The organism is Paenibacillus sp. FSL H8-0457, assembly GCF_038051935.1.
In the GTDB taxonomy this organism is placed as follows: domain Bacteria; phylum Bacillota; class Bacilli; order Paenibacillales; family Paenibacillaceae; genus Paenibacillus_AQ; species Paenibacillus_AQ lautus_A.
On sequence record NZ_CP150293.1, the window covers coordinates 6,778,358 to 7,009,043 of the forward strand.

Sequence of the window (230,686 nt, forward strand, 5' to 3'; positions counted from 1 at the left end):
CGAACCGTTATTATTATGAAGGCAAGCATACGAGATGGCCGGGGCCCGAAGAGTTTTCGCCTGTACCGCACGGAGTCACCTTAACCGCTCAGCGGAATGAGCGTCCGCCCCGGACATTCGTGGAGCGGATATTTCCGAATGTGATCCACTGGAAGGACCTGAATGCGGGTGGGCATTTCATTGCCGCGGAACAACCCTCCTGGATTGCCGAGCAAATCACAGCCTTCTTCAAGCAGATTTGCGATACGCCGCAGGAGGCACTATAATTTTACGACTAACGAAACAAGGACATCCCCGCTCCGGTACCGAAATGATTAACTACCATTTCTCATGAATGCGGTGATCTCTTATGGACACTAAGATCCCGAACCGGATCCATATTATCGGCTCCGTCGGCAGCGGCAAGACAACGCTTGCCCGGAAGCTGTCCGCCCAGTTTAATCTCCCTTATTACGAGCTCGACAATGTCTTATGGGAGCGGGCCCAGCCGGACGATATCAGGAGGAGTGAGGCGGATCGGGACGCGCTATTGCTAAGCATCGTGAACACGAATGGCTGGATCATCGAGGGCGCTCATCTGAAATGGGTCAGCCCCAGCTTCCGCCATGCGGATCTCATCGTTTTTCTGAACCCGTCCTACTCCACCATAACCTACCGGATCATCACAAGGTTCATCAAGCAACGACTGCGACTTGAACAAGCGCACTATACTCCTACTTGGGACATGCTCAAAAAAATGTTCGATTGGAGCGCCTCCTATCAGCGGGAGGGCAGATATCAGATCCAGGACACGCTTGCGGATTATCCCGGCAAAGTGGTCGTCGTGAGGAGCCATGAACAACTCATGCAGGAGCTTAAGCAGCGGATGCCCTCCATAGAACACCAAGAAAGGACCTCCGGTTAACCGGAGGTCCTTCCCGCTTAGAAAATATCCATGCTGAGATACCGTTCTCCCGTATCCGGGGCAATGCAGACAACCCGCTTCCCTTCCCCCAGCCGCTTCGCTACGCGAAGGGCCGCGAATACCGATGCGCCGGAGGATGGGCCTACCAGTATTCCTTCCTTGCGGGCCAAATTCCGAGCGGTCTGCAATGCATCCTCGTCGGCGATCTGGATAATCTCGTCATATACGCTTGTATTCAGGATCTTTGGTACGAAGCCCGGGCTTGTGCCCACGAGCTTGTGCGGTCCCGGCTGTCCGCCGGAGAGCACAGGCGAGCCCTGCGGCTCGACCACCGCGATATGGAGGTTCGGCAAAGACTTCCTCAGCTCTTCCCCGGTTCCGGTTACGGTGCCGCCCGTTCCCGCCGTCGCCACGAAGGCGTCCAGCCGCCCTTCCATCTGTTCCATTATTTCCGGTGCTGTCGTCACCCTGTGAATGTCCGGGTTGGCCGCATTCTCGAACTGCTGCGGAATGAAGCTGCCCGGAATCTGCTCCCTAAGCTCGAGCGCCTTGGCAATCGAGCCCGGCATGCGTTCGCTGCTCGGTGTCAGCACGACCTCCGCACCGTAGGCCTTCAAGATATTAATCCGTTCCTTGGACATGTTGTCCGGCATAATCAAGATGGCCCGATAGCCCTTGGCGGCTGCAATCATCGCCAAGCCGATGCCGGTATTCCCGCTCGTCGGCTCGATAATGGTGCCCCCCGGTTGGAGCAGGCCCTGCTCCTCCGCGGTATGAATCAGATTGTAGGCCGCACGGTCCTTCACGCTGCCGGAAGGATTGAATCTCTCAAGCTTTACATAGACGTCGGCTGATCCTACTGGCACTAGCCGCCGAAGTTTCACCATTGGCGTCTGGCCGATCATATCAACCACACTATTATAGATCTCCATGATGTTGATCTTCTCCTTTTATATATGAAGTGAAGTCATTCTCCGTTATACCATATGACTCATAAAGACAATAAGCTTACTCGGATTATAACAAAAACGTTGATCGACGTACATTCGCAGATGACAGACCGCGGTTAGATGAAGTTTTTCTTGCGATATCAGGAAGAACATGAATTTATGGTATGCTGTTCATGGAACAAGATTTGATCGGGCTTTACTTTACCCTTTCCCTATTAAGGAGGCGCAACAAGCGTGAACATTCCGCTGATACTACCAGAAGACCAACCCGTCCTGCTGCTTGACCGGACCGATAATTTAGCGCATCAGGACGTGCTGTATCATTTTGCGCTGGACGAGCTTTTATGCAGGCTGACCGGAGAAGGCCGGCCCGCAATCTGCCATCTGTGGCGGCATCCGCGCGCCTTTGTCATGGGCGTGCGCGACAGCCGCCTGCCCCAGGCGCTGCAAGGGGAGGCCCACCTTCGTTACCTCGGCTATGACACCGCCGTTCGCCATTCGGGCGGTGCCGCGGTACCCTTGGACGCGGGCGTGGTGAACCTCTCCCTCATCCTCCCCTTTGCCTCCGCCGGACCGGCGCCTGATTTCCATCAGGACTTTGAAATTATGGTGGAGCTGATCCGGGAAGCCCTCCACGGTACGGGCCAAAACGTCGATACCGGCGAAATTGCCGGCGCTTTCTGCCCCGGTACGTTTGATCTCAGCATCGGCGGCCTCAAATTTTGCGGCATTGCACAGCGGCGGCAGCGGAGAGCCTTCATTATCCAGGCTTTTATCATTGCCGAAGGTTCGGGCAGCGAACGCGCCCGGCTGGTTCGTTCCTTCTATGATATCGCAGCTGAGGGAGCCGATCCCAAGCATTATCCTCTAGTAGAAGCTGACAGCACCGCGAGCCTCGAGGAACTGACCAACATCGGCATCGGCTTCGACGCGGTGCGTCAATTCACCGCAGCCGTTAAAGGGGTCATTCGAGGATGGCAGGCAGGCAAGGATTTTGCCGAAGCGGCTTCCAGGTTTACGATGCCTGGGGCCGAGGATATCCGCATTATGGCTGATCAGATGCGTCAGCGGTATAACCTTAATTAAACATAATAAAGAACCATATAAGCTGATTAATCAGTCTATATGGTTTATAACTCCGCTTGTATTGCAGTACTGCCGGAAGCACGCAACAGTTCTTGCAGTTCTTGCAGTTCTTGCAGTTCTTGCAGTTCTTGCAGTTCTTGCAGTTCTTGCAGTTCTTGCAGATATCCAAAGAGACGAATAAACAAACTAATGGACACTAGATCCGTTATTTCGAAAAAAAAGCAACTTTCCCCGTACTTCCGGACTCAGAATCCGCTATCTACTATAAATACCACGATTAACAGCCATATTCTATGTAATAACGGATCTGGTGTCCTCATTTAACCCCAAACCAACCAATCGAGACGTAATAGCGGAACCTCTGTCCTCAAATCATTACAACAGTCAACACGCTCATGCAGCGCCTGGTATTCCGCGGACAAACAAACCTCGCCCTATCGATACAATACGTCCATCAATCCATTCGCGTCCTTCGATTCATTCTATCCGTTCGACACAGTAGGTTAATCGTTACAAATCGGTCGGACGGTCGGTCGACCCACACAATCCATCAATTTAATCCATCAATTCACCCTAAAGCCCAAATAACTGAATCTGTTCATTTTGGCACCATCAACTGGTAGTTAGGCCAAGTTATTAAAGCTAGAATCGTGCACCATACCTAATTTACTTCATTTTTACATTTCCACCATTCACCGATGATATTCCCATAACATTTCCCCTATAAACTTGTCCTGATGGCAATTTATACATTAGGGGTGGATAAGCTTGAATAAAACGATGGATCGCAAAACGTTTCTGTCTTATCTGGGTACGGGCGCAACCGCATTGGCAGCCGCTTCCGCTGGCTTAGGCGTATTGGAAGGAAAGGCCTCCGCCATGTCCGGAACCGCAAATCATCTGTTCGGATTCAAAACGAATCGGGTCAGCGGCTACTTCGAGCCAATCGAACCAACCAAAGCAGACCAGCTCGTCCTGCCTAAAAATTTTAAATATGATGTCATTGCGGCATTCGACGACGTAATCAATCCGGCTGGCGAAAAATTCGGCTCCGGCTGCGATTACAACGCATTTTTCCCGCTCAAGGGCTCCAATGTCCGCGGCCTCCTGGTCAACAATCATGAGTATTCCACCATCTTCTCGATCGGACCTGTGAAGGACGGGAAAATGACGGCGGATCAAATCCATAAAAACCTGTATTACCAAGGCATGTCGGTCATTGAGGTATACCGCGACGAGAAGGGCGTATGGAAAATGGACACCACCTCCACCCATGCCCGCCGCATCAACGGCTTCAGCAAATTCGACATCACCGGTCCGGCCAAGGGCATCCCTGCCCTGAAAGGCGCCACGACGGCGACCGGCACGTTTGCCAACTGCTCCGGCGGCGTAACGCTGTGGAACACGGTTTTGTCCTGCGAAGAGAATTTCGAAGACACGGCTGCAGTCTCGAACCTGCCGGATACGCACTACGGCTGGGTCGTCGAGGTGGACCCGTTCGATAAATCCTTCTTGAAGAAGCACACCGCCCTCGGCAGATTCAATCATGAGAACACCGCCATGGGCCTTGCCGCAGACGGCCGGGTCGTTGTCTATATGGGCGACGACAAGAAGGATGCCTGCGTCTATAAATTCATCAGCAAGCACAAATACGATAAGAGCAAAGGGCGCGCCAACTCTGCGCTTCTGGAAGACGGAACCCTGTACGTTGCCAACCTGAAATCGGGTAAGTGGCAGCCGGTCACCCTTGAAGCCGTAGCCAAGGCCACTGCAGAAGATAAAGAGCTCCAGGCCAAATTCAAGTCCCAAGGCGATGTGGTGACTTACTGTCAGGAAGCTGCCCGTCTTGTCGGCGGAACGCCGACGGACCGTCCGGAAGACATCGAAATCTCGCCGTTCGACAACACCGTGTTTGTCTGCCATACGAACAACGACAATCACGGCAACATCCACGGTCATATCACGCGTATCTTTGAAGCGGGCAACGATCTGGCCGCCATGGAGTTCGACTTTGAGATCTTTGCTGCCGGCGGACGCCAATCCGGCTTCAGCTCGCCGGACAACCTGGCGTTCGACTCGAACGGCGACCTGTGGGTCGTGACGGACATCTCCAGCAGCAGCCAGAACAAAGGCGTTCATAAATCCTTTATGAACAACGGACTGTTCGTGATTCCAACCAGCGGGCCGGAACAAGGAGTTGCGCTGCAATTCGCTTCCGGACCGGTAGAGTCCGAGCTTACAGGTCCTTTCTTCACTCCCGACGAGCAGACGCTCTTCCTGTCCGTTCAACACCCGGGCGAGAATACGGAAGACCTCAGCAAACCAACCAGTACATGGCCTCACCGCTCCGGCGAAAAGATGGCACGCTGCGCGGTCGTGGCGATTAGCGGCTTCAAACTGGAATAATACCAATCGAAAGGAGCGAGGATCATGCCGTTTGGCAACATTGGAATCGGTGGTTTAATTCTTATTTTGATTATCGCACTCATCATATTCGGTCCCTCCAAGCTTCCAGAGCTCGGTCGCGCTTTCGGGCGAACCTTAAGCGAATTTAAGGGCGCAACCCGCGGCTTGATGAACGGAGACGACGAGAATGGGAAAAAAGACGATGCTCCGCAGACTGCTGCAGCGGTCGATAAGCAGCACAGCTAATCCGAACGACCAAAGCGCGATCGAACATCTGGAAGAAATGCGGAAGCGCCTGATCCGCACGTTGATTGCGTTTCTGGTCGCGATGGTGGCCGCCTTCATCTACGTCGAGAAGATCTATCACTGGCTGGTACGCGGGATGGACGAGCAGCTCGTTCTGCTCGGTCCCTCCGAAGTGATGTGGGTGTATATGATCATTGCAGGCGTGGTGGCCGTCACCGTCACGCTTCCCATTGCCGCTTACCAAATATGGCGGTTCGTGCAGCCGGCGCTGCCGGACGGAACCCACCGCTCCGCCATGCTGCTCATTCCCGTCATCAGCGTGTTATTCATTACCGGCATCTGCTTCGGATACTTCGTGCTGTTCCCGATGGTGCTGCAGTTCATGCAGCGCATGGCCGAAGGGGCCTTCCAAACGATGTATACCGCGCAAAAATACTTCACGTTCATGATTCATATGACCGTACCGTTCGGATTTCTGTTCGAAATGCCCGCCATCGTCGTTTTTCTGACGAAGCTCGGCATCGTGAATCCGCACCGGCTGGCCAAGATGCGCAAATCAGCCTACTTCCTGCTCTGCATCGTGGCCGTGACCATTACGCCGCCGGATATCATGTCCGATCTGATCGTGATCGTCCCGCTGTTCCTGCTGTACGAAATCAGCGTTTCGATCTCCAGATTCATCTATCGCAAGCAGCTGCAGCTCGCTCAAACGGAGGGCAGCGCAACCTAATTCCACGTCCGTTTCCCCCGAAGTTGGACGGAACCTTCAAGAACCCGTGACTAGACAGCCTAAGCAAGCAGGTTGTCGTGAACACGGGTTCTATTTTGTGTAAGATTATCTTACATAATTTTTTATCGAAATCTCATAAAATGATTGACACCTTCAAAAAAAACCATTAACTTTACTAATTAACAAAGAATCCAACACCACTTCGTCATTAAAATGTTATGAATCAGGAGGTGAAATGTTCTAAATCACTTAGAGATTGTCATATTCATGTTATTAATACTTACATTCTTGCAGTTCAGTTCCTTGATAGTCTCTAAGATCGCATGGGAGATGCGAAAAAACGACGAATGGGGGAAATGATGAATGATGAAAAAACAAACCAAGATATTCAAACGCGTGTTGTCCATGGCACTCCTGCTTGGATTGGCCATGAACAGCATAACCGCTGCGGCAGCTGAACGGTTTCCCTATGAGGAAATTACATTGAAGGAGCTTGAGAAGGGTTACGCGGAAGGAACGTTCAAAACCGAAGAGGTTGTGAAGGCCTACCTCGACCGGATCGGCATCTATGAATCCAATTACAATGCGTTTACCATGATGAATGCGGGCGCGCTTCAGGAAGCCCGCGAGGCTGACCGGCGCCGGGCGGCCGGCGAGAAGCTCGGCCCCCTTGCAGGTGTGCCGATTGTCATCAAGGAAGCCGTCGACGTCGCCGGCTTCCCGTCCACCTTCGGCTGGGGCCCGCTCAGCAAAGAGCTCGGCGGAATCGAGCTGATTCCGGAGAAGGACGCCCCCGTCGTTGCCCGCTTGAAGGCGGCCGGCGCCATTATACTGGGCAAGACCAATATCCCGGCATTCAGCTCCGACGGTACGCGCGCCAGCTCCAGCTGGGCCGGCGACACCTATAACGCCATCGACCGGAAGCTGGTCCCGGGCGCCAGCAGCTCCGGAACGGCGATGTCCATATCAGGCAACTTTGCCGTGCTCGGCATTGCCGAAGAAACCGGCGGATCGATCCAGAATCCGGCGGCTGCCCAAGCGCTGGTCGGCATCAAGCCAACCTTCGGATTGGTGCCGAATGCCGGGGTCGTGCCTCTCGCCGGAAGCACCAGAGACGTTGTCGGCCCGCATGCCCGTACGGTTCACGACGCCGCCGTCATGCTGGACGTCATCGCAGGCTACACGGCCGAGGATGCCAAGACCGTTGCATCGATCGGCAACATTCCCAAGAAAGGCTACACCTCCAAGCTGAATCCGTTGGCCCTCAAGAACAAACGCATCGGTCTCTATGGCCCGGGGTGGCTTGGCGAAGAGCTGACGGCGGAGACCCAGAAACTATATGACCGGGCCGTGAAGGAACTGGAGGGTCAGGGAGCCATCGTGGTTACCGATCCGTTCGCCGATTCGGAATTCGCCGAATTCGCCAAGTCGTCAGGCTCCATCGGCATTGAATCGATCGTGTACGATATGGAGCAGTATCTGAAGCGCCTGGGTCCGAATGCCGCCATTCAGTCGGTGGATGAACTGATCGTGAAGACGGGCGAGACCCCATCGGCGCTCGCCAGGTACCCGGAAGCCTTGAAAAATCCTGGCTCCGTCCCTGATCTCTCGAAATTCACGGAAATCAGAACGAAGTATCTCCATATTTTTAACGACGTGCTGGATCAACACAAGCTGGATGCACTCGTCTTCCCTCAGATGTATAAGGAAACGCCGCTGCTTCACAGCGAGGACAAAATCGCCGACACTACCGTTCCCGAGATCAACATCGCGGGCGTTCCTCTCGTCACGGTGCCGGCTGGATATTATAAGAGCGGTTCTCCGTTCTCCATCGCCTTTGTCGGCAAAATGTGGAGCGAAGCCGACTTGCTCGGCATGGCCTACGACTACGAGCAGGCAACGAAGCATCGCGTCGCCCCAACGCTTGTCGCCAAGCCTTAATACCTGCCTGATCAGCCTAGTCCAAATCAACCGGAGCCGCAGCGGCTCCGGTTTTTTCAAGCAACGTAGGCAATGATAAGACATGCGCGTCCATAGAAGCCCGGCAACGGCCTATAAGTACCCATTACCTTCGTTATTTACATTGCGATTTTGAAATTTTGCATGTCTCCAATTAATTTTAGTAATGATCCATTGATTTATTAGTCAAGTTCTCCTAGTATTTTCATTAGGAACATCCGGCGGCTAATCATGAAAGCCATAGCCTTGCCTTTATTTATGATAGCGCTATCAGACGGCGCAAAAGGTCAAACGTCTATCGACGTACCTTCGCAGATGATAGACTTATGCCCAGAGGAGATTTTCTTGCGATTATCGAATGGTTCAGCTCTGCTGTAAACTTATCATTCCATAATCTTAAAATACCGGGAGGTTGCAGATATGAAATGGAATCACTTCAAGTCCAAGCTTCTGCTTAAATACACACTGTCCTACATATCCATTTTCCTGATACCTCTTGTTATATTAACCATCATCATTTACCACAATGCCGTGGATACGCTCCGTTCCGAGATCGAGCAGACCAACGTCAATCAGCTGACCCAGGCCAAAACCGTCATCGATGAGCGCATGAAGGAACTGCAGGACATCGCGTTTCGAATTGCCTACGACGAGCAACTGACCCGCTATTGGACCCACCATCCGTACTACAGCCGGGAATCCATCGGGGCCTTGGTCAAATACAAAGCCACTAGCTCCATCATCGATGAACTGTTCCTCTTCTTCCGCGGAGATAACAGCATTTACTCGTCCCAGGGCTTCGAGAACCTAAACGTATTTACCGACCGCTACAAATTCAACAGCTGGAACGAAACGGAGATGGTCCGGGATTTAAACTCCGTCCAAATCCCGACCATGCGTCCGGCGGAACAAGTCGTGCAAGGGACCAAAACCCAGAATTCCATGCTGGCATACCTTGTGCCGATCGCACCCAACAATACGCCGGCTCACGGCACCGTCATGTATTTCATCCACGAATCGAATCTGACGGGATTGATCGACTCCATCCTCAGCGATTATCATGGGATGACTTATATTTTCGATAATTACGGACAAGTGCTGGCCGCCAATTACAAAGGCGAGACCATTACCGAGCAGGAGGTCAACGCGCTGTTCTCGCTTGAGCCGGGAACGCACAGCCTTTCGTTGAACCAAGAGCCCCATTCGGTTGTATCCGTCAAATCCGACACGGGCTGGACTTATGTCACCGCGATGCCAAGCAACCAATTTTTCGGCCGCATCGTGCATATCCGCACTTTTATCGTTCTGGTATTCTCCTTCGTGGTGATGATGGGCACCATTCTGGCGATCATGCTGGCTCGCAGGCAATACCATCCGATTTCGGATTTGATGGAGTTCATTCGCTTGAAGAATGATCCCGAACCGTCCACTCCCAGCAACGAGCTGGAATGGATCAAGAAGACGCTGCATGATTACAGCCAGCGCGTCGACCTTCAAGAGCCCTATGCCCGAAATCATATACTGCTCATGCTGCTGAAGCACGGCCATACCGGGGAATTCCCCGCCGAGTATACGGAGAAGCTGGGCATCCGCTTCAGCCGATCCCACTATTTTGTTGTGACCATGGGCTGGGAGTCGCATGCCCTTCCCATCGGCGACAATCCGGAACGGCGGCCTGTCATGCAGCTGATGAACGATGTGGAGCTGACCGCTTTTTCCGCCTATGCTTATGGCGTGGAGCTGCCGCAGCCCGATCAGCTGGCCCTCATCGTCGGATTCGATGCGGAAACCGGCCATGAAGCGAGCCTTAACGCACGCATGGAGCCCATCGCCCTGGCGCTGCAATCGATCGCGGCCGAGCACACGGGCGTATCTCCCGCGATCGGGGTAGGCAACCGCTACAGCTATCCGGAACAGCTGAATCAGTCCTTCATCGAGGCAACGACCGCGCTGGAAGCATCCATGCTGCATGGACAGGGGAGCAGCACCTTCTTTAACGCTCTTTCAGGCTCCGGTGCGCAGGATTCCTCCTTCTGGGTCCCTAAGGATGTGCTGCTGAAACTGGTACAAAGCTTGAAGCAGGGCAGCTACGACGTGGCGGTTCAGATGGTATCCACCGCATTGAATAACCTGAAGGCGGAAATGCCGTCCGTACCGCTGCTGCGCTGCATATGCTTTGATATCCTGAACACGATGCTGAAGACGGCTTCGGAGCTGGGCATCCATCATGTGGTTAATCAGCTGCCGCGCGTTACTTCCTATGACTCGCTGGAGGATTTGGAGAAGAAGCTGGCAGGCCTCGCCGCCGAAATCTGCGCCCATGTCGAGGCGAAGAGCGAGACGGAAGAAAGCTCCCTGATGGACGAAATCGTCGCTTACATCGATGGCAATTTCACGGATTATGACCTGAGTCTCGGCACGATTTCGTCCAAGTTCTCCATCTCCTCGTCGTATTTCAGCCGCTCCTTCAAAGAGAAGATCGGCATGAACTTTACGCAGTACATCTGGCAGAAGCGGATGGACGAGGTCATCCGGCAGCTGCTGCACACATCCGACCCGTTAAAAGATATCATTACGCGGGTCGGTTACCTGGATACACCGAACTTCATCCGCAAATTCAAGAAAGAGACGGGTTACACGCCGGGCCAATACCGCAAAATGCACAGTCCCAACGCCGCCGATTCCACGGACGATGACGACGATGAGTGCATCGGGTAACGGTTTCGCCGGATAAATGAAAACCTCCCTTGGGCCCTAGGGTCCAAGGGAGGTTTTCGTATGTTTTAAGGCGTTATCAGCCAGCCGTCGCGCAGCGGCGGCATCTTCTATTTCCCGGCCGGGATGCTCTGAAGTCCTTGATGCATGGCCGTCAGCAGGCGACGGGTCGGGTCGCATCCGTATTCCCAGAACATGATCCCGGCCAAGCCTTGCTCCTTCACGTATTGGCATTTGCACCGAATCGATTCCTCATCGTCATAAGAAATCAGGCTGGAGCCGTTAAACAGATACGGCGCACAAGCCTCCTCATCCCAATAACGGATGTAGCCGTTCTTGTTGATGTACTCGGCAGCCAGCTCCGCGAACGCCGGACCATAACCGCCCGTGCTGCCGGCCATTTGGTGAAGGCCGTTGTTCCGGTCCGGCACTTCATTCCATACGCGCGAATAAAATGCGGCACCGATGACAATCTTCTCCTTCGGAACGCCGGCTTGGACGAACAGGTTCACGGAAGCATCCGTGCTGATTCGGAACAGATCGCCGGTGGGCGTGTACAGATTCGTATGATGTCCGGTCAGGATCTGAAACCCGCCGCGCATGTCATAGGTCATCAACTGGACAAAATCCAGGTACTTCTGCACCTCCGCCATCTCCGTGCCGTCTACATAGTACTGGTCGGCCCCCGCAGCTATCGTAAGCAGGTAGTGACGCCCGTCTTGCGAGCCCTTGGCATCAAGAGCCTCCCGGATCGTCTTGAGCAGAAGGGTAAAATTCCGTTTATCGTCCGGACTTGACGCTATGCCGGCCTCCCCGTAGCAAGGATATTCCCAGTCCAGATCGATCCCGTCAAAAGGGTATTCCTCCAGCACCCGTATGGCGGATGCGGCCATGCGTTCCCTTCCCCCCTCAGTTGAGGCGGCTTCCGAGAAACCGCCTGCACTCCAGCCGCCAACGGACAGCAGCACCGTAAGATCGGGGTGATCCCGTTTGATGTTCCGGACAACCTCGCCATTCTTCAGATGCTCGGTCGTGATCTCATCGTTTTTGACATGGCCGAAGGCCACGTTCAGATGCGTCAATTTCGTCAAATCCTCATGCGTCATGTCGGGAAGAGCCGAATCGACGGCGTATCCCGCCGCAATGTACTTCGTCATTACACTTCACTCCGATCCATTCTAGGGTTGTGATATCGCGGCTGCAATTTGCAGCGCTTCTTTCCCGGTGCCGATCTTGTATCCCGAAGCCGCATAACGGATCTGGTCCTGGCCGTCCAGGACGAACAAATGAGGGTAACCGGCTTCATGCGCGGCAGGATCCGGGATGAAGCCCGATAAGGAAGCATAACCGGAATCCCGCAAGAATACCGTGCGTGCCGGCAGCTTGGGATAGCCGGCCGGATCAAAGGAAGCCGTCCATTCCGCATCTCCGATTGCCAGCACAATCGGCAATCCCAGCTTGTCGAGCGGCTCAGCCAACTCGCTCAGCTCGCGAAGCAGATGCTTGGTCGGCTCCCGCTCCGGTTCGATCCAGGCAGCGATGGCTCCCTCTGATCCCAACAGCCCCTTCAGAACGGCCCCGGTTCCATCCAGCCGGGTCAAAACGCCGCCCGTCTCGAGCTTGCCCAGCACGGGAATGTCGACCGCCGTTTCCCGATACGTCAGCGCTACCGCTACGGTATCATCCGCTCGCACGGTAAAGTACGTAAAGCGCACGCTTACCGTTCCGTCCTTCAGCCGGACGCCCGAAGTCAAGCGGTAAGAACCCGGCTCCACCTCATACGGCCCATCGTAAACATCGGTCATGCCATAAGGGTATACCAGCGTCTTGTACACGCCTTCTTCCAAGCGGGCGAAGGTAAAATTCTCGGCATAGGATGCGGCTGGCGCGTCCTTCGAAACCTCCGTATCCCTGAGGAGCTGCAGCATCCCCCAGCTCGATCCCTCCTGGTTCCGATGGGAAGCCAGACGGAATACGGCATCTTCCCAACCGCCATCACCTAGGTACTGCGGCTTCTGCTCGCTCGGATGCAGCCGGGCAGGAATTCCCAGACTGCGGCATACCGCCACGAACAGGATATCCAGCGACTGCTGGTCTCCCTTCATCAGGCTGTACGTGCCGGCCGGATTCCCCTTGCCCTTCAAGTTGGGAAGATCTTCATGATACGCATAGCCTTGCTCCAAATGACCGGCAAGCTTCGATGGACTTTCCCTGAACGCTTCTGCCTCCGCGGCCGTAAAGGCATGGTCGAATACGCGTCGATACGGAACCAGCATTTCATAAGAGACCCGCGGGCACAGGATGTACTTCACGAAGGTATCCTCATCCCACGATCCGCGCCGGGAGATCGCGCCCATCAGATGATCATCCAGCGTTTGCCGGAAGGTATCAATCAAATCCTTTTCGTTCAGCGACTCCAGCAGCCGCAGCGGCCACTCGCCATATTCGCCCGATCGCTCCTCCAGGAAAGCGGCGATTTCGCGGCTGTTGCCCCTGGCCTTTTGCAGAACGCCCCACACCCGTTCGGGTGGCAGCCCTAGCGTCTTGGCCACCGCGAATGCCTTTTCCTCGCTCAGGAATGTCCCCTCGTAGTCGGTCCGGATCTTTGACCCTTCCTCCAGACGGCGATTATGAGCCCGGATCATCTCTTCCGGCAGCGCCGACGCGGCATCTCCTTCTCCTTCGGGCGGAGGAACCATATCGAAATCCACGATTCCTGCCGGCTGTTCGGATGAAGCAAGCACTAGCTCAATACGTTCGTTATCGTGGGCCTTATATAAGATTTCGCTCCACTTGCCTTCGCTGACCGCGCGGATCAAGAGATCGCCATAACCCGTCTTAAAGGAGGCCACTCCCCGTTCATCCGTCCTGATCTCGGCAATGGGATAAAATTCGGCCATATTGTACAGCTCAAACCGCACGCTTGCACCGGATACGGGCTCTCCCTGCTCGTTCCTCACGATCACGTCAAGGGTGCGAGCCGGCGCATAGTTCTCCAGCAAATTGATTTCCGTAAATCCCTTCTCATTCAGGGTAATATCCTCCGGCCCCGGGTAATCAGCAAAAATTCGCGTATTGATCAGCATGGCCCTGCGCGCCGGCGGACTGAACCACCCTTGGTTCAACCGAGCTTCCGGTTCGCATGCCCCGATGTAATACCACTGGCCGTCCGCCCATGCTTCCACCCAGGCATGATTGCTGTCGCAATGGGCCCAGCGCGGCGTATACACCTGACGCGCGGGAATGCCGATGCTTCGCAGCGCGGCCACCGCCAGCGTAGACTCCTCGCCGCAGCGTCCGCGCGCATTCCGGATCATCGTCAGCGGCGAAATCGTTCGCAGATCGCTGCCGATGTAGGTGGCCTTCTCATGACACCAGTAATTGGTCTCCAGAATGGCGTCTGCCATCGATAACCGCGCCGTCCGTTCGGCCAGCTCGTTGTAAAGGATACCGCGGAAATCCTCAATATTTTCCGTATTGACCCGATATGGAAGCACAAAATGCAGGAACAGATGATCCGGCACACGCTCGCCCCAAGGCACGCGCTTACGGATGTCCAAGGCTTGGCGCACATGGTTTAAGAACAATGCACCATCGTAGTCGGCCAAGTCGTTCACCGGCATATAAGCAAACAAATATTTCAAAGCCCAAGTCTCTTCTTCCGTCAGTTCCTGCTCAAATACGTGAAACAGCTGATCCTTGCGGGCCTCCGCAAAAACGATTTTCTCCTGAAACTTCTGCTCGATCCGCTCCAGCGTTTGCGAATCCAGCGAGAACACCATGGTTTGGCTGGTCATCCTCCGCTCACTCCCTCCATAGCTTTCCGTCTTCCCGAATGCAGATCAGAGCCGTGCCGTCGGAAGAAGGCGCGCTCAGCTGGAACAGGCTGCGGGTCGTTTCAATCACGGGTTGGATGCTCCACGAATCCTCGCCCATGAGCTCCTTCATTTCCCGCGCAAATTCACCGTGGGCTTCATAGTGATTACGCTGCCGGTAATAGAGCCTGCGCAGCTCCCATTTGATCCGCTCGTCTTCCGGAAGCGTGAACGCTTGATGCCCCTCCTCGCCGTCGGCGAATACGACATAACCCCACAGCTCCGGGTAATGCATATTGATGATGCCCATGGGCGACCATACCCAGTTGTCCTCGGGGAAAGGCTTGCCTGTCTCCGGATTCACCACCTTGCGATACTCCCCATCTTGCACTTCGGTCTGCCATTCGACGCGCGAGAAGTTGACGCGCCAGAACTCGCCCGGCAACGGCGGGCGGCCGTCTTCGGCGCATTCCTTCAGACTGGCCCAAGGAATCGCCACCTCCACGCTCCATTTCCGGTTATCGGCGCCAGGTCGGTTCAGCTCCCCATCGATAAACACCGCCGTCTTGAGACCGCTGATATCCCAGCCGTTGACCGGCGGCCCGCCATCCCGGTACGGTTTCACCAGCAGCAGATCCCATACCGTATTCAGTGCATTGATCTCGAATTCGTAATATTGATGGCTGTCCCCGTCCGGATCAATGAATATTTCAAAGTCATTATCATAGAAAATAACCGAATCGCGTTCCGTCAAGGTCGCCCAAATCTGATCCTCGATCAGCTCGGCGACAAAATAAAAATAGTCGTCATCCCACAGCATTTTGACCCGGGTCCGTTTGGCCGGCTTCGGGCGAAGATCCCCTTCGATATCAACGAAATCGTCGGTCCATTCCGCCGCATCCCAAAAAGCCTTGTCCACGCGGCCGTCCAGCACGAGCGGCTGTCCCGCACGCCTGCATATGTAATGCTTGGGAGCATACTCTATCCTCGGCTCCGGCACTCCACTTCTGTTCATGTCATTCTCTCCGCTTCGTGAGGGAGGCTAAGCGCCTATCAAGCGTTTGTCTCCCCGTGATATGGTTAGTTATGGGTGACGACGGCTCCCGAGCCGCCATACATCTCCAGCTCTTCGTCAAACTCCAGCTTAAGGACCGTCACCTGCTCATGCGTATCTTCCGGCGTCATTTTGATCCACGTCGTCCCCGGGATGTTGAACCAAGGCACGCCTCCATGGATTTCATGTTCAAGCTCTTTGCCCGAGTGCAGCACGGTAATTTTCTTGATCGGATTGCACAGTCCCTTGATGCACACATTCTCCTTCGGGTCGTCATAGACAAATAAATACAATGTCTTTCGATCCTCGGAGATCGTGCTTCCTCCCAGATAATAGCGGGTCATAATGCCTTCGCCCGTTCCGAATACGGCCTCCTCATGAGTTCGGATCCAAGCTCCCAGCCCAAGCAGAATGTCCTCCTGCCTAGGATCGATGGTGCCGTCCTCGCGGGGACCGATATCCAAGAGCATATTGCCCCCCATGGAGATGCAGTCGCAGAACATCCGAATGATCTGGTTCAATGATTTGTATTTATGGTCTGTAGGCACGTAGCCCCATGAGGTGTTGATCGTGGTGCAGAATTCCCACGGTCCCTCCGGTCTCGTGATCGGAATGCCCTGCTCAGGCGTTTTATAATCGCCGTGGCCCTGAAGCCGCGAGTTGATGATGATATCCGGATTGAAGGATTGCAGATAATGCTTGAACTCCGGCAGATTCCACTGCTCGGCGCTGCGTTCCCAATCGCCGTCGAACCACAGCAGATCCACCTTCCCGTAATTCGTCAGGATTTCCCGCAGCTGATTGTTGTTGAACTCCAGGAATTTCTGCCACTTCTCCTGATCCTGAACGCCGTCCACGGGGCTGGTGTGCGGGTTGACGCCGCTGAGATCCTCCGGTACCCTGCCTCCTTCGAACACGCTCGGATAATCCGGATGCGACCAATCGATCAGAGAGAAATACATGCCCAGGTGAATCCCCTTCTCCCTGATCGCTTCCGCATACTCCCGCACGATGTCCCGATTGGCCGGCGTCCGCTTGACCACGTTGAGATCGCTGTACTGCGTATCCCACAGGGCAACGCCGTCATGGTGCTTCGTGGTCAGCACGGCATACCGGGCACCGGACTTCTCGATCAAGTCCGCCCATTTCTCCGCATTGAATTTCGACGCCGTAAAGCCGTCCAGCTGCTTCATGTACTCGTCGTACGTGATCCTCCCGTTATAGAAGGACCAGGATTCCGAGACCCCGTCCACGGCATAGATGCCGTAGTGAATGAAGATCCCCAGCTTGGCTTCTTCGAACCATTTCTGCATATCTGTCCACACCTCTTCTTGAAGTCGTTATAACATTAGAGAAATCGTTTATGCAGCCCGCCTCTTAACGAAACCGCAATACATGCGCGATCGGCGCCAGCCCCTGACGCTCCTGATCCGGAAGTCGGACCGCGACGCCATCGTCCGTGCGGCGATAATCCAGCGCCTCCTGACCCCCGACCAGATCTATGCGGCTGAACGCCGTCTGAATCGGAATGAACAGCTCCTCAGGAACGGCTTCTTGCTCATTTCGATACAGATAGATGGCGTAGGTCGTATCGCCTTTTTGGGTAAACTGGACCGCGCCGGAGGAATACGGCTCACAGACACGAGTCCCATAGATGGCCTCTCCGTAGACTTTCAGCCACTCTCCCATACCCTTCATTCGTGAAATGGCCGTCTCGGGCAGCCTTCCGTCCGGCTGCGGGCCCACATTGAGCGCTAGATTTCCGCCTTTGGCCACGATTTCGGCCAGCAGGTGAATAAGCTGGCGCACCGTTTTGTAACGATCCTCGTAGCGGAAGGAGAAGGAGGTTCCCATCGTGATGCAGCTCTCCCAAGGCACATGAAGGGCACGCTCAGGAAGGGTCTGCTCCGGCGTGATCAGATTCTCGTAAGGCCCGCCGACCGTGCGGTCCGCCGAAAGAAGCCAAGGCTGAATCTCACGCGCCTTCTCTACCACTTCGCCCAATCGGATATTCTGGTCCCGGTAATCGTTCACCCAGCCTGCATCCAGCCACAGCACATCGATGCGGCCGTAACGGGTCATCAGTTCCATGATCTGCTCATGGGTAAACTGGACGAACTGTTCCCACAGCCAAGGATATTTCTTCGGATCGTAGCTTGGGCCGCGAGAAGTGAAGCTCCCCGCTTCCATTCCCGGCGCCCAGTAGTATGGGGTATGCCAATCGGCCTTGGAGAAATAGGCGGAGATGCCGAGCCCCTTGGCACGGAAGGCATCGAACAGCTCCTTCGTGATATCGGCGTGTTTATGCCTATGGAACGGACATTCCGGTCCCGTAACGCGATAATCGGTCGTATGCGTATCCCACATGCAGAATCCGTCATGATGCTTGGTGGTAAAGTTCAAATATTTGAAGCCGTTATCGGCTGCCAGGTCAGCCCACAGATCAGGCTGAAAGCGAAGCGGGTTGAACGTCTTGTTCAAATCGAAATACTGCCGTTTAAGCTCCTCCGCATCGATGTCCCAGTCAATGCCGTCACGTGACCAGTCCGCGTCTTTATCGCTCAGCGCCCACGATTCAACAAGGCCCAGCTGGGAATACGGCCCCCAGTGCATCATCAGGCCCAGCTTCTGGTCCTTGAACCATTCCAATCGCTCCAGAAGCAGCGGATCCTCCGGCTTGACCCATTTGTCCTCACTGCTGAAATTGTGCACGCCCTGCTCCACTACCGCTTGCTCTTCCTCAACCAGCTTGTTCTCCGACATGGTGTACCTCCAATAGTCATTTGTGATAACGATATCTTTGAAGATCATTAGAAAGGGCTTTGCCTGCCCTTTAAAAACAATAGCCAACCCCCGGTCATGAAGCGACCGGGATACGTTGGCTCTTTGTTTTTCATATATGCATCTGATTATTGCTCAGCGTTCCAGCGATCATATGCGCCTTGGTAAAGCTCGACGAGACGGTCGCTGCCCATTTTCTTGACTTGCGCGACGTATTTATCCCAATTCTCAAGCGGCTCTTGGCCTGTTACGAATTTGGCTTCCATCTGTTTCACGTACGTTTCCAAATCGGACAACAGCGCAGTTGCTTCACTCTGCTCCTCATTCGTCAAGTAGACGTTAGGGAACGGCGATTTGCCGATCGGCACCAGTTTCTCTTGATTCTGCTGATCGATCCACTCATCGAATTCGGTGCGTAGACCTTTCGCAACATCCGGATCATTGACGCCAGGTGTCAAAATACCGTAGTTCGGCGTGATTTTGCCGCGATACTCCTCACGATCGCCGCCGCCCGGCACTGGGAGCCATTCTTTCACGCGGTTTGCCTCATCCTTGAATTTCCACAGGGTGCCTTCCGGTCCTTGGTTAAACAGCGTGGCGCCCTCATAGCTGTACAGGTAATCGATCCAGCGCATGGTCGCTTCCGGAGCCGGGTTGCTGCTCGAAATGGCGAATGTGCCTCTTGCCGACATACCAGGGTGCATGCCGTATACCGGAGAGTCGGCGATTTCACTCTTCACCGGCGTCATGAGCGGATGCTCGCTGCTAGGCTCGCCGCCGAGCGTGAAGTACGCATGGTAGTCGTTAAACAGAGCCAGCTGATTGTTTTCTCCCTTGGCTTTTTTCTGATCGCCTGTTTGCGAGAAGGTTTCATGATCCAGCAGTTCTTCCTTCCACAGACGGTTCATGAACGTCAGATAGCCTTTGTAGCCTTCTTCCTGATAAGGGTAGTGTACTTTCCCATCCTTGTCGGAATAGATTCCTTCGTTGTACATGCCCCAGAAGCCGAAGAAGTACATACGCAGGTCATCGAGCTTGACGGAAGTCAGCGGAATCTCGTCTTTCTTTCCGTTTCCGTTAGGATCTTCTTCCTTGACGCGTTTCAAGAATGTATATAATTCCTCAGTAGTCTTTGGCTCGGACACGTTTAGCGCTTTTAGGAACTTGCCGTTGTACCACATCGGGCCTCTGTACCATACGGCAGCCTTGTCAACGAACGGCAGGGCGTAGATATGTCCGTCCGGGGTCGTGAAGGATTTGCGGACATCCGGGTTTTCGTCAAAAATCTTTTTGATGTTCGGTGCATAGCCTTCGTCAATGTACTTCTCCAGCGGAATGAGGATACCTTGGCTGCCGTAAGTTACCTGCTCAGCCGGCTTCAGATCCGCAGCATAGAACATATCGGGCAAATCGCCGCTCGCAAACACCAGATTTTTCTTCGTTTCAAAGCTGTCAATCGGAGAAAGCTGGTATTCCAGCTTGATGCCTGACAATTTCTCCATCTCTTGTAGTACGGGCATCGTATTCCAATCGGCTACACCGGCATCCTGTGACATGACCGTCAGAGTGATCGGCTCATCCACAATCGGGAAACCTTCCTTCTTTACCCCTTCCGTGCTGGCTGTCCCGGACGGTGCTGTAGCAGCGCCATCTCCTTTAGGTGAACCACAGGCTGCAAGCATTGTTGCTGAGAGGGTGAGGCAGAGTAAAATAGATGATGCCTTGCGAAGCTTTTTCATGACAACAACTCCCCTTTTTTGGTGTGGATTGTATGGTTTAAGATCAGCCCTTAACGGAACCAATCATAACACCCTGCACAAAGTAACGCTGAAGGAACGGATAAACAGCAATAACCGGAAGTGTCGCAACGATAATGACCGCATATTTGACCAGTGCGGCAATTTCCGCTTTGGAATTCATCGCTGCTGCGGATGAGGCGTCAATCGCCCCTCCGCCCTGTGCCGCCATCTCCTGAAGCACCAGGATTTGACGCAGGAAGAGCTGCAGCGGATACTTCGCCGCATCGTTCAGATAAATCATGGCACTGAAGTAACTGTTCCAATGTCCGACGCCGTAGAAAAGTGCCATGACGGCAATAATCGGCATCGAGAGCGGCAATACGATTTTGACGAATAACCGGAAGTTCGTACAGCCGTCGATATGGGCCGCTTCCTGAAGCTCCTTCGGAATGGTCGATTGGAAGAACGTCCGGGACACAATTATATTCCATATGGACGCAGCTCCCGGCAGTATAAGAGCCCACATGCTGTTGACCATGCCAAGATCTTTAACGAGCAGGTAACTCGGAATCAGTCCCCCACCGAAAAACATCGTAACCAGGAACACCGCCATAAAAAATCCTCTGCCCACAAAATCCGAGCGACTGAGCGCATAGGCTGCTGGCAGCGTGACAATCAGATTCACGATCGTACCTATCACTGTATAAATAATCGTGTTCTTATAGCCAATCCAAATGTTGGCATTCTCGAACACCCTGGCATATCCATCAAAAGTTATCCCTTTCGGAATCAGCCACATTTCACCTGAGCTTACGTACTTCGGATCACTGATAGAGGCGCTGACAATGTACAGCAGCGGGTACAGTACGATGATCAGTGCAATCGTCAAATAGATGTAGTTGCATAGCAGGAATAATTTATCCCCCTTGCTTTCCCTTACCGTGGATGACATATGTTATTCCCCCTTCTACCACAGGCTGTTTTCGCTGGTGCGACGAGCGATTTGGTTCACCGCTATCAGCAGAATCGCATTAATGACCGAATTGAACAATCCGACAGCGGTAGAGAAGCTGTACTGTGCGTCAACCAGACCAGAGCGATAAACGAAAGTCGAGATGACATCGGAAGAGCTCATATTCAGCGGGTTCTGCAGGAGCAGGATTTTCTCGAATCCGACGCCCAAAATGCTGCCCATGTTCAGGATCAACAGGATGGTGATCGTAGGTACGATCGCCGGAATATTGATGTGCAGAATGCGCTTGAACCTGCTCGCACCGTCCACGACGGCTGCCTCGTGCAGCTGCGGATCGACACCCGATAATGCGGCCAGATAGATGATGGTACCCCAGCCCGCACTCTGCCATACGCCGGACAACACGTATACGGTCTTAAACCAGGCAGGGTCCGTCAAGAATTGCGGCGGCTGAAAGCCCAGCATTTCCACAAAATTTACGATCATGCCGGACGAAGGCGACAAGAAGGTAATGATCATACCGGACATAACAACGACTGAAATAAAATGCGGCGCATACGTGACGGTCTGTACCGTACGCTTGAAGAATGAATCCTTCACTTCATTGAAGGCCAATGCCAGAATGATGGGCAGCGGAAACCCTATGGCCAGCTCATACAAGCTGATGCTCAAGGTATTCCAGAGCAAGTCCCAGAAGTAATAAGAGTTAAAGAAGCGTTCGAAATGGTCGAATCCGACCCACGGACTTCCCGTTATTCCCAACGTCGGGATGAAGTTTTTGAAGGCGATTTGGATCCCGTACATCGGGCCATAATGGAAAATGACAAAATACAGAAATGCCGGAGCGATAAACAAATACAGCTCCCAGTTTCGAATCATCCTCCTCCATAATGTATTTTTTTTACGATTCGGAATCGTATTCACCGATAAGTTTGGCGACAGGGCGGACTTACCACTTTGCTGCATCGGTTTCTCCCTCCTTCTCTAATGAAAAATCCGGCCATTTTTTTCGGAAAAGCACCCCTGTTCAATGGATAAGAAAGAGCCTTCCTGACCACTCCTTAGCGTGCGGCTTTCGCCAGCCTCAGAATTGTTAACGCTTACATCCCAAGTGTATGGATCGCGGCATCATCCGTAAATATGTCATTTTCAATTGTCCGGTTGTAACGGCTCCATCCATTGGTATGACGGGCTTTTCACGTCCTTCCCAGTCTTGTCATTGTCGTTTTCGGGCAGGAAAACATGTGATTTTTGACCCCTCCCCCTACGATAAATTGTCATCTTCGTTAACGGGATGATCCTTGACAGATGTCATATCTGACCGTAAGTTGGAAAAATAAACCGTAAAAGCAAAACTGACATATTCTAAAAGAAATGAGGTATTACGCATGCAGCCATCAACCTGGATTTTAGCCGGCTACGCAGGGCGCAAAGTCTTATCCGAGATCACGGCCGAAGATGCCCGGCGGCTCACTCACTTGAACGTCGCTTTTGCCCATATCCAAGAAGACAAGATTACGTATACCGACACGAACACCATTCACGAGATCCAACGCTTGAAAGCCGTCAATCCCGAATTAACCATACTGTTGTCCGTTGGCGGCTGGGGCTCCGACGGATTCTCGAAAGCGGCAGCCACGTCCGAAGGTAGACAAAGCGTGTGCGAATCGGCGATCAAACTGCTGCAAGAGTTTCCCTTCGACGGCATTGACCTGGACTGGGAGTATCCATGCTACTCGATCGCCGGAACGGCGGCATCGCCAAACGACAAGGAGAACTTTACGCTGCTGCTGAAGGAGCTCCGGGAATCGCTGGATCAGTACGGGCGGGGCAAGACACACTATCTGTTGACCATCGCGGCCGGAGCCGATCAATATTATATCGACGGCACCGAAATCAATGACATCCACCCCTATCTCGACTTCATTCAGCTGATGACGTACGACATGCGCGGCGGATTCCAGACGCTGACGGGCCACCATACCAACCTGTACACCTCCACCGGCGATCTGTTCCGAATCAGCGTCGACGCATCCGTCCGTCTGTTTACCCTAGCCGGTGTGCCGCGCGAAAAAATCGTGATCGGGGCCGCATTCTACTCCAGGAAGTGGAACGATGTGCCGGACGTGAACAACGGATACCTCCAGGTCGCTCCCTCCCCCGGAGGTTACGGCCCGACCTATACCCAGCTCGCTGCCGAGTATTTTAGCAATCCTTCCTATAAGAGGTACTGGGACGACGAAGCCAAAGCGCCTTATTTATTCGACGGCAGCAGCTTCATCACATACGATGACGCCGAATCCCTGACCCATAAATGCAAATACATACAGGAGCAGGGGCTGGCCGGCATCATGTTCTGGGAATACAGCTGCGATGCGACGCACAGCCTGGTGGATGCCTTGTACAAAGCATTGCGTTCTTAAGCGGAACTGAGCTAGCACGAGCTGCAGCAGATTCACTCCCTTCATCATGTCTTAGAAAAGCTGATGATAGATGAGCTACACGTTAATTTATATAACATGCAGTTGACTTCATCTTCTTGCGCTGCAATGACTTGGCTTCATTCTATGGGTTCCTTCCGGATCCCGTAAATATGTCGTTTTTATCTATAACTATAGAGCACGAAAACCCTTATTTATACTGGGAAATTCATACTGCATATGTTGAATTTGCACCTCACATAAGCCTGCCGCCACACGGACAGTTTCAAAGTTTTGGACATTAAAAAAAAGCCGGTCCCCAATAGGGACCGGCTTTTTGGCTTATGCAAACCCAGGCATTTCTTGTCATTCGCGTTATGTTTATGTCACTAAATATAACCTATTTAGCTGTTGAACGGTCGTCATTCGTAACGTCACCGAAGAAGCGGATCGAGTACAGTGCACACAGTCCGACAATCGTATAGATGATGCGGGAGCCTACAGAGCTCTGCCCACCAAACAATGCAGCGACCAGGTCGTATTGAAACAGACCCACGAGCAGCCAGTTGATGCCTCCGATAATCAATAACAGCAATGCGATGGTATTAAATGTTCTCATCGTTTAACCCTCCTTACGCCCTTTTTTTCACGTCATTTCTTATATGGTTTATTCAATAGATTCTGGTAACTATTTTTAACCAACAATTGCATTTATAATCATGACCGGACAAAAAAACATCCCTAAGCGGGATGTCCTTGATACTCGATTCGAAATCGCCTTCTTCCCCTACACTTCCTTAGGAAACCCGCGCTGTTGGCGCAGAAGCTCCAGAAAGATCTCAACGGCCTTGGTGTGATAAGGCGTTTTCTGCGTAACCCATGAGAACTGGCGCGCCACCGGCTTGCCATCCGGTACCAGCATATGCAGCGTTCCAAGTCGAATCTCCTTGCGCACCGCCCACCTCGACAACAGCGTGACGCCAAGGCCTGCCTCCACGGATTCCTTGATCAGCTGGGTGCTTCCGAACTCCACGATATGCTTAGGATGAACATGATACCGGGAGAACATCCGCTCCGTTGCCTCGCGGGTGCCCGAACCGGCTTCCCTGACAATCCAGGTCTCATCCGCCAGCTCGGACAGCGGTACCTCCTGCAGATGGTCGTACCGCCCGTCACGGGGGACCATCACCACCATTTCATCCTCCGCGAAAGCCTCGATAAGCAGCTTCTCATCCTGATAGTCGCCCTCGACGATCCCGATATCCGCCTCATGTCGCAATATCATCTCCGCCACCTCCTTGGTGTTCCCGATCGTAATCGACGGGCGGATCAAGGGATAACGCTCCCTCATATAAGCGATCAAATGCGGCAGCATGTACTCCCCGAAGGTATAGCTGGAGCCGATGGACAGATGGCCGCTTGCCCGATGCATCAAATCGTCCACAAGGGCGTTCATGCGGGTGTACAGGCCCAAAATGTCCTTCGCATGATGGTATACGATCTCTCCCGCTTTCGTAAGCCGGACGTATTTATTGGTTCTCTCCAGCAGCTTGGTGCCAACGGAACGCTCCAACGCCTGGATATACTGGCTTACCGCCGGCTGTGTCATAAGCAGTTCCTCGGCCGCGCGGGTAAAATTCCCCTTATCTACGACGGCTACGAATACTTCCAGTGCTTGATCCACGCTTTTAGCCCCCTTCAATTCTAGATCCACAAATGGTTATGCGTTATATTACCATAATTAATTACTTATGATGATTATCATAATGATTTATTTTTCTTATTCTAAGCAATGGGATACGATGGGTTCAGACCAACCGAACGAATCGGAGGTTATGTCTTATGGCTGAACCCGCATATTCCAAATCTCAAGAGCATGTCCATCGTCTGGTTCGATGGACGCAGCATTCGCTGCCCGCCACTGCTGGCGGCGTAGCCTTTACCTTTGTCATCGCCCTTATCGGTTACGGATTAGCCAGCGTGCCGGGCCTTGGCTATCTTGGCCAGCTTGCCTGGGCAATTCTGATCGCCGCTGTATACCGGCAGCTGCGCGGTTACCCGGAGAGACTGCGCACCGGGATCCAATTCACGGCCAAGCGTCTGCTGCGCCTAGCGATCATTCTATATGGCTTAAAGCTGAATATCGGCGTCGTATTCCAGCAAGGCTTGGGGTTAATGCTGAGAGATGTCATCAGCGTCGTGTTTGCGATCGGGCTTACGCTGCTGATTGCCAAATGGCTGAAGGCCGATATGTCCCTGTCCCTTCTGCTCGGTATTGGAACCGGTGTATGCGGCGCGGCGGCCATCGCCGCCGTGTCCCCGATCGTGAAAGCCAAGGAAAAGGACACCGCGCTTGGAGCAGGTCTTATCGCCTTTCTTGGAACCGTCGTCGCGATCGGCTATACCCTCGTCCAGCCGCTGCTTCCCTTATCGGATACCCAATACGGCGTCTGGTCGGGCGTAAGTCTTCATGAGATCGCCCATGTAGCACTCGCAGCCGCTCCGGCAGGCGAAGATGCTCTTGCCATCAGTCTGCTTGCCAAGCTTGGCCGCGTATTTCTGCTCGTGCCGCTCAGCATCGTGCTAATGGTCTGGATGAAGCGGACCGGGCGTTTGCAGAGCCAAACGCGGATGGAGTTTCCCTGGTTTCTGCTTGGCTTCATCGCAGCGAGCTTGCTGGGAAGCTGGGAATTTACCGGACAACCGATCATTCCCCTGCCGGTCAAGGATACGATATCCCAGGCAGCCTCCTTCATCCTTGCCATGGCGATGGTGGGACTTGGCCTGAATGTCCACTTGAAGGACATACGCGGCGCCTGGCGGCCGCTGCTGGCCATGGCCATCACCACCGTGCTGCTGATCCTGCTGACTTATGCCATGGCATAAGCAATCAGGTGCCGGCCCAGTGCCCGAAACGAAAAGCCATTCCCTGCTCGCGGGGGATGGCTTTTTGGCGGTGAAAGCCTTCAATCCCTTTCCATCCTCCGGGCGATGGATTGAAGCCGTTTCTGGCCCCCGCCAACCTGAAGGGCCCCGTCTTTTTCTTTCCATTTTTGGGCAAAACTAAAAGGGCGGGATCTGCCCATTTCGGGGGGACGGTTTAGCTCCCCCGCTTTCTTGGGTATTTGAGCTTAGTATGCACTCATCATGCAGAGCGATCAGGATAGAGGAGATGGAAGTATGCAGCGAAATCATACGATTATGCAGTTCTTCGAATGGCATGTGGCCGCCGACGGATCGCATTGGAAGCGGCTCAAGAACGCAGCGCCGGAGCTGAGCAAGGCGGGGATCGACGCGGTTTGGATTCCTCCGGTGACAAAGGCATCGTCCGCCGAGGACAATGGTTACGGCGTTTACGACCTGTATGATCTGGGGGAATTCGATCAGAAGGGAACGGTTCGCACGAAGTACGGAACCAAGCAGGAATTGATCGATGCCATTGCGGCCTGCCAGAAGAACGGGATCGCGGTCTATGTGGATCTGGTGATGAACCATAAGGCGGGCGCCGATGAGACCGAACGTTTCCGGGTGGTGCAGGTCGACGAGATGGATCGGACCAAGGATATATCGAAGCCGTTCGAGATCGAGGGATGGACCAAATTCACGTTCCCCGGCCGGGGGGACCAATACTCTGCCTTCCAATGGAATTTCACTCATTTCAACGGGACCGATTACGACGAAATCAACAAACGTTCCGGCATTTACCGCATCGTCGGCGAGAATAAATCGTGGAGCGATAAGGTGGACCATGAATTCGGCAATTACGACTACCTGATGTTTGCCAACATTGATTACAGCCATCCGGATGTGCGCAAGGAAATGATTGCATGGGGGAAATGGCTGGTGGATACGCTGCAATGCAGCGGATTCCGGCTGGATGCGATCAAACACATCAATCATGATTTCATCAAAGAATTTGCGACCGCCATGAAAAAAAAGCGCGGCGATGATTTTTACATCGTGGGGGAGTTCTGGAACCCCGAGCTTCAGGACTGCCGGAATTTCCTGGATACGGTGGATTATAAAATCGATCTGTTCGACGTGTCTCTTCACTATAAACTCCAAGCAGCTTCGAAAGCCGGGCGTTCCTTCGATCTACGGACGATTTTCGACGATACGCTCGTGCAATCGCATCCGATGAATGCCGTCACGTTTGTGGACAATCACGACTCGCAGCCGCAGGAATCGCTGGAATCCTGGGTGGAGGATTGGTTCAAGCAGAGCGCTTATGCGTTGATCCTGCTGCGGAAGGACGGTTATCCTTCGGTCTTCTACGGCGATTATTACGGAATCGGCGGCGAGAACCCCATTCCCGGCAAACGGGAAGCGATTGATCCGCTGCTCTACGCCAGGGCGAATCGGGCGTACGGCGAGCAGGATGATTATTTTGACCACCCGAATACGATAGGCTGGGTCCGCCGCGGCATTCCGGAAATCGAATGTTCCGGCTGCGCGGTGGTCATCGCCAACGGCGAAGCCGGGGATAAGCGAATGTTTGTCGGCGAGCATCGCGCCGGAGAGGTATGGGTGGATCTGACCCGCACCCGGAAGGATCGCGTAACGATCGGCGAGGACGGCTTCGGGCTGTTCCCGGTGAACGGCGGCAGCGTGTCCGTATGGGCTCACCCGGATATCCCCGTAGAAGCGTGACAAACCGCATTCGGCATGGACATAAAAAGACCGGAAGAAATCGGCTTCGGCAGAAGCTTGCCTCCTTATGGGAAGCACCTGCATAAGCTTTCATTCTTCCGGTTTTTTTGCGTTAACATTCAGCCCTTGACCTGAAAACGGCGGCGCAGACCCTCGCCTAACAGGTTGAACGTGATGATCAGCAGCATCATGGCAAATGCCGGATAGACCACGAATTGGAACTTCCCAAGCCAGATGTCTGCCCGATGCTTGGACAGAATCGTTGCCCAGTTATAACCCGTCTCCACGAATTCCATGACGTAATAATTAACTTCCTTCCACTCATGACCAAGGAAGATGTTCACGATCGCAAGCTGGCCGAGCAGGAGCATGACCTTTCCCATATCCAAACAGAAGTTGACGATCACTTCGGGGAACATGACCGGGATATAGTAATTCTTCGTCAACGTCCTCGTGCGAAGACCTAAAGCGGTTCCGGCCTCCATATAGGGCTCGCTTGCCATCTTATGGGCCTGCTGCTGAATCGTGATGGCCACCCGCCCGGCTTCGACGCTAGCCAGAATCAGAATGGCCCAGCCCATCCGCTGCTGGGAGAAGAGAAAGAACGGAAGCGCAAGCAGCAGCGCGGATGCAAAGACCGGCGGCAAATAGGAGCACAACTGGTTCCAAAAGGTGATCAGCCGGTGGGTGAACCCCTTTTTCTTGCGGGCAATCAATCCCAGGGGCACCCCGATCGCATATCGGACAGCCGTAATCGCGAGCACCAGCAGGATCGTATCCTTGGCGGTCACAACCAGCTTGCTCAGGTTATCGACCCCTCGCTTGTCCGATCCAAGCCAATTCTTCGAGGAAGGCTTATAGGGCGGAAGGGTCAGCTTCTGCTTCCCGTCCTTCATGACCCATCTGGAGGGTTCCTTCTTCAAATCCTTATCAATGAAGGGCATATAAGGCCCCGCCAGCATAACGAAAACAAAGAAAGCAAGCAAAATACTGCCTATCCATAAAGGGAAATTCTTCAAGACGGCTCACCTCGTATCTTTATCGTGGATCAAAGTACTTGCGTGCCGAATGACTAATCCATTGGACGATCATGAACAGCACCATGAAGGAAAATGCGATATAAATAATGACACCCGGTTCATAATTGCCGCCGGTGCCGCTGAACGTATTGAAATCCAGTGCCAGAAACAATCTCCACGCCGCCCCTGGATAGTTGCGGTAATATTCCACCACGAGCAGGTTGGACAAGATGAAGACAAGCAGGCCCGGAAGATGGGTCAGGATGGTCGCGATGCCGTTGCGCAGCATATGTTTGTAGACAACCTTTCGGTCGCTGAGTCCTTTGGCTCTAGCCAGCAGTATGTACATCTTGCCTTCCTGTGCGAGCAGCGAGGCCGACGTGATTCGGGCAATGAAGAAAATCGGGTAAATCGAGACAAGCAGCGAAGGCAGCACGAAGGCCTCCCAGCCGTCAACCGCAAAATAACGGATGGCCGGAACATGCTTAATGAGCACCCACTGGGCGATCAGCATCAGGAAAAAATCCGGAATGGACTGGAACAGCCATGTCGTCCAGTGCCCCAGCGCGCTAAATTTGGTCTTGGACAATTTGTAGTCCAGGACTCCCTTCAGAATGCCGAACACGAATCCTATGAATAAAGCGGATACAATAACGAGCAGGCTTTTGCCGACGGCTCCGAAAGCGGCCGCTTCCGAAGACTGGCCGTTATATCGCGATTCCCCCAGCGTACCGTTCTGAATCGCCGCTGCAAAATAATCCCGGATATGCGTTACATACTCACCCAGATCAAAGGAATAATTTGTCACCCATAAATTGCTGTCCAGCGACAGATTCAGATCCCTTGGAACCAGGACGATGAGGACGATGAACATAAAAGCCAGCAGGCTGGTCACCGTCGTTTTGAGCATTTGCGTTTTTAATCTCATACCGTCCTCCCACACATGATTTCAGTAGTACCCCTCTTGGTTCGTTCGATAAAGCACTTATTCTACTACTATCATACATCTCCTAAATAAGTCCAGATGAAAATACAAAATTTTACTTTTGATACTTCCGCATCAGGTATTGAAATTCATATATGGCCATGTACCCGCTCGCATAAACCCTGGATGTCGCCGTATCAAATTGCAATCCGCAGTAAAAGGATATACTCTGAACTTAATACATCTCATTGGAGGAGGTTTCTACGGCGATGTCGATCTATGAATATGAAGTAAAAACGATACGCGGCGAATCCCAAACGCTGGAATCTTATAAAGGGGACGTCATGCTGATCGTCAATACGGCGACCAAATGCGGCTTTGCCCCTCAATTCGACGGTCTGGAGAAGCTGCACCAAACCTACCGCGACCAGGGATTGGCCGTTCTCGGCTTCCCCAGCAGCCAATTCATGAATCAAGAGCTGGAGGAGGATGCCGCGATCGAAGAGGCCTGCAAGCTTAATCACGGCGTCACCTTCCCGCTGTTTTCCAAGATCGATGTGAACGGCACGAACGCTCATCCGCTTTACAAATATCTGACCAGCGAAGCCCCCGGCGCACTGGGCATCAAAGCGATCAAATGGAACTTCACCAAATTTCTGGTGGACCGCAGCGGCAAGGTGATCAAGCGCTTTGCACCGACGGACACTCCGGAGAAGATGGAAGAGGATATCAAGAAGCTGTTGTAAACCGATGCAGGACAGGATCCATTCTCCGTTTGCTTGTCACCTAAAAAAGGGCTTGCCCGAGGTCCATCGACCTTGGGCAAGCCCTTTATGTTATGATGCTTGGCATCATCACGGGTATGATATGCAGCATTTTCCGGCTGTGCTTCCAATCTACTCTATCCGGATGGGCCGCCAGTACCCCATCCTTATACCGTGCGCGGCAGCTCGCGCACCCAGACGGCCATTTCATTCTCGCCGCGGTTGCCCCATAAATAATACGGAATGGCCTTCAATGATACGGGAAGCATCTTTTGGGGAGAAGAACGATACAGCTGCTCATCGCCCCAATCGTCAGACTTTTCACGCCACCCTTCCCCTTCAATGACAACCGCTCCGCCGAGTAGATTCGGATCAAATCGCGAACGAAGCTTCGGATCGCCCGCAAGCGATAGCGAGGATACAGGCACTCCATGATCGACGCTTTCCAGGCAGTATACGAGCGGCCCGCGCTGAATCGCGGCCTTGCCGGCATTCCCCCGTATATTCGGATTGGCTCTGACCTGATGGATCTCCATGGAGAATGCCAACTCCACGGTGTCTCCCGGCGCCCATACTCTCTTCACGCAGGCATAGCCGTCTTGAGTAATATCCTCCACGTTCATTTCTTGCCCGTTCACGCGCAAGCCGGCTTTGCCGCGCGACCAATCCGGAATGCGAAGCGCCACCGTCCACTCGACAGCCTGTTCAGGCTGAAGCGTAAACGTAACGTCCCCGTCCCAAGGCAGCGTGCTGTTCTGCATTACCTTCACAGGCACGTCCCCGAACCGCACCTCCGCTTCGCCGCCGATGTACAGATGGGCATACAGCGTATCGTCATTCATTGTATACACGTATTCGCCCAGCGATGACAGAAGCCTTGCCACGTTAGGCGGGCAGCAGGCGCAGGCGAACCACCCCGGCCGAACCGGCTTCACATGGGCCTTGCCCGGATTATGGCGGCAGGCCGCAGGCCATACCTCTAGCGGGTTTACATAGAAGAAATGCCGCCCGTCCTGAGCCATGCTGCCAATGACCGTGTTAAACAGCGCGCGCTCCATCACGTCCGCATACTCCGATTTGGGCGACAGCTGCAGCATGCGCTGGGCAAAAAAGATCAGCCCAATGGATGCGCAGGTTTCCGAGTAAACGGTATCGTTCGGCAGATCATAATCCGTCGTAAACGCCTCGCCGTGATGAGTGGACCCGATCCCTCCGGTAATGTACATCTGTTTATGGACCATGTTGCGCCACAAAGTATCGCAAGCCTCAAGCAGAGCCGGGTCCTTCGTTCTGGCGGCCAGATCCGCCATCGCCGTGTACATATATACGGCCCGGACCGAGTGCCCGACGGCCTCCTTCTGCTCCCTAACGGGCAGATGGCTCTGATGATAAGCCAAATGCGGGGCGTGCAGCACCGAGCGATAGAAGGATTTCTTCCCGCGCTGTTCCCACTCCTGAAGGAAGAAGTGGGGTTCCGTCCCGCGCTCATCGATAAAATATTGGCTCAGGCTCAAATATCTCGGCTCTTGAGTCACCTCATACAATTTCACCAGGGCCAGCTCAATCTCCTGATGGCCGTCAAACCCATGGATTTTCCCATCTTCGGGTCCAAAAACGGTATCGATATGATCCGCCAAGCGGCACACCACGTCCAGCAGTTTCCGCTTGCCCGTCGCCCTGTAGTGAGCAACTCCGGCTTCAATCATATGACCGGCGCAGTACAGCTCATGGCAGTCCGTCAGATTGGTCCAGCGTTTTTCCGGCTCCTTCACCGTAAAATACGTATTCAGATAGCCATCCGGCTGCTGGGCGTCGGCAACCAGATCAATCAGCTCATCCACCTGTTCTTCCAGCTTGGGATCCCGATGAGTGGCCAGCGAATAAGCCGCAGCCTCAAGCCATTTGGCGACATCGCTGTCCTGAAACACCATGCCCCCGTATTCACCCTCGTCCCTGCCGGCAGCGATGCGAAAATTGGATACGCCATGGCTCGGCTCAATGCCCGGAATTCGATCATGGAGGGCCTCGTATTGGTAGGGAATCACCACTTCCCTTACCAGTTCTATGTAACTCGACCAGAAGGGATCGGTCAGTTTCACTTGCTTAAGAGGCACGGCAGCTGAACGCGTAGTAAGAGTCATCATCTCGGATATACACTCCTTTTGGGGTTCGAATAGGATAAAGCCTCGACACTTCCCATTCTACGATCTATGATAGGATGAAAACGATAACAGAATCGACCTAATTTCTTATACGATTTCACACTTCCTTGGAGGTGTTACCATGTCGGAACAAAGCGTGCTTTCCTTCACCTCTCTGCCGCTGCCCTACTTCCTTGAATCCGGTAAAACGCACTACATGCCGGGCGAATCGCATCCGAACCGGAGAAACCTTGGCGTCTTCGACCTCATCCTCGTTCAACGCGGCTGCTTGTTTCTGGGCGAGGAGAACCTGCAGTGGGCACTACGTGCCGGGGATATGGCCGTATTGATGCCGGACGCGCACCACTACGCTGTGCAAGAGTGCCGGGAGGAAACCTCCTTTTATTGGCTGCATTTTCAATCGGCGGCAACGAGCACAACCGATCATGCGTCGATCTCACACAATATCAAGCTGCCCAGGCAAGGACATATCCCTTATCCGGAGCAAGCCTATCAGCTGTTCGATTCCTTGCACCTTCAGGCTACGGAGCCGAGATCTACGGCGTTTTGGCGCGAACAGACCCTGTTTATCGAGCTGCTGGAGCTGCTGGATCCGTCGCGGTCCGATCAGGAGCAATCGCGGGTACGCAAAGTCGCGGAGCAAGTGGAATCCTATATCAAAATGCATTACCGCGAGCCCATCAGCAACGCACGTTTATCGTCTGACCTGCATTTCCACTACAATTACCTGACGCGCTGCATGAAGGCCTCGCACGGCTTGACGCCAACGGAATACCTGCTGCAGTACCGCCTGGACCAGGCGAAGCGGCTGCTTCTGACCACCCAGTGGTCCATGGCCCGGATCGCGGAGCATGTGGGATTTCAATACCCGCCCTATTTCTCCCGCCGCTTCTCCGCCCGTTTCGGCCTGTCGCCGCTGCAATTCCGAAAGCAGTACACGGAATAAGCAGCATACGCAGCGGCATGGGATTTGCGGCTGCGCATTGCTATATTCTTCCGTTGGGCTGGCGGTGAGGGAGAGCACGGCTCTTGATCGAGAGCATCAAGCTGCGCAATGCCTTCCTTGCAGCGCAGCGCAAAAAGGGACAGGCCCCTTCCGGGCCCGTCCCTAGATTAATCAACTGCTAAAGGTTACGCTTCGCTTGGCAGATTAAGCTGCCAGGATACGCCGAACTTGTCCGCGATCCAGCCGAACTTTTGGCTGAATCCATAGTTGTCCAGCGGCATCATCGCACCTCCGCCATCGACCAAAGCACCGTACACCTTCTCGATCTCGGCTTCGGATTCGCAAGTCAGATAGATGGAGAAGGAAGGCGTGAACGTAAACTCATGCTTCACGTTGCTGTCGATGCACATGAACGTTTGTCCCTTCAACGAAAAGACCGCATGCATGACGCTTCCCTCGGCTCCCGGCTGATTGGGTCCATAACGGGTAATGCTGATGATTTCGGAATCCTCAATAATGGAAATGTAATGGTTCATAGCTTCTTCCGCGTTGCCCTGAAACATTAAAAACGGGGTCACACTCTTCATCGATAACACACGCTCCCTTATTCATCGGTTTAAGATGGGTAGTTTATCGTTCCTGTCTCTAACAGCTGCTTCAGCCCCTCAAACATATAACCCCAGCCATGCTCGGTTTGGTCATGGTATTCGGTCAGCGCTTTTTCAATATCCTCTGCGGTCCAGTCTTCCTCATGAGGGACAACGATCTCCTGGGAGAACGTCATTTCGCACCCCGCGTCTACGGCTTTGAACTCCACCGTAATGCGGTCCACGGTGTCGCTGAACTGGGGCATCTTGAAGGTGAGCACCAGCTTGCGCGGCCGGTCTATGACCAGATACTCTCCAATGGCCCGGTACTCCTTGCCTTCCCTCACGTCAACAATCTCCCAGCTTCCGCCCACGCGCGGATCGTTGCGGGCGATTTTGTTCGTTGTTTCCATCGTAAACAACCATTTCCTCATCATGTCGGGATTTAACCAGGCATCAAATACTCTTTCCGGTGCTGCCTCAAATTGGCGTTTCATGATCAGCGTGGTAGTGGAGGCGTTATCCAATGTTAATCATCCTTCTCTTATCAAAAGTGGTATTGCGTTTATTTCCCTACGTTACTCATCCTTGTCCAGGATGTTCAGCGGTATTCCTAAGGATTCTTCTAGTGCTCCTCCCTCTTCGCTTTGTTCAGCTCGCGTTCAAGCGCATCAAATTGCCGGTTCCAGAATCGTTCGTAGAATTGCAGCCATTCCATCGCTCTTGACATGACGTTCGGATTCAGACGACAGGTATGCGTCCGTCCATGGATGGACCGTTCGAGCAGGCCGGAGCGCTCCAGTACCTTGATATGCTTGGAGGCTGCCGCAAGCGACATGTCAAACGGTTCAGCCAGCTCAGATACCGTCCGTTCCTGCGATGCGATCATGCGCACCATCTCTCTTCGGGTCGGGTCAGCCAGAGCATGGAAGATGTGATCCAGTTGTTCTTCATTATTTTGTTCAACCATATGGTTAACTATAATGGGCAAATTTCATAAAGTCAACCATTCGGTTGAATATAGAACCAAAAAAGCCAAGCCCTTCGTTTAAAGAGCCTGACCATAGCCTTTCGAATAATGCGGCAGCAGCCCGCTTGGGCAGCGGATCAGGGGGACTGCCCATTTTGTTATCCGATAATCTCTTCCAGCAGCCGCTCGAGCTCTTCGTAACTCGCAACGGTATGCTGCGGCCGCTGCTCCGATTCCGGCCCGACGCTCCGGTGATTGAACCAAATTACATGCCAGCCCGCAGCCAGGGCTCCGACCACGTCATTGCGCCATGAGTCCCCGACGTAATAAGAGTTCTCCGGCTTCGTCCCGGTCTGCCTGTTCACATGGTGGAAGATCCGCGGATCGGGCTTGTCCCAGCCGACGGCACCGGATACGAATAGCCGATCCTCCGGTATCAGGCCGCCCAGCTTCATCGCCGCGATTTTGTTCATCTGATGTTCGGCCGGGCCATTGGTAATCAGGCCTACGACATGCCCGGCATCCGCCAGTTTCATCAGAAGCTCCCGGGCGCCCTCAAACATCGTGATGTTATACTGCAGGTCCAGATACGTCTGCTGTACCGCTTCGGCCTCCTCAAGAGTCAGTCGCACGCCGAATTCGGCCAACGCTAACTGGAACCGGCGTCTGCGCATATCCTCGACCGCATCCCCGTAAGCTGCCGTTCCGGCTCCTCCCAGCTCGACGGACAGCTTGTCGCTGTAATAGCGCATCCGATGGTAGGCGGCCTCATAAGGAAACGTCTCATCGGGACTGGCAATCTCCTGCACGGCCTCGCGAAAAGGCGCCAGATGGTCATACAATGTATCATCCACATCGAAGAAGATCCCCTTCGGTGCTGTTGGTGTCTTCATGTTCATCCCTCTTCCTCATTCGATTCCTCTATTGTACCCGCATCGGCACTACCCGGGTCAAGCCCGTCTGTTAATAAGTTCCTTTCCTATGATATGATGGCATTACAGCGGCAGAAAACGGCGATTGGAGCCTTCGTCCGTAATTGTGCAAGCCAAGAAAGCACCTTTTGTTATGCCTGATGCCTGATTCATGTACCCGGATAAGGAGATGAGTAACGATGACCAAGGATATGACCGAAGTGTGGAGCAAGGATTTTGTTCCCGAGGGAAACCGTGCCAGCAACGTGGATCGTTTTACCGGCTTTGAGGATACCTACGACCAGCATCGCCCCGAAGCCCCCCAGGAGGTTGTCGCCCTGCTGACAGGCTATTTGGAACGCAAGCCCTCTGTCGTCGTCGACTTGGGATGCGGAACGGGGCTTTCCTCCTTTGCATGGAAAGACGCTGCGGATCAAGTCATCGGGGTTGAGCCGAATGATGATATGCGCGGCAAAGCCGTCGCCAAATTGCAAACGCTGGAACAGGAAGCACGCAGCAGCGGCGCGGATATCGCCGACATCAAGTTCGTCTCGGGCTATTCCAACCAATTGGCGCTTAAGGATCAGTCCGCCGACATCATCACCTGTTCCCAATCCTTTCACTGGATGGACCCGGCCAGCACATTGAAGGAGGTCTCCCGCGTTCTGCGTGACGAAGGGATATTCGCGGTATATGATTGCGATTGGCCGCCGAGCCTGACCTGGAGAGTGGAGCAAGCCTATCATGGGCTGATTGAACGGGCAGAGGCCATCATCGACGACCATGTGGAGCCTCAGGAGCAGGCCTATAAAGGAAATAAGAACGAGCATCTGAAGCATATAAGGGAAAGCGGACTGTTCCGGTTCTCCAAAGAGATCGTGTTCCACCATATGGAGCCGTTCACCGCCGACCGGTATACCGGCCTCGCCGTCAGTCAAGGCGGCATCCAGACCGTATTCAAGCTGAAACCAAACGAATTGAACGACAACATCGCGCAGTTCCATGCGCTGGTCGAGGAGCATTTCCAGGGGCGGACGCTTCCCGTGATGCTCAGCTACCGCATGCGGCTTGGCATTAAATAAACAGAAGGGGCAGCCCAAGGTCTATCGACGCTTGGAACTGCCCTTTTGAACGTGAAGAACGAAGAATACGGGGCGGTAATCATCCACAAAAGATTGTGGAGGTAAAAGCCGCCCATGCTTGAGCAGCCATCACCTTCTCCACATCAACCCGCACAGCAATTCAAACAGATCCAGCACATGGCGCGGATTTTTGCCAGTCAGCTGCTTGATCCGGTTTAAGCGGTAGTTCAAGGTGTTCCGGTGAATGTTGAGTCTTTTGACCGTGCTGTTATGATCACCGTTCTCGGCAATGTAGACCTGAAGCGTCTCTATCAGATCCAGCTTGTCTCCGCCCTGCTCCAGCAACGGATACAGCGAGGCATGAGCATCATCCGAAATATGGGACAGGCCGATCAGAAACCTTAAATCCTTATAAAAATTCACCTTGCGATGGGGATCGATGTTCATTCCCAGCTCCAGGGCGGATACCGCCTGCTCCAGCGAGGTAGAAGCGAGTTCCTCCTGCTCCCCGATCCCCATGCGAAGGACTTCGTCCAGGTCGATCAGCCTGTCCAGAAGACTCCCGAATCTTAAGACATCCGTCATGAAAAATACGGTTTTGTCATTCTCCAAGTTCCAGCTTTGGGGGTACGCTTGCTGCAAATGGCGGAACGCCTTTTCGCCCATCGAGCTCTGCACTAACAGCACCCGGCATTTGCGTGTCAGGTCAAGCCCATAGGCTTCAGCACGCTCCATAAAAGGCTCATCATAAGGAGCCTTGCGATAGGATAGCTCATGATAGAACTTCTCCCGGTTTTGACGTTGGTTTAACATCGCCTTGTTCTGACGCTCCTGCTCGATCAATAACACAACGGTCACCTGGAGCAAATTGCTGAGCGGTCTCACCTCATCCGGATGACCTGTAATGCCAACAACGCCGATCACCTCATCATCCACCACAATGGGTTCGTTCACACCGGGCTTCATGCCGCCGCCGGCTTCATAAACCTCATAGATCCGTCCGGTTTGTATGGCTTTCTGTGCACCTGTGTGCAGCGTGCCGAGCCGCGCGGGGTCCCCGCTGCCCATAATGATTCCGTTCTCATCCATCACGTTAATGTTGTAAGGAATGACGCGCATCATTTCTCTTGCGATATTTTCCGCCAAAGGTCGTGATAGTTTCATGCATGATGCCCCTCCTAACATGCCTGTCATGTGTTACCAATATGATGACATTGTAGACTCCATAGGAAAAAAAATCTTTTCCTATAGTGTGCACATCCGGCTGCCGATCCATATCCCGCCCGCAGAGAAAAAAGAAGCCGCCCCCGGCAGGTCAGCTCCCTTGCATCCTCTTTAAGAAGTGTATGATTACTTGTTCAAAGAAGCCATGAGACGGACGATATTCTCGGATGTTCTCTCCACGTTCTGCACGCCGTTCTCCAGCGCCTCCGACAGCGTGGCAGCACCCGGCATGATGCCGAAAATCGCGTCCATTCCTTGATCATACAGCACATCGATCCCGTCACCAACCCGGCCGGCCAGAGCAACGACAGGCTTGCCATGCTTCTTCGCCACCCTCGCGACACCCAGCGGAGTTTTGCCATACTGCGTCTGGAAGTCCATCCCGCCTTCGCCGGTCCACACCATATCCGCCTGGCGCACTTTCTCTTCAAGTCCCGTATAGTCAACGACCATATCGATCCCTTTCTTCAGCGTCCCGTTCAGGAAGACCATCAGCCCGCCGCCAAGACCACCGGCCGCGCCGGCGCCTGGATAGTCTATGATATCCTTGCCCAGCTGCTGCTTCATTACCCCGGCGTAATTCCGGAGATTTCTGTCCAGCTGCTCGATCATCTCCGGCGTAGCGCCCTTCTGCGGTCCGAATACATGAGAGGCTCCCGTTTCGCCGCAGAGCGGGTTGGTCACGTCGCAGGCCACTTCGACCTCGACATCCTGAAGCCGCGGATCAAAGCTGCTTAAGTCCAAGCGCGCAAGACGACCCAGCTCCCCTCCGCCAAAAGCAAGCTCCTTCCCTTCCGCATCCAGCAGCTTGCCGCCGAGCGCCTGAACCACCCCGGCACCGCCGTCATTCGTCGCGCTGCCGCCGATCCCGATCAGCAGCCGGCTTACGCCGTGGTCAAGGCAAGCCTTGATCAGCTCGCCCGTCCCGTAGGTGGTGGTCACCAGCGGATTCCGCTGTGCGATCGGGACCAGATGAATTCCGCTGGCGCTGGCCATTTCCAGTACCCCGGTGCTGCCATCGCCTGAAATGCCGTAGGATGCCTCCACCTGATCGCCCAACGGACCCGTCACGGTGACGGTATGGACCGTACCGCCCGTAGCATCCACAAGGGATTGCATCGTACCTTCACCGCCGTCAGCCATGGGCACATGGATACACGTCACATTCGGGTTTCCCTTCTTGATGCCGCGTTCCATCGCTTCGCAGACTTCCTTTGCGGTCATGCTCTCTTTAAATGAATCGGGCGCGAGTACAATAACATAATCCTGCTTCATGGTTATCCCCTGCCTATCCTTATATTTTTCACTCCACAGTACGATCTCTTAAAATATAAATCCGTACAATATCGTAGCGACAATGGCCATGGTCAATCCGACAATGCTTTCGTAAGGAATCAGCTTCATCCGTTCTTTAATGCTCATCTTCACCGATTCCGCGGTGACGTGGAAGAAGTTTCCGTGCGGCAAATGGTCAATGACCGTTGCCCCGGTGTGGACCATAACGGCTGCGGCGAGCGGTGCCGTTCCCATGGACAGGATGGCTTCACCAAACGAACCTGCGGCCACAATGGACGCCGTCGATGTGGATGCGGTTGCCGCTCCCATCAGAATACCGGCGAGAGGCGCCAGGAACGTACCCGATACGCCCAAGACCTCAATGCCCTGCACCACAACGGCACTCAGATCGGATTTGGAGATAATTCCGGCAATGGCGCCGGCACCGATCAGGATAATCGCCGTACCCGTCATTTTATTCAGACCGGAGGTGGTATAGGCAATGATGTTCTTCGTCTGCCGCATGGCAATCAAACCGATGATGCCGGCAACCGGCAGAATGATCATGGAGTCAATCTTGATGGCCTGAAGAGCTTCGATGCCCAGTATGCTGCCCACCGGGTTCAGTGCGAGCAAGACAATGGCTACGACAGGGGCAACCATTGCCCGCCCGAAGCTCGGCTTGTCCTTCCTGCCCATTTCCTCCGTCACTTGATCGCTATCCGACACCATGACCCCTTTGTTCGTCAGCATCTTGGCCACGATGATCGTGACAATCAATCCGGCAACGGCCGGCAAAAAACCGTTAATCATGACTTGGGCAAGGTCGACGTCGAATCCCTTGGCTACAGCAATCGTATTCGGGTTCGGGGAGATGATGTTTCCCGCTTTGCCTCCCCCGACAAGCGCGAGCAGCAGGGCGGTTTTGGAAATGCCGATCTTCTTGCCGACGGACAAGGCAATCGGTGCCACGATAATAATGGCAACGGTAATGAATACCCCGACCGCCGTAATGATCATCGTTGCCAGAGCGATGGATAGAAGCGCTTTCTTCTCGCCCAGCTTGGCAACAATCGTCTCGGCAATGCGTTCGGCGGCCCCCGATTCGATCAAGATCCCGGCCAGCACGCCTGCGGCCAAGACCCGAACGACAGCCCCCATGACACTGTTAGTGCCCTCGATAATATACTGCACGGTCAGATCAATGGTAGCTCCGCCCAGCAGGCCTCCAATGACAGCGCCTCCAAACAAGGCATAGACCGGGTTCACCTTTCTAAAAATCAAGACAATAGCGATAATCAGTCCGACAACGGCTCCGCCCCAATGTATAACTGTCCCATCCATGTTGTGAATGCCTCCTTAAGCAATATAGCTTGTGAACAATGATGTAATCATGCCTTATGAAACTATGATTGCGCTTACAGGATACAGTATAACCGGAATGTCGCATTCAATCCTATTGACGCCATAACGGTATTTATTGTGCACATGCACAATGAATGGTACAGGGAAACTAGCGTGGCCCAAACTAAAATTCATATGTAATTAGCAGTTATCCCCATTCGCGGGAACGGTTTTCACCCGGCGCGACATGGGCAACGGCCTGCATATGCTCGAAATGGCCGCTCGAACCCCGTTTACGCGATAGCAGGGTGCCGACGATGCCGCCGGCAAACCCAATCGGAATGGAGACGATGCCCGGATGCTTAAGCGGGAAGATTGCTTCCGCTCGAATCCAGCCTGCCACTGGGTCCATTACATTGGGCCCGACAGCCATGAGCAGCAAAGAAGACGAGAGGCCGGCCGTAATGCTCGATAAGGCGCCTTGCGTATTAAATTTCCGCCAAAATAGCGTGAACAGCAGCACCGGCAGGTTAGCCGAGGCGGCAACCGCGAAAGCAAACGACACGAGGAACGCCACATTCAGCGTCTGTGCCCCGAGCGCTAGCACGATCGAAGCCGCGCCAACGACGATGGCCGAAAGCTTGGCCACCCTCATCTGCTGCGCCTCGGTCGCCCGTCCGCTGCGGAAGATGCTGCTGTAGACGTCATGGGCAAACGCCGAGGAGGCCGTGAGCACAAGCCCGGAGATCACGGCCAGTATCGTTGCGAAGGCAACGGCGGATACGAAGGCCATTAAGAATTCGCCGCCCAGCTCGCTTGCGAGCAGCGGGGCCGCCAGCTCTACCCGCTCGGACAATATGGACCAATCAACAAAGGCAGCCGCTCCAAAGCCAAGAAAAATCGTCATGGCGTAAAAAACGCCGATCGTAAACGTCGCCGTTCTGACCGAAGCACGGACCGTACGCGGGTCCCTTACCGTGTAAAAGCGCGCAATAATATGCGGCAGTCCCGCTGTCCCTAACACCAGCGCCATATTAAACGACAGCATGTCCAGCGGGTGGTCAAACATGTTGCCCGCCATTAGAAACCGCTCCTGTAATGGGGTCGCCCTCTTCATGGATTCGAATAAACCGAGCAGATCCCAATCGAACCTTGCCAGCACGATGAGGCTCACGATAAAGGTGCTGCTCACCAGCAAAATGGATTTGACGATCTGCACCCAGGAAGTCGCGAGCATGCCGCCAAACGTGACGTAGACGGTCATTAAGCCGCCGACCAGCACGATGGCGAGCGACGTCTCCAGCCCGAACAGCAAATGGACGAGCCACCCGGCGCCGACGAGCTGGGCGATCATATAGAAGATGGTGATCATCATGTTATTGACGGCGATGCATCCGCGCAGCCGTTTCTCGCCGAACCGGACCGCCACCGCATCCGCCATCGTATACCTGCCCAGGTTATGAAGGGGCTCGGCTACGATGTACTGCACGATCACATAGGAGGCAAGGAAGCCGATCGAATAGAAAAAGCCGTCGAAGCCGTACACCGCAATGGAGCCCGCGATGCCAAGGAAAGACGCCGCGCTCATATAGTCGCCGGAAATGGCTAGGCCGTTTTGCAGCCCGCTCAGGCGATTGCCCGCTGCATAGAAATCGTTCGTGCTTGTTGTTCGCTTGGCGGCATAATACGTAATCATTAACGTGCCGACCACAATCGCCAGAAAAAAAACGATGCCGGATATGTTCACTTGCCTGCCTCCTTCCGCCATGGCCCCAAAATGTTGTTGCTTTTTATTTTACGATAAAATGGCAAAAAAAGGGCGACTCCCTTCGCTGTTAACCAGCAGGGTACACCCTTTTTTCCATAAGAAGCCGTTGTTGGGTTACGCGCCCGTGTTCGCTTTAACCAGCACTTCGGCATACTTCGCCTCATCCTTGGAAGAGGAGAGCAGCGTGCCGACATAGGCTGCCAGGAAGCCAAGCGGAATGGAGACGATGCCCGGGTTGCTCATCGGGAAGATCGGATCGCCTACCAAAATCGCTTTGCCGGCCAGATCCCATATATTCGGGCTAAGGGCCACGAGAATCACCGTGCTGATCAAACCCGTCAGCATCCCTGTGACCGCGCCCGTCGTATTAAATCTCTTCCAGAACACGGTGAACAGAATGACCGGCAAATTCGCGCTGGCTGCAACGGCGAAGGCTAACGAGACCAGAAACGCCACGTTCATCTTCTGGGCGAACAACGCTAGCAGGATCGAGACGACGGATACGCCGATCGAAGCGTACCGTGCCATCTTCAGCTGCTCCTTCTCGGACGATTCGCCGCGGCGCACGATTTGGCCGTAGAAATCATGGGCGAAGGCCGATGCGGCGGACAGCACAAGCCCCGTCACCACCGCAAGGATCGTCGCGAAGGCAACCGCCGAGATGAGCGCGAACAGGAAGTCGCCGCCGATCGCTTTGGCCAGGAGCGGCGCTGCCATGTTGCCCGCTTTATCGACCTCGGTAATATCGGCCGCGCCTACGAAGGCGGCTGCCCCGAACCCCAGAAAGATCGTCATCACATAGAAGATGCCGATAATCCAGGTGGCGTACACCACGGAGCTGCGCGCCGTCTTCGCGTCCTTAACGGTAAAGAAGCGGGTCAAAATATGCGGCAGACCTGCCGTGCCGAGTACCAGGGCAAGGTTGAGGGACAGCGTCTCGAGCGGGATTTTGTATTTATTCCCCGGATTCAGGAAGGCCTCCTGCAGCGGGGTGGCCGTCTTCATATGGTGGAACATCTGGGTCAGGCTGAAATCGAATTTGGCGAATACGATCAGCGAGATGATGAACGTGCCGGCCATGAGCAGCACGGCTTTCGAGATTTGAACCCAGCTTGTCGCATGCATGCCCCCGAAGACAACATAGATGGTCATGAGCACGCCCACAATCAATACGGACGTGACATAGTCCAGCCCTAACAACAGCTTAATCAGCGCGCCCGCTCCAACCAGCTGCGCAATCATGTAGAAGATGGAGATGGAGATCGTATTCAGCGCAGCCACGCCCCGCACCTTCTTGTCGGAGAAACGGGCGGCAATCATGTCCGCCACCGTATACTTGCCGAGGTTCCGGAGCGGCTCGGCGACAAGGTACAGCACCACCAGGTAAGCCACGAGGAAGCCGATGCTGTAGAAGAAGCCGTCAAAGCCGACTAACGCGATCGAGCCTGCGATCCCGAGGAAGGAGGCCGCAGACATATAGTCGCCGGCAATGGCTGTCCCGTTCTGCCAGCCCTTGAGTCCTCCCCCTGCCGTATAGAAATCGCTCGTGTTGGTCGTTTTCTTGGCAGCGTAATACGTAATGATCAGCGTAAGCAGTACAATTCCGCAAAACAACGCAATAGCCATGTCGATTACGCCCCCATATCCTTTTTGATATCGTCTACCATTCGGTCAAACTGGGCCGCCTTGCGGGAGTAGAGAATGCACAGAACCCATGTCATGACGAATTGGGCGAAGGCAAATACCCATGCCCACGTGATCGGGCCGATCGCCGGGTGATTCAACACGTCGGTGTACGAAGTAAGGATCGGCAGCGCAAAATAAAACAGAAGAAAAAAGACGGTCATGGGAATAATGAACCGTTTCTTGCGGGAGAGCAGCGTTTTGAATTTTTCGGAATGCCATACTTCGGTATAGCTTTTTTCTTCCATTGCCTTTCCCTCCATTAACGATCAGGATCTATTGCGTCTTCCATCAATGAAAGCGCTTTAGAATGATTATATACGGGAGGATTGCCATCGACCACAGCTCCTGCGCGAAACGTCGGGCAGGGTGCGCGAAAGGGCGGATATGCCGCCCGAACCGGGAGGAAACCGCCATACTTGAGCGCTATTCTTTGTCCTTTTTCAAGCCTCCCTAAGCAACCGGAACAAATCCCGTGCAGCCTCCCGGGACAATGGAATCATCGACCGCTGCTCATCCTTCAGCACGATGTTGTAAGCCCCGTTCTGCCAAGGGGAGAGCTCCGCGATCCAGTTCACGTTAACCAGATAACTGCGATGAGGGCGAAAGAAGGAGTAACCCGCAAGCTTCTCCTCCAGCTCCTGCAAGGTGCTTTTGCTCGTAATCCGCTGGCCTTCCGCCGTCCATACGCGAATGACACGTTCCTCGCGCACCGCGTACAGGATCGCCTCGGGATCAACCAGCACATGTTTATCCCCGTCGTCGAACAGAAGTTTGCCGCGCATGCTGCGGGCGGCAGCCTCCGTGGATGGATAAGGAGCGGCCTGAATAGCATCGTGAGCCTCCTGTTTCGGGAAGGCATTCCCTTCCTGAATCCTGCTTCTAATTCGCTGCAGGGTTTCTTTCAACCGCATATGGCTATAAGGCTTCAGCAGGTAATCGATCGCGTTCAGGCCAAACGCTTCAACGGCATACTCGTCGTAGGCCGTCGTAAACACAATCAAGGGCGAGATCGGGGAGGCCTTCAGCATGCGCGCCGCCTGCAACCCTTCCAGCTCCGGCATATGAACGTCGAGAAAGACGACATCCGGCTGCCGCAAGGGGACAAGCTCCAGCAGCTCCCGTCCGTTCGCGGCATGCGGAAGCAGCTCGATATCGGGCTCCTGTTCCAGCAGGTAAGCCAGCTCCTCCCTTGCCAATCGTTCGTCTTCCGCTATCATCGTTTTAATTCGCTTCACGGTACCGGCTCCCTTCCGACAAGCTGCAGGGGATGCTGAAGGATATGCTGCAGCCGCCCTCTGCGAGATTCTCCACGATAAGTCTGGCCTCTTTGCCAAACATGCTGATTAAACGCTGATTGATATTGTAAATGCCGTTTCCCGTACCCTCGCTGCCGATGATCGGTTGATCGCCTAAGCTGTCCAGCACTTCCGGCGAAATGCCGATCCCGTTGTCCCGCAGTTGAACAACCGCCATATCACCGGCCCGGCTTAGGCTCAGCCGAATGACGCCTCCGCTCGCTTTGTCGCGCAGGCCGTGCTTAATGCTGTTCTCCACCAGCATTTGCAGCGTTGCCGGCGGAATCATAAGCTCGCCAAGCGCGGGATCGAGCTGGCACTCAAACGCGAACTGATCCTCGAACCGGATCTGTATAATGTCCAGATAGGCATTCAACAGCTCCATCTCCTCGCGAATGGTCGTTCTGCGGGACGCCATGACCTTGACGTTCAGGCGCATGAATGCCCCCAGCTGCATCGTGGCATGTCGTGCCAGCAGCGGATCGGTGCGAATCAACGAATGAATCGCGTTGAGGGTATTGAATAGAAAGTGCGGATTGATCTGCGCCTGCAGCAGCTTGAGTTCCGCCTCTTTCATTAAATGGCTCATCTTCTCGTGTGCGGTGGCCCCGAGCTGATAGGAAATCAGCTGTCCCAGCCCCTGGGCCATCACCAGCTCGACGCGCCGGATATCCTCCGGCCGCTTGAAGTAGAACTGAATGACGCCCACGACCTGGCCTGCCTCAATGATCGGGACAAGGATGGCGGCCCCGAGCGCCGGATGCCGGGGCTGGATCTCTTCCGCATTCTCGATGATCCGAAGCTCGCCTGTCGCGATGACGTTCTTGGTCAAGTCCGATTGGATCTCTTCTCCGGGATCAAGGGTACGGCTCCCGGCGCCGGCATGAGCCAGGAACCGCTCCGTATCCGTAATGGCGACGGCCGCTGTTTTCAGCTCTCGCAGCAGCAAGGCCGCCACGGCCTGAGCCGTACGGTACGTCAGCCCCTGCTTCAGATGCGGGAGCGCCGATTCCGCGATATGGAATGCCTTCTCCGTCTCATACGCGGCTGCCCGTTCCTCCTCGGTGAGCGCAACCCGCAGCATCGTCGTAAAGATTGCAATGGAGATGCTATTCGTCAGCACCATCGGCAGGCCGATCAGGTTGACCAGTTCCACTGCACGATCCGGCTCATCCGCACAGATCAAAATCATCCCCATGAGCAGGATCGGAGCGAACATGCCGACGAATAACGCTTTCGCCGGCGAGATGACCCGCTCCTGCGAGAAGAATCGGGCCACGCCTCCAGCCAGCGCTCCCGTTAATGGCACGGCGATTGCGCCTGCCAGCCCCGTGGCACCGCCGATATACAGGAGGTGGGCGCCCGCCAGGAGCCCGCCCCCGATGCCTACGCGGGGACCGCCGATCAGTCCGCCGATCACCACCCCGACCAGGGCAGAGTGGGCCAGGGCCTGCTCCGCGGTCAGTCGCATCAGCCAGAAGGAGGAACTGGACTCGCCGTTCTCCACGACAACGCCCGCATAGGTCCCGAGGATGCCGAAAAGCCCGAACAGGCCGGAATAGATGAACATCCGCATGCCGGACATCTCTTTGCGGTCCAGCAATTGGCGGAACAGCGGAATTCTCGTCAGTATAAAAGTCAGGATGAGCAGCATGCCCATCCGTTCGAACAAATGCAGCGTCAGCTCCTGCATGGACATCCCTCTTTTTTGATGGACTGCGAATCGAATCTTCACCTGACGTTCGGTAACGCTGTGGATACGGAAAGAACCCCTGTGAATACGGTTTCATTTTTGCAAGAAAGATTATATAGCATGTCGAGGATTTGGACAATAAAAAGGCATAACATGAAACTAATGTAAAAAAATTCATGTAAGTAAGGATATTCACGCCTTGGCGAGCGCGCAAAAAACCGCATCCCGCAAAATGCGTACATACGGCTGGTTCATCAATTCAATTACACACGCATAGGTGTCCCTCCCCCGGATACCAACGAGTCGGAGCATGGGCATTTCCCGTCGGATCGAAGCGCATGCTTCGCATATAAACGGGTTCGTTTCGGGTTGCCGGGGTCCGGATTTCAGGGTGCAGGATTACTGGTTTATCGGTTTATCGGTTTATCGGTTTATCGGGTGATCGACCATTTCCTTATGACCTGATTGGTCACCTCCGACAGCAGCAACCCCAGCGCGATGGCGCCTGAAATCATGAACGCTTGGGCCCCCAGCTGGACGGCCTGATCGAATTGATTCTGGGCCACATGGCGAAGGGCATTATAGGCGACACCGCCCGGTACGAGCGGAATAATCCCCGACACGCTGAACACGATGATGGGAGTCTTGTATTTTTTGGCGAAAAAATGACTGATCATCGTCACGCAAAAAGCCGCGACTACCGTGGCCGTTACCGGCTCAACTTTCATATCCTGAAGCATGATGTAGAGCAGCCAGCCCACCATGCCGGCAAACCCGCACTGCAGCAGTGCTTTTTTGGGTACGTTAAAGATGATCCCGAATGCCGCCGAAGCAACGAAACTCGTAATGAGCTGCTGTATATAAAAGGTTGCCACCATTATCCCTCCACCCTTCCCATCTCTTAGAATGACAAAGTAAACGCAATGCCCGCGCCGATGGCAAAGGACGTAACAAAAGCCTCCGCCCCTTTGGACAAGCCGGATATCAGATGCCCTGCCATCAGATCGCGAATGGCATTCGTGATCAGCAAGCCCGGTACCAGCGGCATCACGGAACTGATGATGATCGTATCCAGCTGATGGCCGAATCCGAATCTGACCATCCAAACGGAGGTTATGCCGATGACGAGCGCACCCGAGAATTCGGCGAAGAACCGGACGGGAATGACCCGATGCATGAATACGAAGCAGGAGAAGCCCAGGCCGCCCGCAACGGCCGCCGGTACGAAATCCGGCCAGATGCCGCGAAACATGATGAGAAAGCACCCGCTTGCGATCGCTGACAGTAGAATCAGCACCCATGTCGGATAAATGGCCTGCTCATGCTCGATTCGCTCCAGGGCCCGGTAAGCCTCTTCCATCGTCAGCTCGCCGAGGCTGACGCTCCGGGACACGCTGTTGACCTGATCGATCTTATGGAGATTGGTTGTCCGATCCGAAATACGAATAAGCCGCGTAATATGCTGCGGCTCCTCCACCGAGAAGATAATGCCCGTCGGGGTCATATAGCTGTGGCTGTTCTCCACGCCGAAAGCCGCGGCGATCCGCATCATCGTATCCTCGACCCGATAGGTCTCCGCGCCGCTCTGCAGCATGATTTTGCCTGCTAACAAGCAGACCTTGATAATGTCATGCTCTCGCTTCAACAAATCATTCAAATCGACAATCCTCCTGCTGAACACATTCCGATTCAGAATCTTTGCCTATATTATAGTATCATTTCCATGATAAAGCATAGGATATGCTTTAAAGCAGCGCTGCAGCAGCTTCCGTTCGTTTGATTCCATCTCATCGCCCTAAACAAGAAGCCTCCCGATGACCGGGAGGCTTCTCTCCTATTATTCTCGAAATCGGCTTAATAGGCGCCGCGGATGTGCATGGCTACCTGCTCCTGATAGAAAAGCGCAAGGCGTTCTTTCTCCTCCATGCTGAACGAAGGCACGTCCAGCGTGCCCAGGTTGTCTTCGATCTGGCGGACGTTGCGGAAGCCGGGAATCACGGCAGTGACCTCCGGGCAATCCAGAATCCAGCGCATGGATGCACGAGCCATGTCGCCTCGGCCCTCGGCAATCCAGGCGAGCTCTCTGGCGAGCTCGACACCTTTTTCAAATCGGAGGCCGGCAAAAGTCTCGCCTACGTTAAACTGCTCGCCGTTCGCGTTGAAATTCCGGTGATCCCCCTCGCTGAAGGTAGTGCTCTCCGTAAATTTTCCGGTTAGCAAACCGCTGGCGAGCGGCAAGCGCACCAATATGCCGACGCCCGACGCTTTGGCCTTCGGGAGCAGTTGGGCCAGCGGTTTTTGGCGGAACAGATTGAAAATCACCTGCAGGGACCTCACCCCCGGTGCCCCAAGACAGAACAATCCTTCCTCCACCGTTTCCACGCTGACGCCGTAATGTCGGATTTTCCCCTCGGCCTGCAGCTTGTCCAGCACTTCAAACACCCGTCCGTCCTTCAACACCTCGAAGGGAGGGCAGTGAACCTGATAAAGATCAATCCGCTCCCGCTGCAGCCTCTTCAGACTGCCCTCGCAATAACGGCGGATCGACGCCTCGGAATAGGTCTGAAGATCATGAATATCACCGGCGCGGCAAAACTTGGTGGCCACATGCACGGTATCTTCTTTCCCTTTGGTTGCGCGCGCGAGCAAATCCTCGGCATGCCCGTCTCCATAGACGTCGGCCGTATCGAAGAAGTTCACGCCCTCGCCGATGGCGCGGTCCAATCCCTTCAAGGCTTCCTGATCATCGGTCTGCCCCCATGAGCCTCCGATCGCCCATGTGCCGAAGCTGACCTCGCTAATGTGAAGCTCCGTATTTCCCAATTGTCTGTAATTCATCGACGTTATAGCCTCCTCATCCAACTGCCATACTAGTTCACACTACTAGACTAAACGTTAAATCGCTTTCATTCAATCCATATATCATATATCTATTTCATCGGGGATCGTTGACAAATGATTCCATCGTCTTTATAATTACAATCATCGAATAACCAACGTTGGATATTCAGTAATGGAATTCATCATTCTTCACACACATCCTAAGGAAGTGATCCTACATGACCAACCTCATCCTGCTTTCATTTCTTCGCCAGCGTCCGATGCACGGATATGAAATCCAGCAGCTCATTCAGGCAAGCCGTATGGACCTGTGGACGAATATCCTGTCCGGTTCGATCTATTACGCGCTGAACAAGATGGAAAGCGAGGGGTTGATTGCAGCCACTGCCGAAGAGCGAACCGGCGCGAGACTCCGCAAAATTTACAGCATCACGAATGAAGGTGAGAAGCTATTCCAGCAGATGATCCGCGAGACGTTGACGCTTCCTCCCCACACCGTCAAATCCGACTTTTCGCTCGGTTTGGTCTGGATCGAGGACATTCCTAAGGAGGAAGCGGTGGAATTGCTGGAGAAGAATCTCAAGCAAGTGGAGGAATCGCTGGCCCAGTGGCGTTCGGGTAAGGAAATCAAGGGCCAGTACGGCTTATCGAAGATTGCCCTTGCCACCTTCGATAATGCGATTTCGATCCTGGAACAGGACATCGCCTTTCTCCACAAGATCATTGCACTCGTTCAAGAATAAGCCTCAGCTTCAGCTGCGGCTTTCATTTTCGGCTAATATCCAACATTGGATATATAACATTGGTCAAATAAGGAGCGTGAAACGCAAAATGACGTCAACTACACTCATTCAAGCAAGGGGATTAAGAAAAACCTATGAGCAGCGGAGGGTCGTACATGATGTGACTCTAAACATACGGGAAGGCGAAGTGCTGGCGATCATCGGGCCGAACGGCGCGGGGAAGTCGACGACGCTGGATCTGGTGCTGGGTCTGCGCCGCCCCGATGCCGGCTCGGTCACCTACTGGACATCCGATCCTTCGCCGCATATCGGGCTTCAGCTGCAGTCCACTCCCTTCTTTCCCGGATTTACCGCCATAGAGAATCTGCGCATGTTCGCCGCCTTCTACGGCAAACGTCTCAGCGGCGCGGAGCTGATCCGGCACCTGGACCGCTGCGGACTTGCGGAGGCTGCCAGAACCGATGCGCTCAGACTCTCCGGGGGGCAGCAGAAACGGCTCGCCATTGCCATGACGCTGGTCCATGACCCCAAGCTGCTGTTCCTCGACGAGCCCACCGCTGCGCTGGACCCGCGGGCCCGCCGGGATATCCGGGAGCTGATCCGTTCACTGGCGGATATCGGCACCTCCATCGTGTTCACCTCGCATGACATGGAGGAGGTCCATAAGCTTGCCACCCGGTTGGTGCTTATCTGCGGTGGAAAGGTGAAGGCCTCCGGCACGCCGGATGAGCTGCTCAGTCGTTACGGCACGGACAGCCTGGAACAGCTGTATATCCAATTGACCGATGAACTCGAAAATGGAGAATGCAAGTAAAAAGAAACCTTAGGAGGAATCGATATGCGTATGATTATGGCAACGATGCTGCGGAGCATGTTCCGCGACACCCACACCCTGGTTTGGAACATCGTTTTTCCAATCGCCATACTGGTCGGATTGGGTCTTTATTTCCATGATGCGACCTACTCCCACCGACTCCTCGCAGGCGTGCTGACAACCAACATCCTGTTCGGGGCCACTATGGTCACCGCTTTTAACGTCATGGCCCAGCGCAACCGGGGCATCTACAAGCTGCTGCGGGCGACACCCTTTCGAACCGTCTCCTTCATTGCCGCAATGACAGGGGCACGAACCGTGCTGGCCCTGCTCGTCAGCGCCTGCGCGATTCTCATGAGCCTGCTTCTGCTTGGGGTGCAGTTGAGCCTCACGGGACTGGCGCTGATGCTGCTCGTACTGCTGATCGGCTCCGCGTGTTTTACCGCGCTCGGTTTTCTGGCTGCCAATCTGTCCAGGGACGAAGGCAATGTCAACATGATCTCGAACTTGATGAGCTTTCCGATGCTGCTGACCAGCGAAGCCTTCTACTCCTTGGAACATGCCCCATCATGGGTCGTCACCCTGGGGCAGCTGCAGCCGTTTCACCATCTGGTCGATGCCATGGCGATCGCTGTCCATCCGCAGGGAGATATCGCCGGCATATGGATGCCGCTCCTCATCCTGACCGGCTTTACGATCCTCATTCTCGGAGCGGCGGCGTGGACTTTCCGCTGGGACGCAGAGCAGCCTGTCAGCTGGAGGCAGGGATCCGCGAAGAAAGCGGCGTCGACGTAACGGCGTACAAAAATCCGGTTAACCCCTTGTATAAAAGACATCTCATGCGGTATACTGAACAACAATATAAGCATCAGGCCGATGATGAGCTTCCAACTCTGAGGCGTTCTCGTCAAGGGGATTCGATCTACACCCGATCAGCCGTCCCCCTAAGTTAACCGGACCCGCCCGTTATCGCGGAATCAAAGTGGATTGAACGCAGGCCGACATGTTCCCTGGTCAGGTTACGGTTCAATCAATTTGGGTGGCACCGCGAGCGCATAAGCGTCCCTCGTCCCATATGGACTAGGACGCTTTTTTATTTTTTAGGGCAAAGGAGCGCGGTGATTATGTTAGATATGAAATGGATCCGGGAGAGCACGGATCATCAGGAAGAATTGCAGCAGGTGGCTGACCGGAAAGGCATCGCCCTTTCGGTTGCCGAGCTTGTCCGGCTGGATGACCAGCGGCGTACGCTGCTGTTAGCCGTGGAAGCATTGCGTCAACAGCGTAATGCCATCTCGCAGGAGATCAGTGCCCTGGTGCGGCAAGGCAAACCGGATGAAGCGGAACGGCAAAAACAGCAGGTCAAAACCATCAACGAGGAACTAGACCAGCAGGAAACGTTATACCGGGAGGTTAACGAAGCTTATAGCGAGCTGCTTATACTCGTACCGAATATCGTGTCGCCGGACACGCCTGTGGGAGCCTCGGATGAGGACAACGTGGAGATCAGACGAGTAGGCGAGCTCCCCGTGTTTGATTATCAATTCAGGGACCATGTCACGCTCGGGGAACTGCACCGCATGGTCGACATTCCCCGCGGCGTCAAAACCGCTGGCACGCGCAGCTACTACCTGACAGGCATCGGCGCAATGCTCCATCGGGCCGTTCAGCAGCTGGCGGTGGATATGCTGGTCGCCAAGGGTTTCATCCTTATGGATGTACCGTTAACCGTAAGGACGGAGGCCATGCAGAATACCGCCTTCTTCCCGCTCGGTCAGGATCAGGCCTTTCAAATTACGGAGCAAGATAAATGGCTCGTCGGTACCTCGGAGGTGCCGTTGGTATCGTTCTACTGCGGGGAAATCGTCGATGTAGCGGAGCCGATTCGCCTGGCAGCAGCATCGCTTTGCTTCCGGAGCGAGATTGGCTCGGGCGGCCGGGACGTCCACGGCCTCTATCGGGTGCACCAGTTCGCGAAGGTGGAACAGGTCGTTCTCTGCGAAGCCAGCACGGAGGCCTCGGAGCAGCTTCTGCAAGAGATTACGGCCAATGCCGAGGAACTACTGCAGAAGCTCGAATTGCCTTACCGGGTCGTTGCCGTCTGTACCGGGGACATGTCGCAGAAAACATACAAACAATACGACATTGAGACATGGATGCCAAGCCGCGGAGCTTATGGGGAGACCCACTCGTCGTCGAATCTGCTCGACTTCCAGGCGCGCCGCTCGAACATCCGCTACCGGGACGCGGAAGGCAAGCTGCGCTACTGTCACACCCTGAACAATACGGCCGTGGCTTCGCCGCGAATTCTCATCCCGCTGCTGGAGAACCACCAGCAGCCCGACGGTTCGATCCTCATTCCGAAGGCGCTCAGGCCTTACATGAACGGGATGGAGCGGATTGAGCTGCCCAACGGAGCGGAATAAGGACACCATCAGCTTATTATCTAACGTTCAACAACGCAGCCATGTGATGGCTGCGTTGTTTGGTTTTTTCGAACTCATATTATGTGAGAAGCTGCATAGAAACTCCTTCATTAAAAATGCATGAATAGGGTTTGGCGATACTTAGACCAGCTTAAAAAGCATATACTATATGGATGAGCTGCATGCCGATTTCGAATCTGCAAGCTTTCGGCAAAGCTAGACCATTCGATCATCGCAAGAAAAATTTCCGCTAAACGCGGTCTGGCTTCTGTGAAAGTACATCGATGTACATTTTTCTTATGGATTAAGTAGGTATATAATGTTCGTTATATAGAGATACCATTTTTCGATAGATGGATTTCATGTCCGGCGTCCGTTCGACCGGGTGCCCGTCTCTATATAGAATACTTACCGTGCCGTGCACGAATAAGGAGGTCATTCCGTATGACAGAAGCAAATCTTGACCATACAGCGTCCAAAACGCTTCGCGATATCCCGATTTCCATCCTCGATCTGGCGCCGATTACAGCGGGCAGCACAGCTGCACAGTCGCTGCGGAATACGCTTGATCTGGCTCAGCATGCCGAGAAGTGGGGCTATAACCGCTACTGGCTTGCCGAACATCACAACATGCCGGGGATCGCCAGCTCGGCCACTTCGGTGGTCATAGGCCATGTGGCCGGAGGCACCAGCAAGATCCGCGTCGGATCCGGCGGCATTATGCTGCCGAACCATGCTCCGCTTGTCATTGCCGAGCAGTTCGGCACCCTCGAATCCTTGTATCCCGGCCGGATCGATCTAGGTCTTGGCCGTGCGCCGGGTTCAGATCAGCTGACCTCCCGGGCGCTCCGCCGCGGCCCGGGCAGCGACGGCCAGGACTTCCCGGACCGCCTCGGCGAGCTGCGGAATTACTTCCAGCCTACCTCCGGCTCGTCCATGCGCATCCGGGCGATTCCGGGGGAAGGCCTGCATGTTCCGATCTGGCTGCTCGGCTCCAGCGGTTTCAGTGCGCAGCTTGCGGGTCAGCTGGGGCTTCCGTTCTCTTTTGCTAGCCACTTTGCTCCGGACTATCTAATGGCTGCGCTCGATCTGTACCGGACCAGCTTCCGCCCTTCATCCGAGTTGAGCAAGCCGTATGCCATGATCGGCGTGAACGTGATCTGCGCCGACACGGATGAGGAAGCGCAGCGCCTGGCTACCTCGCCGTACCAGCAGTTCCTGAACATCATCCGGGGCCGCACCGGCCAGCTGAGTCCGCCGGTGGACAGCATGGATGATCTGTGGAACCTGCAGGAGCAGGCCATCGTGAAGCGCCAGCTCAGTTTTTCCGCCATCGGCAGTCCCGCAACCGTCCGCGCGCAGCTGGAGCAGTTCCAGCAGTCGACGGACGCGGACGAAATCATTGTCGCGGCCGCGATCTATGATCATCAAGCGCGCCTCCGTTCTTATGAGCTGCTGGCGGAAGTCGTCGGCATCAAATAAACGTCATGCCAAAAAGACCAGTCAAGCCCGGAATCCCGGTGCCTGACTGGTCTTGTTTTCAATCCGGATATTACAGCGTCAGCCCGCCATCAATCGTAACCAGCGAGCCTGTCATGTAGCTGGAGCCCGGGGAAGCCAGGAAGGCAACCACGTTTGCGATTTCGTCCGCCTCAGCCGGACGGCCCATCCGCATGTTGCCCACTTCCTCAGGCACGTAGCCGCCTTCCATGAAGGACTTGGCCACCGCTGCGGTCAGCGGCGTCTGAACGCCGCCCGGGCAGATGGCGTTCACGCGAATGCCCTGCTTCACGTATTCCAGCGCAGCTGCCTTGGTCAAGCCCACAACCGCGTGCTTGCTTGCCGAATATGCGGCGGCACTGTGTTCACTGCGGATGCCCGCCGTGGAAGCCGTGTTCACGATATGTCCGCTGCCCTGTTCCTTCATGACCTTCAAAACATACTTCATGCCAAGGAAAGCGCCCTTCACATTCACGGACATTTGACGGTCAAATTCGTTCTCGTCGATATCGTCCAGCATGGAGAACTTCTGCACGATACCTGCATTGTTGAAGAAGAAATCGATTCGGCCGTAAGCTTCAACCGCCTTGTTCACATAGTTCTGAACATCCTCGGTTTTTGTCACATCCGCCTGCACGAAGATTCCCTCTCCGCCTTGCTCCTTAATCAAGCGCAGCGTCTCTTCGCCGGTTTCCTTGTTGAAATCCACGAGCACAACCGCGGCACCGTTCTCAGCCAATTTCAGACTGGCGGCTCTGCCGATCCCGCTGGCCGCGCCGGTAATGACAGCAATCTGTTGGTTATCGGACATGAAACAACACTCCCCTTGATGAAAATAAATATAACGTCTGACTGAGCTTGTGTCCTTATGATTCAAAACATCGACAGCTTATGAACAAGCTGAATGAATGTCCGGCTTACTTCGCGAAATACCCACCGTCGATCGGCAGCTCGACGCCTGTAATATAAGAGGACTCGTCGGATGCCAGGAACAGCACGCCGCGCGCGATATCTTCCGCTTTGCCGAGTCTTGGCAACGGCGTCTGGGATTGGAACCACTGCATCATTTTTTCGTCCTTGAAGAGATCCACGGTCATTGGCGTTTCGATGTAGCCCGGGTGAACCGAGTTGCAGCGGATGTTATGCTTCGCAAAGTCAACGGCCGTGGCTTTGGTCAGCATGCGTACCGCGCCTTTGCTTGCCGTGTAAGGACCGGCGCCGCTTCCGCCCGTCAGGCCGGCAATGGAGGAGATGTTGACGATGGAACCGCCGCCGGCTTCGATCATGTGCGGAATGACATATTTTTGACCGAGGAATATGCTCGTGACGTTGATCGACATCGTCTTCTCCCAACCTTCGACCGTCAAATCCATGAACGGCGTTGCATTGGAGACACCGGCATTGTTGACCAGAATATCGATTTTGCCGAATTTTTGAACCGTCTCGTCCACGACGCGGACCCAATCTTCTTCGGAAGCAACGTTATGCTTGATTCCCAGCGCTTCGCCGCCGAGCGCTTCAATCTCAGCGACGACGTCTTTGATTTTGTCCTCCTGAAGGTCCGTAATCGCTACCTTGGCCCCCTCTTGCGCAAACAAAAGAGCGTCAGCTTTACCCATGCCTCCAGCCGCACCCGTAATAATCGCTACTTTATTGTCTAATCTCCCCATATAAATACCTCCTAATGTTAGTCGTTGGATTGGCTGTCCATATGGGACTGCCCGATCTTAAGCTGCAAATGCTCGATCATCTTCTCATACGAAGCGATCAAGACATCCATCTCCTGATCCGAGAAATCCGACCATAAGCCTTCATTCAATTCACGGTACTTCGCAATCATCCGGGCTTCCACCTCGCGTCCCTGCTCCGTGATCCTAAGATAGACTTGACGCCTGTCCTCGCTTGACGCTACCCGTTCAATATAACCCTTGCTCACCAGCTTGTTGCTCAAGTTGGTGACAGCCGACAGCGTAACATTCAGGGCATTGGCAAAATACGAGCTGGTCTGCTGCCCCTCATACGCCAAGGTCTGAAGCACGTAATACTGGGGGCCGGTCAAATCATTGTCCAGAATCTTGGCATAGTTCGCCACAAGCGTCATCATCTGACGGGCTACCATGTTAGATAAATGCTCCCGCTTATCCAGTTTCATCACCTCGATGCTTAACGAAGTCCCACACTTATATATTACGAAATTAAATAGTTAAAAGCTTTTAACAATTCAAATTGTATACCCTTTCACATCGCTCGTCAACCACGATAAAATGCCCGATTTGGTGGTTATTCCCACATTCACGCCCGATGAAAACCCGTCTATATATTAAAATGATTCAACTTGGCCGAGCTGGGCAAAGATGCTGCTGCACTGCCAATCTGCCAAATAAAAAAAGAGCACCCGCAGGTGCTCTTGAAAGTATATCCATCGTTGCTTCGGCGTAACCCTCTAAACTACACATGTTACCTTGAAGAATAAAGAAGATGTCATGGTGGCGCCGAGCTGGACTCCGACGGATGGGAAGAACTCCAGTGCCAGCCTCCACCAACAAAAAAAGCACCACCCTGAGGTGATGCCTTTCATTGTCCTTCGTTCATCCTGCCGTATCCATCCGCGCATCCAGCGTGGATTGGCGGAGATGATCCAGTGTCATGCGCTCAACGAAACGCGAGAACCTCTCTTTTTTCTTGCCGTGCTCCTGGTAGATGGCGATCAGCTTCAGGATGATCGGAGCCAGCCGATCCGGCGTCAGATCCGTATGGAGCTGCTTCGCCAGTAAAGCCTTCAAGCCTCTCGGCTCCCCGCCTACATAGATATCGTAGGTATTTCGCATCTTGATAACGGCAATATCCTTCAGCAGCGGCTCGCTGGTGCCGAGCGCGCAGCCTGCGTACCCGATCTTTAGCGGATTGGGTACGGGATGGTCGGCGATAGCTTCATCCAGCATCTTGGCAACATCCAGTCCCGAATCCTCCGCCCCCCGGCAAAAGTTGCAGGTAATCAGGCTCTTGGAGACGAAGCCGGCGGGATGTACCTCCAGTCCGGCGGCTTCCAGCTTCGCCTTGGCTTCCTCCACCCGCTCTTCATCCATCTCCACGTACAGCTGCTTGAAGGTTGTCATCTCGATGCGGGCATCATCGCCTACGATGGACCCCAATACGGCCAGCTGATCCGGGCGGAACAGCGTTCCGCCCACTTCAAAGCCGGGGGTCACAGCAAATTTTTGCATGGCCAAATGTCTACACTCCCATCAAGTCACCCTAATATCGTTTTCTTGCTTGGCTACCAACATACTCTATATAAAAGGCCTGCCTCCCGTTATACCTTCATCCGCTGCAGACGAAGGGCATTCAGCACGACCGATACGGAGCTAAGTGCCATGGCGGCCCCGGCCACCCAAGGCGCCAGAAGCCCAATGGCGGCAATCGGAATGCCGAGCGAGTTGTAGCCCAAGGCCCAGAACAGGTTCTGACGGATGTTGCTCATCGTCTTGCGGCTCATGTAAATGGCGTCCGGAATGCTGTTCAGGTCGCCCTTCATCAGCGTAACGTCGGCGGCTTCCATGGCCACATCCGTACCTGTGCCGATGGCCATGCCGATATCGGCAACCGCAAGGGCCGGCGCATCGTTAATGCCGTCGCCGACCATGGCGACCTTCTTGCCCTGCTGCTGGAGTTTCTTCACTTCATCCGCTTTGCCCTCCGGCAGTACCTCTGCAAGCACATGGTCAATGCCAACCTGTTTGGCAATGGCCTGAGCCGTGCGTTCGTTGTCGCCGGTAATCATGATCACTTCAATACCCATTTGCTTCAGCCTAGCAACGGCAGCCTTAGACGTCTCCTTGATGGTATCCGCTACGGCCACAAGACCGGCATATCGGCCGTCTACCGCGGTAAGCATAGCGGTCTTACCCTCAGTTTCCAGCTCCGACATTCTGGTTAGGACCGCATCGATCGGCACGTTATGCAGTGCCATCAGCTTGCGAGTACCGACCAGAACTTCGTGTCCTTCAACGCTGGCCTGGATGCCGTAGCCTGGAATCGCTTCAAAATGCTCAGCAGTCGGAAGCTTCGTTCCTTTCGCCTCAATCCCGGCCACGATCGCTTCGGCAAGCGGATGCTCGGAGCTCTTCTCGGCAGCTCCGACCAAACGCAGGAACAGCTCCTGATCGATGTTATCGACTTCCACATCGGTCAGTTCAGGCTTGCCTTTCGTGACCGTTCCTGTTTTGTCCAGAATAATCGCGTCGATTTTGTGCGTGGACTCCAGATGCTCCCCGCCCTTGAACAGAACGCCCAGCTCTGCGGCACGGCCCGAACCCGCCATGATCGAGGTCGGCGTAGCCAGACCCAGCGCGCACGGACAAGCAATAACCAGGATTGCAATGGCAATTTCTAACGATTGCGCGAAATTACCAGGCGTTACCCAGAAGTACCATACGAGGAAAGCAACAATCGCAATGCCGACCACGATCGGAACGAAAATGCCGGAGATGACATCGGCGACCCGCTGAATCGGGGCCTTAGAGCCCTGCGCTTCCTCAACCACCTTGATAATTTGGGCTAGAGCGGTCTCTTTGCCCACCTTCGTTGCTTCAAGCGTCAAGCGTCCGTTCTTGTTAATCGTGGCGCCGATGACGGCATCGCCCGCTTTTTTCTCAACCGGAATGCTCTCACCGGTCAGCATCGACTCGTCTACCGCCGAAGTGCCCTCCACGACTTTACCGTCCACCGGAATTTTCTCACCCGGCTTTACCAGTACGAAATCACCCACCAGGACCTGTTCCACCGGGATGGTCATCTCCTGACCGTCACGAACGACCAGCGCCGTTTTGGCTTGAAGACCCATCAGGGTTTTAATGGCCTCTGAGGTACGGCCTTTGGCCAGAGATTCGAACAGTTTCCCCATAATGACCAGCGTGATCAGCACCGCACTCGTTTCATAGTACATTTCAGGCCCATGGTGTGCGTTTGCTCCGGCAGCGGCCCAATCGATCGTTAAATACAGGCTGTAGAAATAGGCTGCCGAGGTACCGAGTGCGACCAGAACGTCCATATTGGCGCTTTTGTTGCGGAGAGCCTTATAAGCTCCCACATAGAACTGTTTCCCGATAAAAAACTGTACCGGCGTTGCCAGGATCAGCTGGAACCAAGGGTTCATGAACAGATCCGGCATCCAGATCCAGGAGGTGAAGGAGAAATGGCTTACCATGGCCCAGAGCAGCGGCAGCGACAGAATCGCCGACAGGAGCAGCTTCCGCTTTTGCTTGGTGATGGCCTCCTTGCGGTGACCTTCCTGATCAAGCGTCTCCTGTTTGGAAACCGCCTGATACCCGAGCTTCTCCACGCGCTGTTGAATATCGCTAAGGCTGACCTCGGCGGGATTGAATTCCACCCGGGCCGTCTCCAGTGCAAAATTGACGTTGGCCTGATTAACACCTGGCATCCGGCTAACCACTTTTTCGATTTTCGTAGCACAGGCCGCACAGTACATGCCAATCAGCTGAAGGTCCACCGTTTCCTTTGCTGTTCCGTAACCCAGCTTTTCGATTTTCTCTTCCATCTGCTGGACGGTAACCACATTCGGATCAAATGTAACCGACGCTTTTTCCAGCGCAAAATTCACATTCGCTTCCTGGACGCCCTCCATTTTGCTAAGACCCTTCTCAATCCGATTCGCACAGGCGGCACATGTCATACCCGTTAACTGCAGCGACGTTTTCTTCTGTTCCATTGTTGCTTCTGCTCCCATCTTCTCCTCACCCCTCTTCATCCTCGTGCCGTTTGGTTAAACTACGTTATATCCTTGTTCCTCGATAATTTCTTTAATTTGATCCAAATTGACTTTGCCTGTGTCATATTTCACGGAGACCGTGCCTGCCTTCAAATCCACGTGCCCCTCGATGTTCTCATTCTTTAAAGCTCCTTCAATGGAATTCACGCAATGCATGCAGGACATGCCTTCTACTTTGATTGTTACCTGTTCCATAATCAATCTCTCCTTTTGGTATTGGATTTATTAGGGCTCTGTAACAGCCAAGCCCGAATGAGTTATCAAACTCGTTGTTCTCATTTCTTGATGTTAGTATACCCCCCTACCCTATAATTAGTCAATGGGTTTTCTCATTTTTTTTGAAAAACATGGCCGCGCTATGATGAAACTGCATAACCGTGCGGTATTTCTCCACTTCAACAAACAATTACTGCCACCTTCCCAAGGTGGCAGCTCCATGGATATTCATCGTAATCGGATAGCCCCAGCAGGAAACTCCGTTACTTCATCAGTTTATTCATGGTGGTTAACAGCTCGGTAATGACCTCATCGTCGCCTTCCTGCAGGCGCTCCACCACGCAGCTCTTCATATGATGCTCCAGCAGCAATTTGCTGACGCCGTTCAAGGCCGACTGGATCGAGGAGATCTGGTTTAACACATCGTCACAGTACGTATCCCTCTCAATTAAGCCCTTCACGCCGCGGATCTGCCCTTCAATCCGGTTCAACCGGCTGATGAGATTGCTTTTCGTTTTGTCCGAATGATGGCTCTTCCGTTCACCGGTTACTGCGCATGCATCATGTACATGGTTCTCGGTTGTCATACCCATTCCCCCCTTGATCACGTTACTTCTTCTTATTCTAACCCTAGTATATCATATAGCCCCCCACCCTATAAAGCCCAGCTTATGGAATGAGATTGCGGAACATTTTGCCGTGGGGGCATGTCATCTACAGTATATGCTTGTACCCGCGATAATTTTCGGCCCATGAAAAAGGGTGCCTCATCAGGCCAGCAGCCTGATGGGGCACCCCCCTATATTTCCGCATACGGAAAAACCTGAGCTCCATTAATAAATCGTCCGCCCCTGCGCATCCGGCACGCCGGATTTGCGGTAAAAATACGTATTGATCACGTCCCGCCAGTGCTTGGCATGCTCGGCCTGGTCAGCTAACCGTTCGGTGACTTGGGTTAAACGCTCCAGATCGACCTTGCCTTCGAGCGATGTCCAGGCTTTCAGGAGCCCGGCCGCAGCTTCCGCACCTTCGAAGTGCGTGTCATAGATATGCTGAATCACCGTTTTGCCGGATTTCAGCACATGCGAGTACGGCACATGATGAAAGAACAGCAGCAGCTCGTCAGGGCAATCCTCCAGCGAATCATATCGGGCCGCATTCGGCTCGAAATACTGTGCGGTGTACCCCGTGCCCGTCGCCACCGTGCGGTCCACCCCAATACCGTCCCGATCCGCGAAATGGTAGGTGCCCCACCTTGAATATTCATAACCGTCCACATCCGGTCCGTAATGCGTATGCGGCGTAATCATCCAGCCCACCCCGAGCGGCGACGTGTAGCTTTCATAGATCGGCCACGATTGCATCAGCATGCCGCACACCACAGCGACCACCGTCTCATCATTGCCGAAGGTCAGCCTCGTCCATTCCTTCGCGATCCCTTCGGCGGACATATCCGGATTCCAGACCAGCCGGCCGAATCCATACAGATTCGCCTGTGCCAAGGTGTGACCCGTCCAATTCTCATCATTCCCGATGTTGGAAACGGCGGCGATCCCGCTGTATTTCATGCCGTGCAGCGAACCGTCCACGATCTTCTTAACCTCGGACCCCGTTCCGTTCGCGTAGGTATCGAAATTCAGCACCTCTTTCCACTGCGGCACCAAATAGCATACGTGGCGCTGCTGTCCGGTATATTCCTGGGCGATCTGGAACTCCAGCACCTGATTGGTCTCTTTCATGCTGCCGAACAGCGGGGATACCGGCTCCCGTACTTGGAAGTCCATCGGTCCGTTCTTGATCTGCAGCAGCACATTGTCCTTAAACCGTCCGTCCAGCGGGGTAAAATGATCATAGGCCGCCCGCGCGCGGTCCGTGCTGCGGTCCCGCCAATCCTGCATGCAGTTGTAGACGAAGCAGCGCCAGATGACAAGCCCGCCATGCGGTTCCAGCGCTTCGGCCAGCATATTGGCGCCATCGGCGTGGTCTCTGCCATAGGCGAACGGGCCCGGACGGTGCTCCGAATCCGCCTTGACCACAAAGCCGCCGAAGTCCGGTATATGATCGTAGATCTCATCCGCCGTATCCTTCCACCACTGCCGAACCTCTTCGTTCAGCGGGTCCGACGTGGGTACGCCGCCGATATGCAGCGGAGCGGCGAAGTTTATGCTCAGGTACAGCGTGATGCCATATTCCCGGAAGATATCCGCAATCTTTGCAATCGTCGGCAAATATTCCGCGGTAATGAACTTCGTCTCGATTTCATGCACATTGACGTTATTAATGGAGATGGCATTCAGGCCCACGGAAGCTAACAGACGGGCGTAGTCTCTTACGCGATCCAGATTTTCGGTGAACCGTCCGTTTTCGTAAAAAATCGAGTTGCCCGAGTACCCCCGTTCAACCGAGCCGTCGGCATTATCCCATTGATTTATCATCCGCACTCCGTTCACAGGCTGCTCGGTTATGTTCAGACCGGTCAACGGCTGGTGGGATGCCAGCAATCTCAATAAATGAAACACCCCGTATAACACGCCTTTCCCGGATCCGCCGGTCAGGATCAGCTTCTCCTGCTGCCCATGGCCTGTATGCTCCAGCCGAAAACCCTCTGCGCCCAGCCGGGCTTTCCCCGCTCCCATCAAATCTTCCCCAATCTCTTCCGTGCCCTCTTCGGCGTCTGCCGCATGAATACGCACCTCGAAATAGGATGAAGCCTTGGCCTCGGATGTGATGGACGGTACGATGCCGAGCATGGATCGACATGCATTCCTCAGTTCCTGGATCGCAGCGTTTGCCACCCGCGACTGCTGCAGATCCGCAACCACGGTGCCTAACAGTCGGCTGTAAGCGGCAGCAAGCTCCTCGTCCTTAATGGGCGCATACTGCAGCCACGCTTGATATAAAGTACTGTTCAACGTAATTTCCCCCTTCTTGGGCCAAGGTTAACGTTTCTCCCCAGCATCTCACTGTTTTCGACTCCTGCTTCCTTAAGGACTAACATGCAGACGCCGGTCACAAGGACCGGCTAGATGACAAGCTGATGGCGTCTTCTGCCGCCTATATTATCGCTGTCGTTATCTAAAATGATGGGTTCAACCCCTAAAATCCTTACACTTTGACCATACGCTCCACCAAGCGATGAAACGCCGGTTTCGGCTGATGCCGCTCATCGAACAGGAAAGGCCAATTCTTCCGCCCCCGTACCGGGAAATTGTCCAGCCAGGTGTAATCGTCGGCAGCACCCCAGAAGGTCACGGACGTAATATAATCCCGGTATTCCTTCAATATGCCGAACATCGCTTCATACCGCTTCGCTTGAGCCTCCAGCAGCTCCTCCGGCGCCTCGGTCAGATCCTTCCGCTTGTCGTCGAACCGGAACATCGACACATCGAGCTCCGTGAGTTGAAGCTGCAGGCCGAGCGACGCGTACTTCTCGATCGCCGCCCGGATATCGTCAAGATCCGGATCGTACAGATTCCAGTGGGCCTGCAAGCCAACGCCGTGAACAGGAGTTCCTTGATCCAGCAAAGACTTGATCAGCGTGTAGATTTTGTCCCGTTTATTCGGGTGGGACTCATTGTAATCGTTATAGAACAAGAGGGCCGACGGATCGGCTTCATGCGCATACTCGAATGCCTTGGAGATAAAGTCGGGGCCCGCAATGTCCAGCCATTTGGACGGACGAAGAAGTTCGGCGCCTTCATCGGCGATTACCTCATTCACGACGTCCCAGGCGTAAATATCGTCCTTGTACCGCTTCACGACCGTGTCGGTATGCGACTTTAGCCGTTCGTACAGCGTGTCTTTATCCACCAGGCCCCCGTTCTTGTCCTCGAACAGCCAGTCGGTCGTTTGGTTATGCCATACCAGCGTATGGCCGCGCATCTTCATGCCATGCTTCCGGGCGAAAGCGGCAAGCCGGTCCGCGTCCTCGAACGTGTACGTATCCTCCGCCGGGTGCACGCTGACAAACTTCATTTCATTTTCCGCCGTAATGCTGTTGAAATGGTACGCTAGCAATTCCTCCTGCGTTTCGATCGTCCTCGGGTTCGCGGCCGCTCCGATGAGAAAGTCATCCGCGAACATCTCCTTAAGCCTGGGTTCACTTCGCTGCGTGTTGGACATATCCAATCCCTCCTTAGAATTAAAGATAATAGCAAAATTGATCGTTGATGATCGTGATGCGGCGGCATCCGTTGGTCGACGGACATCCAGACATGCCGCGGACCACGCACCGTGCGACAGGGAGCAGTCGTACGGCGTACATCTTTAGCAACTCCCGCAGCTTAACCTTTCACCCCGCCAAGGGTCATCCCTTGCACGAAGTATTTTTGCAGGAACGGGTACACCAGAATGATCGGCACGCTGGCCACAATGGTCATCGTCGCCCGAATGGAGGTCGGCGTAACCTGATTCGCGCCGCTTTCCGAGCTTGCAAACTGGCTTGCATAATCGTTGCCCGAATTCAGCGAGGAGTTGGAATTCTGAAGTATCTTCATCAGCTCGTATTGCAGGGTGCTAAGCTCGCCGTACGAGGAGTTGTACAAGAACACGTCGAACCAGGAGTTCCACTGGGATACTGCCGTAAACAGCGATACCGTGGCAAGCACGGGCACGCACAGCGGAAGCACGATTTTCAGGAAGGTCGTGAATTCGCCGGCGCCGTCGATCCGGGCCGATTCCAGGATCCCCTCAGGCAATCCCTCGATGAACGAGCGGATGACGATGACGTTGAATACGCCGATCAGGCCCGGAATGATGTACACCGAGAAGGTGCCCAGCATGCCCAATTCGCGAATCAGCAGGAAATTCGGAATCAAACCGCCGCTGAAATACATGGTCAAAATGAAGGCGATCGACACGAATTTGCGCAGCACGTATTCCGGACGGCTGATCGTGTAGGCCACCATGGCACAGCAGAATACGGAAGTGATCGTACCGATCAGCGTACGCAGAACCGAGATGAAGGTAGCGTGGAATATCGTGGCTTCGTTAAATACATATTTATAATTCTCCCACGTGAAATCCCGCGGCCATAAATAAATGCCGCCTTTCACCGAATCCGTCGCATTGTTGAAGGAAACCGCGAGCGTATTGATGAACGGGTACAGCGTGACAATCATGAGACAGATCATGAAGACTATATTAAAGGTATCGAATAACCGGTCCGCGGGAGACTTAAACCGGGCATGGGCTCGCGGTGCATCTGAAATCTTCGCCATTTGAATCCTCCTGTACGTTTTCTGATAGAGAACGGTCCTCGCAAGCTTTCGCTTAGAACAATCGGTCTTCGCCCAGTCTCTTCGCGATATGGTTAGCCGTGAACAAGAGTATGAAGCTGACGACCGTCTTGAACATGCCGGCTGCAATCGAGAGCGAGAAGTTGCCCATCTGAATACCGTATTTCAGCACGAAAATATCCAGGTTCTCGGAATAATCCACGTTCATGCCGTTGCCAAGCAAGTATTGCGGTTCAAAACCGGATTCGAGCAGGTTGCCGATATTCATGATCAGCAGGATGATGAATACCGGCTTCAGACCCGGCAAGGTGATGTTCCAGATCCGTTGAAAGCGCCCGGCGCCATCGATTTCCGCCGCCTCGTACTGCGAGGGATCGATCATCGTCATGGCCGCCAAATATATAATGGTGTTCCAGCCGACATTCTTCCATACTTCCGAAACACCGAGTATTCCCCAGAAATATCCCCCTTCCCCAAGCCATAGGATCGGTTCCTTAATGATCCCGAACCACATGAGGAGTTCATTGATAATCCCGCCGTCTGCGGACAAGGCCGTCGAAATAATGCTCGCAGCCACAACCCAAGAGATGAAATGGGGCAAATAACTGATCGTCTGCACGACCCGTTTGAACATCAAATTACGCAGTTCATTAAGCAGAATCGCTAACACAATCGCCGTCACGAACCCTAAGACAAGGTTGATGAAGCTCATGGCGAGCGTGTTGCGCATGACCCGGAGGAAGTGTTCGTCCTGAAACAAGAAGGTAAAATGCTGCAGGCCTACCCATTCCTGATCGAATATCTTCTTCGCCGGTTTAAAATCCTGAAACGCGATGGTCCAGCCCCACAGCGGCATGTACTTAAAGACAAACAACCATATCAAAAAAGGAATCGACATGAAGACCAGCGCCTTCTGCTGCAGCAGCTTCCGGAAGAAGCTTTTTTCGCCTGAAGGCCGTCCATGATTCAAACCAGTATCGTTTTTTCGTTGTTTATTGAAGAAACCTTTCGATACCGCCGGCGTTTCACGTAGCGCCGTGGTCTCTGCAGGTCCAATCGGGTTCGCCTTATCCACGGTTTCTTCTCCTTCCTATCCAGCCCTGGTAGAGGAGGGACGGATCTGGGCCATTTCGGCGGTCCGCCCCTGTTCGCCTCTCCTTCATCTATTATTGTCCTTGGGCATTTGCGATTTTCTTGGCTACTTCCTCGGTGATCAGATCCTCGTATCCCTTCACGTCCAGCTTGCCGAACTCGCCCACGTATTCGTTCCAGATGCCGTCAAACTCGGCAGGGCTGGCAAGAACCAGTTTCGGGAAGTATTTACGCTGCAAATCGCTTTTCTTCTGCGTGAAGATTTGGGCCGGCGAGCCCTGATCGATCGGAATGCTCCAAGCCGGGTACCAAGGACGGTCGTCCGGTGCCGCAAACAATTGCGAGAAGGAATCGATGTCGTATGCTTCAAGCAATGTCTTGTCCGGTTCGGAGTAGGACATTTTGGCAACCTCAGGCTGGCGTCCCGCACCCACGGAATTACCGTCAGGAAGCGTAGATCCGTTGCCGTAACGAGGCCAGTTGTATTCAAAGTACTTGAAACCGAACGATTCGCGGAAGGCTTCCGTATTGGTCTGTGCAATCTGCTCTTCCGTACGGTAGAAGCGGCCGTTCTCATCGACGGAATACGTCTCGTCCTTGATGCCCCAGTTCGACAGAATCTGGTTCTCGTCCGTCAGCAGGTTGTTGAAATACTTCACAATGCGCTCCGGATCCTTCGCGCTGACGGAGATCCCGACGCCGCGGTTGTTCACAAAGGATGGCGGATCCAGATACTGATCCTTGGTATTCTCATCGTATACGATCGGCAGCGCCATGTATTCGAGATCGTCGTTACCCGATTTACTGGCTGTTTCGCGCAGATTGTTCATCGCTTGGCCTACCTGCCATCGATAATCGAAGAAGCCAAGCACCTTACCGGAAGTCAGTTTGGCAAGGTATTGATCATAGTTGTCCACGAAAGAGGATTTATCGAACAGGCCTTCCGCATTCAGCTTGTTCAGCTCCTGCAGGTACCGCTTCGTAATGTCGTCGTCCGCGTAATCATTCGCTACGTGAGTCTCCATGTCGATGATGATGCCGCCATCGTTCGGATAGCCGGCCAAGTGCATCGGGGCATTGGTCAAGGCAAAAAATTTATCCTGCGTCGTCAGCGCCAGATATCCGGTCAAGCCTTCCTCCGGATGTTTCTTCACATAGTCGCGAATCAGGGCCAGGTATTCGTCGAAGGTCTTGATTTTCGGATAACCCGCTTCCTTCAGGACGCGGCGTTGAATCCAGAATGCTCCTTGCTCGATATTCGGAGCCGACGTGTACTCTCCAACAACCGCGCTCAGCGGCAGGAAGTAGATGTTGCCGTCCTCGGCTTTCATCAGGTTGTAATAAGGCTCGTACACCCGCTTGATGTTAGGGCCGTACTTATCGATCAGGTCATTGAGCGGAATGAAGGCGCCCGCCCCGACCAGCTTATCGATTGAGCTCCCCGGCACAATCACATCGGGATAGTCGTTACTGGCAATGAAGGTTCCCACCTTGGTGTTCTCGTCTCCTACCAAATGCTCCATTTTAAAATTCACGCCGGTTTGGTCTTCGAAAATTTTACCGATGGTGGTTTCGTTCGTATTTTTGTCTTTACCGGCTGCCGCGTTGAAATAGGTGAAGGTGACCTTCTCTTCTTTCTTCTCGCCTTCGCCGCCGGCTGCCGGTGTATTATCCGCTGCCTCTTTACTGCCGCCGCATGCTGCCAGAAGCGATACCATCATAACCACGGTCAGACAGCTCAGCCAAAATTTCTTGTTCATGCTCTTGACCTACCCCTTTCGGTCTCGTTAATTTGTAAGCACTTTCATTATAAGAGAGCTCTGGGACGATTTTCACCCGTCAATCTTTAGGTGATACTTTGAAAACTATAGAACCGTATCCTTAGCCGTGAAAAATGGCAGCTCCGCAGCCAGCCTTCTCCCCTGCACTTCCGCCGACTAACGAACAAATCCTGCTAGGGTCACTCCGATTCGGAATGCCACAGCAGGATTTGCCGTCCTTATGTTTCAATGGGAATGGACAGTTTGACCCGTGTGCCCTGTCCAGGCGAGCTGTCCATTTCAAACCGGAACCGGCTGCCATAGTACAGCTTTAACCGGTAAATCACATTCTGAATGCCGATCCGCTCTCCCATCTCGTCCTCGGTCTCGAGATAACGGTAGATGCGTTCCACCTTCTCCGCGGGCATGCCTGCCCCGTTATCCTGAATGGTACAGATCAGGGATTGGCCCTCGCGCACAACCCGAACTTCAATTCGCCCCCCGTGCTTGAGCGGCTCGATGCCGTGAATGCAGGCATTCTCCACAAACGTGACGATGGCCATTTTCGGTATTTGCAGGTGACCCTCTTCGGCTGGAGCATGAACCGAATAATCGATTTTGTCGCCAAACCGGTATTTCTGGATTTCAAGGAAACAATGGATAAACTCCACTTCCTCCTTGAGCGTCACCATGTCTTTTTTCCAAACGAGCGAATTGCGGAAGATCTTCGCCATATTATGAATGATCCTTGCCGTCTCATCCTCATCCTTCATCAGGCTGCGCATGCGGATCGTCTCCAGGGCATTAAAGAGGAAGTGCGGATTAATCTGGCTCTGCAGCGCATTCAATTGCGCGTGCCGCCGCTGCAGCTCCAAATTCTTCTTCTGGATATCCGCCACGTACACGTCATTGATCAGGCTTTTGAGCTGCAAGGTCATCCGGTTGAATTCACCCGTCAGCTGACCGATCTCGTCACGTGCCTCAGCCTCTTGGATGGTGTCGTAATTCTGGTTCTTGACCTTCTTCATATGTTTGAGAATCCGTACAAGTCGTACGTTCAGGGAACGGCTGATCCAAACAATCACCAGGCTCGGAAGCAGAAAATTCAGGCAGGTCAGCACAATGACGAACCGCAAGGACTGATGCACGTCGCGCAGCACCACATCCTCCGGCGTCACCGCCATGATCGTCCAGGTGTTCAGATTGTTGGTCGTGAACGTATCGGTATGAAACTCCAAAAACCTGTCGCCATGCGCGATGCTGCTGTACGGTACAGCGCCCTGCGTGACATCGACCTTCGGGTCCGTAGTATATTCGATATTTCCTTCCCCGCTCAGCAGATACACTTTGCCCTGCACATTCAGGTTGCTCATGATCTGCCGGATCGAGGGCATCCGCATATCGATCTTGAGATACTTGGTGTGGTCATCCTGGGAGCTGAAATAATTCATGCTCCGGATGATGCTGAAGCTGTCCAATTGGCCGTTCTTGCCCGTACGCATCACGATCGGCTGGGTTACGTGCTTGCCCGCGACCGCCTTGTACCAAGCCTCTTCCTTCACCTGGCCATCGATATAATTGATGCCGCCGGAATACAGCAGGGTCGGATTGTCGACATACACCGTAATTTCGCTGACCGAATTGTATACGGCGCTGCCCGAATTCAATATGCGGCGGAGATAAGTATCATACGCCTCGATATAATCGGCTGGATGATCGTACACCGTTTCCACGATCTCGTTCAATTGAACGTCCGTGTAGAAGACCGACGAGATCTCCAGGGCGTCCTCGACTTCACGGCGGAACTCGTTCTTCATCTGTTCAAGCGCTACGGTAATATCCTGGATCCGCTGCTCCCTTACGCTGCCGGACGTCACATTGTAGAAGATGAGGTTGGTAATCAGGATCGGCAAAAAGACGGCCAGGAAATAAAGCAGCAGCATCTTGTCCCGCAGACGGACATTATTCAGGCTCGGCTTCATGCATTCGTCCCTTCGGACGCGGCCTCCTTCATCAAGCGGTTCCGGTACTCGCTTGGCGTCATCCGCTCAATCTTCTCGAATTGCGTCACGAAATAGTCCGGATTGCCGAAGCCGACCCGCTCCGCCACCTCATAGATGCGCAGATCCGTCTGGCGCAGCAAGCGCTTGGCTTCGTTCACGCGCAGCTGGAGCAAAAAATCATTAAAATACATGCCGTACGCTTTTTTGAACAGCTGACCCAGATAAACCGGGTTCATGTAAAACTTCCCGGCGATGCCCTTCAGACTGATATTCTCATGATAATGGGCCTCGATATAAGCCCGGATCTTCTGGATTCCGCCTTTGTGCTGTTCCTTGCGCAGCTGTCCGATATAGTTCGCGCTCTCAATCGCAAAATCCGTGAACAGCCGCTTCAGCCCCTGAAGCGACAAGTTGCGGTCATGCCACTCGGTCATCGGCTCGAGACTGGACAGCCGGCTCTGATCCCCGTCCATGCTGCTGAGCACACGGACCACGCCCAGCACGCATTGGTTGATCGCCGTCTTCACCGCTTCGGGAGCATACAGCTTCTCCTGGAAGGATTCGAACAGCGAACGAATCGTCTCCTCCAGCTTCTCGAAATGCAGCTCCTCGATCTGCTCCAGCAGCTGCTGGTAAAGACGCTCCTCCAGCCCGATGTATTGCAGATCATGCACCGCGGCTTCTTCATGGATCACGATGCCGCTCTCATCGTAGATGTACTTGTATAGGAGCGATTGCTTGGCCGTTTCGTAGGCATCCTGGACGAGGGACAGACGTGAAACCGGCCGGCCAAAATAGACGAAGATTCTTTCGTGCTTCGAATCGGCGAGCGATTGCTGAAGGCGCCTAGCAAATCCCCGCTGACACCCCTGGAACGATTGCAGGATGCTTCCCGGAACGATGATGCCGATCCGGTTGCGGTGCTCATGCAGATAGAAGGGCTGTTCTCCATTCGAGATCGCAAGAAGCGCCGATTCCACCCTGTCCTTGAAGTCGCCTCCGTCATTGTCGTTAGCCGAAGCCGGCGGATAGTCGTTCCGTTCGACAAAAACATAGAACAGACGGTCTTCCGGCCGGAGTTCAAGACGCCGCTCCCATTCCTGCAGCAGACTCTCATCCGCCTCCCCTATAATGAGCGATTCCATCAAGGCGCCCGACAATAGCTTCTCTTCCCGCGAGCGTGCCTCGCGGTCCGACTCCAGCCTTTCGCTGAGCCGGACCAGCGCCTGACTGAATTCCGTCTCGTCAATCGGTTTCAGAATGAAATCATGCACCCCGTAACGGACAGCCTGCTGGGCATAGTTGAAGTCATCGTATCCGCTTACAATAATGAAATACGGCTTCACGATATCGTCCGTGACGACGCGTTGGATCAGCTCGAGTCCATCCAGCACCGGCATGCGGATATCGGTGATGACCACATCCGGCCGAAGCCGTTCAATCAGTTCCAGCGCATCTTCCCCGTTATCCGCCTCATCCACAATGTGAAAGCCGCAGGCTTCCCAATCAATCAGCTTCAGAAGCCCTTTGCGCGTAAACACCTCGTCATCCACCAATATCGCCCGGTTCCCTTGCACGGTATGTCCCCCTCGCCTTTTCGCGCACATCTGCCTGTAACAGATCTTCTATCGGTTCATCAGCAAACGCTTTCATATAGTAAATCTATTGTTCATGCTCTGCACGCAATTGTCAATGAATTTGAAAATAACGCTCGGCATTGTGGTAGCAAATATCCTGGATGATAGCACCGATATATTCATAATCCGCGGGCAGTTCCCCTTCCTTGATCCAATCGCCGAACAGGCGGCACAGCACTCTCCGGAAATATTCATGCCGCGGGAACGACATAAAGCTCCTGGAATCGGTCAGCATGCCGACAAAGGTGCTGATCAGCCCCATGGAAGACAGCGCGGTGAGCTGCTTCAGCATCCCTTCCTTCTGATCGTGGAACCACCAAGCGGAACCGAGCTGAAGCTTGCCCTCGACGCCGGCCGACTGGAAATTCCCGATCGTGGTAGCGATCATTTCGTAATGCGAGGAATACAGGCTGTACACAATGGTTTTCGGCAGCTGATCGTTCCTGTCGAGCCTGCTCAGGAATCCGTTCAGGCTTTCCGCCAGATGGAAATCGAGAATCGAGTCATACCCGCTGTCCTTGCCGATCTTCGCGAACATGCGCGCATTATTGTTCCGAATCGCCCCAATGTGCAACTGCATGGTCCAGCCCTTGGCATGATACATTTCCCCCAGCTTGAGCAGGGTATGGGTGCGGTATTTCCGTTCCTCGAGCGGGGTTAAGCTGCCTCCGCCGATGGCTTTGCCGTAAATGTCCGCAACTTCTTTAACGTCGGCCTGTTCATAAGGAAAAGCGCCAAAGCCGTGATCCGACAGGCGGCAGCCATGGTCATGGAAATATTGGGTCCGATCCTGCAGGGCATCCAGCAATCCCTGATAGGTGTCCACGGCTATACCGGCCGTTGTTCCCAGCGTCCGTGCATAGGAGGGGAAGTCCGAGTTCGCGATATCCAGTACCCGGTCCGGCCGAAATGCAGGGGCCACGACGGTGGACAATTCCCCCTGATCCCGAATGGCCCGGTGAAACTCCAGCGAATCGACGGGATCATCCGTCGTGCAGGCCACGTTGACCTTGAATTTTTCCAAAATTCCGCCTGCCCGCAAGGCAGGAGCCTTCAGCTGCTCATTGCAAGCGTCCCAGATCTCCTTGGCATTCTCCGCAGTCAACCGCTCTTGAATCCCGAAATAGCGGGTCAACTCCAGATGGGTCCAGTGATAGAGCGGATTGCCGACCAATCGCGGAACGCATGCCGCCCAGGCCATAAACTTCGCTTCAGGACTGGCGCTGCCTGTAATCAGCTCTTCGTCGACGCCAAGCCAGCGCATTGCCCTCCATTTGTAATGGTCCCCCTCCAGCCATAGCTCCGTCAGGTTATCAAACTGCCGGTTGATGGCAATATCCTTCGGGTTCAGATGGTTGTGGTAATCGAATATCGGCATCCCTTCCGCATAATCATAATAAAGTTTCTTCGCGCTGTTGCTGTTCAGCAGCAGATTCTCCGTGTCCAAACGGCTCATGTGGTTCCCCTCCGATTCTTATTTCGATTTTCAGTTCCATACTACCATACAAGTATGGTAGTATGGAATACATTAGGAGGTGATGCAGTGGTAGAATCTTTGCGATTACAGCCAGGATCGGCCGGACATATCGTGTACTCCCGGCTGAAGCAGCAGATTGTCAGTCTCGAGCTGCCCCCGGGAACGGCTCTGTCCGAGAAGGAGGTTTCCCTTTCCTTCGAAGTCAGCCGGACGCCGGTGCGGGAAAGCTTCGTCCGCCTGGCCCAGGAGGACCTTGTGGTCGTGCTTCCCCAGCGCGGCACGCGCGTCTCGCTCATCGATTCGGAGCTGGTCGAGGAAGCGCGCTTCATGCGCGAGCAGCTGGAGAAGGCCGTCGTCCGGCTTGCCTGCGAAAGCTTCCCCGAAGAGAAATTCGCCGAGCTGGAGCGAAATCTGTCCGAGCAGCGCGAGAGCATCGAGAAGCATGACGGCAAGCACATGTTTGAGCTGGATGAGGCCTTCCACCGTATTCTGTTTGAAGGCTGCCGCAAGGTCGGCACATGGAACGTGCTGCAGCAGATGAACGCTCATCTGAACCGGAGCCGGATGTTATGGCTGTCTGCCGATCCGAATTGGACCAACCTGTACGAGCAGCATCGGGAGATCGCGGACGCGATTTCGCGTCATGACGCCGATCATGCCGAACGTGAAATGCAGCAGCATCTGAGCCTGATTATCTCCAATCTGGCCGTGCTGAAAGAGAAGCATCCCGATTATTTCAAATAAGCCGTTACCCGCAAAAGACCCTTATTCGTCACGGCTTCATCTTGGCGTTACACTCGTAACTGCAAAATTCCCAGCAGTGCGTTAACTCCTTAAACTTGTAAAGGACGGTGAAGAAATGCGCATGGTATTCAGATGGTTCGGCGAGGGCAACGATACGGTCTCGCTGGATCAGATTAGACAAATCCCCGGCGTGGAGGGCATCGTATGGGCACTTCACGATATTCCTGTCGGCGAGGAATGGCCGATGGAGCGAATTGAGGAAATTGCGGACCAGGCCAAAGCGTACGGGCTTCATATTGACGTCGTGGAAAGCGTGAATGTGCACGAAGACATCAAACTCGGCCTTCCTTCCCGGGATCAGTACATAGCCAACTACATCCGGACGATTGAGAAATTGGGCCAGGTCGGTGTCAAAGTCATCTGCTACAATTTCATGCCGGTCTTCGATTGGGCTAGAACCGATCTTCATAAACAGACCCCCGATGGTTCGACAGCCCTCTTCTTCGAGAAGGCCAAAATCCACGGCATCGATCCGATGGAGCTGGTTCAGACGATCAACCGGAACAGCGCGCTTACCATGCCGGGCTGGGAGCCGGAGCGTTTGGCGCATCTGACCTCCCTGTTCGAAGCGTACCGCGGCGTTACCGAGGAGGACTTGTGGAGCAACCTCGAATATTTCTTGAGCGCCGTCATCCCGGCTGCCGAGAAGAACGGCATCCGAATGGCCATTCACCCGGATGATCCGCCTTGGCCGATCTTCGGCCTGCCGCGGGTCATCACCAGCCAGGAAAATCTCCGGAGATTCCTGCAGCTGTATGATAGCCCGGCGAACAGCCTGACCCTGTGCAGCGGCTCGCTAGGCGCCAATCCTGACAATGACATCGTCTCCATGATCCATGAGTTCCACGACCGGATTCCGTTCGCGCATATCCGGAACGTACGCGTCTACGAGAACGGCGATTTCATCGAAACGTCCCATCGTACCGAGGACGGCACCGTCGATATTTCCGGCATTGTGCAGGCCTATCATGACAACGGTTTCACCGGATACGTAAGGCCCGATCACGGGCGGCATATCTGGGGCGAGCAGTGCCGTCCGGGTTACGGCCTGTATGACCGCGCCTTGGGCATTATGTATCTCTGGGGGCTGTGGGACGCTTACAGCCGGGAGCGCGCGGGAAGTCCAGCCGAGCTGAAGGAGGCCGTACAATGAGTGAGGTAAATATCCGTGCAGCAGGTACATCCGAAGCCGAATCAAGCGGAGCTTCTGTTGAATCCGCACCGCAAGCGACGCCATCCCTTCCCATTCATCCGTCATTAAACGGGAAGACGGTTGTCATTACGGGCGGCTCCGGCGTATTGTGCCGGGCGATGGCTCTTGAGCTGGGGCGGCAAAGTGCCAAGGTGGCCGTCTTGAACCGTACGGCCGAGAAAGGGCAGCAGGTGGCCGATGAAATTACGGCTGCCGGCGGTACGGCGATTGCCGTTCCCTGCGATGTAACGGATGTGGAAAGCGTTCGGCAAGCGGAAAAAGCTGTGCGCGAGTCTTTCGGACCCTGCGATATCCTGATTAACGGAGCCGGCGGCAATCGGAAAGACGCGAATACAACCAACGAGATTTTCCGTCCGGAAGATGTGGGGCAGTCCGATGTGACAACCTTCTTCGGGTTAAGCGTACCGGGCTTCCGCAGCGTATTCGATTTGAACTTCATCGGCACGCTGATACCGACGCAAGTCTTTGCGGAAGGGATGCTGGGACGTCCCGGGGCCGTCGTGCTGAATATCTCGTCCATGAGCGCACCCAGCCCGATGACCAAGGTTCCGGCTTACAGTGCAGCCAAAGCGGCCATCAACAACTTTACGCAGTGGCTGTCCGTACATCTCGCGGAATCCGGCATTCGCGTGAACGCGATTGCGCCGGGCTTCTTCCTGACCGAGCAGAACCGTAATTTGCTGACCCACAGCGACGGTTCATTAACCGAGCGGTCTCATAAAATCATCTCCCATACCCCCATGAGGCGGTTCGGCGTGCCGGAGGATCTGCTCGGCACCCTGCTCTGGCTCGTGGACGATCAGACCTCCGGCTTCGTTACGGGAACGGTCATTCCCGTGGACGGCGGCTTCATGGCATATTCAGGCGTATAACGGGTGGCAGCGCTGGCCGCGTGAATCGATCTGCGGCACCGATCTTCGGACCGCGGCATTCCGCTGCTGTCCGTCAGTCTTAGAGGTTAAGCCTGCAAGGAAAACATAAAAAACGAGCTTCAGCGCCATGCTGAGGCTCGTTTTTTTTCAAGTTTCCACTTTATGTTGCCCTGGATATCTTGTTACACCACGGCCTCCGGATTAAAAAAAGCCGGCAAGTATTTTTTGTTCGCCTCCAGCATTTCATCGAGCAGCTGCTTCGCTACGGTCACGGACGGCACCAGCGGATGATGCACCAGTGCCTGCAGCGCAATGCCGCGATCGCCGGTAATGGCAGCTTCGATCGTCAATTGTTCGTACACTTTCACCGCATGCATCAGTCCCTTCACATGGGAAGGAACCTTTTGCGGCGCCAGCGGTATTGGCCCTTGGCCCGTAACCACGCAGTTGATCTCGATGCTGGCATCCGCAGGCAGGAAGTCGTAGATATTGCCGTTGGAAACGTTCAGCGTCTGAATATCATGACGGTCATTATAAATGGACGTCATCAGGTTGACGGCCGCTTCGGAATAATAAGCGCCGCCGCGCTGCTCCAGCTGCTTCGGCTTCACGGCCAAATTCTCGTCCTTGTAGAGCTCGAACAGCTCCTCCTCTACCCGGCTGACCACGTCCGCCCGGGTTCCGTCCTTCTCCAGCGAGGCCTTCATGTCCGCGAACATCGTATCGGTCATGTAGAAATATTTAAGATAATAGGTCGGAATCGCCCCAAGCGAACGGATAAAATCCGCGTCCCAGCCGAAGGTCGGCACGTTCTTCGCCGTATACGATTTCCCGCCGTCCAGCAGCTCCGGCATTTTCTCTTCGCCGTTGACGATCGCCGACGTCACCCAGTGAAGATGATTGATCCCGACAAACTCGGCCAGAACGTCCCTCTCCGACACGCCGTACTCCGCCGCCAGGAACTTCTGAAAGTTAATCGGGGAGTTGCACAGACCGACGGATTTGACCTTGCTGTGCTTCGCAACCGCTTCGGTGACGATGCCTGCCGGATTCGTGAAGTTCAGCATCCACGCATTCGGTGCCAGCTCTTCGATATCGCGGCAAATGTCCAGAATCACCGGTACCGTGCGCAGCGCCTTCAGCATGCCTCCCGGGCCCGTCGTCTCCTGGCCGATGACGCCGTGTTTAATCGGAATATGCTCATCCTGCTTGCGTGCCGCCAGCAAGCCGACGCGCATCTGGGTCGTCACGAAATCGGCACCCGCAATCGCCTGCCTCCGATCCAGCGTCAGGTGAACCTCGATCGGCAGACCCGACTCCTTGACCATGCGTTTGGCCAAATTGCCCACGATCTCCAGCTTATGCTTACCTTCTTCAATATCAACGAACCATAGTTCGCGAATCGGCATCTGCTCATAATTGCGAATGAAACCTTCTACAATTTCCGGGGTATAGGAGGAACCTCCCCCGATGACCGCTATCTTCAATCCTGCTGCCACGTTAATCGCCTCCAAGGTATGATATCAATCCGTTTCGATCCGGATCTATTACGCTCTATTACAACGATATGCTGATCAGGCTGTGGTTGCCTGCTCAAACGTAAATGCTTTCAGTTTGGCCTCCGTCTCAACATCAACGGCATGACCGTCGGCATCCATCGCGCACAGCAGCGCGCCGGAAACCGGATCGGATGTCAGCCTTACGCAGGATGCATGGGGTGCCCGGACCGCAACGATCCGTTCGATTGCATCCGTCAGGATCGAGCTGTTCGGCCTGTTCAGCACGCTGCCGATGTAGACGATGTCGAAGGCTTCGTCCGCCATGTCCAGCCGCCGAATCAGCGTGCATACCGCATTGGCCAGCTCTTCGCCTTCGTTCTCGAGAATCCAGGTAGCCACCTCATCGCCCGCTTCAGCTGCCTGAAACAGCGTCTTCACCAGACTTGGCGGAACCTTTGTCCTGCCGTAGAGGACATCCTCGTACATCGGTTCGACGGATGTATATCCCATCTGCTCCAGAACGAGCGACGTCAACAAGGTTGCCGGTCCCCGCTCATCCCAGGCCCGAATAACCGCCCGGAAGGCAAGCGTAGCAAACCCCGATCCGCCAGCGTATCCATCCCCGTACAAGAAACCGAAGCCGCCATACTGCAGCTCTTCTCCCGCACGGTTACGGGCGGCGCTGTTGAAGCCCGTACCGCAGATCAATGCGGCGCCATACGGACGGCTCGTTCCCGCCCTCATCCCGATGATGGTATCGCATGCGATAGCATGTCTCGGATATCCTAGCGCCCCGATCATCGGGCGCAGGATCTCGTAATCGGCTTCCCGATCGGCTCCGGCCAGCCCGAAATAGGCATAACTGATATCTTCCTTGGCAGCTCCAGCCTCTTGAAGCGCCCGGTTGCAAGCCTCCTCAATGTTACGGGCCGCATGCTCACGGTGAATCTGGTGATTGCCGTTGCCGGACGCTCCCTTGCCAAGGATATTCCCTTGTTCATCGCAGATGACGGCGTGTGTTTTGCTGCCGCCGGCATCCACGCCCAGATACAAACTCATGGACTTCACTCCTACCCGCCTAACGGCGGCGTCATGTGGTGGTATATGTTTAAGATACCGCTTCCACAGGTTGCCATCTACTGTTATACGATCAAGGAGTGATACTATCTTACTGTTTCTTGGAACTCGTGGCGGAGGGGATCATGGGACTGCCTGCATAAGCGCGCTCCCGGATCTCGCTTGGCGAAGCCCCGACATGCTGCTTGAACAGACGATTGAAATTGGACAGATTCCGGAACCCGCAGGTTTCCGCGATCTCGATAATCTTCTGGTCCGTCGTCTCCAACAGGTGCACGGCATGGGTCAAGCGCAGCTGGATCAGATAATGATGCGGTGAGGTTCCGACCGCCTGCTGGAACAGGGCGCTGAACCGGGAAGGGCTCAGATGCGTTAAATCCGACAGCTCCTGCAGCGTCCAGCCGTAGTCCAGATGAAGCTCCATCGTGCGCAGGACTTCTTTTAACGCGTGCATCCCCCTGCCCTTGATCGGCCTGTGCTCCTGAGCCGGAGACGACAGATGGCGGTTCGCCAAGCTCAGGAAACGAATGAGATCCGAACGGATCAGGCTCATATAAGAGGTCCCCCGGGCTTTATACTCCTCCATCATGCGCCGAAGCAGCCGGGCCAGTTCATCGTGCACCGGAGATTGCCTGTCTACGTTTCCGAGCGAGCGGAAGGGAGCCATCAGGTCCGGATCGAACTTGAGATCGATGGACAGCAGGGAGGGCTCGAACATAATGACGTCCATGACCAGGTTCTCGGTCTCATACGCGCGATGCAGATCATTACTGTTGATGAATATGATATCCCCCTGCTGAAACGGGAGCTTCATCCCGTTGATCAGAATAAAACCGGTTCCGCCTTGAATATAGTTAAGCTCCAACGCATGATGCCAATGCAGGCGCTGGGCTCCGGCGAATATGCCGTGCGTGGTCGACGCGGTAAACGGAAAGGCAGCGTTCGAAAAATCTATGGCGTCCGGAACGACGCTTTGCGGACGATTCACTTCAATTGCACCTCCATGCCTCGTAAATAACGTGTCAACGATGTACTCACATCGTAACATGAGCGACTCTCTTAAGAAAAACATGGAGCGACGTTTACGCTCAGATGATTAAACCGCAAGCTGCGGCGAGATAGAAGGTAAACCACGGAAGCTTTATTCTTGCCCGTGAAAAAAAAAGGACCCGCCCCCAAGTATGCCTGGGGCGGATCCTTACAGGTGCATTAAGATAATGGAAGTTCAACCGTCCAGCCGAACGGATCCTCAACGGTTCCGAGCTGGATGCCCGTGATGGCATCATAAACGCGTTTGGAAAGCTCGCCGGTCGCTCCCTCGCCAATCACCAATTGCTCCTCCTGCCATTCCAGTGAACCGATCGGCGATATCACCGCTGCCGTGCCGGTGCCGAAAGCCTCGGTCAACAAGCCGCTGCGGTGAGCCTCCACGATTTCATCGATGGAAAGGGCCCGCTCTTCCACGGGGATGTTCCAATGCTGCAGCAGCTGGATGACGGAGTTCCGGGTAACCCCATCCAGGATGCTTCCGTTCAGCGCAGGCGTTATCACCTTATCGCCGATCTTGAAGAACACGTTCATGCTGCCGACTTCCTCGATATATTTGCGGTGCACCCCATCGAGCCACAGCACCTGCGAATATCCTTTTAGGGTGGCTTCATCCTGCGCTTTCAAACCTGCCGCATAGTTGCCGGCCGTCTTGGCATTGCCCACACCCCCGGCAACGGCACGCACGTATTTCGGCTCCACGTAGATGCTGACCGGATTGATGCCTTCCGCATAATACGAACCGACCACCGACAGGATGATCATGAACTTGTATTGCAGCGACGGCGCTACGCCGAGCACGGGCTCGGTTGCGATGACAAACGGACGGATATAGAGCGATGTGCCCGGCTCGGAAGGAATCCAGTCGCGATCCACGAGCACGAGCTGCTTGAGCGCTTCCATCACAAGCCCTTCGTCCAATGTCGGAATGCTCAGGCGCTGGTTGGACAGGTTCAGCCGCTGAATATTTTTGTTCGGACGGAACATGAGAATCCGCTGATCTTCCGTCAGGTAAGCCTTCAGGCCTTCGAATACGGTCTGGCCATAGTGAAATACTTTGGCGGCAGGGTCAAGTTCGATCGGTTGGTACGGGACGACGCGCGGGTCGTGCCAGCCTTTGCCGGCGTCATAGTCCAGAATAAACATATGATCCGTAAATACCGTGCCGAAAGCCTGTTTATGATGGCTCGGCTTCTCCTTCGGGGTGGTCGTTAATTCCACGGATATCGCGTAATTCATGTGCACACATCTCCTTATTTTGCAAACGTTATTAGTTGAATCATATCAATCGATGCCCTATATTAAAAATATCTGATTTATAGGGATACCATACCTTTAAGGTATGGAGAGGGGGTATGAAAAATGGACATTCGGCAGCTGCGATATTTCCTGACGATCGCCCAGGAAGGACAGATCACGCGTGCGGCTAAACAGCTTAACATGGAGCAGCCTCCATTAAGCCGTCAGCTGAAGCTGATGGAGGAAGAACTCGGCGTGCTGCTATTTGAACGCAGCGGCAAGCAGCTTCAGCTCACCCACGCAGGCGAGCTGCTGCAGAGCAGGGCCGCCTCCCTGCTGAACCAGTTCAATGAAACGCTGACCGAGGTGAAAGAGATCCACGCGGGAGTCCGCGGCATGCTCTCCATCGGTGCCGTCGTCTCCTGCATTTCGCTCCTGCCTCAGCGCATCCATATCTTCCGGCAGCAATATCCCGAGGTCACCTTCAAGATTCGGGAAGGCGACCACTCCCTGCTGGCCGATCAGCTCGACAAGCGGAATATCGAGCTCGCAGTGACCCGGCTTCCGTTCGAATCCAGCTTCGGGCCCGAGCGTTATGCCGTTCAGCCCCTGCCCTCCGACCCGTTCGTCGCGGTCATTCCAAGCAGCTGGGAGAGCATTGCCTCCCATTCGGAAATCTCGATGCGCGAGCTGGCGGAATATCCGTTCCTGTCCTTAAAAACCGATCAGACGATCGGGATGCATGAGCGGGTCATTCAAGAATTCAAACGCGGCGAACTTGAGCCGCGCGTCATATGCGAATGCTCCAGCGTTGCCATTATCGTCGCTTTGGTAGCCGAAGGCATTGGCGCCACCATTTTGCCCGAGTCGGTCATGTCCTCCTTCGCGATTCCCGACATCCGGACGCTGTCCATTACAAGCGCTGATTTCCAATCGGACGTGGGCATTGTTTGGCTCAGGGATCATGTCCTGTCCAATCGGGCCCGGCATTTTCTAGCTACCTTTATAGAATAACACTTGTTGAGGCCCCTCGTCTTCCCCAGCTTTGTCCAAGCCTTGCCGCATCGGGGCTTCGTTATCCATTGTGGACAAACTTGAGGTCGCTAATCGTCCCGCATCGGGTAAACCCGATATGTTGATACAGCCGGTTGGAGTCCGGGTTGGCCTGGTCGGCGTACAGCATGGGAACCAATCCTTCCTGCAGCAGGATAGATCCAAGGTCTGCAACCAATGCGCTGGCATACCCTTTTTTTCGTTCCTCCTTGGGCGTGTACACCGCGTTGATGCGGCCGTGTCTTGGCGACCGGTGCGCAATGTTGGCCATCGATACCGTGTGGCTGCCGGCCATCCATACATATAACCCGCCCTGCTGAATGAGTCGTTCGGCGGTCTCGACCTGGCTTGCCGCATTCGCTCGGACCCCATAAGCATCTTCCGAGAATCCGACCAGAAACCGGGCCACCTTCTGCGTATCTTCCACAGCGGCTCGTCTGATCCTCCCCTCTACGCCTAAAGGGCTCTTGACGGTGGGGGCATGGTAAGACTCCATCGTCATCTGATGACGGTAGGCTCCATGGCGCTCCTCTGCGTAGCAGCTGGCGAACTGCTCGGCCACGCCCGGTTCTCCCGTTACGCCCGGCAGGGCTGCTTCCCCCAGCTCGCTGACCAGTTCTCGAAGCAGAAACTGCCGCCGATCCATGGTAACGTCCCGGGATATCCATAACCAGGCGTTCCCGCGGGGCGACTGCGCATAGATCATGCGTCCGTCCGGCGATTTCAGGCCAATACGCTGCGGCGACCCGGCAATGAGATGGATCAGGTTGTACGATACCTCATCCCGAATAAATTCTTCCCGGCACAGCGCCTCGTCCTGTGGCATCAGCTTCGTTAACATGATTCATCCCTCTCTCTTCCCATGATCTTTCCCTGCCCGACCCAAGTGGTGGACCGATCGACGGCCCCGCCGCCTTTTGGCGTCTCCGGCATCCCAAAGCACAAAAAAGCCCCGTCCCCTGTAGGGACGGAGCCTTGTCTCCGCGTTACCACCCTGATTCGTGCCGGCTAGCCGGGCACGCACTCTTGTCATCATCCATCAATGATGCCCCATGGTAACGGCTGGGTAAACCCGGATACGCCTCAACATAAATCGGCGGATCTGCTCCGAGGTGATGGCCAATTCATCGCCGCTGACTGCTTCGCACCGCCCAGCAGTTCTCTGATTCAGCTTCCTTTGCGATCTTGGCGTCCTCATCCAAGCATTTTTCGAAAAATTTAACTCAGTTTATCCCGGCATCATCCGGCTGTCAAGCCCTATTCCAACTAGGATGCTTAAGTCCCCGTCTTATTTGTTATTAAAACGGAAGACCAGCATATCCCCCTTCTCCGGATGGACGCCATCATGTTCCGTATACCGTCCGCCCGTGTACGTGTTTAACGTTTTGCGCCAAAAAATCTGGGTGCTCATATTGCGCTCGGTCGGATTCGTCTGAAGCTCCCATGCGCCTTGGAACTGATCGAACACAAGCTCAGCCGCTCGTTGGGCTACACCTTGTCTTCGAAAAGTCCGAAGCACAAAAAAATCATTCAAGTAGTACTGGATATTCGGCGATGGAATGTATGGCGTGGTCGCCACCAGGGCCAACCCTGCCGCAATGCCATCTACGGATATCAGATAAGGAAAAAGAACCGACGGCTGCTCCCACCACACATCGAGCTGCTTGCTCTGCTCGCTTAAGGTCGGCACATCCTCTTTTTCAAATACACCGAACCGGTTAGGACGGACCCCCCATATCTCAGCAATGTCATGCAAGTACAGCGGATATATGTTATGCAGAATAAATGACTGTTCCTTCGGGCATAAACGTACCTCAATATTCACGGTCAATCCCTCCTTAATGAATGATGTATGTAAGTTTAGTATGTCTAGGATAACATATTTACTCTTCCAAGAGGTTTACAGGTATGTAAATTGCGTTACGAAATGGAGTAAAATACGTTAAACCTACTCCTTATTTCACCACGATTTCATTATATGTCCTACGGCTCATCCAAAATTATGTTGAATTCTGTTATTTATATCATGCAAAGAGCCAACCGAATGTATGCGTCGGTTGGCTCTTTAATTTCTGCGGAATCAGGGTGGATCGGATCGAGCACCTCGCCCCTCCCCGTCCTCTTAATTCGAACCAGCTTGCTCCGTCAAGCCCAGCGCATTCCGCGCCATCGTCATATATTCCTCCTGACCCGTAAGGAGCGCGAACTGGGCGATCAGCACGGGATAAGCCGCATGCTGCTCGACAATATGGTCGAACATGCGCGGCCATACCTTTCCTCCCGCTTGTTCATACCGATCCAACAGGACACGAAGATTATGCTCGCCGTATATGGCGTAATACAGCACGAAATCTTTGGCGGGACTGGCTACCTCCGACTCCGTCCAATCCAGCAGCCCGGTAACCCGCACCCGCTCATCAATCAGGATATGCGGCGGATGAAGATCTCCGTGGATCAGCGCGGAATGCGTTGGCCAGTAAGAATCGTCTCCCAGCCACTTCTGCCACCTCTCCCAGAGCGTTTCGGAAACGCCTAGGCGGGCCTTGATGTCGTCCATGTTTCGGGCAGTCTCCTCGCGAACTTCTTGGGGGCTTTTTACCCGCAGGCCTGCGGCTCGGGCTGCATCGTGGTCGATTCCGTGCAGGGCGACCAGTGCCTCAGCCAGGGAGTGAACGAACGGCTCACCCGGATTCTCGGCATCCATATTAAATGCATATCCTTCCATGCTGACGGAAGCGGCAGGCTGCCCGCCGAGCAACGGGTAGGCGATGAGCTCCGGCGTATATATGCGCCAATCCGGCACGTCGACCGGCAGATGGGACTGGATCAGCTTCAGGACTCGCGCCTCATTATCCGCCCTGTCCAGCACATCCGTTCTTCTCGGCTTCCGCAGGATCCACCTTGCCCCGGTCTTGGCCTCCTCCGCGAATCCAACGAGAAAGTCCATCCCGGATTCATTCATCTCAATGCCTTCGGGATTCAAATCCACCCCGTGCTTACCGGCTATCTCCAGCATCTCTTGGATCACTTGCGCATAATCGTCATTGGGCTTAGCTATTGTCATAAGGAATCCATCCCTTCCATATTTCATTGATATCGTAATAGGCCGTTATCACAACAAAAAAGCACAGGCAACGAGCTGCCTGTGCTGGGTAACCGAAACGGGACCTTACCGTCCACCGTTCCTGGAAATGCCTACTCGAATACACGTTCAAATACGGGAAGGTGAAAACACCTCTTATCCCGCACATGAAAAAACATGCACTCCTATAGACATATCATAAAAATGGGTTACGTAAAAATGACGGACCCATCCCGATTACCCTGCAACTGTGCAGGTCTCTTTAGCGCTATTTCATTAGCCGCGAAAAGATCTCAATCGGGAATAATCCAACATACGTAACCCTCCGTTCATCCTAAGTTGTGTATAACTTTACCAAAACCACGAAATCTTTGCAAGAACTTCTTGAGCAGTTTGCTGCCTTTATAAGGCGACGCATAACACGCAAGTTCACACGGGATGAGCAATGAAGCCCTCAATGGCGCTTTTCTAACCGCATCATCATGCCTTAGGCTTCTTCCTGCAAATGCTCCCTGCAAAAAGCCGTGAGTTCTTCCTCTTCCTCGGGCTCCATATCAAAATCCAGATACTGATCCGTTGTGCGCTCATAGAAATCGTATTTGACGATACGCGAAGCGTCCTCATCATCCAGGTAGATCACTCGCAGGTAGACGCCATGCTCCGAATAGAGCTCGTCATCCTCCGGCACGTCCAAATCGCATACAAACTCAAAGCGTTTGCCGGTCAGGATTCCAAACGGGTCCTTCACCAGCTCGACGCTGTATTCTTTGATCGTTAACATATTCCCACCCTTTCTATCACTCTGCTTATTATACACAAGAGAGCGCCCATCCCTACACTCTTTCTAATTGCTCAAAGGCTGCCTCTGCCGGAACCCGAGGCCGTTCCCCAATTTACGATTCTATCAGCGCATACCTTTAACGAGCTGCACCGAATTGACTTACGGTAAAAAAGAAGACCACCCAAGAAGAGCACATATTAGGAAGACAAAATGACCCTTGCAGGGGTCATTTTGCTGATTCGGGCTATAAAATATCCCTGAAGCCGATCACTTGCCGTCCTCTTGACCGGTCCGTTCCTTCCCCTTCGCGGTTGCGGCGAACGATCGGGTCATCGTCTTGATCAGCTCCGCTTTGCGGTAACGCAAGGCGGACCAATCCTCGTCGATGGCGATCTGCCGAACGGGCTCGTAGCCTTCGTCGGCAAGGATGCCCGTAACGCTCTCCCGACTGCAATCGGAGTTCTTGTACGTCTTGGACGTCTTCTTGGGGTAACACAGCCAGAGCAGGCCGTTATCCGCCACGGAGCCGGCTGCAATCTCGGCCAGCCGCCGTAATTCTTCATTGCTTGTCCCAAAGGCCTGCACGAAGTCGTAAGGTGCTTGCACAGGCTCCGTATGAACATCTCCCTGCAGGGAACTGATGACCTCTTGATAGGCCTGCGGTGCGTTAAGCATCAGAACCGGCTGGCCGAGGTCCTTGTACTGCAGCTTTTTGATGATTGAATGAATCTCCGGCATTTCTGCTCATTCCTCTCGCGATGGATTCGTATAGGCCACCTACCGGCCCCAATTTAAGAAGAGCATACCCATACGAATGGATACGCCCTTACTTCTCGGCAACCCATGGTGCGTTGGTAATGCCTCCAAGAGATGCCCGTTGTCTGCTTGTTACTGAGCCTTCTTGATCTGCTTGCTGCGCAGCTGTCCGCAGGCTGCGTCGATATCCGTGCCATGCTCCAGCCGCACGCTGCAGCTGATGCCCTGTTTCTTTAAGGTATCGTAAAATGCGGTGATCGATTCTTTGGTGCTGCGCTGGTACTGGCTGTGCTCATCCACCGGGTTGTACGGAATGAGGTTCACGTTCGCCAGATTGCGGCGCTCGCCCACGAGCTCGGCCAGCTCGAGCGCATGCTCCCGCTGATCGTTCACATCCTTCAGCAGAATGTACTCCAGCGTGATGCGGCGATTCGTTTTTTCCAAATAGTAATCAATCGCTGCCATCAGCTTCTCGATCGGAATCGCTTTGTTGATCTTCATGATGCGGGTCCGGATCTCGTCGTTCGGCGCATGCAGGGAAATGGCGAGGTTCACGCCCAGATCGCTGTCCGCGAACTCGACGATTTTGTTAGCCAGCCCGCTGGTCGATACCGTAATATGACGAGGGCCAATCGCAAGCCCTTTATGATCCTTGATCACGCGGATGAAATCCGACATGTTCTCATAATTGTCAAAAGGCTCCCCGATCCCCATTACGACGAGATGGCTGACCCGTTCGCTGCTGCCTCTCCGATCCAAGTGAAGCTGAACCTGCATGACCTGCTCCACGATTTCCGCTGCGGACAAATCCCGGCTCTTCTTCAGCAACCCGCTGGCACAGAAGCTGCAGCCGATATTGCACCCGACCTGTGTGGTCACGCACACCGACAATCCGAATTTATGCCGCATCAATACGGTCTCGATCAGGTTGCCGTCCACCAGCTTGAACAGAAACTTAACCGTGCCGTCCAGAGACTCCTGCTTGGTATGCTCCTCCAAGGTCAGGATCGTATAATGTTCCTCGAGCAGCTGCAGACATTCCGGATGCACATCCGTCATATCGGAAAAAGACGTTACCCGCTTCCGATACAGCCATTCCCACACCTGCGTTGCCCGAAATTTTTTATGTCCACGCTCGCCTAGCCAAGCCGTCAACTGATCTAATGTTAATCCATAAATGGATGGTTTGTTCATTGATTGGTCCTCTTTCTATTCATAGTCCACTCCTTATTGTCCCAAAATTCCGAGGGGAACACAAGGGGAGTTATAGGCAATTCACGCTTCTTTGACACAAAACGGGATTGACATATCCAGGAAATCCCTTTATTTTATTATTGACTGATTGAATCAATCATAATTTAGGAAGACGAAAAGAACTACAACTTCTCGTTTATACTTAAACGGCTCACCCCCGATCAGTCCGTCACCTTCGTCCAAGTCAGAAAATCAGATGGTATTTTTTTCGTTTATTATTGACTGACTAAATCAATCTACATTGGAGGTAATCAAATGAATTCCAAAGGAAAAGCGCTGATTCTTGGTGGAGGCATAGCCGGACTATTCACCGCCAACGTGTTATCGAGGCATTATGAGGAGGTGGTCATTGCTGATCGGGATGAATTTCCCGCAGGTCCGGAGAATCGAGCTGGTACGCCGCAGGCTTATCATCCCCACCGTTTTCTTGAACGCGGCAAAATGATCGTTGAACGATGGTTCCCTGGCATAACCGAGGAACTGCTTCAGCAGGGTGCTCACCCCCGAGCGCAAAAGTCCGTTAAAATGACCAACCGTTTCGGCACGCTGGAACTGCCCGATGAGCCTAATGCGGGATGCAGCCGATCCCTGCTGGAGTGGACCCTTCGCAGCAGAGTGGCCAAACTGCCAAACGTTACTCTCTTACCGAAACTGACGGCGCAACAATTGCTGTTTGACGCCGGCAAGAAGGCCGTTACCGGCGTTGTGTTCCGGGACAGGAACGTCAAGGAGCCGGCGCTCCTTCATATGAATGCGGATATCGTCGTGGATGCAAGCGGTCGCGGGTCCAAGCTGGCTGATTGGCTGCAGGACCTCGGTTATGCGATACCGGAGGCTGAACGGCTGCACATCTCTCTTGGCTACAGCACGCGGCATTATAAGGTGCCTGAGGAAATCCATGCGGCGTGGAGCACCATCGTGAACGAAGGAGACCCCGCCCTCGGCATCGGCACGGCCGTCTTCAATCCGATCGAGAATCAGCTTGCAGAGATCGTGCTGTATCGAGCGGGAGGGGCATCTTATCCGACAACCGAAAGCGATCTGTACAATCAGGAAGCCGAGAATCTATTCGGACCCGCCATCGGAAACTTGCTTGAGCAGTTGGAGCCTGTTTCGAGTCCGCGAGGCTACCGGATCGAAGAGTGCGTGAGACAGCATTTCGAGGAGATGGAGGACTGGCCCTCCGGTCTTCTAGTGCTTGGCGATGCCTTCTGCAGCTTCGATCCGATATTCGGCCAAGGCATGACGGTGGCGGCTATCCAGGCAGACACGCTGGACCGCTGCTTGCAGTCTAAGCAGGAAGGAGTCCAGCTTGAACAGGGATTCGAGCGTTCGGCACTTCAGGAGATTCAATCCGCCATAGAACCTGCATGGTGGCTTAGTGCAGCGGCCGATCTAAGATGGGCAGGCGTGAAATACGAAGGCCGCTTGTCCCCCCAAGGGTTTTCTTTTGCCCAGAGGCTGTTCGACATATGCCAGGAACTGGCTTACAGCCATCACGACATGGCCGTATTTGAGCAGTACATGATGGTCACCGGCCTGCTCGCTTCGCCTAATGATCTGTTTAATGCTAAAAGCATCACCGCCATCGTGAATGCGGATCGTTCCGGACAGGGCAACGCTTGGCTCCATCAAGCGCTGGAAGAGGCCGGCGTGCCGCTGGAGGAGCTATTGGAACAGATCATCCCCGCTTTCAATACGGAATTCCTGCCCTTAACCATGGGATTGCCCGAATAATTCAAATGCGTTATTGTGGATATCAGCAAGAGAATACCATGGTGAGGGATTGACAAGAAATGGCCCCGTTGAATGAAGAACAACTGCATCAAATACGCGACGAACGAAAAGAACAAATCATGCGAGCAGCCATCAAAGTATTCTCAAAAAGAGGTATTTTCGGAACCAAAATGAGCATGATCGCCGGCGAAGCCGGGGTCAGTCACGGCCTGCTTTATCATTACTTCAAATCCAAAGACGAGTTGTTCATTACGCTCGTACAATGGTCAATGGATGAGGCACGGCACGCGCTCTCCGACATCTATGACGTGCCCGGTACCCCTCTTGAGAAAATTACATTGCTGACCTCCATGATTCTTCAAGAGGACGATAATTCGCACTTCATGCTGATTCAGCAAGCACGCACCTCGGATGGCGTGCCGGAAGAGGCCAAACGGATTATCGAGAGCTATTCCATCCATGCCTTCGTGGATCAGCTCATGCCGCTGTTCGAAGCCGGACAGCAGGCAGGAGAGATCGCGGCTGGCGATCTGAGAGAACTGGCGGCCTGTTATTTATCCGTGCTGTCGGGATTAATGACGCTGAAGTCCCAGGAGGATCCGAGCTATACGCCTCCTAGAGCGGAGCTGCTGCTGCGCATGCTTACGAACGGACAGGGAAAATAACGCAAACAGACACACCTCTCATGAAATGGCCGGGTTCATAACCGCCATGTTCATAAGAGGTGTGTTTGTTACTGCCGTGCGTGTCGTGTATCAGTCAGACGTCCCGGGTTCATGCTTCTCCTGCTCCCGGATCTGCGAGCCGTCGCTCAGCGTGATCCAGGTGTCGAACTGCCGCTGTCCTTCATGCAGGCGAATGACCCTTGCCCCCCGGAGCATGCCTTCGCGGCCATATGTGCCATACCCGGTCGCTCTGCCGTAGCAGAGGCGGATGCCGTGCAGTTCGCCCCAATAATCATTGATGTGATCATGTCCTGCGAACGTGCCCATTACATCCCCTCGCTCGAGCATCGCCGCGAACAGCCCGGTATTCACCTCCGGACAACATACCCTCTCAAACTTGCTGCCATAACACGTCCTCCGCTCCCACACCTCGCGATACTCCGGCAGCGGGATATGGAAAAAAGCCAATGACGGCAGCGGGTTCCCCTGATGCTTGGCGCTGTATGCCCGGGACGCCATTTCATACCACTGGATCTGGTCGCGCCGGATCCAATCGTACCCCGGAACGGCAGGGTGTTCAGATTCTCTCCCTGAGTCGAAGAAGTACAAAACGGCCGCCGTCTCTTCTCCGTTACTTCCGTATAAAGGCAGCGTATAATTCCCTACGCCATGAATATCCGGCGAGCCGTGCTCTGCGCAATTATAAGCGTGCTGCATGGCGACATCCATCAGCTCTTCGCGCGTGATCTCGCCCTCCGTATCATGGTTCCCGAATACGAAGGCCCAGCGGATTCCGCGGGACTCCACCGCAGACACGGCATCCTTGAAGGCCTGCGCCGGATCCTGGCACTTTCTATAACCGGTGTCGGCTTCGCCGGAATAAATAAGATCGCCCGTAAACACCACCAGATCGGGCTGCTCCAGGTCGAGCACCGTCTCCATGCAGCGCCGGCTCATCAGATCCTCCGGCTCCCCATTCTTCCAATGAATATCTGTAAACTGCACGATCTTGAAGGTATGATCGTCTCCGAATCGAAGAATCGGCTTCATCGCACATTGCCTCCTTTTACTTGGACATGTGGTTTTCATGTTGGTTGTTGTGGTTTTATGTGTATATTAGAGGAGAAAACGCCCCAAAGTCAATGATTTTTGTTGACATTGTCAATTATCCATCCTAATATAGGATCGAATCCACAACTTCGGTCATCATCAGTCATATATCACATGGAGGCGAATGCATTTATGTCCGTAACCTATGAGGAGCGCAGAGGGAAGATTTTGAATCAATTGGAGCTTGAAGGCAAGGTGAAAGTCCACGCCTTGGCAGAGCAGCTGGAGGTATCCGCCGAAACGATCCGGAGGGATTTGGACCGGTTAGAGAAAGAAGGCCAACTGCGCAAGGTTTACGGCGGTGCCGTCAAATCGCGTTCCGGACATATCGAGCCGTCCTTCACCAGCCGTTCTCAGACATGCGCGGAAGAAAAAGCCGCGATCGGCAAACTCGCCGCCTCCCTTGTCAAGGATGGCGAAACCGTTCTGCTCGATAACGGGACGACCACGATTGAGGTCATGCGCTATCTTAAAGACCGGCCTGATGTCACGGTCATCACCCATTCGCTGCCTATATTGAACCTCGCGATGGAGATGTTTCAGGGGAGGATTATTTTTATCGGCGGAGATATGGATCGGACCAAGCAAGCGTCAACCGGACCTCTTACCGAAATGCTGCTGGAGCAGTTCAAGGTGAATAAAGCGTTTATCTCGGTTGGCGGGATCTCGTTAACCGATGGCATTACCGATTATGATCTGGACGAAGCTTATATCTCGCGAAAAATGCTTGCGCGTGCGGAGGAAGGCATCGTTCTGGCGGACCATACGAAGCTTGGGGTAACCACGTTCTCGAAGCTCGCCAAGCTGGATGATATCTCCATGGTCATCACGGATCAAGGATGTTCACGGGAATGGATGGATAATCTGTCCGCCCGCGGCATCGAAGTGCTCATAGGACAATAGCCGATGGAGCTGCTGTCACTGCTGCTGGTGCTGTCTTCCGGACTGACCCATGCCCTCTGGAATCTGTTTACGAAGCGAAGCATTCATAAATCGGTATTTCTGTGGTGCATCCACTCCGTCACGTTAGTCTTTCTGATGCCTTATTTTGTCGTGGAGATGTCGGGGCTGCGGCTGGAACTGCCCGTTTACGGTCTTATGCTGCTGTCCATGACCATTCAAGGCTGCTATATCACGCTGCTCTCCAAAGCCTATACCCATGGCGACATGTCTCAAGTGTATCCGTTCATGCGGGGGCTTGGCGCCATGTTGACTTCGCTGTGCAGCCTCGTGTTGTTTCATGAACAATTAAGCACGGCAGGCTATATGGGACTGAGTCTTATCATTTTTTCGCTGTTTGCTTTATCGGGTTTGAGACTCAGGGGCCAATCCAGCGTAAACCCCAAAGCCTTGTTATATGCTTGTCTGGTCGGGCTTTGCATTTCCGGATATACCTTGACCGACAAAGCCATTCTGGATGCAGGGGTCTCCCCCGTCTCGCTGATCCAGTTATCCAACATCAGTTACTTCGTCGCCCTGGTCGTTCCCGTGGCGCTGTCCAGGCAGCTGAAACGGGAATGGTCGGTGAACTGGCGCACGATTCTGCTGGGCTCCATCCTGGCACCGGGTTCATACTTGCTGTTCCTGTTTGCCATGCGGCTCACCCCGCTTGCCCACATTGCCCCGGTCCGTGAAATCAGCACGGTGTTCGGCACCGTTCTGGGCATCATCGTGCTGCGCGAACAGCAAGGCTGGCGGCGAATCGTCATGTCTGCGCTCATCACGATAGGCATCATCACGATTGCCCTATGGGGGTAGGAATCGTCTGCATGAATTCATGAAAATCAAAATGTTCATACCGAGGAGGATCTATCGATGGCTAACCGTGTCGTTATTCTTGGAATTGATGGAGCAGGCGGGTTCATTCAAAACGCGGACGCTCCGCATATTCACGCTCTGCTGAAGGCAGGAGCATACTCTTACGATGCTCAGACCGTATATCCGAGCATTAGTGCCGAATGTTGGGGCTCGTTGTTATACGGCGTAAAACCGGATCGACATGGTCTTGATAATGACCGGGCGATCCACGGAAGGATTCCGGAGGACTTCCCCTATGCCTCGCTGTTCAAGCTGGCTCGCCGGCAATGGCCGGATGCCCCCTTGTCTGCATTCAGCTGCTGGGCACCGATCAACACGGGAATCATTGAGAATACGATTAACGTTCATATGGAATCCAAACCGGACCCCGAGCTGGCGGAGGCCATCGTCGATTATATTCATCAACAGCCCGAGTTCAAGCTGATGTTCATTCAGCTGGATCACCCCGACGGCGCCGGCCACAAGCACGGATTCGCTACGGATCAGCAGCTGGAGCAAATTGCCGTAACCGATCAGTACGTAGGCATGATAGTCAAAGCACTCGAAGATCAGCAGCTGCTGGAAGACACCTGGATCCTTACGGTCACGGATCACGGCGGAGGAGGCGCACATCCTAACGATCACGGAAGTGATCACCCCATGGATATGACCATTACTTGGGGAATTACGGGCCCAGACGTAAAGCCCGGCCTTATCGAAGCACCGATCAGCATCATGGACACGACCGTCGTCATCGGTCACGTCCTGGGACTGCCCGCTCAGGCTTGCTGGGAGGGAAAAGTGCCCGAAGGCATACTCTAACTCCAAATAAAAAGCCGGCATTTACGCGCCGGCTTCTTCTGTACAAAGGGCATCTTCCGTTGTCTTGATGTCCGCAAACCATCTTAGCGTTGCATTCACGTGATCAATGATCTGCTGCGCCGTTAACGCCGAATTGTTCCAGGTGCTGTGGGCATCGGACACCAGCGTGACATCATAGCCCAAACTGGATGCTCTCCGGCAGGTGGTATCCACGCATAATTCGCTTTGCATGCCCGCAAGGATTACATGCTCGATGCCCTGCCTCTTCAATTCCTCCTCAAGCGTCGTATGGTAGAAGGAATCCGGTCTTGTCTTCTGAATGACGGTATCCGACATCGCAGGCGTGATCTCAGGATTAATCTTCCACGCCTCCGAACCTGCCTTCAACCCTTCGTCATTATGCTGGATGTAAATAACAGGAATGCCGCCGCTTCTCGCTTTTGCGATCAGCTGCTTGAGATTATGGAGCAATCGATCTCCTTCGTACACCGGATCATTTACTTGAAACATCTCATTCTGCACATCAATGACCAACAGCGCGCTCTTCTTCAACTATAACAACCTCCCGTACAGATCATAATCATCCCTTTCCATTATAGAACGTTTGTTCCCGACTTGTATATCAAAATTTGTGTCTCATTCTTAAGGAGGGAGTACCCTTCCACGCAAAAAAAGGAATCCGCTCTTAAGGGGACTCCTTATCATGGCTGATCGCCCATCCGGGTATCGCTATAAGAGCAGTGATGGTTCCTCTCCGCTACTCTTCTTCGACGCGAATCCGAGGGTTTGCCGACTTCTTCTTTAAGTTATACTGATGGAGCTTTCTCATGGTCTTGTAAAGCTGCTGTAATTCTTGGTCATCCAAAATATCAAACATGGAGGTTTGAAAATCCGACAGCAGCGGGATAATTTCTTCCAGCAAGGCTTGTCCCTTCTCGGTTAGCGAGATGTACTTCACCTTCCAATCCTGCTTGCGGACAATCAGGCCCAGCTTCTCCAGCCGTTTCACCATGTGGGAAACGCCGCCGCCGCTGATGGACAGGTATTCGGCCAGCTCCTGCTGAGATAGAGGTTGGTGGGCCATGACCTGGATCAGCACGTCGAATTGGGCAACGGTAATGCAGAAAGGCTGCAAAAACTCATTCGAGATGTGATTGCCGATCTGCTGAAACCGGGTGATCCGAATCCATGACAGCATGGCTAACCGGTTCTCCTGATGAAATCCCAATTGCTTCATTGATTCCATTGACCTCCTCTATCGTAATCACAGTCAATTTATCACTCAAATGATAAGCTGTCAAATCATGTACATAAAGCTGATACCAGCAAGCATCAAGGCTGCCAAGATGCAATATGCCAAGGGTCAGCATGATTACGGGAATAATAAATGTGCCGGATGCAGGTCCTCCGCTGAATACATACAGCTTATATTCGATATATCAAATATCCCTTATTTTTGATCAAAGGACATATCATTTAATCGATATTTCAGTGCTCATCTTCTCTATTTAGCGGCTCGGCGCACGTTTCATTCCGAAGTATAACCAGGGAGACTATCCTTATAATAACAACCATACTTTAATAACCCCGTCTGACACATATCGGGAATTCCCACTCCAGCCGCTCAACCATAACAACCGTATCATCTTATTCAAATACATCTTTAAACTTTGACATTCTTCCTGAAAAATGATATATCAAATTTAGCGAGGTGATCTCATATGGAACAAATTCCACTATATCAACATATCGTCAACGCTCTAACAGCCAAGATTGAATCCGGAGAGCTTCAGGCTGGAGACCAGCTTCCGACCGAAGCCGAGATTTCCAAGGAATATAAGGTCAGCCGGATTACATCGAAGAGAGCGCTGAACGAGCTGGAGAATGCCAAGCTGATTTACCGGATCCAGGGCAAAGGGAGCTTCGTAAGCGACGCTAAGGCTGATCACCGACCATTGAGCAAGACTGGCAAAGAGATTCTGCTGATTCTCCCGTTCGCCCATAATCCGGGACTCGGCGATTACGAGAAAGGCATCAATGAATATCTCGCAACGACCGACTATAGCTTGAACATTCAGTCCAACACGATTGTCGGGCAGCGCAAGCTGTTGGAGTCTGCGCTTCAAAGCGCCTATTCCGGATTGATCCTCTACCCGATCAGCAGCATCTCGGACCTTGGGATTCTGTATCAATATCACCTGGCAAAGTACCCGCTTGTGACGATGGACAAGTGCATTGAAGGCATCCCCTTCCTGTCGGTCGTCTCCGATAACTTTGGCGGCGGATACCAAGCCTCCAAACATCTGATCGAGAACAATCACAAAAAAATCGCCTTTATCTCCTCCTTGAAGGTAGAGAATTCCTCTTCCATCCGGGAGCGTTATTTCGGTTACTTGAAGGCTCTGTATGATTACAGCCTGATCGATTACAGCGTCAATGACTTGACCGACCGTTACTTAACCCATGACCACGACAACGGCAGAGAATACTATATTCAGTTTCTTCAGTCCGTCGTGAACCAAGGAATTACGGGGATTGTGGCAGAGAATGACCTCATTGCGATCGAGATCATTCAAATCGCCAAGGAGTTGGGCTTGTCCGTTCCGGACGATTTCTCCGTGGTCGGTTTTGACGACATTCATCTCGCGAGCTTCGTTGAACCCAAGCTGACCACCATATCGCAGGATTTTGGACAGATGGGATATCAGGCTGCACGGAACCTCATATCCCTCATAGAGCACCCTCTGGAACACCCTCTTGAGAATGTGGTGATTCCCGTTCGGCTCATGGAACGCCAGACCGTGAAGAAGTTATAATCCGCCTATTCCTCAATAACAAAGGAGACTTTTACATGTTGAACTATGTCGATACCAGACAGGGCACCAACAATCAATATACCTTTTCCAACGGGAATGCACTCCCTTACACGGGTGTGCCGTTCGGTATGAACCACTATGTCGTGCAGACCAAAAACGAAGGAAGCTGGTTCTTCAACCCCAATGACCGGATCTTCCAAGGCATTCGCTTGACGCACCAGCCGAGCCCGTGGATGGGCGACTTCGCCCACTTCCTGATGACTCCGATCGCAGACGACAAAATCAGGGGCTCCGTCTTCACCTGCCAAAGCTCCTATCGGCCGGAGGAAGCGATATTCAAGCCTCATTATCTCAAAGTGAAGCAGCAGCGCTACAACATCACCACGGAGCTGGTACCGAGCTGCTATGGCGCGTCGCTGCGCATCAAATACAATTCCGGGCAGCAGGCTGGCCTCGTGCTAAACATCCATAACCAAAGCGAATTTCGGGTGGATGCTGCCCAGCGCCGAATCACCGGCTATGTCAGCAACTTCGCAGACTGTCACGATAAAGGATTCCGCATGTACGTGGCCATGAGCTTCAGCAAGGACGTGGATCTCTCTGCGACCGGTTACTACGACGCCGAAGGCCAGTTCTTCCCGGAGGTCGCTTTCGTCAATGCGGACCAGCATGTCGTCATTCGCTTCAAAGACTGTGAAAGGGGCACGCTGGATGTTAAGCTGGCGACCTCTTTCATCAGCCAGGAGCAAGCGGAGCTTAATCTGACGCGCGAGCTCGGCACAACCTTGGACGAACAGAAAGAATTGGCGGCGGAAGCCTGGAATCATTACCTGAACAAAATCCGGGTCACTCACCCGAACGAGGAATATATGCGCACTTTCTATACCTGCCTTTACCGCATGTTCTTGTTCCCGCAGAAGTTCTATGAGCTCGATGCCGATATGGAGCCGGTTCATTACGACACAACGGCCCGATCCGTCAAGAAGGGCTTGCTCTATACCAATAACGGCTTCTGGGATACTTACAAGACCGTATATCCGCTCTATTCCATCATCGCGCCGAAGGAATATGAGGAAATGCTTGAAGGTTTCCTGAATTCTTACCGTGAGACCGGCTTCCTGCCAAAATGGCTGTCCCCGGATGAGCGCGGACTGATGCCGGGCACGCTTATTGACGCGGTCATCGCGGATGCGGCGGCTAAGGGACTCGCCCAGCATCTGCTGCCGGAACTGCTGGAGGCCATGCTGACCGCAGCCACCACGCAGAGCGGACAGAATTGTTATGGACGTCAAGGAACGCTGGACTACATCAAGTACGGTTACGTTCCGAGCAGCTATCATGAGAGCGTAAACCACACGCTGGATTACGCATACAGCGACTACTGCATCAGCCGCGTGGCCGATGTGTTGGGCCGGTCGGACATAGCCGCGCAGTACAGACAAAGCGCGCTCAACTATCAGAATATTTTTGATGCGGAGACCGGCTTCATGCGGGCCAAAGATCAGAACGGCCAGTTCCGTCCGAATTTCAACGACACGAGCTGGGGACTCGATTATGCCGAGGGAAGCGCTTGGCAAACCAGCTTTGCCGTATTCCAGGATTTCCAAGGCTTGATCGAAGCGTATGGTTCGAAAGAACGCTTTTTCGACAAAATTACCGAATTGTGCAACAAAGCGCCAGACTTCGACGTCCGGGGCTACGGCTTTGAAATTCATGAGATGAGCGAGATGGCCGCCATCGATTATGGCCAGCTGGCGATTTCCAACCAGCCGAGCTTCCATATTCCTTATCTGTTCAACTATGTAGGGCAGCCCGCATCATCCCAGGTGATCCTCAAACAGCTGATGTCGAACCTGTTCAACAGCGGCTTTGACGGCTTCCCGGGCGACGAGGATAACGGCAGCATGTCCGGCTGGTATGTGTTCAGCTCCATGGGCTTCTATCCGGTATGTCCGGGCAGCAATGAATATGTGCTCGGCATCCCGCTGTTCGACAGCGTGAGCATTGAGCTGCCAAACGGCAAACAGATGTTGATTCATACCGACAACAACAATCCGCAGTCCAATTTCGTGGCGAACGTGCAATTGGAGGGACAGGATTACACTAAACTGTACATTACGCATGAGGATATTCTGGCAGGCAAATCCCTCGATTTCCGTCTTGGATTGGCTCCAAGCTACCGTCATTACAGTGCGGAGGAACTGCCGTTCTCGATATCGAAGAAGTAAGAGCTTCAGCTTAACTCGCATCATAAGGGCATCCATCAGGTCAGCGGCCTGGGGGATGCCTTTTTTTTGCGTATCCAGTTTTCCAGCGCAATTCGTCATCATTGGAAGGCAGACCCGTGGGTCCCCTTCTCTAATATTGAAAATACAGGAATTTTCAAGATCGCCTCGGGTAACAATACACATGATTCGCATTATGACCCAATTGCTAAGAAACTGCGGGGTGATTATCGGTGTGGTCCGTCATTGCGTCTTATATTCCGAAGTGGACGATATTTTTCCAAGCCTTTCTGCTCTTTTTTGTCCCCGTCGTGATGCTGATGTTCTCCAAATGGTTTCACAAGTCAATCAACTCAAGCTTTTCCCTAAAGCCTAACATCCCCTCTTCACCCGTGAGGGAGGATAGCGTTTCGCCAGACGCTTCCCTAACGGGACTTTACGACACGGATATCACGTCGGTTTGCCAAGCGATCGGTGACAATGCGGACGTGGAAATCAGAGAATTTACGATACGGGGCACGCGAACGCGGGCGGTCGTCGTATATGTGGACGGATTGCTGGATAGCGACCTCATCGACACCCATCTTATAAGACCCCTGATGCTGGAGGGGGTTCCGGAAACGGAGCACGACAACTTTAATGATTCGAGCGATGCCATCAAAGCCTACATCAGCAGCCAGATGCTGCCGGTATGTGAGATTAAGCATGTTCGTCAATTATTGGACCTTGTACAAGCCGTTCTTGCAGGCACGCCCTGTTTATTGGTGGATGGAATGCAAGGAGCCTTTTTGGTGGGGTCGGCGAAGGGAAAAAGCCGAAACGTAGAAGAGCCTCTATCGGAAGCCCTTCTTCGAGGTCCCCGTATCGGATTTACCGAAAGATTGTCGGACAATACAGGCCTGCTTAGGCTTCATGGAAAAAATGAAAGTCTTCAGCTCACCCGATTCGAGGTCGGAAACCGGGTAAAAAAAGATCTGGTCGTCGCCTACATGAAGGACATCGCCGACCCCAATCTGGTGGATGAAGTCGTTACGCGCATCCGGAAAATCGAAATCGACGACCCGCTGGAATCGGGATACATCGAGCAATTGATTGAAGAAAACGTCATGAGTCCTTTTCAGCAAATCCAAAATACCGAGAGACCGGACAGGGTCATCGGCGCTTTGCTGGAGGGGCGGGTAGCCATCCTTCTTGACGGCACGCCCTACGCGTTAATCGTGCCGGTCACGTTCAGCATGCTGCTCCAATCGCCTGAAGACTATTACGAGAGATGGATCTCGGGCTCCTTTGTCCGCTTATTGCGCTTTCTCTCCGCCCTTCTGGCGTTGCTGGCACCCGCACTGTACATTTCGTTTATTTCGTTTAATCCCGGGCTGATACCCACCAAGCTGGCGTTGACTATTATCGGGACGAGGCAGGGCGTGCCCTTTCCCTCGATCATCGAAGCGCTCATCATGGAGATCGCCATTGAAATTTTGCGGGAGGCCGGGATCCGGCTTCCGAAACCCATTGGACCTGCGATGGGCATCGTGGGCGGTCTGATTATTGGCGATGCTGCCGTAAATGCCGGAATTGTCAGTCCGTTTCTCGTTATTGTCGTAGCTGTAACCGCGATCTCCTCCTTCACGATCCCGGTCTACAGTGCCGGCATTACACTGCGCGTCCTCCGGTTTACCGCGATGTTCTTTGCGGCAGTGCTCGGTTTGTTCGGCGTCGTGATGTTCTTCCTTTTGCTGTGCAGTCATCTGGTCAGATTGAAGAGCTTTGGCGTGCCTTACGCAAGCCCCATGGTGCCTTACGGTATCAACGACTTGAAGGATTTCCTCATCCGCTTCCCCTTGAAGGTGATGAAGAAACGCCCCCAACTGTTAAAACCGCAGGATCCCGATCGTCGAAACTAATCATTCCAAGCGAAATGAGGTGAGGACCATGAGCAGCTCCAGTTTACAGACCAAAGACCAAATTACCACTTCCCAGGCTGCCGTCATGATCATTAACTACATGCTGGGCGCCGGTATTCTCACACTCCCGAGAACGACGGTAGAGGCTGCCAAAACCCCGGATGTATGGATATCCATTCTAATCTCCGGCATGATCATCATGCTGGCCGGATTCATCGTCGTGACGCTATGCCGCAGATTTCAGGGAAAAACCTATTTTCAATTCGTGCCCGAAATCACTGGTAAATGGGTGGCCTTCCTGTTGAGCTTGCTGGTCATTGCTTATCTCATTACCATTTCTGCTTTTGAAATCCGGGTGATGGCGGAAGTTACGGGGCTCTACCTGCTTGAGGGCACACCCGTATGGATCATCGTGATGACGTTTATGTGGATCGGTCTGTATTTGACCACAGGAGGGATCAACTGCATCGCCAGAATGTACGAGATCATTTTGCCCATTACGCTGTTGTTCTTCATTATTGCAATTATGCTGAGCAGCAGCATATTCGACGTCAAAAATTTAAGGCCGGTGCTTGGCTCGGGCATCATGCCCGTGCTGAAAGGGATTAAACCCTCGCTGTTATCGTTCACCGGTTACGAGATCATGTTTGTTGCCATGGCGTTCATGAAGTCGCCCAAGAAAGGCACCAAGGCTATGCTCGTCGGTATTACGGTTCCCATGGTGATCTATTTGATCACCGTCATCATGGTCATTGGCGGGCTCTCCATTCACGGCGTACAGAAGAGAACCTGGCCCACGCTGGACTTAATGCGGAGTTTCGAGATGCAGGGCTTGATATTCGAGCGCTTTGAATCCCTGCTGCTTGTCATCTGGATCATGCAAATATTCTCGACCTTTACGGTCGCGCATTACGCAGCCTCGCTAGGGCTCTCCCAGCTGCTGAAGAAGAATATACGCCCCATCCTCTTCATCATGCTTCCGGTGATCTTCCTGATCGCCATGGTGCCGAAGGATGTGTCGGAGACGTTCAAGCTGGGAGATACCGTAGGTTATATGTCGATATATTTATTCGGAGGACTGCCGCTCATCCTATTATTGATCAGTAAGGCCCGCAAGAAAGGGAGGAAGCCGAAATGAACAGATATAAACGATGCGTGTCGATAGTAACGGCCAGCGTCCTGCTGCTGCTGACAACCGGATGCTGGAGCAGCAACGAGATCGAGGATGTCAGCGTCTATGTAGGTTTAGGACTGGATGCAGCGAATGAATCCCGATTCGAACGGGAGATCAACCAACAAGGGGCATCTTACCCCAAAAGGAAAGTGCTGACGGCGACGGTCCAGATCGTGCCCCCGATTACGAGCAAGAGCGAGAAACAAGGCGGATCCAGCTCGTCTTCCCCCAGCAAAGCCTATCTGAATGAACAATTAACGGGAGATTCCCTTATTCAGATCTTCCGCCAGTTTGCTCTGCGAAGAGACCGTCCGCTGATCGGCCATCATCTCAAGGTCATCGTCGTCTCAAGCGAACTCGCCAAACGGTACAGCCTGGAGCAGATTCTTGATTTTATTCTCCGCGATAATGATATCCGCCCCAGCTGCCTGGTAGTGGTGAGCCACCGGAGTGCACTTGAAGCGTTGAGCTCCACCGAACCCGGGGAGATCCCAGCTTTCTACTTGATGGGTCTTGTGGATAACCGCTATCGTTCCAACAAAATCCTTCCCCCGATGTCACTCATAAAGCTGGATAGCACCATGCAATCGGGAGAAAGCTTCCTGCTGCAAAATGTCGTTACCGCGCAAAGCGAGCATAAATTCTCGGGTGCCGCCGTATTCAAAGGCAATACCAAAAAATTCATCGGGGAACTGAGCCAGTATGATCTGGAAGGCTTATCCTGGATCATGGAGGACGTGAAGGGAGGGGCGCTGAAAACGTACGCGCATAAAACCGGACATACCGTTATTTATGAGCCCAAGAATTCCCACAGCACCATTATCCCCAAGGTTCAGGGAGACGAAATATCATTTCATATCAAGGTCCGTTCGGAAGGCAGATTAATTGAGGATTGGAGCTTTCCGGAGATTCCCACAACCGAGCAATATATGAGAGAGTTGGAACGACTGTTTGAAGAAGAAGCCCGTAAACAGATCGAACAGGTTCTGGATAAAATGCAGCATGTCTATCATGTAGACGTTGGGGGCTTTGCCGATCAGATCCGAATCAAATATCCAAAATTGTGGAAAAAAGTAGAGAAGGATTGGGATGAAACCTTTAGCCATATCCCAATTACGTATGAAGTCGACATGAAGATCACGGACTTCGGTTCCTCAACGGATTAAAGAGCGCTGACGCAATACCGTCAGCGCTCTTTTGCCTTGGCTTACACCAGAAACATTGCTACGACCGTGGTAACGGCAAGGCCCAGCAGCACCGGCTTCAGATTCCGTCTTGCCAGTTCGAACGGGCTGACCCCGCAGATGGCGGCGGCCGGAATCAGTGCCCACGGAATGAGCGTCCCGCCGCCTACCCAGATGGCGGCAACCTGGCCGAGCGCGGTCAGGGTAGCCGCCCCTGAGCCGATGGCCGTGGCAAACAACTGCGCGATCGAGCCGGCGAGCGATATGCCGGAGAAGCCCGAACCGTCCAGACCCGTAATGGCACCGGTGATCGTCAACGTCACCGAACCCACGGCGCCGTTCAGCGGTACTGCATTCGCAAGGGCAACCCCCAGGTCGTTCACGATCCCATGGGATGCTTCCGGAAGCACTTTGCCGAACAGATCGCTGAACGCAGCATCCCCCAGATAGAAGAAAGCCGCAATGGGAATGACGGGACCGAACACCTTAAATCCGAACATGAAGCCCTCAATCAAATACGAGGTGACCTTCTCCAAACCGCGGTTGCGATGAGCGACCAGCGCAATGACGCCGAGGATCAGGACGGCTGTTCCGCCTACCAGGGCCGTCGCATCTCCGCCTTGCAGCTTCAAGATGAACATGGCCGCGACGTCTGCCGCGAACAGGAGCAGGATCGCGATGGCCAGCCATTTTTTCATGCCGGGAGAAACGGCTGCAACGGTATCATCCTCATCGGTACGCGTGGTCAGCGCGTCTCCCGTGCTTTTGATGGAGACCAATCCATCCCTCCAGCTGCCATTGCGCTGATCTCTCTTCATCATCCAAAATGCCGCCACCGTCGTCACCAGCCCCATCACGATCACGAGCGGCACACTCGCGGCCATGACGCTGGCTACAGGCAATCCGGCTGCATCGGCAGTCAATTTAGGCGCGCCTTGAATGATATAATCTCCCGATAGCGCGATGCCGTGCCCGAACAGATTCATCGCCACGGCTGCTCCTAGGGCAGGCAAGCCGACCCGGATGGCAACGGGAAGCAGGACCGCCCCGATTAACGCTACCGCCGGTGACGGCCAGAAGAAAAAGGAGGTGACCATCATGATGATGCCGATGCCCCAGTAAGCCATAGCCGGAGTACGGAGAAAACGGGTTAGCGGGGCCACCATCGTCTCGTTGATCCCCGTCTTGATCAAGACCCGGCTCATCGCCACGATAATGGAAATAATCATGATCGTGCCCATCAGCTCTTTGGTCGCGTAGATAAATGAATTAAATACGCCGGAGACCGAGCCGCTCAGCGTCTCCGTTGCCAGAATGCCAAGCGCGAATATTCCGGTAATGCAAACCAGCGTCGTATCGCGCCGCCGGATCAACAGCGTCATGATCAATACGATAAACGCCAGGTAAACCCAGTGAATCGCGGTTAGATGAATTCCCATATGAAGCCACGCCCTTTCCCAGGCAGCAGGTTTTGTGTGACTACATCTTATGCATGGGCCTGGGCAAGGGTTCATGACCCGTACTTATCATACGCTTACGGATCTCCGAGAAGGGTGTGGTATAGTGAATGCAAGTCCCTGCTTTGGTTAAAGGAGTTGAAGACATGTATACCATTCTGATTGTGGAAGATGATGAACGGATCGCGGATAAACTAAGATCGGCGATTTCCAAATATGATTTCAACGTACGGATCATCGAAGATTTCAACCGCGTGATGGACATTTTTGCGGAGACGAAGCCGGATCTGGTTCTGCTGGACGTCAATCTGCCGAAATACGACGGATTCTACTGGTGCCGGCAAATCCGCACCCAATCCCACTGCCCGATCATCTTCATCTCGGCACGCGACAGCGGCATGGACCAGATCATGGCGCTCGAAAACGGGGCCGATGATTATATTACGAAGCCGTTTGACATGGAGCTTGTCCTGGCCAAAGTCCGCAGCCACCTGCGCCGCGCGGTCGGCGCCTATGCCTCCGGCCAGGAGGAGGAGCCTACCGTTGAAAGCGCCGGCCTCCTCCTGTATCCCGAGCGACTCCTCGTGACCTATGGAGACCGGTCGGCCGAGTTAACTCAGAAGGAAGCTGCCCTGCTGACGATGCTCATGGAAAAAGACGGCCGCGTGGTCAGCCGCGAACGGCTCCTGGACCTCATGTGGGAAGATCAGCACTTCATTGACGACAATACGTTGAATGTTTATATTACGAGGGTTCGCCGCAAGCTTCGTGAACTCGGAGCCGGGGATCTCATCGAAACCGTCCGGGGAGCAGGCTACCGGTTCATGACAGGCAAGGAGACCCTATGAAACTTTTTTTGAGGGAGCACCTCCCGCTCATGCTGTTTTTTGCCGTTCAAATGCTGCTTGTCCCCCTGCTGTACTGGCTTACCGGTGAAGGCAGACCCTTTACTGTCGTACTATACGGGGTACTGTTGAGCAGCGTCGTGCTGCTGGTCTATCTGGTGTACCGGTATCTCTCTCATCGCACGATGTATCAAGAGCTTTCCAGCCAGGAACTTTCGGAGGAGTTCTCCAATCCTCCTCTGGGCGATGCGCCGCTGCCGGAAGCGATCCACGAGCGGATCAGCCATTATGAACGCTTATACCGGGAACAGCTGCATCGGCATCAAAGCGGAACCGACCAGCATCTGGCCTTCGTCAACCGCTGGGTTCATCAGATGAAGACCCCGCTGTCGGTGATTCAATTAACGCTCGATGAAGTCGAAGAAGCACCCGCCGAACATATACGGGAAGAGCTTGAACGAATACGCAAAGGCCTCGAAATGGTGCTCTATACCGCACGCCTGGACCGGTTCGAGCAGGACTTCGCGGTAGAAGCCGTCGGACTCCGTGCCGAGGTCAGCGAATCCGTCGTGGAGAATCGAAAGTTATTCATTCGCAAAGGGATTACCCCGGTGTTTCGCATCGATGATCGGATCTCCGTCTACACGGATGCCAAATGGTTTCGATTTATGCTGGGTCAAATTCTGACGAACGCCGTGAACTACTCCGGCAGCCCCGGCAAGAAAATTCAATTCACTGCAGAAGAAGCAGGGAAACACATCAAACTTCGTATCCGCGATGAGGGGATCGGCATTGCACCGGAGGACATCAACCGGGTATTCCATCCCTACTTCACCGGTGAGCGCGGCCGGCAATATCATGAATCCACCGGCATGGGCCTGTATCTAGTCCGTGAAATCGCCCATAAGCTTGACCATTCCGTCGAACTGGAATCCACGCTCGGTGAGGGAACCACCGTTATCTTAACGCTGCGCACTGCAGCAATCCAAGGCACATCTTTTTCATAGGTGTGCCTTATTTTCATGGGGCGGTTAAGCTTAAACTTCATGCCGGCATCTCAGGATACGAACAGAATATGCGAACATAACCTTATGGCAGATGTAAGCTCCGTTTCACCTAAATCCATAGCAGGAGCATGTCGGTATGCGGTAGAGTTAGGCTACACTGAGAGGTTGTTCAAAAAAGTCGCCTTTTGATAAGAAAACCAATCGAGGCCAATCAAGGATGAGCGACCGCGATTCAAAGGTAGGTTTTCTTGCGATATAGAATTTCATCAGCTCTGCTGATAACGAATAAATTCTATATCTAACACGAAGGGAGTCAAGAAGTAACTCGGCATCGAATCTTGAATTCAGCCGGGCCTTCCGGTGCTCACGTACCCAAAACGTACGCTCCGCTCCTCACTCCCTAGTTTCATCCAACCTTCTCGGTGCTGAAAATCCGACTTTTTGAACTCGCACAATAACAAGGTTATAGAAAGGAGCCTATGGATTTATGGATATTCTTGAAGTAAAGGCTTTAAACAAAGTATATGCGGGCAAAGTGGCGACACAAGCTCTTACCGATATTCATCTCACCATCAAAGAAGGAGAATTCGTCGGCATCATGGGGCCATCCGGCAGCGGCAAAACCACCCTGCTGAACATGGTATCCACCATCGATCGCCCCAGCTCGGGCGAGGTCAAGATCGGGGGCAGCAATCCTTACGCCATGAAAAAAAGCGAGCTTGCCCATTTCCGCCGCAGACAGCTCGGCTTTGTGTTCCAGGATTTCAATCTGCTCGATACATTAACCGTCGCCGAGAATATCGTGCTCCCGCTTACGCTGGACCGCCGTCCGCTAAAGGACATGGAATCGCTGCTGCAGCAAACCGCTTCGCGGCTTGGTATCCGGGAAATTCTGAATAAACGCGTGTACGAAATTTCGGGGGGCCAAAGGCAGCGCACCGCGATTGCCCGGGCGATCATCGGCTCGCCCCTGTTACTGCTTGCGGATGAGCCTACGGGAGCGCTCGATTCCAACTCCTCTCGGATCGTGATGGAGTCGCTCTCCGAGATCAATGAGCGGGATCGTACCACGTTAATGCTGGTTACGCATGATCCCCTGGCCGCAAGCTATTGCAACCGCATCGTTTTTATTAAAGACGGCAAGCTTGCCGCCGAGATTCACCGCGGAGAGAACCGGCAGGCCTTTTTCCAAAAAATCATCGATACGCTATCGTTCTGGGGAGGGAATACAAGTGAGCTTTCCTCAATTCGCGTTTAATAACGTCCGGTGGAATGCTCGCCAATACTTCGCTTACCTGCTGAGCAGCTCATTCATGGTCATGATTTTCTTTACGTACGCGGTATTCATCTACCATCCGGCCATCGAGAATTCGCCCATGGGCGCGATGACGCGTACGGGAATGACGATTGCCACGGTGATCGTCTATGTGTTTGCCTTCTTGTTCGTTCTGTATTCGATCAGCGTATTCCTGAAGTCGAGAAATCGGGAATTCGGCATTCTGACGATTCTGGGAGCGGAAGCCAAACAGATCAATTGGCTGATTTTCCTGGAGAACATTCTGATTGGCGCCATTGCCATCGTAACGGGCATCGCCAGCGGAATGCTGTTATCCAAGGTGTTCCTGCTCATCAGCACCAAGGTGATCGATATGGACGAGCTGCCATTCTATTGGCCGGTCAAAGCGATGCTGCTGACCGCAGGTGCGTTCGCTGCGCTGTTTCTCGTCATTTCGCTCTTTACCTTGTTATTTATCCGGAAGAATCAAGTTCTGGAGCTTCTCAAAGGCACCAGCAAACCGAAAACCGAACCGAAAGCCAATCTGTTCCTGGCCCTCTTGGGCGTGGTGCTGCTTACCATCGGCTTTACCGTCCTTCGTGTCAAAGCGTTAGACCCTGCGGGATTGATAATCGCTGCGGCAACCGGAATTATGGGCACGTATTTCTTCTACTCCCAGCTATCCGTGTGGATTGTCCGCATGCTGCAGCGAAATCGCAGGACCACCTGGAAAGGAACAAACCTGCTGTGGATTTCCGAAATGAGTTACAAGATTAAGGATAATGCCCGCATGCTGTTTCTGGTCACGGTTGTGGTAGCGCTGGCTTCCATGAGCACCGGATTCGTACTGGCCATGCAGCAATCGATCAAATCGGTATATTTGGATAACCCGTACGCGCTTAGCTACAGCTACTATAACAATGACGACGAGACTAAGGTGCAGGACGAATTGGCCCTGATTGAAAATCGTCTGCAAATAGAAGGGCTGGAGTATAAACGGGCGGAGGTCGGAACCATCTACTATCGCTTGTCAGCGAATGGGGAGGACTCCTTACACATCATGCCGCAATCCCAATACGACCGTTTGGCTGCTATGTTGAATACCAAGCCGGCCGGGACACTCGGCGAGAATGAAGCCTTATTGGCGGAAACCCCGAATGCAGCGAAGAAGAGTAAAGGGAAGCTAACGGAAGCAGATATCGAACTATCCGGCCAACCCTACTCCTTCATCTTGGAGAACCGCACAGACCGGATTGCGGCTCTGGTATATAGCGGCAGGTTGCTGGTCGTTACGGACACCATGTTTGAAGAGCTGAAGGGCGGGAACAAAGCAAATAAAATCAGTGTGAATCATACGTATCCGTTTATTCTTCCCGATTCCCAAGGACTCCCCGAGAAGGATGATCCCGAAACCAAGCTCGGCCTTGAGCTGTCGGAGTGGAACGGAAGTGCAATCAGCGAAGGCTATATAGAATCCAGGGCGGAGAACTATTACGTCAATAAACAGGGATTTTCGTTATTCAGCTTTATCGGGGTGTTTGTCGCCCTGATCTTCTCGATCTCAACCGCAAGCTTCCTGTATTTCAAACTGCATACGGAGCTTTCGGCCGATCAGGCGATGTACCGTTCCCTGTCCAAGATCGGACTCAGCGCGAGAGAGATGAACATCTCCGCAACCATTCAGATTGCCGTGCTGTTCTTTATTCCCATCCTGGTTGCAGCCCTGCAGTCCTTGGTCGTGCTCGACCCGATTCTAGGCTACCTGGATGTCCCGAATGTAAACGGACCTGTAATGGCAGCATCATCGGCATTCTTAGTCGCCCAAATGATTTATTTCCTAATCGCCAGAGCCCGTTATATTAAATCCGTGAACAGGATGATGGTGTGATCATGCATGCAGGACAACACGACGCCGCGACTCGGTATGGCCCTTCCCTTGAAAAGACACGCTTGTACTCATTGGACCAATTCAGGGGATTTGCCCTCCTTGGACTGCCATTTGTCAACGTGTTGGGGCTCTGGCTCATCGCCACACCCGAAACGGCAGCTGATTATTGGCTCCAGCGAGGACTTAACTTTTTTGTGGAAGCCCGATTTTATACCATCTTCACGTTTCTGTTCGGACTTGGATTCTACATGTTTCTATCACGAAGCGCTACAATGGGCGGAAAGCCAAGACTTCGGCTGTATATTCGCCGGTTAGCGATTCTGGTGCTGATCGGCTTCATCCATCAGCAGTATCAATCGGGGGAAGCATTATTCTATTATGCGGTTGTTGGCCTGCTTGCGGTTCCTCTCTACTGGGCTCCGCGGAGGGTTAACCTTCTCATCGGATTGGCGGGGTTTGTTCTGGCGGCCGTTATGGGCGTCAAACTCCTCACCATCCCTTTCCTGATCGTATTAGGTCTAGCTGCTGGCCAATATCGATTACTTGAAGCGATCAACAAGGGATTAAGATTACGCTCGTTGCGCATGATTTGGATACCGTCTCTGTTAGGAACGATTTTGGCCATCGGTATCATGTGGTGGGTAGCGCCTTCCGGGCCGATGCCATCGTTTCTGTTCGAGGTAGCAGGCGAGTCGCCGTCACCAACCATGGAAGCCGCCTTCACTCTGGCACATATCGGGGTGGTGACAGGCCCTCTCGTATCCGTATTTTATCTGAGCTCTCTCTTAATGCTTGGACGTACCCGCGTAGGTGCGAAGATGCTGTATCCGTTACAGGCATACGGGCGCATGGCGCTTACCAACTACATTGGGCAAACCGTCTTTCTGGTAGGCATTCAGCGCTTCATGCTGAACACCACACCGACGACTTATGCCGTGTCCTCGCTCGTTTCCCTGGGGATTGTGATATTCCAGATCATAGCCAGCCAACTGTGGATGCGTTGGTTCCAATACGGACCTTTGGAATGGTTGTGGCGATGCGGTACCTATTGGACCCTCGTGCCGATTCGCAAACAAACAGGAGACCTATAGGTCCCCTGTTTTTTGGTTTGTCTTTGCCCGATGACGGAATCGATGATAATCCTTAATTTCGGAAGCAGCCGTGCTGCAAGGTTTTCCAAGTATTCCCCTCACGCTGCTGCCCAGCTTGATCCGCCATTCCTTCTACCTCATCCGCCGCTCTAAACGCCGTATTTCCTCCTCGATCACAATCATTCCTGCCTCGATCCGGGGTTTCTCCACCCCGATGATACATAACCGAATCCGGTCATTGCGCTGATTCTCCGGCAGCAGATGTCGATCCACGTTCGTAACCGAGATACCTCTCTGCAGCAAGCGATCCTGAAGTGCGGATGCCTTTACATACTGGGGCAGCCGGATGGTGATGAACACGCCGGAGGAGGGGCACGTATAGTGAATGCCGCTGCCGAAGACACGGGCACATATCTCGATGGCATAGCGCATCTTCTCCCGGTAATGCTCCCGGATGCGGGCTGCATGGCGATTGTACATGCCGCTCTTGATATAAAGTTCAAGCGCGCCTTGGGAGAGGATCGGCGACGATATGTCTGCGGCGTTTTTATGCCTAATAAATGGATCCAACAGCCGATCCGGAAGAAGGACGGCGCCCATTCGAATGCCTGGCAGGATCGTCTTCGAGAAGCTTTTGACATAGATGACATGGTCCGACTGATCCAGTGCGTACAACGGGTCCGCCTTCGAATCCTCCTCCAGGTCCGCCAGATAATCGTCCTCCACGATATAGACATCATACTGCCGGGCGAGATCCGCGATACGCCTCTTCTGCTCCAGCGAATACGAGGTGCCTAACGGGTTGAGGAATCGCGGCACCGTGTAGAACAGCTTGATCTGTCCGCTGCGAAAATAAGACTCCAGCACCTCCAGGTCGATACCATGCTCATCCCGATGGATGCCGATCACCGGACAGCCTGCAACGCGCGCCGCCGCCAAGAAACCGAAATACGTCGGCTGCTCCACCAGGGCCGCCCGTCCCTCCTCACCCGGGAAAGGCATGCGCGTCAGAATCGAGAAGGCCTGCTGAGCCCCGGTCACCACAGCGATTCGATCAGGTTTAGCAAACATTTGCTGCGCGTGAAAATACCTGCTCAGTTCGTTCCTTAACGAAAAGATCCCCTGTGGATCGGTGTAACCGAACAGTTCCTCCTTGTATAAGGAAATCGCCTTGCGCAGGCAGTGCTCCATCTCCTGAAACGGCAAAAAATCGCCCCGGGGCGTCGTTGAGGCGAAATCAATCGGCCCGCTTTCCGTCCGCGCAGAGGCTGGGCTCCTCCCCTCCACGAGATAGTAACCGCTCTTGGGCACCGGGTAGATGACATCATCGCGCTCCAAGGTCTGATACGCACGAACGACCGTATTGGGACTGCAGGAGAACATTTTGGCCAAGGCTCTGACCGATGGCAGCTTATGACCTGATCGGATATGCCCCCTCTCCACTTCGCGGATCATATGGGCAACAATTTGTTCGTGCTTCGTCTCCATCCCGCTTATCCCCCTGTATTGATACAGTTGCTCTAAATTGTCCTGTTCATTTCCGATTCGATGATTAAAATTAGCTTATTGCATGACATAGCGGAAGTAAAGACTTGGGAGAGGGGCTGACGGGGTTGCGATGAAAAGAGACCGGGGTTATGCATGGGTCATTCTCATATTTCTATGGATGCTAGGGTTTGCGGCGGCCATCAGCCGGTTTGTCATGTCTTATTACCAGCACGAAATGGCAAGGGATTTAAGCGTCGACCTCACCTTTATCAGCTTCACCTGGTCCGTTAACATTGCCGTTGCCGCCATCTGTTCTCCGCTCGGCGGATGGTTGACCGATCGATACGGTCCCAAAAAAATGATGCTCCTGAACGCCCTGTTTGGCGTGATGTCCATGCTGACCGTGCTTACGTTTCGTCATCCGGCGGGATTCTTCCTGGGGCTCGGGCTGCTCTCCGGCCTCTCCGGCATGGCTGCAAGTACAGGTTATGTCGTGGTCACAAGCTGGTTCAGCCGCCATAAAGCGAAGGCACTCATGATCATGACCAGCGCGAGCTCGCTCGGCCTGGCCATTCTGACGCCTCTATTTGTAAGCAACAGGGACTGGCTCGATTGGACAACGGCATTCACGTTCACCTTATGGATCACGCTTGTATCCATACCGCTCACCTTGCTTATCATGAAAGAACGAAAGCGCGAAGAGCACGAAGCCGACCCCTCCGCTGCTGAATTGCCCCCATCGGCTGGGAGGCCACGGATCCTCCCGATCGCCAAGGAGATGGTAACCAGCCGCACCGTACTTCTGGTGATCTTCGCTTTGTTCACATGCGGCTTCAGCATGGGAACGGTTGAAATGCACCTGATGGCCATCCATCGCCATCATCAGATCAGTTCGGTAATGTTCACGTCCTCACTGAGTATTCTCGGTTTGCTTGAGCTGACAGGCGGACTGCTGTTTGCCTTCCTCCTGGACCGGATGTCGAGGAGTTTGGCCTTGTCCTTCCTGTACGCATTTCGAATCGTGGCCTTTACGGTGCTGTATCTGCACTTCAGCGCCTCTCCGATCCTCTTCTCGGTCATCTTCGGAGCCAGCTATTTAGGCGCCATTCCGGGCGGTATTCTGGTAGCCGGCGAGGCCATGGGCCATCGCTCCGTTGGATTGCAGGCCGGAACGCTGCTTATTTTCCATCAGGCGGGCGCCGTTCTCGGCTCCTTCTCCGGCGGATTCCTGTATGACCTTACGAACAGCTACCAAGCGCTGATCGGGATCAACTTGATATTCAGCGCTCTGTCGGCTACGGGCTATTACCAGATTCATCGTGCGTCGAATCGAAGGCGTTCCGTTCCAGGTCAGCCTGGCGACGCCAGCTTAAAAAAATCACTATAGGCAGGTGTTTTTGATGAAAATGGCTTTCATTCTATTCCATGGCATGACGGCCCTGGACCTGATCGGCTTCACCGAAGTCATGACCCGGCTTGCCCGCATCCGTCCCGAAGCGGATATATCCTGGGATTATTGCGCGCTGAGCACGCAAATTACCGATGATCGCGGATTGGCGTATGTCGTATCCCGGGTCAAACCGGATCTTTCGGAATACGATCTGGTCTTCGTGCCTGGCGGCTTTACCACGAGGGAGCTGAGGTGCGACCCCGATGTGTTGACTTGGCTGCAGACCGCCCGGGAAGCCAAACATCTCGTATCCGTCTGCACCGGATCGTTGCTTCTGGGCGCGGCCGGCTTGCTGGAGGGCAAGCGGGCTACCACCAACGCTTCGGCTTACGAGCTGTTGACACCCTACTGCAAGGAAGTTGTTCAAGCACGCATTGTACAGGACGGCCGTCTCTTTACGGGCAGCGGAGTGTCATCGTCCATTGATCTCGGCTTATATGTGCTCGAGAGGCTAACCGATGCAGCGACGGCGGAACGGGTCCAGACGGATATGAGCTACCCCTATTACCGGACGGGAACCTCATCCGCCGTATATCATGCGAAGACAGGCATGTAAATCCGAATGCGGCGACCGGGGAACTTGCCCTATATTATGGAAGCCGCTCTCCCCCGCAAGGAGTCACGATTTCATTACGCATAAGCACGGAGCCGGTCATCAATCAGCCCGAGCAGCCAATCTCTTTCCCCGGGAACATCCTCTCTCAGCCTGGCCGCCGCTACGGGCAGCATCCACCGGTCGATATCCTCCAGCTTCGCACGGGATAATCGGCAGTACTCGTTCAGGTATACTTTATTCCACAGCATGCGGGCCATCCGAAGCGGAAGCACCAGGATGCCCGGCTGATCGTCCGGGTTAAACGGCGATTGGAACATGAGCGATGTCCTGGCGACGTCGCATAGCGGGTTACCCACATGGGCGTTGTTCCAGTCGATCGCCCGGCATCCGTTCTCCGCGACGATCACATTGTCCGGGTGAAAGTCGCCATGGCAGATGGAATCGCCTTCCGGAAATGAATCCAGCACCTTGCATATGGCCTGCGCTTTTTCTTGCAGGATGCCGCTTGCATCGAGAATGGCATGTTCCAGCTTTTCTTTTTGCGGCGGCAGCAGGCTGGTCGTGCAGCTGTGCGTCGCATGTTGGAGCTGCGCCATATCCCGGGCGCACTTCGTTAGCTGAAACGGTGCCGATTGAACCTGACGCAGCATCGAAGGGCCCGTAATCCGCTCATACACCAGCCCCGTACGTCCTTCAATATCCACCTTGTCAAAGACGGAAGGGGCGGGAACCCCCGCTTCCGCAACGATGCGGCCCATCTCCGCCTCATACGTCACCCATTCCGGGCGATACCCTTCATAATACAGCTTTAGTGCCTGAGACTCTCCCCATTCATAGACCTCTGCACTCCTGCCTTTTCCAATCAGCGCACCCTTCTTCAAAAGCTCATCCTCCACATCTTTAATCAGCTGGATTTTGATTTCGAACGCATCATCATCCGCTGAATCCAGCCTGGCTTCTGAATCCGGCAGTTATGAAACGCCGATATCTTCCATTCGCCGTTCACTTTGACCAGCACGTTGGTATTAATGGAGAAGCGGCTGGTGGGCGGCTTCTTATGGAATCTCAGCTGCACCGCTCCCGTAGCCTGGGCTATCGCAAGCTCCGGGGTCAGGAAACGCAGCTGCGTCGGGGTCGGTCCCGCTACCAGTTTGGAGTCGCGAAGCACCCCGTCCCACAGCTTCTGATGAACCTCATCGATCTCTTGGCGGCCCTTCAAGTGCTGCCCGCTAAACGTCACATAATCCGCATCAACCGTAAAGCATTCCGCATAAGCCCGGCCATTCCCTTCTCCCCACGCCTTGGACAGCGAATCGAATAACGTTTGGATCGCCTGGCGATCCTCGTGCGTTCCGTTCATCAGCCTTATCTCCTTTCTTGCTCTGAAGCGGGATCACGAATCTTCTTTGAACACATTGTACGATAATCCGGCCGAACTGAATTCCCGCCCCGGGATGAAAACAGACTCGGTCTTGGGACCGAGTTGTTCCTTCTGATCCGGCGAGTTGCGTTCTTTACGTAGGCAGGAGAGCGGGATATGATATCGTTATCCACGAGAGACCGAATCGTAAAGGAGGTAGCAAACGGTATGATGAAGATCAGCGTTTTTGCCAAGGTCAGCGGCATTTCCATCAAAGCATTGCGTTATTATGATGAGCTGGGCCTGTTAAGGCCGGCCCATGTTGATGAGCAAAGCGGATACCGTTACTATTCCGAGGAGCAGCTTCTGACCGTCAAGCGGATTGCCGCCTACAAGGAACAGGGGTTTACCTTGGAACAGCTCAAGGATTTTTTTGCAGAGGATATAGGAACCGATGCCGTAAAGAACAAACTTGCGGATAAAATGACGGAGCTTCGACATGCGATGCAGACCCTCCAGCTGCAGCTGGATGAGGTGAACAGCAGAATGTCGCGCTTGGAGCCATCGGAAGCCGGTGATCCGGCAGGCTTCATCCGTATCCGGGAAGTCCCATCCCAGCTCGCCGCATCGATTCGCGACCAAGTCCCCCGCAGCCAGCTATGTCTCTTGCTTGATGAGATTACGAAATATGCTTCCTCTTATGGAGAAGAGGAAGCTAGCCAGTTAACCATCCTTTGGCATGATCACGGCAGCGAGAATGCCGACATCGCCGACATCGAAGTCGCAATCCCCGTAACCAGGGACATACCTGTTAATGGCCGTGTTCGTGTGGACTACCTGCCGATACTTCAATCCGCCGCATCTCTTGTACATCGTTGTGATCCGTACGGTTATAGCTGTCCCGTTGCACCCGAGCTCAAAGCATGGATTTCGTCCCAAGGCCTCGTTCAATCGGATCGGGAGCCGATCCGCGAAATCTATCTCACCTCGGATAAAGATATCTATGGCAAGAAGCGCCCCGCGGAATTGCTTATTCCCTTACAAGGCAACGCGTTGTAACCCATCCATAGGCTGCCGGAGCAGGCTTCTGCCCAGCCTCCATCGCCTCCATCCGTACTTGCAGCAGCAGTAATCGCCATGTCTTTGTTGTTCATGAATAACTCTCGAAAAATTCTAAATCAACCTCTTGACTCTCCCCCTAACCGGAGAGTGTACAGTAGTTTTAAATCAAACAAGAGGAGTGGAGTTTCATGAAACGATTGGAAAACAAAGTTGCATTGGTTACAGGCGGAAGCCGAGGAATCGGTAAAGGAATCGCGCTTCGGTTGGCGGAAGAAGGGGCACTGGTCGTTGCTCATTACGGAAACCGCCGGGATGCTGCGGATGAGGTTGTGCAGACCATACAGGTTCAAGGCGGGCAAGCTATCGCCTTAGGTGCTGGGCTGGAATCGGTAGATGGAGCCAAGGGGCTTATTCATTCGCTGAAGGAGGAGCTGCTGCGTGTAACGGGGGACCAGCATTTTGATATTCTGGTGAATAACGCAGGCATCGGAACCTCAAAGACCTTTGAAGAGACGACCGAGGAGAGCTTCGACGAGCTGCTTGCCGTTAATGTAAAAGCACCGTTCTTCCTGGTCCAACAGGCTCTGCCGCTCCTGCGTGACGGCGGGCGTATCGTCAACATCTCCTCCGGTGTGACGCGTATCGCCTATCCGCATATTATGGCTTACAACATCACCAAGGGAGCCATCAATACGTTCACCTTGCACCTCGCCAAGCTGCTGGGTCCACGCGGGATCACGGTGAATGCGGTTCTTCCGGGCATCGTGGATACGGACGTGAATGCTGCATGGCTTCATACTCCGGAAGGGCAGCAGCATGCCGCAGAGATGTCCGCGCTTGGCCGAATCGGTCAGCCGTCGGATATTGCGGACGTCGTAGCGTTTCTGTCATCAAGTGACGGGCGCTGGGTCACGGGACAGATGGTCGATGCAACCGGCGGCTCTCATCTGTAACTATGAAAAGAGCTATCCTTGCTTGGCATTAACGCCAGAAAGGATAGCTCTTTTGCTGTATTCTACTGTTAATCGGATCCCCCAATATGCTCAATATCGCTCTTTTCCTATGTCTTCGGTTAATCGGCTTCAGCTATCCGCACAACCGACTTCCGCTCCGGGTTCCAGCGCCATAACGGATCCTTCCCCCTTACCTGCAAGCCTCCAACCCATTTATCGATCGTTGCGGCGCAGGCATAGTCGGTCTTACTGGCCAGCACCTCATGCCCCAAACTCGTCACTTGCAGCACCCGCTCTTGAAAATGGGGTACAGCCAGTTTGAAGTCAGGAAACAGTGCTGTACCATCGATAACCAGCAAGGAATCCGGCCCCTCAATCATCTTCGTCAGGTAATACCAGAATTCCAGGTCCCCCATTCCGAGTGTATGAAGCCGGTCACCTACTGTGCGGAATAACTCATAAGGCGTATGAATTCCGCCCGCTACAGCCTCTAACGTCGTCTGCTCGATGATCCCGAGGCCATGGCTCACAGAGGGCAGCCGTGCCAGATGGGCCTCGAACGCATCCCTCGCAAAAGGCAGTGCCGAGGAATCCATTTCCAGCATACGCTGATGTTTCTCCGGCAGGTCCGAGGTATAGGCTTCCCACAACATGCTGCCCAGCATAAGCTCTTCGTCTCCAATCGCATGCCATGTGCCCGATAAAGTCTCGAGCTGCTCTGTGCTAAGCTGCCCCAGCCCGCGAAAAAGCTCGATGCCCGGGTATGCGCCAATGCACAGCAGACTCAGCCTCGTATTCCCCAGTGACTGTTCCTTAAACCAATGCAGCAAGTAGGCCAGCATGGTCTGGTCAAACAGGTCATGCTCAAACCAGAGCACAACTTCGTCATATTTTCGAAAATCCTGGAGCTTCCTCTCCTGCGACTCGCAGGTCCCGATATATTCCTTCTGTGGAATCCCCAGCGTTTGCTCCAAATACTGAGCTCTTGTTCTCCGATGATCCGGCTCGTCCATCTTCGTATAAACCGGACCAAACGAATAAAGCTCCCTCCACACCAGGATATCTCCTTGAATGTTCCCTTGCTTCAGCTTATCCCCTACCGAATCCCCGTTAACGATATGCAGCATGCGTTTTCCTCCCTCATACAGATCGGTGAACACCGATACAAAGTCGGCTACGTGCAGCGTGTTCTTCAGCTTCCGCCGGGCATCAAAAAGTCGCTTCTTCAAAGCCGGCAAAGAAATGTCCAAATATTGCGAGATCTCACGCAGGTTGTAGCCTTGAAAATAATAGAGCTGGACCGCAATCCTCATGCCCGATGGCAAGTCCGCGATCGTGGCATGCAGCTGACCGATCAGCTCTCTCTTTTCCACGACCGACTCCAAGCTTCGCTGATCTCCCATCGGCAATTCTATCTCATGCAGCGGAAACGTCTGCAATTGCTTGCGGCGCAAGTCTCTGTAACACTGCCGTTCCACGATCACTTTGAACCATCCGGGGAAACGCCGGGGATCCTGCAGCTTATGCAGATTCGCAAAGGCCTCTGTAAAGGCCTCCTGCACGGCGTCCTCCGCCAAATGGGAATCCTGCAGCTTATCGTAGGCCACGGCCAGCGCCATGCCGGTAAAATGCCGGACCAAGCTTTCCTGAGCTTCGGCACTGCCCCTCCGGGCTTCCTCAATCCACTGGATCACGCTCACTTCACCTCCCTCTCGGTGTCTCTATCCCTTAAGTGCCGATCTAAATAAAAAAGGTTACCTCTCTTCAGGAAAAATGATCGTCTGCACCGGATGGATGATATATCGAAAATTCTCCATAGCCTTCGCCGGAGCCTCCGAAACACGGTTCCAATGATGGTAGAAACTGAACGGAAATTTGAACAGATGGCCGAAGTCCCAATCGATGACAGCCCCGTCGATACCCGCCCAGTACTCCGGCTGGTGCGGCAGCCAAGCCGATCTTGGAGCCCCAACGAGTGGCAGCCGATCCACCGGAGACACGATTCGGATCGGCTCTGCAGGATCCAGCTGGCTGCTGGCACGGAGCACCTTCACGATTTTGAGCAGACCCGGCAAGCCTCTGTGGAAATAATCATGATGGCCAAGATCGTACAAGATGTTTAAGGCATGCGAGTACGTCAGCATATGCCCCATCAAGTCATGATGGGCTTCTGCGCGGTAGATCACCGAATAAGAGGCCAGCTCGTTTAAAATTAAGGCCGACAGCTGATCGCCGTCCGTTATTTCCGATATCCCGTCAAGTTCATCCAGGGTCAACCGTTTGACCTCGGCAGCAGAATATCCGATCCAGGACCTTCCCGGAATCGTCTTCGTGAAAGAGGCTATTAATTCCGCGATATCGGCTGCTTCATGCCGTAGACCGCCTCCAAGCTCGTGGAGTGCAGCCAGGCTTATTGCGGCATAGATCACATTGTGCCCGACCCAGTGCAGCCCATCAATCGTATCGTCAAGGGCCGCAAGAATCCTTGATTCGGCACTTTTCACACTCAAGCTTTCCCCTGTCACCGTTCCCGACTGCAAATACTTGGCGATCATCCTTTGGTTCTCCGCCGTAACGGCCTCCTCGACCTTCCCGGGCAAATGGTTTGCCTTTACAAAAAAATAACCCGCGATCGCGGCCGCTCCGTAATGAGCCTGCCAAATATCCCCTGTTAGCATTCTGCACTGTGACAGTATGGATAATCCGTCCCCAAGAATCGCTCTGTCCTTATCGCTCATCCTGACCCCCCGATCCCTCTTGACATTCACCTAACATCTGTGTGATGATACTCATCAAATCATCTTGTTCTCTATTCACATTCGAACAGAGCTGCACAGATGAATTTAAGAACAACATACCACACGGCTATGAGAAGAAATAGTAGCTTATCTCTTGAGGTCCAAGCGAACCGGCGATTGGTGCGAGGCCCGGTACTCCGGAATAAGTGAATGGATCTTCTCGCTTCAACCCGAACCTCCGATCTCTGCCGGAGCAGTAGGCCTTGACGGCTCTCCACCGTTACTTTGGGAGATATGGCAGGGAAAATGGTGCGTTTCCCCATTTCCGCGTCATGCTAAAGAGCGACCGTACAGTCGAATTTGGGTGGTACCGCGAAAGTTACACTTCGTCCCATAGAGGGATGAGGTGTTTTTGTGTTGTTCGCAAACAAATTAGGAGGTGGTTATTATGCAACGATTATTGTCAGGCATCAAGCCGAGCGGAGATTTGAATATTGGCGGATATGGAGGTGCCCTCCGTCAATATGTGAAGCTGCAGCATGAGTATGAGTCCTATTTCTTCGTGCCGGATCTGCATGCGATCACGGTCTATCAGGATCCCATGGAGCTGCACCAGCGCACGCGCGACATTGCCGCGCTGTACATTGCGTCGGGCATTGACCCCGAGAAAGCGACGATCTTTCTGCAATCGCAGGTCCCCGCGCATGTAGAGCTCGGGTGGTTGCTGGAGACGCAGGCGCATTTTGGTGAATTAAAACGCATGACCCAATTCAAGGAGAAATCGGACGGAAAGGATACCGTAAGCTCCGCGTTGTTTACGTATCCGGTCCTGATGGCTGCCGATGTGCTGCTCTACCAGGCAACGCACGTGCCTGTCGGCGACGACCAGAAGCAGCATCTGGAGCTGACCCGCGATGTGGCCGAGCGCTTCAACAACCGGTATGGCCGCACGTTTGCGGTGCCTGAGCCGATCATTCAGGATATTGGCTCCCGCGTCATGGGGCTTGACGATCCGTCCAAGAAGATGAGCAAAAGCAACCCGAATAAGAACAGCTGCGTCCACATGATGGATACGCCGGAGGATATCCGCAAGAAGTTCTCCAGGGCCGTTACCGACTCCGATGGCCAGGTCCGGCATGACTGGGAGCAGAAGCCGGCGGTCAGCAATCTGATCGAGATTTATTCCGTATTCTCCGAGGAAGCCATCTCCGTCATCGAGAAACGGTATGAAGGCCAAGGATACGGTACGTTCAAGAAGGAATTAGCCGAAGTGGTCATCGAGAAACTTCAACCGATCCAGGAGAGGTTCCATGAAATCGTGAATTCCTCCGAGCTTGATCGCATTTTGATGGACGGAGCGCAGCGGGCTTCCGAAACCGCAGTCCCGACACTGCTTGCCGCCAAGAAAGCGATGGGATTGGTCACGTTCTGAAAGAACCGAGAGGGCGTCCCCTTAATTACTGATCCTTATCGGGAATCAGAACAAGGGACGCCCTGCTTATTTTTGTCGGCTGGCCTTTTTATGTTGTACATAAGCGTCTACACCGCTTTAGTCTGTCCTGCCTCACTATAACCCATGGTTCTTCTGATTCCCGACTTGTTTATTGAGATGCCTGCCATGTCGCTGTCGCCCCTTGACATCATCTCCCTATTGTAACCGTAATTGGAACGCTCGGTATCGACCACCAGGTCATATGAGACCGATGATATCCGTGTAATACTTCAAGAACACATTGTGGATGAGCACTCCCCCGACTGACAGGATCGGACCAGGAAGAGCCAGACGCCATTTCTCCCCTAGAGTCAGTCCGGTAGCAGTGAAGCGAAAGGCTTGCCGCAAGGCACTTCGCGCTTTACCTAACATTTACCATCCCCCGATCGTTCAACGTTTCAACCAGATCCTGTATCTTGAACTCATTGTAAACCATGGAGTAACTCCAGATGAAATAGCTTTGTTCATTTTTTCCAATAGATTTTTCGCCGGAATAACGGGTTTTAGACTAATGAAAAAAAAGGAGCCTTGCTGTTCAAGCAAGCCCCTGATCGCTTATAGCCGGTCATCCTATGTGCAGTACAAGGAGACCCTGCCATTAAATTTAAATATAGCTCTGCGTATCTCTATTTCTTGCGAACTTGTAGGTTGCAATCAGCGATAAGGCCAAGGCAAAAGCCAGCAGAATCGCCACGTTCAGAATCACGTCGGTCAGGCCGCTTCCCTGCTGAAGCTTGCCGAACGTATCGAGCAGCCAATACTGCGGCAGGAAATCGGCGATTCGCTGAATCGCTTCGGGCATCACGGAGAGCGGGAATACACACCCCGCCAGCAGCGATGTCGGCATGATCACCATCGTCTGGATTCCGTTAGCCATCATGGTGCTGTCCGAGAACGCGACAATGACCTGCGATAAACTAACCGCGACCAGAGCGAACAGCGACAGAATCAGAAACATCTGCCATAATGGAATGCCTGGCTCGATATGAAAGAACCGGGTCATGACGAACAAGGTGGCCGCAATCTGGATCATCATCAGAACGATGTTCACGATGGCATTCGAGAAGACGTAACTGCGGGCCGTAATAGGCGACGATAAGAGTCTATAGTACGTGCGGTTCTCGCGATCCCGGATCGTCAATGCCGATAGATTCACGGCGGAGAATAACATGAACACAACCAAGTAACCGATCGTCCGGTTGGTCATATCATGATTGGCCGATTGATCCGCAACCATAGTCGTGGACAATTGAAACGTAGAACTGCGGTAACCGCTGTATAATTCGTTAAACGCGGCGGCGTCGCCACCCGCCATAACCCCCATGGATGAAATATTCTGGACGTACGCGTTCAGATACGATTTGACATACCCCGTAACCTGAGCGCCCTTAATCGACTCGATCCGGACCGGCTCGGGTGTCCCCTGAATTACGCCTTTCGCAAACCCTTCGGGGAAGATCAGCACCGCATCCAGCTCACCCGACACAACCAAGTCATCCGCTTCCGATTCCCTAATGATCGATGCCTCGGTATGCTCCAATTGTGCAACAAAATCGATCGTATCTTGCGTGACCTTCTGTTCAATATCGTGATTCACGATGCCAAGGGTAACGGAGGTATCGCCGGAGCCCTTGTAGATTAAGGTGGATAGCAGAATGCCGACAATGGGAAGCGCAATAACGAGCAGCAGATTTTTATAATCCTTCAACGAGGTCAATATCGTCTTTCGAATGAGCCAGAGCATATCCTTCGACATTACAGCCCCTCCCTTCTTCGCATCGAAATCATGGCTACCGCCAGCAGCAGGATGGAAAAACCGATATTCAGCATCATCGCATGCATGGCTGCCGACCCACTGCCTGAATAAATGAGCTGCAGCAGAGCTTCATTGGACCAATGCAGGGGAGAATACGTTGCGGCCTCCCTCATGAATCCCGTTGTGCTTGCAACCGGCGTATATCCTCCGCCAAAAAACGCAGCCAGTTGAATAATGACCATGATGACAGCTCCGGCTGCATTTCCCTTCACCACGTAACTGATACCGAGCCCGAGGCTGAGCGCAAACAGGATCTCGGTGAACAACACCAGGAATACCATGATGGGGTTCTCCCCCCAATAGGCATTGAACATATATTTGCTGATCAGCACAACGATGATCACAAATACGGCATTGATTGCGAGCGTGCCCGTTATTTTTCCGGCAAAAATCTCGGCTTTCGTCACCGGTGAAGCCAATAGGCGCTGTGCGGTGTTTCGCTTTCGCTCACTATCGATGAGTCCGCCTGCCGTCAAGGCGCTGTACAGGATGATCATCGTGGTGACCGCAATCGAAAAATAATCAAGCGAACCCGGCTGCCTCGCTCCCTGAATGGAAGATTCCAGCACATAGCTCCCTCCATCATAAACAAGCAGCTTGCTCTCATATTCCGGATCGATCTTCGCGGCTTCCGCTGACAGCCGATACCGGTCGGCAAAGGCGGACAGCATCCCTTGCACAATCCCGTTCTCCATACTGTTGCGGCTGTTTCCATCATATCGGATGCCTTGGCCGTCTATTTCCACGTAACCGGTGTACCGGTTGTTTCTCACTTCCCGCCCTCCGTCCATGCCTTCCTCGATCTGCTCAAAGGCCATGCCCGATGAGCGCTCCGCCTCCTGCATGAATGCCTGCCATTGCTCCGTAAGCGCGGGTTCTGCTCCATTGTTATGGTATAGCACCCGAATGTCTGCAATCGTGGTACTGCCGTTAAAAGCATTCGAAAGCGCCGTCCCTAGGATCAGAATGAGCAGCACCGGGGTTGCCAGCATAAATACCAGCATCCGCGGCTCCCGGACGATCTTCATCTCCTTCAGCGCGATTCTCAGCACATTCATGTACTTCCACCTCCCTCTTCCTAAATCAGCTAATCCCGAAGGCTCCGGCCGGTCAGCGTCAGGAACACCGTTTCCAAATTCGGCTCGGACGCTTGAACGGAACGAATTTCAATGCCTTGCGCCATGAATTGCTGAATGATTTTATTCAGGTTATTGACCCCTGCGTCGGAGCTGATGTGCACGATATTCTCCTTCACTTCAACCGATTTGACGCCCGCGATCTCCTTCAACTTGTTCGCTTCAAGATGGGCGGCCGTTTGCACTTCGATCCCGATATCCTTCTGGTCCGTAATAATGGCCTTCAGCTGTGCCTGCGTGCCCTCCGCTATGACCTTGCCGTGGTCGATAATGGCAATCCGGGTGCAGAGCTCCTCCACTTCCTCCATATAATGGCTCGTGTACAGGATCGTGCTGCCCATCTCGTTCAGCTTCCTAACCGAGTTTAGGATATAGTTCCTCGATTGGGGATCGATGCCGACGGTCGGCTCATCCATGATGATCAGCTTCGGTCTGTGGGCAATCGCGCAAGCGATATTCAATCGTCTCTTCATGCCGCCGGAGAAGCTTTTCGGGTACATCTTATGTTTGTCGCTAAGTCCGACGAAGGTAAGCGCCTCTTCAGTCCTGCTCCTAAGCTCCGATCCTCTCAGTCCATACAATCCGGCAAAAAAATGAACATTCTCATAGGCGGTCAGATCCTCATAAATCGCAACCTCCTGCGGAACCATGCCGATCTGCTGCTTCGCGAACTTTCGATGCTTCGTCAGATTCTTGCCCAGGACATGAACCTCTCCCTTGGTCATGGGCATGAGCGATGATATGATATTGATGGTTGTGCTCTTGCCTGCTCCGTTCGCGCCCAGGAAGCCGAAAATCTCGCCTTCCCGTATGTTCAACGACAGCTGATCTACCGCTATGAAATCCCCAAACTTCTTCGTGAGCCCTTTGATCTCCAGCACGTTCATACGTTTTTCGCCTCCATATTCCATCCACGCATCAACCGGTGGACTTGATCTGCATTTATCGTACGAAAAAAGGATGCCCTTGCGATAGTGCACAAGTTCATCCTTACCCATGAGAATATTCATGTTGTTGACGATCCAAATCTTCACCCTTGTGGGGAATGTCTTGTTTGACCCGGTATCCCTAACCCGCCAAATGCGCTTACCAGCTTTAGCTATAAGGAATTAGAGTGGTCACCGAGAAACCGTTCGAGCCATCCACGATCACGGTTCCATTCACGACCGCGGCGCGTTCCTCCATGCCTATAATCCCAAGGCCCTTGATTACCTTCTGCATGCCCTTGCCGTTGTCGCTGACTTTGGCCTTGATCATGGTGCCCAGAACTTCGATATGTAACGAGACTGCCGTTGCATTCGCATACTTCATCGTATTGGTTAACGCTTCCTGGGTATTATCCTGAATGATTTTCCACTGAAGCGGCGTAATCACATCCATATTGCCCTCATGCGTTAGTACGGTCTTGATCGAGTGCTGGGCGGAGAACTCCTCCAGAAATAAACGCATTCGGTTGATGCCGAGCTGCTCCGTCGGAGGCTTTACGTTCTTTAGAACCAGCCTGATGCTCTCAATGCCTTCTTTGGAGATGGATATGGCATTTTGCAGCAGCTCGGCGGATTTGTCCGGATTCGATGTCATCAAGCGCTTGGCCGCTTCCATCTGAATCAACGCTCCCGTCATGGAATGCCCGATCTTGTCATGAATTTCCTGGGACAGCCGATTTCGCTCTTCCAGCTTGAACATATATTCAAACTGCCGGATGTACTCATTATTTTCGCTCAGTCGCTGGGTCAACCGATCGAGTTCGCGATGCATCTGCTCGTTCTGCTCCTGGTAGGATGCGGCTCGGTTAACAAAGGTTCTGAGCATCGTAAGATAACTATAGGATAGAACGGATGTAGAAACATAGGTCATAACAAACCCCTGAGGCACGATAAGCGCTGGAACCAGCAGGGGGATCAGGATCATCCAGCTCCTGCGAACGTAAAGCGACAACAGCTCGTACAGATTCACGGGAAGCAGCATGAACAGCAGCGGATGGATGTAGAACGAGGAAGCCGCGACAACAAGAACCGCAAGCAGCATGAGGTACGGCTGTATGCTTCGGCTCTTGAAAATATAGACGGATACATTCACGGACAGGTAGAGAAGAATGACAAGTATATACCATGGCGTCATCGCAAGATCAGAGGCATACGACTGGCTGATCACATACAGGAACAGCATGCTTTTGAACCCGATGACCCACAGTTCGGCATAGTTTCGGCGTTCGCTCACTTATTCACTTCTCCCGTCAGATAAAAAATCGCAATCTGGGTTCGATGCTCCAGACCTGTCTTGCTGAGAACCGAAGTGATGTGATTGGCAATCGTGCCTTCGGAAATAAACAGCTTCTTCGAGATTTCCTTGTTGGCCAGCCCTTTGGCGATGAGCGCCATAATATCCAGTTCCCTTTCGGTGAATAAGCTTCGGTCGAACTTGTCTGCCTTGTCTGTCTTATCAGGATTTCCGGGAGACAGCCCGGATTTGATTTTATCCAGCACGACGTCCTGCAGCACATGATGGCCGTGGTATACGGTTTTGATCGCATCTCGGATCCGTTCCGGGTCGTTATTCTTTAGCAGATAACCCTTGGCGCCATTCAGGATCGCATCGGTAATGTATTCATCGTCGTCGAAGGTCGTCAAGATCAGCGTCTTGGTCTTGGTACGCTCCGTGAGCTGTTTCGTGGCCTCAACGCCATTCAGGTTCGGCATCCGGACATCCATCAGCGCCACATCCACTTCGTGCGCTTCGCAATAGGCGACCGCTTCTTGTCCGTCTTCGACGGTCGCCACCACGTCGAACTCATCAAACGTCGCCAGAATGATCTTCATGCCTTCCCTGATAAATGAGTTATCGTCCGCAATGATCACTTTAATCTTCAATTTACGCTCACGCTCCCTTATTCAGGATTATACAGGCTGCCATCCTGAAGAACGATAGTATTTTATTCACTTGAATAAAGGGAGCAACGTCCCGATGCTGCGACTTTGGATGGTCCCGTCCACATGAACCGGTCGGCTTGAGCAAACTATAAAAAGCAGTGCAGGGATAAACCCCGCACTGCTTAGGCGCCAACCTATTCTATTAAGAAGCGGCCATCGATTTTCTTGGGTCTGAACGACTCCCTTTCTTGAATGTCGAGGCCAGCAGCAGAACAAGAAAACCTCCGGCTATGAACCACACTACCGCGGAATGCGAAGAAGATGGAGCGTATCCGTCAAAATACATCACATCCCGGAGAGCGGAAGCGGCAAAACGCAGCGGCGTCCAGGAGTACAGCCAATCCTGCGTCGCCTGCGGCAGAAACTCCGGCGCCATATTGAGAAGCGGCATCGAGAAGAACATCAGGAGCACCAAGATGCCCATGGCCGGGAGCCCGATCCAGTTCAACAAGGTCGACTGAAGAAGGAAAAATGCCGACCCGGCCAGCCACAGCATCAGCCATACGCTGCCTCCGTTCGCAAGCTCCATGCCATACCAGGAGGAAGCCATCCATACCAGAAAACCGGAGACCAGACCCGCCAGCAGCAAACCGGCAGCGCCTTGCAGCACAATCGCGATTCCCCTGCTGCTGCCGTCATTCACTGCTTTCTGCAGCGCCTGGAACAGGAACACGCTAAGGATCAGGCAGCCGATCCATAGAATCTGTATCAGCATTCCCGGCGCATTGCCGCTTGCGTGGTTCACACCTACAGGATGAACGACTTCCTCATGAACCTCGAACGGGATGAGCAGAGCCTGCGCGGTTGTGACCGGCAGCATATCCGTCTGCGAGCCGATCATGGTCAACGCCTGCTTGGAGAGCTCCGCTCCCGCCATCTTCATCGCTTGCCCCAGCATCTGTCTCACCGCAGTGGATGCCTGCGTGCTCATCCCCTCATTCGCCAGCACCTGCACCACAGCGGGCTTCGGAGCAGGCGACTGCAGCGACAAGATGCCGGCGCTTAAGTCCTCAGGCAGCACAAGGGCACCGTAATACTTCTGGCTGTCGAGTCCTTCCCGCGCTTCCGCTTCCGAATTCACGATCTCCCAATGAATGGGCAGCTGCGAGTTTGCCTGCAGCATTCCTTTCATCATGTCACCGACAGCGAGGGTTTCGCCGCTTGGTAACTCAACCGGCTGATCCAAGGCAACAAGCGCAACGGGAAGCGACTTCGGCTTCGCTCCCGCGATCGACCCCATCATGGCTACGCCGAAGATGGCCAGCACCAGAAGGACAACCAATGCGCCGATCCACAGCATTTTTTGTCTTAAGAACCCCATATCCACCACTCCTCGTTAATGAACAGACTGTTGATTAATGATCACAGCGTTAATTATAATGAAGGGAGTGATTTGTTCAATCATCAGCTTTCAGCGGAGTGTTCATTACTCATCAGTGTACGAGCCTTCTGTTGATTAAGTCTTCACATTCGTACTGGGGGGAATTCCTTGACAAAAAAGACGGATCGCCGGCAAATCCGGACCAACCAGCTGTTGCGGCAAACCCTGTTTGAACTTATGGAGGAGAAACGGATAGATGCCATTACCGTGACCGATATCGCCAATCGCGCCAATATCAACCGTGGTACCTTCTACCTGCATTATCGGGATGTGCCGGATATGCTGGATAAGATCAAAGAAGAGGTGCTTCAAAAGATTGAGAACATCGTGGTTCATATCGATCCCAGGGATTCCAGGGACTATGCGGAAAAGGGAGAGCCTTATCCGGCGTCAGAACAAATATTCGAGGAGCTCGTCCGGCACGCCGACTTCTTCAAGGCTATTGTCGGCCCGAATGGGGACATTTCCTTCGTTCGGCAATTCAGGGAGTTCATGAAGGAGCATATGTTTGCCAAGCATGCGTTCAGAATGCCCACAGGCGGGAATCAGATCATTCCGAGCGATTACCTGATCGCTTATATGATCTCCGCCAATATCGGCTTGGTCATACACTGGATCGAGTCCGGGATGAACAAGTCCGCAAGAGAGATGGGCATCATGATGACGCAGCTGATCAATTACGGCCCGTTGATAACTTCAGGGATTATCCAAAAACAATAAGGGCACGCAAAAAAAGAGAAGCGGAGGTTCCCTCGCTTCTCTTCTATCGTTACATGCAGTACACGCATGCCCTGTTCTAATTGATTAATTGCTTCACTAATTCGCGATTGCGCTCCTTGAATACCTCGTTATGCGAAGAGACCATCGCGTACTTCTTGGCATCCGGCTCAATGAACTGCTTCGCGCTGTTCACCGCGTTCGCGGCATCCTGGAAGGCGCCTGCAATCAGGTGCAGCTTCCCGTCAAAATGCAGGATGTCGCCGGCAGCATACAGTCCCGGTATGGAAGAATTACAGCTTGCGTTGCCCGCGATATAGTAGTCATCCACCCGGTGAATATCAAGGTTGCTGTTCTCCAGCAGCGACATATCCCGTTCATAGCCATGGTTAATGATGACCTCGTCTACCGCTAAATAGGAAACTTCCCCTGTCGCATTATTGGTCAATTCTACCCGCTCAATCACCTCATGATTATCCGAAGCAATGAGCTTCGTGATCGATGTATTAAGATGGCAGGTCGCCTTACTGTTCATCAGCTGCTCGACCTGGGCTTCATGGCCTGACAATTCGTCCTTGCGATAGGCCAGGTAGACCTTCTTCGCCACAGGCTCCAGCTCGTTCGCCCAATCTACGGCTGAATTCCCTCCGCCGGACACAATGACGGTTTTGCCCTTGAAATGCTGCAGGGACTTCACGGTGTAGTTCAGGTTCGACACTTCGAACCGCTCGGCTCCTTCAATCTCCAGCTTCTGCGGATTCAAGATGCCTCCGCCAACCGCCACGATGACCGTTTTGGACAGATGCACGCCGGAATTCGCCGTATGTAATTCGAACAGTCCTTCCTCATTGCGGGCGATCGATTCAACCTTCTCGTTTAACAGCACTTCGGGATTGAACGTCAGGCCTTGCTGAACCATTTGCTCGATCAGCTTCGCGCCTGGAATCGGCGTCAATCCGCCGACGTCCCATATCATTTTCTCCGGATATACGTGAACCTTTCCGCCAAGCATGGGCTGATATTCTATTATCTTGGTTTTCATGCCACGCAGTCCACTATAAAAAGCGGAATACAATCCCGCTGGTCCTCCGCCAATAACCGTTACATCAAATATCTCATTCCCACTCATGCGTTTCACTCCCGGTCTATAAATTAAAAGGCTGTTTGTGATCACCTTGTAACGTAAATGATTATCATTATCAATTAGTATACGTTGCCTTTACCCTTTTTACAATCAAACATTTAGAAAAAATTCATTTTGTCACAATTTCGCCTAGATATAGGCCTGTAGTATTCCACTGAACTATATATGGGTATTATTCGGCTGAAACATGAATATTATTTGAAGTTTCCATTAAGATATTTATTGACAACGGCGCGGCCTCACATTATATTTATGGATGAAATTGAGAATCATTATCGTTTGATAGCTAACTACTCTGGAGGTGAAATGATGATTCGCCTAAGTACAGATCGAATAAGCGTCGGTTATGGCGAGAATCTGATATTGAATCGTCTTAACGTAGATATTCCCGATAAAAGAATCACGACCATCATTGGGCCTAACGGCTGCGGCAAATCCACTCTTTTGAAGGCTGTTACCCGCATCATTCCTTATCAATCCGGGGCTGCCATTCTGGACGGGGAAGAAATCGCCAAGATGAACACCAAGCTTCTGGCGAAGAAGCTGGCCATTCTGCCCCAGACTCCGGAAGGTCCGGGCGGATTAACGGTGGGCGAACTCGTATCCTACGGGCGCTATCCCCATCAGCGCGGTTTTGGCCGCTTGACCAAGCAGGATATGGACGTCATCGACTGGGCACTCGAGGTTACCGGCACCCAGGATTATAAATACCGTTCGGTGGATGCCCTGTCCGGAGGACAGCGCCAGCGGGTATGGATTGCGATGGCACTCGCGCAGGAGACCGAAATGATCTTCCTCGACGAGCCGACCACGTATCTGGACATGGCGCATCAGCTGGAGATTCTGGAACTGCTCGAGAGGCTCAATATCGAACAAGAGCGGACCATCGTCATGGTTCTGCACGATTTGAACCAGGCTGCCCGATTCGCGGATTACATTATCGCAATGAAGGATGGAGATATCATTCAGGCCGGCGATCCGGAATCCGTCATTTCGCACGAAGTATTAAAGAAAGTATTCCATATCGACGCAGAGATCGGCCGCGATCCGCGCACGGCGAAGCCGATTTGCATCACTTACAATCTATTAAAAGGGGAAAAAGAGGACACACTCAAAACGGCGGAGCATAACGACAACTACGAAGAAACTGCTCACCCCGTTTATCGGACTGCTGTTCATTCTTAGCGTCTGCGGCAATCCCGGAACCATTACATATGAGTCCGAGAACGGCCCCGCTTGAGGTGCCCGCCAATTCGCCGCGCGTGAGATTGTGTTATCCTCCAACGCGGGCGATCTGCTTGCACTCGGGTCAACATGGATTTACGGATACTTTATGCCGAACTTCCAAAGCTCTCATTGCACGCCCGCGGGTGTGATGGGGGCTTTTTCGATTCTGTGTTATATGGGTTTGGCTATGGCTGCTGTCATATCCGGGCTCATTTTCATAAAAATAAAGAGGACACCGCATGAGTGCCCTCTTGAATCCAATTCTTCCGACTTTGCTGTACCTCGCGCTTGTCTCACTTCTTCCCACGGTTTGCTGCCTCTTCGAGACGGCGAAACCGTTTCAGATCGGCTTTGCGAATCGGAAGCGGCTCTCGGCTCAGCAGTTTCACTACCGCAACGATCATCAGAAGCAGCAGTACGGTGAACGGCAATGCCGCAATCAGCGAAGCGGTCTGTAAGGCTTCAAGGCCACCTGCATACAGCAGGACGCCGGCAATGGCTGCCATCAGCGTGCCCCACACGATTTTTGCCGTTTGGGGAGGGTTCAAGCTGCCATAAGTGGTCATGCTGGCTAATATATACGTTGCCGAATCCGCGGACGTTACCAGGAACGTCAGTATAAGTATAATCGCCAGCACGTTCATGACGGAAGCGAAAGGCAATTGGTTGAACAATTGGAACAGCGCCGACGTGACATCCGCGTTAACGGCTGCCGCTATCCCGGTGTTCTCGTGCAGGTCAAACCAGATGGCCGTTCCGCCGAACACGGCGATCCAGAGACAGGCAATGACCGGCGGTACAACCATCACGCCCACAATGAATTCGCGAACCGTTCTTCCCTTGGATACCCTCGCCACGAAGGCTCCCACATACGGCGACCAAGCAATGGCCCACGCCCAGTAGAATATCGTCCATTCCCGTACCCACGTGCCTTCCGCATAGGGTTGGAGCCTTAAACTGTACGAAACGAAATTCGTAATGTAGTCGCCAAGCGCTAATGTGAACGTCTCCAAGATGAATACGGAGGGTCCGCAGATAAACACAAACAATAAAAAGGCTAGCGCCATCCCGAGGTTCAGGTTGCTTAAGTATTTAATCCCCTTGTCCAATCCCGTCGTCGACGAGATCATGTAAGCTACAAAAATAATCCCCAGCATCAATAACTGCAGCCCTACGCCATTGTTAATTCCCATAATGGTATTCAACCCGCCGCTCATTTGCAGAACGCCAAGTCCGATCGAAGTAGCGATACCCATGACCGTTGCTATGACCGCCAGGATATCAATCACATTCTTGACGCTGCGCTTTGAACCGGTAACAGGCTCCAGCGCGGTAGACACCAGCCCATCCTTCTGCTTACGGAACTGCAGAAACGCAATCACAAGCCCGACTAGGGCAAACACGGACCATTGGCTTATCCCCCAGTGAAAAAAGGAATAGCCCATAGCCACGCGTGCCGCTTCGACGCCTTGTGCTTCGACGCCTCCGAAGGGCGTCTTAAAAAAGTGGCTCATGGGTTCGGCCACACCCCAAAACACCAGCCCGACGCCAAATCCTGCGGAGAACAGCATGCCGATCCAGGTAAAGAACGGGTACTCGGGCTTCTCCTTATCTCCGCCAAGGCGAATGGTGCCGTATTTGCTGGCCGCAACCCAGATCAGAAATATGATAATCGCAAAGATCGAGAGCATATAGAACCAGCCGAACGTATTCGTTGTAAATCTGTACAGATACCCTGCCACTTCACCAAAAGCCCCGGGCTTGACGGCCCCCAGAATAGCCAACACGGCAATAATGACAGCTGATACCGAAAACACGATATTCTTCAATAAATTCCCTTTCACAAGCTCCACCTCAGCAGATAAGTCATCGTTTTCCCATACAGTATTTGTATTTAAACCAGAATTGATGTACTTAATCGCTGAATGTGTGCTGCATCGGGTACTCATCTGATCAAAGCTATCATTATCGTTACTTCTCCTTAAAATCTTGTTGAGATCCGATATACTGCTGGCCCAAAATGACCATTTGCTCCAGTACCGCTTCAAACTGTCGGCCAAACTCCGTGATCGAATACTCTACCTTAGGAGGCAGCTCATGAAACACGGTCCGCTTCACAATGCCGTCCTCCTCCAACTCCCGTAATTGCAAGGTCAGCACGTGCCGCGATACTTCAGGAATTTTCCGGTGAAGCTCACCGAAACGGCGGGTTTCCTGAAACAGCTCATATAGAATTCGAGGCTTCCACTTTCCGCTAATCATGTGCAGGCCGACTTCAGCCGGACACCCGAAACTCTCATCCTGATAGGGCATTTTGCTATTCCTCAACTCCCTTGGTCATGAATTGATGACTAGGTCACATTATTCTGCGTACTTACCCTGGCTTTCTTTTTCAGATAGGCTATTGATTATCATCTTACAGAAAGAGGAGATACAATGAAACCATCAAATCCTTCAAAACCCGTATGGAAGCCGGAAGATATGAATGCAGCCTTTGCAGACGCTTATAATAGCGGGGATATCGATCAGCTGCTGGCACTGTATGAACCGAACAGCGTTCATGTCCACCGAAACGGAAGCCTGGAAATCGGAATCCATTCCTTCCGCCATACGTTGGAGGAGCTGCTGCGGCTCAAAGGTACGATGGTCTCCACCAATGTATATTGTATTCCGTTTGAAAATATCGCTATGCTGCGTGCTCGGTTCTCCCTGCAAACGACCGATCCGGATGGCCAACCGCTGGTGCTGCAAGGACATACCTCCGAGATCGTAAGACAACAGCCCGATGGAAGCTGGCTGTACATCGTGGACCATCCTTTCGGTTCGGATACATGAGAATGACCGTAAGATCCGTTATTTCGGTGGTACAAAAAAAGCAATCCGCCCTTGTCATGAACAAGCGGATTGCTTCTTGAGATTCATTGCATCATTCCTTGACGAATTCCTTCGTGCTGCGCACCGTATCGATCGGGCGAACCATGCTCTCGATCTGCTCGCGCTTCGACTCAAGGAATGGAGGCAGGGACAATTTTTCGCCCAGCGTTTCATACGGCTCATCCCCCATGAAGCCCGGACCGTCGGTGGCAAACTCGAACAGAATCTGCGGCGCGACGCGTGCGTACAGGGACTGGAAGAAATAGCGGTCGACAAAGCCCGACGTATGGAATTGGAAGTCGTCCAGACGCTTGATCCAGTGCTCCAGCACCGAACGGTCCTCTACCCGGAAGGCCGCGTGGTGAACGGTACCGAAGCCCTGCTGGGCCCGCGGGAGCACGACGTTGTACTCGACAACGACCTGCGCGCCATTGCCGCCCTCACCTACCTCAAACAGATGAAGCGAGCCTTCCTTGCCGATTTCCTTAAACTGAAGCACCTTCTCCATCACTTCTTTGAAATGATCGAAATTGGACACCCGCACAAAGACCGGGCCAAGTCCTGTAATCGCATGCTCCAAGGGAATCGGCCCCTTCTGCCAAGGCGTTCCCGAAGCCACGCCTTCATTGTTCTCGTCGGAGATGAGTTGATATTGCTGATCGTCGAAATCAACAAAAGCGAGTGTTTTTTTGCCGAATAACTCTTGAATGCCTTGATGTTTCACGTCCATCCGATCAAATCGCTTGACCCAATAGTCCAGCGCTGCATCGTTAGGAACACGGAACGAGGTTTTGTAGATCTCGTCCGTACCGTGTCTGCCCTTCGGAATACCCGGGAAGTCGAAGAAGGTCATATCCGTGCCTGCACTGCCCTTGTCATCCGCAAAGAACAGGTGGTAGGTCTGAATATCGTCCTGGTTAACCGTCTTCTTCACGAGCCGCATGCCCAGCACATAGGTGAAGAACTCGTAGTTCTTCTCAGCACTGCTCGTAATGGCTGTTACGTGGTGAATTCCTTTTAATCCGTTCATAGTTAAACGCCTCCGTCTCTTATATCTAAAGTGTGTGTCGAATCTGTTTCATTTATTATTTCGATTTAAAACATCTTTAATTTGAGATAATATTATCACGGCTTTCCTCTTCCGTCAAGCATCAACATTCGCAGCCATAACCAATAAAAAACAGCCGGACATCCGATCCGGCCGTTCTATTCATTTCGCCTTTCTCTCTACATGGACGCTATGAGCCTGTATTGGATAATCCAATGACGGGTAACAGCTCGATGCGTCGATGCGTCTCCTCATGATACAACCACCCATCCCGAACATGGTCCACAAACAAAATGCCGTTCAGGTGATCAATCTCATGCTGCATGCATCTGGCCAGATAATCCTCGCCCTTCAGGATTACCGTCTCGCCTTGCCGGTTCAATGTCTTCACCGTCACTTTGTCGGCTCTCTTTACGTATCCGTAGTAGCCCGGATAGGAGAGGCACGCTTCAGGGCCCATTTGTTCCCCGTCCATCTCCACGATTTCAGGATTAATCAGTTCGATCAGCCCTTCTCCGCAGTCCATGACAATAAGCCTTCGCAAAATGCCGATTTGCGGTGCGGCAAGGCCGGCGCGCCCATCGCTGTCGTACAGCGTCTCGACCATATCATCCAGTATCTTTAATACTCTGGCATTCACGGTATCGACCGGCCGGGCAATTTTGCGCAGGATGGGATCGCCGAATGGCACAATAGGTTTCACCGTCATTCTCTTAAGCCCCCTTAGTTTTGGAAGGAGGTGTATGCACCCATAAGTCACTTGGAGTACACTCTAAGGTTGTGCAAAGGGCATCTAACGTCTCTGCCTTCATCTGCCTGGGCTGGTTCGTCAGCAATGCGCTAATGGAAGCAGCCGACAGGCTGTAATCCGCCTTCTCTTTCATCAGCCGCGCCAAAGCCGCTCCCGACCATATCCCTCTCTCTGCCATCACGTTACGTAACATCCATTCGAGCAAAGGGTCACCCTCCCGTTCATCAAAATATTAGCTCACACCTAATTTTATTAGGTATTGCCTAATATCTCAAGCCCATTTCTATAGGGACTGACAAAAGTGGTTCTCCAGAGCTCGCGATGACCCTTCGCTGACAAATTTATTGGAAGAGACCCTTCTAGCATAATACTCGTTGATGAAGTTCTACAATTTCTCTACAGCTTGCAGCAGCCCGGATTAAGCAGGCTTGGATTCGTTCCGGGCCAGCCGTTTCTTAGCGTTCCCGGCTCTGCCTGCAAGGCTGGTCCCGATCACGCCGATAATCACGAGCACTGCCCCGATGACATGATAGTAAGCCAGCTGTTCATTCAGGAAGGCGACGCCTCCAAAAATCGTGACAACGGTAGCCAGATTGTTAAAGATGCCCATCCGGGACGCCTCGATCTGGGACAAGGCATAGTTGGACAGGAGCGATGTTCCCAGGGAGGACAAGACGCCGAGATAAAGAACCGACCACACGAAGGATGAGTGCATAAACGGGTCAAAATAATGGACCAGCGTCCCTTGCGCCGCATGCTGAGCAACGGACATCAGGTTAAACAGCACGAATCCGATCATCGACATGATGAAGGTGATATCCAGTACCGACTGCTTCTGCGTCATCTTGCGGGCCATCACGCTGTAAATGGCATTGGATAGCGCAGAGAGCAGAATCAGCACAATCCCGAGGGTGCTCGATTGCTCGAAGGACACGCCTTTCAACACAAAGATGGAGATGATCCCTGTCACCGACAGCACGGTAAACAGCTTTTGTGCCCAGCTGGAGCGCTCCTTTAAGAACAGCGACGCCAAGAGCAGCGTAAAGATCGGTACGGTAGCGTGAATAATCCCGGCCTCGGCCGAACTGGTATAGACTAATCCGAAGGTTTGCAGCGTAAAGAACAGGAACGGATAGAATATGGCCAGCGGCACGATGGTCAGCAGCCGCTTCAGGTCCATCGGGACCTTTCTGCGGGCAATGAGGAGCCCCAGCGATGCGGCTAAGAACGAAAGGGTAAACCGATGCGCCAGCGTATCCAGCGGGTTAGCATGGACCAGGGCCAGCTTTACGAACATAAACGAAAAACCAATGATGGCCGTATATCCCAAAGCGGCGGCATAGGCACGGCTTGTATGCGGTAGATTCATGATATGTGTATCTCCTTCATCTTCTCTTTTTTATGTCCAACCGGGAGGGCCGGAGCATTTGCTATTTATCTTACGGCACGAAGGACTTCGTTACGATTTGAAATAACGCTAACTGTACCGGTACAGTTAGCGCGATGAAGGAGGGTAACAACAAAAAGGCTGTTTCCCGTCATCCCCGGATGACGGGAAACAGCCCCGTTATATATACTTCAACTTGCATTCTTTCATAACAGCATCGGCATTGCCGACCGTTATCGATAAAAATTATCGTTAATCGCGTTCGACCGATATCCAGCCATCTCCCTCGAGATGAAGCGTTGCGCCGAGCGCTTCGGCCATAAACCGGAGCGGAACGTAGGTAGATCCGTTGCTATGAACGAATGGCGCTTCCGGCAGCGTCACGCTTTTACCGCCAACGCTGGCTATTTTGGAGCCTACGGTCACCACGATTTCTTCTCCCGTCAAATCATTGATGACTATAATTTTATTCGAGCCTTTGGTCCACTTCACTTCGGCATCCAGCTGATCTGCCAGGTAACGGAGCGGAACGAAGCTCTGATGGTTCTTCTTGATGGCGCCGTATCCAAAATCCTCGTTCGAGATATTCAAATACATCGACTTTTGCGTGATCTTCAGATCATCCTTCAGCACGTTGTAGATGAGGGAATCCTTCTCGAAGTTCCGCAGCACTTGACCCGGCGTCACGGAATCATTCAGGACATCGAGCACGCCTTTGGACGTATCGACCTTATTGGCTTTCACTGCGCCGCCGATATTCCAGACCTCACCTTCGGAATACACCTTGACGGCCTTCAATGGCAGGTCCTCGGATACCGGAAGCGCGACGGTCAGCTCCAGCGCATTCTTTCGCGTATTCAGCTGCTCGTCGAAATAGTAGTCCAATTTAAGGGTCGTATCCTTGCCGAAGACGGTTTCGGATCCCGGAAGCTCCTCCAATAATTGTTCCTTCTGCTCATCATAGTTCTCCGTGAATTCGGTCAGCGCGCCGTGCACGATCTCGTAAAGCGACGCAACGACCTCTTCCTTGGATTCCTGCGGCAGGAGTTCAACGTCTTCGCCGTATGCCTCGCCGATGCTGGTCATCATCGGATAAATGGCATCATAAGCATCACCGATTACCTGCTTCAAGCCGGCTTCGTCTTTAAGCAGACTTTCGGCAAAAGGCTTAACCATGTTCAAAATCTCTTCGCCCGTAAGCTCCATCTGAAGATGCGTCAGGTTCAAGCTCTCTCCGTTCACCTTCTCCTGGACCGGCTTCACCGAAACTTTGGACGGGTTCGGGAAATGCTTCAGCACAAGTCCTGCCGCCTTCTTCACGACATCTTGAATCGCCTGCTCATACTGGCTGGTGTCAGGCATTCCCGGAACGGTTGTATCCATCGACAGATAGAACGGCTGCTTCGCCCCGTCCAGTTGAATCGCCATTCCCTTGGCATCCATGGACAGATGAAGCGGAACCTTCTTGTCCGAATAATGAACGCTGCCTTGCATGGACACCGTATTGCTATCCTCCACGATGGCATGGTCAATATTTAAGGATAAGGAATTAATAAGATCAATCGCTTCTTTATCTTCAGACGATAGGGCCTTGTCCGCAGGCACCACCTCGAATCGAATACTTGCGCTGGATTCGCTGGATTTCACATCAAGACTGGTCAGCATCGCCTTGTTGATATCCAGTCCCCCGACGGCCTGACATCCTGTCATAACGACCAACACGGCTGCAATGAGTACGGTCAACCATTTGAACTTCTTATACATTTTGATATTCGTCCCCTCCCAGGTCATAGGCTCATTTCTATTATGGGAAGGGAGGAAATGTTTGTAAATAGGTATTTAAGCCTCGTCATGTATGCACATGGGAAGGCGCCTCAAGATAGCATTTATCGACTTTTTGCTATACACTGGGGAATGAAAATCATGACAGAACAGCGCACATTCATGAAGTGCGGCTTGAACAACCTATAAAGCGTGGTGAATCTCTTGTTTAAAATTATGCTGATCGAAGACGACGCGACACTGTTCCATGAAGTGCAGGAGCGCCTCTCGCAATGGTCGTATGACGTTTATGGCGTCCACGATTTCAGCGCCGTACTCCAGGAGTTCACGGCGATTCAGCCCGACCTGGTCATTATCGACATCCAGCTGCCGAAGTTTGACGGGTTCCATTGGTGCCGAATGATTCGTTCCCACTCCAACGTCCCGATTATATTCCTGTCTTCCCGGGATCATCCCACCGATATGGTGATGTCGATGCAGCTGGGTGCGGATGATTTCATTCAGAAGCCGTTTCACTTCGATGTCCTGATTGCCAAAATCCAGGCCACCCTGCGCCGGGTATACAATTACAACACCGAGCGGACCGAGCTGAGAACATGGCGGGGAGCCACTGTCGAATTCGGCAAAAATACGATAAGCAGCCCTCAGGGCACCGCTGAACTGACAAAGAATGAAATGTTCATTCTGAAGATCCTCATGGAGCGCAAGAACCAGATCGTCAGCCGGGAGGACCTGATCAAGAGCCTGTGGGACAACGAGCATTTTGTCAGCGATAATACGTTAACGGTCAACGTGAATCGTCTTCGCAAGAAGCTGGAGCCCTTGGGACTTGACCCTTACATCGAAACCAAGGTGGGACAAGGTTACATCGCTACGGAAGAGGCCCACGCATGATGATGGCCTATATCCGGGAACGGCTAAGCTGGATTCTGTTATTCGTGTTCTTGCAGGTGATGCTTCTGTTTATAGCCGCGATGGACGCCCAAATCCCGTTCCTGCCCATCCTCTATATCGTGTTTCTGTCGACGCTGTTCTTCCTGGTGTTTCTGTTCGTCAGATACAACCGGGAAACCAAGTTCTACAAAAGTCTCCAGGCATGGGACGACACCTACGACTTAGCCGCCATCAGCGAGCCGGAGCACCCCTTTGAGGCGATTGCCATGGACATGCTCTCCCTGCAGACCGAGCGTTTCAAGAAGGAATCCTCCATGCGCCTGATGGAGATGCAAGGGGAGAAGGACGAGCTGTTATCCTGGATTCATGAAGTGAAAACGCCGCTCACCACGATGCAATTGATGATCGAACGCATGGAAGACGAAACGTTGAAAGCGCAGCTCCAGTATGAATGGCTCCGCATTCACCTACTGCTTGACCAGCAGCTGCACCAGAAGCGCATCCCTTTTATTCAGAACGATCTGCTGATCGAGGTGTCCGCCCTTGAGCCGATCATCTTTCAGGAGATCCGCGGGCTCAAAACCTGGTGCATGCAAAAGGGCATCGGCTTTGACGTTTCCCTGCAGGCAGCGGAAGTGCTGAGCGACGCCAAATGGCTGGGCTTTATCATCCGCCAGCTGTTGACCAACGCGGTCAAATACAGCTCCGCTTCGGACATTAACATCGAGAGCGATCTCGTGGCCGAACATGTCAGACTCATCATTCGGGATGCCGGACGCGGCATTGATCCGAAGGACATGCCCCGGATTTTCGATAAAGGCTTCACGTCCACCACCTCGCATCAGGATCGTGCCGCAACCGGCATGGGGCTCTATCTGACGAAAAAAGTAGCCGAGGCCTTGATGATCCGGATCCAGGTAGAATCAAAGCCGGGCGTCGGCACAACCTTTACCTTGATCTTTCCGAAACGGAATGATTTCGTTAGCATTACCGGCATGTGACAACAATGTCACATGCTTTTGCGCTTTGTTCGGCGAATCGAAGGAAAAGGGCCCTCGACTCCTTTATGATAAGGACAGATAACAAAGGAGTGAGTGAAATTGGCAATTCTTGAAGCAAACCAAATTCATAAAAGCTACGGCAACAAATTCAATAAACAGGAAGTGCTGAAGGGCATCGACATCCGCGTGGACAAAGGCGAGTTCGTCAGCATCATGGGCGCTTCGGGCTCCGGGAAAACCACGCTGCTGAACGTGCTCTCCTCGATCGACAAAGTGAGCCTCGGCAGCATTAAAATCGAGGGCAAAGAGTTTACGGGCCTCAAGGAGAAGGAGCTGGCCGAGTTCCGCAAGCATCATCTCGGGTTTATTTTCCAAGAGTATAACTTGCTGGATACGCTGACCGTCAAAGAAAACGTCCTGCTGCCGCTCTCCATTAAGAAGGTATCCAAAAAAGAAGCCGATCAGAAATTCCAAAGAATCGCGACCGAGCTTGGCATCTACGAACTCAAGGATAAATATCCGAACCAAATCTCCGGGGGACAGAAGCAGCGGACCTCCGCGGCCCGTGCATTCATCCATGATCCGAGCATTATTTTTGCTGATGAGCCGACGGGTGCGCTGGACTCGAAGTCTGCATCCGATCTGTTGAACAAGCTGAGCGAATTAAATCAGAAGATCGACTCCACGATCATCATGGTTACCCATGACCCCGTAGCGGCCAGCTATTGCACCCGGGTGGTCTTCATTAAGGACGGTCAGATCTACACCCAGCTGAACAAGGGTGAGCAATCCCGGCAGGCCTTCTTCAACGACATCATCAAGACTCAAGGCGTGCTAGGCGGTGTTCAGAATGAACATTAATTATCTGATCTACCGGAATTTGAAGAAGAATATCAAGAACTATTATCTGTATGTATTTGCGCTGATCTTCAGCGTGGGTCTGTACTTCGCGTTTGTCACGCTGCAGTATGATCCCGCAATGGATGAAGCGAAGGGCTCCATAAAGGGAGCGGCTGCGCTTGGAGCCGCCTCCGTGCTGCTCGTGGCCATCGTGGCGATCTTCCTGCTGTATGCCAACACGATTTTCATCAAACGGCGCAGCAAGGAAATCGGACTGTTTCAGCTCATCGGACTGACCAAGGGCAAGATCTTCCGGATCCTCAGTGCGGAGAACCTGATTCTGTACTTCGGCTCCATGGTCATCGGCATCTTTGCCGGCTTCGCGGCTTCGCGCTTAATTCTGATGATCCTGTTCAAGGTGACCGGCGTAGACACCGAAGCAGCCCTCTCCTTCTCGACCGAGGCGCTCATCCAGACCGTGATTGTGTTTGCCGTCATCTATGTGCTGATCATGATCATGAATTATACGTTCATCAAAAGGCAGAGCATTCTATCCCTCTTCCGCGCGGTATCGACGACCGAGAACCAAATTAAGAAAATGTCCTTCGCCGAAATGCTGTTCGGCCTGCTCGGCATCGGACTCATACTTCTTGGCTACTATGTGTCGACCAAGCTGTTCAGCGGAGATTTCACCACCATGAACGAGCTGTTCATGGCCATGATCCTGATCCTGGGGGCGGTGATCATCGGGACTTATCTGTTCTATAAAGGGTCGGTCAGCTTTATATTCAACGCGATCCGGAAGAGCAAGGGCGGTTACTTGTCCCTGAATAATGTGCTGTCCCTGTCCTCCATCATGTTCCGCATGAAATCGAACGCGCTGCTGTTAACGATCATTACGACCGTGTCCGCACTCGCGATCGGACTGCTGTCTCTTAGTTATATTTCGTACTATTCCGCTGAGAAATCGGCCGAGCAGAGCGTGCCCAATCATTTTGCGGTAGCGGATCAGAAGGATTTTTCCACATTTATTCAGGCACTTACAGATGAAGATATCGAATTTAAGAAGACCCAACGGGACGTAATCCAGGTGAATGCGGACCTATCCGACATTATCGGGGCCAGCCTGGAGGTATCTGGGCAAGTGGATTCCGGTTCCATGATCATCCCGGTAATCAGTGATGCCAGCGTGAAGGACAAGGATGTTTCCCCCGGCGAGACGTTGTTCACGGGTTACAGTGACGCGATCCAGCAATTCATGGCGATTCAGACCACAGGGGAAATTGAACTCATAAGCCCTAAACAAAGCTTTAAGCAGAAGCTGATCGGCTTGGATAAGGAAGCATACGTATCCTATTATTATGCAAGCGGCGGGCTCCCAACGGCCATTGTGGATCAGACCATATTCGATAAGTTGGTTCAGGATTTGGATCCGAAGATCCAGAAGAAGACTAATGTCTATCACGGCATCGATATTGTGGATCCAAACGCTGTGGATCAGGCCAATAAGATCTTTAAGAGCCTCGGCCTTAGCGAGGGAACAGGGAACCTCTCTCAGACGGAAATGGTCTTCAACCAGAAGAGCAATATGGGCTTGATGATGTTCATCGTGGGATTCCTGGGACTTACCTTCCTGATTACTTCAGGATGCATCTTGTACTTTAAGCAGATGGACGAAGGTGAAGAGGAGAAGCCGAATTACACGATCCTTCGGAAACTGGGATTCACTCAAGGGAACCTGCTTGCGGGGATTCAATTCAAACAGCTGTTCAACTTCGGCATACCCCTGGTCGTCGGCTTGTCCCACAGTTACTTCGCCGTGAAATCCGGCTGGTTCTTCTTCGGAACCGAGCTGTGGCTGCCGATGGTTATGGTAATGCTCCTGTATACGGCGCTGTATTCCATATTCGGTTTGTTGTCGGTCATGTTCTATAAACGGGTAATCAAAGAAGCGTTGTAAACGAGGTGCATGGTTGGGCCCAGGGATGATTCGGGTACCATCCATGCATTTTTCATGTGCAGGCGTGAAAAACAGCGGATTACCATTCCAACGGGCTGCAGCTCTTCTGCAGCTTCCGGATATACACGATTTGACCGATATGATAAGCATTGTGCGTGGCCGCATTACTCACCAATTCCCACCACTTGGCCGGTTCCGGGAATCCGTTCACTTCCTGCTCAAGCTTGGCCGCTGACAACAGCTCCTGCCATTGCAGCAAAACCTCAAGCAGCCGATCCCTTAACTCGGCAAAAGTCGCGTTATCCGGGATGATGAAGCTATAGTGGTTGTCTCCAATAGAAGGAACGGCATCGACTTGCGATTCGCGGTAACGCGTCTGCCACGTTTCGTTCCAATACAGCAGATGCTGTATGATCTCCGCAATGCTGTGGCAGCCATTGGCCGGCGTCCAGAACGCTTCGTCCTCCGTCAGTTGCTCCACGGATTGCTGGAACGGGACGTACCAGCTGGGATCGTTCGCGTTCGCTAACAGCTGATTCAATAGAACATCATTTGCATGCGCCATGGGTCATTCACTCCTTCATGCGCCCGGTAATGGGCAGCATCACAAATCATGACTAATTTTACTATAGGATGACGCCCTGTGATTCGCAAAAAATGATTAAAATCATTCTTTCTCGGCTCGCCCCCAAGTAAAAAAGACTGCCTTGAAGGCAGTCTTTCATTAGTTTAAATCGTTGATGAATGCACGATCGCATGTCCGTCATTCCCGTCGTTTTCTTTTTTCCCAACCAGTATATGATACAGCACGATTCCCGCAGCTAGCAGGACCGCCATCGCGATATACATGCCCCGGAAACCGACAAGCGGAGTCAGGAAGCCGAGTATAAAGGGACCGAACCCGATGCCCACGTCCACGAAAATATAAAAGGTCGATGTCGCAAGCCCGATCCGGTGCGCCGGTGAACGCTTAATGGCCAGGGCCTGAGCACTGGACTGCGTCGTGCCGTAGCCCAGACCGACGAATACGGCCGAGAGCAGCAAGGTCAGGCCGTGGTGGGCTTGGCTGAGCAGAACCATCCCGATCGCAAACGATAGAATGGCCGGGTACATCACCACATTGGCCCCTCTCTGGTCAAACCAGCGACCCGTGAACGGTCTCGACAGAATGACCACAATAGCATAGACAATAAAGAAATAACTTGCCACTTGGGCCAGACTGATCTGCCCGGCAAAAATCATCAGGTACGTTAAAATGCTGGAATACCCGAACCCCATGACAAAGCTGACCAGCGAAATCGGCACCGCCTTCGGCTCAATAAAGTTGGATAGCTTCAACCCTTGCAGATCCTTCTTCTGCTCCGCGGTCAGTTTCAGTTTCGGTATGTTCATAAAGAAAGCCGACAGCAGCGAAAGCACTCCTAGCGCGGCGCACAGCGTAAAGTTAGCCATCATCGAAGCATGCTCGTTAATCATCAGGCCGATAAAAGGGCCAATTGCCGAAGCGATAATAATGCTCACGCCATAGTAACCTGTACCCTCGCCTCTTCTCGAATTCGGAATCAGGCTGGCCGCAATCGTGCCTGTTGCCGTTGAGGCAAGGGCGAAGGCGATACCGTGAAAGAAACGGACAACGAGCAGCACGCTCAAGCTGTTTACGACGAAGTACAAACCGATGAGAACGCTGAAGGCGATCAGACCGGTAAACAACAGTTTTTTGCGGCCGACCCGCTCGATGATGCTGCCTCCGACCAACCGTCCAATCAATGCGCCGACGACAAAAATGCTGGAAGCCAGGCCAGCCATTCCCGTCGATGCGTGAAACTCATTCTTTGCATATGAGGACATGATCACCACTAATAAGTAAAAACATAAAAAGAGCAGGAAATTGACGCCGAACACAATCAAAAAGTCCTTGCTCCACAATCGTTCTCGCGAGTCTGCTTGCTCCAAGTTAATCACCTTTTCTAATAATGTTGTCCCTGACCGTCTCCATCACCCGGATGACCGCCCTTTGATCCTCTTCAGAAACGCCTTCCATAATCTCCTGTTCATATTGGTCAAATATCTTGCGAATTTGCAGGAAGACGTCAGCTCCGGCCTTGGATAGCTGAATGCGCTTCTCCCGTTTATCCCGCACCGGGATTTGCTCCACATATTCCAGCTTAATCAGCGCGTTGACGGTTCGGGTGACGGTGGGCTTCTCCACGTACAGCATTCTGGACAGCTCCACCAGAGTCATCGACTGATAAAAATCCAGATAGTACATGATGGACCACTGGGCATAATACAGGTTGTAGTCTTCGAGCTTACGATTAAGCTCATTGACGAAAGGGCGATACAGCGTAAAGTATTTATGAAAAAAGTGTCTGTGGGCGTCCATTCGAGACCTCCGTTCAAATTAGTTACCTTGGGTAACTATTTATTGATTATAAAGAAGATCCTTCTGCTTGTCCATCCGGAATGATTTCCAACTCCAAGTTCGAACTGATGCGGACGGCATACCGACGCTTATTCTCCCTGTTTAGGAATGGCTCTATTCACGTTTCTGCCGCTTATATTACAAGTAGCGGTGGACAAAAAAAAATCGCCCTGGGGCGATGGAAGGTGGTGCTGCCATCTCAAGGGCGATTCGAACCAGGTATGCGATCTATGCGGCAATTTCAATTGGGTATCAAATCTGTTGTGAATTCTATCCAATATCACTGAACGAATCGGAAATCGGCCCGGATACATCAAGCAGTCTGCCCGTATAATCGCTCAGCAGGATACCGTCCGGGTCCAGCTCTTGCCGAACCGCGCGGAATGCTTCCCACATGGGATACAGCTCCTTCAATTGAGCAGCCTCGAGATGATGCATTTTTCCCCAATGCGGCCTGCCGCCGTACCGCAGGAAGATGTGCTCCATCGCACTGAAGTAATCTTCATACGGCATGCCTTTGTACATATGGATCGCAATATAGGCGGAATCCCGGTCGTAGGCGGGGCTTAACCAAATATCATCGCCCTTGGCATAACGGCATTCTACGGGGAAATGCACATGGTACTTGTTTCGCGACATTTCTTCACGCATCTCTTCAATGACCGCATTCATCGACTCGGCGGGAATGTTATACTCCATTTCGTTGAAACGAACGAGCCGCCGGGTCGCGAATAACCGGTGGCTGTAATTCACTTTGCGACCCAGCGGAACCTGCGACGCCGAGAGACGGCTCACATACGGGCTTGCTTTGGGCAGCTTGCGGCACAGCTCCGAGATCAGACCAAAGAAGGTGTTCTCCACCATCACGTCGCTGATATAATCCTTGATCCGATGCTCCCTCACCTCTTGGTCCGTCTTGTTCATCAGCTTGATCTGGCACGGCTCTGCGTAAGGGAACCAATAAAACTCGAAATGACGGTTCTCCTCCGCCAATCGCGCCTGCTGTTTCAAGCATTCGCCGAGCGGTATTCTCCGGCTTTCATATTCGATTTTGTAAGCCGGCTCAAGCCTCAACGTCACTTGCACGATAATGCCGAGCGTACCTAAGGATACCTGCAGCGCCTTGAACCAATCGGGGTGCGACTCCCCGCTGCACTCCAGCACCTCGCCCGTACCGGTGACCACCGTCATTCCGACAACCTGCGTGGATATATTCCCGAAGGCCCGGCCCGTACCATGCGTCCCTGTACTAATGGCGCCGGCAATGGACTGAACATCAATATCCCCCAGGTTCTCCTGTGCCAGCCCCTGCCGAAACAACAGCTCGCCCAACAGCTTCAGCTTCGTCCCTGCCCACACGGTGGCGGTTCGGGCTTCGACGTCGACATGGACCAGGCCCTGCATCCTGTCCAAGGAGATCAGGCAGTCCTCGGATGCCGCAATGGGGGTAAAAGAGTGCCCTGAACCGACCACTCGCAGCCGCCTGCCCTCCTGCCGGCACATCCGGACCACTTTTTCGACTTCCGCTATGGAGGCAGGATACAACACCGTTCTTGGATTGGCTCGTACCGATCCCGACCAATTCGACCACTGGACCTGCTTCATAGAAAACACTCCCCCATTCCGCGATAGGTTGCATATTCGCCTACGATGCGGCCTTGCGAGACCGCATACAGCACCTTGAACCGTTCGCACAGCTCGCCGGCCTTCGCATGGCGGAAGAACACCGGGTCTCCCAGGCCAAGCTCCACATGGGCAGGCAGACGCAGCGGTGTCTGCACTTCCCCGGCCCCTTCAAGCGGGAACAGCTTCAATCCCGAAGGCAAGTAAGGTTTCGCAAGTTTATCCTTGTCTGCCGTACCCGATGCCGTGTAGCCGCCTCCCATGCAGGTCACGATCCCTGCCTTCGGGATGCGAACCACCTCTACGGCATAGGCCGCTGCCGGCTTATAACGGAACGAGGCATAATGATCGAACAAACCCGGCGCATAGAAGCCTGACCCGGCCGTAATTTCGGTTACCCAAGCTTCCTCCCGGGAGCTGTCCAAACTTCCGGTTCCCCCTGCATTCACGAAGCGGAGCCGAAGGTCCATGGCGGCAAGCCGCTCCACGGCTTCTTTCCTCCGCTTGGCCGCTTCAACGATGGAGCGGCTTTTCAGCCACCGGACCATGGTATTCTTCATATGCTTACCGGCTGCGTTATCCCCAACGCCTGCTACCTGCGCCTCGTACCCCATGATGCCGTCCAGGCGGAGCCATGGAGAGCGGATAATCTGCTCCACTATCGGGTACATGCCCTCCCACGAATGGACGGGCGATCGCCATACACCGAAGTGCAGACCCGGATATTGGACCGACATATCCACATCGATGCATAGTGGAATCACGGTCCGCTGTTGTTTGGCGAACTGTTCGATGTGCTCGACATGCTCCACGCTGTCCACCATTAAGGTAATCCTGCGACCTTCGCCGACCAGATTCACGATGGAGCGAATGGCTTCCGGCTGCCACTGCGGATATCCCAGCAGCAGATCGTCAAAGCCCTGTTCCGCCAGAAATACGGCCTCCGCTGCCGTATAACACATGATTCCTTGAAAGATCGGGTTCGTACGAAGGATACGGTTCAACACGTCCACGGAGCGGATGGACTTGCTGGCCAGCCGCACTTTCTTACCCCCAGCCGCTTGTGCAATCGCTTCGGCATTGTCGTCCAGCATGTCCAGATCCACCAAGGCGAACGGCTTCGGAATCTCCGCGAAAATCTCTTTATAATACTCGTATGTCGACACCCCTACATCAACACCTTCCCGTTTCCCTCACGCCTATGCCACATGATATTCTCGAAGGTAGCGGATTATCCTTCCGCACACCACTATCCGCGCAAATAAAAAGAGCCCAGCCTTTGGTTGGCTGGACCCGAATCTTAATCGGCTAATTTGATGAGGGTTAGGGAAGCGCCGTTGCCTTGTGCAAGGGTTGCAGCACCTAATGCACCATACAATTGAAGACTAAGCGCATCTCCTGCATCCAATCGCTCTATAAACTGGGCGTGGTAATGTGACTTGTACTTAATTGGAGCTTCGTCACTCTGTATGATAGAGACACCGTTTCGAGTAATCCTTGAGCCCGCAAGCAAATCTGATGCTAAATTAATCGTATAAGAAATATAATATGTCCCTGTTTCATGAACCGTAAACAATGTTGAACTTCCATCTGCCATGATTCCTGCTACTTTCGGATTGTCCGGCAGCGGAACCGGGGTCCCGCCGAGCAGTACTGGAATAACGCCTCCCGACGTATTCCCTGCGTATGCATAAGTTCCTGTGGAGCTCCCTCCTGCAGGTCCAACAGGCCCCGCTGGACCTGCGGGGCCTTGGGGTCCCTGAGCTCCTTGTATCCCTTGCGGACCTTGTGGCCCTACCGGGCCGAGGTCGCCCTTATCGCCCTGGATTCCCTGAGGTCCGGGATCCCCTTGATCCCCCTTTTCACCCTGCGGACCTGCCGGGCCTTGTTCGCCTTGATCTCCTTTATCGCCTTTCGGACCCGGGGCTCCCGCAGGGCCTGGATCCCCCTTAGGTCCGGCTGGTCCAGCCGGACCTTGGGAGCCCGAAGATCCTGAAGACCCGGACTGACCTTGTGGACCCTGGGGCCCTTGAGGTCCTTGTGGTCCCTGCGGGCCTGTTTCGCCAGGGTCGCCTTTAGGACCTTGCGGGCCTGCCGGACCCGGCTGCCCCTGCTCCTGAGCTCCCCCGTCACTGCCGTACGCAATGCTAACCAGCTGCTTTTGTTGGTTCCACTGCACCTTGGCCCCAAACACTTCGGCCAAAAAACGAAGCGGAACCATCACTCTGTTATCCAGCAGCCTCGCGGGCTGGTCCAGCTTCACCTTAGTGAGTGCACTGCCTTTTTTCACGGTAGCTGACTCGTTGCCCATAACCAGCTCGGCAGAGGTATCGCCCCGAACGGCTGTGATCTTCTTGGCAGAAGCATCCCACCGAATGGAAAGGCCCAATATTTCGGTTACATGCTTAATGGGCACCAGCACTTTGCCTTTGACCATAACCGGGGCAACATCCAAAGGCTTGGTTATCCCGTTGACTTGCATCGTGATGCCTGCCGCTTGCGTGACGGGTGCGATCGCTAAACTCAGGGTGAGCAACATTGCTGCCGCAAAATACAGCCGTTTTTTCTTCAACACAATTACCTCCTTATCGATCTTGGAATAATTAATTTATCGGACGAACCTACTCGCGAGTTAATATAAATAATTACACGAGAATCATGATATTTCCTGTGTACGATCGCGGAATATTAAACATTTTTTGTTAATTTTAGCCTAAGCAAAAAAAGATGAGGAATGCCCCATCCTAAGTAAATCCATTTTCTATATCATGTTTGGAGACAGTTGGTCATTCGCTTGGATAACGCACCTACACACTCGCTACCGCATATAACCGCCCGAGCGCCGTCAGACGTTCCGCAATCGCGCGCTCGATCTGCTCATCCAGCGGCAATTGTTCCGAGGCGTACGGCGCGAGCTGCGGATGCTCGCCGATCATCACCGCGTGCAGCGCATGCCGGAACATCGAGATATCGTTGGCATCGTTGCCGAAGGCGATATACTCTCTCTCCTTCACGCCCAGCTGCTGGAGCCCGCTCCATTTATGGATCCCCTTTGGGCTAATATCCAGCACCCCTTCCCTCCGTGCGCGTGAACGACTACATCCAGCTGTCTCAGCCGCTCCTCCAGCTCTGCCATATGATCCGAGGTCAGCATCAATATTTTTACAATGGATTCAAGTTCCTGCAGCGGCACATTTCTGGCCAGTTTGTGCGGGTCCAAGTGAAGCCGGATCGGATGGTCCGCAGGACCCCTATAGGCATAGTCCCACTCCCCATCGATCAAGTAGCTCACGTTATGCGTGGTTAACAGCTGAAGAAGAACCGGAAGCACCTCGCCGTCAAAGCCGACCGTAGAGATCCGCGCTCCCCCTGCCGCCACCATCGAGCCGTTCCCCCCGACCATCGGGTAGTGATGAACACGCTCATGAAGGACGGGAAGCAAATCGCGAATCGGCCGGGCGGAAGCAAAAACAACCTCATGCCCCTGTGCTACCAGCTCCTCCAATGCCTTCAACAACGCGTCCGAAACCGGCTGACCTTTAAAACAGATCGTTCCGTCCAGATCGAATACGAATTTCATGTCCAGTTCCCCCTGTATCTTCTCATTGCTCTTATCATAGCAGTTGGTCGTATAATGAGAAGGACATTTGTCCAGATGAGAAGGGAGCGCAAAAGAAACCCGTGAAACGACTTCATGATGCACCATTGCTGAAAGCCAAGCTGGAGCAATTTCAATTCGGAAACATGCTGGATTTGGGCAAGCCTGCGCCCTTTACCTTGCAACAATACGAGCCCGGCGAGATCATTCTGCATGAGGGTTTTGCCATGCAGTCCCTGTTGTTCTTAGTGCAAGGGAAAATCAAGGTGACCTCCAGCATCGAAACCGGAAAGTCGCTGCTTCTGCGTTTTGGCCATCCCTTTTCCATCATCGGGGATATTGAATTGATTCGAGACGTTCCTGTCCAATCCCAGATTGAAGCCGTTAACGAATGCCTGTTCATCGGGCTGTCGTTTGATTATATCAGGCTGCATGAAATGACGAACGCCCGCTTTACCTCCACCTTGCTGGATCACCTGAGCTACAAACTCCAGACCTGCACGACCGCTTCACGCGTCAATCTGTTGGCTTCCGTGGAGAACCGGTTTGCCAGCTATCTGATGTCCACCATGTCGCCTGGATCGGATCCTTCCTTCGGGATGGAGTTGAAAACCGACCATATCGGGGAGATTGCCAGCTTGCTTGGCACCACGCACCGACATTTGAATAGGGTAATGTTTGCCTTCGCCCAAAAGGGGATCCTGGAACGAAACGGACAGACTATCCGCATTCTGGACTGGACCGCGCTGGAGACCGCCTCGAACGGCATCCGTTATGAGTAGATCACTAACCTGAATATTTTTTTCGCGGATTTTTGTAACGAATCGGCCATGACCCGGTCATATAGGCAAGGAGGTGAACAGGTGACGGATTTGCACCAGATCTACCATCAACACTTTCAAGACGTGTATCGGTTTCTGCTGTCGCTCAGCAGAGACGAGCATGTTGCGGAAGAACTCACGCAGGAGACGTTTTTCAAAGCGCTGAAGCATATCGATTCGTTTCAAGGCACATGCAAGCTGAGCGTGTGGCTATGCCAAATCGCTAAACATACATACTTCTCCTATCTTGATAAACAAAAGCGGTATGAGCCTGCCCCGCAGATCGACCACGGCAGCGGTCAGGATATCGCATTTCAAACCGTGGAAAGGGCTGAGGCTTTTCGCATCCATCAAATCCTGCACCGGATGGACGAGCCGTATAAAGAGGTGTTTACGCTGCGAGTGTTCGGGGAATTGTCTTTTGGCGAAATCAGCCGGCTGTTTGGAAAAACCGAGAGCTGGGCAAGAGTCACCTTCTTTCGAGCCAAGCAAAAAATCCAAAGCCTATACAAGGAGGGGAATCAATCGTGAGCCGAATATCGTGCGAGATTATTCAGGATTTGCTGCCTTTGCACCATGATGATGTATGCAGCGCAGACACCAAAACCTTGGTAGAAGAGCATCTGGCGGATTGCCCGGCTTGCCGGGAGGTGCTGAGCCATATGAGCTCCCCGATGTCGCTGCCCACCCAAACGATGGAGCAAAACAAGGATGAGGGAGCCGGCTTGCGGCAAGTTGCGGCCCAGTGGTCGCGCACCAAATGGATCTCGTTTACCAAAGGTCTATTGATCAGCTGCTTAGCAGTCGGTCTCTTGTTCCTGGCATATGCGGGCCTGTTCGAATGGAACATTACAAGCGTGCCGACCCGCGTGATGCAGGTATCCGATATCAGCCAGCTGAAGGATGGGCGCATTGCTTATCACGTGAAGATGACCGACGGCTATAATGTTAACCAAGCCAGCTACGATACGGATGAGGAAGGAAACTTCTATGTGACACCCAAGCGTCCCATCATCAAATCTAAAAAATTCGCGGATATGGGACTGTCCAATATGTACTATACGAACGATATTGAAGAGCGAAATGCCTACGAGAAGAGCTTTGGCGACGGCGTACAGATCAAGGCCCTCTACTTAGGGACGCCGGATGACCGGGTTCTGATCTGGGAACAAGGCATGGAGCTGCCGCCGGCAAGCGAGTCTGTCGAGATGCAGTTCAGTAGCGGCGAGTAAATTTTATTTTTAATAAAAAGACCATCGGATGCCCTAATGGCTTCCCATGGTCTTTTCTTGAACCTTAAACCGAGCCGGCCGGATGATTACGCAGAACCTTCCGCTCGATCCCGGCGTAGATCAAGCCGATTACCCCAAACAGAAAGACTGCGGTGCTGACATGTAGTTCATATTCCTGTATGAATCGATCATCATAGCTTTCGTAGAACAGCACTGTCCCGACCGCAGCCCACATCACGGCATACAGCAGGGCATACAGGATGAGTGAAGCTCTGACCCATCGAATCATGCCCATGAACCACGATAAAGGGAGCACGATCACCGGGTATAGAAGCGAGGATATGAGAATCGGAATGATCATCAGAACAAAACCCGCATTACGAAGGCCGAAATATTCCGTCGTCGTGATCTTGTATCCTTCGATATACTCCAAGCCTACGACAGCACCGGTAAACAGAAACATAAAGACGAACCACAACACAAAATATCTGGCCACCCGCAAGATGTACACCGCCCCGCCCGTTTATGTCATAGACGAACTCGTGCCGGAAAAAGTTACATGCGTCTTCATTTCATATCGTCAAAAAGTAAGTCTGCTTACTCCGCAGGCTCCCCAGCGGCTTCCCAGCGGTCGATTTCCTTGCGAACCCGAGGGGCGACTTCGGTTCCCAGCAGTTCGATGGCTCTCATGACTTCGTCGTGAGGCATCGTTCCCACAGGCACATGCAGCATAAAGCGGGTAATGCCCACATGCTTGCGCAGGTGAATGATCTTCTCGGCCACCGTCTCAGGATCCCCTACATACAGCGCACCTTCGAAGCTGCGGGCCGCATCGAATCTTGCCCGGTCATAGTACCCCCAGCCCCGCTCCCGTCCCAGCACGTTCATGCTGGCTTGGGTCGAAGGGAAGAACTTGTCCGCTGCCAGCTCGGTTTCTTCCGCAATGAATCCGTGGGAATGCGAGCCGATCGGCAGCTTTGACACATCATGCCCGGCATGAGCTGCCGCTTCTTTATACAGCTTGACCAGCGGCGCAAACTGCAGGGGACTGCCGCCGATAATCGCCAGCACCAGCGGGAGGCCGAGCAGGCCTGCGCGCACAACCGATTCCGAATTGCCCCCGCTTCCGATCCACACCGGCAGCGGATTCTGAACCGGACGCGGATAGACGCCCAAGTTATGGATCGCCGGGCGATGCTCGCCCTGCCAGGTGACTTTTTCCGACTCTCGGATTTTGAGCAGCAGCTCCAGCTTCTCCTCGAACAGCTCGTCATAATGACTCAGATCATAGCCGAATAACGGGAACGATTCGATGAACGAACCCCTGCCGGCCATAATCTCCGCGCGTCCGTTCGAAATCGCGTCCAAGGTGGCAAAATCCTGAAAGACCCGTACCGGATCCGCGGAAGACAGCACCGTCACCGCGCTGGTCAGCCGAATCCACTTCGTCTGCGACGCAGCCGCGGCAAGAACGACCGCAGGCGAAGACGCCGCATAATCCTTGCGATGATGCTCCCCTACGCCATACACATCCAATCCCACCTGATCGGCCAGGACGATTTCCTCAACCACCTCGCGCAGCCGCTGCGCATGGCTCATCACTTCGCCGGTCTTCACATCCGGCCACGTCTCCACGAACGAGCTAACCCCAATTTCCATTATGTTTTCCTCCTATTATCCTTTGCCGCGGTCAGAACCGCAGGCAAAGGTTATCGATGCTTTCCGCCTAGGGCAGTCCGTATCGTTAATCATCTTGCAATTATCTTTATATTGAACTTTTGGTTCGGATTTTTCAAGTTACAAGTTAACTGATAACGTGAAATCGGTGGATTCGATTCATATGGAATCCAAAAATGGCCGGGATCCATACGGATTCCGGCCATTCTTTTTGCCTTTTAACCATGCATTTGAAATGGGCTTATTGTTTCGATGCCAAGTATTCCTCCAAGCGATCCCAGGTTTGGGTAATGCCTTCTTCCATTCCCATATCCAATACCGTTTGGAGCGCTTCAGCGGATTCATATACCCCTCGATTGACCAGCTTGGTCTTTCCATCCACTTCCTCAAACGTCATCGTCACCGTGGTTGCGGGCATGCCCTCCGCAATATTGCCTTCCGCATCCGAGAAATAGTCGATGTAGACGATTTTCTCCGGCTCCTCAATTTCCTGGTAGACCGATTTCCCCCAGGATTCCATGCCGTAGAAATCCCCTTGATTCTGATCCATGCACTTCATGCAGTAATGCCATTGGCCGCCGGGACGGAAATCCATGTCGGATACGGTTACGTCCCATCCGCGAGGCCCCCACCACTGCTTCAGATGCTCTCCATCAGAGAACACCTTGAATACCAGCTCTCTTGGTGCATTAAATACGCGCTCCAGTACGATCACTTGACCTTCTACCCGTGTAATCATTTTGCTTGTCATTATATATTCCTCCTCGAATTAGATGGTGCTTACTCCTGTTTCTTCATATCCGATTGCAGCTTCTCCAAGTAATCATCCAAGTTGTCATACCGTTCGTTCCATATGCGGCGGTAATTATCGAGCCAACGGTCCAATTCCTGAAACGGCTCCGACCGCAGCATGTAATTCCGTCGGTTCGCATCCGCCCTTACCTCGACCAGTCCGGCATCCAGCAGCACCTTCAAATGCTTCGAGGCTTGAGGCTGCCGAATGTCGAGACGTTCGGCGATTTCCCCTACCGTAAGCGGTCCCTTCTGCAGGAGATTCACGATACGAAAACGGCTTGGTTCGGCTAGTGCGTTAAATGTGGTCAGTTCCATCTTGTCGTGATGACTGGTACAGACCCGCTGTTATAGCGTTTACGGTGATTGTCTGTTCTCTCTGTTCCCGTCACCATCATCACCTCTTTTTTCGGCTTCTTTTTTGCTGCCGTTCTTCTTGTTTCGAATATACCACAAAGGGAATATTCCTGTAAAGGAATATTTAGATTTTTTTTCAATTTATTTTTATCACAGCGCAAAAAAAGCAACAAACGCGGCTCCTTACCTGACCTCGCTTATTGCTCCTCTTCGCTTTACCGTTCGTATTCCTTATCGAAAGAACACCTTGTCCACATTGTATTTGGCCTTGAATTCATTAATGATATAGGTTTCATATATCTCTCTATGCACGGCGTCTTCAATGACGCAAACCTCGATGCTCGTCACCTCATTCCGATGCTCCTTGATCGGGGAGACGCTATCTTCAAAATGCTTCTTGATCCGCGGTCTCAGCTTTCTAGCTTTGCCAACGAACAGAAGCTCCTCCTTGCTGTTGTAGAACATGAAAATCCCGCCCCGGTCTCTCGGAATCAGGTGGAAATCCGTAAATCCGTAAATATGGCTCAGTTCCGGAGCATCCTGCTTGGTTATGGTGACGTCCGGCTTGGGGATGGTTATATCGATCACGACTAACGTTCACTTCCTCTATTCATGTATTGATCTAAATCGTATCACTGATCGGCTTATTTGCCCATGCAGAAAATTCCGCAGCCATTATCACCCCTCTCTGGGCGTTCGCATAGGATGGGACTATGTATGACTAATTCACGATGGGGGTCTTTTCCATATGAGCATTCAATATCCCGGACACCAGGAACAAACCTTATATCAAGCCGAACCCAGCATGAAGCACAACATCAAATCGGTTCGCGATCATATCCACCAACTATGCAAACGGCATGCGAATCAGCTAGTTCGCGTCGAAACGCTTGACGGCGATGTTTTCGAAGGGACTATTATGCATTGCGAAAAAGGGATTCTGTACTTGAGCATGCCCGGATACGGAAACCAGCGCGGCTTCGGTCCCAGTTACTATAACAATGTCATCCTGCCACTTGTCCTCTTCGAACTGCTTGTCATCACCTTGCTTTACATCTAGAAGAAGGGCTTACATTGTTACTCGGCAAGCCTCCCGCGCACTTCAAACCTAATAACCCGATTAAGGAGTGAATCCATTATGGCATTTATGCCGCCGCAAGGACCCCAGGGACCGATGCAAGGGCCCTCATCCCCGCCTCCAACATCTGTCCCCCAACAGCCTATGGCCAGTACCTTCGCAGTTGATCCAGGAGCGATTAGGGGCTGTTTGTTCAGAAATACCTATATTTGGCCGACACGTGGACCCGGCTTCTGGTTTTACCCGACTTTTGTTGGCCGAACCTCGGTTGCCGGCTTCCGATGGACGGGATGGATGTGGGTATATTCAGGGCTCGACTTAAGAAGTATCGAGTCGTTCACCTGTTTCTGATGCTATTATATCAAGAGGAATGGATCAATCCGCTCCCACAGGCCACCTCAATAGCGCCTGCTTACGGGAAGAGTGCCCACAAGGGCGCTCTTCAGCTCTTACGTGACGGACAAGCTCTCCTGTTCATGGAGAGTCTGCCTTAACAGGGTGCCCATGTTTCCCAAAAATAAAGTTCTTGATTATCAGCCAGCTACGTTAAATAATATGTAACAGTCCCTCTTTAAAACCCATAATGGAGATTGGGATTATATCTTTAACATACAGAGCAGAAAGGTTGACTTGAACACCATGGATATTTCGCAACACGCCACTGGGAAAAAAAGCGGCAAAGAACCCTTTCCCATCTCTATACTGTCTCTCACCGTGGGTGCATTTGCCATAGGCATGACGGAGTTTGTCATTATGGGGATTCTCCCCAATGTGGCCGATGATCTGAATGTCAGCATCGCGTCTGCCGGGCAGCTGATTACGATGTATGCCCTCGGGGTAGCCGTAGGAGCCCCTATTCTGACCGTCCTTACTAACCAAATTCCGCAGAAAAAGCTGTTACTGCTGCTCATGGGCCTGTTCATCCTGGGCAACGGCATCTCGGTCTTCGCTCCGAACTATGCCGTTCTGATGGGTGCACGGATGTTGACCGCGCTGACGCACGGGACCTTCTTTGGCGTGGGCGCTGTCATCGCATCCAATCTGGTGCGGCCGGACAAGCGTGCCGGAGCGGTGTCCATCATGATGGCAGGATTAACGATAGCCAATATCATCGGGGTTCCGATCGGTACCTTCATCGGCCAAACGATGGGCTGGCGCGCTTCATTCGGCGCGATTGCCATCATGGGCGTGTTGGCATTGATCGGCATCCTGATCTTCATACCGAAGATACGGCAGGAGCAAGCGACAAGCATCGTTCAGCAGATCACGGCCATCATTAGACCCCAGCTTCTTCTCTTCCTGCTGATTGGCGCGCTTGGCAATGCCGGCCTGTTCGCCGTCTTCACTTATATCGCGCCCCTGCTGATTGAGATCACGGGCTTTGCGGAACCCAGCGTCACCTGGATTCTGATCCTGTTCGGTATCGGCGTGACCGTCGGCAACATCGTGGGCGGCAGGCTGGCGGACTGGAAACTGCTCCCCTCCATCCTGGGCGTTTACTTTGCGACGGCCGTCATTCTGACCATCCTCACGGTGACCATCCATCACCCGGTCACGGCTGTGCTGACCATCGTGCTGTGGGGAGCCGCCTCTTTCGCCGTTATGCCGGGAATGCAGGTGCGCGTGATGAGTCTGGCCCAATCTGCTCCTGCACTGGCCTCCACAGCAACCCATTCCGCGGGCAATCTCGGAAATGCGGCGGGCGCTTTTATCGGGGGATTGGTCATTACGCATTTAAGCTTAACGGCCCTGCCTTGGGTGGGCGCCGGATTGGTAGGGCTCGCCTTCATTCTGGGAACAGCCTGCTATATGTATGAGCGCAAGGCCGTGATGGCTAATGCTTAAAGGGCTCCAACAGGCATGAAAAGCCGATCCCTTAACCGGGACGAGCATAAGAAAGGCGTAACCGGACATGTGGCACCCGGTTACGCCTTTTGCATCTATATATTCGTTGATCCATCGGCGATTACAGCGCCTTGATCTCCAGCAATTCGTACTTCACGATGCCCATCGGCGCTTCCACGTGGACTTTATCGCCTACCGCTTTGCCCATCAGCGCTTTGCCGAGCGGGCTTTCATAAGAAACTTTATTGTTCGACACGTCGGCTTCAGCCGGGCCGACCACCTGATATTCAAGCCTCTCCGAAAACTCGATGTCGTTCAGGACCACGTTCGAACCGACATTCACCGTAGTCGAGCTTATATCCTTAGCGTCGACGATCCGGGCGTTGTTAAGCGTTTTTTCCAGGATGATGATGCGCGTTTCCATAAATGCCTGGTCGTTCTTGGCCGAATGGTACTCGCTGTTCTCCTTCAAGTCACCATAGCTGATCGCGAGCTTGATCCGTTCCGCTAATTCTTTGCGTTTTACATACTTGAGATCGTCAAGTTCCTCCTGGAGTTTATCGTAGCCCTCCTGGGTCAAGATCAGTTCTTCTGCCATGCTCATCACATCCATTTTGTAGTTTCTTACTTCTAGTGTACTCTTTATTTCGAAAATAAGCGAAAATTTTCTGAAATATTATGGATGGAATATTTGGTATTTAATACCTAATGATAGTTTCAACCGATCAGCGCCAACGAAGCGAACACATTCTGAAGCATGTGGAACTGCCCGCTATGCATAAAGCCCCTGATATCTCCGCGAGGAGGATCAGGGGCTTATCATTATATTTCCAGTGATTATGCATTCGCTTCGAGCTCGGCCTTCAAGACCTCATACTGCTCCATTACTTCACCCATGATGGGATGCTCTCCGGCAATGCCGGTATATTGGGAAGCCGTGTCGCTTACGCCAATATCCCGAACGGAGGCTTGGAGCTCAACGCTTTCCGGATCTTCCGGAACATCGAACAGCAGGGCCGCCGCCATGGATTTCGCCAGGCTCTTATATGCGAGTCCGCTCTCGAAAGCCAGCATGGCCGGCGACACCAGGCGATCGCCCGGGGACAGCTTCCGGATTGGGGAGCGGCCAACGCGGGACACCTCGTCGGTCAGCGCGGGATTGCGGAACCGCTCCAGGATCGTGTCAATATATGCTTGGTGCTCGGAAGGATCGAAGGCGTGCTTGTGTATGAGCGCAGCTCCCGTTTCCTCGAGCACCGCGCGGACATGGCCTGCCACCGCCTCGTCCTTCATGGCGTCCTGGATCGTTTCATAGCCTTTCAGAAAGCCTACATACGCAGCCGAGCAGTGTCCGGTATTCACCGTGAACAGCTTGCGTTCAATGTACGGCTCCAGGCGGTCCACGTAGTGAATGCCTTCAACGGAGACATAATCCTCAAACATCTGCGAGCGATCCACAGCCCACTCATAGAACGGCTCCACCACGACTTTCAGACGGTCCTCATGCTGCTGCAGCGGCACGATCCGGTCTACGGCTGCATCCGGGAAAGCCACGAGCCGGTCAGCCTTACGCTTCGTCTCGTCATCAAGCTTCCCATAGACATGCTCTTTCAGCTGCGAGCTGCCGCCGATGGCGTTCTCGCATGCAATAATATGAAGCGGCGATGCCGAGTCCGTTTGCAGCCGAAGCTTCAGCCCCTCGGCAATGGTGCCGGCGATAAATTTCAAGATGTTGACGCCGACCGCCGTCGTGACGAGATCCGCTTCCGCTACCGCACGCGCGGCAGCTTCCGGTTCCGAGGCGCTATTGAGAGCGGTGATGCCTTTGACCACCGTGGTCTCCTGCCCTTCGCTGGCCAGGGTTACGGGATACTCCCCGCGCGCCTTCAGCTCTGATACCAGCTCTTCGTTTACGTCGACAAAACAAACCTCATAACCGGCCTGCGACAACAAGAGCCCTATAAAACCGCGTCCGATGTTGCCCGCTCCGAAATGGACTGCCTTCATGCGCCCATTCCTCCCTCGAAGATGGCCAGAATCTCCTCCTCGCTGGAAGCATTCATGACCTTCTCGATGCTCTCGTCATCCGTGAAAATCATGGCCACATTCGTCAGAATCTCCATATGGTCGCCGCCGGCAGCCGCGATGCCAATGACGATGAACGCCGGCTCGTCTCCGCCAAAATCCACGCCTTCCGGGAAGCGGACGATCGACAATCCCGTGGAGATGACCATGCCTTTCGCTTCTTTCGTGCCATGGGGAATCGCAAGTCCCCCGCCCATGTAAGTGGACGCAATTTCTTCGCGTTCCAGCATTTTATCCACGTAATCGGCCGATACATGGCCTGCCTGCACAAGCAGATTCCCGGCCATGCGGATGGCTTCGCTCTTGCTGTCAGCCTTTGCGTTCAGTACGACTTTATCTTTGGACAGTATGTTATTCATGTTAGTCTCCCTCTTTCTATGGTCTGTGATTGAAAAAATGCTGCAGCTCTTCCGCCAAATAGGATCGAATCTCTTCCTCGCCGCCCCGCTCCATCAGCTCGATCAGCTCGGAGCGAAGCAGCATGGCGCTGATTTCGCTGAGCACCTCCAGACTCTCCTTCGGAAGCTGCTTCGGTGCCAGCATCAGCAGAATGACGCCCGCCTGGGCCCCATCCTCAAGCGGCGCTTGATGCGCCAGCCTGAACAGGGACAGCGAAGGCCAGGTGATATAGCGGCTTCGCGTATGGAATAAAGCCAGCGTCGTGTCGGGAATAAGCTGGGTACCCATCCTTTCGCGTTCAAGCAGGCGCTCCTTCACCATCTCCGCATCACGGACAGCCCCTTGCTCATATACCTTAACCAAAGCCTCGTTCAAAGTGCCCTGCAAATCATTCTGAAGATTATCCAGATGGTAGACATGGAAGCCGTCCAGAAGCGATACGATTTCGTTCATCAGGGCGGCCTGCATGCGGAGCCGCTCGAAAGATGCAGCTTTACGATCTTCCTCGATTCGGCTGACGGCAGCCCTGCTGCTGGCCGGTTCGAAGGATGTGCTCTGGATGAATCGAAGCAGCGCCTCTTTATCATCCGCCGTCAGCAGCGGGCTTAGTCTTACATATCGATCCTTCGGCAGCGGCAGATCAATGGTCGATATGATGAGATCATATTGCTCCTTCGGGATCCGCGCCGCTTCATACCACGATACGTTGCCGAGCACCTCGATCTGCGGCATCTCCTTATTCAGCCTTGTCCCGAGAAGCCTTGAGGAGCTGAGTCCGCTGGAGCATACCAGGATGGCCTTCAGATGGTGTTCCGGCTGGTTCAGCCGTTCGCTCGATGCTCCGAAATGCATAACCAGAAACCCGATTTCTTCATCCGGGATGCTTAAATCCAGCTTCAGCTCGTCGACCGAGCGCCGGACGATCCCGAACAATTCCTCATAATCCTTCCGAATCGGACTGAGCAGCGGGTTTCGGATCCGGGTCCCTTCCCGAATCCGTTTCAGTGCAGCCCCGATGTGCTCCACCAGACCTGCCCGCAGCGTGCGGTCCTCCTGGAACGGAATGCCGGTGCGCCCCTGAACCCGTTCGATCAGGCGATGGGCGATCTCCACCATTTCCACGTCCGCATGAACCAGTTCGCTGACCTCGGACATGTTCTTCGCCGCCTCAAACAATTGGGCGATATAGATCATTTCAGATTCGCGGAAATTCATTTCCAGTGTCTCGCCGAGGCGACCCACAAAATCTCCCGCCTCCTCGACGGAAACAGGGGAAGGAGGGTACCCGGCGATATCGGCAGCTTCCATGCCCCGTCCCCGCTTGATCCTGTTTACGGAAACCGATAACGCGATCAGCGTCGAAGTGTAGGCACTCTCGCTAAGATCCTCCGTCCAATCCCAATTCATATCCCACAAGGTTTTCTCTACATCCAGCAAAGCCGGTTTATCGATCATGGACAGCAGCCGGGCCGTCACCGGTTCCCGCGTGTCGCTGTATCCGTCACCGACAAGATCGGAATAATCCAGATATTCCTCGGCGAGCCTGCCAATCGCCCTTCGCCTTACGCCTTCCGCGCCGTCGATTTCGATGCCGTAGCCCCGGCGCCGTATGAGTTTCAGGTTAAACCGCTTCATCCACGGCTCCAGTTCATCCAGATCATTGCTCACAGTCGGAACGGTAACCTTCAAACTATGGGCCAAAGCAAACAATTTGATAGGCTCATCCGCCTCAAGCAAAGCGCACAGCATGAGGATTTTGCGTTCTTCCACGGAATAATCGGCCGGCTTCCCCGCAAGCAGGGATCGTCGCAGCAGGGACAACCCCTCGGGCTTCTCTTCTTCCAGCCGGATGCCCGTTCCCGACTTTTTGAGAAGCACAACGCCCGTACCTTGCAGGTCCTTCTCGATCTCCTCCATTTCCCGGTGAACCGTCCTGACGCTGACCCCAACGTCAGCGGCTATTTCTGCAGCCGTCATGCCATCGGTCCTGCTCATGAGGAGCAGAAGGATTTGTCGCTGGCGGGCAGTAATGTGTCCCAGATCCATGGCTCCCTTCTTCATGAAATGGAGACAACGCCGGCGTAAATACGCCAGCGTGTCATATGGTTCAAGCTTATGTTAGTCTTTGAGTCGTTCCACCAGCTCGTCATATCTCGGACTCTTCAGGAAGTTGTCGATCGAGATATGCTCGGCATTCGGATTCTTGGCGATGGCCCGCTCGGTGAGAGTCTTCTGGGTAATGACGATATCCGCGTCATCCGGTATTTCGCTTACCGCCGAGTTCACAACGGTAATGTTGACGCCTGCTTGCTGAAGTTTCTTACGCAATACCGAGGCGCCCATCGCGCTGGAACCCATGCCGGCATCGCAAGCGAACACGATTTTGTTCACGTTGTCTTTGTCCAGATTAGCCACAGCCGCAGAAGCTGGGGCAACTTGGTCGTTCATGCCGCCGGTTTTCATTTCTTTCATCTTGGCGGATGCTTCTTCCAAATTCGGCTCTTCTTCTGTTTGTTTACCCGTTTTGAGCAGCAATGCCGCAATCACGAAGGAAACGACCGTTGCAGCAAGGACACCGGCCAGCACCGGAACCAGGCCGCCCTTAGGCGCCATGGCGAAATAAGCAAGGATACTGCCTGGCGACGCAGGTCCCACGAGTCCCGCTCCAAGAATCTGGAAGGTGAAGGTTCCGGCCACGCCGCCCGCAATAGCGGCCAGGATGAGGACCGGCTTCATCAAAATATAAGGGAAGTAGATCTCATGGATACCGCCCAGGAAGTGAATCACAACCGCCCCCGGCGCGGAGGATCTGGCAGAACCGCGTCCAAAGAACCAAAAGGCGAGAAGAATGCCCAGCCCGGGTCCCGGATTGGATTCCAGCATATACAGGACGGATTGGCCGATCCGAGCCGATTCCTCTGTAGCGAGAGGACTGAAAATCCCGTGGTTAATCGCATTGTTGAGGAATAATACCTTCGCCGGTTCAATGATAATGTTGACCAGCGGCAGAAGGTTGGCATCGACCAGTACGTCAACGCCGGCTGAAAGAACTTTGGTAATGCCCTGCACAAGGGGACCAATTCCGGTGTAGGCCAGCAGCGTCAGCGCACCGCCGATAATCCCCAGCGAGAAGTTGTTCACCAGCATCTCGAAGCCGGATTTGATTTTGCCGTCGATCAGCTTGTCGAACTGCTTTAATACCCATGCAGCCAGAGGGCCGACAATCATGGCGCCAAGGAACATCGGAATACTTGCACCGACGATAACGCCGACCGTGGCAACCGCACCGATAACCGCACCTCGTTTGCCGTGGATCATCTGTCCGCCCGTATAACCGATCAAGAGCGGAAGCAGATACTTGATCATCGGGTCAACCAGAGCTCCCAACTTCTCGTTCGGGAACCAGCCGGTCGGGATGAACAGAGCCGTAATCAGGCCCCAAGCGATAAACGCGCCGATATTCGGCATCACCATGCCGCTAAGGAGCCGGCCGAGCTGCTGAACCCTTACGCGAATGCCTTTGGAAGCGTTTGTATTTGTCTCGTTGGACATCGTACTGACCTCCTAGTCATATTTGAAAATAAAGCTGAATGTTGTAGTGTTGCTTTCATCTGACACCTCTATGTTAAGTCAGCCCGGCAAAAGGCTCAACGAAAGGAAAAGCGGGTTTCGTCAAGAATATTGTTGACAAATTTTAAATGGATCATGTCATCATTATGAAAATGCAGTCCTGACGCGGTTTCATTCGTAGAACAAGCCCGCTCCTTGATCCTGTATATTCCAAGTTTCAAGCCGAAGCGGCGTAATTTCACGGATTGCGTATACCCTCGTCATAAGTTCACAACATGCCTTCGGTAAACTAAAACCATCTCGGCTAACATCGGGAATCTAAAATTCAAGGTTACGGAGGTAAATTGCGAGATGAACATACAAAGAAGAAATAACAACGGCTTGCCGATGCTCTCAATCATACTTCTGGCATTGCTCGGCGTTCCCCGCGTCATTGCCCACGATTTGCAATGGGTCGATCCCCACGGGATCATCAATCGGCTGCTTGTCTTCATTCCCCCGATCGTCTGGATACTCTATGTACTCCGCAAGCGGCATCACGTTCAACACCCTTTTCTGCCCTTAATGGCCGTCGGAGCCGTCTATGGGCTGTTTCTTGGCATCACGCATCAGCTGTTATGGAATATGGCCTTCGAAACGCCGCCGGCTCTAGGGGGCAACCTGGCCGACCTCCCTGCAGCAGCCAACAGCTTTTTGACCAGAACCTTCGCCTTCATCAGCAGCATCGTGACCGGTACCGTCGTCGGCATCGTCTGCGGCATTGCTGCCACGGTGCTTCATCCGCTGGTGAAGGGGAAATTAAGAGGCTAGCATCCAAACCTATCATCTGCAGCTGCATAGAATAGATAGGAAATGATGCAGCGACAGCACGGTCATTTCCCACGTTGGCCATGAATGGAGGGAGCGTACACCATGAGAACAACGCAATCGGATCGAATGGAAAATCAAGTTTACTCCAACCGCGTCTTGAGATCGGAGTTTGACGGCAACTGGAGAACCGTGCTTTCGAAAAGCGGTTATGTCGTTTATATCGCTACTTCGAACCATGCCAAAGTCGAGGTGCTGCTGGCAGGCGGACTAACCAAGCTGCTGGTGTTTAGAAGAGGAGGAAAAGTTCTGGTTGGCGGGGGCGGAACAAGCCATTACAGCAAGCCTCACCGAGCGATCACGATAAATTAAGCCCATGCTTTACTCGACTCTTTGGAGATGGAAGAATCCTCAGTCCATTACAAAAAAAGAAACGTCAAGAATCTCTCGGCGTTTCTTTTTCTATGTAATGCTCTTTCTATACAAAATGAGAAAGTACGAACACGGCCGGCGAGTTCCAATAAATAGCCACCTCATTGGTGGAATAGCTCTCCATCACATCGGCAAAAGAGGCTGCGGGCGCCCTGCCGGCCAAGTGCTCACGCGCATAATCGTCGTGAAGCCCCTTGTTCGGACCGCCGGAGACGAGGCCCGGAACCGGCTCCTCCACGTCGTCGCCTTCGGAAGGACGGTGATGGGGATGCCGGATCGGCCTCGCCCCATATCCGGTAACATAACTTGTCCCCATCACGTTCGCCCCGAATACATAGTGCACATGCTCGTGCACATGCCGCTCAAAGTCCTCGGACCCCGACAGTCTTCCCGCCACCAACAGGAGCATCGCGTGGTTCATGACCAGCATATTGCTGCCCCAGATATATTGATCCGGCAGAAGCGAGAGGCCATAGCCGTCCCGATCGCTGACAGCAGCAAGCTCACCCGCACGCCGCAGCAGGCCCGCCATCAATTCTTGCGCCAGCTCGGGCTCTTCTTCCTGCTCCGACATCAGATAGGCAAACGTCCCGTAACCGCCCATGTCCGCCCATCCCAGCTCGTACTTTCCGAAAGAGTCCTGCATGGCTAAAGCTTGGAAAGCCTCATGATATGGCGTCTCCCCCGTTGTACGGTATAACTCTGCCGCTGCCCAGTACCGTTCGTCCGCATCCTGGCCGTCGCCATATTCGCCTGTAGCAATATCAGCCGGATTGCGGAAGCCCGGCTCGTCGGGATGCTCCTCCAGCCATGCCCAAGCCCGAACCGCTGCCTTCAGGCAGCTCGCGGCGAAGGCTTCATCATAGGGAGAATAGATCCGTGCCGACATGGCCATGATACCAGCAAAACAGCCGGTTGCCGTTGCCGAGATCGGCGACAAGTACAGCGGGGCCGTATCGTCCTCCGGCATGACGTCTCCCGCCGGAAACTGCCGCGTCGTGAGCTTATGGAACACGCCCCCCCGATTCCTCATCCTGCATGCGCTGCAGCCAGTCCAGCTCATACCGGCATTCATGCAGCACATCCGGCATGCGGCCGTCGCTTTCCGGCAGCGGCAGCGGCTGGGCAAACGCTTCGGGGTACAGCTCGAAGGCCAGCAGCAAGTCGGCGGCGGCTTTGGCGCCAGGCACGACGTACTTGCCATAATCCCCGGCATCATGCCATCCTCCGCAAGCATCCACCCGCCGCGATTCATGTCCATGAACGATGGCCTGCGTGAGATGGCAGGCTTCATGTTTCCAAGGCCCCGCATGCGGCTCATCCAAAGCCGTCCCGCACCGGAAATAATAAAACGCTTTCAATATTGCTCGGTGGGCATCCTCATATACATCGTCGGCAATGACAAAAGGTACCGACGACTGCCCAGCCTCCGTCTCGATTCGATAGGTACCGGGTGCTTCCCATGCCGTAAAATCCCCTCTGCTTACCGTCTGCCCGCTGGACGCATCCTCTATGGCAGGCGCCGTCTGCCCCTGCCATACGACCTCGCCGTTTCGCGCATTGACGATGCGAAACCGTCCGCCCTGACCGGCAATGACGGCAATCTTGGCGTCCCGGCCCCGATAACCTAGCTGGTTAACGGCAATGCCGTTTTGCTGCACGTGCTCCATATTCATCTGCTCTGCACATCCCCTTCGATTGTCGTTTCATTCGAAACTTCCATGCTATAACAGTTCGCTGGGGCCTGCCATTTCCCTCTCACCGCCATCGAATTTGTCCTGTTCATGCAAGCAAGCCCTTCCTGCATGGAGGAAGGGCCTGCCGTTTGTATGGTTCCTTAGATTTCATTGCGTTTTTGTTTTTGCGATCGTCATTCAGCCGTCGACTGCAAAATATAGCCTTTTCCCCGGATGCTCTCAATGGCCAAAATATCCCTCGTCTTCTTGCGGACCCGGTAGATCAGCGCATTCAGCTCCTCCGAGCTCACATCGGGCACTTCGTCCGTCCCGTAGCTTCGCTCGGGCCAAACGTATGCCTTGAGCTGCTCCTTGGACACGAACTGTCCTTGGTGATTGACGAGCAGCTCCATGCACTTGTACTCTTTTTCCGAAAAAACGTACACGTCCTCGCCGTATACCAGCTCCTGCTTGAAAGGATTCAGCTTAAGCCCGCCGGAGCCCTCAACCGCCGCCAGCTGCTTGATCAGCGGGGTAATGTCCATCGTCTCATCCATGCTGAGGATGGAGAAGGACAGCACGATCAGATCTCCTGCAAGCACGATGGTATCTCCATGCTGAAGGGGTATTTCATCATGGGGAGCCAGCCGTGCCTGATTAACGAAGGTGCCATGCTTGCTGTTCAGATCCTTGATGCTGAACTTCCCGTTTCGATGCAGCAGCGCCGCATGCCGCCGGGACACAAAAATATTGTCAAACGCGATATCCGGATCAAAATGCTGGCCCTTGCGGCCAAGCACCGTGATCGGTTTGGTCAAAGCTATAACGTCCCCGCGTTCGTAGGGATTTCCCCGCTCCACCATCAAAAAGGAGGATTTGTCCATCATGCTCCCTCCTGTTCCCATATACTCGCTCATTCGTATTTGTTAGTTCGTTATTATGCAATTGTTATGTTCCAGCCATTGAGTATGCGCCCAAAATCACTAAGATTGAATAAAGAAGGATATAAATAGAGAACTTCGTTTAGAGAAAGAGAAAAATATAAATCTACTATTGCATATTGTATACGATTTTGGGGGATTGGATCATGCGAAAACTAAAAAGATGGAAGAAAATCATACTGTTTTTTGTTGTGTTGCTCGTGTTTTTGTTCGTTAACAATTCATCCCTGTTCACCAAAGACCGTGACGGCGAGCCGCTTCTGCTGGCACATCGCGGGCTTGGGCAGACCTTCACGATGGAAGGCATTGAAGCCGACACGTGTACCGCCTCCCGCATCTATGTGCCGGAGCACGCTTACCTGGAGAACACCATTCCGTCCATGAAAGCCGCCTTCGAGGCAGGCGCCGATATTGTGGAGCTGGATATCAAACCGACCAAGGACGGCCAGTTCGCCGTGTTCCATGACTGGACGCTGGAATGCCGCACCAACGTGGAGGGCTCGGTCAAGGATTATACCATGGACGAGCTGAAAAACATAGACATCGGGTACGGCTACACGGCCGACCAGGGAGCGACGTATCCTTTTCGGGGAAAGGGAGTCGGGCTGATTCCGTCGTTAGGCGAGGTGTTGGAGGCGTTCCCGGACGGCGCGTTTCTGATCCATATCAAAAGCACGGACCCTGAAGAAGGAAAACAACTGGCCGATTATCTGTCCGGTCTGCCGGTGAAGCGTCTCAGCCAGCTGACCGTTTACGGGGATGACCAGCCGATCCGCACGTTAAAATCGCAGCTCCCCTCGCTGCGCGTCATGTCCATGGATACGCTCAAGAGCTGTCTCGTATCCTACGCCGGGGCCGGCTGGAGCGGCTACCTTCCATCGGTTTGCCGCAACACCCAGCTTCATATACCGGAGAAATATGCCCGTTATTTATGGGGATGGCCGGATAAATTCCTAAACCGGATGGACAGCATCAATACGCGGGTCATCCTCGTGGCCGGGGACGGCGGCTGGTCGGAGGGCTTTGACTCCGTAGCGGATTTGGAAAGGCTGCCGGACGACTACAGCGGCGGGATTTGGACGAACCGGGTCGACGTTATCGCCCCGGAGCTGACCATAAAGAAGACGGAATAAGTCGAAGCATCGCGTTCGTTTCAATTCATGAATATAGGCGGGTCGAAAGGCCGCATAAACCGGAAGATCCGCCCTCTAAAAAGCCCCCTCTCGCTTGCGGGGCTTTTTTTTATTTTCATAGGGTCAAAGGGCAAAGTTTTTAGGGTGTTTTTACCGATGACTATTAATAGGGTCTTTTATCCTAAATTCATGCTGCATTCATTGAAATATATAGGAGTTGATATTTTGGCCAGGGAAACAGAAAAAAAGGGAATGGCCTGGTTTAAGAATGCCCGCTCGAACCAGAACCAACCCGAGAAGAACAGTGCCGAACACCAGGAAATTGCCGTAACCGTCGAAGAAGAGCCGGCATATTCCGCGGAGCCTGAACTGCCCGCCGCGGAGAGCAGCAAGCATCTTTTCTCCAAGGACAACCAGGACAAAATCGGCCTCGACGTCATCGTTTCGATCGAGAACATGCTGAAGGAGCGGCAATTGCTGTCCTATAAGAACAAGGGCCTGGAGGATCAGCTATTTACCGCCAACGAGACGATCAACCGGTATAAGCACGAACAGATCAAGCGCGATCAGCTGGTCCAGGAGAAGAACAAGGAAATCCGCGAGCTCGAGAACGTGCTGACCAACAAACAGATGAGTTACGACCAGCTGTTGGAGGATTACAAGGAATACCAGCTGACATCGAACCTGGCGTACGAGAAGCTCTCCAACCAGCTGGAGACCGAAACCGCCAAGTACAACAAGCTCTACGAAGAGTCTAACAACACCCAATATCAGAGCATGCTCAAGATCAACGCGCTTGAAGAGAAGGTGCGCGAGCTGGAGATTGCAAACCAGAAGTATGCGGAGCAGTACCAGAACATTCTGGACGATAAAGCCAAATTGATGCAGACCATCAATGATTTTACCGAGAAGATGTCCTTCTCCTTCTCACCAAAAACATCGGCTCCCAACACACCATCGGAATAAGCATAATCACTGCATGAACATCTAGAGAAAGGAGGGCCGTCATGTCTGACTCCTATGGAAAAGTCATTGAGCTGCTGGCGATCGAGAGGGATACCGAGGCTTTTGCTCTGCGAATCAAGCTATCCTTATCGGAATCGGCGGAGCTGTTGTGGTTAACCGATCATGAAACCATAGCGAATATAGCGACCGTATCGGAATTTGACGGGGTTCACAAATACCGGTTATCTTTACATACAACATGGGATGCCATCCAACACAAATACATAGGCTCCATTACGCGTACATATCGTGACCATGGCGAGCGATTTTCATTTGCTTGCTCCGTTCACTTCAGGAACGAATTAGAGGCGATCAAGGCTATCCGGCATTTGGACGTTGTATCTACCCTGCCCTTCCTGTCTGCGCCTCCATCCGAACCGGGTCTGGCCGAAGAGGTACAGACCGATGGAAATCTAAACACCACGCACTCTGCAAGAAAGCGGCATCGGCTTCCGCTTAAGCTGGCAAGCGCAACCTTAATGAGCTTGATTTTTGTGGTATTGCTAAGTTCATTTAATTACTCGTACCCGAGTGACATCGGGCATGAAGCTGCGATAACCGCCGCAGCGGAGGTTGAAACGGTCATCCAATTGCTTGCCGAGAACCGGAATGCGATGATCGCCAAACCTGTAGCCGCCTCCGTGGAGAAGGAAGCGGATAGCAAACCGAGGAAGGAGATCAAGACTTCGGCTGCCGTTCCACAGCTGGAGCTTAAGGATTTCATCTCCTACAGCATCCCTAAAGGGTATGTCGCCCTTACGTTCGATGACGGGCCATCCAAGCACTCCATGGATATCATGAACGTCTTGAAGAAACACGAGGTTGGCGGGACGTTCTTCTTTGTCGGCACCAATGTGAAAAAACATCCGGACTACGTCAAGGCCATCCATGCCAACGGATACTCCGTCGGCAGCCACTCGATGACCCATAGCCAGATGCCAAGCCTTACTTATGAAGAACAAAAGGCGGAATTGACCCGCGCGGCCGATCTCATTGAGCATATTACCGATGAGAAGCTGGTGCTCTTCCGTCCGCCTTACGGTGCCTTTGATGACCGGACCGAGGCGTTAAGCCGCCAGCAAGGCAATAAAGTGGTGCTCTGGAACCGGGATCCCGAGGATTGGCTGACTCGCGACGAGGATAAAATCCTGGATTATGTCCAGCACATCGAAGCTTCCGGCTCCATTATTCTCCTCCATGAATCCCAGGCGGTCGTGGATGCGTTACCGAAGATCATTAAGAGCCTGCAGGATCAAGGACTAACCATCGTCAGTCTGCAATAATCGCTATACGCTTATACAAGAAAGGCTGTACCTTTGATGACTTGGAGCTTCCAACATCAGGTACAGCCTTTTTTAGGGAAGTATAACCGTTCCTACAGCCAGGGGGCTATTTCACCGCCGCCCAGTCTTCCTTAAAGGCTTTAACCTGTTGAATATCGAAATAGTATGGTCGAGGTGAACCTATGACAAACCGGATTTCAACGCGCAAGAAAGCCATTCTTGCGATCATCGTCGTTCTTGCCCTTGCCGGCATCGTCCTCATAGCCTGCTGGATCATCCAGAACAAGGAGAATCCTGATTTGACCGCAGCGTTCATTGAAGAGCATATGACAAACGATAACGGTACCATTGCCACCTATCTTAAACCCGCTGCTTCCGAGAATCCGGACATCGTTGCCGGTCGGGAAGCGTTATCCGAATCGCTCGGGCTTTGGATGCAGACTGCCGTGGTATCCGGCAATCGAGCCCGGTTCGACGACAGCGTCCAGCTTCTTACCACCTATTTTCTTAATCAGGAGCAAGAGCCTTATATCCAATGGAAGCTCAGACCGGACGGTCAATCCGAGGTCACAACCAATGCGCTGGGCGATGATCTGCGAATCCTCGATGCCCTGCTGAAGGCGTTCGATCGCTGGGGCGAGGAAGAATACCTTCAATTGGCAAAAAGGATCGGGTCTGCACTCCTTGCGATTCAAACCGAAGGTTACCTCGTCGATTATCATGATTTTGCACGGGATGAATCCGCCGCCGCGTTAAGCCTGGTCTACGTTGACTTATCAGCACTGCGCGAAATGCATGATAACGGAATCCTACCCTCCCAGGATTATAAACGATATCAAAACCTGCTCGCTCATATGCCTTCGGACGGCGTTTTCTATCCCAAAACCTATCACATCGGCTCCGGCCAATATGAGTACGACGCATCGGTCAATCTGATCGACCAATTGATCGTTGGCGTCCATCTCGCCGAGATGAATCATCCGCCGACAGATCTTATAGCGTTCCTGAAGGGAGAATTCCGCCAGCATCAGCGGCTGGCAGGCCGCTACACCCGTGAAAGCCGCAAACCGGACGCGGACTACGAGTCGCCTGCCGTTTACGGTCTGGCCATCATTCTGGCGCTGCAAACCAATGACCTCCCTTGGGCGCAGCAGCTGCATGAACGCATGCTCCAATTCCGGGATCAGGATCCCGCTTATCCGGGAGGATACGTGTTTGACGGGAATACGCATGCTTTTGATAACCTGTTTCCCTTGCTGGCCGAGACGCTGTTCGAGCAGTCCAAATGATGATCCTGCCATCTTCTTTGGCATGGCTACAAGCTTTCGATCAGCATATACACACCGGTAAAGATCAAAATGATATAGGTAAAGATCTGAAACACGCGCTGGTTGATGACGTTGAATAAACGCTGTCCGATAAACAGCCCGATGAATACCAGCGGCAGCGCGATTCCGCTCGATACCCAGACCGTCTTGGACGTTCCCGCCACGATCACCTGAATGATCAAACTCAGGGAGTAGATGAACAAATAGAAGGCCAGGGTCGTCCCTCTCAGTTTGGCCTTTTGCGTATCGGTGCCCGAAAAATATAACAGCAGGGGCGGACCCGGCATGCCGATGCTCGTCGTTAGAGAGCCTGAGAGTCCTCCCACAGCCAAATCCCTGCCGCGGCTTTGGTTTATTCTAAACTTCAGCATCAGCATGACGGTCAGGGCCAATATGATCAGACTGACGCCCAGCTTCAGATAGCCGATATCGATGAGCGAAAAAACAACGATGCCCAGAGGGAGACCTGCCGCGCTTCCGATCACCAATCGTTTAAGGATGCCGTAGTCGATGTCCTTGCGGATTTTGGCAACCAGGGCAGCCGATATGACAAGCGATAGAATCAGATTAATCTGAATGGCCTCGGCGGGCCGGAACAACAACAGCAGAAACGGCGTAGCCAGGATGGAGAACCCAAAACCGGTACTGGTCTGGAGAATCGACGCCACGAATATAATAACCGCAAATAGTATGATATCCACGCTGCACCTGCTTTCTTCACCTATTCGGGGAGCTCCTATACGAAGCAAGCCCATCCTGTCATTGTACCATAAGGCCATCACAAGACTGCTCCTCATTTGTTGTCGCAATAGGCTGCAAAAGCCCTGGTTAGACGAGAAAAACCCTCCTTGATGGAGGGTTTTTGCTGCTGCTATTCATGATGGAACCGTGCTAACACATCTTAACTCTTTTTAACGAATTCCGATTTCAATTTCATGGCCCCGAATCCTTCGATCTTGCAATCGATATCGTGGTCGCCGTCGACCAAACGTATATTTTTCACTTTCGTGCCTATTTTTAATACGGATGAGCTGCCTTTTACTTTAAGATCTTTGATTACCGTTACGGAATCGCCGTCAGCCAATACATTTCCGTTCGCGTCTTTAATGACCCTCGCATCTTCATCATGCTCCGCTTGGGACCCCGGGGTCCATTCATGAGCGCATTCGGGGCAAATCAGGAGGTTCCCATCCTCATACGTATATTCTGAATTACATTTCGGGCAATTCGGCAAAGTAGACATCGTTTCGTTTCTCCATTCGTTTTACAATAACTATACCCTATATTCGAAACAGATGTCCGCTAATACTTCCTTAAGCCTTACCCCGTAATGATCGACTTGGCCTTCTCCAGCGCGGAGATGACCTTATCGCACCACTCATCAAACTCTGCGTCCTCCCGCTGATGTTCCGGGTGGGCTAAAATATAGTCCACGGTCTGCTTGATCCCTTGATCGGCACGGATGGTTGCCACGAATTCAGGGACCAGCCGCTTCAGCTTGCTGTTATCGAACACCACCGTATTCGCTTTGTCTCCCAGTAACGACCCGCGGAAATCCTGCGTGCTGGTAGCATCCAGGAACTCGGAAGAGACATGCACCGCATTCAGCTGTACGCCAAGGGCATTCGCAATGATTTCATAAATTTGATTCCAGGTAAGCGACTCGTCAGAGGTAATATGCACCGACTCCCCGATGGCATGGATATTGCCCATCAGGCCGATGAAGCCTTTTGCAAAATCGCGGTTATGCGTCAGGGTCCACAGCGATGTCCCGTCTCCATGAATAAGGACCGGTTTATTCTCCAGCATGCGCTTCACGACCTGCCAGCTTCCCTGGCTGCCGTGCACGCCGAGCGGAATGGACCGCTCATCGTACGTATGGCTTGGCCTTACAATGGTCACCGGGAAGCCATGCTCCCGATACTGCTTCATCAGAAAATCTTCGCATGCTATTTTGTTTCGGGAATACGCCCAGTATGGATTGGATAAAGGCGTCCCTTCCGTAATGCGATAATCGGATAGGGGCGTTTGATAGGCTGAAGCCGAGCTGATAAAGATGAACTGTTTGGTTTTTCCTGCAAACAGGCGGTAATCCCTCTCCAAATGGGCGGGCTCGAATGCAATAAAGTCGGCCACAACATCAAAATCGAGATGCTCAATCAGTTTCGCTACTTGGTCTTCGTCATGAATATCGGCTTGCAAAATATGTGCGCCCTCGGGCAACGTGTCGTTTCGGTTCCCTCGATTGAGCAAGTATAACTCGCAACCTTGTTCCAGCAGCTGCTTCGTAATCGCCGTGCTGATCGTTCCGGTTCCTCCAATAAACAACGCTTTCATAAACTGCACCTCCGGTAGCAATAATGAGAAGACTGACTGCAACTTGACCTTCTATCCCTTACCATAGCATGGGCACGGGTGCATTACAATTTCCAAAAAGGGTTGAACCGCACAGGACTTTGAGCAGAGGGTGGAGCAGGAAGCATTATAGAGGTCGTGCGTGAACCGGCATGAGGCTAACGTGCTGTTTAGTAACGCGCAGAAAGACTCCCGTCTGCTTGCGGCAGGCGGGAGTCTTTTCGTTTCTAATAATGTAGCATGCTTAGGTTATTTCACCCACTTATGCAGCAGAGGCCCTTCCTCTCCAAAGACAGGATCCGTATCCGGAACAGGCACGCTTTGGATTTCGTTGATCGCCTGGGTCCGATCCGTCGGGTTCCGCTCCCTCATGTTCGGCGTATTCCCTTCGGGATAGGCGCCAATCACTTCGAAGTCGGGCGTACTGGTAAGCTTCATATGTGCAGTACCCGCCGGCAAGACGATCACGTCACCTGTAGCAAGCTCCAACCGCTCCCCTGCATCCCCGCCCACAAGGACGGTCGCGCTTCCGGACCGCACGCCCAGGACTTCGTGCGTATTGCTGTGATAATGATGGTAATCATATACGCCGCCTGACCAGCTGCCGCTCCAGCGATGCCGGTTAAAGGCTGCCTCCAACCCGCTCGGGTCATCCGCGAATACCCCATTGTACACAATGACGGGCAGGTCGGGATTGTTGGGAACCTCTCCATCATCATTCACGAAAAATGATCTGACATGTACTTCCACGGTCATCCGCTCCTTTCGACTCGTTGTTCACTCGTGTACCAGTACCCGGACCGAGCGTGTCTCAAACAATCTTCTTGCAAGAAAATTTCCATATAACCCGCCATAAATAGAAAGGAATCGACCCAGATTCTCCGTATTATATTCACTAGTTCTTTAGTCCGAAAAAAATGATTGCCAACCCAGAACCTGGAACTATATTATAGAATCACGAATCCAGCGAAAGAGCCGGATTACGGTATACATCAAAACAAGGGGGAACATGCTTGAAACACAAATTAATCGTAAAAGTGATGACCACAGCAGCATTGCTGAGTGCTTGCGCCTTCCCTGCGCACGCAGCTCCGACATCGCTTACGGACATCTCCAATTCTTATGCAAAGGATGCTATCCTGGAGCTTGTCGACAAAGGAATCATCAATGGGAAAGGCAATGGCACGTTTGATCCTACCGGTAAGATTTACAGGCAGGACTTCGCCATTATCTTGGCCAAGGCTTTGTCTCTGGACGTAACATCAGCGCCTCCGTCACCAACATTCAGCGACATACCGGCCACTCATTATTCTTACAAATTCGTGGAGGCTGCAGTCAAAGCCGGCCTAATCAAAGGCCAGGGCAATGGGGAATTCGGCTTAGGAGAGAACCTGTCACGACAGGATATGGCCGTCCTATTCATCCGGGCTCTCGGCGTAGATGCAAGCGGAAAGGCTGCCGAACTGGGTAAATTGAATTTCAGCGATGCAGCCTCAATCTCAAACTACGCGAAGGATGCCGTTGCTGCAGCCGTTGAACTAAAGCTGCTCAATGGCCAAACAGACGGCTCGTTTAATCCTGCTGGCAGTGCGGACAGGCAATCGGTAGCCTTAGTAGCAAGCCGCTTCCTAAAAGCCAAGGACGAGCTCCCTCAAATTCCCGATACGACACCGGAACCAGGCAATCCAACACTTCCTCCAGCCACTGAAAAGCCTGTGCCGCCACCTTCTACCAATAACAATTCTAGCGGCGGCGGTTCTACCGCTCCAAGCAATCCCGGCACGCCCAGCCAATCCGATACGACACCACCTACGGTGACCATGGTTTCAACCTCTCCGGTCATGGCTGATCTGCACGTTATCGTTAAAAGCACCGAATCAGGCATCGTGTATCTTGTTCCCGCTTCAAAGACAGCCACTACCAAAGCCCAACTGGAATCGTTGGTGGCCGAGAAGCTCGCTAACAAGGCAATCGTAGCCTCCGCCAATGCGGAAACCGCCATCACAACAACCCATTTGGCCTTGGGCGACTATAAAGTCTACGCAGTGGATTCTGCAGGCAACGTATCTGCGGCTACCTCCACGATCGTGCTGCAGGCACGGGTGATGGAACAGCCTACCCTTTATTTTTCCGATCAGCGCACCCTTGTATTTGCCTATAACGAGAACCTGAATCCTCAGTTTGTTCCTGCGGTTGAGGACTTTTCCGTTTATACCGAGGATGGAACTCTAAAATTCCCGAAGGCCATAGAACATGTACGCATCATAGAGAATAAAGTGGAGATCGTGCTTGCGGGGACGTTACCGCTCGGGAGATCCGTAAAAGCAGCTTTTAACCCTCTTGATTCCGGTGCTTCAGTCCGCAGCCTCACGGGAAAAATTTCTCCTGTTGTAGGTCCCGCATCCGTTACCTATTTGCCGGACAACGTAAAGGAAATGCTGGACGATCTGATTGCGGAAGCCATGACATTGATGGAGAGCGCCGAGATCGGAAACACGTTGGGCAAATATCCGCAAGAGGCGGTCGAAAGCCTTAACGGGGTGATTCAACTCGCATCATCCGCAGCTGAGAATCCGGATGCAACACCCCAGACTCTCGCAGAAGGTTATAACAGTCTGTCTTCCTTTATGGGAGTTTTCCGGAACCTTCAGGTTAAGCCGTTAACGATATCGCTTGCCCCAGACGCATCCTTTGTTCTTAATCCCAAAATACAAGGAACTCATACCATCGTATCTGATTATACAATCCTGGATGATACCTATAACAAAAGGAGCATCAAGAAACTGATCCAGGTCCATCGTGAAGGAAGCAACGCACAGATCGAGTATCAATACAACTACGGCAAACCAGAAATGAGTATACTTCAAGATTATGAAGTTGTCGGCCATATCGAGATCGAGTCTTCGGATCCATCCCTTATACAGGTATCGGGCGAGTCTCAAGACGGAATAAAGGTTAAACCGATCTTTGGCGCTCAGGAGAACTCCACAGCATCGCTTCGCTTTAAAGTCATCGAGAGCGGCAAGGAAACGGGCAGCGTTGAATTGCCTGTCACTTTCGACTTTACGCCGCCGACTGTGACCCAAGCCACCTATGACAGCAGTCAGGGAACATTCACCCTAATGTCAAATGAACTTGTCTACTCATATTATGAAACGGTTCCTTTGTCGATCCTTGTCGACTACTCAGGGAATAATGATTTTAGCAGCAACTCAATTGATATTTTCCCATTAATCCTTGGGGAGGATTTCATGTACAACATCATTAACGACAGAAGCGGAATAAACATATCCCTTACCCCTAAAAAAATAGCGAAACTGTCCACTCAGCTTCCAGGAGGATCGTTCCGACTAACCATCAATGGGATGAGCGATTTTGCAATGAATTGGCAGATGCGGATCGAATACGTTACTGCTCGATAATTGCCATGAAAACATCCATTGAGGTTCGCGCTTTCCAAGACGCATTGCCTTCAGAGTTCAGCTCGTTGGTCCCCCCTGAGCTGCGGGACTATCTGCGCGTACTACCGCCGAACTGCATCGCATTGGGAGCGATCGGCGGAGGCATGCCGCTTGGATTTACGATTGCAAAGCGGAACGGTACGGAATTGTCAGCCAACCTGCAAGCACTAGTCATAACCGAACCCTGCCGACGGCAGGGGATCGGGCGCCAGCTGTACGGCATGCTCGAATCGCTGCTGCGGCAGCAAGGGATATGTTGGATCAGGACCGAATACTTGGGGTCCAGCCATGTTGCTTCGTTGGAAGCTTCCTTTCTTCAGTCATGCGGATTTCCTGAGCCTGCACCCGGTATCCATGTATGGAACGGTTCCTTTGACATCCTGAAAGAACTGCCGTGGATCCAGTCTCTGAAGCTGCCCGGCGATTACCTCGCTATTCCGTTTCACGAGCTTACGGGCAAGGAACGAGTGGAGATTGCCAGAGGAAACGGCGACTGGTATCCGCCCATCCTGGATCTTTTTGCCGAAGAAGATCTGATCGACCGGCAGCGGAGCCTGGCATTGCGGTATCGGGACGCGATCATAGGCTGGATGATTCTGGAGCCGTTCCATGCACAAACCTTGCTCTTTAAAACGATGTTTGTGAGGCAGTCCCATCAACGAACAGGACGCGGAATTGCGCTTCTGGCCGAGGCTAGCCGGCGAATTGTACGTGAAGGGCAATACAAAGATTGGATATTCTTCGTCGAAGCGGACAATGCGGCCATGGTCCGATTCATGCAGCGGCGGATCTATCATCCGAATGTTCAGAAGGAGATACTATGGAGAACGGTCAAAGCACTTTGACCGTTCTCTTGTTGTATTCGGACATCCGCAGCCTGATATGCCGTCATACCCGCTGCTCTAACGCCTGTTTCAACCGATCCAGCTGTCGAATATGATGACGATAATGCATCTCAATGAGTAAAAACCACTCTTGGGCATTCAATCCTCCGAACCTCGGATGGGGGACGGTATGCTGCAGGGATGCCTCACCAAGCTTCGGTTCGGTTTCTTTCACCCGATGGAGGACGGCGTTCAAGCCTTGAATCAGCTGCTCCTTGTCTGCGGGCTGTTCCGCGTGTAGTGCGGAGACGGCGGAACCTGAATGCGGATGGGCGGGAAACTGCCCTGTTCGAATATCGCCGCTCCCACTTCCGTTTTTCCGGCCGGAGAAGCTGCCGCATCTCCATTCATGTTCAAGCACTGGTCGATGTTCCTCAGATGCATGTACAGCGCGGATTGAATCAAGTGCTGGTACATTTGCCCGATCGACCACTCGGCCTCCGCCGGCTTATATCTTAATTGCTCCACGCTGAATCCATCCAGTTCCTGTACATAAACCTTCACCGTCTCTTCAAAACGCTGCAATGCTTCCTTTGTATTCATATCAACAGCTCCTTCATCTTCTTTGTACCGAATATACAAAAACGCTACTGACAACGTCATGTCAGTAGCGTTTAAACATCTTCTCCGCTTCGTCGCGGATTCGGTCACGGAAGGATTGCGGCTCAAGCACAACGACATCCGATCCCCAGCCGAGCACCCAATGCTGGATCTCCTCCGGACGGCGGACGCGAAAGCTCACAAGCAGTCCTTCCTCGCATTCCTCTAAATTCTCCATATAATAGTTGCCGGCTTCCTTCACTCGATCCGCGATGCCATGACTTGCCAGAATCCGCACCAGCAGATTGCGGTCATCCGGTGGCCGATAATTCTCCAAATGAAAACCCGGCGGCATCTCAAAGCGCTCTTCAAGGATCGTCAGATCCTTCATGCGGGACAACCGAAAATGGCGAATGCCTTGCCGGAGGTCGCACCAGGCAATCAATGTCCATGAGCCTTGAAGAAAGGCCAGGCCATAAGGAGCCGCCGAGCGAAAGCTCTTTCGGTTGCCTTTGGAATCCGGCATGTTCTTCACGTAATGGAATTCTAGCTTCCGTTCCTCAAGTATGGCCCTACGAACCAATTCCAGATAATCCCTCTCTTCTCCTAAAGCTGCCTTGCTGCCGGGAGCAAGGAGCCGCATGATCTTTCGAACCCGGGCAGCGTCTGCGCGGACACGGTCCGGCAGAATGGACTCTATCTTCTTGCGGGAAGCCCTAGCCTTCTCGCCATATTCTGCGTCAAAGCGCTGCTCGACGAAATCCGTTCCTATGAGCAGCGCCACGGCTTCCTCTGCCGTGAACATGATGGGAGGCAGAAAGTACCCCTCCATTAACGAGTATCCTTGCCCGGGGGCTCCGATCACGGGTACGCCTGCTTCGCTAAGAGCCTGAATATCCCGGTAGATGGTCCGGACGCTCGTTTCGAATAGGGATGCCAAATCTTCGGCCCGCATAACCTTGCGCTGCTGCAGCTCAAGCAGGATGGCCAGTAATCGATCGGTCTTGTTCATTCTATGTTTACCTCCGAAAGGACTTAAACCTCTCCCCAGTACACCTTCGTCTCGTAGTCAAAAAACACGCAGCCATCTTGCTCATTCCGTTCATAGATGGTTTGAAGCTCCTTCATCATCGGCTCATAGTTCGGATGCCCGGGCAGGGGAGCATAAGATGACGAGTGAAGACGGCCGCATAGTCCATTATAATCGAATGTCTGCCGATTGAAGAATTTCGCCTCCTTCATATCTCCTGACCGGAAAAAGGCCGCCAGCGTTTCATGCCCAATATTCTTCTGGTCCACTTCTTTATAGTCGGTGCCATAGGTAAGGAGCAACTGCTCATATGCCTCCAAGAACGGCGTTCCCTCCGTGAGCCTGGAATTCCATATCAGGGCAACCTTCCCGCCCGGCCTCAGAATCCGCCGAAACTCCGCCTGGGCCGCATGACGGTCAAACCAGTGAAAAGCCTGGGCGCTCACGATATGATCCACCGATTGATCGGGCAGCCCCGTCATTTCGGCCGAACCGGAAACCATGCGGAAGCCGGGCTCGCCGCCAAGGTCCGACTCGGCGGCTTCCCGCATCGCCTGATTGGGCTCCACGGCGGTCACATGACTCCCCCGTTTCAGCAGCAGCTTCGTGAATATCCCCGTCCCTGCGCCAATATCGGCGATCTCGCCATCCAGTCCCACCGTGCCATACAGATAATCCATGACCTCCTGCGGATAACTCGGGCGATACTTCGTGTACGAATCCACGCGATTCGAAAACCGTTCCTTGCTGTTCATCCTAAACCACGCTCCCATCCAAGATATAAGCGAATCCTGACACAGACGGCCAATCGTTTCATTAGATGAAACTTAATTTCATTTGTATAGCTCAATTTTATAGCAAATGCTGTTTAATCTCCAGTACTTGCTGGTGGGCGGGGCTTCCGGCCTTCATCATCCACGAACTACAAAAAGCCCAGCCTCATCTGGATGCAGACTAAGCGGGCTTTTCCTTAGCTCGTGGTCATTCGGATGGAACAAGCTGACGCTGCCGACGCATGAAAATGTCTTGGCAACCGTCCCCCGTACAGCTTGGCCATGTCCGCCGGAATCCGGCAATGCCTTGTGAAGTTCAAGGCTCATACTCGCTCAGCCTCCCTTCATATATCAACTGCAGGCGCTCGCTTTGGCGAAAATCGTCCGGCGTCACCAAGGCAGGCAGCTTATCCCATAACCTTACTCCGGAACGCTGCAGAATCTCGGCCACGAATTGCGAACAGAAATAGGAATTGCTGAATTCGATCGGTTCCTTCAGGGCGATGCCCAGGACACCCAATATGTTATAGAAATACTTTTTATCCTTTCGAATAAAAGCCTGCAGGACCCGCTTCATCTTCGCGATGTCGCGTTCGGATACCTGCAGCTCATAGATCACGCAGGTCGTGTTGGGGTACTTGCTGAACGTTCCCGTCTTCAAATCTTCCTTTACAAACCCGCCGTTCAGGGGGTTGTTCGGATTCTTCCTCCCAAAACTATATAACTCCGACAGCTCCCGGTTAAAGGAGATCGAAGCATGATTATAAGGCGCTCTCGTATAGCCCTGAATGACTTTCGTAAAGAGCGTTCCGGTATTGGTAAGCAATATAAAGACCGATTGATCGTCTACCATTTACGAAATTTCCCCTTATCCGTATTGAATTATTCCTTCATAATAACATATGATTCTTTTAGTAGAACAAGAATCGTACCCCGTGACAAGTTGGTGATGACAGGCATATGGAAAGCTCGCTTTTAACCTTGATCCTTATATTCTCCGTCTTATCGGTCATCCAGCTCCTGTATTACGTGATGAGTAAGACGCAGCCGAATATCGACTATACCGAAGTAGGATTCCGCATCAAAACCTGGTGGGGCATGCTCGTTATCTTCTGTTTGGCGACCCTTTTGAATCCCGTCGTATCCCTGCTATCCCTTATGGTGCTGACCTTCTTTACGCTCAAAGAATATTTCTCGATGATCAAAACCCGGAAGGCCGACCGCCGTTTATTTCTGTGGGCTTATCTAACGATCCCCGTCCAATTCTACTGGATCTATATCGAATGGTACGGGATGTTCATCGTATTCATTCCAATCTATGTATTCCTGGTGCTGCCGCTTCCGCGGTTAATCAACAAAGGCACCGTCGGATTTATGCGCAGCGTCAGCTCGACCCAGTGGGGACTCATGCTCATGGTATTCGGTCTCAGCCACCTGGCTTATTTTCAATTTGCCACGCCCCAGTATGGAGCAGGGCTCGTGCTGTTTCTCGTCGTCTTAACGCAGTTGAACGATGTGGTGCACACTATAGCTTCCCTCTATTTTGGCAAACGACGAATCGTCCCGACATCGAACCCGAATCTGACCTGGGAAGGCTTTGCGTGCGCGTTTCTCGTCACCAGCGGATGCTCCTATCTTATCTATCCCTATCTGACGCCGCTTAGCCCGACCTTTGGGCTCTTATCCGGCATGCTGATCAGCCTCGCCGGCTTTTTCGGCAGCTTGACGGTTTCCGTGCTGAAGCGCGATTTATTAATCGGGGATGACGGACGTTTCGATGCTTTAAAGAAAAGCTACCTGAGCCGCGTGGATAGCCTGACCTATACCTCGCCGATCTTTTTTCATTTCATCCGTTACTTTTACGATTTTATGTAGTTTCGACTTTCACACAAAAAATAGGTTAACTAGGCTTAGAGGCCTGAACCTCTATAAGCCATAACCATGCGAGCTTAGGCTCAACTTGGTTATGGCTTTTTCATGGATAAAGAATGTATTAATGCGAATATCCCCGAAGCCTCAAATCGTCATAATGGGTAACCTGGTTTCGTCCGTTTTGCTTGGAGGCATAGAGGGCTTCGTCCGCTTTCTGCAGGAGCGTCGCTTCATTGTCGTCCGGATTGGCCGTGATGATGCCGATACTGATCGTCATGCTGCCCGTTTTCCAGCTGAAATCCTGGACTGCCCGCCGTAACCGCTCCGCGCCGGCCTTTGCCTTCTCCGCCTCCGTTTCCGGCAGGATCATGACAAACTCCTCTCCGCCATACCGGGCCACCGTCTCTCCTTCGAGGGCGTGGGTCTTCAGAATGGTTGCTACATCAAACAGAACCTCATCCCCATACCCATGTCCCCAAGTATCGTTCACGCGCTTAAAATGATCAATGTCGATGATGAACAACGAGAGCGGAATCCGGTTATGGTTATACTGCATCAGCTGCTCTTCCAGCCTCTCCTGAAAGAATCTTCGGTTCTTCAGTCCGGTCAGCTTGTCGGTATTCGACAGCTCCAACAGAACCGCGTTAATCTCCATGAGCTCCGTCTGCTTCCGTTCAATCTCGGCATGGATCTGCTGCAGCTCGGCCAATGCCTGGTCTTTTTCCCAATAAGCCTCTTCAATCTGCTTGTTGGCCATCCGAAGCTCCATTTCATAATCGATGCGTTTCCCCATCTGCACCAATACGCAGTCCAGCCGTTCCTGGCCCTCACGCTCAAATTTGCGTCCATTCAATATAAACGGCACCGATTCCCCCCGGCTGTTCTTGAGCCGGATAAACAGCTCCTCCACATGCCCGTCCAGATTGATATGCGGATAGAAGTAAGAGTGGAATATAAGCTTGTTCGCCGTCGACATCATAGCTTCAAAATGCTTCTGCACCACGTCTTCCAGCCGATACCCCATCATGTCGAGAAAGGTCTGGTTCACCTCCGCCACCATGCCTTCGTGGGTGATGGAGACATAGCCGCATGGCGCATAGTTCAATCGTTCATCCATTGCTTATCGATCGATCCTTTCCAAGTACATTCCCGCTAGCCCGTATACGCCGCTTCAGATTTCAGATAGTCATTTATCAACGCAATCGTCTCCTCGGGATGGCTGATATGCGGATAATGCCCCTTCGCCTCCATCAAGCGGAACGTGCTGTTATCCAGATGACTGTGCAAATACTCGCCTGCGGCAATAGGGACGATGCTGTCATCCGAGCATTGCAGGATCAGCGAGGGAATCGTGGCTTGGGATAACGCCTGCCGGCAGTCCGAGAAAAAGGTCACCTCGGCGAACTCCCTCGTAATCGCCGGATCCGCCGAAATAAAGCTGCGCTCCAGCTCTTGGGTCAGCTTCGGCATCTCCGGGTTCTTCATCGCGATCGGCGCCAGGAAGCTTGCCCATCCGGCAAAATTCATCTCCATCATATCCAGCAGCTCCGTCACATCGCTTTTATCAAATCCTCCGACGTACCCCTCATCATTCAGATATCGCGGAGACGGCCCGATCATGATCAATTGAGCGAAATACTCCGGACGTTCGATCGACGCCAGCATCCCGATCATGGAGCTGACCGAATGGCCTATAAAAATCACGTCCCGAAGCTCGAGCGCCTCCACAATGTCCAGCACATCCTGCACATAACCGCGAAGGCTGCCGTACCTCTCCGATGTATACCCCGATAAATCGGAACCACCCGAGCCTACGTAATCGAACAGCACGATACGATAAAACGGTTCGAAGGCAGGTAGAATATATTTCCACATGCTCTGGTCGCAGCCGAAGCCATGCGCCAGCATGAGCGTACGCTCCCCTGTCCCCCGCACCTTCACGTGATTCCGTGCAATAACCTCATTCATGACATAAACTCCTCTATGCTCTTCCTTCTTTCTCTCCATTCTAAGGGACCGTATGTAAATATCAAGTCATTTTGCCGAATGTTTGTCGATTTAAGACGAGTTGTACCGACGTTAGACGAAATGTTGAACGGGACTGCATGTGCATAGATGCTTAATCGCTTTAGCCGCCTAAAATATAGAAAGACGAACCTATGCAGAGACTGTTCCCGAAAAGCATCTATGTATTCGTTTTCTTGATCCATGAAGCGGTTTTACATTTGTAGGACGATTGAGATAGTTTATTACATAGGATGTCATTTGTATTTATATGGAATTAGAGGTTATAAATGTATGATTTTATCCCTCTATGCCCGATTTTACCCCTTGACATCGAACGGACAGAAAAAGCGCTCGCCTTATCCGCACCCCATAGAGCAGGCCCACGGCGCATCATACTGGTCTTCATCACAAAAAGACAGAGAAAGAGAGGAGTGAGGAGTTTGCAGTACTTTTTTTATGGATTAGCCGGCGTGTTTCTCGTGTTTCAGGCCCTCTACACGTTCATACCGCTGCTATGCAGCAAGGTGAAGAAGCTGAACCCCGATCTCGCCGAAAAATCAATCACGGTGCTCGTCCCCGCTTACAACGAAGAACTGACGATCCGAAATTGCATCGATGCCATGGCGGGCTTGCGCTACAGCAACTATGAGATCATGATCATCAACGACGGCTCCAAGGACGGAACCTTATCCGCCCTAGACGAGCTCTTGGATTTGGAGCCGAGTGCCAGGACGGCCGACAGCAAGCTGAACTATAAGCCAATAAAAGGATTCTATCGTTCCAATCGATACCGCCATATTTACGTTATCGATAAGATGAATGGCGGGAAAGCCGACTCGCTGAATGCGGGTATCGATTATGCCGTCTCCGACATCGTCATCACCCTGGATGCGGACAGCATGCCGGAAGCCGACTCGCTCAAGTATGTGAATCAATATTTTCACGATGACGATATCATTGCGCTTGGCGGTACGGTCAAAATCGTGCAGGGCGCCGTGCGGGACAAGAACGGTGCCGTCGTCGAAAAGTTTCGCGGAAAAGGGCTCATCAAAAGCCAGATCATCAATTATACGCACGGCTTCTACGTCCGCAAACTCACGCAATCGTATTTTAATTCGATCGTGGTGATTTCAGGCGCCTTTGGCGCCTTCTATAAAAACGTCCTCGTTCATGTCGACGGCTTCCGCAGCACGGTGGGCGAGGATATCGACATTACCCTGAAAATCCATGAATACATCAAGGCCCATCGGCTGAAGAAAAAACTCGTCTACGCCCCCGAAGCGGTATGTTACACCGAATGTCCGGAGAATCTTCAGAACTTCTATAAACAGCGCATTCGCTGGCAGAAGGCCTTCATTGACTGCATCCTGATCTATTGGTCCAGGCTGTCCCGGAAGTTCAGCGTCAGCGTGAGCCTGTTCTTTGCGATTGACGGATTTATGCTGGGGACGCTCTCGGCGTTTACCACGATATTTTATCTGGGGCAGACGCTGGTTGTGGGCGGGAACCTGTGGCATGCCATTATCTTTCTGCTGATGAGCATGGTGCTGAATGCCGCGCAGATCGTCATCTCCCTGTACTTATGCCGTAAATATGGCAGCACCTATGGGTTTAGCGATTACGTGAGGATGTTCCTGTTCAGCCAAGCGGAGCTGCTAACCTACCGGAATTTGCTGCTGTACATCAACATTGCGGGCACGTTCAAATATTTTGATAATGATGAGGGCTGGGGATTCGTGGAGCGCAAAGGCGTGGCCGCCATCAGCCAGAACATTGCCGCTGGATCGAACTAAATTATAGTGAAGGAGACTGCCGAAACCGCATGGTTCCCAATAAACGAATCGTCTATGTCGATATTCTAAGAATTCTATCTATCGTAGCCGTCATTATCCTGCACTACACGGCGGAGGTGCTGACCAGCACGAATGATTTCCACTCCTCCTCATGGTGGATCAGCAACGGATTCAATTCCATTTCCCGGTTCGCCGTCCCGGTTTTCTTCATGATCAGCGGAGCGATGATTCTGCGGACGAAGATCACCTCCTACCGTGAGTTCTATACGAAGCGCGTCGTCCCGCTGCTCATCCCCCTCCTGACCTGGTCGCTCATCTACGGCTTGTACAATCAATACTATCTGATGCGAAGCAAGCTGAGTGCGTACGAGTTCGTTATCGACTTCGGCTACCGGCTGCTGACCGACCGAAATTACGTCCATCTCTGGTTCCTGTACGCCATTATTGCCATCTATATGACGGTGCCGCTGATCAGCAAATTCATCCAATCGTGCAGCGAGAAGGATCTGCGGTATTATCTGCTGCTCTGGTTTATCGTCAGCATCGCCTATCGTTTCATCTCGGATGCCGTCTTCCGCGCAACCGATCAATACATCAACATTCCGATCATGAACATCCCGTTCTTCATGGGATTCCTGGGCTATTTCATTCTGGGGTACTATCTCTTCCATTTCGAGCTGACGCTTAAAGCCAAAAACATCCTGTACAACCTGGGCATCGTCTCGTTTTTTATCACGCCGGTTGCCACCTACTTCGTCTCGCTGCGCAGCGGCGTGCTGGATGAGATGTTCTATGGCAATTACTCGATCACCACGTTCTTGATGGCTGTCGGGTTGTTTATCTTCTTCAAGGAGAAGGAAGCCCGAATCAGCGATAAAGTGAATCATAAAGTCCAAAAATTGATCAGCTCACTCTCCCGGGCCAGCTTCAGCATCTACCTGATTCACCTGCTCGTTGAAATGATGTTATCCGGCCGAACCGAAATCGAGGCCACGTTCCTGGAAGCCTCCCTTAGTCTGATCGTGAATATCGCCATTATCTTCGCCATCAGCTATATCACCGTCAAGGTGTTAAACCTAAGCAAAACGGCAACCTACATTCTATTTGGCGGACGGGGTTAAATGACGATGAGAATAACGATATATACGAAAATATTCATTGTGGTGCTGCTTGCAGGCATGGGGCTCTATTTCTATCAGATCTCCGCGGCGGAGGACCGGAAAATCACGGCGGTCTACGTGGAGGCTTGGCAGGATTACCGAAACATCAAGCTATCGGAGAAAGGCGTGGACATTGCGTTTATCGCTTTTGCGAAGATCAAGGGAACGGAGCTCTACTTCCATGAAGACAGCACGACCAACAACCAGATCAAAGAAAACATCAAGCAGTTGAAGGCGGCGAATCCGAAGACCCAAATGGTGCTGGCCGTAGGCGGCTACGGAGCAGACGGCTTCTCCGACGCTTCGCTGGACGGCAACCGGTACCTCTTCACCGAGAGCATCATCAACCTGGTCAAGGAGCTGGACCTGGACGGCGTGGACATCGACTGGGAGTATCCGGCGTTCCATGCCTGGAACACGCAGAAGGCACGGCCGGAGGATACGAAGAATTTTACAAGTCTGATGAAGGAGCTGCGGGAGAAGCTGTACAGGCTGCCTCACAAGAACAAGAAGTATCTGCTGACCTTCGCTTCCGGAACGCAGGACTGGTACTTCCAGAACGTCGAGGTCAAAAAAGTGGAGAAATACGTGGATTTCATCAACGTCATGACCTACGACCTGACAGGCAAGTGGTCGGATACCACGGGCTTTAACTCCAATCTGTACGCGGACAGCCAGGGGAAATCCAAACACTCCATTGACGGCATCATCTCCATGTACCTGGACCACGACATCGACAGCAGGAAGCTGCTGCTCGGCATCCCTGCCTACTCGTACGGCTGGAAGAACGTGAAGGAAAACAAGGGGGCCAAGAACGGCCTCTTTGCTCCCGGAACGCCCATCGACATCGACAAGGTAAATCTCCATTATAAGCAGATCGAGAAAGCGTACCTGAACAAAAATGGCTTCAAGCGCTACTATGACAACAAAGCCAAGGCTGCCTACCTCTATGATGGCCATACCTTCATCAGTTACGAGGATCAGGAGGCCCTGAAGGAGAAGGTGAGCTACATCCAAAGCAAGAATCTCGCGGGCGCGATGGTCTGGCAGTATTCGCAGGATGCAGAGGATGGCATCGTGAACTACTTGAGTGAGCATTTGAACGAGCGTCAGCAAGACGCCAAACGGTAACATCGGTGACTGCCTTAAGCGGAGCTGCACCCCCGTCTTGAGAAGAGCGTAGGTCTGGTAGCAACCAACTCTATACGTGAAAAAAGCCGGTGATCCTCGCAGTCGTATGCGGATCATCGGCTTTTTATATGTAGGCAAGACTCCCGCGGTGCTTACCCGCGGCCGTATTGAGGGTAGGGCCTGCCGATTGACATCATTCTCGCCTGTTCAGAATTCCCAAATACTCGATCCATGGGCCCACGTCATGCCGGTAACGCTCGGCCAAGACCCGCACGATTTGAGACGTATGCGTTAAATCGTGAACCACCCACGTCGACAGCAGTTCTCTTAATTTCACCACGCCGAATGCCGGGTGCAGACCCGTCCGTTCGAAATCAGGCGCCGAATCCATCAGAACCTTCAGTTTAGCCAGATTTTGAGCACGGATAGCCTTGAACGCCTGCAGCTTTTGATCGATGGATTGCTCAGCCGCCTCGTTCAAGTGGGCGTAACGGTCAAAGGGCGGAAACGGCTTGCCTTCCCCTTCCTGCAGCATAAACTCCAGCCGCGGTATCCAGTTGGTCCGCTCAGCTTCGATAAGGTGCTCGATCACCTCCATGGCATTCCAGGTGCCTTCCCCTTCACTGCTCCTAAGCCATCCATCCGATAAACCGGATAACATGTGCTCCAAGGTGACGGGGGTTCGTTCCAGAATCTCAACGGCTTCCTTGATATCAAAATTCATGCTCCCTCAGCTCCTTTCCCTTCATCCCGTATAAATATCCAACAGGCTGTTTGCTACATTTTTTTCGAACCTTCTCGCTGGTTTAGCCTAATTATACTAAACAACTCTCCCCCATAAAAAATAGATATTGACTTGGTGTGAACACCAAGTTGTACGATAACGTTGCAACATGTTACGAGCTGCAGAAAAGAGGTGACCTATGGGAGAAACATTCTCCATCAAACAAGTGTCTGAACGAACCGGATTGACCGAGGATGCCATTCGCCATTACGAAAAAATCGGACTCCTCCCCTCTCCCAAAAGAAAGGATAACGGCCATCGTGTCTATCACATAGAGGATGCCGAAATTATGGAGTTGATCACATGCCTGAAGAAGACAGGAATGTCGCTGGAGGATATGAAAGCCTATGTGCATCTTCCCTTTAAGGAAAATATTCAATCCGTTCCGGAGCTGAATGCCATGCTCCAGAATTACCGTAAAAAAATTACCGGTCAGATTTCGGACCTGCAGCGCATTCTGCGGTTCATCGATGACAAGTTGAACCAAAATCAGTCCCTGCTGAATCCCGACAAGGCGGCCAGCAAAGAATCCGAAGTATAGGAGATTTACACATGACAGAGAAAAGAATGAATAACGTCGCCTTGATCACGGGCGCAAGCTCCGGCATTGGCTTGGAGCTAACCAAGCGATTGTTATCCGAGGGCTGGCAAGTCCTCGCTTTGATCCGTTCTGCCTTTCCAACGGATGATCTCGGATTCAAGATGCACTGCGATTGCGGCAGCTCAGAACGTACAAGGCTGATTTGTCGGATTTCACGGATCTCCAAGCCTCGCTGGATCAGATCAAGAAACACGAGGGTCATATTGACTTGCTGTTCAATAACGCAGGCGTCTCCTTCGGCGAATTATCCTTCTCCCAACAAGGGCGGGAGATGCATTTTGAAGTAAACTCCGTGGTCCCTTATATCATCTTAATGGAACTGAAAGAGCTTCTTGTGAAGGGCAGCTTAAAGACGGTAATCAATACGTCTTCCAATGCCTTGTTGTATCTCAAACGGTTCGATCACCATACATTGGCGTCCCCTGCCGGGTTCAAGAAACTGATTGGGCCTTATGCTGCGAGCAAATTAGCGTTATCGTTGTGGACTCAGGAGATCGCCACTTCCATGCAGGCAGATGGCATTACGATCCGAAGCGTCTGTCCGGGAGGGAATAAAACAACCATGACCAAAAACGCCGGGATGCCAAAATTTATGATTCCGATCCGCAACCTGTTCTTCTCCCATCCCAGTGAAGGAGCCTCACGCCTGTATGAAGCAGCGCTAGGCCGCTCCCGACAATCGACGGGAGTCTTTCTCAACAAGGGTAAAGCAACGCCTTTGAAATTCTCAGGTCAAGGCGCAGAGCTGCTTAGCATGATAGAACGAATCTATAAGCAGGAGTTTGCAGCCAAATCTTAGAACCCATGCAGCGGAGAGTTCGTGATGTTTTCAGCGTATCTCATGAAGGCTAGTTATCGAGCAGCCATTCCTCCATGAATCGCAGGGTGTTGCGCGCATGATAATCAGCCAAATTCGAAGCAAAGGCTTGATCCGGAAATCCACGGTGAAGCAGCTTCAAGCCGCCCGAGGTTAATGAGATATAGTGATGCAGACGGTAAAATAGCATCCGATTCGGATCAAGCCCGTTTTGTTGGAAATACCGATAATGCTTCCCGAATCGCAGCTCAAGAAATGTATGCTCATGCTCGATGTCGAAGAATTGCGCACCTTCAATATCAATGAGATAGGGCTCTAAACGGTCTGTGACCAGGACATGGTCGGGTCCCAACTCGCCGTGGATAAAGCCATATCGCTTGCGTGAATCTATCCTGGTTTCCAGCTCATCCAACACAGCGAGCAGCCTGTCGTGATTCTTCCGGATACTCTCGTTATGCAGGACGATGTAGGACAGCTGTTCCTTGGCATTTTCCAGCTGTACAAGGTGGCATCGCTCCGGTTGATTACAGCTTTGATCGGGCTTTCCGTAACTCTGTCTGTGGTTTGCATGCATGCGTTCGATCATGCTGCCTATCCGCTCCAGGACCTCATCCCGGACCCGTTGATCCGGGTCCTGAAAGTAAGCTTCTGCCTTCTGTCCTTCAATACATTCAACAAGAGCATAGTCAAACGGGTAACGGTCCTGTCCCGTGTGAAGATCATATAGAGCAGGCGTAGAAATACCATGATTCCTTAACCATCTGTTATTGGTTTCGAACGAATGGCCGCCAAAGGATCGTTCATGCACACTCTCGTTCGCTATTTCTTCTTGAAAATAATTCTTCGTCAAATCCCACACATACAGCACGCAGGCAAATCCATTGCTACAGTGAATTTTATAGACCACCTTTTGCGCTCCGCCATGCATCTTCGTTACATCCGCCACAGTATATCCGGTACCCAAAACCTTCCCGACATACTCCTGTACATCTGTTTCATCGAGGTGACAAGTCCAACTCATGAAACCACGCTCCGTTCCATTGTTTTTGCCGGCTCCCCCACTCTATGGCATTTCCGGGGAAAAATATAGACTATTTCTTTCGGCTCTGCTATGATGTTGAATTAGGTCTCGAATAAAACAGCAATACGATTTATAGCCCTTGGATGCTTGGTCCAGGGGCTTTTTTGATGTGTTTTATATATAAAAAAGACCAAGCAGGGGCATTCTTGCTTGGTCTACTTGAGGATCTCGGTTTTCACATCCGTTTCCTGTGATACACGATAATCAACGGATGGGGATCGTTATAATCAGGCGAACGACGGAGCCCCCATACTATCCATCTAACAATCTTCGGGACGTTCCACGGGGTGGCAATCCTTCCCTTACGTGCCGCAGAAGGTTCGGTAAGGACGGGAACGCTCGGGCACGATCGCATATCCCGCCTGTTCCGGGGAATGCGCGTATGGATTAGACAGAACGTTCAGCAGCTCTTTCATCACGCTGTAGTCCCCTTCGTTCTCCGCGGCTTCCAGCGCTTCCTCCACCCGATGGTTCCGCGGAATGACCGCAGGATTGCTGCTGCGCATCAGCTGATGGGATTGGTCCCTGGATTCCTGCTGACTGCCAAGTCTTGCTTGCCAGCGCTCGTACCAGGAAGCTAATTCCGGCGTGCCGTTTAGAGGCGTGTCCTCCAGCTTGTCAAACGTTAACGCAAGGAAGGTATTGGTATAGTCTGCCTGGTAATTTTTCATCATTTTGAGCAGGTCTTCGATCAGGGATTCGTCGTCCTCCTCTTCATGGAAGATCCCCAGCTTGGCTCTCATGCCTGCAAGCCACTGCTCGTGATACAGATCGTTGAAGGACCCAATCGCACCCTCGGCCAGCTTGACGGCTTGTTCCTCTTCCTCATGCAGCAGAGGCAACAGGGATTCGGCCAATCTTGCGAGATTCCAAGCCGCAATATACGGTTGGTTCACATAGGCATAGCGGCCTTGAGAGTCGATGGAGCTGAATACCGTATTCGGGTCAAAGGTATCCATGAAGGCACAAGGGCCATAATCTATCGTTTCGCCGCTGAGGGTCATATTATCGGTATTCATCACCCCGTGGATAAAACCGACAAGCTGCCATTTGGCGATCAAGGCCGCCTGACGCTTGATGACCTCCTGAAGCAAGACCAGATAACGGTTGGCACCGTCACCAAGGTCTGCCTTCGAGTAATGCCGCTGCAGGGTGTAGTCCGCCAAAGCCCGTAAATCTTCGGTTGTGCCCGCTCCCCTAACGTATTGAAACGTCCCCACTCTCACGTGACTTGCAGCCACGCGGGTCAGAATGGCGCCCGGCAGATCTCTTTCACGAGTGACAGGCTGACCCGTCGCCACAACCGCCAGGCTGCGGGTCGTCGGAATGCCCAGCGCATGCATGGCTTCGCTGATGATATACTCGCGCAGCATCGGACCCAGGGCAGCCCGGCCATCGCCTCCCCGGGAATACGGCGTCCGGCCCGAGCCCTTGAGCTGAATATCCAGGCGTTCCCCCTGCGGCGTGATTTGTTCGCCCAGCAGAATCGCACGGCCGTCGCCAAGCATCGTAAAATATCCGAATTGGTGCCCGGCATATGCCTGGGCGAGCGGCTCGGCCCCCTCAGGTATCTCGTTGCCAGCGAGCATTGCCGCTCCTTCCGGGCTTTTCAGAACATCGACGTCCAATCCCAACGACGCTGCCAGCGGTTCGTTTAGAACAATCAGCTCCGGCGAGCGCACAGGCGTGGGATCTTGCTTGGTAAAAAGATGCCGGCAATTTCGCGTAACTATTGTCGAAATTCCATCCTATATCGTTTAAAGCTTTCCGGTTGGTCATGGGATCTCCTTCTTCAAGCAGTTTGATGGTGACGTTATTCACTTATTATTTAAACACAAGTCGCTCTTTGTAGGGTTTACTGAAGGAAATTTATTATTCTGCTGGTTAATTGCTGCATTCATAAAAAAAATCGCCATCGAGAATCCCTCGACAGCGATATTTGGTTCATACGAATCCTTAGTCCCGATTCGCCAGCTTCGCCAACAACCGGATAATTTCGATATACAGCCAGACGAGTGTTACCAGCAAACCAAACGAGCCGTACCACTCCATATACTTAGGTGCGCCATGATGCGCGCCCTCTTCAATAAAGTTAAAATCCAGCACGAAATTCAGTGCGGCGATGATTATGATCACAACGGAAATTCCGATACCGATCGGTGTGCTGTCATGCAGGTAAGGTACCGTTACGCCGAACAGGCCGAGAACCATGCTAAACAGGTAGACAAGCGCAATGCCGATCGTTGCCGCGATAATCCCCTTTTTAAAGCCTGGCGTCGCCCGGATCAGACCTGTCTTATACGCGAGCAGCATGCCCAGGAATATGCACATCGTCAGTAAAGCCGCCTGCAAAGTAATGCCATAGTACAGATATTCGTAATGCGCGGATAATGCACCCAGGAAGAAGCCTTCCAGGATCGCATAGATCGGCGCCAGATACGGTGCTGCCTTCGGCACTAAGCTGATGATCAGCGCCAGGACAAAACCGCCGATCGCTCCGCCGATCATGAACGGGAATACCTCATACCCGTTAAAAAACATTACCCAAGAAATGACCGCTGCCCCGATCAGCAGCGCGAGCAGCATGAACGATTTGTTCACCGTTCCGCCAATCGTCATCGTTTCTTGATTGTTGTAATACCCACTCTTCTCGAAGGTATCTTCGTTGAGTGTCGGATTTCCACTGCGCCCTATCAAATAAATTGCCTCCCTAACTGTCTGTTTTATATCCATTTTAACATAGGTTGGAATATTTTAGGATGCGTAAAATATTGCATTACGGACGAATCCAACCGAACTAGAAACTAGCGGTGTGCAAAAAGAAAAAGCATCTCCTGCAGGGGATGCTTTCTTTGTTAGAAGCGAGATCATGGATCGTGAATTCGCCTTGCCTATCTTTTTACTCCAATCCACTAATGAAGGCCTCGAAGTTCGCGGCAAGACGGGTGATCTTGTAATCGCTGGCCTTGTCCACATGAATAACCTCCGGCTCCCCATCGTTCCCCGATGAACGGTAATCCAGCATCACGACCTCGGACGGGGACGGACAATCGCAGATCACCACGCCAATCTCAGGATACCCGCCGTTCTCGATCATAAAGCGGCTGCCCAGGCTTCCGCACAGGGATTTTTTCTTGTCTCGTCCGATTCCCAGAACACCTGTTATTTCAATAAAATCCTGTGCTCCACCCTCTATAGGGAATTTCCGGTTTCGGGGAATACCCCCGTTATGTATTTTCATGGCTTGAATATAAGATGCCGGCAGCTTGAAGACCAGCGTTTCCTCCACGGATTCGATCAGCTCGTCCGTAGGCGGAGCCGAGACGTATTTGTCAGCTTCCGGGGCGTCGTCATCCCAGAAATTCAGTACGTCAGGATCCGTATAAGACACGGCGGAACTGGACTTCTCTGCTGGCTTCGGAGCCGTTTTGTTCCGGATCCATTCCAGAAACTCCAGCGTATCCTCATCTCCAGGTTCTAAATGATCGGCCACTTCAAACGCTCTCCGAGCATCTTCGTAACGGTCCAAATAGTAATAAGCGAGCCCAATGCGGTAATGCCACAGCGGATCGTCCTTGCCCTCTTCCTGAATGGACAGAAATTGCTCAACCGCCTCTTCGTAACGTTCGAGATTGTTCAGCGCCCGGCCCAAATGGCTGATCAGCACATAATCCCGCTCTTCCTCCGGGATCTCCGTAATCGCATCTACGATCTCTTCAAATTCATCCTCTTCGTGCCACTCTTCCAGCTGCTCCAAAAGCTCCTCACTCATCGTTCATGCCTCCCACTCTAATCATCCTTTCTGAGATTATACCATTCCAGCATGGCCCTCTCCAGCATGGAAGCCAGAGAACTGATCGAGTATATGATAACAAGCAAGCATACCTGCGGTTTATTACGTTCAATGCAAATACAGAGGACCCCTTATCGGTGTCCTCTGTATTCGCCGCTAATCTTTATTTGGATTGACCTAACATGTTCATCAGAACGATTACGGCCTCTGCTCTCGTGGTTTGAGCTCTCGGATTAAATTCGCCTGCGCCTATTCCCTTAACAATACCAAGTTCCTTCAGCGCTTCAACAGAGCTTTTCGCCCAAGCAGGAATAGCCTTGTCATCTGAAAAAGAGGTTGTGGGGATGTCCTTGGTGGATAGCTCGAGCGCATTCGCAATCATTGCTGCCATCTCTGCGCGCGTCATTTTTGCATTTGGACGGAAAGATCCATCCTGATAGCCATGAATAATGCCCGCCTGCACAGCCTGCGAAACTGCCTTCTTGGCCCACTCCCCAATCCATGCTGTATCCGTGAATATCAACTCCGCTTCAGCATCGGTTGACTTCAGTGCATTCATCAGCATGACGGAAAATTCAGCGCGCGTCACGGTATTGCCCGGCTTAAACGTTTCATCGGGATATCCCGTTACGATACCCTCACGTATCGCTTCCTTAACGCTTGCTTCGGCCCAGTGCCCCGAAATATCGGTAAAGGCAATTTCCGCTGCCGGGTCTGTTGGTTTGTCTATAACGGGCATTCCTGTGGCTTTATTTACGACGAGCGCTGCATACTTCGTAAAGTGATTGACCTCTACGGATATATGATTCTCCTGTATCATGCCGCCCTCGACTTTCACCCATGCCCTCTTCATTTCATCAAAATAAAAGACGGCCGCCGTTTGATCGCTCTTTAAGCTTGCAGCGTCGTAAGCTAAAGTCAGTTTCACGGGTTTGCTAAAGTTCCCCGAGAAGTTTGTTAGAACGTCAAACACCGGGCTTGCCAAAACCTCGTTATTCTTCAAGAGAGCTTCGGTATTTCGTATTTTCTCAATCGATAATTTCAGTTCCTGAGGTGTGGCGCCTGCGGGAATGGAGATGATGATTTCTTTCCCCAGGCTAACCAACCCAGGTCTTCCTGTTGGCAGCGTGATTTTTCCATCGGATGAAGTAACTGTATTGTCGATGGGAGCCGTTGGCGTACGCGAACCGCCATCGGTGGATGCACCTCCCCCATTAGAAGAACCACCACCGGTAGAAGAACTATTCTCACGAGTCACAGTGATCGTATAGGTTCTCGTCGATTGATCGCTTGCCGTTACAACAATCACAATCGTATTGGATCCTACGTTCAGCAGTATATTGGAACTTGTTTGCCCGCTTATTACTAAATTACCGTTAACCGTCATCGTGGCACGACTATCGAGTGCAGTCGCGGTTACGGTCAGCGAGGAAACGGAATTAGGCACGCTTGACGTGTACACTTCTGTTCCAGAAGCAAAGACAGGGCTTAGTGTCCCGTTCGATAACGTCACACTGCTTAAATCCGCAGATGCCGGCACCGTGAACACTGAGTACGAATTGGATTCCGTCAAGCCTGCTCCCGCATTACCTGCGTAATCGGTCACCCCCGAGTTATCAAGCGTGATGGTATTCGTCGCCGAGTCTACATTGGAATTCGGCGTGAGCGTTGCTGTCCATGTCATGTTGTCAGTTGAACTAACGCTGCTTAACGCACCGTTTGCCACCGTCAGGTCCCCATTGGCGAAGCCACTAACCGCTTCCGAGAATGTAATGGTCACCAATGAAGTTTCCCCAATAGATAACGCCGTGTCCGCAACTACAATGGTAGCGGTCGGCCGCTGTGTATCGATCGCGTAATTGTTCGAATCGGAGGTACCCTTACCCGCTTTACCTGCTGCATTCTGTACGCCCGTATTGTCGAGCGTAATGATATTGGTTGCATCTGTGATGCCAGGGACTGGCGTCAACGTCGCCGCCCATGTGATCCCGCCATCGGACGTACTCAAACCGCTTAATGTGCCATTCGCTACTGTCAGGTCTGCTAGCGTAAAGCCTGTTACTGCTTCCGAGAACGTGATCGTTACCAATGAAGTTTCACCAATCGATAGCGTCGTATCGGCAACCACAATCGTGGCTGTCAGCTGTGTCGTATCAATCGCATAATTGTTGGAACTGGTGATACCAGTACCCGCATTGCCCGCCAAATCGGCCACACCCGTATTATCAAGCGTGATGATGTTGGTTGCATCTATGATGCCAGAAGTTGGCGTCAACGTCGCCGTCCATGTGATCCCACCATCGGACGAGCTCACGGCACTCAGCGTACCGTTTGCCACCGTCAGATCTGCATTCGTGAAGCCTATTACCGCTTCCGAGAATGTAATGGTCACCGTTGAAGTTTCGCCGATGGATAACGCCGTGTCGGCAACAACAATAGTAGCTATTGGCCTCCGTGTATCGATTGCGTAATTGTTAGAATCCGTGGTACCCGCTCCCGCATTACCTGCCGCATTCTGCACGCCCGTGTTATCCAGCGTAATGACATTGGTTGCATCTGTGATGCCGGTGTCTGGCGTTAACGTCACCGTATACGTGATATTGTCGGACGTGCTCAAACCGCTTAATGTGCCATTCGCTACTGTCAGGTCTGCTAGCGTAAAGCCTGTTACCGCTTCCGAGAACGTGATCGTTACCAATGAAGTTTCACCAATCGATAGCGTCGTATCGGCAACCACAATCGTGGCTGTCAGCTGTGTCGTATCAATCGCATAATTGTTGGAACTGGTGATACCAGTACCCGCATTGCCCGCCAAATCGGCCACACCCGTATTATCAAGCGTGATGATGTTGGTTGCATCTATGATGCCAGAAGTTGGCGTCAACGTCGCCGTCCATGTGATCCCACCATCGGACGAGCTCAAACCGCTTAATGTGCCATTCGCTACTGTCAGGTCTGCTAGCGTAAAGCCTGTTACCGCTTCCGAGAACGTGATCGTTACCAATGAAGTTTCACCAATCGATAGCGTCGTATCGGCAACCACGATCGTGGCCGTCGGAGACGATGCATAGACTACACCGGTCGGCTTAAGAAACAACAGCCCAGCTACAATAGATACGATTAGAGATAACAGCCCTATTTTCTTGACAATATGCATATGTGCCTCCCCTAATGAGTGGTGTCAAATTCCTTAACCTATCCAATTATGTACGTACCGTCGGAATTATCGCAGTTTACGCCATATTCCATATGATGTGAATTACTTTTATCGACAAATTCCAACCGCCTTCTATTGTATATCGTCCATTTCTTTCAAAATAGTGACTGCTGTCATGAAAATCGTCATTTTACATCCCCATATCATAAAAATGATAGCTCCTATCGTGTTAACCAAATACTCCGGCGCTTAGAAAAAACCAAAACACTGACATAAAGGCGTCAGTCATCACCACTCATAATAGCCATAAAACCAATCTTAAACGTCTTAGGAGGTAAATAAATGATGAACAGAAACCAAACATTGCGGGGATTTGCGACCATCAGTTACTGGGCAGATGATATGGAAGCGGCAAAGGCTTGGTATTCCGATCTGCTGGGTATGGGGCCATACTTCGAAAGGTCAGGTCCCGACGGGAAACTGGCTTACGCCGAATTTCGGATTGGAGACTACCAGCACGAGCTGGGTCTCATCGATCGCCGTTTTGCCCCTGAACAGCCAATGTCCGGCCCCGGCGGAGCGATCATGTACTGGCATGTCGATGATATAGAGGCCACCCTCGGCCGATTGAAATCCATGGGAGCCAAAGAATATGAACCGCTCACCCACCGTGGGGAAGGGTTCATCACGGCATCCGTCACCGATCCATTCGGCAACATACTTGGCATCATGTACAATGCTCATTACCTAGAAATACTGAATTCCGGAATGCAGGGGTAACCAAAAACATGCTTCTTCACTCTTCGATCCAGCAAAAAAGGAGCAGCCTAAGCTGCTCCTAATCATAACGGCATCCGCATGAACTTACACAACATAATCCGCCATAATATGCTCAATATCGAACGGGGTCACCCCATGTTCCACCGAGAAGATCGTTTCCGCCTGTTCCGCATGGTCTACGGACTCTCCTCTTGCCTTGGCATGCAGCATGAACAGATCGTACAGATCGGGCTTCCGCAGGGCTGTCATGGCTTTGCCCATCAAGACCATCCCCTTCTGATTCCCCTCTACATTGTTGTAGTAGTGTGGATGTCTGGTTAGGGACAGATCGGTCCAGATGACCGTACGCTCCACCAAATCCAGGATAACGGGAATAGCGATCTGCGTATCGGCGGCGACATCGATTTTATTAGCCACCGTCGAGGGCTCGAATATTTCACCGGAACCGGGTTTCTTTCGCATCATCCAGCCCACGAAGCACTCCGGCAGGTTGCAGTACGGTTGATTTGTATACGAATGAAGAGTCGCCACAATATATCGTCCGCCGTATTGGACGATGGTTGGAATATGCAGATCAATGAATTCGCATGCTCCTTGAGGAGCTGACACGATATCCCCGCTGTGCACGGCCCTGTAATGGGAGGACCGCAGATTCGTATAAGAAATATGCTCGACGTACTGCCAGTCGTGATCATACATGACGGCGGACAGGTCAATATCCACGCGGCCAGTAGGCTCCCCGTTCACGCGTCCTTCCTTCCACCAGCTGAAGAAACGGATGGTATCCCCTTCCGCCATCGGCACGCGGCTTCCCCGAACCAACGTATGCAGGGCTTTGCTTGCCGATCTATGCGAGAACGGCACATGATAATCCTTCAATCGCTTATCGACATAGGCCTTCCCCAAGGGCGGCAGCGAGGCGAACCGCTGGACCAGCGCCTGCTCGCATACCTGCACGATGTCTCGGCATGCCGCTTCATCGATCTCCGGAAGCGTGTGGGGTACGGCAAAGGCTTTAGCCACATTTCCTTTCGGGAAAAAGACGCGCAGCTCTTGAGGTTCGTGTCGGCGGGAAAAATGATTCTTCACTTGCAGCAAGACCGGCGTCGATACTTGATTCGCCACCTCGCCAAACGCCAAAACGACATACTCTGTATGTTCGGTGGATCGCAGCAACTTATCCAATCTGCGGGCAAACTCGCCCGGACGCTGCATCAATAAATCGATCAAATTCCAGACCTGGTCGTACTGAAATGCAAGCTCGACACTCCCGTTATAGGTGGTAAAGGGCTTTTGATTCCGCAAAATATCAAAGGCTTCCTCGCAGCGTTTATACCGGTGTTTATATTCGGAAGGATGGAGGATTTCGCCCAAACGAATCCAGCGGTCCTTAAATCTGAGCATATCCTCCGTTATCGGATGGCAGCGTTCCAGCAATCCCAGAAGCAGCCGTCTTTCGCGCCGCTTAAATTTGCGAAACCGCGTAGCCTCCGCAAGACTGACATCCCCGCCTGACCACGCCACCGCCAGACGAAAGACATCGGTTGCGGTTTTGAAATAACGCCCGATCCGCTCGACATTCCCCTTGTCATGCTTCATTAACGCAGCTGCCACGAATCCCGCATTCTCCTTGAACGGAATCTCGGGAGGGAGAATGACATCCAGTTCCTCGGGGTCGAGAAGCTCAATAACGGTCTCAATATCCTCTTTATCCGTTGGGGAGATGGAGCCTTTAGCTTGGATCAGCTGGCGTATCATGGCATAGAAATCCGCCTTGCTTCCCAGATCAATGGTTTTCAGGTTGACTTCATCCTGCAACGGAGGTCTCTCTTCATGCTCATATGCAGGCAAATCCCAAGTCAGATAATGATAGATGGCATTCAGGTACAGCTCCGCATCAGCCTCCTCCATCACCTGCATCGGGAACGCGGGATACATCGGCTCATATTTTACATGCGCGCCTACCATCACCCGTAAATCGTTAATCAGCGGTTGATAAAGCGCTTCGAACTGCTCTCTGGATAAGGCTCGCACGGCGTGCAGCAATGGATACGAGAACGTATACCCAAGGTGCTCGATATTCTTCACGGCCGTCGCCAGATAAGCTTTTGGGAGACGATCCGATTCATTCTCTGCATCAACCATCAATTTGTTCGCTCTACGTAAATAAATCGAGTTCATCATATTAAAGAGTCCAGGAAAGCCATATCCCTAATGTCATTGAAAGAATAATAGAAGGAAGGAATATGATAGCCTGGACGCCTCCTCTCTTGAATCAAACTCCCTCAGGAAAGCTGCGACCCTAGGTTCGCCAATTGAAATAGAAGGAAGGATCGCAATAGCCTGAAGGCCAAAGGTTCAAAGTCCATGACCTCAAATCTTTGATGAACCCATCATCCCATACCTTGCAGCCGGCCAACAGGGCGAAAGTATTACGACTTTGGAAAATGAGGAATGATTTCACTCTTATAGATGATAAAAAAAAGCGAAACGCCTGGACTTATCTTTTTTGCTAAAATAAACTTAAAATGGAAGCCGTGCGATTTTAGAATTCCGATTATGATTGGAAAGCGAGGTGCAGCCATTGACGACCCTTATTGTGATCATCGTCATTTTCTCACTGATCACGCCGTCCTTCTTCATCGCGAAATTCACCAAGGAATTACGGGCGTACAACAACCGAAACGTGCAGCGCAAGACGATTCTCGCGAGCGGTACGCCCGCTCAAGCACAGATCAACTCGATCCGGCAAACGAATGTGCAGGTTAACGATCAACCTGAAGTGTTGCTCGACCTAAGCGTCACGAAACCGGATGGCGGGACGATCCATACCGTCGTAAGGACCGTTATCCCGATCATAAGCATCCCAACGTTCCAACAAGGCAATATCATCGAAGTAAGGCATATGACCATAGATAATGAGTTGAAATTCGAGGTCGTAGGCGCCTATATACCTTGACCATGAATTCTCGATTACAGCTCTCCCTCAAGAAAACGGATGAGGTACGATTCAGGCTGCCCAAGGAACTCGGAAAAGCTGCATAGATCGGCGTACGTCTGATGCTCCACATCGTAACAACCAATCAGGCCCTTTTTCTTCCGATTCCATACGAGCTGCAGATCGGAGTAATTGTCAATGTCGGCTGACAAGCGCAAAAGCTTCTGGCGCCCGACTTTCATCTCGATTATATCGGTCAATGTGAAGAAGTCGATATACCCGATTTCGTATTCATTCTCCGGCAGCTTAAGCCGCAGCTGGTCTCCTGTCAGAAAACGGACCAATTCATCGGTCAATTTATACTTTTTCAGCGCATACTTCTTGTTCTCTAAGCTATGAAACTCGGCCGGCTCCAGCGATTTCAAGTAGTCGGCCAGGACGGTATCCTTATTGCCGACCGCAATCGTATACGGCCGTTCGCCGTCCTTTTCCGCCAACGTCACGTCAGCGCCGCGCTCAATCAGATGCTTGACCATGCGCTGATTCCCCATCCGCGTGGCCACGGTTAGCGGAGTCGCTTGATAAGGATGGACCATATCGGGCTGATTATAATTGATGTCCGCCCCATGATCGAGTAGATAATCGAGTGTCTTATAATCATGGTCCGACACGGCTTGGCGCAGCACCGCGCTGCCATGCAGCTTGAGATCCAATCCCAGCTCATGAATGAGCGGGATGTTTTTTTTATTGCCGTAATAGGCCTGTGCATATGCGCCTGACCCGGTTTGATTGAGTTTATCCAGCTCGGCGCCCTGTGCTGCGATATAACGAACGATATCTTCCTTGCCGTACCGCACCGCTCGCAAAAAAGCCGGATTATGATGGACATTCAGGTTAACGCCGTGCTCGACCAGCAGCTTCACAACATCCATGCGCTGTGAGATCAACGCCAGATCGAGCGGGCTTACCGTCGTGTATTTGCTTAGTACGATGCCATCCTCTATATCCCAGCCTGCGGTTATTGCCTCCTGCAAAGCCGGAATGTTCCCTTTGTAGATGTGCATCGCAATCTCCGGTAGTTCCTCAAATTTACCGATATCTTTCAGAACGATCATCGATTTTCCTCCCAGCGTAAATCCTGTGTACGTATGCTTCTTCCTTATTTCAATAATTGGAACGAATTTTCCTTTTTTCACATGATGTGTAAGGCAGGAATGCCTCCGGCAGGCGTTGAATATGGCATTCGAAGGACTCGACCAAAGCGTGGAGCAAAACCTCGAATATGAACGGAAGCGGCATCCGGAACGAGGAGAGGACCGGATCCGGGAGCGGCTTTATGATGACTTGAAATACGCGGAGGCCGATTATCCGTTTATGTACGAAACCATGCCGGAGCGGCTCGGGACATGGCTGGACATATATGCCTGCATCATGTTGGAGGAGCCCGGTTATCTCGATATCGAGCAGCGTTATCTGTTTGAGAAGAAGCTCTTCGACTCGCAGCTGTTCTTGATTGCCATCGATGTGATCCACCGCCTGCGGCACGATTTTCAGCGGCTCCATCGCACCGATGATTTCATCGCCTATGTCTCGGCGGCGGACGGCGTTGGGGGAGATTTTCTGACGACCAGTCAGCTGCTTCGACGATGTGTCAGTGAAGAGCAGCTGTACAAGGCCATGCCTTACGTCAAAGCGCAAAACGAAGCTTTTCAGGCGGCCATCAACGAGGTACAGCAGAAGCCCCTCCGGGAGCAGGTGAAACACTGGGTTACCGTCATTGAGCAGGGAGAATCCGGCAAGGGCAGCCCATACAGCTTCTGGAAAACCGACTATGAAGCGTACGAGCAGCTGATTGAGCTCGGCGAAACGGATGTCCCTTACATCGGGGAGCATTTGAATGACAAGCTTAAGGAAGATAACGCGGCTGATCTTGGAGACGGCAGTTCGAGATTTGGGACAGCTCTAGCCCTGCCGCTTGATACGCTCCTATCGCATGAACAGCTCCTTAGGCGCTTACAAAGGATATGGCGGGGCTTTTCCTGCTGCGATGTTATCGGGATGAACGTCTGCAGGCTCATGGCCATTCATGCGGAGATACATATATTCCACTTCTTCCAGCGGCATTTGCAGCGTTCGGCTGATTTCATAGAGGTCGATGTCTTGCGCCAGAAGCTCCCGTGCCTGATGGATTTTTCCATGCAGCCAACCGTGTTCGAGCATCCATTCTTTCACCCGGTCCAGCAGCTGTTTTTGGGTCTCCGCATCTGCGCGCTTTTTATATTTAGCAACGGACTCCGACAGATAGTCGTAGAGATAACTCCCCAGTGCCTCGCGCTGCTCGTGTTTGGACATCCGTTGGTACTGCTCATAACTTAAACTGATATCCAAGTCGAGGGTATGATCCCTGCTATCCAAACGTCTGGATGTTTTTCGGCCATAACTTTCCGGCAAAACGCGAAATACAACAAAGATATCGAACGGAAACTTCCAGGCGGCAGCCATTTCCTCTAACGGCAGCAGCTCGTCTCTTAATTGACCTACACACGTTCCGTGTGTATCCAGCGAAAAAGCCAGCTTCATCCCATGTCCCCCTTTAACTTAAACGCAGTTCCCCGCTTGAGAGTGCCGGTATGGATCCAACTGTTATGCTATTCTTTCGCACCCTTTCGACAGGAGCCATGCCTCTATAACGGCAAATGCCTGCCCTGCATCCTGTTCATAGAAGACGGCTACCTCTTGCTGATAAGCATAATTGAATCGTACATATCCGCCCAGTTCCCGGTAGAACAAGCTGCATGTATATTCGTTTTCCACGCATAGATCCGGCGGAAAGGACGCTTGACACATACCGGCCAGCTCGGGCAGCGAAGGTTGATCCTCCCTTGGCGGCAAACGCAAAAAGAGATGGCTCCGCGTACCCGTCCACGGTTCGTAATAGACGACTCCCTCTTGGCTGCTTCCATACACCTGACGGTATATTTCATCCAGCACCGCGGCGTACAGGCCTTCATCGTTCCGCTCTCGTGACTGCAGCAAGATTGCCTGTATATGGTCCGCATGTCGAGGCAGCCAGAGCAACTGAGCCGTCTGGGGATGCACCGCCAGAAAATCACCGTCCACCGTTGTCCCTATAGCGATACACTCCGCAATCTGCGGCTCCGTAATGGGACTGTCATCGTCATGCTCCCATAACCCGTACTCGGCAAAAGGCTGCAGCACCTCCCTATCCGGCTGCTGGACATTCATCCACCCGCGGTAAGTCCCTTCGCCGAATCGCTGCATAAACCGGACGTAGCCCGGCGGATAACCCCCCTCTTCCTCTCTTCCAAGCACTTGACTTTGGCCATCCGACAGCGGCCTCGGTCCCGATACGATGTACATGATCACTCCTCCTGTTTTCTTCTATTATTCCACAATTTTCAAGCCATGACGAGAACCCCATCCGACTTCTTCCGTTCGTTCTCCCTGCTTTTATGACACGTGTCATACGGATCTCTTTACAGGTGTGAATGTTGCGCCAGGGAGATCGTACCTACAATAAAAAGACAAGAGAACCTAGAAGAAAGAAGGAATGGAAGAATGGAACAACGAACGGGCAGAATTCGCCTGCTGGATATTTTGCGGGGCTTCGCGATCCTGGGAACGCTCGGGACGAATATTTGGATCTTCGCACATGCGGGGGATCTACGCTACATTACCACCTTTGATCACTCCGGCTGGTGGGGAGCGGACGATCTTCTCCGGATGATCGTCTTGTTTCTGGTAAACGGGAAGCTGCTCGGACTGCTGACGATCATGTTCGGGGTCGGTCTGGAAATGAAGTACCGGCAGGCCAAGCGCAAAGGAAAGCCGTGGCCTGGTGTTTATTTATGGGCCGTTCTGTTTTTAATCCTCGAAGGCCTGCTGCATTTTATATTAGTCATGGAGTATGACATCTTGATGAGTTACGGGATTACCGCCATCATTGCAGCCTTTATCGTAAAGGGCGGCGACCGGCTCATCGCCCGCACGATGAACATAATCGGCAGCGTCTTCGCTATTGCGATTCTGGCCCTCGCAGGACTGATGCTGGCGAGCGGCGCAAGCGTATCGCTGGGCAGTTTTGGCGATATCGTTGCTCTTTATCAAGAAGGAACTTGGATGGAGCAAGTCCAATATCGGCTGGCGAACTTCCTTCCGCTGCGAATGGAAGCCATCCTCGTGATTCCGACCAATGTGTTTCTGTTCCTGCTAGGGGTTCGCTTTATGCGCTCAGGCGTATTCGCCCCAGATGACAACGGCAAAAGGCTGCGAAAAAGGCTATTCAAGCTGGGTATATATGTCGGCGTGCCGCTCAACCTGCTCATATTCGTTCCCGGCGGCGCTTTCGATCTACCGGTGCGCTATTTATTCGCTCCACTTATGTCTATGGGGTATATAGCAATCATTGCGAGAATGATACAATATACGAAATGGGAATGGCTATGGTGCCGTCTGGAGAACGTCGGAAAAATGTCACTGAGCTGCTATGTGCTCCAGAACATCATCGCATCCACCATCTTTTACGGCTGGGGGTTGGGGCTTGCCGGCAAGCTGAATTCAGCGGCCACTATCGCCATCTGGCTGGTTATCTCCGCATTTCTGCTGGGCATGGCGTCCCTATGGCTCCGCCGCTTTAAGCTGGGGCCCATGGAGACCGCCCGCAAACAGGCGATAGGTTTCTTCGAATCAAGATAGCCGAAATTGGGGGCTCGATATGTTCTATAAGTTGTACCCGAGGGATCAGATCAAAAGTTATTTGCTCATCGATATCATACTGACCGTATTCTTATGCTACCAGGTGTTTCGTTCGGATACGGCGCTGGGACTGTGGGGCAGCCTTTTGCTGCTCCTGCTGTTCCTTGTTTCATTCTATGTCGCATTATGGCGTCGGGGCGGCTGGCTGCTGGCTGCCGTGCTGGCGGGCCTGTTCGCTGTAGGCGTACTCGGGGTGTATACGGGGCCGAGCACCCTGCTGTTCGGGATCATTTTTGCCGATTTGCTGGGCCGGTCCAAGTCCAAGGTACATATCGCCATCGGCTGTGCGGCCATTGCCCTATCATTCCTGCTCGTGTTCGTTTTCCGAAAGGAACCGCTGCTCGAAACGTCCAATGCCATTTACCTTCCGATCATGATCATACAGTCGGTATATCCGATCGTCATCTACATCAAGGAGAAAGCAAAAAGCCTGCAGGGGGAACTGGATGAAGCCAACGAGCAGATCGCAAAGTATATCCAGCAGGAGGAGCGGCAGCGAATCGCCAGGGATCTCCACGATACCTTGGGGCAGACCCTCATGATGATCAAAATGAAGAGCGAGCTGGCAACGAAATGGGTGGATAAGGATCCGAGCCAGGCCAAACGGGAGCTTAGCGAGATTCTGGATACCTCCAGAACCGCCCTCAAGCAGGTGAGGGAGCTGGTATCCGATATGAAGTTCATCTCGCTGGCAAGCGAGCTGGAGCATTCGGCCAAGCTGCTGCATACGGCAGGAATTGCGCTGAGCATCGAGAATCCGGAGAAGCCTCCACTGTTATCCAGCGTGGAAGAAACGATGCTGGCGCTCTGCGTCCGGGAAGCCATGACCAATATTATCAAGCATAGCAGGGCCGACCGGTGCACCGTCAAACTGGAAACGAAGGATCATGCCTTCGGGATCCATATCGCGGATGACGGCGTGGGTCTTGCGGGGAACGCCGGCGGAAACGGCCTTCCGTCGATCATGGAGCGGATGAAGACGCTGGGCGGGTCCTCCGCCATCGACCCGTTGCCTCAGGGGGGCACCAAGGTGTCCCTGAAACTCCCGCTTCGCCGGCATGAAAAGGAGGACGCATCATGATTCGAATCGTCATTGCAGAAGATCAGCAAATGCTTCGCGGCGCATTCGCCTCACTGCTCAATTTCGAAGACGACATCGAGGTGGTGGCCGAGGTGCCGGACGGGCAGCTCGCCTGGGACGCGATTCGGCAGCATCAGCCGGACGTGTGCCTGCTCGACATCGAGATGCCTCATATTAACGGCCTGGAATTGGCCGAGTCCATACGTCAAGCAGGCCTATCCTGCAAAATCGTGATCGTCACGACCTTCGCACGTCCCGGTTATTTGCAAAAAGCGATGGAGGCGCAGGTGGAGGGCTATCTGTTAAAGGACGAGCCCATCGATTTCTTGATTGAGGCCATCCGGCGGGTCATGAAGGGCGAGCGGGTCGTGAGCACCGACTTGGCGGCCGCGCTCTTCATGAAGGAGGAGAATCCGCTCAGCGAACGGGAAATCGAAATGCTCCGGTTAACCAAGGAAGGCATGACTACCGGCGACATCAGCAAAGCCTTGTTTCTGACAAGGGGAACCGTGCGCAACTACCTGTCCTCCGCCATCCAGAAGCTGGAGGCGGATTCCCGGCAGCAGGCCGTCACGATCGCGGAAGATAAAGGGTGGCTGTAAACTCCCCGGGATACATATGTAGGAGGTGAAGGAGATGAACGCTTTGACCCATACGACAGCCAGCGTGCCGTGGCAGCGGTTGACGACAGCCTATGGAAGAGGTACGGATATTCCTCGGCTATTGGAAACACGACAATATAAAGAATTGGCCAGCCTGATCGAGCACCAAGGCACCCTGTGGCAGACGACACCATGGGCCCTGCTTATGCTCCTGCGGGAGCTTGCCAAACAGAAACCGGAGCAGGTCTCTTCAGAGGAAATGGAATTATACTTATCCGTAGCTTCAGCCATAACCGTGGAATATATGGATTCGGCACAAACGGTTGAAACGATGGATAAGCTGCTGGACGAAAGATACTTATGGCCGGAAGACGACGAAGAAGACGATTTGCGATGGGAAGAAGAGGAACCCCCCGGTTATGAAGCGGAAATCTTCATCAGTTATTATTACTTCAGTTATGTGCTGCTGCAGGAAGCGGCTCCTGTATTCAAAGCAATTATGAACGGCAGCGATCAGCATGCCGACTCCATTTCGGAGCTGCTGGCACTGCTCGAGCCGAAAGATGCCGATATGTAGAAACATGCAGGTTTGGCAAAAAGCGCGAGCCTCCGGTACCGACACCGGAGAATCCTACATAGGACAGCACGGATTTAAACCTTTTTTAAACGAAACCATCCGCTCGTTTTAACCTTGATCCGTTATCATACAAATAATTGCGATAACAAGGAGCGAGCGTGCGTATGAGAGTTCTGGAAATGTTGTGGGTTGCAGCCTGCGTTGCGATGCTGATAATACTGTTGAGCCGTAACACAATAAATCGGAAGGCTGGCGCGATCGTCTGCATCGCTGGCGGTTTGCTGTTCGCCGTGCAGCTGCTGGTTGAGGGATACAGGTGGCAGATGATTCCGGCCTACATCGTCACCGCTTTGCTCTTTGTGTTGGTTCTGTTCAAACGCCGAACGGTCAAGAAACCGCTGCGGTACACGATATGGGGCCTTTCGGTCGTTTTGCTGGGCGGATCGGTTGCCTTATCGGCACTGCTGCCGGTTTTCCATTTACCGAAGCCCTCGGGCGAGTTCAGGGTGGGAACGGATACGCTCCATTTCGTTGATGCGGACCGGGAAGAAACGTTTACCGAACAAAAAGGCGACAAACGTGAGCTTATCGTTCAGGTATGGTATCCGGCCGCAGCGTCTGGCCATGACGCCGAGAAAGCTACGGTGTTTCCTAAGGATAAACGGCTCTTTCATACCTATATGCAAGCATATTCCGAATATCTGGGCCTTCCCGCGGCCGCGTTAGACTATTGGAAATACAGCCGGGCCAACGCTAACGGCCATGCCGATTTGCGGCTGGCGGAGAATCCGTATCCGGTGGTGCTGTTGTCGCACGGCATGGGGGTCGGCAGAATTTTGCATTCGTCCCAGGCTGAACATCTTGCCAGCCACGGCTATATCGTATTTGCCATCGATCATACGTACAGCACGGCCGCCACCGCATTTCCCGATGGGCGCGTAACCGGTTTTCTCACGGAACAATCCCAGGAGCGATTATTCGAGGACAGCCGCACTATTTTGAAGGTGTGGAATGAGGATATCGCCTTTGTCACGGATCAGTTGGAGAGGCTTCAATCAGGCGCCGTCGCCAGCAAGTTTAAAGGAGCCTTAGATCTGGACAACATCGGCATGATGGGCCATTCCTTCGGCGGGGCTGCAGCCTTTGAAGCCGTTTATTCCAACCCGCGGATCAAAGCCGGTGTGAATATGGACGGAACGTTATTCATAACGAAGGACCGGGACGACATGGAGAAACCGTTTATGTTCATGGAATCGGAGGATTTTATGAAGGTGAACGAACAGCAGGCGAAGTATCGCCAAACCCCGGCTACGGAAGCCGAGCTCCAAGCACTGGGGTTAACGCGAGAACAATTCGACATGATTCTGGCGAATCGGGAATTGGAACTGAAGCTAATGGATCGCTTATCTCAACAGGGACTAGGACGGACCGTTTATATCGAAGGCGCAGGACACTATAATTTCACCGATCTTCAGCTGTACTCTCCGCTTACCCGCCTGACCGGCATGACCGGAAGCATGAATGGATCAAGGGGAGCCGAAATCGTCAACCGCTACGTGCTGGAATTCTTTAATCAGCATTTGCGCGGAATGGAGAGTAAGCTTCTAACCGGCCCCTCGGAGGAATACCCGGAAGTGAAGTATCCGGACCGGGTGTTTCTGGAAGGCTAGATTGCCTTACGCTCTATACGTGCCTGATATGTCCTTCTAGTTGTTCATAACCAGCCCATATTTCTTAACGATCCACGAGTCAATCAGATCATTCACCGCTTGTTGACTTATGCGAACAGCCGGCTTCTGCTCTTGCATAGCGTTTGCGGCTTGTACCGAGAAACGAAGCGGCTTGGTCATTTTTTTCATGGATGCTGCCATTTCTTCGAAAAAAACATACGTCAACGGCCGGTGTCCCCGAATATCCTCATACAGATAATACTTTCCTCGTTCATCCTCTGCATCGATTCGAATTCCCTTTGGAAGGGAGAGCAAGATATAGGGTAATTCATCTTCTGCCCACTGTCCCCGGTAGGGGAATGAGACACCTTCATTTCTGACAAAGAATCCGGAGCTTTCATCCCCCTCAGCAATCGAAATAGAATAGACAAAGAAAGGGTGGTAATCGGGCCGTTCTTGCGCCGTAAAATACTGATAATAGGTACGATACGCCTCAGTCACCTGATCCAGATCATGCTGGGTCATGGCATGATTCGTACGGTGAAATTTGGCTTGTTTTTGCTCAAAACATGTCAACATTTGGTTGAATTCTTCCGGCGTTATTAGAAATTTCAGTTTATAAAATCCGCTGTTTTTCAATCTCTCCATTCATCTCACCGCCTGATATCGTTTTATCCCGAGGTTTAGATGCGTGCATGAAAAGTTACCCGGGTTCCTTCGCCTAACCTGCTCTGAATATGAAGCCCTGTTCCGAAATGCCGTTTTAATCGCTGGTCCGTATTGATCAATCCGACCCCGGACTGATGGTTTGCTGTTCTCTCTAGGATTCGCTGCAATTGAGCTTCTTCCATTCCGATCCCATCGTCCTGAACGGTTATCTCGGCATGCGCGGCATGGACGGAAATTCGAATATGTATGGTTCCCCCATAAGTGCGCTTCATGACGCCATGCCTTATCGCATTTTCGACCAAGGGCTGGATCGAAAGGAACGGAATTTGCAAGGCTCCGCAGTCGTCTACCTCCCAAACCACCTGCAGCCGCTCTTCAAACCGAACCTGCTCGATATAAAGATACGAGCGCACCAGACTCAGCTCCTCCTCGATCGGTACAAGTCCAGCCGTGTCTTGGAATCTGAATTTATATCTCAGAAAGTTGCTGAACTCCTCAAGCAGATTCCGCATCTTGTCCAAATCAACGTCGCTTAGGGCCGTCACCGCATTTAATGCATTGAATAAAAAATGAGGCTGGATTTGCGCTTGCAGCCATGCCGCTTCCAGTCGGAGTTGCTCCCGGACCGTTTGTTTAATCGTCGTTAAGGCCTCAATCCTCGACCTGATTTCCATGGCCTCCACCGGCTTGGTCACATAATCGTTGGCCCCCGCCAGAAACCCACTTTGGATGTCTTTCGGTTGGCTTCTTGCAGTAAGCAGCAGCACAGGGAGCTCCGTGAGCGTAAACCGCTCGCGAATCCTCCGCGTCAGCTCATACCCGGACATCTGCGGCATCATAATATCGGAGATGACCAAATCCCACTCCTTCGCATCCAGTACCGCCAACGCTTCTTTACCGCTTGTTGCCATCGTCACCTCGTATTCGTCAGGAGGCAGTATGGCTTCAAGCACCTGAAGGTTGACGGGATCGTCGTCAATGATGAGCAGGGTCGGCCGGTTACTTCTCCTTTCGGGTAAAGCTCCTTGTATCGCGGCTGGCGGGAAGATCTCCTCTTTTTGCAAACCGGCCCCAATGGTATCCTGCATCGGCATGGACGGCAATGTCGGCGGTCCGTTAGAGTTAGAATCACGCTGAACTTCCTCTGTTTCGAACCCTGCCAGCTTTAATGAAAACGTAAATCTCGAGCCCTCCCCTGGAACGGAGGCCACCTCAAGCGTACCCCGATGAAGCTCAATGAGCTGCTTGCTTATGCTTAGACCTAACCCAAATCCGCCTTCGATCATGGTCTCGCTGGCGCTCGCCTGCTCATACGGAAGGAACAAGCGCTTCAGCATGGTTTCGTCCATTCCGATCCCCGTATCGGCAATCGCGATATAGGCTCTGTCGTCCTCTGTAAAAGCTTGAATCGAAATATACCCTTCATTCGTGTATTTTACGGCATTATGCAGCAGATTGAACACGACTTGAATCATCCGGTTCTCGTCCGCCAAGACGGGAGGGAAATCCTCCGGGATCTGATTGACGATGCTGACCGACTTCACTTCCGCGTTAAATTGCAGCATATCCATCACCCCCGTCACGATGGGCTGGATCGATACGGCTTTTTTCTGCAGCCGCGGATTGCCATCCCGCAGACTCATGACGTCAATCAAATCGTTTAATATTAGTGTTAGACGACGTCCGACGGTCAGAATCGTTTCAAGCTCTTTCACACTCCTGTCCTGCAGCAAAGGCCGTTCCCGGTTCAACACGGATTGCGACATGTTAAGCATGCTGTGCAGCGGATTTTTGAATTCATGGGACGTGTTCGCCAGGAATTGATCCTTATGGTCATTCACTCTTTGCAAGGTTGCGGCAATCTCTTTCGTGTTCGCATGCATCTTGAAATAACCCTTAAACCATACAGCGGCCAAACATCCCATCGAAAGGATCAGGTCAAACGGATAATGGGCAACACTTAAGGCGCTTTCCCGCAAGAACAACGCCCACAGGAAATGATGGACCAACGCAACCATGGAAAAAAGCAGCAGCAAATGGTCTTTAATGCCCTTCATTATGGTTTTGGTGATTGCAATGATCGTGATGACGGCCGTTACGCAGCCGAGCAAAAAATAAACCGGGAAAAGCATGATCACCTGCGGCGGAGCCAAGAACAATGTAATGCCGGCAGTTCCTAAGATCGTGACGGCATAAACGGGATGAACCCTGTTCCAATAAGAGAGTTCGCGATGATTCGTGCATTCCAGCAACGCATAGCATCCAATCATAAAGGCGGCATTGGACAACCGAAAATCCCAATCGCTGCTGATGTATATGAATTGATGGAACAGCTTCTCATCCGTGCTCAATATGCTCGAAAGGGTTACGCAGAGGGTCAGCAAGGAAAAATACAGCAGCCTCTTTTCCCTATTCCCCAGTAAAAATAAAATGAGTGCATAAACGGAATGCATAAGAAAGATAACGGCTCCCAGCGTTTGCATCGAAACCGAGAGTTTCATTTCTTTGGCCACGGCTTCCTCTGAACCCAATTTAATGGACCTGGCTATGCCGCTGCTTCGGCTATCCACATAATTGGCCGCCTGAATTACTAATTCGATGACGCCGTTGCCGTCCGCCGTAAAGCTTGCAGAATACGGCAGGTTCTTCGCGGTATAGGCTTCCTTCGTGTCCGCCACCCGCCCGGATTCGGCAAGCAAACGGCCATTGACATATAATTCGGATGACGAACGTACGCTAGGCACGCGAATGCTATAATTCAGCTTCTCCTCGGGATTCACTAGAATACGCAGGCGATAGGAAGCAAATCCATATGGAGACGCTTTGCCATTACCATGCAGAGCTTGATTCCATCCCCCCGGAACCGCAATCAGCTTCGGCGGCTTCGGCCCGCCTGATGTATCCTGCCCGCTCCCATCCAGCAGCCACTGCATGGGATAAAACTCCCACTCTCCGTCAAGCAACAGAATGCCGCCTTCTTCGGCATCCCATTCGCGCAAATCGAGATACCCCTTCTTTATCGTCACCTGCTGTTGATCAGGGAACACTTCCACCCACAGCAGGCGCATGCTCGATAGAATCACTATGAGTAATCCTATTAACCATAAAATGTGGCTCTTTTTTATTTGGTGACTTGGTGGGCTCTTTGCCAAGAGATATTCCTCTCCTAATCCACTTTAACGTAAGCATAGCTCCATTATTTACAATTGCAAACCCAAATGAAAGAACAACCATTGATGACTACCATGCCATCAATGGTTGTTTGCGTTACTCTTATTTATCGGTCAGACCGGTCACTTTCAGCATTCTTGCCATCAATGCCGTCCTCAGCACGCGTCATTTGCGCAGCATCCATATAGTGTCCTACATCAGATTAACAACCCTATCTATACAAAATCTATACACGACGCGCTGGCTCAGGGCCTAAACGGCGATTCTATGACCGATCGGGGCGATATAAATAACCAAAAAAGAGTGTTCCCCAATTAAGGGAAACACTCTTTCTAGTCATCCGCATTATTTCAAGCCCAGCACTTCTACATCGTAAATCCGTGCAGCCGTGTCCCCGCCCTGTGTCGCCTTCTCGATCTGAAGACGCACGTACCGTGCGGAGGTAAGTTCGATGGCATGGCTGCTGATCCCTTGCGTGTTGTCCTTGACCGAGACGGCATCCTTCCACTCCTTTCCGTCCGAGCTTACTTGAATGGAGAAGGCCCGCGTGTTGAACGCGGCCGGCTCGCCTCCGGCTTCCGCGTGCTTGATCACGAATTCGCTGACCTTGTGCTCGGCTCCCAAGTCTATCGTCAACCAGTGCGGTCCGTCTCCGACGGCACACCATTTGGTGGCGACATTGCCGTCCACTGCAAATGGCGGCGCTTCCTTCTCGTTCACAAAGCTGGATGCGGACGCGCTTTTGCCTAGAGCAAGGTTGCCGACGCCGTTCTCGGCTTCCCGGGTTACCGTGATGAGCTTCTTCTGGATCCGATCCTCGCCAACGCTATTTTTAGCGGTAAGCGTGACCTCATACGTTCCTTCCTCGGGATAGGTCACTTTAGGATGCTGGTCCGTGCTGGACGCCGGCTGCCCGCCAGGGAAGCTCCAGCTCCAGGACTCCGTCACTTCCGAGGAAAGATCCGTGAATTGCACCGTTTCTCCCGGCGCAATCAGGGTTTTATCCGCCTTGAAGGCTGCCGTCGGCTTCGGATATTCCGGCCAGTCGAAGTTGGCGGATGCCGCTTTTCCTTGCTGGTAGTGGCGGTTTACCGGAATCACAACCATTTTGGTTGCCTCCTCCTTAAGCGAACGCTTCATTTCCGGTACATAATAAACGGTATTTCCCGTCATGCCCATCAGTTCGTACTTGCCGTCCGGATGGACGCGGTAAACCTGATAGTACAGAACGTCTTCATTCTGTTTCGGCGCTTCCCACGACAAGCGCGCATCCCCATATATTCCATCGCGGAAATCATTCTCGGTTACCTTCAAATCGTTCACCGCGTGCGGTTTCTTCGCCTTGTCGTTCACCTGCGTAACCGCCAGGCGGCCGATGTTGGCCCGATAATCCGCCTGATCCGCCGCGGACTCGAATTGAAGCGAGATTCCGGTGATCGTACGGCCTTTATACTTGTTCAGCTTGACGCTTCCCTGCTTCCAATCCTGATTCGCGCCCGTCGCGGTCCACTTGCCAGGCTCGAAAAATTCGTACCGATCCGGCGCATCGGAGAATGCCAAGCCGATCTTCACCTTGGCGTCCTTGGCATTGTCGGCATACACGAGCGATACTTCCGTGGTCTCTTCCACCGGGATATTCGCCTTGTACAGCTTGAGATGGGTGGAGGAGCCTTTGCTTACGGCACCCGCCACTTGAAGCGAGCTGCCGCCGTAATAGGACTTGCCGAAATCAAATCCCGGTTTCAGGGCCTCGCCTTTGCCGTTAGTCTCCGTGATCCATCGCCAGGTCGGCAAAATATCCTGCAGGCTCCGGTTGCTCCAATCGCGGCTTCGCATCACTTTGCCGTCCACCGCAAACAAATGGCCGTTGCCCGTATTGAAATGGGTGACGAATTCGGAGTCGGTCAGCACGGTTTTTGCAACGACATCATGGGCAATCCCTCTCCAGGCAAGCGGATCGGTCCCTTCGGGTTGTGACGTGTTCGCCGGATTCATTCCGGGTCCCACCCAGAAAATCTGCTCCTTATTCATGTACTCCTCATGGGTTTCGGAGCTGTTGTACGCCCAATCCGGACGGTAAATGCCCAGGGAGGTCGTGGCTTTCTTCCCGTCCGGGAACAGAACCGGCCAATTGAACCTGCCTTCGTAGCCCTTCGCCTCCACGTCGATGCCGGCATATAGATCATACGGACTGCGGCCAAGCTCCGCCGCTTTGGACGGGGAGTTCAAGAACGGAGTAATGTAATCGTATTGGCCGTTCTTCTCGTCTTTGAACTGCCATCGGAAATCGAGGAACATATTGTCGGAAACCCGCTGATTTCCCTGTTGGAAGAACATTTCGTTCTTATCCGTCAAAGCGCCCTGCCACTTCACCGGCCCCTCCTCGATCATGGAATCGTACCAGATCACTTCCATGCCGGGCGCTTGGTTCTGCTGCAGGTAAGTCAGAAACTCAGCCATCTTGGCCGCATCTTCCGGCGTTCCGCCCTGCGTTTCCTGATTGATGAACCAGCCGTCGAAGCCGTAGTACGTCGCTACCTCGATCAGCTTATCCGCAACCGGGAAAGAACCGTCCTCCCGCTGCTTTAACAGATCATGCAGCCACTGGATTTTGCCTCCGTGCTCGGTTTGCGGCAAGAAAACGGTTCCAAAAACAGGAACCCCATTCTTATGGGCCGCATCGATGACGTCGCTGCTTGGCGGAACGATTAATCCTTCGCCTGCGGAGCCGCCCCACATGACCAGCTTGTCGATGTACTGCCAATTGCTGAACGTATAGGTATGGAACTTCTCAGAGCCTTGCGAAGGAGCTCCGCTTGTGCTCGGATACATGGAAGCGATCGATAGCACCTTCACTTCTTCCTTGGCGTTGCCGTTTACTTTGCTTCCTTGGATGCGCTCATCCTCCAGCTTCACCGTTCCCCGGTTAAAACGGGCATCCTTGTCCTTGGACGGCGACCATTCCAGCAGCGTTTTCGGATACCAATACGACGAATGCGGCTGGGCCGCTTCGGCTTCTCCGGCAAAGCCCGTCAGGGATGCGGCAAGCAAAGCCGTGCTCATCCAGGCCGCCATTCTGCGCTTCCACTGGGTTCTTGCGTAATAATCCGGTTTGATTCGTTTCATGGGAAAACCTCCTATTATTCGAAGATCATTTCGCTTACGCACTTTGGAGCCTTCTTCGGTGAAGAAAGAAAGGACAGAGAGAAACGGCCGTAAGGAACAGCCGCTTCTACCCTTCATCCCCTTTACGGATTACTTGTTTTGAGCCTTCCACTCATCGAACTGCTTTTGAGCTTCGGCGATCACTTTGTCGATGCCGGCATCCTGGAACTTTTGTTTAGCTTTCGGCAGATATTCTTCAGGATCGACGGAGCCGGTGTACAGCGCCGGAATAAATTCCTTGGCTACGTTCGTGATGGCCGCGACCTCCGTTTTGACCGGAGCCGTGTCGAAATTAAAGCCGAACGTAGGCGCCACTACGGCAGAGGTGTTGAATTTCTCGAATGCTTCCCATTTGTCCTTCGGCTCGCCTTCGTGAAGGTACGTCAGGAACATGTTGCCGAGCGCGAAACCAGGCATCGCGTAGTTCTCCTGCATAGCAGGCATATCCTCGATATACGGCTCTTCAAGCTTCTTGTAGTGCGTTCCTTCCAAGCCGTATTGAATCATGTTCCGGAGTTTCACGTCCGTGTTCAGCAGGTTCAGGAACATCATCGCCCGCTCCGAATTTTTGGAGTAAGAAGAAATGGCCATCATCGAACCTGCTGCGGAGCTGGTGTAAATGACAGGATCATGCATCGGTCTGGTCACGATGTCATAGCCCGCGTTTCTGGACCAGCCAAGCTCTGCGTATGGCTGGGTAATTTCGCGGTCCACGAGCCATTTGCCGGTTTTGATGTTGTCGATGCCGTCCAGCGTTGCGATGTCCTCACGCACATAGCCCGCTTTATAGTATTTGCGCATGGTCTCAAGCGCCGATTTCAATTCAGGCGAATCCAGCAAATTCACGAATTTAAAGTCCTCGGTGTCCAGATACATGCCGATCGGAATTTCATCGCCGAGCGGGTAGTCAAACGGCATGTACGGTTTGAAGCCTTTCGGTACGGCAAGCGGCGTAATTTCCGCAGGCTCGTTCTCTTTAATCGTTTTGAGAAGCGGTTCCAGATCTTCAAGCGTGGTCACCTTGGAAATGTCCAGGTTGTACTTATCCAGATACTTTTTGTTGAAGCGCCATACAAACTGCTGTGCCAGTTCCTTGTTGGCCGGGATGCCATAGTTGACGCCGTTAACCTTCGTTCCTTCCAGGAAACGGGGATCCAGTACTTCCTTAATGCCCTTTCCGTACTGATCGAGCAGTTCGTTCAGCGGCTTAAACGCGCCTTTTGCCGCATTTGGAAGGTAATCGAACGCCCACGAGCTGGTGAAGGCGATGTCGTAATTCTCGCCGGAGCTCGTAATCACCTGCATCCGCTGGCTGTAATCGCCCCAGTCGATCATGCTGATTTCGATTGTTGCATTGATTTTTTCCGTCAAATATTTATTGATTTCCTCTTGAACCATAGGCAGGTCTTTCTGGTTTGGCCCGATCATGTACATTTTCAGTTTGACCGGATCCAGTTTGGAGGCATCAATGGTGCCGTCGCTTTGGACAGCCGCCTCTTCCTTCGCTGGTTCACTTGGCTTACTGCCGCCTTCCTTGCTGCCGCAGGCCGACAATACAACGGTCAGCAGAAGCACGAGAGCAAGGGACAGTAAAGAAATCTTCTTCTTAAACATGAGTTTTTCCCCCTGTGTCACTTAATGGTTATTGCTATATTGATACCGCTTACACACCCGAGACATGAAAGCCGGATTTCTCCGGCAGTGTGCGCTTGCGGGTTCAACCTTATGAAATTATCCTTTGACCGAGCCTACGGTCAGACCCTGGACAAAATACCGCTGGAAGAACGGATACGCCATGACGATCGGCAGCGTGGCCAATACGACCATCGCCATCCTTACCGTCTCCGTCGGCAGGCCGGCGGCCACATCGAACGAGCCGATATTCTGCGCATTCTTCGTCAGGAAGTCCATGTTCTTCTCGATCTGCATGAGCATGAACTGCAGCGGTGGCGTTGCCTGCGGATTGTTATAATACAGCAAGGCGTTAAACCAGTCGTTCCAGTAGCCCAATGAGCTGAACAAGCCGATGGTGGCGATCCCCGGCAGCGAGACCGGCAGGACGATACGGATAAAGGTCAGAAATTCGCCGGCGCCATCGATTTTGGCGGACTCGATAATTTCATCCGGAATCGTCGTTTGAAAAAAGGTCCTCATGACGATGATGGAGAACGCGCTCAAGGATAGCGGAAAGATCAGCGCCCAGATCGTGTTCTGCAGATGCAGGAACTGGGTCATCACGATATAACCCGGTACCATGCCGCCCGAGAACAACATGGTGAAGAACGCCAGAAAGCTGAAAAACCCTCTAAATTCAAAGTTTCGGCGGGACAAGGCATACGCATAGGTCGTAACCAGCGCCAGACTCACCAGCGTTCCCAGCACCGTGACCAGGAGCGTCAAGCCGAATGAGGACAGCAATTCGCTTCCCGTTTTGAAAATATACTCGTACGCGGCCGTGCTGAACTGGCTCGGCAGCAGCCTAAAGCCTTCCAGGACCAGCGTCTGTTCGTCCGTCAGGGAAATAATGATAACAAATAGGAACGGAAAGATACAGGAGAACGAGAAAAGCCCGATCACGATATTGAAAATCGTATTCCACAAAGGGGAGATGGCATTATAGTCTCTCTTCCTTGAACGCTTGGCCGACTGGCGGGCGGTTTGCGTTGATAGCTGCGACATTGAAGTTACACCTCCCTCGGATTAAAAAATAGCATGATCTTTTTCGATTTTTCGAACGATATAATTGGCAACCAGAATCAGAACCAGTCCGACAAACGATTGGTACAAGCCCGCTGCCGTGCTCATGCCGATGTCTCCCATGTTGATCAGCCCGCGGTAGACGAAGGTATCGATGACGTTCGTAACCGGGTACAGCGCGCCCGAATCCTTCGGAAGCTGGTAGAACAATCCGAAATCGGAACGGAAGATGCCGCCGATTGCCAGTATGGTCAGGATGATCATGAGCGGCTTCAACAGCGGAATGGTGATGTACCGCACCTGCTTCCACTTGCTGGCGCCGTCGATGACGGCCGCTTCATAATAAGACTTGTCGATCCCTGTGATAGCCGCAAGATAAATAACGCTGTTGTAGCCTACGCCTTTCCAGATGCCGACAAAAATGATGATGAAGGGCCAATACTTCGCTTCCGAATACCAGCTGATCGGCTCTCCTCCGAAATAGGTAATGATTTGGTTCAGCGTTCCTTTGTCCACGCTCAGAAAGGTGAACGCAAAATAACTGATGATGACCCACGACAAAAAATGCGGCAGAAACATGCCGGTCTGATATACCTTGGCCGTCCGCTTGTTGACAAGCTCGCTCAGCATGATCGCAAATCCGACCGCAATGACCAGGCCCAGAATGATAAAGGCGAGGTTATAAAGAATCGTATTTCTCGTAATGATATAGGCATCATTGGTCGTAAACAGATACTCGAAGTTTTTGAATCCTACCCATTCGCTGTTGAACACGCTGGCGAAGAAACCGTCCGGGCTGATGCGGAAATCCTTAAACGCGAGCACGGTACCGAACATGGGCAAGTATGCAAAGATCAGAAACCAAATGGTTCCGGGCAGTATCATCAGCAGCATGAACCGGTTGCGTATAACCTTTTTGATGAACCCCGACATGGGCACTCCTCCTCTTCCCTGTTAAATGCAAGCGATGCGACCGAAGCTTTAAAATCTCCCATGATCGTTGTCAATGCGGCTTTATCCAAGAGCCGGCCGTTATCTTCTCACTCGTCCTTTAACTACTTTCATTGTGCCAAGTAAGCGCTGCCGCCCTCAAGTTGAAAAATACTAGAACGGGATGGATAAATTAAAGAATCCTCCACAAACAACAAGAAAAACAGGCCAAAGCGGATTTGCCTTGAGCCTGTCACAAAGAGAAACGTTGTGTGTTAGATCCGATACATGGACCTCATCTCGGTTGGAGATACGCCCGTATATTTTTTGAACTGCCTGTAAAAGTACGAGCTGTCCGTGTAACCTACGCTGAAAGCGATATCCGCCGTCTTCTGATCGGTATGCAGCAGGAGCTGCGTCGCTTTCTCGATGCGGTACTGGTTCAAATAATCCGAAAAGCTTGCGCCGACCTCCTGCTGAAAGAGCTGCCCCAAATAATTCGGATGCATCTGCAGCCGCTGGCTCAGCGTCTTCAAGGATAGCTCTTCCGGATAATGGTGCTGCACCTGCTCGACAAGGAACGATACATGGAGGCTGTACCCCTGTTCCGCTTCCTGCAGGCGCTGGAGACTGCGCTCGACAATGCGCCATACATGGCTTCGGAGCCCCTGGAGCGTATTAATCCGGTGCATTGGCGTGAACACCTCGCTGTAGTCGGGGCTTTTCTCCACGTCCTTTGCCGCTATCATCAGTTGGACTGCCGCATTCATGCAGGCTCCCCTGGGTACCGTCTGCGCCCCGCTGCCGCCGTCAAGAACGGATTCGATGTAGGCCTGCAAGGACGAAACATCGCCTTCGATCAGCAGCTTCGCAAAAGCATCGGGGCGAACCGACGGCGAAGATGCTTGATCGGAATCCGGTTCCGCAGGCGGATGGTACAAGGTCTCTTCATCTCCTGCAATCAGGCAGGCGTTGAAATGGCCTTTCGCTAGCCTGTAGCTCTCCTGAATATCTTTAAAATCATGGACAGCCGCATGACCTTCGGCGCACCACATGCGCAAGCCGGTCAACTGCCGCAGCTGGGCCATGGCTCCTCGCATCCCCTCCCGCGCAGCATCCTTCCGCTCCTTCATCGAGGCCGTCAAAACAACGATGTCGTCATCCGCATCGGGAAAACAAATGACCTCATGATCTCCCCCAAGCTCCTCCGAAAGAGCTTGGCAGCATTCATCCGCCAGGCTGGTCAGGCGGAAGAGCTGGGATACCGAGCGCTCGTCGGATATGAGCCGCAGCACGTTAACCTGGTATGACGGATAATGCAGCGGAATGCCGAGAAGTTCGGCTCTTTGCTTGAGCTCCGAGCTTTTGATTTCGCCACTCACCCATCGCTGCAAAATATTGCTGCGAAGAATCTTCCAATCCTCCTCGGAGCGAAACCGCTTCAGCTCCTCGCGTTCCCAATCGCCTCGGATATGCTTGATCGTTGCTTCCAGCTCCTCGATGTTGATCGGCTTCAAAATGTAATTTTGGATGCCGAGCGTGATCCCTATCTTCACATATTCGAATTCCTCATACCCGCTAAGCACAATGAACTTGGTGCGGGGATGCATGGCTTTCACCTTCTTGATGAGCTCGAGTCCGTTCATTCTTGGCATCATAATATCCGTGATCAGCAGATCCACAGGCTCTTCCCTCAATTTCTCTAACGCCTGCAGCCCATCGTTGGCCGAACCGGACACGTGCAGATCGTATTCCTGCCAATCCACAATCGTGGCCAATCCCTGAGCAATCAAAGGCTCATCATCAACAAAAAACACGCTCCTCATGTCGTCTCCCCCTTGCGAAGCTTCGGTATTTCCATGCGGACCTCGGTTCCCCGCCCCTCCGTGCTGCAGATGGTCACGCCGTAATCGCTTCCGTAATTCAGAACGATCCGTTCATGCACGTTCATCAGCCCGATCGACCGGTAGCCCTTGTCCGGAGGCTGGAGAACCTTGTCCAGCGTCTGGCGGATCTGGATCAGCTTGTCCTCCGGTATCCCCGTTCCATTGTCCGAGACGGTAATCACGACCCGGTCCTCTGTCCCATGGGCCCGGACTGAAATTTTATTGTTGTCCTCAAGCGGACGGAATCCGTGAACGATATAGTTTTCCACGATCGGCTGGACGAGCAGCTTGATAATGCTAAGGTTTTGGATTTCCGGGTCGACCTCAATTTCCGTCTCCAGCCGCCCTTCATAGCGGATGCGGAACAAGTCGAGGTAAACCGAGCACATATCGATCTCCTCTTCAACGGTAACCATCGTGCTCTTCTTCACCATGTTCTTGAACATGACCGACAGGCTGTATATCATTTGGCCCACTTCCTTCGCTCCCACGAAATACGCCTTCATGCGAATGGATTCCAGCGTATTGTATAAAAAATGGGGATTGATCTGCGACTGCAGGGCAACCAGCTCCGCGTTTTTTTGCTTGATTTCCGAGGTGTACATCTTATCGATGTACTGCTCCAAACGGTCGCCCATGTCGTTGAATCGGCGGGAAATTTGCTGCAGCTCGTCTTCGCCGGACATCTGGATGCGCGTCGACAGATCGCCTTCGCCGATGCGGTTCATCGAGCGGATGATACGCTGCACTTTTTTGGAGAATTTTCGAACGATCGTGAACGTAATTGCAAAGCTGGCCGCCATAAATACAAGCGTGACCAGGATCAGTCCGGTCCTCAAACTCTCCGTATTCTCCTCGATCGAGGATTTCGACACGATACCCACCACCGACAAGCCCGCATTCCCGACATTCAACATGTTCACCTTGGAGGGTTCGTCCAGCTCCACCCAGTCTCCGGCTTTTTCCGGTTCCAAGTGGTAGGGATAGGTTTGACCGTAATACACATCCTCCGAGTCGTAAATCACGGTTCCCTGGGCGTTCAACACCATGATCCGGCCTTTAACCGAAGCTCTGCTCTCTAGCCAGGTCGATATTTGCCGGGCGTCGAACTCCACGTTCAACATGCCTA

203 protein-coding genes, 4 pseudogenes and 1 other annotated feature (2 of these 208 cut by a window edge) are annotated in these 230,686 nt (G+C 52.8%); of the genes and pseudogenes, 78 read left to right on the plus strand and 129 right to left on the minus strand.

All coding sequences use genetic code 11. The features are described 5' to 3' along the window. Positions 1-266 carry the final stretch of an epoxide hydrolase family protein gene (locus tag MHI43_RS30595; protein ID WP_036659310.1) on the plus strand. It extends 904 nt beyond the left edge of the window, so only the last 266 of its 1,170 coding nucleotides appear in the window; its start codon lies beyond the left edge, outside the window; its stop codon occupies positions 264-266. An 83-nt stretch (positions 267-349) separates the two neighbouring features. Next, the gene (locus MHI43_RS30600) at positions 350-904 is read left to right on the plus strand and encodes a DNA topology modulation protein FlaR (protein ID WP_015737857.1); all 555 of its coding nucleotides are present in this window, start codon (positions 350-352) and stop codon (positions 902-904) included. Positions 905-921: 17 nt separating this feature from the next. On the opposite strand, the gene cysK is transcribed toward MHI43_RS30600, so the two are convergent. Beyond that, entirely contained in the window at positions 922-1,836 is a 915-nt protein-coding gene (cysK, locus tag MHI43_RS30605) for a cysteine synthase A (RefSeq protein WP_036659312.1), read from the minus strand. A 252-nt stretch (positions 1,837-2,088) separates the two neighbouring features. Between cysK and MHI43_RS30610 the strand changes: the two genes are divergently transcribed. Beyond that, on the plus strand, positions 2,089-2,940 hold the full coding sequence (locus MHI43_RS30610; protein WP_051425262.1) for a ligase: 852 nt from the start codon (positions 2,089-2,091) through the stop codon (positions 2,938-2,940). 44 nt (positions 2,941-2,984) lie between these two features. On the opposite strand, the gene MHI43_RS30615 is transcribed toward MHI43_RS30610, so the two are convergent. Beyond that, positions 2,985-3,137, minus strand: coding sequence for a hypothetical protein (locus tag MHI43_RS30615; RefSeq protein ID WP_341283203.1), 153 nt, complete (start codon positions 3,135-3,137; stop codon positions 2,985-2,987). Positions 3,138-3,720: 583 nt separating this feature from the next. Here MHI43_RS30615 and MHI43_RS30620 point away from each other — a divergent pair. From MHI43_RS30620 to MHI43_RS30640, 5 genes are all read left to right on the plus strand, one after another. Beyond that, a complete protein-coding gene (locus MHI43_RS30620; protein WP_036659597.1) occupies positions 3,721-5,346 on the plus strand; it encodes an alkaline phosphatase PhoX in 1,626 nt (541 codons plus the stop codon). Between the two features lie 24 nt (positions 5,347-5,370). Then, positions 5,371-5,592 (plus strand): twin-arginine translocase TatA/TatE family subunit, encoded by a 222-nt coding sequence (gene tatA, locus MHI43_RS30625; RefSeq protein WP_015737862.1) that lies wholly within the window; start codon positions 5,371-5,373, stop codon positions 5,590-5,592. After that, the gene (tatC, locus tag MHI43_RS30630) at positions 5,549-6,322 is read left to right on the plus strand and encodes a twin-arginine translocase subunit TatC (RefSeq protein ID WP_015737863.1); all 774 of its coding nucleotides are present in this window, start codon (positions 5,549-5,551) and stop codon (positions 6,320-6,322) included. Before tatA ends, tatC begins: the two co-directional genes overlap by 44 nt. A 363-nt stretch (positions 6,323-6,685) precedes the next feature. Then, positions 6,686-8,263 (plus strand): amidase, encoded by a 1,578-nt coding sequence (locus tag MHI43_RS30635; RefSeq protein ID WP_015737864.1) that lies wholly within the window; start codon positions 6,686-6,688, stop codon positions 8,261-8,263. A 438-nt stretch (positions 8,264-8,701) separates the two neighbouring features. After that, entirely contained in the window at positions 8,702-10,999 is a 2,298-nt protein-coding gene (locus MHI43_RS30640) for a helix-turn-helix domain-containing protein (protein ID WP_015737865.1), read from the plus strand. Positions 11,000-11,106: 107 nt separating this feature from the next. Here MHI43_RS30640 and MHI43_RS30645 read toward each other — a convergent pair whose 3' ends face one another. The 8 genes from MHI43_RS30645 to MHI43_RS30680 all read right to left on the minus strand — a co-directional run bounded on the left by MHI43_RS30645 (position 11,107) and on the right by MHI43_RS30680 (position 22,324). Continuing rightward, the gene (locus tag MHI43_RS30645; protein ID WP_015737866.1) at positions 11,107-12,153 is read right to left on the minus strand and encodes a glycoside hydrolase family 18 protein; all 1,047 of its coding nucleotides are present in this window, start codon (positions 12,151-12,153) and stop codon (positions 11,107-11,109) included. Between the two features lie 21 nt (positions 12,154-12,174). Beyond that, entirely contained in the window at positions 12,175-14,793 is a 2,619-nt protein-coding gene (locus MHI43_RS30650) for a transglutaminase domain-containing protein (RefSeq protein WP_036659313.1), read from the minus strand. A 7-nt stretch (positions 14,794-14,800) separates the two neighbouring features. Next, on the minus strand, positions 14,801-15,826 hold the full coding sequence (locus MHI43_RS30655; RefSeq protein ID WP_036659314.1) for a carbohydrate-binding family 9-like protein: 1,026 nt from the start codon (positions 15,824-15,826) through the stop codon (positions 14,801-14,803). Between the two features lie 65 nt (positions 15,827-15,891). Next, entirely contained in the window at positions 15,892-17,178 is a 1,287-nt protein-coding gene (locus tag MHI43_RS30660) for an alpha-L-fucosidase (protein WP_015737869.1), read from the minus strand. A 64-nt stretch (positions 17,179-17,242) separates the two neighbouring features. Continuing rightward, the gene (locus MHI43_RS30665; RefSeq protein WP_036659315.1) at positions 17,243-18,628 is read right to left on the minus strand and encodes an alpha-L-fucosidase; all 1,386 of its coding nucleotides are present in this window, start codon (positions 18,626-18,628) and stop codon (positions 17,243-17,245) included. Between the two features lie 146 nt (positions 18,629-18,774). After that, a complete protein-coding gene (locus MHI43_RS30670; RefSeq protein WP_015737871.1) occupies positions 18,775-20,385 on the minus strand; it encodes an extracellular solute-binding protein in 1,611 nt (536 codons plus the stop codon). A 43-nt stretch (positions 20,386-20,428) separates the two neighbouring features. After that, on the minus strand, positions 20,429-21,337 hold the full coding sequence (locus MHI43_RS30675) for a carbohydrate ABC transporter permease (protein WP_015737872.1): 909 nt from the start codon (positions 21,335-21,337) through the stop codon (positions 20,429-20,431). Positions 21,338-21,352: 15 nt separating this feature from the next. After that, positions 21,353-22,324 carry an ABC transporter permease subunit gene (locus MHI43_RS30680; protein WP_009593016.1) on the minus strand — a complete coding sequence of 324 codons (972 nt, stop codon included), beginning with the start codon at positions 22,322-22,324 and terminating at the stop codon, positions 21,353-21,355. A 422-nt stretch (positions 22,325-22,746) separates the two neighbouring features. On the opposite strand from MHI43_RS30680, the gene MHI43_RS30685 reads away from it, so the two are divergent. Next, positions 22,747-23,781, plus strand: coding sequence for a glycoside hydrolase family 18 protein (locus tag MHI43_RS30685; RefSeq protein WP_036659316.1), 1,035 nt, complete (start codon positions 22,747-22,749; stop codon positions 23,779-23,781). Positions 23,782-24,178: 397 nt separating this feature from the next. On the opposite strand, the gene MHI43_RS30690 is transcribed toward MHI43_RS30685, so the two are convergent. After that, a complete protein-coding gene (locus MHI43_RS30690) occupies positions 24,179-24,397 on the minus strand; it encodes a DUF378 domain-containing protein (protein ID WP_009593023.1) in 219 nt (72 codons plus the stop codon). A gap of 168 nt (positions 24,398-24,565) precedes the next feature. Then, the gene (locus tag MHI43_RS30695; protein WP_036659317.1) at positions 24,566-25,462 is read right to left on the minus strand and encodes a LysR family transcriptional regulator; all 897 of its coding nucleotides are present in this window, start codon (positions 25,460-25,462) and stop codon (positions 24,566-24,568) included. A gap of 158 nt (positions 25,463-25,620) precedes the next feature. Between MHI43_RS30695 and MHI43_RS30700 the strand changes: the two genes are divergently transcribed. Then, positions 25,621-26,664 (plus strand): putative sulfate exporter family transporter, encoded by a 1,044-nt coding sequence (locus tag MHI43_RS30700; RefSeq protein ID WP_036659319.1) that lies wholly within the window; start codon positions 25,621-25,623, stop codon positions 26,662-26,664. 294 nt (positions 26,665-26,958) lie between these two features. Beyond that, positions 26,959-28,428, plus strand: coding sequence for an alpha-amylase (locus tag MHI43_RS30705; protein ID WP_036659320.1), 1,470 nt, complete (start codon positions 26,959-26,961; stop codon positions 28,426-28,428). A 119-nt stretch (positions 28,429-28,547) separates the two neighbouring features. Here MHI43_RS30705 and MHI43_RS30710 read toward each other — a convergent pair whose 3' ends face one another. Together MHI43_RS30710 and MHI43_RS30715 are read right to left on the minus strand one after the other, a co-directional pair. Continuing rightward, positions 28,548-29,447 carry an ABC transporter permease subunit gene (locus tag MHI43_RS30710; protein ID WP_015737878.1) on the minus strand — a complete coding sequence of 300 codons (900 nt, stop codon included), beginning with the start codon at positions 29,445-29,447 and terminating at the stop codon, positions 28,548-28,550. A 19-nt stretch (positions 29,448-29,466) separates the two neighbouring features. After that, the gene (locus tag MHI43_RS30715; protein ID WP_036659323.1) at positions 29,467-30,375 is read right to left on the minus strand and encodes an ABC transporter permease subunit; all 909 of its coding nucleotides are present in this window, start codon (positions 30,373-30,375) and stop codon (positions 29,467-29,469) included. A gap of 266 nt (positions 30,376-30,641) precedes the next feature. Here MHI43_RS30715 and MHI43_RS30720 point away from each other — a divergent pair, with 266 nt between their 5' ends. Next, positions 30,642-31,118, plus strand: coding sequence for a glutathione peroxidase (locus tag MHI43_RS30720; RefSeq protein WP_009592987.1), 477 nt, complete (start codon positions 30,642-30,644; stop codon positions 31,116-31,118). 185 nt (positions 31,119-31,303) lie between these two features. Here the strand turns inward: MHI43_RS30720 and MHI43_RS30725 are convergent, their stop codons facing one another. Beyond that, positions 31,304-33,280 carry a beta-L-arabinofuranosidase domain-containing protein gene (locus MHI43_RS30725; protein ID WP_015737879.1) on the minus strand — a complete coding sequence of 659 codons (1,977 nt, stop codon included), beginning with the start codon at positions 33,278-33,280 and terminating at the stop codon, positions 31,304-31,306. A gap of 139 nt (positions 33,281-33,419) precedes the next feature. Here MHI43_RS30725 and MHI43_RS30730 point away from each other — a divergent pair, with 139 nt between their 5' ends. Next, on the plus strand, positions 33,420-34,244 hold the full coding sequence (locus MHI43_RS30730; RefSeq protein ID WP_015737880.1) for an AraC family transcriptional regulator: 825 nt from the start codon (positions 33,420-33,422) through the stop codon (positions 34,242-34,244). Between the two features lie 185 nt (positions 34,245-34,429). Here the strand turns inward: MHI43_RS30730 and MHI43_RS30735 are convergent, their stop codons facing one another. The 4 genes from MHI43_RS30735 to MHI43_RS30750 all read right to left on the minus strand — a co-directional run bounded on the left by MHI43_RS30735 (position 34,430) and on the right by MHI43_RS30750 (position 36,700). Continuing rightward, the gene (locus MHI43_RS30735) at positions 34,430-34,831 is read right to left on the minus strand and encodes a VOC family protein (RefSeq protein WP_015737882.1); all 402 of its coding nucleotides are present in this window, start codon (positions 34,829-34,831) and stop codon (positions 34,430-34,432) included. A gap of 29 nt (positions 34,832-34,860) precedes the next feature. After that, positions 34,861-35,358: an SRPBCC domain-containing protein gene (locus tag MHI43_RS30740; protein ID WP_015737883.1), complete on the minus strand. Its 498-nt coding sequence runs from the start codon at positions 35,356-35,358 to the stop codon at positions 34,861-34,863. 98 nt (positions 35,359-35,456) lie between these two features. After that, on the minus strand, positions 35,457-35,801 hold the full coding sequence (locus MHI43_RS30745) for a metalloregulator ArsR/SmtB family transcription factor (RefSeq protein ID WP_015737884.1): 345 nt from the start codon (positions 35,799-35,801) through the stop codon (positions 35,457-35,459). Positions 35,802-35,959: 158 nt separating this feature from the next. After that, complete coding sequence (locus tag MHI43_RS30750) at positions 35,960-36,700, minus strand: HAD family hydrolase (protein ID WP_015737885.1); 741 nt, start codon at positions 36,698-36,700, stop codon at positions 35,960-35,962. Between the two features lie 212 nt (positions 36,701-36,912). On the opposite strand from MHI43_RS30750, the gene MHI43_RS30755 reads away from it, so the two are divergent. Next, complete coding sequence (locus tag MHI43_RS30755) at positions 36,913-37,794, plus strand: class I SAM-dependent methyltransferase (RefSeq protein ID WP_015737886.1); 882 nt, start codon at positions 36,913-36,915, stop codon at positions 37,792-37,794. 129 nt (positions 37,795-37,923) lie between these two features. Here MHI43_RS30755 and MHI43_RS30760 read toward each other — a convergent pair whose 3' ends face one another. From MHI43_RS30760 to MHI43_RS30810, 11 genes are all read right to left on the minus strand, one after another. Beyond that, a complete protein-coding gene (locus MHI43_RS30760) occupies positions 37,924-38,958 on the minus strand; it encodes a sugar diacid recognition domain-containing protein (protein ID WP_015737887.1) in 1,035 nt (344 codons plus the stop codon). Between the two features lie 186 nt (positions 38,959-39,144). Then, on the minus strand, positions 39,145-40,293 hold the full coding sequence (locus MHI43_RS30765; protein ID WP_036659325.1) for a glycerate kinase: 1,149 nt from the start codon (positions 40,291-40,293) through the stop codon (positions 39,145-39,147). Positions 40,294-40,341: 48 nt separating this feature from the next. Continuing rightward, positions 40,342-41,637: an SLC13 family permease gene (locus tag MHI43_RS30770; protein ID WP_036659327.1), complete on the minus strand. Its 1,296-nt coding sequence runs from the start codon at positions 41,635-41,637 to the stop codon at positions 40,342-40,344. Positions 41,638-41,845: 208 nt separating this feature from the next. Further along, complete coding sequence (locus MHI43_RS30775) at positions 41,846-43,384, minus strand: cation acetate symporter (RefSeq protein WP_036659331.1); 1,539 nt, start codon at positions 43,382-43,384, stop codon at positions 41,846-41,848. Positions 43,385-43,519: 135 nt separating this feature from the next. Beyond that, on the minus strand, positions 43,520-45,031 hold the full coding sequence (locus MHI43_RS30780; RefSeq protein WP_036659340.1) for a cation acetate symporter: 1,512 nt from the start codon (positions 45,029-45,031) through the stop codon (positions 43,520-43,522). A gap of 5 nt (positions 45,032-45,036) precedes the next feature. Beyond that, positions 45,037-45,336, minus strand: coding sequence for a DUF485 domain-containing protein (locus tag MHI43_RS30785; protein ID WP_009593006.1), 300 nt, complete (start codon positions 45,334-45,336; stop codon positions 45,037-45,039). Between the two features lie 195 nt (positions 45,337-45,531). Further along, positions 45,532-46,326, minus strand: coding sequence for a LytTR family DNA-binding domain-containing protein (locus MHI43_RS30790; protein WP_081746233.1), 795 nt, complete (start codon positions 46,324-46,326; stop codon positions 45,532-45,534). Continuing rightward, on the minus strand, positions 46,313-48,079 hold the full coding sequence (locus MHI43_RS30795; protein WP_036659343.1) for a LytS/YhcK type 5TM receptor domain-containing protein: 1,767 nt from the start codon (positions 48,077-48,079) through the stop codon (positions 46,313-46,315). The genes MHI43_RS30790 and MHI43_RS30795 overlap by 14 nt, the downstream gene beginning before the upstream one ends. Before the next feature lie 431 nt (positions 48,080-48,510). After that, positions 48,511-48,957 carry a threonine/serine exporter family protein gene (locus MHI43_RS30800; RefSeq protein WP_036659345.1) on the minus strand — a complete coding sequence of 149 codons (447 nt, stop codon included), beginning with the start codon at positions 48,955-48,957 and terminating at the stop codon, positions 48,511-48,513. 23 nt (positions 48,958-48,980) lie between these two features. Then, a complete protein-coding gene (locus MHI43_RS30805; protein WP_235201603.1) occupies positions 48,981-49,673 on the minus strand; it encodes a threonine/serine exporter family protein in 693 nt (230 codons plus the stop codon). Positions 49,674-49,933: 260 nt separating this feature from the next. Then, positions 49,934-50,917, minus strand: a complete 984-nt coding sequence (locus tag MHI43_RS30810) for an aldo/keto reductase (protein ID WP_036659347.1) — start codon at positions 50,915-50,917, stop codon at positions 49,934-49,936. Between the two features lie 221 nt (positions 50,918-51,138). Between MHI43_RS30810 and MHI43_RS30815 the strand changes: the two genes are divergently transcribed. The 5 genes from MHI43_RS30815 to MHI43_RS30835 all read left to right on the plus strand — a co-directional run bounded on the left by MHI43_RS30815 (position 51,139) and on the right by MHI43_RS30835 (position 56,385). Next, positions 51,139-51,663 (plus strand): PadR family transcriptional regulator, encoded by a 525-nt coding sequence (locus tag MHI43_RS30815; protein WP_036659349.1) that lies wholly within the window; start codon positions 51,139-51,141, stop codon positions 51,661-51,663. A gap of 88 nt (positions 51,664-51,751) precedes the next feature. Then, the gene (locus tag MHI43_RS30820; RefSeq protein WP_036659351.1) at positions 51,752-52,477 is read left to right on the plus strand and encodes an ABC transporter ATP-binding protein; all 726 of its coding nucleotides are present in this window, start codon (positions 51,752-51,754) and stop codon (positions 52,475-52,477) included. Positions 52,478-52,501: 24 nt separating this feature from the next. Further along, positions 52,502-53,272: an ABC transporter permease gene (locus MHI43_RS30825; RefSeq protein WP_015737898.1), complete on the plus strand. Its 771-nt coding sequence runs from the start codon at positions 52,502-52,504 to the stop codon at positions 53,270-53,272. A 329-nt stretch (positions 53,273-53,601) separates the two neighbouring features. Continuing rightward, on the plus strand, positions 53,602-54,903 hold the full coding sequence (serS, locus tag MHI43_RS30830; protein WP_036659352.1) for a serine--tRNA ligase: 1,302 nt from the start codon (positions 53,602-53,604) through the stop codon (positions 54,901-54,903). Positions 54,904-55,347: 444 nt separating this feature from the next. Further along, positions 55,348-56,385, plus strand: coding sequence for an LLM class flavin-dependent oxidoreductase (locus MHI43_RS30835; protein WP_036659353.1), 1,038 nt, complete (start codon positions 55,348-55,350; stop codon positions 56,383-56,385). 70 nt (positions 56,386-56,455) lie between these two features. On the opposite strand, the gene MHI43_RS30840 is transcribed toward MHI43_RS30835, so the two are convergent. The 16 genes from MHI43_RS30840 to uxaC form a co-directional block, all read right to left on the minus strand. Continuing rightward, positions 56,456-57,214, minus strand: a complete 759-nt coding sequence (locus MHI43_RS30840) for an SDR family oxidoreductase (RefSeq protein ID WP_036659354.1) — start codon at positions 57,212-57,214, stop codon at positions 56,456-56,458. Between the two features lie 106 nt (positions 57,215-57,320). Beyond that, complete coding sequence (locus MHI43_RS30845; RefSeq protein ID WP_036659355.1) at positions 57,321-58,073, minus strand: glucose 1-dehydrogenase; 753 nt, start codon at positions 58,071-58,073, stop codon at positions 57,321-57,323. Between the two features lie 17 nt (positions 58,074-58,090). Then, positions 58,091-58,522, minus strand: a complete 432-nt coding sequence (locus MHI43_RS30850; RefSeq protein ID WP_009592716.1) for a MarR family transcriptional regulator — start codon at positions 58,520-58,522, stop codon at positions 58,091-58,093. Between the two features lie 469 nt (positions 58,523-58,991). Then, positions 58,992-59,633: a nitrite reductase gene (locus MHI43_RS30855; protein ID WP_036659357.1), complete on the minus strand. Its 642-nt coding sequence runs from the start codon at positions 59,631-59,633 to the stop codon at positions 58,992-58,994. Between the two features lie 83 nt (positions 59,634-59,716). Next, entirely contained in the window at positions 59,717-62,149 is a 2,433-nt protein-coding gene (locus tag MHI43_RS30860) for a heavy metal translocating P-type ATPase (protein WP_081746234.1), read from the minus strand. Between the two features lie 36 nt (positions 62,150-62,185). Next, entirely contained in the window at positions 62,186-62,386 is a 201-nt protein-coding gene (locus MHI43_RS30865) for a cation transporter (protein WP_015737908.1), read from the minus strand. 284 nt (positions 62,387-62,670) lie between these two features. Then, entirely contained in the window at positions 62,671-62,994 is a 324-nt protein-coding gene (locus MHI43_RS30870; protein WP_036659366.1) for a metal-sensitive transcriptional regulator, read from the minus strand. Between the two features lie 246 nt (positions 62,995-63,240). Further along, positions 63,241-65,319, minus strand: a complete 2,079-nt coding sequence (locus tag MHI43_RS30875; protein WP_036659370.1) for an alpha-glucuronidase family glycosyl hydrolase — start codon at positions 65,317-65,319, stop codon at positions 63,241-63,243. A 193-nt stretch (positions 65,320-65,512) separates the two neighbouring features. After that, positions 65,513-66,529, minus strand: a complete 1,017-nt coding sequence (locus MHI43_RS30880) for an endo-1,4-beta-xylanase (RefSeq protein WP_036659371.1) — start codon at positions 66,527-66,529, stop codon at positions 65,513-65,515. 19 nt (positions 66,530-66,548) lie between these two features. Further along, a complete protein-coding gene (locus tag MHI43_RS30885) occupies positions 66,549-66,671 on the minus strand; it encodes a hypothetical protein (RefSeq protein WP_268745054.1) in 123 nt (40 codons plus the stop codon). 19 nt (positions 66,672-66,690) lie between these two features. Further along, entirely contained in the window at positions 66,691-67,626 is a 936-nt protein-coding gene (locus MHI43_RS30890) for a carbohydrate ABC transporter permease (protein WP_036659372.1), read from the minus strand. A 52-nt stretch (positions 67,627-67,678) separates the two neighbouring features. Then, positions 67,679-68,542: an ABC transporter permease subunit gene (locus MHI43_RS30895; protein WP_235201604.1), complete on the minus strand. Its 864-nt coding sequence runs from the start codon at positions 68,540-68,542 to the stop codon at positions 67,679-67,681. A 268-nt stretch (positions 68,543-68,810) separates the two neighbouring features. Further along, on the minus strand, positions 68,811-70,496 hold the full coding sequence (locus MHI43_RS30900) for an ABC transporter substrate-binding protein (RefSeq protein WP_015737913.1): 1,686 nt from the start codon (positions 70,494-70,496) through the stop codon (positions 68,811-68,813). Positions 70,497-70,735: 239 nt separating this feature from the next. After that, positions 70,736-72,478, minus strand: coding sequence for a sensor histidine kinase (locus MHI43_RS30905; RefSeq protein ID WP_036659374.1), 1,743 nt, complete (start codon positions 72,476-72,478; stop codon positions 70,736-70,738). Further along, a complete protein-coding gene (locus MHI43_RS30910) occupies positions 72,475-74,076 on the minus strand; it encodes a response regulator transcription factor (protein ID WP_036659376.1) in 1,602 nt (533 codons plus the stop codon). The genes MHI43_RS30905 and MHI43_RS30910 overlap by 4 nt, the downstream gene beginning before the upstream one ends. 112 nt (positions 74,077-74,188) lie before the next feature. Beyond that, positions 74,189-75,592 carry a glucuronate isomerase gene (gene uxaC / locus MHI43_RS30915; protein WP_036659378.1) on the minus strand — a complete coding sequence of 468 codons (1,404 nt, stop codon included), beginning with the start codon at positions 75,590-75,592 and terminating at the stop codon, positions 74,189-74,191. 87 nt (positions 75,593-75,679) lie between these two features. Between uxaC and MHI43_RS30920 the strand changes: the two genes are divergently transcribed. The 3 genes from MHI43_RS30920 (at position 75,680) to MHI43_RS30930 (ending at position 78,502) form a co-directional block, all read left to right on the plus strand. Then, on the plus strand, positions 75,680-76,357 hold the full coding sequence (locus MHI43_RS30920; RefSeq protein WP_009592701.1) for a GntR family transcriptional regulator: 678 nt from the start codon (positions 75,680-75,682) through the stop codon (positions 76,355-76,357). A gap of 115 nt (positions 76,358-76,472) precedes the next feature. After that, positions 76,473-77,570, plus strand: coding sequence for a mannonate dehydratase (gene uxuA / locus MHI43_RS30925; RefSeq protein WP_015737917.1), 1,098 nt, complete (start codon positions 76,473-76,475; stop codon positions 77,568-77,570). Then, positions 77,567-78,502 carry an SDR family oxidoreductase gene (locus MHI43_RS30930; protein WP_015737918.1) on the plus strand — a complete coding sequence of 312 codons (936 nt, stop codon included), beginning with the start codon at positions 77,567-77,569 and terminating at the stop codon, positions 78,500-78,502. Before uxuA ends, MHI43_RS30930 begins: the two co-directional genes overlap by 4 nt. Before the next feature lie 182 nt (positions 78,503-78,684). Here MHI43_RS30930 and MHI43_RS30935 read toward each other — a convergent pair whose 3' ends face one another. The 4 genes from MHI43_RS30935 to MHI43_RS30950 form a co-directional block, all read right to left on the minus strand. Next, on the minus strand, positions 78,685-80,001 hold the full coding sequence (locus tag MHI43_RS30935; protein ID WP_036659380.1) for a 6-phospho-beta-glucosidase: 1,317 nt from the start codon (positions 79,999-80,001) through the stop codon (positions 78,685-78,687). 75 nt (positions 80,002-80,076) lie between these two features. Further along, the gene (locus MHI43_RS30940; RefSeq protein WP_015737920.1) at positions 80,077-81,060 is read right to left on the minus strand and encodes a BadF/BadG/BcrA/BcrD ATPase family protein; all 984 of its coding nucleotides are present in this window, start codon (positions 81,058-81,060) and stop codon (positions 80,077-80,079) included. 109 nt (positions 81,061-81,169) lie between these two features. Beyond that, positions 81,170-82,066, minus strand: coding sequence for an AraC family transcriptional regulator (locus MHI43_RS30945; RefSeq protein ID WP_036659381.1), 897 nt, complete (start codon positions 82,064-82,066; stop codon positions 81,170-81,172). A gap of 221 nt (positions 82,067-82,287) precedes the next feature. Next, positions 82,288-83,364 carry a branched-chain amino acid aminotransferase gene (locus MHI43_RS30950; RefSeq protein WP_036659382.1) on the minus strand — a complete coding sequence of 359 codons (1,077 nt, stop codon included), beginning with the start codon at positions 83,362-83,364 and terminating at the stop codon, positions 82,288-82,290. Between the two features lie 123 nt (positions 83,365-83,487). Between MHI43_RS30950 and MHI43_RS30955 the strand changes: the two genes are divergently transcribed. Then, entirely contained in the window at positions 83,488-84,378 is an 891-nt protein-coding gene (locus MHI43_RS30955) for a LysR family transcriptional regulator (RefSeq protein ID WP_015737923.1), read from the plus strand. Positions 84,379-84,439: 61 nt separating this feature from the next. Here MHI43_RS30955 and MHI43_RS30960 read toward each other — a convergent pair whose 3' ends face one another. From MHI43_RS30960 to rlmN, 6 genes are all read right to left on the minus strand, one after another. Next, on the minus strand, positions 84,440-85,258 hold the full coding sequence (locus MHI43_RS30960) for a GNAT family N-acetyltransferase (RefSeq protein ID WP_015737924.1): 819 nt from the start codon (positions 85,256-85,258) through the stop codon (positions 84,440-84,442). A gap of 447 nt (positions 85,259-85,705) precedes the next feature. Beyond that, entirely contained in the window at positions 85,706-86,242 is a 537-nt protein-coding gene (locus MHI43_RS30965) for a GNAT family N-acetyltransferase (RefSeq protein ID WP_015737925.1), read from the minus strand. 297 nt (positions 86,243-86,539) lie between these two features. Further along, positions 86,540-87,481, minus strand: coding sequence for a macrolide 2'-phosphotransferase MphI (mphI, locus tag MHI43_RS30970; protein WP_036659383.1), 942 nt, complete (start codon positions 87,479-87,481; stop codon positions 86,540-86,542). 505 nt (positions 87,482-87,986) lie between these two features. Further along, on the minus strand, positions 87,987-88,280 hold the full coding sequence (locus tag MHI43_RS30975; protein WP_009592692.1) for a DUF6509 family protein: 294 nt from the start codon (positions 88,278-88,280) through the stop codon (positions 87,987-87,989). A 267-nt stretch (positions 88,281-88,547) separates the two neighbouring features. Beyond that, entirely contained in the window at positions 88,548-89,018 is a 471-nt protein-coding gene (locus MHI43_RS30980) for a hypothetical protein (protein ID WP_036659385.1), read from the minus strand. A 150-nt stretch (positions 89,019-89,168) separates the two neighbouring features. Next, the gene (rlmN, locus tag MHI43_RS30985; RefSeq protein ID WP_015737928.1) at positions 89,169-90,230 is read right to left on the minus strand and encodes a 23S rRNA (adenine(2503)-C(2))-methyltransferase RlmN; all 1,062 of its coding nucleotides are present in this window, start codon (positions 90,228-90,230) and stop codon (positions 89,169-89,171) included. Between the two features lie 315 nt (positions 90,231-90,545). Between rlmN and MHI43_RS30990 the strand changes: the two genes are divergently transcribed. Together MHI43_RS30990 and MHI43_RS30995 are read left to right on the plus strand one after the other, a co-directional pair. Beyond that, the gene (locus MHI43_RS30990) at positions 90,546-92,027 is read left to right on the plus strand and encodes an FAD-dependent oxidoreductase (RefSeq protein WP_036659387.1); all 1,482 of its coding nucleotides are present in this window, start codon (positions 90,546-90,548) and stop codon (positions 92,025-92,027) included. A gap of 59 nt (positions 92,028-92,086) precedes the next feature. Further along, positions 92,087-92,692: a TetR/AcrR family transcriptional regulator gene (locus MHI43_RS30995; protein ID WP_015737930.1), complete on the plus strand. Its 606-nt coding sequence runs from the start codon at positions 92,087-92,089 to the stop codon at positions 92,690-92,692. Positions 92,693-92,782: 90 nt separating this feature from the next. Here MHI43_RS30995 and MHI43_RS31000 read toward each other — a convergent pair whose 3' ends face one another. Then, a complete protein-coding gene (locus MHI43_RS31000; protein WP_015737931.1) occupies positions 92,783-93,742 on the minus strand; it encodes a metallophosphoesterase family protein in 960 nt (319 codons plus the stop codon). A 192-nt stretch (positions 93,743-93,934) separates the two neighbouring features. Between MHI43_RS31000 and MHI43_RS31005 the strand changes: the two genes are divergently transcribed. Genes MHI43_RS31005 through MHI43_RS31015 form a run of 3 tightly spaced genes read left to right on the plus strand, consistent with a single transcriptional unit; the run spans position 93,935 to position 96,421 of the window. Then, positions 93,935-94,705: a DeoR/GlpR family DNA-binding transcription regulator gene (locus MHI43_RS31005; protein ID WP_015737932.1), complete on the plus strand. Its 771-nt coding sequence runs from the start codon at positions 93,935-93,937 to the stop codon at positions 94,703-94,705. Positions 94,706-94,708: 3 nt separating this feature from the next. Beyond that, positions 94,709-95,560 (plus strand): DMT family transporter, encoded by an 852-nt coding sequence (locus MHI43_RS31010; RefSeq protein WP_036659388.1) that lies wholly within the window; start codon positions 94,709-94,711, stop codon positions 95,558-95,560. Positions 95,561-95,617: 57 nt separating this feature from the next. Continuing rightward, a complete protein-coding gene (locus MHI43_RS31015; protein ID WP_036659391.1) occupies positions 95,618-96,421 on the plus strand; it encodes an alkaline phosphatase family protein in 804 nt (267 codons plus the stop codon). Positions 96,422-96,442: 21 nt separating this feature from the next. Here the strand turns inward: MHI43_RS31015 and MHI43_RS31020 are convergent, their stop codons facing one another. Beyond that, on the minus strand, positions 96,443-96,973 hold the full coding sequence (locus tag MHI43_RS31020; protein ID WP_015737935.1) for a cysteine hydrolase family protein: 531 nt from the start codon (positions 96,971-96,973) through the stop codon (positions 96,443-96,445). 205 nt (positions 96,974-97,178) lie between these two features. After that, the gene (locus MHI43_RS31025; protein WP_015737936.1) at positions 97,179-97,658 is read right to left on the minus strand and encodes a MarR family transcriptional regulator; all 480 of its coding nucleotides are present in this window, start codon (positions 97,656-97,658) and stop codon (positions 97,179-97,181) included. A 484-nt stretch (positions 97,659-98,142) separates the two neighbouring features. Between MHI43_RS31025 and MHI43_RS31030 the strand changes: the two genes are divergently transcribed. From MHI43_RS31030 to MHI43_RS31050, 5 genes are all read left to right on the plus strand, one after another. Continuing rightward, the gene (locus MHI43_RS31030) at positions 98,143-99,237 is read left to right on the plus strand and encodes a GntR family transcriptional regulator (RefSeq protein WP_015737937.1); all 1,095 of its coding nucleotides are present in this window, start codon (positions 98,143-98,145) and stop codon (positions 99,235-99,237) included. Positions 99,238-99,272: 35 nt separating this feature from the next. After that, positions 99,273-101,465 carry a GH92 family glycosyl hydrolase gene (locus tag MHI43_RS31035; protein ID WP_036659392.1) on the plus strand — a complete coding sequence of 731 codons (2,193 nt, stop codon included), beginning with the start codon at positions 99,273-99,275 and terminating at the stop codon, positions 101,463-101,465. Between the two features lie 230 nt (positions 101,466-101,695). After that, positions 101,696-103,363, plus strand: a complete 1,668-nt coding sequence (locus tag MHI43_RS31040; protein WP_036659393.1) for a spore germination protein — start codon at positions 101,696-101,698, stop codon at positions 103,361-103,363. A 28-nt stretch (positions 103,364-103,391) separates the two neighbouring features. Next, positions 103,392-104,501, plus strand: a complete 1,110-nt coding sequence (locus tag MHI43_RS31045; RefSeq protein WP_036659396.1) for a spore germination protein — start codon at positions 103,392-103,394, stop codon at positions 104,499-104,501. Next, positions 104,498-105,703, plus strand: a complete 1,206-nt coding sequence (locus MHI43_RS31050) for a Ger(x)C family spore germination protein (RefSeq protein WP_036659397.1) — start codon at positions 104,498-104,500, stop codon at positions 105,701-105,703. Before MHI43_RS31045 ends, MHI43_RS31050 begins: the two co-directional genes overlap by 4 nt. Before the next feature lie 41 nt (positions 105,704-105,744). Here the strand turns inward: MHI43_RS31050 and MHI43_RS31055 are convergent, their stop codons facing one another. Next, positions 105,745-107,160 carry a hypothetical protein gene (locus tag MHI43_RS31055; RefSeq protein ID WP_015737942.1) on the minus strand — a complete coding sequence of 472 codons (1,416 nt, stop codon included), beginning with the start codon at positions 107,158-107,160 and terminating at the stop codon, positions 105,745-105,747. 164 nt (positions 107,161-107,324) lie between these two features. Between MHI43_RS31055 and MHI43_RS31060 the strand changes: the two genes are divergently transcribed. From MHI43_RS31060 to MHI43_RS31080, 5 genes are all read left to right on the plus strand, one after another. Then, on the plus strand, positions 107,325-108,026 hold the full coding sequence (locus MHI43_RS31060; protein WP_015737943.1) for a response regulator transcription factor: 702 nt from the start codon (positions 107,325-107,327) through the stop codon (positions 108,024-108,026). Then, complete coding sequence (locus MHI43_RS31065; RefSeq protein WP_036659398.1) at positions 108,023-109,030, plus strand: sensor histidine kinase; 1,008 nt, start codon at positions 108,023-108,025, stop codon at positions 109,028-109,030. The genes MHI43_RS31060 and MHI43_RS31065 overlap by 4 nt, the downstream gene beginning before the upstream one ends. 487 nt (positions 109,031-109,517) lie before the next feature. Then, positions 109,518-110,288, plus strand: coding sequence for an ABC transporter ATP-binding protein (locus MHI43_RS31070; RefSeq protein ID WP_036659399.1), 771 nt, complete (start codon positions 109,518-109,520; stop codon positions 110,286-110,288). Beyond that, the gene (locus MHI43_RS31075) at positions 110,263-112,194 is read left to right on the plus strand and encodes an ABC transporter permease (RefSeq protein ID WP_036659400.1); all 1,932 of its coding nucleotides are present in this window, start codon (positions 110,263-110,265) and stop codon (positions 112,192-112,194) included. The genes MHI43_RS31070 and MHI43_RS31075 overlap by 26 nt, the downstream gene beginning before the upstream one ends. A 2-nt stretch (positions 112,195-112,196) precedes the next feature. After that, on the plus strand, positions 112,197-113,285 hold the full coding sequence (locus MHI43_RS31080; protein ID WP_051425263.1) for a DUF418 domain-containing protein: 1,089 nt from the start codon (positions 112,197-112,199) through the stop codon (positions 113,283-113,285). A 132-nt stretch (positions 113,286-113,417) separates the two neighbouring features. Here the strand turns inward: MHI43_RS31080 and MHI43_RS31085 are convergent, their stop codons facing one another. Beyond that, a complete protein-coding gene (locus MHI43_RS31085; RefSeq protein ID WP_036659401.1) occupies positions 113,418-114,773 on the minus strand; it encodes a PLP-dependent aminotransferase family protein in 1,356 nt (451 codons plus the stop codon). 130 nt (positions 114,774-114,903) lie between these two features. On the opposite strand from MHI43_RS31085, the gene MHI43_RS31090 reads away from it, so the two are divergent. Continuing rightward, positions 114,904-116,160, plus strand: a complete 1,257-nt coding sequence (locus tag MHI43_RS31090; RefSeq protein WP_036659402.1) for an MFS transporter — start codon at positions 114,904-114,906, stop codon at positions 116,158-116,160. 13 nt (positions 116,161-116,173) lie between these two features. After that, complete coding sequence (locus MHI43_RS31095) at positions 116,174-116,779, plus strand: DJ-1/PfpI family protein (RefSeq protein ID WP_036659403.1); 606 nt, start codon at positions 116,174-116,176, stop codon at positions 116,777-116,779. 74 nt (positions 116,780-116,853) lie between these two features. Here the strand turns inward: MHI43_RS31095 and MHI43_RS31100 are convergent, their stop codons facing one another. Further along, complete coding sequence (locus tag MHI43_RS31100) at positions 116,854-117,660, minus strand: phosphotransferase (protein ID WP_036659404.1); 807 nt, start codon at positions 117,658-117,660, stop codon at positions 116,854-116,856. 23 nt (positions 117,661-117,683) lie between these two features. Further along, positions 117,684-118,139, minus strand: coding sequence for an SgcJ/EcaC family oxidoreductase (locus tag MHI43_RS31105; protein ID WP_036659406.1), 456 nt, complete (start codon positions 118,137-118,139; stop codon positions 117,684-117,686). Between the two features lie 228 nt (positions 118,140-118,367). Here MHI43_RS31105 and MHI43_RS31110 point away from each other — a divergent pair, with 228 nt between their 5' ends. Then, positions 118,368-119,198, plus strand: coding sequence for a MerR family transcriptional regulator (locus MHI43_RS31110; RefSeq protein ID WP_235201595.1), 831 nt, complete (start codon positions 118,368-118,370; stop codon positions 119,196-119,198). A gap of 191 nt (positions 119,199-119,389) precedes the next feature. Further along, on the plus strand, positions 119,390-120,154 hold the full coding sequence (locus MHI43_RS31115; RefSeq protein ID WP_036659409.1) for an SDR family oxidoreductase: 765 nt from the start codon (positions 119,390-119,392) through the stop codon (positions 120,152-120,154). A 119-nt stretch (positions 120,155-120,273) separates the two neighbouring features. On the opposite strand, the gene MHI43_RS31120 is transcribed toward MHI43_RS31115, so the two are convergent. Together MHI43_RS31120 and MHI43_RS31125 are read right to left on the minus strand one after the other, a co-directional pair. Beyond that, entirely contained in the window at positions 120,274-121,848 is a 1,575-nt protein-coding gene (locus tag MHI43_RS31120) for a sigma-70 family RNA polymerase sigma factor (protein ID WP_036659410.1), read from the minus strand. Positions 121,849-121,908: 60 nt separating this feature from the next. After that, complete coding sequence (locus MHI43_RS31125; RefSeq protein ID WP_036659411.1) at positions 121,909-122,892, minus strand: hypothetical protein; 984 nt, start codon at positions 122,890-122,892, stop codon at positions 121,909-121,911. A gap of 120 nt (positions 122,893-123,012) precedes the next feature. Next, positions 123,013-123,289, plus strand: a binding site (T-box leader). Positions 123,290-123,340: 51 nt separating this feature from the next. On the opposite strand from MHI43_RS31125, the gene trpS reads away from it, so the two are divergent. Next, positions 123,341-124,324: a tryptophan--tRNA ligase gene (trpS, locus tag MHI43_RS31130; protein WP_036659413.1), complete on the plus strand. Its 984-nt coding sequence runs from the start codon at positions 123,341-123,343 to the stop codon at positions 124,322-124,324. 258 nt (positions 124,325-124,582) lie between these two features. Here trpS and MHI43_RS31135 read toward each other — a convergent pair whose 3' ends face one another. The 7 genes from MHI43_RS31135 to MHI43_RS31165 form a co-directional block, all read right to left on the minus strand. Continuing rightward, the gene (locus tag MHI43_RS31135; RefSeq protein WP_015737958.1) at positions 124,583-124,756 is read right to left on the minus strand and encodes a hypothetical protein; all 174 of its coding nucleotides are present in this window, start codon (positions 124,754-124,756) and stop codon (positions 124,583-124,585) included. Positions 124,757-124,988: 232 nt separating this feature from the next. Then, positions 124,989-126,140: an ABC transporter permease gene (locus MHI43_RS31140; protein ID WP_036659414.1), complete on the minus strand. Its 1,152-nt coding sequence runs from the start codon at positions 126,138-126,140 to the stop codon at positions 124,989-124,991. Then, on the minus strand, positions 126,140-127,258 hold the full coding sequence (locus MHI43_RS31145) for an ABC transporter permease (RefSeq protein WP_036659416.1): 1,119 nt from the start codon (positions 127,256-127,258) through the stop codon (positions 126,140-126,142). The genes MHI43_RS31140 and MHI43_RS31145 overlap by 1 nt, the downstream gene beginning before the upstream one ends. 29 nt (positions 127,259-127,287) lie before the next feature. Continuing rightward, positions 127,288-128,223 (minus strand): ABC transporter ATP-binding protein, encoded by a 936-nt coding sequence (locus MHI43_RS31150; RefSeq protein WP_015737961.1) that lies wholly within the window; start codon positions 128,221-128,223, stop codon positions 127,288-127,290. Positions 128,224-128,431: 208 nt separating this feature from the next. Continuing rightward, positions 128,432-129,505, minus strand: coding sequence for a histidine kinase (locus tag MHI43_RS31155; protein ID WP_051425272.1), 1,074 nt, complete (start codon positions 129,503-129,505; stop codon positions 128,432-128,434). Positions 129,506-129,552: 47 nt separating this feature from the next. Beyond that, positions 129,553-130,155, minus strand: coding sequence for a response regulator transcription factor (locus tag MHI43_RS31160; protein WP_235201605.1), 603 nt, complete (start codon positions 130,153-130,155; stop codon positions 129,553-129,555). Between the two features lie 253 nt (positions 130,156-130,408). Next, positions 130,409-131,587 carry a DUF3533 domain-containing protein gene (locus MHI43_RS31165; RefSeq protein ID WP_036659419.1) on the minus strand — a complete coding sequence of 393 codons (1,179 nt, stop codon included), beginning with the start codon at positions 131,585-131,587 and terminating at the stop codon, positions 130,409-130,411. 168 nt (positions 131,588-131,755) lie between these two features. On the opposite strand from MHI43_RS31165, the gene MHI43_RS31170 reads away from it, so the two are divergent. After that, positions 131,756-132,367 carry a TetR/AcrR family transcriptional regulator gene (locus MHI43_RS31170; protein ID WP_015737965.1) on the plus strand — a complete coding sequence of 204 codons (612 nt, stop codon included), beginning with the start codon at positions 131,756-131,758 and terminating at the stop codon, positions 132,365-132,367. 76 nt (positions 132,368-132,443) lie between these two features. Here MHI43_RS31170 and MHI43_RS31175 read toward each other — a convergent pair whose 3' ends face one another. After that, a complete protein-coding gene (locus tag MHI43_RS31175) occupies positions 132,444-133,493 on the minus strand; it encodes an NAD(P)/FAD-dependent oxidoreductase (protein ID WP_036659420.1) in 1,050 nt (349 codons plus the stop codon). Between the two features lie 324 nt (positions 133,494-133,817). On the opposite strand from MHI43_RS31175, the gene MHI43_RS31180 reads away from it, so the two are divergent. After that, positions 133,818-134,693, plus strand: a complete 876-nt coding sequence (locus tag MHI43_RS31180) for an ABC transporter ATP-binding protein (RefSeq protein WP_036659422.1) — start codon at positions 133,818-133,820, stop codon at positions 134,691-134,693. Positions 134,694-135,028: 335 nt separating this feature from the next. Here MHI43_RS31180 and MHI43_RS31185 read toward each other — a convergent pair whose 3' ends face one another. Then, complete coding sequence (locus MHI43_RS31185; RefSeq protein ID WP_036659424.1) at positions 135,029-136,579, minus strand: BCCT family transporter; 1,551 nt, start codon at positions 136,577-136,579, stop codon at positions 135,029-135,031. Between the two features lie 127 nt (positions 136,580-136,706). Beyond that, positions 136,707-137,048, minus strand: a complete 342-nt coding sequence (locus MHI43_RS31190; RefSeq protein WP_036659426.1) for a helix-turn-helix domain-containing protein — start codon at positions 137,046-137,048, stop codon at positions 136,707-136,709. A gap of 123 nt (positions 137,049-137,171) precedes the next feature. Between MHI43_RS31190 and MHI43_RS31195 the strand changes: the two genes are divergently transcribed. Then, positions 137,172-137,570: a DUF4440 domain-containing protein gene (locus MHI43_RS31195; RefSeq protein ID WP_036659427.1), complete on the plus strand. Its 399-nt coding sequence runs from the start codon at positions 137,172-137,174 to the stop codon at positions 137,568-137,570. A 91-nt stretch (positions 137,571-137,661) separates the two neighbouring features. On the opposite strand, the gene MHI43_RS31200 is transcribed toward MHI43_RS31195, so the two are convergent. From MHI43_RS31200 to MHI43_RS31220, 5 genes are all read right to left on the minus strand, one after another. Beyond that, complete coding sequence (locus MHI43_RS31200; protein ID WP_036659429.1) at positions 137,662-138,639, minus strand: ring-cleaving dioxygenase; 978 nt, start codon at positions 138,637-138,639, stop codon at positions 137,662-137,664. A 208-nt stretch (positions 138,640-138,847) separates the two neighbouring features. After that, entirely contained in the window at positions 138,848-139,366 is a 519-nt protein-coding gene (gene def / locus MHI43_RS31205; protein WP_036659431.1) for a peptide deformylase, read from the minus strand. Positions 139,367-139,370: 4 nt separating this feature from the next. After that, a complete protein-coding gene (locus MHI43_RS31210) occupies positions 139,371-139,613 on the minus strand; it encodes a helix-turn-helix transcriptional regulator (RefSeq protein WP_036659432.1) in 243 nt (80 codons plus the stop codon). Between the two features lie 213 nt (positions 139,614-139,826). Continuing rightward, positions 139,827-140,777: a DMT family transporter gene (locus MHI43_RS31215; protein WP_036659433.1), complete on the minus strand. Its 951-nt coding sequence runs from the start codon at positions 140,775-140,777 to the stop codon at positions 139,827-139,829. Between the two features lie 270 nt (positions 140,778-141,047). Further along, on the minus strand, positions 141,048-142,559 hold the full coding sequence (locus tag MHI43_RS31220; protein ID WP_036659435.1) for a copper amine oxidase N-terminal domain-containing protein: 1,512 nt from the start codon (positions 142,557-142,559) through the stop codon (positions 141,048-141,050). 222 nt (positions 142,560-142,781) lie between these two features. On the opposite strand from MHI43_RS31220, the gene MHI43_RS31225 reads away from it, so the two are divergent. The 4 genes from MHI43_RS31225 to MHI43_RS31240 all read left to right on the plus strand — a co-directional run bounded on the left by MHI43_RS31225 (position 142,782) and on the right by MHI43_RS31240 (position 147,272). Then, complete coding sequence (locus MHI43_RS31225; protein WP_036659436.1) at positions 142,782-143,471, plus strand: response regulator transcription factor; 690 nt, start codon at positions 142,782-142,784, stop codon at positions 143,469-143,471. Then, a complete protein-coding gene (locus MHI43_RS31230; RefSeq protein WP_036659437.1) occupies positions 143,468-144,472 on the plus strand; it encodes a sensor histidine kinase in 1,005 nt (334 codons plus the stop codon). Before MHI43_RS31225 ends, MHI43_RS31230 begins: the two co-directional genes overlap by 4 nt. 99 nt (positions 144,473-144,571) lie before the next feature. Further along, positions 144,572-145,333 carry an ABC transporter ATP-binding protein gene (locus MHI43_RS31235; protein ID WP_009591195.1) on the plus strand — a complete coding sequence of 254 codons (762 nt, stop codon included), beginning with the start codon at positions 144,572-144,574 and terminating at the stop codon, positions 145,331-145,333. Then, positions 145,323-147,272 carry an ABC transporter permease gene (locus MHI43_RS31240; protein WP_036659438.1) on the plus strand — a complete coding sequence of 650 codons (1,950 nt, stop codon included), beginning with the start codon at positions 145,323-145,325 and terminating at the stop codon, positions 147,270-147,272. Before MHI43_RS31235 ends, MHI43_RS31240 begins: the two co-directional genes overlap by 11 nt. Positions 147,273-147,351: 79 nt before the next feature. On the opposite strand, the gene MHI43_RS31245 is transcribed toward MHI43_RS31240, so the two are convergent. From MHI43_RS31245 to MHI43_RS31275, 7 genes and pseudogenes are all read right to left on the minus strand, one after another. Beyond that, positions 147,352-147,837 carry a DinB family protein gene (locus MHI43_RS31245; protein ID WP_036659440.1) on the minus strand — a complete coding sequence of 162 codons (486 nt, stop codon included), beginning with the start codon at positions 147,835-147,837 and terminating at the stop codon, positions 147,352-147,354. Between the two features lie 164 nt (positions 147,838-148,001). Continuing rightward, the gene (locus MHI43_RS31250) at positions 148,002-149,234 is read right to left on the minus strand and encodes an MFS transporter (protein WP_051425265.1); all 1,233 of its coding nucleotides are present in this window, start codon (positions 149,232-149,234) and stop codon (positions 148,002-148,004) included. Then, entirely contained in the window at positions 149,227-149,655 is a 429-nt protein-coding gene (locus MHI43_RS31255) for a MarR family transcriptional regulator (protein WP_036659443.1), read from the minus strand. Before MHI43_RS31255 ends, MHI43_RS31250 begins: the two co-directional genes overlap by 8 nt. A 309-nt stretch (positions 149,656-149,964) precedes the next feature. Continuing rightward, complete coding sequence (locus MHI43_RS31260) at positions 149,965-151,299, minus strand: D-arabinono-1,4-lactone oxidase (protein WP_036659444.1); 1,335 nt, start codon at positions 151,297-151,299, stop codon at positions 149,965-149,967. Beyond that, entirely contained in the window at positions 151,296-152,483 is a 1,188-nt protein-coding gene (locus MHI43_RS31265; RefSeq protein WP_036659446.1) for an amino acid deaminase/aldolase, read from the minus strand. The genes MHI43_RS31260 and MHI43_RS31265 overlap by 4 nt, the downstream gene beginning before the upstream one ends. A 134-nt stretch (positions 152,484-152,617) precedes the next feature. Beyond that, the gene (locus MHI43_RS31270; RefSeq protein WP_036659448.1) at positions 152,618-153,892 is read right to left on the minus strand and encodes a stalk domain-containing protein; all 1,275 of its coding nucleotides are present in this window, start codon (positions 153,890-153,892) and stop codon (positions 152,618-152,620) included. A 232-nt stretch (positions 153,893-154,124) separates the two neighbouring features. Further along, positions 154,125-154,897: pseudogene (locus tag MHI43_RS31275) on the minus strand (HAD family hydrolase). A 101-nt stretch (positions 154,898-154,998) separates the two neighbouring features. Here MHI43_RS31275 and MHI43_RS31280 point away from each other — a divergent pair. The 3 genes from MHI43_RS31280 (at position 154,999) to MHI43_RS31290 (ending at position 156,968) form a co-directional block, all read left to right on the plus strand. Then, positions 154,999-155,697: a cyclic nucleotide-binding domain-containing protein gene (locus tag MHI43_RS31280; protein ID WP_015737987.1), complete on the plus strand. Its 699-nt coding sequence runs from the start codon at positions 154,999-155,001 to the stop codon at positions 155,695-155,697. Between the two features lie 81 nt (positions 155,698-155,778). Next, on the plus strand, positions 155,779-156,267 hold the full coding sequence (locus MHI43_RS31285) for an RNA polymerase sigma factor (RefSeq protein ID WP_015737988.1): 489 nt from the start codon (positions 155,779-155,781) through the stop codon (positions 156,265-156,267). After that, positions 156,264-156,968, plus strand: a complete 705-nt coding sequence (locus tag MHI43_RS31290) for a zf-HC2 domain-containing protein (protein WP_036659450.1) — start codon at positions 156,264-156,266, stop codon at positions 156,966-156,968. Before MHI43_RS31285 ends, MHI43_RS31290 begins: the two co-directional genes overlap by 4 nt. Before the next feature lie 64 nt (positions 156,969-157,032). On the opposite strand, the gene MHI43_RS31295 is transcribed toward MHI43_RS31290, so the two are convergent. From MHI43_RS31295 to MHI43_RS31320, 6 genes are all read right to left on the minus strand, one after another. Next, the gene (locus MHI43_RS31295; protein ID WP_235201607.1) at positions 157,033-157,464 is read right to left on the minus strand and encodes a hypothetical protein; all 432 of its coding nucleotides are present in this window, start codon (positions 157,462-157,464) and stop codon (positions 157,033-157,035) included. A gap of 101 nt (positions 157,465-157,565) precedes the next feature. Continuing rightward, positions 157,566-158,627 (minus strand): LLM class flavin-dependent oxidoreductase, encoded by a 1,062-nt coding sequence (locus MHI43_RS31300; protein WP_015737991.1) that lies wholly within the window; start codon positions 158,625-158,627, stop codon positions 157,566-157,568. Between the two features lie 259 nt (positions 158,628-158,886). Beyond that, positions 158,887-159,396: an SRPBCC domain-containing protein gene (locus MHI43_RS31305; RefSeq protein WP_015737992.1), complete on the minus strand. Its 510-nt coding sequence runs from the start codon at positions 159,394-159,396 to the stop codon at positions 158,887-158,889. Between the two features lie 29 nt (positions 159,397-159,425). Continuing rightward, on the minus strand, positions 159,426-159,755 hold the full coding sequence (locus MHI43_RS31310; RefSeq protein ID WP_015737993.1) for a metalloregulator ArsR/SmtB family transcription factor: 330 nt from the start codon (positions 159,753-159,755) through the stop codon (positions 159,426-159,428). Beyond that, entirely contained in the window at positions 159,746-159,964 is a 219-nt protein-coding gene (locus MHI43_RS31315; protein ID WP_036659452.1) for a hypothetical protein, read from the minus strand. The genes MHI43_RS31310 and MHI43_RS31315 overlap by 10 nt, the downstream gene beginning before the upstream one ends. A gap of 61 nt (positions 159,965-160,025) precedes the next feature. Next, positions 160,026-160,382 carry a nucleotide excision repair endonuclease gene (locus MHI43_RS31320; protein ID WP_015737994.1) on the minus strand — a complete coding sequence of 119 codons (357 nt, stop codon included), beginning with the start codon at positions 160,380-160,382 and terminating at the stop codon, positions 160,026-160,028. Positions 160,383-160,542: 160 nt separating this feature from the next. On the opposite strand from MHI43_RS31320, the gene MHI43_RS31325 reads away from it, so the two are divergent. Continuing rightward, positions 160,543-160,854, plus strand: a complete 312-nt coding sequence (locus MHI43_RS31325; protein ID WP_015737995.1) for a hypothetical protein — start codon at positions 160,543-160,545, stop codon at positions 160,852-160,854. 657 nt (positions 160,855-161,511) lie between these two features. Continuing rightward, positions 161,512-162,717 carry an MFS transporter gene (locus MHI43_RS31330; RefSeq protein WP_036659455.1) on the plus strand — a complete coding sequence of 402 codons (1,206 nt, stop codon included), beginning with the start codon at positions 161,512-161,514 and terminating at the stop codon, positions 162,715-162,717. Positions 162,718-162,838: 121 nt separating this feature from the next. Here the strand turns inward: MHI43_RS31330 and greA are convergent, their stop codons facing one another. From greA to MHI43_RS31355, 5 genes are all read right to left on the minus strand, one after another. Then, positions 162,839-163,315 carry a transcription elongation factor GreA gene (greA, locus tag MHI43_RS31335; RefSeq protein ID WP_036659602.1) on the minus strand — a complete coding sequence of 159 codons (477 nt, stop codon included), beginning with the start codon at positions 163,313-163,315 and terminating at the stop codon, positions 162,839-162,841. Between the two features lie 239 nt (positions 163,316-163,554). Next, complete coding sequence (locus MHI43_RS31340; protein WP_015737998.1) at positions 163,555-164,724, minus strand: mannitol-1-phosphate 5-dehydrogenase; 1,170 nt, start codon at positions 164,722-164,724, stop codon at positions 163,555-163,557. Continuing rightward, entirely contained in the window at positions 164,721-165,161 is a 441-nt protein-coding gene (locus tag MHI43_RS31345) for a PTS sugar transporter subunit IIA (protein ID WP_009591149.1), read from the minus strand. Before MHI43_RS31345 ends, MHI43_RS31340 begins: the two co-directional genes overlap by 4 nt. Before the next feature lie 16 nt (positions 165,162-165,177). After that, complete coding sequence (locus tag MHI43_RS31350; RefSeq protein WP_036659457.1) at positions 165,178-167,247, minus strand: BglG family transcription antiterminator; 2,070 nt, start codon at positions 167,245-167,247, stop codon at positions 165,178-165,180. A gap of 72 nt (positions 167,248-167,319) precedes the next feature. Beyond that, complete coding sequence (locus MHI43_RS31355) at positions 167,320-168,753, minus strand: PTS mannitol transporter subunit IICB (protein WP_015738000.1); 1,434 nt, start codon at positions 168,751-168,753, stop codon at positions 167,320-167,322. Between the two features lie 369 nt (positions 168,754-169,122). On the opposite strand from MHI43_RS31355, the gene MHI43_RS31360 reads away from it, so the two are divergent. After that, the gene (locus tag MHI43_RS31360) at positions 169,123-169,581 is read left to right on the plus strand and encodes a hypothetical protein (protein WP_015738001.1); all 459 of its coding nucleotides are present in this window, start codon (positions 169,123-169,125) and stop codon (positions 169,579-169,581) included. 102 nt (positions 169,582-169,683) lie between these two features. Then, positions 169,684-169,950 carry a hypothetical protein gene (locus MHI43_RS31365; protein WP_015738002.1) on the plus strand — a complete coding sequence of 89 codons (267 nt, stop codon included), beginning with the start codon at positions 169,684-169,686 and terminating at the stop codon, positions 169,948-169,950. A gap of 106 nt (positions 169,951-170,056) precedes the next feature. On the opposite strand, the gene MHI43_RS31370 is transcribed toward MHI43_RS31365, so the two are convergent. The 3 genes from MHI43_RS31370 to MHI43_RS31380 all read right to left on the minus strand — a co-directional run bounded on the left by MHI43_RS31370 (position 170,057) and on the right by MHI43_RS31380 (position 172,570). Continuing rightward, the gene (locus tag MHI43_RS31370; RefSeq protein WP_261979484.1) at positions 170,057-171,025 is read right to left on the minus strand and encodes a glycoside hydrolase family 9 protein; all 969 of its coding nucleotides are present in this window, start codon (positions 171,023-171,025) and stop codon (positions 170,057-170,059) included. Further along, positions 171,015-171,686 (minus strand): glycoside hydrolase family 9 protein, encoded by a 672-nt coding sequence (locus tag MHI43_RS31375; RefSeq protein ID WP_261979485.1) that lies wholly within the window; start codon positions 171,684-171,686, stop codon positions 171,015-171,017. Before MHI43_RS31375 ends, MHI43_RS31370 begins: the two co-directional genes overlap by 11 nt. A gap of 194 nt (positions 171,687-171,880) precedes the next feature. Continuing rightward, positions 171,881-172,570 carry an FHA domain-containing protein gene (locus MHI43_RS31380; protein WP_015738003.1) on the minus strand — a complete coding sequence of 230 codons (690 nt, stop codon included), beginning with the start codon at positions 172,568-172,570 and terminating at the stop codon, positions 171,881-171,883. A gap of 203 nt (positions 172,571-172,773) precedes the next feature. Between MHI43_RS31380 and MHI43_RS31385 the strand changes: the two genes are divergently transcribed. From MHI43_RS31385 to MHI43_RS31400, 4 genes are all read left to right on the plus strand, one after another. Further along, positions 172,774-173,760, plus strand: a complete 987-nt coding sequence (locus MHI43_RS31385) for a glycerophosphodiester phosphodiesterase family protein (RefSeq protein WP_036659458.1) — start codon at positions 172,774-172,776, stop codon at positions 173,758-173,760. Between the two features lie 225 nt (positions 173,761-173,985). Beyond that, complete coding sequence (locus MHI43_RS31390; protein WP_015738005.1) at positions 173,986-174,726, plus strand: hypothetical protein; 741 nt, start codon at positions 173,986-173,988, stop codon at positions 174,724-174,726. A gap of 41 nt (positions 174,727-174,767) precedes the next feature. Beyond that, positions 174,768-176,048 (plus strand): polysaccharide deacetylase family protein, encoded by a 1,281-nt coding sequence (locus tag MHI43_RS31395; protein ID WP_036659459.1) that lies wholly within the window; start codon positions 174,768-174,770, stop codon positions 176,046-176,048. A gap of 182 nt (positions 176,049-176,230) precedes the next feature. Next, a complete protein-coding gene (locus tag MHI43_RS31400; protein WP_036659460.1) occupies positions 176,231-177,337 on the plus strand; it encodes a glycosyl hydrolase family 8 in 1,107 nt (368 codons plus the stop codon). 26 nt (positions 177,338-177,363) lie between these two features. Here the strand turns inward: MHI43_RS31400 and MHI43_RS31405 are convergent, their stop codons facing one another. From MHI43_RS31405 to MHI43_RS31420, 4 genes are all read right to left on the minus strand, one after another. Beyond that, complete coding sequence (locus MHI43_RS31405) at positions 177,364-178,077, minus strand: sulfite exporter TauE/SafE family protein (RefSeq protein ID WP_036659603.1); 714 nt, start codon at positions 178,075-178,077, stop codon at positions 177,364-177,366. 200 nt (positions 178,078-178,277) lie between these two features. Then, entirely contained in the window at positions 178,278-178,619 is a 342-nt protein-coding gene (locus MHI43_RS31410) for a zinc ribbon domain-containing protein YjdM (protein WP_009591139.1), read from the minus strand. Between the two features lie 77 nt (positions 178,620-178,696). After that, positions 178,697-179,713 carry an SDR family oxidoreductase gene (locus tag MHI43_RS31415; protein ID WP_036659461.1) on the minus strand — a complete coding sequence of 339 codons (1,017 nt, stop codon included), beginning with the start codon at positions 179,711-179,713 and terminating at the stop codon, positions 178,697-178,699. Between the two features lie 267 nt (positions 179,714-179,980). After that, entirely contained in the window at positions 179,981-180,481 is a 501-nt protein-coding gene (locus MHI43_RS31420) for a cupin domain-containing protein (protein ID WP_081746239.1), read from the minus strand. Positions 180,482-180,744: 263 nt separating this feature from the next. On the opposite strand from MHI43_RS31420, the gene MHI43_RS31425 reads away from it, so the two are divergent. Together MHI43_RS31425 and MHI43_RS31430 are read left to right on the plus strand one after the other, a co-directional pair. Further along, a complete protein-coding gene (locus tag MHI43_RS31425) occupies positions 180,745-183,153 on the plus strand; it encodes an S-layer homology domain-containing protein (protein ID WP_051425267.1) in 2,409 nt (802 codons plus the stop codon). Positions 183,154-183,158: 5 nt separating this feature from the next. Continuing rightward, positions 183,159-184,037, plus strand: a complete 879-nt coding sequence (locus MHI43_RS31430; RefSeq protein WP_036659464.1) for a GNAT family N-acetyltransferase — start codon at positions 183,159-183,161, stop codon at positions 184,035-184,037. A gap of 43 nt (positions 184,038-184,080) precedes the next feature. Here the strand turns inward: MHI43_RS31430 and MHI43_RS31435 are convergent. The 5 genes and pseudogenes from MHI43_RS31435 to MHI43_RS31455 all read right to left on the minus strand — a co-directional run bounded on the left by MHI43_RS31435 (position 184,081) and on the right by MHI43_RS31455 (position 187,272). Next, positions 184,081-184,619 (minus strand): annotated as a pseudogene (locus MHI43_RS31435) (DinB family protein). Between the two features lie 61 nt (positions 184,620-184,680). Next, complete coding sequence (locus tag MHI43_RS31440) at positions 184,681-185,628, minus strand: YafY family protein (protein WP_036659465.1); 948 nt, start codon at positions 185,626-185,628, stop codon at positions 184,681-184,683. A gap of 23 nt (positions 185,629-185,651) precedes the next feature. Then, complete coding sequence (locus MHI43_RS31445; RefSeq protein ID WP_036659466.1) at positions 185,652-186,401, minus strand: class I SAM-dependent methyltransferase; 750 nt, start codon at positions 186,399-186,401, stop codon at positions 185,652-185,654. 156 nt (positions 186,402-186,557) lie between these two features. After that, positions 186,558-186,746, minus strand: a complete 189-nt coding sequence (locus MHI43_RS31450) for a hypothetical protein (RefSeq protein ID WP_036659468.1) — start codon at positions 186,744-186,746, stop codon at positions 186,558-186,560. Beyond that, on the minus strand, positions 186,736-187,272 hold the full coding sequence (locus MHI43_RS31455) for a hypothetical protein (protein ID WP_015738016.1): 537 nt from the start codon (positions 187,270-187,272) through the stop codon (positions 186,736-186,738). The genes MHI43_RS31450 and MHI43_RS31455 overlap by 11 nt, the downstream gene beginning before the upstream one ends. Positions 187,273-187,379: 107 nt before the next feature. Between MHI43_RS31455 and MHI43_RS31460 the strand changes: the two genes are divergently transcribed. Further along, the gene (locus tag MHI43_RS31460; protein WP_036659471.1) at positions 187,380-188,294 is read left to right on the plus strand and encodes a phosphatidate cytidylyltransferase; all 915 of its coding nucleotides are present in this window, start codon (positions 187,380-187,382) and stop codon (positions 188,292-188,294) included. Positions 188,295-188,412: 118 nt separating this feature from the next. On the opposite strand, the gene MHI43_RS31465 is transcribed toward MHI43_RS31460, so the two are convergent. Continuing rightward, a complete protein-coding gene (locus MHI43_RS31465; RefSeq protein WP_036659472.1) occupies positions 188,413-189,408 on the minus strand; it encodes a sensor domain-containing diguanylate cyclase in 996 nt (331 codons plus the stop codon). 35 nt (positions 189,409-189,443) lie between these two features. Beyond that, positions 189,444-190,259, minus strand: a complete 816-nt coding sequence (locus MHI43_RS31470) for an alpha/beta hydrolase (RefSeq protein WP_036659474.1) — start codon at positions 190,257-190,259, stop codon at positions 189,444-189,446. Positions 190,260-190,738: 479 nt separating this feature from the next. On the opposite strand from MHI43_RS31470, the gene MHI43_RS31475 reads away from it, so the two are divergent. Genes MHI43_RS31475 through MHI43_RS31485 form a run of 3 tightly spaced genes read left to right on the plus strand, consistent with a single transcriptional unit; the run spans position 190,739 to position 194,382 of the window. Then, positions 190,739-192,091, plus strand: a complete 1,353-nt coding sequence (locus tag MHI43_RS31475; protein ID WP_036659475.1) for a glycosyltransferase family 2 protein — start codon at positions 190,739-190,741, stop codon at positions 192,089-192,091. 29 nt (positions 192,092-192,120) lie between these two features. Next, positions 192,121-193,212, plus strand: a complete 1,092-nt coding sequence (locus MHI43_RS31480) for an acyltransferase family protein (RefSeq protein WP_036659476.1) — start codon at positions 192,121-192,123, stop codon at positions 193,210-193,212. A gap of 6 nt (positions 193,213-193,218) precedes the next feature. Further along, positions 193,219-194,382: a glycosyl hydrolase family 18 protein gene (locus MHI43_RS31485; RefSeq protein ID WP_036659607.1), complete on the plus strand. Its 1,164-nt coding sequence runs from the start codon at positions 193,219-193,221 to the stop codon at positions 194,380-194,382. A gap of 193 nt (positions 194,383-194,575) precedes the next feature. Here MHI43_RS31485 and MHI43_RS31490 read toward each other — a convergent pair whose 3' ends face one another. After that, positions 194,576-195,106: a DinB family protein gene (locus MHI43_RS31490; RefSeq protein ID WP_036659478.1), complete on the minus strand. Its 531-nt coding sequence runs from the start codon at positions 195,104-195,106 to the stop codon at positions 194,576-194,578. A 199-nt stretch (positions 195,107-195,305) separates the two neighbouring features. Here MHI43_RS31490 and MHI43_RS31495 point away from each other — a divergent pair, with 199 nt between their 5' ends. From MHI43_RS31495 to MHI43_RS31505, 3 genes and pseudogenes are all read left to right on the plus strand, one after another. Further along, positions 195,306-195,707: a MerR family transcriptional regulator gene (locus MHI43_RS31495; RefSeq protein WP_036659479.1), complete on the plus strand. Its 402-nt coding sequence runs from the start codon at positions 195,306-195,308 to the stop codon at positions 195,705-195,707. A gap of 26 nt (positions 195,708-195,733) precedes the next feature. Then, positions 195,734-195,795: pseudogene (locus tag MHI43_RS31500) on the plus strand (hypothetical protein); the annotation flags it as partial. Between the two features lie 84 nt (positions 195,796-195,879). Continuing rightward, on the plus strand, positions 195,880-196,566 hold the full coding sequence (locus MHI43_RS31505; RefSeq protein WP_341283204.1) for an SDR family NAD(P)-dependent oxidoreductase: 687 nt from the start codon (positions 195,880-195,882) through the stop codon (positions 196,564-196,566). A gap of 49 nt (positions 196,567-196,615) precedes the next feature. On the opposite strand, the gene MHI43_RS31510 is transcribed toward MHI43_RS31505, so the two are convergent. The 5 genes and pseudogenes from MHI43_RS31510 to MHI43_RS31530 all read right to left on the minus strand — a co-directional run bounded on the left by MHI43_RS31510 (position 196,616) and on the right by MHI43_RS31530 (position 204,555). Beyond that, positions 196,616-197,605: an aminoglycoside phosphotransferase family protein gene (locus MHI43_RS31510; protein WP_051425268.1), complete on the minus strand. Its 990-nt coding sequence runs from the start codon at positions 197,603-197,605 to the stop codon at positions 196,616-196,618. Positions 197,606-197,967: 362 nt separating this feature from the next. Next, positions 197,968-199,444 (minus strand): annotated as a pseudogene (locus MHI43_RS31515) (YdiU family protein). 177 nt (positions 199,445-199,621) lie between these two features. After that, positions 199,622-200,362, minus strand: a complete 741-nt coding sequence (locus tag MHI43_RS31520; RefSeq protein ID WP_036659485.1) for a Bax inhibitor-1/YccA family protein — start codon at positions 200,360-200,362, stop codon at positions 199,622-199,624. 202 nt (positions 200,363-200,564) lie between these two features. Further along, positions 200,565-201,437, minus strand: coding sequence for an SMI1/KNR4 family protein (locus MHI43_RS31525; protein WP_036659487.1), 873 nt, complete (start codon positions 201,435-201,437; stop codon positions 200,565-200,567). A gap of 184 nt (positions 201,438-201,621) precedes the next feature. Next, positions 201,622-204,555 carry an Ig-like domain-containing protein gene (locus MHI43_RS31530; RefSeq protein ID WP_200868594.1) on the minus strand — a complete coding sequence of 978 codons (2,934 nt, stop codon included), beginning with the start codon at positions 204,553-204,555 and terminating at the stop codon, positions 201,622-201,624. A gap of 405 nt (positions 204,556-204,960) precedes the next feature. On the opposite strand from MHI43_RS31530, the gene MHI43_RS31535 reads away from it, so the two are divergent. After that, on the plus strand, positions 204,961-205,395 hold the full coding sequence (locus MHI43_RS31535) for a VOC family protein (protein WP_036659610.1): 435 nt from the start codon (positions 204,961-204,963) through the stop codon (positions 205,393-205,395). 84 nt (positions 205,396-205,479) lie between these two features. Here the strand turns inward: MHI43_RS31535 and MHI43_RS31540 are convergent, their stop codons facing one another. Beyond that, a complete protein-coding gene (locus MHI43_RS31540; protein ID WP_036659489.1) occupies positions 205,480-207,579 on the minus strand; it encodes a TerD family protein in 2,100 nt (699 codons plus the stop codon). Positions 207,580-207,970: 391 nt separating this feature from the next. Between MHI43_RS31540 and MHI43_RS31545 the strand changes: the two genes are divergently transcribed. Further along, entirely contained in the window at positions 207,971-208,354 is a 384-nt protein-coding gene (locus tag MHI43_RS31545) for a hypothetical protein (protein ID WP_235201596.1), read from the plus strand. Positions 208,355-208,368: 14 nt separating this feature from the next. Here the strand turns inward: MHI43_RS31545 and MHI43_RS31550 are convergent, their stop codons facing one another. Further along, positions 208,369-209,448: an ankyrin repeat domain-containing protein gene (locus tag MHI43_RS31550; RefSeq protein ID WP_036659491.1), complete on the minus strand. Its 1,080-nt coding sequence runs from the start codon at positions 209,446-209,448 to the stop codon at positions 208,369-208,371. A gap of 121 nt (positions 209,449-209,569) precedes the next feature. On the opposite strand from MHI43_RS31550, the gene MHI43_RS31555 reads away from it, so the two are divergent. Then, positions 209,570-210,709, plus strand: coding sequence for a hypothetical protein (locus MHI43_RS31555; RefSeq protein ID WP_036659493.1), 1,140 nt, complete (start codon positions 209,570-209,572; stop codon positions 210,707-210,709). 267 nt (positions 210,710-210,976) lie between these two features. On the opposite strand, the gene MHI43_RS31560 is transcribed toward MHI43_RS31555, so the two are convergent. Next, complete coding sequence (locus MHI43_RS31560; RefSeq protein ID WP_036659495.1) at positions 210,977-211,714, minus strand: hypothetical protein; 738 nt, start codon at positions 211,712-211,714, stop codon at positions 210,977-210,979. 198 nt (positions 211,715-211,912) lie between these two features. Between MHI43_RS31560 and MHI43_RS31565 the strand changes: the two genes are divergently transcribed. From MHI43_RS31565 to MHI43_RS31585, 5 genes are all read left to right on the plus strand, one after another. Next, on the plus strand, positions 211,913-213,049 hold the full coding sequence (locus MHI43_RS31565) for a DUF418 domain-containing protein (RefSeq protein ID WP_036659497.1): 1,137 nt from the start codon (positions 211,913-211,915) through the stop codon (positions 213,047-213,049). A 19-nt stretch (positions 213,050-213,068) separates the two neighbouring features. Further along, the gene (locus tag MHI43_RS31570) at positions 213,069-214,190 is read left to right on the plus strand and encodes a sensor histidine kinase (protein ID WP_015738037.1); all 1,122 of its coding nucleotides are present in this window, start codon (positions 213,069-213,071) and stop codon (positions 214,188-214,190) included. After that, entirely contained in the window at positions 214,187-214,792 is a 606-nt protein-coding gene (locus MHI43_RS31575; protein ID WP_015738038.1) for a response regulator transcription factor, read from the plus strand. The genes MHI43_RS31570 and MHI43_RS31575 overlap by 4 nt, the downstream gene beginning before the upstream one ends. Positions 214,793-214,826: 34 nt before the next feature. Continuing rightward, a complete protein-coding gene (locus MHI43_RS31580; RefSeq protein WP_015738039.1) occupies positions 214,827-215,369 on the plus strand; it encodes a hypothetical protein in 543 nt (180 codons plus the stop codon). A 164-nt stretch (positions 215,370-215,533) separates the two neighbouring features. After that, positions 215,534-217,039, plus strand: coding sequence for a dienelactone hydrolase family protein (locus MHI43_RS31585; RefSeq protein WP_015738040.1), 1,506 nt, complete (start codon positions 215,534-215,536; stop codon positions 217,037-217,039). Positions 217,040-217,075: 36 nt separating this feature from the next. Here MHI43_RS31585 and MHI43_RS31590 read toward each other — a convergent pair whose 3' ends face one another. The 8 genes from MHI43_RS31590 to MHI43_RS31625 form a co-directional block, all read right to left on the minus strand. After that, on the minus strand, positions 217,076-217,687 hold the full coding sequence (locus tag MHI43_RS31590) for a hypothetical protein (RefSeq protein ID WP_036659499.1): 612 nt from the start codon (positions 217,685-217,687) through the stop codon (positions 217,076-217,078). A gap of 35 nt (positions 217,688-217,722) precedes the next feature. Then, positions 217,723-220,860 carry an ATP-binding protein gene (locus MHI43_RS31595; protein WP_036659500.1) on the minus strand — a complete coding sequence of 1,046 codons (3,138 nt, stop codon included), beginning with the start codon at positions 220,858-220,860 and terminating at the stop codon, positions 217,723-217,725. 364 nt (positions 220,861-221,224) lie between these two features. Next, positions 221,225-224,005 (minus strand): discoidin domain-containing protein, encoded by a 2,781-nt coding sequence (locus tag MHI43_RS31600; RefSeq protein WP_036659501.1) that lies wholly within the window; start codon positions 224,003-224,005, stop codon positions 221,225-221,227. 129 nt (positions 224,006-224,134) lie between these two features. Beyond that, the gene (locus tag MHI43_RS31605) at positions 224,135-225,658 is read right to left on the minus strand and encodes an ABC transporter substrate-binding protein (RefSeq protein ID WP_015738044.1); all 1,524 of its coding nucleotides are present in this window, start codon (positions 225,656-225,658) and stop codon (positions 224,135-224,137) included. Between the two features lie 117 nt (positions 225,659-225,775). Then, positions 225,776-226,723, minus strand: a complete 948-nt coding sequence (locus tag MHI43_RS31610; protein ID WP_009590967.1) for a carbohydrate ABC transporter permease — start codon at positions 226,721-226,723, stop codon at positions 225,776-225,778. A 21-nt stretch (positions 226,724-226,744) separates the two neighbouring features. Next, positions 226,745-227,674 (minus strand): sugar ABC transporter permease, encoded by a 930-nt coding sequence (locus MHI43_RS31615; protein ID WP_009590960.1) that lies wholly within the window; start codon positions 227,672-227,674, stop codon positions 226,745-226,747. 272 nt (positions 227,675-227,946) lie between these two features. Further along, positions 227,947-229,497, minus strand: coding sequence for a response regulator transcription factor (locus tag MHI43_RS31620; protein ID WP_036659502.1), 1,551 nt, complete (start codon positions 229,495-229,497; stop codon positions 227,947-227,949). Beyond that, positions 229,494-230,686, minus strand: the 3' portion of a protein-coding gene (locus MHI43_RS31625) for a sensor histidine kinase (RefSeq protein WP_036659614.1). 670 nt of this gene lie beyond the right edge of the window; the window shows 1,193 of its 1,863 coding nt (coding positions 671-1,863); its start codon lies off the right edge, out of view; it ends in the stop codon at positions 229,494-229,496. The genes MHI43_RS31620 and MHI43_RS31625 overlap by 4 nt, the downstream gene beginning before the upstream one ends.

Coding starts and splice junctions, on each gene's coding strand:
- MHI43_RS30600 (WP_015737857.1), top strand. CDS start 350: ATGGACACTAAGATCCCGAACCGGATCCATATTATCGGCTCCGTCGGC.
- cysK (WP_036659312.1), bottom strand. CDS start 1,836: ATGGAGATCTATAATAGTGTGGTTGATATGATCGGCCAGACGCCAATG.
- MHI43_RS30620 (WP_036659597.1), top strand. CDS start 3,721: ATGGATCGCAAAACGTTTCTGTCTTATCTGGGTACGGGCGCAACCGCA.
- tatA (WP_015737862.1), top strand. CDS start 5,371: ATGCCGTTTGGCAACATTGGAATCGGTGGTTTAATTCTTATTTTGATT.
- tatC (WP_015737863.1), top strand. CDS start 5,549: ATGCTCCGCAGACTGCTGCAGCGGTCGATAAGCAGCACAGCTAATCCG.
- MHI43_RS30635 (WP_015737864.1), top strand. CDS start 6,686: ATGATGAAAAAACAAACCAAGATATTCAAACGCGTGTTGTCCATGGCA.
- MHI43_RS30640 (WP_015737865.1), top strand. CDS start 8,702: ATGAAATGGAATCACTTCAAGTCCAAGCTTCTGCTTAAATACACACTG.
- MHI43_RS30645 (WP_015737866.1), bottom strand. CDS start 12,153: ATGACGAAGTACATTGCGGCGGGATACGCCGTCGATTCGGCTCTTCCC.
- MHI43_RS30650 (WP_036659313.1), bottom strand. CDS start 14,793: ATGACCAGCCAAACCATGGTGTTCTCGCTGGATTCGCAAACGCTGGAG.
- MHI43_RS30655 (WP_036659314.1), bottom strand. CDS start 15,826: ATGAACAGAAGTGGAGTGCCGGAGCCGAGGATAGAGTATGCTCCCAAG.
- MHI43_RS30660 (WP_015737869.1), bottom strand. CDS start 17,178: ATGCAGAAATGGTTCGAAGAAGCCAAGCTGGGGATCTTCATTCACTAC.
- MHI43_RS30665 (WP_036659315.1), bottom strand. CDS start 18,628: ATGTCGGAGAACAAGCTGGTTGAGGAAGAGCAAGCGGTAGTGGAGCAG.
- MHI43_RS30670 (WP_015737871.1), bottom strand. CDS start 20,385: ATGAAAAAGCTTCGCAAGGCATCATCTATTTTACTCTGCCTCACCCTC.
- MHI43_RS30675 (WP_015737872.1), bottom strand. CDS start 21,337: ATGTCATCCACGGTAAGGGAAAGCAAGGGGGATAAATTATTCCTGCTA.
- MHI43_RS30680 (WP_009593016.1), bottom strand. CDS start 22,324: ATGCAGCAAAGTGGTAAGTCCGCCCTGTCGCCAAACTTATCGGTGAAT.
- MHI43_RS30685 (WP_036659316.1), top strand. CDS start 22,747: ATGCAGCCATCAACCTGGATTTTAGCCGGCTACGCAGGGCGCAAAGTC.
- MHI43_RS30690 (WP_009593023.1), bottom strand. CDS start 24,397: ATGAGAACATTTAATACCATCGCATTGCTGTTATTGATTATCGGAGGC.
- MHI43_RS30700 (WP_036659319.1), top strand. CDS start 25,621: ATGGCTGAACCCGCATATTCCAAATCTCAAGAGCATGTCCATCGTCTG.
- MHI43_RS30705 (WP_036659320.1), top strand. CDS start 26,959: ATGCAGCGAAATCATACGATTATGCAGTTCTTCGAATGGCATGTGGCC.
- MHI43_RS30715 (WP_036659323.1), bottom strand. CDS start 30,375: ATGAGATTAAAAACGCAAATGCTCAAAACGACGGTGACCAGCCTGCTG.
- MHI43_RS30720 (WP_009592987.1), top strand. CDS start 30,642: ATGTCGATCTATGAATATGAAGTAAAAACGATACGCGGCGAATCCCAA.
- MHI43_RS30725 (WP_015737879.1), bottom strand. CDS start 33,280: ATGATGACTCTTACTACGCGTTCAGCTGCCGTGCCTCTTAAGCAAGTG.
- MHI43_RS30730 (WP_015737880.1), top strand. CDS start 33,420: ATGTCGGAACAAAGCGTGCTTTCCTTCACCTCTCTGCCGCTGCCCTAC.
- MHI43_RS30735 (WP_015737882.1), bottom strand. CDS start 34,831: ATGAAGAGTGTGACCCCGTTTTTAATGTTTCAGGGCAACGCGGAAGAA.
- MHI43_RS30745 (WP_015737884.1), bottom strand. CDS start 35,801: ATGGTTGAACAAAATAATGAAGAACAACTGGATCACATCTTCCATGCT.
- MHI43_RS30750 (WP_015737885.1), bottom strand. CDS start 36,700: ATGAACATGAAGACACCAACAGCACCGAAGGGGATCTTCTTCGATGTG.
- MHI43_RS30755 (WP_015737886.1), top strand. CDS start 36,913: ATGACCAAGGATATGACCGAAGTGTGGAGCAAGGATTTTGTTCCCGAG.
- MHI43_RS30760 (WP_015737887.1), bottom strand. CDS start 38,958: ATGAAACTATCACGACCTTTGGCGGAAAATATCGCAAGAGAAATGATG.
- MHI43_RS30765 (WP_036659325.1), bottom strand. CDS start 40,293: ATGAAGCAGGATTATGTTATTGTACTCGCGCCCGATTCATTTAAAGAG.
- MHI43_RS30770 (WP_036659327.1), bottom strand. CDS start 41,637: ATGGATGGGACAGTTATACATTGGGGCGGAGCCGTTGTCGGACTGATT.
- MHI43_RS30780 (WP_036659340.1), bottom strand. CDS start 45,031: ATGGCTATTGCGTTGTTTTGCGGAATTGTACTGCTTACGCTGATCATT.
- MHI43_RS30785 (WP_009593006.1), bottom strand. CDS start 45,336: ATGGAAGAAAAAAGCTATACCGAAGTATGGCATTCCGAAAAATTCAAA.
- MHI43_RS30795 (WP_036659343.1), bottom strand. CDS start 48,079: ATGCAGGAGCTGACGCTGCATTTGTTCGAACGGATGGGCATGCTGCTC.
- MHI43_RS30800 (WP_036659345.1), bottom strand. CDS start 48,957: ATGGTGGCAACCTTTTATATACAGCAGCTCATTACGAGTTTCGTTGCT.
- MHI43_RS30805 (WP_235201603.1), bottom strand. CDS start 49,673: ATGCTGCAGAGCGGCGCGGAGACCTATCGGGTCGAGGATACGATGATG.
- MHI43_RS30810 (WP_036659347.1), bottom strand. CDS start 50,917: ATGAATTACAGACAATTGGGAAATACGGAGCTTCACATTAGCGAGGTC.
- MHI43_RS30815 (WP_036659349.1), top strand. CDS start 51,139: ATGACCAACCTCATCCTGCTTTCATTTCTTCGCCAGCGTCCGATGCAC.
- MHI43_RS30820 (WP_036659351.1), top strand. CDS start 51,752: ATGACGTCAACTACACTCATTCAAGCAAGGGGATTAAGAAAAACCTAT.
- MHI43_RS30825 (WP_015737898.1), top strand. CDS start 52,502: ATGCGTATGATTATGGCAACGATGCTGCGGAGCATGTTCCGCGACACC.
- serS (WP_036659352.1), top strand. CDS start 53,602: ATGTTAGATATGAAATGGATCCGGGAGAGCACGGATCATCAGGAAGAA.
- MHI43_RS30835 (WP_036659353.1), top strand. CDS start 55,348: ATGACAGAAGCAAATCTTGACCATACAGCGTCCAAAACGCTTCGCGAT.
- MHI43_RS30840 (WP_036659354.1), bottom strand. CDS start 57,214: ATGTCCGATAACCAACAGATTGCTGTCATTACCGGCGCGGCCAGCGGG.
- MHI43_RS30845 (WP_036659355.1), bottom strand. CDS start 58,073: ATGGGGAGATTAGACAATAAAGTAGCGATTATTACGGGTGCGGCTGGA.
- MHI43_RS30850 (WP_009592716.1), bottom strand. CDS start 58,522: ATGGTAGCCCGTCAGATGATGACGCTTGTGGCGAACTATGCCAAGATT.
- MHI43_RS30860 (WP_081746234.1), bottom strand. CDS start 62,149: ATGGGAGCAGAAGCAACAATGGAACAGAAGAAAACGTCGCTGCAGTTA.
- MHI43_RS30865 (WP_015737908.1), bottom strand. CDS start 62,386: ATGGAACAGGTAACAATCAAAGTAGAAGGCATGTCCTGCATGCATTGC.
- MHI43_RS30870 (WP_036659366.1), bottom strand. CDS start 62,994: ATGACAACCGAGAACCATGTACATGATGCATGCGCAGTAACCGGTGAA.
- MHI43_RS30880 (WP_036659371.1), bottom strand. CDS start 66,529: ATGTCCAACACGCAGCGAAGTGAACCCAGGCTTAAGGAGATGTTCGCG.
- MHI43_RS30885 (WP_268745054.1), bottom strand. CDS start 66,671: ATGTACGCCGTACGACTGCTCCCTGTCGCACGGTGCGTGGTCCGCGGC.
- MHI43_RS30890 (WP_036659372.1), bottom strand. CDS start 67,626: ATGGCGAAGATTTCAGATGCACCGCGAGCCCATGCCCGGTTTAAGTCT.
- MHI43_RS30895 (WP_235201604.1), bottom strand. CDS start 68,542: ATGTCGATTCCTTTTTTGATATGGTTGTTTGTCTTTAAGTACATGCCG.
- MHI43_RS30900 (WP_015737913.1), bottom strand. CDS start 70,496: ATGAACAAGAAATTTTGGCTGAGCTGTCTGACCGTGGTTATGATGGTA.
- MHI43_RS30905 (WP_036659374.1), bottom strand. CDS start 72,478: ATGAAGCCGAGCCTGAATAATGTCCGTCTGCGGGACAAGATGCTGCTG.
- uxaC (WP_036659378.1), bottom strand. CDS start 75,592: ATGAGCCGTTTGGACACGGAGAATCTGCTGCTGAACAGCAACAGCGCG.
- uxuA (WP_015737917.1), top strand. CDS start 76,473: ATGCGCATGGTATTCAGATGGTTCGGCGAGGGCAACGATACGGTCTCG.
- MHI43_RS30930 (WP_015737918.1), top strand. CDS start 77,567: ATGAGTGAGGTAAATATCCGTGCAGCAGGTACATCCGAAGCCGAATCA.
- MHI43_RS30940 (WP_015737920.1), bottom strand. CDS start 81,060: ATGAGTTTGTATCTGGGCGTGGATGCCGGCGGCAGCAAAACACACGCC.
- MHI43_RS30950 (WP_036659382.1), bottom strand. CDS start 83,364: ATGAATTACGCGATATCCGTGGAATTAACGACCACCCCGAAGGAGAAG.
- MHI43_RS30955 (WP_015737923.1), top strand. CDS start 83,488: ATGGACATTCGGCAGCTGCGATATTTCCTGACGATCGCCCAGGAAGGA.
- MHI43_RS30960 (WP_015737924.1), bottom strand. CDS start 85,258: ATGTTAACGAAGCTGATGCCACAGGACGAGGCGCTGTGCCGGGAAGAA.
- mphI (WP_036659383.1), bottom strand. CDS start 87,481: ATGACAATAGCTAAGCCCAATGACGATTATGCGCAAGTGATCCAAGAG.
- MHI43_RS30975 (WP_009592692.1), bottom strand. CDS start 88,280: ATGTTAACGATCAAAGAATACAGCGTCGAGCTGGTGAAGGACCCGTTT.
- MHI43_RS30980 (WP_036659385.1), bottom strand. CDS start 89,018: ATGCCGGAGATTCATTCAATCATCAAAAAGCTGCAGTACAAGGACCTC.
- rlmN (WP_015737928.1), bottom strand. CDS start 90,230: ATGAACAAACCATCCATTTATGGATTAACATTAGATCAGTTGACGGCT.
- MHI43_RS30990 (WP_036659387.1), top strand. CDS start 90,546: ATGAATTCCAAAGGAAAAGCGCTGATTCTTGGTGGAGGCATAGCCGGA.
- MHI43_RS30995 (WP_015737930.1), top strand. CDS start 92,087: ATGGCCCCGTTGAATGAAGAACAACTGCATCAAATACGCGACGAACGA.
- MHI43_RS31000 (WP_015737931.1), bottom strand. CDS start 93,742: ATGAAGCCGATTCTTCGATTCGGAGACGATCATACCTTCAAGATCGTG.
- MHI43_RS31005 (WP_015737932.1), top strand. CDS start 93,935: ATGTCCGTAACCTATGAGGAGCGCAGAGGGAAGATTTTGAATCAATTG.
- MHI43_RS31010 (WP_036659388.1), top strand. CDS start 94,709: ATGGAGCTGCTGTCACTGCTGCTGGTGCTGTCTTCCGGACTGACCCAT.
- MHI43_RS31015 (WP_036659391.1), top strand. CDS start 95,618: ATGGCTAACCGTGTCGTTATTCTTGGAATTGATGGAGCAGGCGGGTTC.
- MHI43_RS31025 (WP_015737936.1), bottom strand. CDS start 97,658: ATGAAGCAATTGGGATTTCATCAGGAGAACCGGTTAGCCATGCTGTCA.
- MHI43_RS31030 (WP_015737937.1), top strand. CDS start 98,143: ATGGAACAAATTCCACTATATCAACATATCGTCAACGCTCTAACAGCC.
- MHI43_RS31035 (WP_036659392.1), top strand. CDS start 99,273: ATGTTGAACTATGTCGATACCAGACAGGGCACCAACAATCAATATACC.
- MHI43_RS31045 (WP_036659396.1), top strand. CDS start 103,392: ATGAGCAGCTCCAGTTTACAGACCAAAGACCAAATTACCACTTCCCAG.
- MHI43_RS31050 (WP_036659397.1), top strand. CDS start 104,498: ATGAACAGATATAAACGATGCGTGTCGATAGTAACGGCCAGCGTCCTG.
- MHI43_RS31055 (WP_015737942.1), bottom strand. CDS start 107,160: ATGGGAATTCATCTAACCGCGATTCACTGGGTTTACCTGGCGTTTATC.
- MHI43_RS31060 (WP_015737943.1), top strand. CDS start 107,325: ATGTATACCATTCTGATTGTGGAAGATGATGAACGGATCGCGGATAAA.
- MHI43_RS31065 (WP_036659398.1), top strand. CDS start 108,023: ATGAAACTTTTTTTGAGGGAGCACCTCCCGCTCATGCTGTTTTTTGCC.
- MHI43_RS31070 (WP_036659399.1), top strand. CDS start 109,518: ATGGATATTCTTGAAGTAAAGGCTTTAAACAAAGTATATGCGGGCAAA.
- MHI43_RS31080 (WP_051425263.1), top strand. CDS start 112,197: ATGCATGCAGGACAACACGACGCCGCGACTCGGTATGGCCCTTCCCTT.
- MHI43_RS31085 (WP_036659401.1), bottom strand. CDS start 114,773: ATGGAGACGAAGCACGAACAAATTGTTGCCCATATGATCCGCGAAGTG.
- MHI43_RS31090 (WP_036659402.1), top strand. CDS start 114,904: ATGAAAAGAGACCGGGGTTATGCATGGGTCATTCTCATATTTCTATGG.
- MHI43_RS31095 (WP_036659403.1), top strand. CDS start 116,174: ATGAAAATGGCTTTCATTCTATTCCATGGCATGACGGCCCTGGACCTG.
- MHI43_RS31105 (WP_036659406.1), bottom strand. CDS start 118,139: ATGAACGGAACGCACGAGGATCGCCAGGCGATCCAAACGTTATTCGAT.
- MHI43_RS31110 (WP_235201595.1), top strand. CDS start 118,368: ATGATGAAGATCAGCGTTTTTGCCAAGGTCAGCGGCATTTCCATCAAA.
- MHI43_RS31115 (WP_036659409.1), top strand. CDS start 119,390: ATGAAACGATTGGAAAACAAAGTTGCATTGGTTACAGGCGGAAGCCGA.
- MHI43_RS31125 (WP_036659411.1), bottom strand. CDS start 122,892: ATGAGCGATAAGGACAGAGCGATTCTTGGGGACGGATTATCCATACTG.
- trpS (WP_036659413.1), top strand. CDS start 123,341: ATGCAACGATTATTGTCAGGCATCAAGCCGAGCGGAGATTTGAATATT.
- MHI43_RS31135 (WP_015737958.1), bottom strand. CDS start 124,756: ATGTTAGGTAAAGCGCGAAGTGCCTTGCGGCAAGCCTTTCGCTTCACT.
- MHI43_RS31140 (WP_036659414.1), bottom strand. CDS start 126,140: ATGTCGAAGGATATGCTCTGGCTCATTCGAAAGACGATATTGACCTCG.
- MHI43_RS31145 (WP_036659416.1), bottom strand. CDS start 127,258: ATGAATGTGCTGAGAATCGCGCTGAAGGAGATGAAGATCGTCCGGGAG.
- MHI43_RS31150 (WP_015737961.1), bottom strand. CDS start 128,223: ATGAACGTGCTGGAGATCAAAGGGCTCACGAAGAAGTTTGGGGATTTC.
- MHI43_RS31155 (WP_051425272.1), bottom strand. CDS start 129,505: ATGCTGTTCCTGTATGTGATCAGCCAGTCGTATGCCTCTGATCTTGCG.
- MHI43_RS31160 (WP_235201605.1), bottom strand. CDS start 130,155: ATGAAGATCATTCTGGCGACGTTTGATGAGTTCGACGTGGTGGCGACC.
- MHI43_RS31165 (WP_036659419.1), bottom strand. CDS start 131,587: ATGGGGTTCTTAAGACAAAAAATGCTGTGGATCGGCGCATTGGTTGTC.
- MHI43_RS31175 (WP_036659420.1), bottom strand. CDS start 133,493: ATGAGTGGGAATGAGATATTTGATGTAACGGTTATTGGCGGAGGACCA.
- MHI43_RS31180 (WP_036659422.1), top strand. CDS start 133,818: ATGATTCGCCTAAGTACAGATCGAATAAGCGTCGGTTATGGCGAGAAT.
- MHI43_RS31190 (WP_036659426.1), bottom strand. CDS start 137,048: ATGCCCTATCAGGATGAGAGTTTCGGGTGTCCGGCTGAAGTCGGCCTG.
- MHI43_RS31195 (WP_036659427.1), top strand. CDS start 137,172: ATGAAACCATCAAATCCTTCAAAACCCGTATGGAAGCCGGAAGATATG.
- MHI43_RS31200 (WP_036659429.1), bottom strand. CDS start 138,639: ATGAACGGATTAAAAGGAATTCACCACGTAACAGCCATTACGAGCAGT.
- def (WP_036659431.1), bottom strand. CDS start 139,366: ATGACGGTGAAACCTATTGTGCCATTCGGCGATCCCATCCTGCGCAAA.
- MHI43_RS31215 (WP_036659433.1), bottom strand. CDS start 140,777: ATGAATCTACCGCATACAAGCCGTGCCTATGCCGCCGCTTTGGGATAT.
- MHI43_RS31220 (WP_036659435.1), bottom strand. CDS start 142,559: ATGTATAAGAAGTTCAAATGGTTGACCGTACTCATTGCAGCCGTGTTG.
- MHI43_RS31230 (WP_036659437.1), top strand. CDS start 143,468: ATGATGATGGCCTATATCCGGGAACGGCTAAGCTGGATTCTGTTATTC.
- MHI43_RS31240 (WP_036659438.1), top strand. CDS start 145,323: ATGAACATTAATTATCTGATCTACCGGAATTTGAAGAAGAATATCAAG.
- MHI43_RS31245 (WP_036659440.1), bottom strand. CDS start 147,837: ATGGCGCATGCAAATGATGTTCTATTGAATCAGCTGTTAGCGAACGCG.
- MHI43_RS31255 (WP_036659443.1), bottom strand. CDS start 149,655: ATGGACGCCCACAGACACTTTTTTCATAAATACTTTACGCTGTATCGC.
- MHI43_RS31260 (WP_036659444.1), bottom strand. CDS start 151,299: ATGAAGCAGGTCCAGTGGTCGAATTGGTCGGGATCGGTACGAGCCAAT.
- MHI43_RS31300 (WP_015737991.1), bottom strand. CDS start 158,627: ATGGAAATTGGGGTTAGCTCGTTCGTGGAGACGTGGCCGGATGTGAAG.
- MHI43_RS31305 (WP_015737992.1), bottom strand. CDS start 159,396: ATGACAAGCAAAATGATTACACGGGTAGAAGGTCAAGTGATCGTACTG.
- MHI43_RS31310 (WP_015737993.1), bottom strand. CDS start 159,755: ATGGAACTGACCACATTTAACGCACTAGCCGAACCAAGCCGTTTTCGT.
- MHI43_RS31325 (WP_015737995.1), top strand. CDS start 160,543: ATGAGCATTCAATATCCCGGACACCAGGAACAAACCTTATATCAAGCC.
- MHI43_RS31330 (WP_036659455.1), top strand. CDS start 161,512: ATGGATATTTCGCAACACGCCACTGGGAAAAAAAGCGGCAAAGAACCC.
- greA (WP_036659602.1), bottom strand. CDS start 163,315: ATGGCAGAAGAACTGATCTTGACCCAGGAGGGCTACGATAAACTCCAG.
- MHI43_RS31340 (WP_015737998.1), bottom strand. CDS start 164,724: ATGAAGGCAGTCCATTTCGGAGCGGGCAACATCGGACGCGGTTTTATA.
- MHI43_RS31345 (WP_009591149.1), bottom strand. CDS start 165,161: ATGAATAACATACTGTCCAAAGATAAAGTCGTACTGAACGCAAAGGCT.
- MHI43_RS31350 (WP_036659457.1), bottom strand. CDS start 167,247: ATGGATCTGGGACACATTACTGCCCGCCAGCGACAAATCCTTCTGCTC.
- MHI43_RS31355 (WP_015738000.1), bottom strand. CDS start 168,753: ATGTCCAACGAGACAAATACAAACGCTTCCAAAGGCATTCGCGTAAGG.
- MHI43_RS31360 (WP_015738001.1), top strand. CDS start 169,123: ATGAACATACAAAGAAGAAATAACAACGGCTTGCCGATGCTCTCAATC.
- MHI43_RS31365 (WP_015738002.1), top strand. CDS start 169,684: ATGAGAACAACGCAATCGGATCGAATGGAAAATCAAGTTTACTCCAAC.
- MHI43_RS31375 (WP_261979485.1), bottom strand. CDS start 171,686: ATGAATATGGAGCACGTGCAGCAAAACGGCATTGCCGTTAACCAGCTA.
- MHI43_RS31380 (WP_015738003.1), bottom strand. CDS start 172,570: ATGGACAAATCCTCCTTTTTGATGGTGGAGCGGGGAAATCCCTACGAA.
- MHI43_RS31385 (WP_036659458.1), top strand. CDS start 172,774: ATGCGAAAACTAAAAAGATGGAAGAAAATCATACTGTTTTTTGTTGTG.
- MHI43_RS31395 (WP_036659459.1), top strand. CDS start 174,768: ATGTCTGACTCCTATGGAAAAGTCATTGAGCTGCTGGCGATCGAGAGG.
- MHI43_RS31400 (WP_036659460.1), top strand. CDS start 176,231: ATGACAAACCGGATTTCAACGCGCAAGAAAGCCATTCTTGCGATCATC.
- MHI43_RS31410 (WP_009591139.1), bottom strand. CDS start 178,619: ATGTCTACTTTGCCGAATTGCCCGAAATGTAATTCAGAATATACGTAT.
- MHI43_RS31415 (WP_036659461.1), bottom strand. CDS start 179,713: ATGAAAGCGTTGTTTATTGGAGGAACCGGAACGATCAGCACGGCGATT.
- MHI43_RS31430 (WP_036659464.1), top strand. CDS start 183,159: ATGAAAACATCCATTGAGGTTCGCGCTTTCCAAGACGCATTGCCTTCA.
- MHI43_RS31440 (WP_036659465.1), bottom strand. CDS start 185,628: ATGAACAAGACCGATCGATTACTGGCCATCCTGCTTGAGCTGCAGCAG.
- MHI43_RS31445 (WP_036659466.1), bottom strand. CDS start 186,401: ATGAACAGCAAGGAACGGTTTTCGAATCGCGTGGATTCGTACACGAAG.
- MHI43_RS31450 (WP_036659468.1), bottom strand. CDS start 186,746: ATGAGCCTTGAACTTCACAAGGCATTGCCGGATTCCGGCGGACATGGC.
- MHI43_RS31455 (WP_015738016.1), bottom strand. CDS start 187,272: ATGGTAGACGATCAATCGGTCTTTATATTGCTTACCAATACCGGAACG.
- MHI43_RS31460 (WP_036659471.1), top strand. CDS start 187,380: ATGGAAAGCTCGCTTTTAACCTTGATCCTTATATTCTCCGTCTTATCG.
- MHI43_RS31465 (WP_036659472.1), bottom strand. CDS start 189,408: ATGGATGAACGATTGAACTATGCGCCATGCGGCTATGTCTCCATCACC.
- MHI43_RS31470 (WP_036659474.1), bottom strand. CDS start 190,259: ATGAATGAGGTTATTGCACGGAATCACGTGAAGGTGCGGGGGACAGGG.
- MHI43_RS31480 (WP_036659476.1), top strand. CDS start 192,121: ATGGTTCCCAATAAACGAATCGTCTATGTCGATATTCTAAGAATTCTA.
- MHI43_RS31485 (WP_036659607.1), top strand. CDS start 193,219: ATGAGAATAACGATATATACGAAAATATTCATTGTGGTGCTGCTTGCA.
- MHI43_RS31490 (WP_036659478.1), bottom strand. CDS start 195,106: ATGAATTTTGATATCAAGGAAGCCGTTGAGATTCTGGAACGAACCCCC.
- MHI43_RS31495 (WP_036659479.1), top strand. CDS start 195,306: ATGGGAGAAACATTCTCCATCAAACAAGTGTCTGAACGAACCGGATTG.
- MHI43_RS31510 (WP_051425268.1), bottom strand. CDS start 197,605: ATGAGTTGGACTTGTCACCTCGATGAAACAGATGTACAGGAGTATGTC.
- MHI43_RS31525 (WP_036659487.1), bottom strand. CDS start 201,437: ATGAGTGAGGAGCTTTTGGAGCAGCTGGAAGAGTGGCACGAAGAGGAT.
- MHI43_RS31535 (WP_036659610.1), top strand. CDS start 204,961: ATGAACAGAAACCAAACATTGCGGGGATTTGCGACCATCAGTTACTGG.
- MHI43_RS31540 (WP_036659489.1), bottom strand. CDS start 207,579: ATGATGAACTCGATTTATTTACGTAGAGCGAACAAATTGATGGTTGAT.
- MHI43_RS31550 (WP_036659491.1), bottom strand. CDS start 209,448: ATGATCGTTCTGAAAGATATCGGTAAATTTGAGGAACTACCGGAGATT.
- MHI43_RS31555 (WP_036659493.1), top strand. CDS start 209,570: ATGGCATTCGAAGGACTCGACCAAAGCGTGGAGCAAAACCTCGAATAT.
- MHI43_RS31560 (WP_036659495.1), bottom strand. CDS start 211,714: ATGTACATCGTATCGGGACCGAGGCCGCTGTCGGATGGCCAAAGTCAA.
- MHI43_RS31565 (WP_036659497.1), top strand. CDS start 211,913: ATGGAACAACGAACGGGCAGAATTCGCCTGCTGGATATTTTGCGGGGC.
- MHI43_RS31570 (WP_015738037.1), top strand. CDS start 213,069: ATGTTCTATAAGTTGTACCCGAGGGATCAGATCAAAAGTTATTTGCTC.
- MHI43_RS31575 (WP_015738038.1), top strand. CDS start 214,187: ATGATTCGAATCGTCATTGCAGAAGATCAGCAAATGCTTCGCGGCGCA.
- MHI43_RS31580 (WP_015738039.1), top strand. CDS start 214,827: ATGAACGCTTTGACCCATACGACAGCCAGCGTGCCGTGGCAGCGGTTG.
- MHI43_RS31585 (WP_015738040.1), top strand. CDS start 215,534: ATGAGAGTTCTGGAAATGTTGTGGGTTGCAGCCTGCGTTGCGATGCTG.
- MHI43_RS31590 (WP_036659499.1), bottom strand. CDS start 217,687: ATGGAGAGATTGAAAAACAGCGGATTTTATAAACTGAAATTTCTAATA.
- MHI43_RS31600 (WP_036659501.1), bottom strand. CDS start 224,005: ATGAAACGAATCAAACCGGATTATTACGCAAGAACCCAGTGGAAGCGC.
- MHI43_RS31605 (WP_015738044.1), bottom strand. CDS start 225,658: ATGTTTAAGAAGAAGATTTCTTTACTGTCCCTTGCTCTCGTGCTTCTG.
- MHI43_RS31610 (WP_009590967.1), bottom strand. CDS start 226,723: ATGTCGCAGCTATCAACGCAAACCGCCCGCCAGTCGGCCAAGCGTTCA.
- MHI43_RS31615 (WP_009590960.1), bottom strand. CDS start 227,674: ATGTCGGGGTTCATCAAAAAGGTTATACGCAACCGGTTCATGCTGCTG.
- MHI43_RS31620 (WP_036659502.1), bottom strand. CDS start 229,497: ATGAGGAGCGTGTTTTTTGTTGATGATGAGCCTTTGATTGCTCAGGGA.